At 64.0% G+C, this 179,168-nt stretch carries 150 protein-coding genes and 18 pseudogenes; 65 read left to right on the top strand and 103 right to left on the bottom strand.

Features of this window, described 5'->3' with window-relative positions; all coding sequences use genetic code 11:
• Positions 1–305, top strand: a 305-nt coding sequence (locus AC1D1G_RS03215) for an ATP-binding protein (RefSeq protein WP_477951092.1), incomplete at its 5' end; no start/stop codon positions are given.
• A 609-nt stretch (positions 306–914) separates the two neighbouring features.
• Here the strand turns inward: AC1D1G_RS03215 and AC1D1G_RS03210 are convergent.
• Together AC1D1G_RS03210 and AC1D1G_RS03205 are read right to left on the bottom strand one after the other, a co-directional pair.
• On the bottom strand, positions 915–1,457 hold the full coding sequence (locus AC1D1G_RS03210) for a helix-turn-helix domain-containing protein (protein ID WP_477951090.1): 543 nt from the start codon (positions 1,455–1,457) through the stop codon (positions 915–917).
• Positions 1,458–1,502: 45 nt separating this feature from the next.
• A complete protein-coding gene (locus AC1D1G_RS03205) occupies positions 1,503–1,820 on the bottom strand; it encodes a hypothetical protein (RefSeq protein WP_477951109.1) in 318 nt (105 codons plus the stop codon).
• Between AC1D1G_RS03205 and AC1D1G_RS03200 the strand changes: the two genes are divergently transcribed.
• A complete protein-coding gene (locus tag AC1D1G_RS03200; protein WP_477951088.1) occupies positions 1,759–3,156 on the top strand; it encodes a diguanylate cyclase domain-containing protein in 1,398 nt (465 codons plus the stop codon). The two genes, AC1D1G_RS03205 and AC1D1G_RS03200, sit on opposite strands and share 62 nt — an antisense overlap.
• A 486-nt stretch (positions 3,157–3,642) precedes the next feature.
• Here AC1D1G_RS03200 and phoU (AC1D1G_RS03195) read toward each other — a convergent pair.
• From phoU (AC1D1G_RS03195) to AC1D1G_RS03165, 7 genes and pseudogenes are all read right to left on the bottom strand, one after another.
• Positions 3,643–4,292, bottom strand: a pseudogene (gene phoU / locus AC1D1G_RS03195) (phosphate signaling complex protein PhoU).
• 57 nt (positions 4,293–4,349) lie between these two features.
• On the bottom strand, positions 4,350–4,484 hold the full coding sequence (locus AC1D1G_RS03190; RefSeq protein WP_477951086.1) for a DUF6308 family protein: 135 nt from the start codon (positions 4,482–4,484) through the stop codon (positions 4,350–4,352).
• Positions 4,485–4,563: 79 nt separating this feature from the next.
• On the bottom strand, positions 4,564–4,890 hold the full coding sequence (locus AC1D1G_RS03185; RefSeq protein WP_477951084.1) for a hypothetical protein: 327 nt from the start codon (positions 4,888–4,890) through the stop codon (positions 4,564–4,566).
• A gap of 368 nt (positions 4,891–5,258) precedes the next feature.
• Positions 5,259–5,918 (bottom strand): hypothetical protein, encoded by a 660-nt coding sequence (locus tag AC1D1G_RS03180; RefSeq protein WP_477951082.1) that lies wholly within the window; start codon positions 5,916–5,918, stop codon positions 5,259–5,261.
• Between the two features lie 132 nt (positions 5,919–6,050).
• The gene (locus AC1D1G_RS03175) at positions 6,051–6,575 is read right to left on the bottom strand and encodes a hypothetical protein (RefSeq protein WP_477951080.1); all 525 of its coding nucleotides are present in this window, start codon (positions 6,573–6,575) and stop codon (positions 6,051–6,053) included.
• Positions 6,550–7,239, bottom strand: a complete 690-nt coding sequence (locus AC1D1G_RS03170) for a class I SAM-dependent methyltransferase (RefSeq protein WP_477951078.1) — start codon at positions 7,237–7,239, stop codon at positions 6,550–6,552. Before AC1D1G_RS03170 ends, AC1D1G_RS03175 begins: the two co-directional genes overlap by 26 nt.
• Positions 7,240–7,257: 18 nt before the next feature.
• Entirely contained in the window at positions 7,258–7,518 is a 261-nt protein-coding gene (locus AC1D1G_RS03165) for a hypothetical protein (protein ID WP_477951076.1), read from the bottom strand.
• 142 nt (positions 7,519–7,660) lie between these two features.
• Between AC1D1G_RS03165 and AC1D1G_RS03160 the strand changes: the two genes are divergently transcribed.
• Both AC1D1G_RS03160 and AC1D1G_RS03155 read left to right on the top strand, forming a co-directional pair.
• Complete coding sequence (locus tag AC1D1G_RS03160; protein ID WP_477951074.1) at positions 7,661–8,908, top strand: MFS transporter; 1,248 nt, start codon at positions 7,661–7,663, stop codon at positions 8,906–8,908.
• Positions 8,909–8,912: 4 nt separating this feature from the next.
• Positions 8,913–9,278, top strand: a complete 366-nt coding sequence (locus AC1D1G_RS03155) for an ArsR/SmtB family transcription factor (protein WP_477951072.1) — start codon at positions 8,913–8,915, stop codon at positions 9,276–9,278.
• A gap of 176 nt (positions 9,279–9,454) precedes the next feature.
• Here AC1D1G_RS03155 and AC1D1G_RS03150 read toward each other — a convergent pair whose 3' ends face one another.
• Genes AC1D1G_RS03150 through AC1D1G_RS03135 form a run of 4 tightly spaced genes read right to left on the bottom strand, consistent with a single transcriptional unit; the run spans position 9,455 to position 12,089 of the window.
• Positions 9,455–9,667, bottom strand: a complete 213-nt coding sequence (locus AC1D1G_RS03150; protein ID WP_477951070.1) for a hypothetical protein — start codon at positions 9,665–9,667, stop codon at positions 9,455–9,457.
• Between the two features lie 45 nt (positions 9,668–9,712).
• Complete coding sequence (gene chrA, locus AC1D1G_RS03145) at positions 9,713–11,119, bottom strand: chromate efflux transporter (RefSeq protein WP_477951068.1); 1,407 nt, start codon at positions 11,117–11,119, stop codon at positions 9,713–9,715.
• Between the two features lie 58 nt (positions 11,120–11,177).
• Positions 11,178–11,609 carry a chromate resistance protein ChrB domain-containing protein gene (locus AC1D1G_RS03140; RefSeq protein WP_477951066.1) on the bottom strand — a complete coding sequence of 144 codons (432 nt, stop codon included), beginning with the start codon at positions 11,607–11,609 and terminating at the stop codon, positions 11,178–11,180.
• Positions 11,610–12,089, bottom strand: coding sequence for a Chromate resistance protein ChrB (locus AC1D1G_RS03135; protein ID WP_477951064.1), 480 nt, complete (start codon positions 12,087–12,089; stop codon positions 11,610–11,612).
• Between the two features lie 251 nt (positions 12,090–12,340).
• Here AC1D1G_RS03135 and AC1D1G_RS03130 point away from each other — a divergent pair, with 251 nt between their 5' ends.
• From AC1D1G_RS03130 to AC1D1G_RS03115, 4 genes are all read left to right on the top strand, one after another.
• A complete protein-coding gene (locus tag AC1D1G_RS03130) occupies positions 12,341–13,276 on the top strand; it encodes a DUF1259 domain-containing protein (RefSeq protein WP_477951062.1) in 936 nt (311 codons plus the stop codon).
• Between the two features lie 27 nt (positions 13,277–13,303).
• On the top strand, positions 13,304–14,347 hold the full coding sequence (locus AC1D1G_RS03125; protein ID WP_477951060.1) for a YncE family protein: 1,044 nt from the start codon (positions 13,304–13,306) through the stop codon (positions 14,345–14,347).
• A gap of 198 nt (positions 14,348–14,545) precedes the next feature.
• Positions 14,546–14,872, top strand: a complete 327-nt coding sequence (locus AC1D1G_RS03120; RefSeq protein ID WP_095870946.1) for a hypothetical protein — start codon at positions 14,546–14,548, stop codon at positions 14,870–14,872.
• Between the two features lie 212 nt (positions 14,873–15,084).
• Positions 15,085–15,357 carry a GlsB/YeaQ/YmgE family stress response membrane protein gene (locus AC1D1G_RS03115; RefSeq protein ID WP_095870945.1) on the top strand — a complete coding sequence of 91 codons (273 nt, stop codon included), beginning with the start codon at positions 15,085–15,087 and terminating at the stop codon, positions 15,355–15,357.
• 196 nt (positions 15,358–15,553) lie between these two features.
• On the opposite strand, the pseudogene phoU (AC1D1G_RS03110) reads toward AC1D1G_RS03115, so the two are convergent.
• From phoU (AC1D1G_RS03110) to AC1D1G_RS03095, 4 genes and pseudogenes are all read right to left on the bottom strand, one after another.
• Positions 15,554–16,202: pseudogene (phoU, locus tag AC1D1G_RS03110) on the bottom strand (phosphate signaling complex protein PhoU).
• 106 nt (positions 16,203–16,308) lie between these two features.
• Positions 16,309–16,758 carry a DUF6308 family protein gene (locus AC1D1G_RS03105; RefSeq protein WP_477951057.1) on the bottom strand — a complete coding sequence of 150 codons (450 nt, stop codon included), beginning with the start codon at positions 16,756–16,758 and terminating at the stop codon, positions 16,309–16,311.
• A 399-nt stretch (positions 16,759–17,157) separates the two neighbouring features.
• Positions 17,158–17,547, bottom strand: a complete 390-nt coding sequence (locus tag AC1D1G_RS03100; RefSeq protein ID WP_477951055.1) for a hypothetical protein — start codon at positions 17,545–17,547, stop codon at positions 17,158–17,160.
• Complete coding sequence (locus AC1D1G_RS03095) at positions 17,534–18,235, bottom strand: hypothetical protein (RefSeq protein ID WP_477951053.1); 702 nt, start codon at positions 18,233–18,235, stop codon at positions 17,534–17,536. The genes AC1D1G_RS03100 and AC1D1G_RS03095 overlap by 14 nt, the downstream gene beginning before the upstream one ends.
• A gap of 408 nt (positions 18,236–18,643) precedes the next feature.
• On the opposite strand from AC1D1G_RS03095, the gene AC1D1G_RS03090 reads away from it, so the two are divergent.
• Positions 18,644–19,048: a cupredoxin domain-containing protein gene (locus AC1D1G_RS03090; RefSeq protein ID WP_095864878.1), complete on the top strand. Its 405-nt coding sequence runs from the start codon at positions 18,644–18,646 to the stop codon at positions 19,046–19,048.
• Between the two features lie 53 nt (positions 19,049–19,101).
• Here AC1D1G_RS03090 and AC1D1G_RS03085 read toward each other — a convergent pair whose 3' ends face one another.
• The 4 genes from AC1D1G_RS03085 to AC1D1G_RS03070 all read right to left on the bottom strand — a co-directional run bounded on the left by AC1D1G_RS03085 (position 19,102) and on the right by AC1D1G_RS03070 (position 23,306).
• Complete coding sequence (locus AC1D1G_RS03085; RefSeq protein WP_179443464.1) at positions 19,102–19,347, bottom strand: hypothetical protein; 246 nt, start codon at positions 19,345–19,347, stop codon at positions 19,102–19,104.
• A gap of 360 nt (positions 19,348–19,707) precedes the next feature.
• Entirely contained in the window at positions 19,708–20,184 is a 477-nt protein-coding gene (locus AC1D1G_RS03080; protein ID WP_095864877.1) for a QcrA and Rieske domain-containing protein, read from the bottom strand.
• 698 nt (positions 20,185–20,882) lie between these two features.
• The gene (locus AC1D1G_RS03075; protein ID WP_477951050.1) at positions 20,883–21,566 is read right to left on the bottom strand and encodes a hypothetical protein; all 684 of its coding nucleotides are present in this window, start codon (positions 21,564–21,566) and stop codon (positions 20,883–20,885) included.
• 1,032 nt (positions 21,567–22,598) lie between these two features.
• Positions 22,599–23,306 (bottom strand): hypothetical protein, encoded by a 708-nt coding sequence (locus AC1D1G_RS03070; protein WP_477951048.1) that lies wholly within the window; start codon positions 23,304–23,306, stop codon positions 22,599–22,601.
• Positions 23,307–23,802: 496 nt separating this feature from the next.
• Between AC1D1G_RS03070 and AC1D1G_RS03065 the strand changes: the two are divergent.
• The 4 genes and pseudogenes from AC1D1G_RS03065 to AC1D1G_RS03050 all read left to right on the top strand — a co-directional run.
• A pseudogene (locus AC1D1G_RS03065) lies at positions 23,803–24,209 on the top strand (ExeA family protein); the annotation flags it as partial.
• A gap of 220 nt (positions 24,210–24,429) precedes the next feature.
• On the top strand, positions 24,430–24,780 hold the full coding sequence (locus tag AC1D1G_RS03060; RefSeq protein ID WP_477951046.1) for a type II toxin-antitoxin system RelE/ParE family toxin: 351 nt from the start codon (positions 24,430–24,432) through the stop codon (positions 24,778–24,780).
• Positions 24,777–25,082, top strand: a complete 306-nt coding sequence (locus tag AC1D1G_RS03055) for a helix-turn-helix domain-containing protein (protein WP_061043273.1) — start codon at positions 24,777–24,779, stop codon at positions 25,080–25,082. Before AC1D1G_RS03060 ends, AC1D1G_RS03055 begins: the two co-directional genes overlap by 4 nt.
• 402 nt (positions 25,083–25,484) lie before the next feature.
• Positions 25,485–25,922: pseudogene (locus AC1D1G_RS03050) on the top strand (sulfatase-like hydrolase/transferase); the annotation flags it as partial.
• Here AC1D1G_RS03050 and AC1D1G_RS03045 read toward each other — a convergent pair.
• From AC1D1G_RS03045 to AC1D1G_RS03020, 6 genes and pseudogenes are all read right to left on the bottom strand, one after another.
• A pseudogene (locus tag AC1D1G_RS03045) lies at positions 25,919–26,077 on the bottom strand (WhiB family transcriptional regulator); the annotation flags it as partial. The pseudogenes AC1D1G_RS03050 and AC1D1G_RS03045 sit on opposite strands and share 4 nt — an antisense overlap.
• A gap of 119 nt (positions 26,078–26,196) precedes the next feature.
• Entirely contained in the window at positions 26,197–26,574 is a 378-nt protein-coding gene (locus AC1D1G_RS03040) for an SHOCT domain-containing protein (RefSeq protein ID WP_477951044.1), read from the bottom strand.
• 30 nt (positions 26,575–26,604) lie between these two features.
• Positions 26,605–26,901: an SHOCT domain-containing protein gene (locus tag AC1D1G_RS03035; RefSeq protein WP_477951042.1), complete on the bottom strand. Its 297-nt coding sequence runs from the start codon at positions 26,899–26,901 to the stop codon at positions 26,605–26,607.
• A gap of 925 nt (positions 26,902–27,826) precedes the next feature.
• A pseudogene (locus tag AC1D1G_RS03030) lies at positions 27,827–29,190 on the bottom strand (diacylglycerol/lipid kinase family protein).
• A gap of 16 nt (positions 29,191–29,206) precedes the next feature.
• Positions 29,207–30,508 (bottom strand): cation:proton antiporter, encoded by a 1,302-nt coding sequence (locus AC1D1G_RS03025; RefSeq protein WP_477951040.1) that lies wholly within the window; start codon positions 30,506–30,508, stop codon positions 29,207–29,209.
• Positions 30,505–30,732 (bottom strand): hypothetical protein, encoded by a 228-nt coding sequence (locus AC1D1G_RS03020; RefSeq protein ID WP_095870935.1) that lies wholly within the window; start codon positions 30,730–30,732, stop codon positions 30,505–30,507. Before AC1D1G_RS03020 ends, AC1D1G_RS03025 begins: the two co-directional genes overlap by 4 nt.
• Before the next feature lie 330 nt (positions 30,733–31,062).
• Here AC1D1G_RS03020 and AC1D1G_RS03015 point away from each other — a divergent pair, with 330 nt between their 5' ends.
• From AC1D1G_RS03015 to AC1D1G_RS03000, 4 genes are all read left to right on the top strand, one after another.
• Positions 31,063–31,323 (top strand): hypothetical protein, encoded by a 261-nt coding sequence (locus AC1D1G_RS03015; RefSeq protein WP_477951037.1) that lies wholly within the window; start codon positions 31,063–31,065, stop codon positions 31,321–31,323.
• Between the two features lie 14 nt (positions 31,324–31,337).
• Positions 31,338–31,532, top strand: coding sequence for a hypothetical protein (locus AC1D1G_RS03010; protein ID WP_179443463.1), 195 nt, complete (start codon positions 31,338–31,340; stop codon positions 31,530–31,532).
• 195 nt (positions 31,533–31,727) lie between these two features.
• Complete coding sequence (locus tag AC1D1G_RS03005; protein WP_477951105.1) at positions 31,728–32,042, top strand: hypothetical protein; 315 nt, start codon at positions 31,728–31,730, stop codon at positions 32,040–32,042.
• A gap of 387 nt (positions 32,043–32,429) precedes the next feature.
• The gene (locus AC1D1G_RS03000; RefSeq protein WP_477951035.1) at positions 32,430–32,879 is read left to right on the top strand and encodes a cupin domain-containing protein; all 450 of its coding nucleotides are present in this window, start codon (positions 32,430–32,432) and stop codon (positions 32,877–32,879) included.
• Between the two features lie 219 nt (positions 32,880–33,098).
• Here the strand turns inward: AC1D1G_RS03000 and AC1D1G_RS02995 are convergent, their stop codons facing one another.
• From AC1D1G_RS02995 to AC1D1G_RS02980, 4 genes are all read right to left on the bottom strand, one after another.
• The gene (locus AC1D1G_RS02995; protein WP_477951033.1) at positions 33,099–35,546 is read right to left on the bottom strand and encodes an arylsulfatase; all 2,448 of its coding nucleotides are present in this window, start codon (positions 35,544–35,546) and stop codon (positions 33,099–33,101) included.
• 459 nt (positions 35,547–36,005) lie between these two features.
• Positions 36,006–36,407, bottom strand: a complete 402-nt coding sequence (locus tag AC1D1G_RS02990) for a DUF1622 domain-containing protein (protein WP_477951031.1) — start codon at positions 36,405–36,407, stop codon at positions 36,006–36,008.
• A gap of 289 nt (positions 36,408–36,696) precedes the next feature.
• Entirely contained in the window at positions 36,697–37,287 is a 591-nt protein-coding gene (locus tag AC1D1G_RS02985) for a TMEM175 family protein (protein WP_477951029.1), read from the bottom strand.
• A gap of 327 nt (positions 37,288–37,614) precedes the next feature.
• Positions 37,615–38,262, bottom strand: a complete 648-nt coding sequence (locus AC1D1G_RS02980) for a hypothetical protein (RefSeq protein WP_477951027.1) — start codon at positions 38,260–38,262, stop codon at positions 37,615–37,617.
• A gap of 615 nt (positions 38,263–38,877) precedes the next feature.
• Here AC1D1G_RS02980 and AC1D1G_RS02975 point away from each other — a divergent pair.
• Together AC1D1G_RS02975 and AC1D1G_RS02970 are read left to right on the top strand one after the other, a co-directional pair.
• Positions 38,878–39,240 carry a recombinase family protein gene (locus AC1D1G_RS02975; protein ID WP_477951025.1) on the top strand — a complete coding sequence of 121 codons (363 nt, stop codon included), beginning with the start codon at positions 38,878–38,880 and terminating at the stop codon, positions 39,238–39,240.
• A 129-nt stretch (positions 39,241–39,369) separates the two neighbouring features.
• Positions 39,370–40,608, top strand: coding sequence for a saccharopine dehydrogenase family protein (locus AC1D1G_RS02970; protein ID WP_477951023.1), 1,239 nt, complete (start codon positions 39,370–39,372; stop codon positions 40,606–40,608).
• Between the two features lie 314 nt (positions 40,609–40,922).
• On the opposite strand, the gene AC1D1G_RS02965 is transcribed toward AC1D1G_RS02970, so the two are convergent.
• Positions 40,923–41,672, bottom strand: a complete 750-nt coding sequence (locus AC1D1G_RS02965; protein ID WP_477951021.1) for an MBL fold metallo-hydrolase — start codon at positions 41,670–41,672, stop codon at positions 40,923–40,925.
• Complete coding sequence (locus tag AC1D1G_RS02960) at positions 41,669–41,797, bottom strand: hypothetical protein (protein ID WP_477951019.1); 129 nt, start codon at positions 41,795–41,797, stop codon at positions 41,669–41,671. Before AC1D1G_RS02960 ends, AC1D1G_RS02965 begins: the two co-directional genes overlap by 4 nt.
• 897 nt (positions 41,798–42,694) lie before the next feature.
• Between AC1D1G_RS02960 and AC1D1G_RS02955 the strand changes: the two genes are divergently transcribed.
• Together AC1D1G_RS02955 and AC1D1G_RS02950 are read left to right on the top strand one after the other, a co-directional pair.
• Positions 42,695–42,940: a helix-turn-helix transcriptional regulator gene (locus AC1D1G_RS02955; protein WP_037235132.1), complete on the top strand. Its 246-nt coding sequence runs from the start codon at positions 42,695–42,697 to the stop codon at positions 42,938–42,940.
• A gap of 539 nt (positions 42,941–43,479) precedes the next feature.
• Complete coding sequence (locus AC1D1G_RS02950; protein WP_477951103.1) at positions 43,480–43,827, top strand: histone-like nucleoid-structuring protein Lsr2; 348 nt, start codon at positions 43,480–43,482, stop codon at positions 43,825–43,827.
• Between the two features lie 133 nt (positions 43,828–43,960).
• Here AC1D1G_RS02950 and AC1D1G_RS02945 read toward each other — a convergent pair whose 3' ends face one another.
• The 3 genes from AC1D1G_RS02945 to AC1D1G_RS02935 all read right to left on the bottom strand — a co-directional run bounded on the left by AC1D1G_RS02945 (position 43,961) and on the right by AC1D1G_RS02935 (position 45,904).
• Positions 43,961–44,524 carry a hypothetical protein gene (locus AC1D1G_RS02945; RefSeq protein WP_477951017.1) on the bottom strand — a complete coding sequence of 188 codons (564 nt, stop codon included), beginning with the start codon at positions 44,522–44,524 and terminating at the stop codon, positions 43,961–43,963.
• A gap of 134 nt (positions 44,525–44,658) precedes the next feature.
• Positions 44,659–45,273, bottom strand: coding sequence for an RES family NAD+ phosphorylase (locus AC1D1G_RS02940; RefSeq protein ID WP_477951015.1), 615 nt, complete (start codon positions 45,271–45,273; stop codon positions 44,659–44,661).
• A 19-nt stretch (positions 45,274–45,292) separates the two neighbouring features.
• Positions 45,293–45,904 (bottom strand): hypothetical protein, encoded by a 612-nt coding sequence (locus tag AC1D1G_RS02935; RefSeq protein WP_477951013.1) that lies wholly within the window; start codon positions 45,902–45,904, stop codon positions 45,293–45,295.
• 850 nt (positions 45,905–46,754) lie between these two features.
• On the opposite strand from AC1D1G_RS02935, the gene AC1D1G_RS02930 reads away from it, so the two are divergent.
• The 7 genes and pseudogenes from AC1D1G_RS02930 (at position 46,755) to AC1D1G_RS02900 (ending at position 58,306) form a co-directional block, all read left to right on the top strand.
• Positions 46,755–50,024 (top strand): protein kinase domain-containing protein, encoded by a 3,270-nt coding sequence (locus AC1D1G_RS02930; RefSeq protein WP_477951011.1) that lies wholly within the window; start codon positions 46,755–46,757, stop codon positions 50,022–50,024.
• A gap of 777 nt (positions 50,025–50,801) precedes the next feature.
• Positions 50,802–52,064: pseudogene (locus tag AC1D1G_RS02925) on the top strand (IS256 family transposase).
• A 352-nt stretch (positions 52,065–52,416) separates the two neighbouring features.
• On the top strand, positions 52,417–53,655 hold the full coding sequence (locus AC1D1G_RS02920; protein ID WP_477951009.1) for a bifunctional 3,4-dihydroxy-2-butanone-4-phosphate synthase/GTP cyclohydrolase II: 1,239 nt from the start codon (positions 52,417–52,419) through the stop codon (positions 53,653–53,655).
• Positions 53,656–53,661: 6 nt separating this feature from the next.
• Positions 53,662–54,555: a flavin reductase family protein gene (locus tag AC1D1G_RS02915; RefSeq protein WP_477951008.1), complete on the top strand. Its 894-nt coding sequence runs from the start codon at positions 53,662–53,664 to the stop codon at positions 54,553–54,555.
• Positions 54,556–54,682: 127 nt separating this feature from the next.
• A complete protein-coding gene (locus tag AC1D1G_RS02910) occupies positions 54,683–55,906 on the top strand; it encodes an acetyl-CoA C-acetyltransferase (RefSeq protein ID WP_477951007.1) in 1,224 nt (407 codons plus the stop codon).
• 488 nt (positions 55,907–56,394) lie between these two features.
• Positions 56,395–57,531: a citrate synthase 2 gene (locus AC1D1G_RS02905; protein ID WP_477951101.1), complete on the top strand. Its 1,137-nt coding sequence runs from the start codon at positions 56,395–56,397 to the stop codon at positions 57,529–57,531.
• Positions 57,532–57,646: 115 nt separating this feature from the next.
• Entirely contained in the window at positions 57,647–58,306 is a 660-nt protein-coding gene (locus AC1D1G_RS02900) for a mycothiol-dependent nitroreductase Rv2466c family protein (RefSeq protein WP_477951005.1), read from the top strand.
• Between the two features lie 24 nt (positions 58,307–58,330).
• Here AC1D1G_RS02900 and AC1D1G_RS02895 read toward each other — a convergent pair.
• The 10 genes and pseudogenes from AC1D1G_RS02895 to AC1D1G_RS02850 all read right to left on the bottom strand — a co-directional run.
• Positions 58,331–58,589, bottom strand: a pseudogene (locus AC1D1G_RS02895) (peptidase M48); the annotation flags it as partial.
• Positions 58,590–58,598: 9 nt separating this feature from the next.
• Positions 58,599–58,880, bottom strand: coding sequence for a TetR family transcriptional regulator C-terminal domain-containing protein (locus AC1D1G_RS02890; RefSeq protein ID WP_477951003.1), 282 nt, complete (start codon positions 58,878–58,880; stop codon positions 58,599–58,601).
• 609 nt (positions 58,881–59,489) lie between these two features.
• A complete protein-coding gene (locus tag AC1D1G_RS02885) occupies positions 59,490–60,728 on the bottom strand; it encodes an alpha-hydroxy acid oxidase (RefSeq protein WP_477951099.1) in 1,239 nt (412 codons plus the stop codon).
• Between the two features lie 422 nt (positions 60,729–61,150).
• Positions 61,151–61,747: an NADPH-dependent FMN reductase gene (locus AC1D1G_RS02880; RefSeq protein ID WP_477951001.1), complete on the bottom strand. Its 597-nt coding sequence runs from the start codon at positions 61,745–61,747 to the stop codon at positions 61,151–61,153.
• A 3-nt stretch (positions 61,748–61,750) separates the two neighbouring features.
• On the bottom strand, positions 61,751–62,302 hold the full coding sequence (locus AC1D1G_RS02875; protein ID WP_477950999.1) for a YceI family protein: 552 nt from the start codon (positions 62,300–62,302) through the stop codon (positions 61,751–61,753).
• Positions 62,303–62,855: 553 nt separating this feature from the next.
• Positions 62,856–64,475 (bottom strand): FAD-dependent monooxygenase, encoded by a 1,620-nt coding sequence (locus AC1D1G_RS02870; RefSeq protein ID WP_477950998.1) that lies wholly within the window; start codon positions 64,473–64,475, stop codon positions 62,856–62,858.
• Between the two features lie 70 nt (positions 64,476–64,545).
• On the bottom strand, positions 64,546–66,171 hold the full coding sequence (locus AC1D1G_RS02865) for an FAD-dependent monooxygenase (protein WP_073370252.1): 1,626 nt from the start codon (positions 66,169–66,171) through the stop codon (positions 64,546–64,548).
• 131 nt (positions 66,172–66,302) lie between these two features.
• Positions 66,303–67,424: a sugar ABC transporter substrate-binding protein gene (locus tag AC1D1G_RS02860; RefSeq protein WP_162850275.1), complete on the bottom strand. Its 1,122-nt coding sequence runs from the start codon at positions 67,422–67,424 to the stop codon at positions 66,303–66,305.
• Between the two features lie 18 nt (positions 67,425–67,442).
• Positions 67,443–68,582, bottom strand: a complete 1,140-nt coding sequence (locus tag AC1D1G_RS02855; RefSeq protein WP_061699790.1) for an ABC transporter permease — start codon at positions 68,580–68,582, stop codon at positions 67,443–67,445.
• Positions 68,579–70,102 (bottom strand): sugar ABC transporter ATP-binding protein, encoded by a 1,524-nt coding sequence (locus AC1D1G_RS02850; RefSeq protein WP_477950994.1) that lies wholly within the window; start codon positions 70,100–70,102, stop codon positions 68,579–68,581. Before AC1D1G_RS02850 ends, AC1D1G_RS02855 begins: the two co-directional genes overlap by 4 nt.
• Before the next feature lie 184 nt (positions 70,103–70,286).
• Between AC1D1G_RS02850 and AC1D1G_RS02845 the strand changes: the two are divergent.
• Positions 70,287–70,879, top strand: a pseudogene (locus tag AC1D1G_RS02845) (transposase family protein); the annotation flags it as partial.
• 39 nt (positions 70,880–70,918) lie between these two features.
• On the opposite strand, the gene AC1D1G_RS02840 reads toward AC1D1G_RS02845, so the two are convergent.
• From AC1D1G_RS02840 to AC1D1G_RS02830, 3 genes are all read right to left on the bottom strand, one after another.
• On the bottom strand, positions 70,919–71,743 hold the full coding sequence (locus tag AC1D1G_RS02840) for a GntR family transcriptional regulator (RefSeq protein WP_037235688.1): 825 nt from the start codon (positions 71,741–71,743) through the stop codon (positions 70,919–70,921).
• 149 nt (positions 71,744–71,892) lie between these two features.
• Positions 71,893–73,398 (bottom strand): aldehyde dehydrogenase family protein, encoded by a 1,506-nt coding sequence (locus AC1D1G_RS02835; RefSeq protein ID WP_477950992.1) that lies wholly within the window; start codon positions 73,396–73,398, stop codon positions 71,893–71,895.
• Between the two features lie 100 nt (positions 73,399–73,498).
• The gene (locus tag AC1D1G_RS02830) at positions 73,499–74,797 is read right to left on the bottom strand and encodes a helix-turn-helix domain-containing protein (RefSeq protein WP_477950990.1); all 1,299 of its coding nucleotides are present in this window, start codon (positions 74,795–74,797) and stop codon (positions 73,499–73,501) included.
• Between the two features lie 546 nt (positions 74,798–75,343).
• On the opposite strand from AC1D1G_RS02830, the pseudogene AC1D1G_RS02825 reads away from it, so the two are divergent.
• Positions 75,344–76,208, top strand: a pseudogene (locus AC1D1G_RS02825) (IS110 family RNA-guided transposase); the annotation flags it as partial.
• 39 nt (positions 76,209–76,247) lie between these two features.
• Here the strand turns inward: AC1D1G_RS02825 and AC1D1G_RS02820 are convergent.
• Complete coding sequence (locus AC1D1G_RS02820) at positions 76,248–79,721, bottom strand: indolepyruvate ferredoxin oxidoreductase family protein (protein WP_477950989.1); 3,474 nt, start codon at positions 79,719–79,721, stop codon at positions 76,248–76,250.
• 163 nt (positions 79,722–79,884) lie between these two features.
• Here AC1D1G_RS02820 and AC1D1G_RS02815 point away from each other — a divergent pair, with 163 nt between their 5' ends.
• On the top strand, positions 79,885–80,391 hold the full coding sequence (locus AC1D1G_RS02815; protein WP_477950987.1) for an Lrp/AsnC family transcriptional regulator: 507 nt from the start codon (positions 79,885–79,887) through the stop codon (positions 80,389–80,391).
• 54 nt (positions 80,392–80,445) lie between these two features.
• Here the strand turns inward: AC1D1G_RS02815 and AC1D1G_RS02810 are convergent, their stop codons facing one another.
• The gene (locus AC1D1G_RS02810) at positions 80,446–80,739 is read right to left on the bottom strand and encodes a hypothetical protein (protein WP_477950985.1); all 294 of its coding nucleotides are present in this window, start codon (positions 80,737–80,739) and stop codon (positions 80,446–80,448) included.
• Positions 80,740–81,226: 487 nt separating this feature from the next.
• Positions 81,227–82,273: a helix-turn-helix domain-containing protein gene (locus tag AC1D1G_RS02805; protein WP_061698616.1), complete on the bottom strand. Its 1,047-nt coding sequence runs from the start codon at positions 82,271–82,273 to the stop codon at positions 81,227–81,229.
• A gap of 782 nt (positions 82,274–83,055) precedes the next feature.
• Between AC1D1G_RS02805 and AC1D1G_RS02800 the strand changes: the two genes are divergently transcribed.
• The 9 genes from AC1D1G_RS02800 to AC1D1G_RS02760 all read left to right on the top strand — a co-directional run bounded on the left by AC1D1G_RS02800 (position 83,056) and on the right by AC1D1G_RS02760 (position 91,903).
• Positions 83,056–83,499, top strand: coding sequence for a cupin domain-containing protein (locus AC1D1G_RS02800; RefSeq protein WP_037235699.1), 444 nt, complete (start codon positions 83,056–83,058; stop codon positions 83,497–83,499).
• 94 nt (positions 83,500–83,593) lie between these two features.
• Positions 83,594–85,216, top strand: a complete 1,623-nt coding sequence (locus tag AC1D1G_RS02795) for an FAD-dependent monooxygenase (protein WP_073366614.1) — start codon at positions 83,594–83,596, stop codon at positions 85,214–85,216.
• Positions 85,217–85,283: 67 nt separating this feature from the next.
• Positions 85,284–85,703, top strand: coding sequence for a RidA family protein (locus AC1D1G_RS02790; RefSeq protein ID WP_037235705.1), 420 nt, complete (start codon positions 85,284–85,286; stop codon positions 85,701–85,703).
• Complete coding sequence (locus tag AC1D1G_RS02785; RefSeq protein WP_477951097.1) at positions 85,703–87,043, top strand: MFS transporter; 1,341 nt, start codon at positions 85,703–85,705, stop codon at positions 87,041–87,043. The genes AC1D1G_RS02790 and AC1D1G_RS02785 overlap by 1 nt, the downstream gene beginning before the upstream one ends.
• Positions 87,044–87,126: 83 nt before the next feature.
• On the top strand, positions 87,127–88,155 hold the full coding sequence (locus AC1D1G_RS02780) for an NAD(P)-dependent alcohol dehydrogenase (RefSeq protein ID WP_037235711.1): 1,029 nt from the start codon (positions 87,127–87,129) through the stop codon (positions 88,153–88,155).
• A gap of 123 nt (positions 88,156–88,278) precedes the next feature.
• Positions 88,279–89,268: an alpha/beta hydrolase fold domain-containing protein gene (locus tag AC1D1G_RS02775; RefSeq protein WP_477950981.1), complete on the top strand. Its 990-nt coding sequence runs from the start codon at positions 88,279–88,281 to the stop codon at positions 89,266–89,268.
• A 165-nt stretch (positions 89,269–89,433) separates the two neighbouring features.
• On the top strand, positions 89,434–89,973 hold the full coding sequence (locus AC1D1G_RS02770) for a YbhB/YbcL family Raf kinase inhibitor-like protein (RefSeq protein WP_477950979.1): 540 nt from the start codon (positions 89,434–89,436) through the stop codon (positions 89,971–89,973).
• Between the two features lie 188 nt (positions 89,974–90,161).
• A complete protein-coding gene (locus tag AC1D1G_RS02765; protein ID WP_061698622.1) occupies positions 90,162–91,022 on the top strand; it encodes a fumarylacetoacetate hydrolase family protein in 861 nt (286 codons plus the stop codon).
• A 533-nt stretch (positions 91,023–91,555) separates the two neighbouring features.
• Positions 91,556–91,903: a WhiB family transcriptional regulator gene (locus tag AC1D1G_RS02760; protein WP_477950976.1), complete on the top strand. Its 348-nt coding sequence runs from the start codon at positions 91,556–91,558 to the stop codon at positions 91,901–91,903.
• A 1,185-nt stretch (positions 91,904–93,088) separates the two neighbouring features.
• Here AC1D1G_RS02760 and AC1D1G_RS02755 read toward each other — a convergent pair.
• Entirely contained in the window at positions 93,089–94,441 is a 1,353-nt protein-coding gene (locus AC1D1G_RS02755) for an MFS transporter (RefSeq protein ID WP_477950974.1), read from the bottom strand.
• Between the two features lie 96 nt (positions 94,442–94,537).
• On the opposite strand from AC1D1G_RS02755, the gene AC1D1G_RS02750 reads away from it, so the two are divergent.
• From AC1D1G_RS02750 to AC1D1G_RS02725, 6 genes and pseudogenes are all read left to right on the top strand, one after another.
• On the top strand, positions 94,538–94,843 hold the full coding sequence (locus tag AC1D1G_RS02750; RefSeq protein ID WP_231914093.1) for an ArsR/SmtB family transcription factor: 306 nt from the start codon (positions 94,538–94,540) through the stop codon (positions 94,841–94,843).
• A gap of 80 nt (positions 94,844–94,923) precedes the next feature.
• Entirely contained in the window at positions 94,924–95,964 is a 1,041-nt protein-coding gene (locus AC1D1G_RS02745) for an LLM class flavin-dependent oxidoreductase (protein ID WP_037235727.1), read from the top strand.
• A gap of 557 nt (positions 95,965–96,521) precedes the next feature.
• A pseudogene (locus tag AC1D1G_RS02740) lies at positions 96,522–97,310 on the top strand (IS110 family transposase); the annotation flags it as partial.
• Between the two features lie 40 nt (positions 97,311–97,350).
• Complete coding sequence (locus AC1D1G_RS02735; protein WP_477950971.1) at positions 97,351–98,160, top strand: transposase; 810 nt, start codon at positions 97,351–97,353, stop codon at positions 98,158–98,160.
• A gap of 253 nt (positions 98,161–98,413) precedes the next feature.
• Positions 98,414–98,608: pseudogene (locus AC1D1G_RS02730) on the top strand (GntR family transcriptional regulator); the annotation flags it as partial.
• Between the two features lie 108 nt (positions 98,609–98,716).
• The gene (locus tag AC1D1G_RS02725; RefSeq protein WP_477951096.1) at positions 98,717–99,748 is read left to right on the top strand and encodes an aminotransferase class I/II-fold pyridoxal phosphate-dependent enzyme; all 1,032 of its coding nucleotides are present in this window, start codon (positions 98,717–98,719) and stop codon (positions 99,746–99,748) included.
• A gap of 85 nt (positions 99,749–99,833) precedes the next feature.
• On the opposite strand, the gene AC1D1G_RS02720 is transcribed toward AC1D1G_RS02725, so the two are convergent.
• The gene (locus AC1D1G_RS02720) at positions 99,834–101,135 is read right to left on the bottom strand and encodes an NtaA/DmoA family FMN-dependent monooxygenase (protein ID WP_477950969.1); all 1,302 of its coding nucleotides are present in this window, start codon (positions 101,133–101,135) and stop codon (positions 99,834–99,836) included.
• A 296-nt stretch (positions 101,136–101,431) separates the two neighbouring features.
• Between AC1D1G_RS02720 and AC1D1G_RS02715 the strand changes: the two genes are divergently transcribed.
• From AC1D1G_RS02715 to AC1D1G_RS02690, 6 genes are all read left to right on the top strand, one after another.
• Positions 101,432–102,367 (top strand): sulfurtransferase, encoded by a 936-nt coding sequence (locus AC1D1G_RS02715; protein ID WP_477950967.1) that lies wholly within the window; start codon positions 101,432–101,434, stop codon positions 102,365–102,367.
• 135 nt (positions 102,368–102,502) lie between these two features.
• Positions 102,503–103,414 (top strand): ABC transporter permease, encoded by a 912-nt coding sequence (locus AC1D1G_RS02710; RefSeq protein WP_240319610.1) that lies wholly within the window; start codon positions 102,503–102,505, stop codon positions 103,412–103,414.
• Positions 103,415–103,467: 53 nt separating this feature from the next.
• Positions 103,468–104,253 (top strand): ABC transporter permease, encoded by a 786-nt coding sequence (locus tag AC1D1G_RS02705; protein WP_477950965.1) that lies wholly within the window; start codon positions 103,468–103,470, stop codon positions 104,251–104,253.
• 35 nt (positions 104,254–104,288) lie between these two features.
• A complete protein-coding gene (locus tag AC1D1G_RS02700; RefSeq protein WP_477950963.1) occupies positions 104,289–105,869 on the top strand; it encodes a dipeptide ABC transporter ATP-binding protein in 1,581 nt (526 codons plus the stop codon).
• Positions 105,870–105,914: 45 nt separating this feature from the next.
• Complete coding sequence (locus AC1D1G_RS02695; protein ID WP_477950961.1) at positions 105,915–107,621, top strand: ABC transporter substrate-binding protein; 1,707 nt, start codon at positions 105,915–105,917, stop codon at positions 107,619–107,621.
• Positions 107,622–107,999: 378 nt separating this feature from the next.
• On the top strand, positions 108,000–109,136 hold the full coding sequence (locus AC1D1G_RS02690; RefSeq protein WP_082833387.1) for a MalY/PatB family protein: 1,137 nt from the start codon (positions 108,000–108,002) through the stop codon (positions 109,134–109,136).
• 1,580 nt (positions 109,137–110,716) lie between these two features.
• Here AC1D1G_RS02690 and AC1D1G_RS02685 read toward each other — a convergent pair.
• Positions 110,717–111,073, bottom strand: a pseudogene (locus AC1D1G_RS02685) (transposase); the annotation flags it as partial.
• Positions 111,074–111,511: 438 nt separating this feature from the next.
• On the opposite strand from AC1D1G_RS02685, the pseudogene AC1D1G_RS02680 reads away from it, so the two are divergent.
• Positions 111,512–112,706: pseudogene (locus tag AC1D1G_RS02680) on the top strand (IS110 family RNA-guided transposase).
• 740 nt (positions 112,707–113,446) lie between these two features.
• Here the strand turns inward: AC1D1G_RS02680 and AC1D1G_RS02675 are convergent.
• The 15 genes from AC1D1G_RS02675 to AC1D1G_RS02605 form a co-directional block, all read right to left on the bottom strand.
• Positions 113,447–114,571: an oxidoreductase gene (locus AC1D1G_RS02675; RefSeq protein ID WP_269455045.1), complete on the bottom strand. Its 1,125-nt coding sequence runs from the start codon at positions 114,569–114,571 to the stop codon at positions 113,447–113,449.
• 1,518 nt (positions 114,572–116,089) lie between these two features.
• A complete protein-coding gene (locus AC1D1G_RS02670; RefSeq protein ID WP_477950958.1) occupies positions 116,090–117,004 on the bottom strand; it encodes an SDR family NAD(P)-dependent oxidoreductase in 915 nt (304 codons plus the stop codon).
• Positions 117,005–117,085: 81 nt separating this feature from the next.
• The gene (locus AC1D1G_RS02665; RefSeq protein WP_477950956.1) at positions 117,086–117,574 is read right to left on the bottom strand and encodes a MaoC/PaaZ C-terminal domain-containing protein; all 489 of its coding nucleotides are present in this window, start codon (positions 117,572–117,574) and stop codon (positions 117,086–117,088) included.
• Between the two features lie 84 nt (positions 117,575–117,658).
• Entirely contained in the window at positions 117,659–118,999 is a 1,341-nt protein-coding gene (locus AC1D1G_RS02660) for an MFS transporter (protein ID WP_477950954.1), read from the bottom strand.
• Between the two features lie 643 nt (positions 119,000–119,642).
• Complete coding sequence (locus AC1D1G_RS02655; protein ID WP_164063567.1) at positions 119,643–120,005, bottom strand: putative quinol monooxygenase; 363 nt, start codon at positions 120,003–120,005, stop codon at positions 119,643–119,645.
• A 126-nt stretch (positions 120,006–120,131) separates the two neighbouring features.
• The gene (locus tag AC1D1G_RS02650) at positions 120,132–120,962 is read right to left on the bottom strand and encodes a mycofactocin-coupled SDR family oxidoreductase (protein ID WP_164063569.1); all 831 of its coding nucleotides are present in this window, start codon (positions 120,960–120,962) and stop codon (positions 120,132–120,134) included.
• Between the two features lie 3 nt (positions 120,963–120,965).
• Positions 120,966–121,319: an SDR family oxidoreductase gene (locus tag AC1D1G_RS02645; RefSeq protein WP_164063571.1), complete on the bottom strand. Its 354-nt coding sequence runs from the start codon at positions 121,317–121,319 to the stop codon at positions 120,966–120,968.
• 88 nt (positions 121,320–121,407) lie between these two features.
• On the bottom strand, positions 121,408–121,944 hold the full coding sequence (locus AC1D1G_RS02640) for an SDR family NAD(P)-dependent oxidoreductase (protein WP_477950951.1): 537 nt from the start codon (positions 121,942–121,944) through the stop codon (positions 121,408–121,410).
• A gap of 597 nt (positions 121,945–122,541) precedes the next feature.
• Entirely contained in the window at positions 122,542–123,336 is a 795-nt protein-coding gene (locus tag AC1D1G_RS02635) for an SDR family NAD(P)-dependent oxidoreductase (RefSeq protein WP_477950949.1), read from the bottom strand.
• 155 nt (positions 123,337–123,491) lie between these two features.
• On the bottom strand, positions 123,492–124,925 hold the full coding sequence (locus AC1D1G_RS02630; RefSeq protein ID WP_477950947.1) for a phenylacetate--CoA ligase family protein: 1,434 nt from the start codon (positions 124,923–124,925) through the stop codon (positions 123,492–123,494).
• A 67-nt stretch (positions 124,926–124,992) separates the two neighbouring features.
• A complete protein-coding gene (locus AC1D1G_RS02625) occupies positions 124,993–125,919 on the bottom strand; it encodes an MBL fold metallo-hydrolase (protein WP_477950945.1) in 927 nt (308 codons plus the stop codon).
• 38 nt (positions 125,920–125,957) lie between these two features.
• On the bottom strand, positions 125,958–127,952 hold the full coding sequence (locus AC1D1G_RS02620; RefSeq protein WP_477950943.1) for an oxidoreductase: 1,995 nt from the start codon (positions 127,950–127,952) through the stop codon (positions 125,958–125,960).
• Between the two features lie 317 nt (positions 127,953–128,269).
• Complete coding sequence (locus tag AC1D1G_RS02615) at positions 128,270–128,728, bottom strand: MaoC family dehydratase (protein WP_477950941.1); 459 nt, start codon at positions 128,726–128,728, stop codon at positions 128,270–128,272.
• 52 nt (positions 128,729–128,780) lie between these two features.
• Positions 128,781–130,793: an oxidoreductase gene (locus AC1D1G_RS02610; protein ID WP_477950939.1), complete on the bottom strand. Its 2,013-nt coding sequence runs from the start codon at positions 130,791–130,793 to the stop codon at positions 128,781–128,783.
• Positions 130,790–131,641 (bottom strand): NAD(P)-binding domain-containing protein, encoded by an 852-nt coding sequence (locus AC1D1G_RS02605; protein WP_477950938.1) that lies wholly within the window; start codon positions 131,639–131,641, stop codon positions 130,790–130,792. The genes AC1D1G_RS02610 and AC1D1G_RS02605 overlap by 4 nt, the downstream gene beginning before the upstream one ends.
• Positions 131,642–132,206: 565 nt before the next feature.
• Here AC1D1G_RS02605 and AC1D1G_RS02600 point away from each other — a divergent pair.
• The 7 genes and pseudogenes from AC1D1G_RS02600 to AC1D1G_RS02570 form a co-directional block, all read left to right on the top strand.
• On the top strand, positions 132,207–132,611 hold the full coding sequence (locus tag AC1D1G_RS02600) for a VOC family protein (RefSeq protein ID WP_477950936.1): 405 nt from the start codon (positions 132,207–132,209) through the stop codon (positions 132,609–132,611).
• 97 nt (positions 132,612–132,708) lie between these two features.
• A complete protein-coding gene (locus tag AC1D1G_RS02595) occupies positions 132,709–133,464 on the top strand; it encodes a TetR/AcrR family transcriptional regulator (protein WP_477950934.1) in 756 nt (251 codons plus the stop codon).
• A gap of 642 nt (positions 133,465–134,106) precedes the next feature.
• Positions 134,107–135,327 carry an acetyl-CoA C-acetyltransferase gene (locus AC1D1G_RS02590; RefSeq protein ID WP_477950932.1) on the top strand — a complete coding sequence of 407 codons (1,221 nt, stop codon included), beginning with the start codon at positions 134,107–134,109 and terminating at the stop codon, positions 135,325–135,327.
• Between the two features lie 39 nt (positions 135,328–135,366).
• Positions 135,367–136,098, top strand: coding sequence for an SDR family oxidoreductase (locus AC1D1G_RS02585; protein ID WP_477950930.1), 732 nt, complete (start codon positions 135,367–135,369; stop codon positions 136,096–136,098).
• Positions 136,099–136,123: 25 nt separating this feature from the next.
• A complete protein-coding gene (locus AC1D1G_RS02580; RefSeq protein ID WP_477950928.1) occupies positions 136,124–137,920 on the top strand; it encodes an acyl-CoA dehydrogenase in 1,797 nt (598 codons plus the stop codon).
• Positions 137,921–137,939: 19 nt separating this feature from the next.
• Complete coding sequence (locus AC1D1G_RS02575) at positions 137,940–138,701, top strand: SDR family NAD(P)-dependent oxidoreductase (RefSeq protein WP_477950927.1); 762 nt, start codon at positions 137,940–137,942, stop codon at positions 138,699–138,701.
• Positions 138,702–139,008: 307 nt separating this feature from the next.
• Positions 139,009–139,329, top strand: a pseudogene (locus AC1D1G_RS02570) (transposase); the annotation flags it as partial.
• 22 nt (positions 139,330–139,351) lie between these two features.
• Here the strand turns inward: AC1D1G_RS02570 and AC1D1G_RS02565 are convergent.
• The 12 genes from AC1D1G_RS02565 to AC1D1G_RS02510 form a co-directional block, all read right to left on the bottom strand.
• Positions 139,352–139,786, bottom strand: a complete 435-nt coding sequence (locus AC1D1G_RS02565; protein ID WP_477950925.1) for a transposase — start codon at positions 139,784–139,786, stop codon at positions 139,352–139,354.
• Positions 139,755–140,069, bottom strand: a complete 315-nt coding sequence (locus AC1D1G_RS02560) for a transposase (protein WP_477950923.1) — start codon at positions 140,067–140,069, stop codon at positions 139,755–139,757. Before AC1D1G_RS02560 ends, AC1D1G_RS02565 begins: the two co-directional genes overlap by 32 nt.
• Positions 140,070–140,460: 391 nt before the next feature.
• On the bottom strand, positions 140,461–141,786 hold the full coding sequence (locus tag AC1D1G_RS02555; protein WP_477950921.1) for an MFS transporter: 1,326 nt from the start codon (positions 141,784–141,786) through the stop codon (positions 140,461–140,463).
• Between the two features lie 293 nt (positions 141,787–142,079).
• The gene (locus AC1D1G_RS02550; protein WP_477950919.1) at positions 142,080–143,141 is read right to left on the bottom strand and encodes a LacI family DNA-binding transcriptional regulator; all 1,062 of its coding nucleotides are present in this window, start codon (positions 143,139–143,141) and stop codon (positions 142,080–142,082) included.
• 36 nt (positions 143,142–143,177) lie between these two features.
• Positions 143,178–143,627 (bottom strand): VOC family protein, encoded by a 450-nt coding sequence (locus tag AC1D1G_RS02545; RefSeq protein ID WP_477950917.1) that lies wholly within the window; start codon positions 143,625–143,627, stop codon positions 143,178–143,180.
• A gap of 151 nt (positions 143,628–143,778) precedes the next feature.
• Positions 143,779–144,837 (bottom strand): XdhC family protein, encoded by a 1,059-nt coding sequence (locus tag AC1D1G_RS02540; protein WP_477950915.1) that lies wholly within the window; start codon positions 144,835–144,837, stop codon positions 143,779–143,781.
• On the bottom strand, positions 144,825–145,346 hold the full coding sequence (locus AC1D1G_RS02535; RefSeq protein WP_477950913.1) for a (2Fe-2S)-binding protein: 522 nt from the start codon (positions 145,344–145,346) through the stop codon (positions 144,825–144,827). The genes AC1D1G_RS02540 and AC1D1G_RS02535 overlap by 13 nt, the downstream gene beginning before the upstream one ends.
• A complete protein-coding gene (locus AC1D1G_RS02530) occupies positions 145,343–146,218 on the bottom strand; it encodes an FAD binding domain-containing protein (protein ID WP_477950912.1) in 876 nt (291 codons plus the stop codon). Before AC1D1G_RS02530 ends, AC1D1G_RS02535 begins: the two co-directional genes overlap by 4 nt.
• A gap of 2 nt (positions 146,219–146,220) precedes the next feature.
• Positions 146,221–148,590 (bottom strand): xanthine dehydrogenase family protein molybdopterin-binding subunit, encoded by a 2,370-nt coding sequence (locus AC1D1G_RS02525; RefSeq protein ID WP_477950910.1) that lies wholly within the window; start codon positions 148,588–148,590, stop codon positions 146,221–146,223.
• Between the two features lie 46 nt (positions 148,591–148,636).
• Positions 148,637–149,443, bottom strand: coding sequence for an enoyl-CoA hydratase/isomerase family protein (locus AC1D1G_RS02520; RefSeq protein ID WP_477950908.1), 807 nt, complete (start codon positions 149,441–149,443; stop codon positions 148,637–148,639).
• 41 nt (positions 149,444–149,484) lie between these two features.
• Positions 149,485–150,261, bottom strand: coding sequence for a cyclase family protein (locus AC1D1G_RS02515; protein WP_477950906.1), 777 nt, complete (start codon positions 150,259–150,261; stop codon positions 149,485–149,487).
• Positions 150,262–150,984: 723 nt separating this feature from the next.
• A complete protein-coding gene (locus AC1D1G_RS02510) occupies positions 150,985–152,103 on the bottom strand; it encodes a saccharopine dehydrogenase NADP-binding domain-containing protein (RefSeq protein ID WP_477950904.1) in 1,119 nt (372 codons plus the stop codon).
• 77 nt (positions 152,104–152,180) lie between these two features.
• On the opposite strand from AC1D1G_RS02510, the gene AC1D1G_RS02505 reads away from it, so the two are divergent.
• Positions 152,181–152,759 (top strand): TetR family transcriptional regulator, encoded by a 579-nt coding sequence (locus AC1D1G_RS02505; protein WP_477950902.1) that lies wholly within the window; start codon positions 152,181–152,183, stop codon positions 152,757–152,759.
• Between the two features lie 484 nt (positions 152,760–153,243).
• Here AC1D1G_RS02505 and AC1D1G_RS02500 read toward each other — a convergent pair whose 3' ends face one another.
• Positions 153,244–153,546, bottom strand: a complete 303-nt coding sequence (locus AC1D1G_RS02500; protein WP_477950900.1) for a hypothetical protein — start codon at positions 153,544–153,546, stop codon at positions 153,244–153,246.
• A gap of 77 nt (positions 153,547–153,623) precedes the next feature.
• A complete protein-coding gene (locus AC1D1G_RS02495; RefSeq protein ID WP_477951107.1) occupies positions 153,624–153,857 on the bottom strand; it encodes a hypothetical protein in 234 nt (77 codons plus the stop codon).
• Positions 153,858–153,871: 14 nt separating this feature from the next.
• Here AC1D1G_RS02495 and AC1D1G_RS02490 point away from each other — a divergent pair.
• Positions 153,872–154,050: pseudogene (locus tag AC1D1G_RS02490) on the top strand (transposase); the annotation flags it as partial.
• Positions 154,051–154,285: 235 nt separating this feature from the next.
• Here AC1D1G_RS02490 and AC1D1G_RS02485 read toward each other — a convergent pair.
• From AC1D1G_RS02485 to AC1D1G_RS02405, 17 genes and pseudogenes are all read right to left on the bottom strand, one after another.
• Positions 154,286–155,317, bottom strand: coding sequence for an aldo/keto reductase (locus AC1D1G_RS02485; RefSeq protein ID WP_477950898.1), 1,032 nt, complete (start codon positions 155,315–155,317; stop codon positions 154,286–154,288).
• A gap of 382 nt (positions 155,318–155,699) precedes the next feature.
• Positions 155,700–157,142, bottom strand: coding sequence for an MmgE/PrpD family protein (locus AC1D1G_RS02480; RefSeq protein ID WP_477950897.1), 1,443 nt, complete (start codon positions 157,140–157,142; stop codon positions 155,700–155,702).
• A complete protein-coding gene (locus tag AC1D1G_RS02475) occupies positions 157,139–158,413 on the bottom strand; it encodes a CaiB/BaiF CoA transferase family protein (protein ID WP_477950895.1) in 1,275 nt (424 codons plus the stop codon). Before AC1D1G_RS02475 ends, AC1D1G_RS02480 begins: the two co-directional genes overlap by 4 nt.
• Before the next feature lie 171 nt (positions 158,414–158,584).
• Positions 158,585–159,523, bottom strand: a complete 939-nt coding sequence (locus AC1D1G_RS02470; RefSeq protein WP_477950893.1) for a cyclase family protein — start codon at positions 159,521–159,523, stop codon at positions 158,585–158,587.
• Positions 159,520–160,197, bottom strand: coding sequence for an enoyl-CoA hydratase/isomerase family protein (locus AC1D1G_RS02465; protein ID WP_477950891.1), 678 nt, complete (start codon positions 160,195–160,197; stop codon positions 159,520–159,522). The genes AC1D1G_RS02470 and AC1D1G_RS02465 overlap by 4 nt, the downstream gene beginning before the upstream one ends.
• Positions 160,194–161,177, bottom strand: coding sequence for an alpha/beta hydrolase (locus AC1D1G_RS02460; RefSeq protein ID WP_477950889.1), 984 nt, complete (start codon positions 161,175–161,177; stop codon positions 160,194–160,196). The genes AC1D1G_RS02465 and AC1D1G_RS02460 overlap by 4 nt, the downstream gene beginning before the upstream one ends.
• Complete coding sequence (locus tag AC1D1G_RS02455; protein ID WP_477950887.1) at positions 161,174–162,403, bottom strand: acyl-CoA dehydrogenase family protein; 1,230 nt, start codon at positions 162,401–162,403, stop codon at positions 161,174–161,176. The genes AC1D1G_RS02460 and AC1D1G_RS02455 overlap by 4 nt, the downstream gene beginning before the upstream one ends.
• Positions 162,403–163,440: a phosphotransferase family protein gene (locus AC1D1G_RS02450; RefSeq protein ID WP_477950885.1), complete on the bottom strand. Its 1,038-nt coding sequence runs from the start codon at positions 163,438–163,440 to the stop codon at positions 162,403–162,405. The genes AC1D1G_RS02455 and AC1D1G_RS02450 overlap by 1 nt, the downstream gene beginning before the upstream one ends.
• Complete coding sequence (locus tag AC1D1G_RS02445; RefSeq protein ID WP_477950883.1) at positions 163,437–164,195, bottom strand: SDR family oxidoreductase; 759 nt, start codon at positions 164,193–164,195, stop codon at positions 163,437–163,439. Before AC1D1G_RS02445 ends, AC1D1G_RS02450 begins: the two co-directional genes overlap by 4 nt.
• 1,348 nt (positions 164,196–165,543) lie before the next feature.
• On the bottom strand, positions 165,544–166,518 hold the full coding sequence (locus AC1D1G_RS02440) for a PDR/VanB family oxidoreductase (protein ID WP_477950881.1): 975 nt from the start codon (positions 166,516–166,518) through the stop codon (positions 165,544–165,546).
• Between the two features lie 235 nt (positions 166,519–166,753).
• Positions 166,754–167,950: a cytochrome P450 gene (locus AC1D1G_RS02435; protein ID WP_477950879.1), complete on the bottom strand. Its 1,197-nt coding sequence runs from the start codon at positions 167,948–167,950 to the stop codon at positions 166,754–166,756.
• Positions 167,951–168,203: 253 nt separating this feature from the next.
• Positions 168,204–169,265 carry an LLM class flavin-dependent oxidoreductase gene (locus AC1D1G_RS02430; protein WP_477950877.1) on the bottom strand — a complete coding sequence of 354 codons (1,062 nt, stop codon included), beginning with the start codon at positions 169,263–169,265 and terminating at the stop codon, positions 168,204–168,206.
• Between the two features lie 1,417 nt (positions 169,266–170,682).
• Entirely contained in the window at positions 170,683–171,165 is a 483-nt protein-coding gene (locus AC1D1G_RS02425; RefSeq protein WP_477950875.1) for a MaoC family dehydratase, read from the bottom strand.
• Positions 171,162–171,509: a hypothetical protein gene (locus tag AC1D1G_RS02420; RefSeq protein WP_477951094.1), complete on the bottom strand. Its 348-nt coding sequence runs from the start codon at positions 171,507–171,509 to the stop codon at positions 171,162–171,164. Before AC1D1G_RS02420 ends, AC1D1G_RS02425 begins: the two co-directional genes overlap by 4 nt.
• 252 nt (positions 171,510–171,761) lie before the next feature.
• Positions 171,762–172,276 (bottom strand): annotated as a pseudogene (locus AC1D1G_RS02415) (thiolase family protein); the annotation flags it as partial.
• Between the two features lie 29 nt (positions 172,277–172,305).
• A complete protein-coding gene (gene fabG, locus AC1D1G_RS02410; protein WP_477950873.1) occupies positions 172,306–173,043 on the bottom strand; it encodes a 3-oxoacyl-ACP reductase FabG in 738 nt (245 codons plus the stop codon).
• Positions 173,044–173,142: 99 nt separating this feature from the next.
• On the bottom strand, positions 173,143–173,961 hold the full coding sequence (locus tag AC1D1G_RS02405; protein WP_477950871.1) for an SDR family NAD(P)-dependent oxidoreductase: 819 nt from the start codon (positions 173,959–173,961) through the stop codon (positions 173,143–173,145).
• A 249-nt stretch (positions 173,962–174,210) separates the two neighbouring features.
• Here AC1D1G_RS02405 and AC1D1G_RS02400 point away from each other — a divergent pair, with 249 nt between their 5' ends.
• The 3 genes from AC1D1G_RS02400 (at position 174,211) to AC1D1G_RS02390 (ending at position 176,766) form a co-directional block, all read left to right on the top strand.
• Complete coding sequence (locus AC1D1G_RS02400; protein WP_477950870.1) at positions 174,211–175,122, top strand: alpha/beta fold hydrolase; 912 nt, start codon at positions 174,211–174,213, stop codon at positions 175,120–175,122.
• On the top strand, positions 175,109–175,810 hold the full coding sequence (locus tag AC1D1G_RS02395; RefSeq protein WP_477950868.1) for a Crp/Fnr family transcriptional regulator: 702 nt from the start codon (positions 175,109–175,111) through the stop codon (positions 175,808–175,810). Before AC1D1G_RS02400 ends, AC1D1G_RS02395 begins: the two co-directional genes overlap by 14 nt.
• A gap of 134 nt (positions 175,811–175,944) precedes the next feature.
• Entirely contained in the window at positions 175,945–176,766 is an 822-nt protein-coding gene (locus tag AC1D1G_RS02390; RefSeq protein ID WP_477950866.1) for an SDR family NAD(P)-dependent oxidoreductase, read from the top strand.
• 71 nt (positions 176,767–176,837) lie between these two features.
• Here AC1D1G_RS02390 and AC1D1G_RS02385 read toward each other — a convergent pair whose 3' ends face one another.
• Both AC1D1G_RS02385 and AC1D1G_RS02380 read right to left on the bottom strand, forming a co-directional pair.
• Positions 176,838–178,172, bottom strand: a complete 1,335-nt coding sequence (locus tag AC1D1G_RS02385; protein ID WP_477950864.1) for an MFS transporter — start codon at positions 178,170–178,172, stop codon at positions 176,838–176,840.
• A 175-nt stretch (positions 178,173–178,347) separates the two neighbouring features.
• Positions 178,348–179,110: pseudogene (locus AC1D1G_RS02380) on the bottom strand (IS110 family transposase).
• Positions 179,111–179,168 lie beyond the last annotated feature (58 nt).

The raw sequence follows: 179,168 nt of genomic DNA, 5'->3' as shown, positions 1-179,168 counted from the left end.
TGACCGGCCCGCTGAACGTGGTCACCGGACCGCTGGCCGACCACGCCGAAGCGGTGCTGCGGGAAGCGCTCAGCAACGTCGTCCACCACGCCCACGCCCACCACGTCGACGTCACCGTCTCCGTCGACGACGACCTCACCATCTCCGTCACCGACGACGGAATCGGCCTGCCCGACACAGCCGCCCGCAGCGGCCTCCACAACCTCACCACCCGCGCCCAACAGGCCGGCGGCACCTGCACCATCACCACCCTCGACACCGGCGGAACCCGACTGACCTGGACCGCACCGCTCCCAGAACCGTGAGACGCAACCCAAATGTAAAGTCACGGCGCTCGATGTCCGTTGCGCCGACCGGTGACCCGTGAACATCCAAAAGGTGTACCGGCGCTGATCCAGCGATCGTGTCGGAGCCGTGTCGCGAACATCTCCACCGCCCGCGCCGCGGCTGCCGGGGACACCGAATCACCTGGATGTGCCCGGGAACTCGGTCTCGTGGAAAGTCTTTCCGGTTCAGCGTGACGATCACCCCGGTCCCGCCGACGACGGCGGCCGCAACGACGTGCTCATCGTCGGGATCGGGCAGCGAGAATGTGCCCTCGAGCGGCTCCCAACCGGTCACCATCGCATCACCCGAAGTACTCGCGCATCGTCCCGACCAGCCGCGCACCAGCCGTTTGGGCCTCCGCCGGAAAGTGCTCGCGCCGTTCGAGCTTGGCGGCCTCATGGAACTCTGGGCTCGTCGAGAATCACCTCCGCCCACAACGGACGATACAAACCCTCGACCGCCATCGACAGCAGGAAATCCCGCTGCAGGCTCGGCCAGAGGACAGTCCGGGCAGTCTATCGACCACCCGCCGACGCTGTCAGCCCACGCCGCGGGCGCGCCGTCGCTCCGCGACCGCTTCTGTGCGCTCAACTACTCCGCCCCCACCGCCGGATCGTCATCGTCGTCGATCTGCACCCCCGTCTGCGCAAGCGCCTCGTACTGGCGGGCCGGCCGCTGCTGCTGCTTCTCGAGCACATCCCGCAGCAACAGCCGATGCCGGTTGCCAACAGCCGATGCCGGTTGCCGACCTTCTCCGCCGGCAACTCCCCCACATCGATCAACCGGCGCACCGTCGGCCGGCTCACCCCCAGCAGATCCGCGGCCTGCTGCGTCGTCGACATCGTCGCCCGAGGCGCCACCGTCACCGCACGACCGGACCCCAGCGCGGCCACCACCTGTTTGAGCGCCGCATGCACCTCCGCCGGCAACTCCACCTGATCATGCTCACCGGCACCGACCAGCAGATACCGCGGCTCGACCCGGTCACCGCGGCGCCGCTCGTGCGCGTCGAGGAAGCCGACCACCGCCGCCAACCCCGCACCCTCCACCGTCTGCGGGAGATACGTGTGCTGATCCAACGCCTGCGCACCCATGACCGAACCACTTCCCGTCCGAATTACTCGGAACACCTTTCGAACCTTCGAATAGCGGCGAACCGTGGATGGACAGCGGATTCAGGCGCTGCAAGGGCCGAACACACCCGGCAGGTTCAGTCCGGGGGTGAAGAACAGCTCCATCCCGATGAAGAACCACGCCACCAACGCCGGCCATTGGACGATGAGGGACCCGGGATTGTGGACGCATCGGCCATCGACTGATCGAACCTGGCGGTGTTCACTCGAATTATCACAAGCAATGCGAAGGCTCGACCCGAGCTGGTCGACACCTTTGGCGGCGCCCCTGATCGACGCCCGGGAAGGGACGGCACCGATGAGACCGGAAACGGCGGAAGCCCGCATGTTGCTGTCGGTGATCGAGCGTGCCCAGAACATGGTCGCACTCGCTGACTACGACASCGGTCGCCTGCGCTATCTCAACCCYGCYGGSATGCASCTGATGGGRTTGRCCGACGAGGCCGCCGTCGCCGCCCGCTGGGCGCCGGAATTCTTCACCGACGTCGGATTCATCCAGGCCCCCGACATGGAATCAGCCCTGCTGGATCAGGGCCGGTGGGAGGGCCGGTCGGAGTTTCGGCACTTCCTCACCGGTGAACCGATCCCCGTGACCTTGTCCACCTACGTGGTCGAGCACACGCAGGACCAACGCCCCGCGGTGATCGCCTGCATCGCCCAGGACCTACGGACTGCGCAGGAACACGAACAGCGCCTGCACACCGCGTTGGAGGCGGCCGCGTACCGGGTCCGCGAACAACGCGCCCTCGCCGACCTGAGTCAGCTCGCCGTCGACGGCGACCTCGACCACGTCCTCGTCGCCGCGGCGGACGCAGCCGCCGCGTTGGTCGGGGTCAACTGCGCCTCGGTCGCCCGGGCCGACGAGCCGGGCGCGGTGTTGCGGGTGCTCGCCTACCGCGGTCAACCGCCCGTCCCGGACACCTTCGCCCCCGGTACCGATTCCCAGCCCGGATACGCGGCCGCCACCGATCAGATCATCATCTGCCCCGACCGGTACGGCGAGCACCGGTTCTCCACCGAAGCCATGCAGGCCCGGAGGCTACGGAGCGGGGTCTGCGTTCCCATCGGCGCCGACACGGTATGGGGAGTGCTCACCGCACACAGTGCCCGCCCCCGCGACTACTCCGACCGGGAGGTGATGTTCCTGCGCTCGGTGACCGCCGTACTGGCCGCGGCGATCCGGCGCATCGAGGCAGAAGACGCGCTGCGGCATCTGAGCCTGCACGATTCATTGACCGGGCTACCCAACCGTGCCCTGGCCCATCAGCAGATCGACGCCGCCCTGGACACCGCACACGGAAGCGGGCGCACGGTTGCGGCGCTGCTGATCGACCTCGACGAGTTCAAAACCCTCAACGACCGACTCGGCCACGCCGTCGGCGACGACGCCCTCATCCGGCTGGCCGAACAACTGCAATCGGTCATACGCCCCACCGACACCGTCGCCCGGATCGGCGGCGACGAATTCCTCATCGTCTGCCCCGACACCACCACCACCGAGGCCATCACCCTCGCCACCCGCATCACCGAACTACACATCGGACCCGACACGGCCGGACGCGAACTTCGCTACACCGCCAGCGTCGGCATCGCCCTCGCCCGACCGGAAGACACCCGAGTAACGCTCATCCGACGCGCCGACGCCGCCATGTATGAAGCCAAAACCACCGGAAGCGGACACACCCTCGCCCCCTGACACGAACCCCACACGCCCGCACCCCAGCACACCGCCACCGACATTCATTGTGCCGCAAAATCTTCCTACCGAAGCACCAAACAGGCCAGCCGAGCGTCGCCGAACCTGACCTGCCCCCACCAGGCTCCGCGGAGCGGATGCTTGCGACCGGGGCTCGGCCGGCACGAACACCTACGGTGCATCACCCCAGACGCGAACTCGCCCACAGGCCCACACCAGACCCCACCGCACCACATTCAGCTCAGCGACGACGAACCGCCGCCCGCACCGCCGGCCAGAACCTCGACACCTCCGGTCCACGACCGCATCACCGACGCCCTCGACACCGAACAACCCGAATAGCAGGTTCAGTCGGGGGTCAAGAACAGTTCCACCGACACGAAGAACCACACCAACGTCACCAACGGCACGAACGCGCACACCAACGGGCAGGGCGAAGCCCACACTCGGATCGGCCGCGGCGACGCGGCCCGTGACGGCGACGACCTACGGGGACATCTGTTCCCCGGTGACGAGGAAAATCACCCGGCGCCCGACCACCACTGCATGGTCACCGAAGCGCTCATAGAAACGCCCCAACAACGTGACATCGACCGCAGCCGGGATGGTACCGATCCAGGCCGGATCCTCGATCAAGGTGAGCAGCCGTCGATGCAGATCGTCGAGCTCGTCATCGCGCCTACCGATCTCGGCAGCCAGTTCGGGATCATGCGTGCGCAGAACCCGCTCGGCGAGACCGGCCAACTCMGCCGCCACCCGCCCCATCTCCGAGAGAGCAACTCCTCCGCCTCACCCGAAGCGACGTGCTCGGGATGACGCCGGCGGACACTTTCGGCCACATGCTGCACCAACCCACCCATCCGGCTCAGATCCGCCACCAGGTGCACACCGGTGACCACCTGACGAAGATCACGCGCCACCGGGCCCTGCAACGCCAGCAACGCCATCGCCAGGTCCTCACACGGACCGCGCAACTCCTCGATCTGATCGTTCAGGTCGAACACCCGCTCCGCCAGGGGCAGGTCCGCCAGCACCAGGGCCTCGGTCGCCGCCCGGACCGCATCCCCGGCCAGCCGGCACATCGACGCCAAACGGTCAGTCAGCTCGTCGAGCTGCTCGTGAAACTTCATCCGCATACCCACCATCCTCGTGCACCCGCCGAAGACAGCACCGGGACGTGTCATCTGTCCCGGTCAGACGGCTCGCCCAGGCCGCGATTCTTCCCCGTCCACCCAGGCGATCACATCGAACACCCGCAGCGCCGAAATCTCCTCAGGGAGGCCCGCCTCCTCCCGGATCGACAGCAACCGGCGGTGCAACGCCTCCATCGTCGGCCAGGAGGGCGTTCAGCGCCTCCGCCTGGTGTCGAGGATCGCCCGCGCCGCCCTCGGCGGGATCTCTCGCCGACTACCCCGACGTCAGATTGAAGTCGTCGAGGAGCGAGGCGGTCACCGCATCCCGTGCCCATCCGTCGGTGTCGAGTGGTGCGGAGCGCACCACCGTCAGAGCCGGTGCCGTTCGTCCGTCGATCAGCATCAGCGCGAGTTCGTTTCGTCCGTGTCGGCACTCGTAGCGAAGCCCCTGCGCCGCGGGGGTGTTGGTCAGAATATTGGTTGCGGTTCGACGAGTCTGCCCGTAGTCCCGCCAGGAGCACGCCGTCAGGGAGGCATCCTGACCGAGTCGGATCAGGTTCCGCTGCCCGTCCAGGATTGCGATGTCGATGTCGTCGTCCATGACAAGTTGCGTCAAGGACTTGCCGGTCAAGAGTCGCTTTCGCGATGATCAAGTCCGGTGGGATGTCCTGGCCACGCAGAATGCCTTCGGCGACCACCGCGCCCACGGATAGCCCGAGATAGAGGTACCCGCCCAGCGCGGCCCCGTCCGGGCACACGGCCGGGTCGTGGACCGGCTCGAACCGCCCCTGCGCCGGAATGGCGGTCGTGCGGGTATCGAGGGTGCGTGCATCGACCCAGGGCGCGATGTTGCTGCGGTTGAAAGAGTTCGGAGGATACGTCGATGATGTCCAGTGCACCCGCCACACCAGTGTTCCCGCCGCGATGGTGTCGATGTTCGCCGGATTGCCGTTGTACGCCCCCACTCCTCTACATTCCCTGCTCGGCGACGCTGATCATGTTGTCGACGGCGATCTCGGTCAGATCGCCGTCCTCGAGATCCTGCAACGGAGTTCGGCCGTCGAGGATGTCGGAGGGGGTGCGCCACCAGGACGTGACCCCCCATGGATCCTCGGCAGCCCCCAACTTGCTGTTCGCGTACGCCACGATCGGCCACACCCGGTGGTGCACCGTATCGAACTGGAACGCCGGGTAGTGATAGTCGGGGCGCCGTCCTAAGGGCAAACCGAGCAACACACCCTCGTCCCGCAACTTCTTCACCAGGGTCCGCGATTCCCCCGCCCGCGGGGCCAGCACCCGCCCGGCCTCCCCGGCCTTGAGGGTGGCCACCTTCTCGAGCAACGACTGCCGCCGCTCGGCCGCCGCCTCCGCCCGGTCCCCGGCACGAGTCCCTATCGGGTCGGCGAACGCCTCATCGAGAATCAGCTTGGCGATCAGCGCCCACTCGCCTCGCGGCGCGTTCCGGGTCACGTACTCCACGAACTCGCCAGCCACCTCCGCGCCACGGCTCGCACCTGCGGGGTAGGCGGCGCTCAACCGGTGACCGCGCCCGGCAACAACCCGCGGCCCGCCCCCGCTCTTCGCGGCCGGCGCCTTGATCACCTTCCGCCGTGTTCGATTCTCCGGCATCCCGCACCTCCGATACGTCAAGTACGTATTAATAATCGTACTCCACGTACAACTTGCTCGACCACCAACAGCAGCGCGCTCGAAAGGAAGCCGATCTGTGTACCCGGCTCGGCACACCGGATTCGATTCTGGTCAGCGGCGGCGGTCGTCCATTGCGCGCAGGAAATGGCGCAGGCTGCGCGGCAGCCGGGGGCGACCGTCCCGATCACGCGGCAGGAAACCCTCGCCCGCGACGCGGACCAGCAGGGTGGTGACGTCCGCGCTGACAGCGGCACCGGAAGCCACGTGCATGAGCGCGGCGCGTTCGGCGGGATCGAGACGCTCCCACAGGTCCAGGTAGCCGCCGTGATGGGTGCGCGCGGCGGTCGCGGTGGCCCAGTAGGTGAAGGTGAACCGGCGGATCAGGTCGGTGCCGGTGGATGCGGTGGCGCGCAGCTCCAGACCCGACCAGTGCTCGATGCCGCGGTCGCGGAGCTCGTCGGCAGCGGTGGCCAAGGCGGTGCGCCGCGGCCAAGTGCGCGGCAGGTCGAGTATCAGCAGACCCATTCCCATCGGCCCCACGGTAAGCCCGGGGCCCGATACCCGCAGCGTGTACACCGTCGCCGGAGTCGGGCAGGGTGTGCGGTTCAGCTCACCGCGTTCGCCTGGGCCGGTCACGAGGACGGTTTGTCGGCGCGCAGGTAGTGCAGCCAGGGGCGGTGGTCGCCGGTGCCGGTGACCCGGAGCCCGGCCCGGCCTGCTCGATCAGGCCGGTGAGTTCGCCGATCGGGTTGTGCGCCATGGCATGTCCGGCGAGGGCGCTGATCAGGTGGGCGGCGACCGGGTTGGCCGGGGGCCGGAAGTCGGCGACCAGCAGGTGCCCGCCCGGACGCAGCACCCGCGCCATCTCGGCCAGCGCGGTCGCCCGGTTGCCGGGGGTGATGTGGTGGATGACCAGTGTGGAGGTCACCACGTCGAAGGTGACGGCCTCGAACGGGAGCGCTTCGGCGGCGGCGACCGTGAACACGCAGTGCGCAGCGCCGCGGCCGGCGGCGTAGTCGATCATCGGCGGGGACGGGTCGATGCCGTCGACCCGGCCGCCCGGCTGCACCGCAGTGGCCAGGCGGGTCGCGAAAAACCCGGTACCGCAGCCTACGTCGAGGACCCGATCCCCCGGGATCGCGCCGCTCAGTGCGGCCAGCCGGTCGAAGACCCGGCGGCGCCGTCCCGCAAACGCGGCCGCCGAGAAAATTTCGTACAGGCGTGCACGGCGGATCAGCCCGCCGCTGGCATCGTCGGCGTGACCATGCCCATCGCCCAGAAGCCGTGCCCCCAGTCCCATCGCAGTCTCCTGATCGTCTCAGAGGGAGTTGATGCCCACGAGGACCGCGCCGGCGGCGACGGGGATCAGTGCTCCCAACCCGAGTGAGGCCAGCCGCGCCCCGGCCACGCGGTGCCCGGCGAAATGGAACACGGCCAGCCCGGCGAGCCCGAGGCCGGCCGCGGCCAGCACCAAGTAGATCGGGGTGAGCACCAGCACCGCGCCGCAGCCGAGAACGAACCCGGCCAGAGCCCAGACCCACCGCAGATCCTCGACCTCGAGACTCGACGCCGCACTCATCACCAGCTCCTCGCTGACCTGCGTTCTCTACCCGGAACGTTCCTCCTCGGGTCCGCCCGCAAACACACATGGTTGCGCAAGTGCGCACATATAGGATTATGTTCGGGTCGACAGGAATTGGGAAGAGGACTGGAGGTCCCGGGTGCTCGAGGTGTTGCGTCATCGCACGTTCGGCCGGTTGTTCGCGGCGCAGATCGTGGCCCTGGTGGGCACCGGTCTGCTCACCGTGGCGCTGGGCCTGCTGGCCTACGACCTGGCCGGCGCCGACGCCGGGGCGGTGCTCGGAACCGCACTGGCGATCAAGATGATCGCCTACGTCGGCGTGGCACCGGTGATCTCGACGCTCGCCGACCGGGTGCCGCGCAAGGTGCTCCTCGTCGGGGCGGACGTGATCCGGGCAGCCATCGCGGCGGCGCTGCCGCTGGTGGATCAGACCTGGCAGATCTACGTCCTGATCTTCCTGCTGCAGGCGGCGTCGGCGACGTTCACCCCCGCGTTCCAGTCGGTGATTCCGGCGGTGCTGGTCAAGCAGGAGGCCGACTACACGCGGGCGCTGTCGCTCTCGCGGCTGGCCTACGACCTCGAGTCGCTGCTCAGCCCGGTCCTCGCCGCGGCCCTGCTCACGGTGATCAGCTACAACTACCTGTTCCTCGGCACCGTCGCCGGGTTCGTCGGTTCGGCGCTGCTGGTGATGACCACCGTGCTGCCGCGGCCCGCCCCGGCGGACCGGTCGGTGCCGCTGATCCACCGCATCACGCTCGGGGCGCGGGTGATGGCCCGGCGGCCGGTGCTGCGCGGGCTGCTCGCGATGAACATGGTCGTCGCCGCCGCGACCGCCCTGGTGGTGGTCAACACCGTCGTCTACGTGCGGGATCTGCTCGGTGGGTCGAACACCGGGGTCGCGGTCGCGCTCGGCTGCTTCGGCGGCGGCTCGATGCTCATCGCGCTGGCGGTGCCGCGGGTGCTGGCGGCCGTCGAGGATCGGCGGCTGATGCTGACCGGGTCCGCGGTGCTGCCAGTCGGGCTGGCCGCGGCCGCACTGATGGTGCTCGCCGCCCCCTCCCCGACGCTGGGGTGGGTGCTGCTGGCCGGGATCTGGATCGTGCTCGGCGCCGGGACGTCGATGATCAACACCCCGTCGGCGCGGCTGCTGCGCTACGGGTCCAACGAACGCAACCGGAGTGCGGTGTTCACCGCCCAGTTCTCACTCTCACACGCCTGCTTCATCCTGACCTACCCGCTCGCCGGGTGGGTGGGCGCGCAGGTCGGGCAGGTCACCGCGGCCGCCGCATTGACCGCCCTCGCTACACTCGCAGGACTACTCGCCGCACGCGCCTGGCCGGCACAGGCCGAGCCGATCACCGAGATGGCGGCGGCAGGAAGGCGGTAATGCGATGGAGCCGATGAGCGAGGCGGCTGTCGCGTCGGCGAGCCTGAGCCACCCGATCGCCCCCGATCAGCAGCGCCTCGACACCGCCACCGAAACCTTCCGAATGCTCGCCGACACCACCCGGCTGCACATCCTGTGGCTCCTCACCCGCGGCGAGGCCGACGTGACCGCCCTGATCGAGCAGACCGGCGCCACCCGCACCGCGGTCAGCCAGCACCTGGCGAAGCTGCGGTTCACCGGCCTGGTCGACACCCGCAAGGAAGGCCGGCGGGTGATCTACCGCATCCACGACGGCCACCTGACCCGGCTGATCCTCGAGGGCATCAACCACGCCGACCACGTCGTCACCGGCGAACCCCCACACGAATAGATCCACCGCCCCGGCCGATGCCGGGGCTCCCCTCGACGCGCCCACCCGAGACGGTTGCCTCCGGGCGGGCGCGTCATCGTCGGGTCAGCGGCGGGTCTTGCCCTGCGGGCGGAGGAAGAACGCCACACCGCCGCCGACAACCACCACTGCGATGGCGATCAGCACCCGTGAGCGGCTTAGACCGTGTCGATGCGGTCGAGGGGGTGGCCGAGTGGTTCCGGTCGCGGCGGTCGTGCACTGCCCTCCCGGTCCGATCCGGCGGTGCGGGTGGCGGCGTACCCGCCGAGCAAGACCAGGGCAATGACGGCGAGGGCGAGCCAGACCGAGAGTTGCCCCTCACCACTGTTTTCGGCGGTTACCAGTGCAAGACCGGCGACGGTGGGGGTCATCGAAGTTCCTCCATTCCTCTCGATGTGGATGCGCGGTGGATGTGGTCAGGTGACGGGGAGCCCGGCCAGGCCGGCGGCGAGACCGAGCAGCGCGCACACCCTGAGGGTGCGCAGCACGGACCAGTTCAGCCGGTAGATCATCACCCCGGCCGCCGCGCCGATCACGAGCGCGAGCGGCCGGAACGAGGCCGGGTCCGGGACCAGCAGATGCAGCGGACCCCAATGCAGAAGCGAGGCGTCCGCGAACAGGGTGTGGATCGCGAAATACAGGGCCAGGTTCGCGATCACGCCGACGACGGACGCGGTGATCCCGGACAGCGCGGCCGTCAGATGCGTGTTGTTGCGGAGCCGTTCGACGTAGGGGGCGCCGAGGAAGATGAACACGAAGCACGGCACGAACGTCACCCAGGTGGTCAGCAGCGCCCCGATCGTGGCGGCGACCCACGGGTCGAGATCACCCGGGTTGCGGTAGGCGCCGAGGAACGCGACGAACTGCACCACCATGATCAGCGGACCCGGGGTGGTCTCGGCGAGGCCGAGACCGCGGACCATCTCGCCGGGGCCGAGCCAGCCGTAGGTTTCCACCGCCTTCTGCGCCACATAGGCCAGGACCGCGTAGGCGCCGCCGAAGGTGACCAACGCGGTGCCGGAGAAGAACAGGCCCTGCTCGGTGAACACGCTGTGCCGGCCGGTGAACACCACGACGGCGACCATCGGGATGGCCCAGGCGACCAGACCGATACCGAGGACGAGGATTGTGCGTCGCAGGCTGGGGGCGTCGGCGTGCAGGGCATCGTCGGCGATCAACGGCGGAGCCTCCTCTGCGTCTACCGGGGTCTTTTTGCTGATTTCGACGCCGCCGCGGCGGCCGATCAGCCAGCCGCCGAACCCGGCCACGGCGATGACGATCGGGAACGGGACCGCGAACAGCGCCAGGGCAAGGAACGCGCAGACCGCGATCACCCAGTGCGCCGGCCGGGTCAGGGCGCGCTTGGCGACCCGGGTGACGGCCTGCACCACCACCGCCAGCACCGCCGGGGCGATGCCGGCGAAGATGGCTAGCACGATGGTGGTGGCGCCGAACGCGACGTAGATCGCGGCCAGGCCGAGCATCGCGAGCATGCCGGGCAGGACGAACAGCACCCCGGCGATGAGCCCGCCGAGGGTGCCGCCCAGCAGCCACCCGGTGTAGATCGCGAGCTGCTGGGCCTCCGGCCCGGGCAGCAGCATGCAGTAGTTCAGGGCGTGCAGGAACCGTTTCTGCCCAATCCAGCGTTTCTCGTCGACGAGGGTGCGCTGCATGACCGCGATCTGCCCGGCCGGGCCGCCGAAGGTCTGCAGGGAGATCAGGAACCACGCCCAGGTCGCCTCCCGCAGCGGGATCAGATCACGGCGGCGAGAGCGGGCCGGGCTGGTCGGTGTGGCGCGGGTGGAAGGTTCGTTACTACTCACGTCGGTCTCCGAAACATGAAAGGCAGAATGCGGCACAGAATCCGGGCCGCATCCGAGGTCAGGACGGCTCTCGGCCGGACAGGACACGTTGGCGGTGAAACTCGTATAACCCGTCGAAGATCCGGGTCGCCACAGCGAGGGTGTCGTCGTCGGTACCGGTCAGCGACAGCCCACGCAGCACCGAATCCAGCCCCGGTGCCTCCGGGGCGTCGTAGCGTCCGTCATCGATGTCGGCCTCGTGCACGATCTCGGCGATCACCCACAACACCGGGTCGGTGATCTCGTAGCGGCGCAGGATCGTCTCGAAGCTGCAATCCCCGTGATGATGGGACAGTTCGACACCGCGCATATCGAACGCGGTCGCATCACCGGGGACGTCGGCGGGATCGGTGACCCACAGGAACTGCGCGTCCGGGTCGATGTTGCGGCGGATCAACCACGCGCAGGCGGCGCGGTCGATGTGGATCCCGGCGCGGGTGGCCCACTGCATTTATCGTGCCTCCGTTCGTACTCGCTCCGGCGCCGCATCGCGCTGGTCGGCGGCTAACTCGCGGAGCGCCGCCTCCGCACGGTCGCCCTGTGCGGTGGGAAAGAAGGTGCGCTTGTCGATCTCCCGCAGGCGGCGGCGCAGTTGGGCCAGCTTCTTGCCCCGGGCGGCGGGATCGGACAGGGATCGGGCGGCTTCGGCGGCGTCGGTGATCTCGTCGTACTCGGTGCCCCGATCCTCTGACAGCTTCGCCCGCATCCGGTCCCGCTGTTCCTTGGTGGTGGGGGCGGCGGTCCACACCTCCGCCTGCCCCCCGGCCTCGACGACTTCCTCGGCGACCCAGTCGAATTGCTCCCGGGTGCGTGGTGACGCCGGTAGGACCACCACGCCGTCGGCGAGCTGGAAAACCCCGTATTTGCGGAGCTTGCGCCACACCGCGATCCGGGGCGTCGAGGGCTCGCGGGGGATGCGATACACCAGCATCACCCATTCATCGGGGCGCTCGCCTGGTTCCGGTTCTGGTTCTGGTTCCACAACGGTGATGTAACCACGGTTTCAATTGGATGTCCACCGGTGATCGCGCCCGCCACCGATTGCCCGGGGCGTTGACCCTGGACACCGTACTGTAACCGTGGTTACCGTGAAGGGGGCCGTTGTTCGGGAGGCCGTCGAGACGACGAAGAGGTGCACGGATGCATCACCATCGGCAGGTCACACCATTTCGGTCCCTGCTCATGGCCACGACACTGGTCCTCGCGGTGGCCGGCTGCGGGAACACCAGCACCTCCACGACCAGCGGCCCGACGTCGGCGCAGCAAGGATCCGGGCAGGCGCCGGCTCAGACCACCGACGCGGACTGGGCCCYGGTCACCGATGCCCTCGGCCGCACCGGCAAGCTCGGCGACGACGGCACCGTCTACCGGGTCTCCCTGCCCCGCACGGATCTGAACGTGGTCTCCCGCGGCCTTCCCATCAAGCCTGGCCTGTCCCTCGGTGGCTACGCCGCCTTCGCCCGCTACGACGACGCCACCCTGGTGATGGGCGACCTGGTCGTCACCGAGGACGAACTACCCAAGGTCACCGACGCACTCCAGGCCCACGGCATCGCCCAGACCGCGATCCACAAACACCTCCTCGAGCAGACCCCACCGGTGTGGTGGACCCACGTGATGGCGATGGGCGACCCCGCACAGCTTGCCCAGGGGATCCGGGCCGCCCTCGACGCCACCGCGATTCCCCGGGTCGCCGTACCTCCGGCGCAGCAACCACCGGTCGACCTGGACACCGCCGCCATCGACACCGCCCTCGGCCGGCACGGCACCGCGGACGGCGGCATCTACAAATTCACCATCGCCCGCCAGGACACCATCGAGGACAACGGGCATGTGCTGCCGCCCACCTTCGGGGTCACCACCGGTATCAACTTCCAACCCCTCGGCGGCGGCCGGGCCGCGATCAACGGCGACATCGTCATGACCGGCAACGAGATCCAAGACGTGATCGACGCCCTGCGCAGCGGCGGCATCGACGTCGTCGAGGTCCACAACCACACCCTCGACGAACAACCCCGCCTGTTCTACCTGCACTTCTGGGCCGTCGGCGACAGCGTCCCCCTGGCCACCACGATGCGCGAGGCGATCTCGGCCACCCACGTCACGCCCGGAACCTGACCATCCAGAAGCAGAGAGGGAGCCGGGATGGACACCCGCACCGGTGACCGGCGCAGCCCGAGACCAGCCCGGCTGCTGCCCGCACTCGTCATGGCGTCGATCCTGGTCGGCGCGTGTTCCTCCGCGCCCTCGTCGCCCGGCAGTAGCCCGCTGCCGCTGCACCCGGTCGCGGAAATCGCCCTCCCCGGCGACAATTCACGCTTCGACTACGCAAGTCTCGACCCCGCGCGGGGACTGCTGTTCATCGCCCACCTCGGCGCCAGCGAGGTCATCGAAGTCGACGTCCACACCCGGCAGGTGGTACGTACGATCCCGAACCTGTCCCAGGCGCACGGTGTCCTCGTCGTTCCCGAGCTGCGCCGGGTTTACGTCACCGCCACCGGCGACAACTCCCTGGTCATCCTCGACGAGGACACCGCCGCGGTGCTCGGACAGGCCCCCACCGGTGACTACCCCGATGGGATCGCGTACGACTCGAAACGCGGTGCGGTGTGGACCACCAACGAATCCGGCGGCTCGGAAACGGTCATCGATGCCGTCACCGCACAGGTACGCGGCACCGTGGACCTCGGCGGCGACGTCGGAAACGTCGCCTACGACCCGGTCGCCGACCAGATGCTGGTCGCCGTGCAAGGGAAGGGCGATCTCGCCGCCATCGACCCCGACGCACTCGACGTCACCCGCCGGGTCCCGTTACCCGGCTGCCGCGGCGGCCACGGCCTCACCCTCGACCCGGCGGCGCGGCTGGCGTTCGTTGCCTGCGAGGACAACGCCACCCTGCTCACCATCGACCTCGACAGCTGGCAGACCGCCGGCACCACCGGCACCGGCAAGCTACCCGATGTCCTCGCCTACGACCAAGGCGCGCAACGCCTGTACGTCGCCTCCGAATCCGGCACCGTCACAGTCCTCGACCAACAGGGCGGACACCTCACCGAACTCGGATCCGGTCACCTCGCCGACGGCGCACACGTCGTGGTGCTCGACCCGAGCACCGGCCACACCTTCTACCCGATACCCGCCGGAGAAGGCGGGCACCCCGCCCTCCTCGAACAGGCACCGAGCCCCTGACACCCACCCCACCGACTGACACTGTGGGCGCCGTACCTATCGGGCGCGGATTGACGCGGGCCGTCATGGGCGAGCAGGCTGACCGGTGTGCACTCCTGGCGGAAAAGGGCGCCGGATCCTTGCAGGTCCCACGCCCACTGCTGAGACCGGCGACCGGTTGACACGAGTCGACGACTAGTAGATCGAGGGTGACATCGAATGAACACTTTCATATCCCGAGCGGCGATGACCGCGGCCGCGATCGCCGCGCTGGCAGCGCCGGGGGCGGGCAGTGCCTCCGCGGCACCGTACCTGCACGGGGACCCGAACACTCCCGGCACCCAACTCCACGCCAGCAACAACGACCCGACCGATACGAACAGCTACAGCTGTGGAGCGATCGGCGTCGGCGGTGCCGGCGCCGGAACAACGTCCCCGGGCGGCTCCGGACAGCTCAAYGGAACCTACTTCGGTCCCGGCCCGGTGCAGGGTGGGTGCGTCGGCAGCGACGGGTCGGTGTACTTCCCGACCGGGAATGCCGAATGATCCGGCCCTAACCCGGAATCCGGGCAGCGCCCCTCGGCTACCAGCCAGCCCGGACGGAACTGCTACCTGAGGCGGCGATAGAGGGTGCGCGAACGGGCGAGCCAACGCCGCTACGTCTCGGGGTACCCACTCCAACAGGCCGTCGGCATCCACATGATGTGCCAAATGCACCGGAGACCAACCTCTCGGGTGCCTCAGGAAAGGACCACACGATGCTCGGACTGGGAATCATCGGCTGGATCATCATCGGTGGACTGGCCGGCTGGATCGGCAGCAAGATCATGGGCACCGACGCCCAACAAGGCATCCTCCTCAACATCGTCGTCGGCATCGCCGGCGGACTGATCGGCGGGTTCCTGCTGAAGCTGTTCGGTGTCGACGTCGAAGGAGGAGGGCTGATCTTCAGCTTCCTGACCTGCCTACTCGGGGCGGTGATCTTGTTGTTCGTGGTCAAGACAGTCACCGGTCGCCGCACACACCACTGAAGTCTGCGCCGACGACGAAGGAAACTCTGGACACCGACGACCTCAATGCCGACAAGTCCATTCAGGCCGAGTGCCGGACGTGTCTTCAGCCCGTCGATATAGGCTCCAGCGTCGTGGACGGTGTCCATGACGCAGCAATGACGGCGCAGCGTTGTCCGTCGTACCATTGCACCGAGGTCACCGGGGCGACGACCACCTACGGGGTCAACGGTTCCCCGGTGACGAGGAAATCACCCGCCGTCCCACGGTCACGGCATGGTCACCGAAGCGCTCGTAGAAACGCCCCAACAACGTGACATCGACCGCTGCCGGGATGGTGCCGGTCCAGGCCGGATCCTCGATCAGGGTGAGCAGCCGTCGATGCAGGTCGTCGAGCTCGTCGTCGCGTCTGCCGATCTCGGCGTCCAGTTCGGGATCATGCGTGCGCAGAACCCGTTCGGCGAGAGGCCGGCCAACTCGGCCGCCACCCGCCCCATCTCCGAGAGCAATTCCTCCGCCTCACCGGAGGCGACGTGCTCGGGATGGCGGCGGCGGACGCTTTCGGCCACATGCTGCACCAGCCCGCCCATTCGGCTCAGATCCGCCACCAGGTGCACACCGGTGACCACCTGACGGAGATCACGCGCCACCGGGCCCTGCAACGCCAACAGCGCCATCGCCAGGTCCTCACACGGACCGCGCAACTCCTCGATCTGTTCGTTGAGATCGAACACCCGCTCCGCCAGAGGCAGGTCCGCCAGCACCAGAGCCTCGGTCACCGCCCGGACCGCATCCCCCGCCAGCCGGCACATCGACGCCAGACGGTCCGTCAGCGCGTCGAGCTGCTCGTGAAACTTCATCCGCATAACCATCATCCTCGTGCACCTGCCGAAGACAACACACCGGGACGTGTCATCTTTCCCGGTCCGACGGCTCGCCCAGGCCGCGATYCTTSCCCGCCCATCCACGCGATCACRTCGAACACCCGCAGTACCGAGATCTCCTCGGGCGAGRCCCGCGTCCCCGAGGATCGACASCARCCGGTGATGCAACGCGCCGTCGTCGGCGCAAAGTGCCTCCCGGACCGGATTCAGATGTGCCCGCTCGGTGCCCAGCACCTGGCACACAACCGAAACCGAAGATCGGAAACAGCCGGGGACGTTTACGGGCAATCAACTTCGTCGCCCTCGTCCGGCCGACCCCCGGCAACGCCACAAGGCCGTTTCCAGGTCCCAGGCGGGCCACCCCGGGGGTCAGCAGCTCCGGTTCATCGAACCAGGTCCGATCCGGGCCCACCGCCGCCAGAGGAGCGTTCGAGGCCTCCGCCTCGGCGTCCAGGATCACCCCGCACCGCCGTCGGGGGGACCTGCGATCTACGCCACGTCCGCGCCCGGTAGAGCGGCCATCGACAAAGTGTCTCATTATCGTGTATTTCGTTGCTGCTGAGGAGCTCTCGTTTTCGGCTCCTGGACCAGCAGTTGCAACGCATCACGTCCTCGTCTCCGGCGTTGCTCGGGGATCGACAGCCACGAGCGATGATCCGGATCGGCCAATGCCTCGGCCAGGGCTCGGACTCTGCCGCGATCGCTTCCCCTCATCCGTKCCCGATCGGCCATGGGGTTCTCGATGGCRCACGCCAACACCACGGCATCGTCGAGATGACGCCCCCGATCGCGGGGATCCTCGAGGTAGGCCGCGCCCTTGAGCACCAACGCCCCCAGGACGTCAGGCACACTCAACTTGGTTGACACCCCATCGATCTCGATCAGRCARTCCACCGTCTTACGCAACGCGGACGTGCCCGCAGGAACCGCGAACACCTCACGCCCAGACACCCTCGGCCGTAACTTGGGCGCCAGGTGATCGGCAACCATCACATCGACCTGCTCGACACCACCCGAACGTACGAACCGGTAGCACCCGCCCCCTCACCGGCATCTGCAACTCGTATCCGAGCTGCTCGAGCCGGGCGCGGACCCCACCGAACGTCGCGGCACCGGTCTCGATATGCAAAACCATGTCGACATCGACCGTCGCCCGGGTCGGCGGCACACCCGCACGCACCGCATGAAGCTGAACCATCAACCCGCCGATCAACGTCCACTGCTCCGACGGAATCAGCTGGGCGATCTCGGCGGCCTGCGGCCACGGCGGCCCCCACCCGCCGACCGGTGCCTGCACCGTCCACTGCGGCCGCTCACCGGACACCATCGAGCAACTCCCCCAACACCCGCGCCCCGGCGCTGCGCTCCCGGGTGTCGAGCGACTCCATCAAATCCACCGCWRCCGYCGCCACCGGCAACGTCGTCGTCGTGAAAAACCGGTCCAGCGCAGTGACCACCCTCAAGGTCACGTCCCCCTCACCGTCCGCCACCAGACCGAAGGTATCGATCACACCGTCGAGGTCGTCGTCGACGACATACCCGTCCACAGCACCACCACCCATCCCGGACAAACCGAACCGGCCCGCCACCCCCGGAACCTGGTTCAGCGCACTGACACCGGTGGCCGCCACATACCCACCAGCGACAAGAGTGTTCAGATCATCACCCCATCCCCGCATCCGCTGCACCCGCGCGCGCCGGCGGGCAAGAAACGCCACCTCGGTCGCGCTCGCCCGGCGCAGCCGATGCCTCAAACGACTCGCCTGCGACGGAGAAATCCAATCCACCCCCACGCCAGACAACATCGCCAACGCCGCCCACGCCACATCCCCATTCCACGGTCGGCCACGATGGCGGTCCGTCTGCGCCACCCGGTGCACCGACCCCGCATCCAACAGCAACGCCTTCCCCACCTCCCGCGTGACCACCAGCTCCCCCGCCCGCGCGAGACGAGTGACCTGCCGGCCGGACACGCCCAGCTCGGCGGCCGCCGCCGCCACCGACATCTCACCCATACATATATGGTCGCAGTTGCGACAACATACCGCAAAACACACAGTTCAAGAAGCACACCACACGGCTTCCAACCTCACGCAAGCGGCCCCGGACCGGACCGGCTCCCGCCGTGTGCACGTGGCAACCACACAGGACCCGTTCACCGAGTCGCCCGACACGGTTGATACTCGGTTCCCACGGCACCCGTCGGCACCCGGATCCACCAACGAAACGCCGTCAAGCACCGACCGCCGGCAGTGAACGAGCCGTGCGGATACACCCGCGGCTGCGGAACATCCCCGTAGTGCTGCCACAGCGTCACCGCCGGCAGTCGATGACCCTGCCCGTGCCGCACGGGTCGGGGCGGGCGAAATTTTCTGGCACGCATATTAGTGAACGGAATGGGCCGATGAATCGTGGTATCGGATATGAAGCTCTCCACAGCTCTGCTGGGGCCTGCCTTCCTCGCCGCGTGTGCGCTCACCGCCTGCAGCAATGACGGCGGCAGCACCGTCGACTACGCACCCACCCCGGTGCTCACCGACACTACGTCGATGCCGTCATCGGAAGGGGCCGTGGCGGCGGGAGCGAACGAGATCGTCATCTCGGGATTTGCCTACACGGTGCCCGCCACGGTGGCACCCGGCACGCAGGTCACTGTTCGCAACAATGACACGGCCGAACACACGATGACCGCAGACACCGGCGGCGCGTTCGACGTCGAGATCGAGGGCGGCGAGACCGCGACACTGACGGTGCCGTCGGCACCCGGAACCTACCCATTCCATTGCACGTACCATCCGAACATGCACGGCGACTTGACCGTCGGATGACGAGGTCATCGCCTATCCGGGTTCTACGCGGCAGGGCCGGTACACGCCACTGCTCACAACACCGTTGAGAGCAGGACCTGATCGTTGTCCCCGGCCCGCACCTCGACACTGATCGAATCGACAGGCAGGCTGGTGGTCGCGGTGGGTCGCACCGTCTGTCCGGGACTCCCCGTCCACGTCGACACAGTTGCCCCAACTCCCGACACGTCGATGACCGTCAGAGCGTAGTCCTCGGTGGTGGTGCAGTAGCGATGACCGGACAACGATCGGCAACAGGTCGGGTCCGGTTCGTATCCCACCCACCTCGACGAACGCGGTCATCCCGATCCTTCAGTCGGGACCTGGCTCCGGAATCGAATCGCGAAACCGGACTGCGGCAGCAGCCGTCGCCTCTGTAGTGATTCCTGCCTGCCAGGTCGAAACCGAGCGCGCGCAGCGTCGCCACGAACGCGGCGCCCGTGGCGAACGCGGCGCCCGTGGCGAACGCGGCGCCCGTGGCGAACGCGGCGCCCGTGGCGAACGCGGCGGTTGTGGCGAACGTGACGCGATGGGGCATCGCGAGAGCCGCGTCCGCCAACGGCATCATCGGAGAGATGTGGCCGAACGGGCATCCGCGAGTACAACAAGGGAAGCGGTCGGTCCCTGAGTGGTCACATACCTCAGCCGACTACGACCGAGTCACCCTGAACGGAGACGCTCCGTGGGGCGAGCGGAGCGGACGCTGGACCGGTGTGCACAGACCCATCGAGGTTGAACTTGCTGCCGTGGCACGGGCAGTTGATGGTACCGCCGGAGACGTCGGAGACGGTGCACCCCGCGTGCGTGCATGTCGACGAGAACCCGCGGAAGTCACCGCCGCTGGGCTGTGTGACGACAGCATCGCCGAGCACCGCGCCGCCACCGACGGGAACGTTGCCGACGGGAACGCTGCCGGTCTTCACGGGTGCACCCGCGGGCTTCACAGCTGGGCCGGCGCTGGGCCCGGGCGCAGCTGACGCGCGCGTTCTACCGAACAGCGCGCTACCAGCGGCCAAGGCAGCTGCTGCAGCGCCGATACCGGCGACAACTGTGCGGCGCGAAAGCGCTATCTGGTCGCTCCGCAGGCTCTGCTCCTGGTTAGGTTCGTCGGACTGCATGGCAGTGCCCCTATCTGGGCTGGGGTCGATGCGGACCACTCAGTGCTTATAGTCTTGCCTTCCCCACCACTAACGTCGAGGGCTGTGCGCGTTTATAACGAGGGGCCTGACCTACACGAAAATTTGTGCCAGCCTCGCCACCCACGTCATGATCAACGCCCACTTCGTCAAATCCTGACCAACCGGCGGCGTGGCCGTTAGATACCGCTCCGTAAGAGGAACCTTGGGTTCGTGCGGTGATCGGCACGTTCCGGAAGTGGGGCGTGGACCGAGACTTTCTGAGCTGCGCGTTCCCGTTTGCCCCGGGCGAACTCCGCACAACGCCCCGGAACCATGGGACACGGCCAACCCTGGTGGGAGCGAGATTGTCCTCTGAAGAAATGCCACCAAGTTGAGACAGATCGCGGTCGCCATAGCCGTGAGGCCCAAGATGAACGCGCAGGTCGCAGCGTCTCGAAATGTCATAGGCAAGGGAATCGCTCTTCGTGGCGGAATCTCGCGGTTGATGCCGGAGCGATGGCGGATCCGCCATTCGGGTGTGACACGGCCGTTCAATCACGGCTTGCTGCGTCACCGGGTGCAACGATCAGGGCCACGAAGGTGCGGAGTCGAACCGCACTCGGACGGCGGACAAGGTTCTCGATGAGTTCGCCATCGCCCATAACGCCCTTGGTTCCCTGTTCCCCAACGGCCGTTGGCTACTCCACGTGGATGTGGGTGTCGTGGAGTTCGGTGACCGCCGCGTCGAGTATCCCGGTGAGCGAGTGCGCTGGGTTCCCACACGACTCCCACGGCCCTGCGAGGGGATCGGGGTCACGCCAGTCATGGCAATACCAACCGGGGAGCAGTTGATCGTGAGCTTCGGCGTCGTCGCCTTCGATGATCTCGGTGAGCACCTCGAGGACCGCTTCGTAGAAGTCCTCCTCAACGAGCACATCACCGGCAGTGAACGCCGCATCGGCGATCACGGTGGCCAGGTGCCGCGACAACCGAGAAATTGTGTCCCCCTGAGCGACGAGCACGGTGAGGACGTCTGCGGCGGCCTCGTCGTCGGAGGCCAGCTCCTGTTCCGTTTCGATGAAGTACATGAGCATTGCGTGGCATTCGGTCAAGGCGGCCGACGTTTTCGCCGCCGTCGCCATCGGGATACGAACCAGCGGCACCTCTGCGACGTCCACGTCCGCGGTGAAATCGGCTGCCATCCCCGCAAACATGTCCGCCCACGCAGGAACGGCGTCCGCGTTGATCGTCAGCTGGGCGTCGCGCTCAGTGATACCGGCGATCGCGGCGACCGCGGCGGCGTTTCTGTCGACAAATACCGCCAGCATCTCGTCCGGGTAATACAYGCCGCGGGCGGCTAGTTCGGCCGCTAACAGTGACACGTACCGGGCTGACCACGACTGCTCCTGTTGCTGATCCGCCATGCCCCTAGTGTGCCGAACTCGGTGCTTAACTGCGACGGGAAACGGAGCCACTTCCGTGCCACAACGTGGGGTTGCCGCAGAAATGCCACGAATCTGAGACAAACGTCGGTGACATAGCCGTGGACACGTCCGACTCAGCAGGTCAGAGCGCTGCGGCGATAGGTCACCGGATTTGAGACCCTAATGGGGACGCCGCAGGTGGCCTCGTAACCGCCGGCGGCGGGTACTGTCCCCTGACCGCCATTGCTCCTCTTTCTTACCCGAGCTGCTCGTTCTGCCACTACGGTTTGCTCGTTCTGATCGGGCTGGATGGTGGCGCGTGGCCGATGCTGCGGCCCGCGTGGCCCACAGAGCCCTGCTTGGTTGGTTGAGCTGAGCCTTGTCGATGTGCTGGGTGCGGATCGGCGTGCGGGCCTATCGGCGTGCGGACAATCTCAGCCATCGGGGCATCCAATAGGGACGTAGGTAGGTCCGGTGCCGGCGAACCAGCCACCGGTAGAGGTGATCGGTCATGCCGATTACTTTGCGGGGTACTCGCAGTCGCTCGGGTCCGGTAGTAGATCCGAGAGGCCCGCCGGACCAACCGAAATCCCGTCTCGACATGTACTTTCGGCACCGCCACACCCGAAATGTGGGTGCCGGCGTCGAGAGCGCACATGTAGGACCGGGGTCGAATCGAGTGGGCCGGACAGGATGGGCCGACCGGCCCGGGCCCGCGCCGGGCCAGCCGAACGGATCGGCGGCGACACCGTCGAATGCGTCGTCGTCCGACTCGTCCTCGAAACAACCGTACGGGGCGCCGCCCGCGGTGTAGCCGACAACGAACATCCGCCGCCCGCCCACCACGATCCCATCGAACACCGATGCCGGTCCGTCTGTGGTGTCCGGCTGGTCGCGGCGCTTGCCGTTCGCGTGCCGGCGTTTGCTGGTGCTCGGCTCACGGCCCATGAAGTCGGGCGTTCCCCTCGACGTCGGGTTTGTCCGCGGCGGTCACATCGGTCCCGCGGCCACCGAGAAGTGGAAGTTCCCCGCACCCACGGACCGCTCGAGGGTCCGCATGACAGCAGCCGGATTGTCGTAGGGCCCGTTGAGGTAGAACGGCTGACCGTCCCTCCCGAACTCGATCCGCCCCGGCCCGTCCCACTCACCCAGGAACGCGGCGGCATCACCATCGAACGCCTCCGCGGGCTCGAAACCGAGCCCGCGCGCATACGCCGCCGCCCCCAGGATCAGTTCACGGCCGAGTTCGATCGGAATCTCCTCCGCAGGACGGTCGAACGCCGCGTAGTACCTGCGGACGGCGGTGGGGATCCTGCCCGCGTCCATGGTTTCGGGGTCACGGGTGTTCTTCACCCCCAGGCAGTGCACGTCGGCCAGGTAGCCCCGCAGCGTCGCCCGACCACGCCGTCCCTCTCGTGCCACCAACACCTGCGCGAAGCCTTCGGCCTCACCGGCGGGAGCATCCAACTCCGCCCACTCCGGATGACCCTCGAGGCCCAGCCCGACACTCCAGCCGCAATTGACCCAGCACCCCAGCACCCGCCCCAATCCTCGGGACGCGTCGGCCTCGGCAGCGATTCGTCGCACCAACGGCGCCACCACCGACGGCCGCACGCCGAGAGCACGCGCGATCACCTTCGGCGGGACACCCTGCTCCCAACGCCGCCGCACCTGCTCGACCAACTCCACATCGTCCATGGCACCCCATTCTGCTTCACCGATCGGGAAGCTCCCGCGTCTGCACCTATCCGCTCGTGCCGCTGGTCGAGCGATCACTGCACCCCACGAGCAGCAGGACCACACCCCCCGCATCACGCACGCAGGCCACGGCAGCATCTCCACCATGCCGCTGATACCGCCGTGCCGGTTCCCGGTCCAGGTTCTACCTGCTCCCGGAGTCCCGATCATGACCGGATCGGGGCCGGATCAGGAACCGAAGGGCTCGCCGCTGGGGGCCTGCCTGGGAGCCGGAACACGGCCCTGTGGGCGTGCCGGGGCCCACCGCCCGCCAGGACGGCGTTCAGCGCCTCCGCCTCGTTGTGACCAGGATCGCCCGCGCCGCACCGACGATCTCGGTGATCGAGGCCACGTCCGTGCCCGATCGAGCGGCAGTCGACATAGACTCCTCGCTGTCTGTATTAACTTGCTGCGGAGGCGATTTCGGGTTCATCTCATGAACCGGAAGCAGCAACGCATCGGAAACCACAGGCGCGAAGCGATCCGCCTGCTCACCAACCACGAGCGGGACTCTTCGTTCCCCGTTCGCGGTCGTGCTGGTCGGCCAACCTACCCTGCGGCACCGCCTCCGACTCGGTGTGCTCGCCGCGCTGGACCAGCGCCTCGCCGTGCGCTACACGATCGCGCGGATGAGCGCAGCCGACACCGCCGACTACATCCGTCACCGCTGTCGCATCGCCGGCCGCGACGACCCCCTGTTCTCCGACGACGCGATCGGGCTCATCCGTGGGCGCCTCACGCAGATACCCGCGCGCGGTGAACAACCTCGCATTGCACGCGCTTACCGCCGCCTTCGCCGCCGACCACGCCATCGTCGACGAGAAGGCCGCCCGCATCGCCATCAGCGAGATCGCCGCGGACTGAACCCGACCCGCATCAACCCGACCACCACCGCGTCAACCTGACGACCACCCCGTCACCACGCCCACCACGGCCCCGCTCACCACCCCCGAGCGGGGCCGTTCTCGCACCGCATCGTCGTCAACCTCAATGACGCCGTCGTCGTCACCTTCAACGACGCGCAACACCTTCGGGCCTCCACCTCACACAACAGCATATATTCGTACTGATATAACCTAGGGAGGTGAACCGAGGTGACGAGAAACCGATCCGATGGGTGGGTAGCGCACTCGACGACCTGCGCGATCTGCCCGCCGCCGCACAGGACGATCTCGGCTACCAACTCGGCCGGGCTCAACAGGGGCTCGATCCGGACGACTGGAAACCGATGAAGGACGTCGGGCCCGGATGCCGCGAGATCCGGGTTCGCACTCCGGACGGCGCCTTCCGAACGTTCTACGTCGCCCAGTTCGGCGAGGCGATCTACGTACTGCACTGCTTCCACAAAAAGACACAGAAGACCTCGCACGCAGACATCGACCTCGGCCGACGCCGCTACAAGGCAGCCCAGGCATACGCACAGGAGAGATCATGACCGACAAAGACATCACCGAAACCACCTCCGTGTGGGAGGCGATCAGTGACACCCCCGGCGAGGCCTACAACCGGCAGCTGCGCGCCGACCTGATGACCGCGATCCGCGCACAGATCGACCGCTTCGGCTGGTCCCAGGCCGTGGCCGCCGACAACCTCGGCGTCACCCAACCGCGGATCTCGGACCTGCACCGCGGCAAACTGAGCAAGTTCTCCCTCGACGCCCTGGTCAACCTCGGCAGCAAGGTCGGCGTCCACCTCGACGTCCACATCGACACCGACCGCACCCTCACCGGACACTGACCACGACACGCCGCCAGGACCACTCGGTCCGTGAGGCTCGGACACGCCCGCGGCCGCCGAAATCGACCTCGAGCATCATCTGCGGGGCGACTCCCTTCCCTCCCGTCACCGAGCCTCACCGATCAGCTGATAGCGATGGCGCCCGGCCGCTCGCCGGCCCCCCTTGGGCGCGTCGACCCAGACCTGCATCGCCTGCCGCCGCCATGACGTCCTCGCTGAGACCGCCCCAGCGCGCGAGTTCGGGTCGCCGGCCGGTGATCGGGACGGGCCGGCGTGGGTTCTTCCGTCCGCAAAGGATCATCGCGGGACCGACGGATTCGTGCTGTGATTGTTTGTGCCAGACGGCGCTGCCGGTCTGGGTCACGGCGCCAAATCTTGGTACGCCTTCGAAAGGGCAGAACGATGGGCATCATTGCCGATCCGATCCCCGGTGGCGACACGCTGCCATTTCCCCCACCCCCGTCCGGCAGCATCGCCGGACGCACCATGCAGGAATCGGTGTACCGGCCGCGGCCGAAGAAACGCCGACTGCCCGAGGACGCACCCAACGTGCTGATCGTGTTGATCGACGACGCCGGACCCTGACTCCCGGACACCTTCGGCGGCGAGGTCCGCACCGACACCCTGACCCGGATCAGCACCGAGGGGGTGTCCTACAACCGATTCCCAACCACCGCGATGTGCTCACCGACGCGGGCGGCGCTGCTGACCGGCCGCAACCACCACCGCGTCGGCAACGGCCAGATCGCCGAGCTGGCCAACGACTGGGACGGCTACTCCGGGCACATCCCCCGCTCCAGCGCCACCGCCGCGACGGTCCTGCGGCACTACGGCTACAGCGCCGAGCAGTGCCGACACAGGAGCGCGGCCTTGCGCTGGGCTGCACCCCGTACAAAAAGTTGGTCGAAGTGACCATCCCGACACAACGCCCGCGTTCTCCAGTTCAATCCGTCGACGTCGTATTCGATGCGGGTATGCCTGGTGGCGTCGCTCATGCGAATCGTTCCCCCTCGAAGACCGAACGGAATCGGGCGGCCTGGCGAACAGTGGAAACACCGCCAGGACCGCCGCCGCGCCGCCCAGCCCAGGGGCCGAACCGGGACCGGCGCCGCCGTTACACCAGTGACTTGGACTTCATCGCTTGAAACTCCGGTTCGGTGATCGCGCCGGAGTCGAGCAGCGCCTTCGCATCCGCGATCTGCTGAGCCGGGGACTGTCCGGCCACCTCAAGGATGTAGCTGTCCTGAGCCTGCTTGACCTGACCGAAGGCCGCCGCGGACCGCTCGGTCATGCCTTCGTTCCGCACGATCAGGTAGATCAGCGCGGACAGGAACGGGACGACGAACAGGAAGACGATCCAGATCGCCTTGAGCCACCCGGACATCTGGTGGTCCCGGAACAGGTCGGTGATGATCTGAAACAGCACCATCAGGTATGCCACGAACAGGAAAGTGACGGTGACGAACCAGAAGAAATCCCAGAAGCCGTCCATTAGCGGTGCTCCGTCCACTCGATGATGCGGTTAGGAGGCCAGGATCCCGGCCTTCTCGGTGTTGAACTCCTGATCGGTCAGCACCCCGTGATCGCGGAGTTCGCCGAGTTGTTTCAGAGCGGAGATCCGGTCGACCCCCACCGCCGGTGGGGCCGCCGGCTGCGGCGGGAACTGCTGCGCCGGTCCTGACTCGTACTGCGCCGCAGGCTGTTCGGCAGCCCACCGTTGACCCTCGCTTCTAAAGACAGCAGTGGGAAAAGCAGATCGGGCGACTCTCAAATACAGCCCCGGAGGACCTCCCCAGCGGCTCCTCGTTTGTCCAGCCATGAGCTCGTTCTCGACAACCTGATGTGGACTAGACCCCCGCATCTGCCGGGACGGATCGGTGAGAGGCCCCACGCGACAAACCGTGATCGAGGGACCGATCGCCGGCCACCCGACCCTTTTCGAGCCTAGGGCTTGGTGCCGGCGCGGTGTCTCACCCGTTGCGGGTGAGATACGCCTCGTCCGAGGCGTCGGACAACAGCTGCTGCGCGCGACGACCTGCCCGGCACGCCGCCTTCGCCGCGCATCATCAGGGACTCGGCTCTGACCCCGTTCGAGTGCATCGGGCAACCGGCCTCGGCAACCCGCGACCATCCTCATCACCATTGTTCTGCCCCAGCTACTCCCGGGGATTGCGGCGCTCGCAGAGGACGGGGTGTTCGTCGACGATGTCGTCCCCCGCACGACCGCAACGTCGCCGTTCCGGTCTACTCACCAGAGGGTCAGGGGCAGCCCGGCCGCTTCGGCACACCTGATCCGTTCCTCGATCCTGTCGGTGGCTTCGCCGCAGGCGAGTCCGGGTGCGGATGGCGGCGGCGATGGCGCGGGTGCGGCCGGCGGGGGCCGCGGACATCGGCGAGGGGGCTGGCGAGGTTGCGGCGGGCGTAGGTGGCATTCGGTGCGGTTGACGGCGTTGGTCCCCAACCGCTTGTGTATGGGGTTGGTGCAACCGGCGAAGTCACACTGGTGACACACCACCGCGGCGCCGGCGCCGGACCACCCGAGTCGCCGGATAATTCCGTCTGGTCAAGTCCCAGGACGTGGTGTACGAGGTGTCGCGTGACTCCTCGTGGGGCTATGCGGTGAGCACCGGGTGCCACCTCCTGCTTTGGTTCGGTAGTGGCGGCATTGTCGCCGCGGGAACGGGCGAGGACGTCGAGACCGAGACAGCGGCGCCCGTCGATCCACTCGTCGTGTTGCTCGGCCGTCATGACTGGTCTCCCTGCGTCGGCAACGGCGGGGTCTGACGGTGCCAGGCCAGTTCGCGGAGCCGGACCCAGTCGACGGTGGGTTCGGCGGGGCGGACCCCGGGGCGGTCGCGGGGTACACGGATCCGGAGGGCGCGCCGGGCTCGATGGTGCAGCGCACCGGGGTGGTCAGGAGCAGGGATTCGCCGTCGACGCCGACCGGGGTCTGCCGTGTGTCGGCGTCGACAATCACCTCGGTGGTCGTGTGCTGGGTCAAGCCCCGAACGTTCGCGCGGCGCAGCAGCCCGACCGCCTGGCGGGCGTTGGCGACCGAGACGGTGACGGCGCCGAGGACGCCGCGGTCGAGCCGTTCCCGTCGGCTCAGACCGGCGAGATCGCTGGTGCCGTAGGGGTTGTTGCTCACCAGTACCGCCTGCGGGTTCCTTACGGTGACGTTCCCGATCCGGGTGACGAGTGGGGCACCCGCCTGTCCGGCGAGCAGGTCCGGAAGCATCTGGAGCACCGTCCCGGCCTTGTCGTCGCGATAGGCGGGGCTGCGGACCACCTCGGCGTAGACCCCGAAGGAGGCGTTGTTGACGAACGGGCGGCCGTTGATCCGGCCGAGGTCGACGGCGAGCTCGACGCCGTCGCGGAGGGCGTCGAGACACCGGCTCGGGTCGGCGCGGTCGAGTCCGAGGTCCATCGCGAAGTGGTTGCGGGTGCCGGCGCTGATCACCAGGAACGGCAGGTTGTTCTCTGCCGCGACCCCCGCGACGAGGGCTTGGGTCCCGTCGCCGCCGGCCACGCCGAGCAGGTCGGCGCCGCGGTCGACGGCCTGCCGGGCCAGTTCGGTGACGTCGACGGTACCGGGTCCTTCGATCAGGACCACCTCGGCGCCGAGTTCCTCGGCCTTGCGTTGCAGGTCGAATTTCGCGACCTTGCCGCCACCGGAGTGCGGGTTCATGATCAGCACCGGATGCCGTACCGGTGGGGCGGGCACCTCGCGGACGGCGCTGTCCGAGGTTCGTCCGCGCAGGGCGGCGCGGGCGCAGGGCACCGTGAGGAGCGCGAGAACCATGGAGGTGACGACCTCGGCGAGCAGGTGGGCGCGGATGAAGAGGACCAGCATGACGATCGGCGACAGTATCGCGATCGCCAGCGAGATCCAGCGCAGCACACCGCGACTGGCGAGGAACCAGTACAGGGCGGCGACCATGACGACGACGCCGCCGATTCCGACGAGGAGGCTCCCGACGGTGCTGAGCAGTCCGGCGGACACCAGCGGCACCGCCACCGCGAGGATCGCCAGTGCGAACGCCGCCCGCGCCCACCAGCGGCGGGCTCCGGTCGTGGTGTCGGGGGCGGCGGATCGGGTCTCGCTCATCGTCATGTCCCCGTCGTCATCCTGGCGTGCCGGGTGCCGGGGTGCCGGGTGCGGGCTGGTCCTCGCGGCGGGGGTGACGCCGAAACCAGGCGGCGTAGCGGTCGGCCAAGGGTGCGGCCGTGAGGCCGTGGGCCAGGACGGAGAGCGCGATGGTGATGACGGCGGTGGTGACGAGCAGCCCTTCGTGGGGCAGCTCGTCCGGTTCTTCGAGGATGAGGATGACGAAGACGATGGTGGCCAGTCCGCGCGGGCCGAACCAGCCGACGAAGGCGACGGTCGGTTCGCGCGGGTGCGTCCCGATCAGCGACAGCGCGACGGGGACCATCCGGACGACGGTCAGGCTCAGCACCGCGTAGCCGAGCACCGCCCAGGACAGATGCCCGAGCGCGGGACCGAGCAGCACGGCACCGAAGACGATGAACGTCACGGCGCTGAACACTTCGCCGGCCTCGTCGAGCATGTCGGCCTCCTCGTCCTCTCCCTCGGCCTCGCCACCGGTACCACCGCCCTCGTGGTGGTCGGTGGCGCGGTGGCGGACCGCGCCGAAGGTCAGCCCGCCGACGAACGCGGCGATGAACCCGGACCCGCCCAGGGGCACGGCGGCGGTGTAGGCGAGCGCGGCCGCCGTCACCGGAATGATCTGCGCCCACAACGGGTCGAGGGAGCGGCGGCGGGCGCCGGTGACCAGGAGCGCGGCGGCGATCGCCCCGGCCACAACGCCGGCGAGGACGCCGTACCCGATCTGCTCGGTGAGCAGGCGGGCGCCGGCGCCGCCGCCGATCGCGCCGGCCTCGGCCTCCGCGACCGCCAGCACGACCAGGAACAGCGGCACGCAGATCCCGTCGTTGAGCCCGCTCTCGACGTTCAAACCCTGCCGCACCCGCGACGGCAGGATCGGCAGCGTCACCACCGCCTGCCCGAGGGCGGCGTCGGTCGGGGCGAGGATCACCGCGAGCAGCAACGCTTCCGGCCAGGCAAGGTCACCGAGTATCACCAGTGCGGCGCCGAAACCCGCCGCAATGGTCAGCGGCAGGCCGATGCCGAGCAGTCGGGCGGGAAGCGAGATCTCGGCGCGCAGGGTGGGCAGGTTCACCCGGGAGGCGTCCGAGAACAGCACCAGCCCGAGCGTCACCTCGGCGAGCAGTTTCACCACCTCGGCGCCGGCGTGCACATCGATCAACCCGAACGCGTTCGCGCCGAGGATCAGGCCGCCGACGGTGAAGATGATCGGAGCGGTGATCGGGGTGCCCGCGATCCGGCCGGAGACCGCCGAATAGGCGAGCAACATCGCGGCGATCGCCGGTAGCGCCCACGTCATGCCGGCACCGCCTCATCGCCGTGCTGCCGGGCCCGCGCGACGACGGGCCGGACGAGGATCTCGAGCAGCAGTAGCGCGAGAGGGCGAGCAGCACGGTCCAGCCGACCACGGCCCCGGCCGGGTGGTTCCAGAACACGATCCTTGCCGTCGAAGGTGATCAGGCCGAGACAAGGCCGACCGGGAATCGGGAGAACCTCGAGACGCACACCCGTTCGCTCCACCATGGCGACTCCCGTTCCTCGACTCGGAACGCTCACGGGCCCTCGCCTGGGCCCGGAGTGCAGTGCTGCACACAACGCTATCGCCGCCCGCGGGGCGCGCGGACGGGAACGAGTATGCCCGCCCGCACGAACCCGCACGCAACGCCGAATCTGCGGTCAGCGCCGGTCCCTGCGGTCCTCCCGGCGGTCCGGAACCGCCGTTGGCCGAGGCAATCACAGGAGCCCGGGTCGGATCGTTGTCGATCGTTGGGTGCCCCCTGACAGCGTCGAGCATGAGGTTTCGTCGGCGAGGTGCTTATGATCCGGGTCGGTGCGAGCGGAAGGTGCAGACCGATGCCCGAGAAGAAACACAAGCCGCAACCCGAACCCGGTCCGCTCTGCGCGGGCGCGCGGGTGCTGGTGCGCCGGCCGTCCGAAGCGGACCAGACCGGTCGGATCATCGAGGACTACGCCGAGCTGACCGACACCGACGAGCGCGGGCACGCCTGGGCGCCGTTGCACCGGTGGGCGGTCGCCCTCGACGACGGGCGCCTGGTCTTCGCCGACACCGACGACCTGACCGCCGACCCGAGCACGCACGGCTCCACCGGGTAGATCGACCCTGGCCGGTGGAACAACCAGCCAGGGGCCGTGCCCCGGGGACCGACCAACTGGGTTTCTTCACCGCCACGCTGCCGGTGAAGAAGAACGGCGCCGTGCCGCCGAAGCAGAAGACGGTCGCGTTTCCCTTCGCGAAGCCGCTGAGCTTTCCCAGCACCAAGGAGCGGAGCGCGGCGGCAACGACTACGGCGGCGACCGTGTGACGCCGGATCGATGCCCTCGAAGTCGAGACCGGCCGCGGGGGGCCTCTGATCGGTCGTACATCAGGGGTATCTCGCCGTCCAGCCCGGGACGATAATGGGTCCATCACCAGGTGACGGCGCTCCACGCGCCCGGCCGGCGAGGAAATCACGACTCCCGCACTGGTGTCGGCTGAAACCGAATCGAGAGTGACCACCATGACAACGATCACCAGGCGTGCGGTCATCGCAGCGGCCGCCATCGCCCTGTTCACGGCTCCGGGCGTCGCAGCGGCCGCTCCGCACATGCACGGCGATCCGAACACACCAGGGACGCAGGTTCAGTTCGATAACGACCCGGGCGATTCCAACAGCTACACGTGCGGCGCATTCGGAGCCGGCGGGGCAGGAGTCGGATCGAACCCCGGAGGTGGAACCGGCCAGGTCAACGGTACCTTCGGGCCGGGACCCGTCCAGGGCGGATGCGTCGGCAGCGACGGATCGGTCTTCTTCCCCACCGGCAACGCCGAGTGACCCCGACGGGCAGGCACGCGCCGAGCCGTCACGATGCGACGAGTTCCTGCCAGGAGGGCAGCGAGGGCGCCCGCCCCCTCGTTTGTCTCCGCTTTTCTGCTTATCCGCATCTCCGTATTTCCGTGTGGTCCGAGGGTTGATGCCGGAGTGCGTCGTGATCCGGTCGAGCAGGCGGAATGTTCACCGTCACCGACAAGTCCGGCGAGGCGCCAGGCGTGTCCACACACTCACGGAGCGAGGAACCTGTTCGTGGGCCCCGACCAATTCGTACCGTCCGTCCTGCGGCCTGGACGGACGGTGCGTCGCTGTCCCGATCTGCTGAGGTCCGCGCGGGTCTTTTCTCGACGCGCATACTGGCACAACACCTATGAAGAGGAAGTAATCAGCATGTCGAGCCAACCCGGACGATATGAGCTCGAGGTCTTCGATTCCAACTCGATGGACTGGCTGGAGCTGCCGATCGAACAGCTCGGCAGGAGTCTGACGCTCAAGCCGTTCACGGCAGATCCCGACACCGGAATGTCCCGCATGCTTCTCCGCTACGACGCCGGATTCATCAACCCATGGCATACCCACGACTGCGCGCACGGCATGTATGTGCTCAGCGGGACCCTGCGGACCCACAAGGGGGACTTCGGCCCGGGGTCCTTCGTCTGGTTCCCCGAGGGCATGACGATGTATCACGGTGCGACCGAGGAAAGCGACTGCGTCATCCTCTTCATCACGAACAAACCGTTCACAATTCGCTACACATTCGAAAATGAAGAGAGCGGAAGCGACGCCGAGCGACGGGGCCGGGAAAAGGCATGCCTGTGCTCGACAGCTTCCGTGACCTGACGCCTCGCGGTAGGTGAGTGGATGCCGACAATCAAGTAGTACTCCCCTCGAGACTCGATGGGTGCGTGGTCATCCTTGGATGGCAGAGAGTTCGACCTGCGTTCCGCAGCTATCGCTACACGCACGACCACCGCACGGTGGCAGCCCGGGCAAGCACCCCCCTGCGGTTGCCTGCTCCGTTCCTCGGTGGGTGCGGTTCTCTAGGTCCGTCGGCACGGGTCACACTCCGGGCGAAAACCCGTATCGCCCGGAGGGTGGCTCCGCCTCGTCGGGCGCGGAGCGGCTCGCTCGGCTCGACGCGGGTTGCTGTTGTTCGCGGGAGAGCATGGCGGCGGCTTCGCGTTCGAGGTCGACGTAGGGTTCGCCGCTGACGTCGACGGCCACCCGGTTCAGGGTGCCGCCGGTGAATGCCCACGGGGCGGTGCCGGGGTAGTCGTCGGTGACGGGTTCGCCGGTGTCGCGGCCGGCGGTGAGGCCCTCGCCGGCGATGCTGAACTTGCCGGGCTGGGTCTTGATCCTGCCCTCGCCGACCTTCCGGTCCCCGTAGTACAGGGTCAGGGTGCCGTGGGCGGTGCCGGGCGGGTCCTCGCCGTCCTTGTCGAACGAGGCGGCCAGGAKCAGGTTCTCGCCGGTCGGCAGGTCCTCGGTGGCGACGATSCGCTGTTCGTCGCTGCCGAGGAAGTTGTACTCGTAGCGCAGCCGGTTGTCCTTGACGTACAGGGCGTGCCCACCGAAGCGGCTGCCGTGCGCGAACAGCACCCCGCAGGCCCCGGGTTCGGGGAGATCGACCAGTGCACCGATCGAGTAGGAGCGGTTGCGGATGTTGACCGCGACCGATTCGGGGACCTCGGCGCCGCCCGGGCGGTAGACGTAGCGGTTGCGCGGCGGCGCGAGCTGGGGGCGCGCGGTGGTGAGGATCTCGACCGCGGAGCGGTCGTCGAGGGGGAACGCCTGGTTGGCGCCGGCCTCGTGGAACCACAGCCCGACCAGCTCGGCCAGCCGCCCGGGCTCGTCGGCGGCGAGGTCGTGCAGCTCGGCGCGGTCGATCTGGGTGTGGTAGAGCTCCCAGGTGTCGTCGGGGAACCGGCCCCAGCCGCTGATCGCCGGGTGGGTGGTGACGGCCTGCCAGCCGTCGTGCCAGATGCCTCGGGTGCCGAGCATCGAGTAGAACTGGGTGTGCTTGGCCGTCGGGATGGTGGCCGCGTCGAAGCTGTACCGCATGCTCACCCCCTGCAGCGGGTGTTGGGTGTGGCCCTTGACGGTGTCCGGGAGTGCGAGCCCGAGGCAGTCCAGCACGGTCGGGACCAGATCGATGGCGTGGTGGTACTGGTCGCGGGTCTCGCCGCGGGCGGCGATCCCGGCCGGCCAGGAGATGATGCACGGGTCGGACGTGCCGCCGTTGTACGAGTACCTCTTCCACATCTTGAACGGGGTGTTGAAGGCCATCGCCCACCCATTGGGGTAGTGGTTGTAGGTTTTGGTGCTGCCGAGCTCGTCGATCATCCTCATGTTCTCGGCCATATCGTCCGGCACGCCGTTGGCGATCTTGTTCTCGTTGACCGAGCCGTCCGGGCCGCCCTCACCGCTGGCGCCGTTGTCGGAGACCAGCATGATGATGGTGTTCTCGAGCTGTTCTATCTCCTCGAGGTAGGCGATCAGGCGGCCGATCTGGTGGTCGCAGTGCGAGAGGAACCCCGCGTACACCTCGGCCATCCGGGCGAAGAGCCGTTTCTCGTCGGCGGCCAGGGTGTCCCAGGGTCGGGTGAAGTCGAGCGGCGGGAACGGTTGCCCGTCGGGTCCGGTGCGGGTGTCGGGGGTCCCGATCGGGTTGATCGGGGGCAGTTCGGTGCCGGGCGGGACCAGGCCCATCTCCTTCTGCCGGGCCAGGATCTGCTCGCGCATCGCCTCGTAGCCGTCGTCGAACTTGCCCCGGTAGCGGTCGGCCCATTCGCGGGGCACCTGGTGCGGGGCGTGCGCGCAGCCGGGTGCGTAGTACAGGAACACCGGCCGGTCGGGGGCGATCGCCTTGACGTCGTCGAGGTACTCGATGGCCTTGTCGGTGATGTCGACGCTGAGGTGGTAGCCCTGCTCCGGGGTGGCCGGTGGCTGGGTGGGGTGGTTGTCGTGGACGAGGTCCGGGTACCACTGGTTGGTCTCCGCGCCGAGGAAGCCGTAGAAGCGGTCGAAGCCGCGGCCGACGGGCCAGTTCTGTTTGGTGGAGGCGAGGTTCATCTCGTCCTCGGCGCACAGGTGCCACTTGCCGACCATCGCGGTGGAAAAGCCCTGCTCGACCAGGACCTCGCCGAGGGTGGCGCATTCGGGCGGGATGTGCCCGTTGGCGCCGGGGAAGCCGACCGCGGCCTCGCTGATGCAGGCCATCCCGTTGGTGGTGTGATTGCGGCCGGTCAGCAGACAGGACCGGGTCGGCGAGCACAGGGCGGTGGTGTGCCACTGGGTGTAGCGGAGCCCGTTCGCGGCGATCCTGTCGATGTTCGGTGTGTCGATCGGGCCGCCGTAACAGCCCAGGGCGCCGAACCCGACGTCGTCGAGGACGATGTACAGCACGTTCGGTGCGCCGGACGGTGCCTTCGGTTGCTCGTACGGTCCCCAGTCCGGGACCGAGTCACGAATATCGAGATTGACGACACCTCTGAATGGTTTGGCCATGACATCGGCTCCTGCTCGGGTTCCCCTGCACGTTCCAGCCAAGCACTACCGGCCGGTGATAACCAGGGTCGTTCGACACTCCGGCAACGGCACGGCCTGATACCGCCCCGTCCTCGCCGACTGAGTTGCCCGATCCGGTCGGTACCGCGACGGCCCTCGACTCCCCCAGAAACCCCGGACTGAATCTTCCACGGAGACAGGGCTGTTCAACGCGTCAGGGGTCAAATTACGCTGAACCGTACACCCGGCGGGCTCGTCGTTGCCGCTGATCTTGAAGTCTTCGCATGTCTGGCGTGAGCCCTTTCTCGGTGGCCACCCTGCGAGCGTGGGTGGCTCGCTCGACCGCGTAGGTGCGTTCCCTCTGCCCGAACAGGGCCTCGGGTCGGCCGGGTTGGGCGAGTCGATCGTGTCGGCCAGATTCCGCAGACCCACACCCCCGAGGACCCCGGCCCCGGCCCCTCACCGGTCCTGGCCTCCCGATCGCCGGGCTGCCTGCGCGAGGACCTGCGGTCCGGTGACGAACGCCTTCTTCCAGGGGGCGACGCCGTCGATCTCGATCTCGATGGACATGCTCAGCACGGTCCGGATGAGCACGATCAAACCCAGGATCGCAGCGTCCGTGAGCGAGGGCGTCGAGGTGACCGTCTTGACGATGTCCGCGGCAACCAGCAGCTCCAGGCCGAACAGGATCGCTCCGCCCAGCGCGTTACGCAGCATTTTGAACGCCCGACCACCATCGCCTGTTCGCTTCCATGTTCGGGCCGCGAAGGCAAAAGCGAGGAGAAACCCCGCCACCATCGACAGGACACCGAGGACTTCGAAGGACTCCGTCACCAGTTCGAAGAATCGAGCAGTGTCCATGACGGGGTCCTGTTCGCACGACGGTTCCGCAGGTTGGGCGTTTGCACCTACCAAAGCAGGTTCTCGCAGAGCAGTCGTCGAGGTCAAGCCCGGTCACAGTACCCAGCAGAAGTAGCCATATGTTGAGAAGTAGCCGGTCATCATCCCCACATGCTGGGGCGGGTGGGTGCCCGACGACCGCGAGGATGCCTTCGAGGTGGACCGTCGGGATCGCGACGTTCGATGAGCCGTGGAAGGCTCGCTCGATTCAAAAGTCGAGGCGCGGACAACTGACCCGTCGCGATCCCTGCTATGGATGAGACGACCGGTGCCGGGTCGCGGCGAACGGGAGGAGAATGAACACCGCGATCGCCAGGTAGCCGAAGACCGCAACAACCGGCAGGAACAGTCCCAGGACGATCATCACCACATAGGCGCCCACGCTGGGTGAGAGCCGCTTGGTGAGCATCTTCAGGTTCTCGTCCGTCACGTCGGGCCGCACCAGCCGCGCGTGAACCGCGTAACGCCACAGGACCCACACCAGCACCGCCGTCAGAAGCAGGTTGATCCCGAAGACGGTAGTCGCGACGCGCTCAGCGTTCGATTCGCCGATGAACTCCGCCAGCAGCCGCGTCGGGAATGGGAGGAACGCCACCACCATGAGCAGTATCAGATTCAGCTGAATGAACACCGGGGTGGCACGGTCGAGGTACTCGGTGATCACCGTGTGCGCGAACCACACCGCACCTATGGTCGCGAAACTCACCAAGTAGGCGAGGTAAGAAGGCCACTGGTCGGCCAGCGTGCCCAGCAGGTCGTCCTCGGAACTGCTGGCAACCCCGAGCTCGAGGACGAGAAGGGTGATCGCGATGGAGAACACACCGTCGCTTAAGGCCTCCAACCGCGCGGTCTTATGACCCCGTGGGCGAGCCCGTGGCCCTTCATCGTTCACAGTGAGATTCTGCCTCCTCACGACCCAACACCGACGACTAATCGATGGACGCAGATTGGCCGACCGCTACGCCACCTGCTACCGGCGTCACCCTGCCTGGGTCGGTCGGCACCGGACACGCGAGGATGACGCGATTCGACTCCGACGCATCGATCGACGCCCGTGCGGCTTCCCGGGTGGGGCACCTTCGTGCGTATCGCCTCGGTCCTGGCGCGCGGAACGTGCGCTGGTCGTCTACGCGTCGGGGCTGGAGCGCCGCGCTGTCATCGGCAGGTGTCAGTCCGGGAGATGGTGTCGATCGGTGGCGAGGATGTAGACGTTGACCGCTATCACCCAGGCGGGGAAGACCAGCACCACCCAGATACTGAAACCGGCCACCAACAACAGGCTCAGTGCGAGCAGGTAGGTGGTGATCACCACCCCTCGCGGCATCAACTCGGTGCGCAACCAGATCGTGGCCAGGGAAATCATGAACACCGCGGCCATGCGGATCGCGTAGACGTTGCTGCCCTGCAACATCGCTTCCCGCCCGAAGTACACGATCTCGTTTTCGGCGACGGTCGAGCCGCGGGAGACGGCGAGAAGCGCGCCCGCGAGCGTCATCGAGACGAAGGTCATGCCGAGGAACAACAGTCCACTGCCCATAAAGACCGTCGTGAAGAAGCGGTCCTCGAGGTCGCCGAACCGGTCGCGCTGGACCCCGATGAACCACAGGAACGCCGTGCCCGCGATCGGGGTGAGGGACAGGGCGGTGGTGATCTTCGATCCGCCGTGTACCCAGGGGGCTCCCGCGGCGGCAGGCATCGCCGTGATCAGCAGGACGATGCTGAGGATGAAGAGCGCTCCGAAGACGATGCCCGCGATCGCCGCGGAACGCGGCGTCCGCAGCCGGTTGTACTGGACCTCGATGCGTATATTCGTCATGGGTTCAATCCTGTTCGAGTGGTGCTGGAGCTGGCGGCTACCGGGCAAGCGCGCGCACGCACCACGGGCGGGGGACCCCGTCCTTCGAGCGACCGGGCCGGCGGGGTTCGATGCCCGGCAAGACCACCACACGGCGGCGGCCGCGATCCGCTCCTCGGCCTATGCAGCCGGTGATCGAAGCGTTCGACGTACTTGCCAAACGCGACGTTAATCTCATCGGGCCGGGTTGCTGCCGCAACGAGAAATCTCATCCATCCCGTACACAAGAATGGCCGCGTCTTTGGTTGGGAGATCTGAAGCGACGGGCCGCTGACGGTCCGAACGAAGACGACCACCGCAATGTCGGTAGACGACCAGTTCGACCTGGCATCTCTCGTACCTAAGTTCGATCTGCGGTACTTGGTTGGCGCCGGATCTCGATCGTGTCGAGCCTGCCATCGACACTCCTCTTCACCATCGAGACTCCGCTCCCTGGTGACCATAGTCGTCATGGCATGTGACGGAAATCGTTGGATCCGACAACCATTACGAACTGCGGAAATCGCGGGAAAATGGCGTCGAAAACCCGTGTCGAGAAACTATGTCCAAAAACCCCAGCCGTGATGCTGTCGACACATGATGATCGGCTACGCCACGGGTCTTCCAGCGACAGACCAGAGCCCCGACCACCAGGTCGATACGTTGCGCCGCGCCGGAGTGGCAGCCGAGAACATCCACATCGACCACGCGGGCAGTGCCAAAGCGTCACGGCCCCAACTCGATCTGGTGCTGCAGCGGCTCCGCGGTGACGACGTCCTGGTGATCACTGGGCTCGACCGGCTCGGACGGTCGATGCTGCACCTGATCACCCTCGGCGCCGACCTGCGCGATCGCGGCATCGGCCTGAAGGTCCTCGAGCAGGGCATCGACACCGCGACCTCCGAGGGCGCGCCATGTTCGGCATGTTGTCGGTCCTGGCCGAATTCCAGCGTGCGTTGATTGCGGCCAACGCGCGAGCCTAATGGGGGTCGATCAGGCAGAAGAGGTATCTGTAACTCCGCGTAACCAGATACCAGGGGTGAGCTTCGAGGGCCGGCCACCCTTACGGCCGCGGGCCCGGGCAGGCGCATGACTGACAGCGGACGCGAACTCGATCTCGTCATCTACGGTGCCACCGGGTTCGTCGGAAGGTTGCTCGCCGACTATCTCGCCCGCACCGCCCCGGACGGTGTGCGGATCGCTCTCGCCGGACGGTCCCAGGCGAAACTCGAGGCAACGCGGTCCGCGCTCGGGGCCCGCGCCACCGACCGGCCGATGGTCCTCGCCGAATCCAGTGACGCCGTCGCGCTTGCCGAGCTGGCTTCCCGCACACGGTTTGTCGCGACCACGGTGGGCCCGTACGCGAAGTACGGGGCCGAACTCGTCGCCGCCTGCGTCGCGGCCGGCACCGACTACGTCGACCTGGCCGGGGAGTTGTTCGTCCGCGGGAGCATCGACGCCCACCACGACAAAGCTCGCGCCAACGGTGTGAAGATCGTGCACTCCTGCGGCTACGACTCCATCCCCGCCGACCTGGGCGTGCACGTACTGCACCAAAGAGTCCAGGCCGACGATGCGGGGGAACTGACCGACACCACCCTGGTCGCATCGCTGAGCGGCGGAGTCTCCGGCGGGACGATCGACTCGCTGCGCACCCAGATCGACGAATCGAAAAAGGATGTGGCCCTGCGCCGGCTCGCCGCCTCCCCGTACTCGCTCAGCCCCGACCGGACGAAGGAACCCGACCTCGGCCGACAGTCCGACGTCGCCGTGGTCGACGGCGCCGACATCGACCCGCAGGTACGCGGGTGGAAGGCCCCGTTCGTGATGGGCTCCTACACCACCCGCATCGTCCGGCGCACCAATGCCCTGCGCGACTTCGCGTACGGCCGCACCTTCAAATACCGGGAGGTGATGGGCGTGGGGGACTCGCGACTCTCCCGTCTCTACGCGGCCGGTGTCGCCGGCATCCTCGGCGGGCTCGTCCTCGGTCTCAGCCTGCCGCCCACCCGGTTTCTCCTCGACCGCATCCTCCCCGCACCCGGCGAGGGACCCAGCGACACGACGCAACGCAACGGGTACTTCGCGATGGACATCTACACCACCACCGCGACCGGCGCCCGGTACGCCGCCCGGGTGAAGGCACAGGGCGATCCCGGATACCGCGCCACCGCGGTCCTGCTGGGGGAGTCGACACTGAGCCTCGTCCTGGACCGAGATCGCCTTCCTGAGGAGGCGGGCGTCCTCACCCCAGCCACCGCGCTCGGGGACGTGCTCGTCGAACGACTGCGCGGCGCAGGGGTGGAGATCTCCGCCCGCAAACTCTGACCCGGGGACTGAGGAGGTCGCAACACGGCACTCAAAACCCACCCGCCCAAGCCCGCCCCAATCGCTAGCGGCGCTTGCATTGATTGCACTGCTAGCAATGGGACCGTCATACCCGGAGCAGCCGAGATTCCCGGGTGAGCAAGGGTGTTGCCCGCGCCGGTCGCTCCCGGTCTTCTGCCGAGGTCCACGACGATCCGACTGATTCGCCTTTCCGTCGATGAGGGATGTCTGCCCGGGTGACCCCGCAGGGGGTGGGGTCCAGGGTGAGCGGATGGCCGTCACCGGATGAGCGTGATCGGCACACTCCAAATCGTTTACCGGGCGGACCCGACGCGTTCTCGCGCGGTGGCGGCTGCTTCGGCGACGGAGCCGTGATGGATCGGCCCGTGTCCCGGCACGAGAATGTCGGCGTCCAACTCTCCGATGATGCGCAGCGACTCGGCGGCCGCGGTGCGGTCGTGGTCGAACCACCGCGGCAACAATTGAGGTCCGGAGACCGGTGAGGTCAAATGCCCGGTGATCAGGGCGTCGCCGGAGATCACCACACCGCGATCGGGAAGGTGATAGATGGTGTGACCGGAGGTGTGGCCGGGCGCGAGAACCGGAACGGGGGCACCCGGGCAGTCCAGGGCGCCGGGTACGGGCATCGCGGTGGGGGAGTCGATGCCGTACTTGGCCGTGCCACCCAACTGGATCAGCTTTGTTGCCCACTGCAGGACCCCGGGTCGCCAGATATTGCTGAGCACATCCCAGGGTGTCGCGACCTCGTGGAATTCACGGCGGGCGTGCGCGACCTCGGCAGGGTGTACCAGTACCAGCGCCCTATAGGTGTCGGCGAGATACTGTGCGCTGCCGATGTGGTCGACATGCGCGTGGGTGATGAGCACGGCCTCGATGCCGTGCGGGTTCCGGCCGATCGCTCGGATCGAGTCCTCGACGTCGCCGCGCTGCCCCGGGTACCCGGTGTCGATCACGGTCACCGCGTCGCCGTCGGTGAGCAGTACCCAGTTGACCATCTCGGTGTGCACAAAGAAGACGCCGTCGGCGATTTCGACGGGCTTCATCGCGCGACCACTGCCGGCATGCCGAAGTCGTGTCGCGCGTCTGTGGTGACCTGCGCGCCCAACGCCCGGCGGTAGTCCGTTCCGTCGTAGTCGACGAGCGTTTCGTGCACCGATCCGACCCCCATGCAGTCTCTCCTCTTGTGTGCTGTCTCCAGCGGGTGAGGGTACGTGGTCGAGGTGGCGAGGGGGTTGACGCGGTGGCGTAGTGGGTCGATCTGTCGCTGTGCCGATGGCCTTGTTGCCGTGTCGGTGCAACCGGCGGTGTGGACTACCCGACGGCGCCAAACCTGGAATGCGTTTGCGCTCAGCGGTTTCGGGTGACCGGCGGGGACGGGCATGAGGAGGTAGTGGCGCCTGAGTTCGTGCGATGTGACTGTCGGCACTTCTTCTCAACTTCGGCGGCACGTGACCTCCCGCCCGATGCCCGGCATGCGGTGGTGCCGCGCGTGGCGCCGGGGAGCTCATGGTCGCACGGACGGTCTACGGCCATGTCAGGACGCGTGACGGCGGTCGCCATGCCGCGTGTCGTCACTGCCCCGGCGAGTCGGCACTGAGTCCATCGGCTCCCGGACGAGGCAGGTCGTTCTCGCTGCGGCAGCTGCACTCGGGAGACACCCCTGACCGATTGGCTGCGGACCGTGACGTGGAAGTTTCCGCGCGCAGCTCGGCAAAGTGTGCGCGAGGTCGGCCGTGAGGACAACGACATGTCGACATTACTGTCGCAAGCGAGCAGGTCCTTTCGGTTCGAGGAGGGACACATGATGTTCGGGGACGTGTCGTGTCCCAGCTGGAGGCCTCCTCTCCGAGGGCTCAACCTTGCAATTTATCGCTGTAGTGTTGGAACGTATGGACCTCGACCGCACCCCACGCAGATGCTCTCGGCCATTACAGCACGCCGTTGTAGGGTCATTCCGAGGATAGTCCCGCATCGACTGGCGTCACGTCGCAGCGGGTCTGCGGACTGCAACCGAACTACCACTCCCATCGCCGAGAAGGCGATGAACAGGAAGGACTCTCACCAGATGGCTAACCCACATCGACTGACCACCGATCAGGTCATCGACCTGATCAAGGAGGAAACGGGTACCGAGCTGTCGGTCTCGACGTTCCGCGGGTACGTCTCTCGTGGGCAGGCGCCGGCGCCGGTGGAGAAGATCGGCCGCACTCCGCTGTGGAAGCGCTCGGAAATCGTTGAGTGGGCGAACAACAGGCCGGGTCAGGGCGCGCGCACCGACATCCGCAAACCGCGGCGGCGCCGCGCCGAGTGAGCGCGTTTCCTTCGTGCGACGTCGAAGGCCTGGAGGCCGGTCCGCGGGAGTTCGCCCGCACCTGAGGGCTGGGTCGTACTACGCCAGCGGACTTTGTGCACGGGGGAGCGGGGGTGGGCGCAGGCGGCGGTGGACACAGGGGGTGCGGCAGCCCGACGTGCCTCCGACCAGGCGGATGCCAATATGCCGCACATGCAGGCCGGAGAGTGCTTCTGCGGCTTCATGGTTCGGTGGTCGGACGGGGCGATCGGAGGGGCGGTTCGGCGCCCGGCGCTCGAATTGCATCACAGTGACGAAAATGGCAATGGGTCGCGTGCGTCGGGATTGTCTGGTGAAAAGCCGGTTGGCGCTGGTGATGAGGATCCTCGAAGGATTGCGGCGGCGGCCACTCACACACGATGACAGGGTGCTGTACGACGACGAGAGTGATCGCCGGCATCTGGTGCGATGCAATCATAGCTAGCGTAGCTAGCGGTGATGCAGTGTCCGGCGCGAGTACTGTTGTTTCGTTCGTATCGATGAAGGTGGGAGTGGAATCGGTGGCGCATAGGGCTGTGGTGGAGTTGGTGGACGATATCGACGGGACCGTGTTCAGTGACGAGGGGGAGAGCATCCACTACGCGGTTGATGGCGTCGAGTACGAGATCGACCTGAAGGGCGAGCACGCCAAGGAGTTCCGCGACGCTCTCGACTACTGGATTRCTCATTCCAGGAGGGTCGGCGGCAGGAAGCGCCGCTCGAATCGGGTAACGGACCCGATCGGATCGACGCCGAGGACGGGCGAGGTCAAGAAGATTCGGGAGTGGGCGACAGAACACGGCTACGAAATGTCCTCCCGGGGCCGGATCCGTGCCGAGATCGTCCAAGCTTTCCACGACGCCCACTGACACCGCATGGCCCGTCCGAGGGCGGTGCCGAACACGTCGGGTGGGACCCCCGCGTGGACGGTCCGCGTCGACAATCCTGAAGGTGTCGTCCGCAAGGTCGACGGTGGCACAGCCCGACGTGCTGCCGGCTGGTTCAGGGAATTGGTCGGGTGTCTATCGGCTGGTGGCCCAGGTGTTCGAGTCGGTCGAGTTCGGCGAGGAGGGCGTCTCGGCTGGTGTAGGTCTCGGCAGGGGTGCGAAAATCCTCGTCCGGGGAGGGATGGTGGACCTCCCACCGGGGTCCATCGGCAGCGGTAAAGCCGACCGCGATGTGTAATGGTTGGGCGAACTCACCCCATGCCGTTGCGACGTGGTCCCGGTTCGGAACGTGATCCCACGTCCCGTCTTCATAGCTCTCCCACTCACGGCGACCCGTGAGCATGCGCGTGAGGGTGGGATCGACAAGGTCGTACTCATCAGGATTCGGGTTGTCTCCAGTGTCCCGGAGTGTGTGGTACTCCTCGACGGTCAGCTCCGGTGCCAGTTCGATGAGCGCGCTTCCTGCGGTCGCGTCGAATGGGTTTGTGAGGACCATTGCCCTGGAGTCGAGGAAGCTCACGTTCGCGATCGGGTTTGTGCCGGGGGTCTGCCGTTTGGCCTTGTTCCGCCACTTCTTCGCGGCCTGCGTGGCCTGCGTTGCTTTCTTCGAGCGTCCCATGGATGTCCTTTGCTCCGCGGTCTGTCACGGTCTCGTTGATAGGCAGGGAACAATACTGTACTGACGGTTGGCTTTTCATCGTTTTATCTCCCACGCCCAACGCCGTGAAGACAGGAGGAGATCGACGTACACGCTTAGATGAGCGTTGCGTTGTACTTTGCGAGATGGGATCTGACCAGCTCCACCCCGGCTCGGTCATCGAGCACGATCGGGCCCCGGGACACCGCCATCAGATCATGCAGCCCCACACCGGCATTGGGATTGATCGTCATGACGACGGAGAACCGGTCCTCGTCGTTACGTGCCCGGTACTTGATACCAAGTACCCCGTCGGTCCCGTGCAGGATCGATGCCGCCCAGTCCCGGGTGATCCGGTAGTCGACGGGATCGCATTTCGTCAGCCAGGTGTCCTGACCGATCGCCGCCAGATGAGAGCCGTGCACCAGCGCGACCGGGACATCGTCGGTCACGGTGACCTGGGACAGGACTCGACCGGCCAGCTTGGCCTTCCGCAAAATTCTCGGAACGTGATCATCCAACGGCAGCGACCGGCAGTAGGTCTCCGCGATGCAGGTGGAGATGTCCTCCCCGAAATAGCTGTAGTGGTACGACCCGTCGGAGGAGTCGAACCGTCCGCCTCCCGCTCCCGCCGGGGTCGGATTCAGGGTCAGGACACCCCGGTTCGGGTCGCCGGAGTGGATACGCCAGAGCTTGGTTCCCGCGCCGAGCGACCCGACGTGCGCGGTCACCGATACCGGCGGTGGGCGGTTAGGCAATGTCGTCGGCGATCTCGGCACGCAGCAACGCGCGCACGGCGTCGAACGATCCCTCGTCCAGAAGTTGGACCGGAGACTTGCGGTCTTCGGCCGACGGGTTCGGCGAAAGCCACCACGACGCGACACCCCACGGATCATCCCGGGCACCGAGAGCCACATTGCCCTCCCGCACCACCTGACTCGCCTCGCCCGCCAGGGAGAACTGAAACTCCGGATACCGGAACTTCCCGGCCCGCTTGAGCCCGATGACCTCCCCTTTGGCACTGAGCTTGCGCAGCGCATCGCTGGGATTGGCCCAGTTCTTGTCGTAGGTGTCCGCGACCTCCTTGGCGGACAGATGCGGGAACGACAGGATGCGTTCGACGGCGTCACTGAGCACCGCCTTCTCGTCGAGGATGTCGTCCGACTCGATCAGCTCAAGGATCGGGTCGTCCCGATCGATCCGCCCGGCCAGCATGATGTGGGTGACCCTGTCGGCGACCAGCCGCATGCTCGGCCTCTTGTACAGCTCGGCTCGCATCCGGGCGATGAACTCATGGTCGCTCACGCCGCTGCGCTGTTGCGGATCGGACTCGTAGCCCGAGGCCGCGGTCTTGTGCGCCATGTCCCCTCCTCGGTTCCGGGCAGGTATTAGACTCGCTTCTATATAGAAGTCTACCGTAGATTGGCGCTTGAGGGCAGGGTCTTGTTATAGCCCGCCGAACCGGCCCGTACATGGGCCGCTGCCGGCAGACGCCGCTAGTGGCGCAGTGCGGGCGCCATGCCCCGGTGTGTGCGAAGAGTATGTGACCAGCAGGAACGATGCGCCACGGTGTACGGCGAATCATCGGCGGGAGCATCGAGAGACATCGAGTATGGGGGGCGTCCCGCACACTGGCGCCGGTGGCCCCTCGCTGATCGATGTCTCGACGATTGCCCATCACACCGCTCGCGACACCCGCGTAGTCGCGAGAACCAGGTCGGGCACCACCCGCAAGAACCCAGGCAGCGGTGTCAGCGCGCCTTGCGCTGCTGATCGAATCGTCCAGAACTTCTCGCCTGGATGACACCAGTTCTGCGGCGGCACGGTTGCAGGGTTGACCCGCGGCAAGTAGACCAGAAGGGACCTCTACGGTCGGGGAACCCGAAGGATCGCGTCCGCGGCGAGTCGGTGACGGGAATCGGCGAGGTGGTAGTCATCAGGCACATACAGACGTGGAGCCTCAAATTGTTTCTCGAACAGGATCCGCCAATCGACGAATGCCACCCACCTTGTCGGCAGGTCCCGGTACGGGTCGAACCCCGCATCCCACTGGGCCTCGGTGTACTCGGCGTAGTCGACGTCAGGGCTTACGGAAGCCCGATATCCTTGAGGGCACGCGATCGAGAGGTGAGTCCAAGGTTGCATGTGTGCTGGTCGTGCCGTCGGGACCAGCGCATGGCACCATGAGCCGACGGAGTGAGTAGACCGTCCGATGGGTGAAGGTGATCCGCTCGACACTCAGCGGTACCCGCCGTCCCCGGCCGCTGAACTCGGTGGATCTGGTTTCGCTGACGTTCAGGAGATCGGCCGTGGCGGTTTCGGTGTGGTCTACCGCTGCACGCAGGCGGACCTGGATCGCACGGTCGCGGTGAAGGTGCTCACCGTCGAACTCGACGAGGAGAACCGGGCCCGATTCTTCCGGGAGCAACGGGCGATGGGGCGGCTGACCGGGCACCCCAACATCGTCAACATTCTGCAGGTCGGCGCCACCGACAGCGGCCGTCCCTACACCGTCATGCCGTACCACCCGCAGGATTCTCTCGACGTGCGGATCCGCCGACATGGTCCGCTGCCGTTGGGTCAGGCGCTGCGGCTCGGGGTGAAGATCGCAGGTGCTCTGGAGTCGGCGCACCGACTGGGTGTCCTGCATCGCGACGTCAAACCCGCGAACATCCTGCTCACCGATTACGGCGAGCCGGAGTTGGCCGATTTCGGTATCGCGCACATCAGTGGCGGCTTCGAGACCGCGACCGGTGCCGTGACCGGGTCGCCGGCGTATACCGCGCCGGAGGTTCTCGGCGGTGAACCGCCCAGTCCGGCAGCCGATGTCTACGGCCTGGGCGCCACCCTGTTCAGTGCCCTCACCGGCCATGCCGCGTTCGAACGTCGCAGCGGCGAACAGGTCGTCGCCCAGTTCCTGCGGATCACCACACAGGAGGTGCCCGACCTGCGCGAGCGGGGGCTCCCGGACGACGTGTCCGCGGTGATCGCCCGCGCGATGTCCCGCGTGCCCGACCAGCGACCGGCTACCGCCGCCGACTTCGGAGAGGAACTGCGAACCCTGCAACGTGCCCACGACTTTCTGGTCGACGAGATGCCCCTTCGGGCCGAACCCGATACACAGGGCAACGACCGGCGACCGGGTTCCGAAGTGCGACCGAGCCGCGCAGGTGCCTCCGCTCCCATCACGACGGGGAACCTTCCCCTGGAACTGACCAGTTTCGTCGGCCGCCGACACGAGCTCACCGAGGCGAAGAACCTGCTGACCGGGTCTCGGCTGGTGACGTTGACCGGGATCGGGGGTGTCGGCAAGACCCGGCTGGCGATGCGGGTCGCGTCGGCGGTGCAGCGCGAGTACGCCGACGGTGTGCGCCTGGTCGAGTTGGGCGAACTGCGAGACGAGTCGTCGCTGATCGACGCCCTCGCTGGCGCACTGGGAGTCCGGGACCACTCGGCGAGGCCGCTGCGGGAGGTCCTGATCGAGTTCCTCGCCCCGCGAGAGGTGTTGTTGGTCCTCGACAACTGCGAGCACATGGTGGACGCGGTCGCCGAACTCGCCGGACCCCTGCTGCGGGTGTGCCCGCGGTTGCGGATGCTGGCCACCAGCCGCGAACCCCTGGGAATCGGCGGGGAAGCGGTTCTGCGGGTCCCCCCGCTGGCCGTCCCCGATCCCGAACGGAAGCCCTCCCTGCGCGGGTTACCCAAATACGATGCGGTGACGTTGTTTACCGAACGCGCCGCTGCCGCCGTCCCAGGATTCGTTATCACCGAGGAGAACGCGGCGGAGGTGGCGGGGATCTGTCACCGGCTCGACGGGTTGCCGTTGCCGATCGAGTTGGCGGCGGCGCGGTTGCGGGCGATGTCGCCGGAGCAGATCCTGGGGCGCCTGACCGACCGCTATGCCCTGCTGACTCGCGGCAGCCGGGGTGCGCCGACGCGGCAGCAGACGTTGCGGTTGTGTATCGACTGGAGCTTCGAATTGTGCACCGCCGGTGAACAACTGGTGTGGGGTTGGGTGGCGGTGTTCGCGGGAAGCTTCGAACTCGATGCCGCGGAGCGGGTGTGCGGCGCCGACCTCGACCCGGGCGAGTTGCTGGACACGCTGACGTCCTTGGTGGAGAAGTCGATTCTGATCCGGGAGGAGCACGGGTCGGTGGTGCGGTTCCGGATGCTCGAGACTCTCCGCGAATACGGCTACGAGAAACTCGAGCAGACCGGTGAGGCTGTGGCGTTGCGTCGCCGGCACCGGGACTGGTACGAGGCGTTGGCGCTCGCCGCGGAGGCCGAGTGGATCAGTGCCCGCCAGCTCGAGTGGATCGCCCGTCTGAAACGGGAACAACCGAATCTCCGCGAAGCCCTCGAATTCAGCATCGACGACGATACCGCCGCCGGCCTACGTATCGCCGCCGCACTCCACCCGTTCTGGACCTCCCAGGGCCTCTACAACGAGGGGCGACGCAGGCTCGAACAACTGCTCGCCCGCAAAAGCGGCCCACCCACCCTCGCCTGGGTCAAGGCGCTGTACTGCGCCACCGTGATGGCCAGCGTGCAGAGCGACTTCCTGGCCGGGATAGAACTCGTCGAGGAGGCGCGGACTCTCGCAGCGCAGGCCCGCGACCCAATGATGCGCGCTTACGTCGACTGCGCCGGCGGCGTGCTGGCTGCCTGCAGAGGTGATTTCCCACGGGCATGCTCTCAACTGGAAACCGCGCTCACGGCGTTCAGCGAAAGCGGAGACCGAACGCTCGAAGTATCCGCCCTGTATCTGTTGGGGTTGTCGTATGAGCTGTCCGGCATGGGAGAGCGGGGTATTGAATGCCACGAGCGTGTGCTCGCGATAACGGAGCAGTATGGCGAGAAGATGTATCGGTCGTACTCGCTTTGGGCCCTGGGTATTTCCGTATGGCGACAGGGTGGTACCGATCGATCGGTGCAATTTTTCGAGCAGACGCTGGAGCTAACCAGGCAGGTGCATAGCCCGCGCATCGCCACAGCGAGCCTCGAAGCACTGGCCTGGATCGCCTGCGAACTAGACGACGCACCGAGGGCCGCGGTTCTGCTGGGAGCCGCAGAAGAGCTGGCGCGGTCAATGGGTACCCCTGCGGTAATGCTTTCCAATCTTTTCGTCTACCAGAATGAATGCGAGGCAAGAGCTCGGGAGAAAATCGGCGACAAGGTATTCGGAGCCGCCCACCGCAGAGGCCAGGGACTAGGCTTCCATGCGGCGATCGCCTACGCCCTCCACGAGGAACCGTCCAGCACCTCTACGTCCGACACCGACGCGTCGATGCGACTGACCAAGCGGGAACGCCAAGTCGCCGAACTGATCGCCGAAGGCCTGACCAATCAGGCCATCGCCGACCGCCTGGTGATCTCACCCCGCACCGCACAAGGGCACGTGGAGCACATCCTGGCAAAACTGGGCTTCACCTCCCGGACGCAGGTCGCAGCATGGGTTGTGGAGGGGACTCACGAGACTTGATTAGTAGATGAGCGCGTCGCGCGCCCAGCTCGACGCGTCGACGGATGGAGCAACGTCATGGGATTCGGCGAATAGCCGCGGCAACGGCTCGAATCGCCGTCACTTCGCCTTGTTCGGCTTGAGGTCCAACCGAGGAGGTGAGCAGCGAGGTCACGCGAGTGAGAGCAGCCGACAACCCAGTATCGACGCCGCGCATACGAAGTTGTCCGTGCCGTCTACGCGGAAACGGCACGTCATGAAGCGCTTCCCAGCGCAGAAGTCATGTCGGTCGGTGCGGGGTCGTGACGATCACACAGAACCCGGAGTATTCGTGGCGTCGACCTGAACGACTCGATCATGGTGCTGTTGACGCTGGATACGGTGCGGCCCAACGATCCCAGCAGCCCGGCGGCGCACACTCGAAACCCGAAACCCGAAACCCGAGACGCGTAATGCGATCTGCTTGCCGAATTGCGGGACCGCCCCCACCCCGTGTGGAACCGCCACAACGCTACCTGCAAGCGTCGACCTCCAGATCGGTCCGCATATGGTCGGCGATCGACTAGCCGACCAGTGTGATGCGTTTGCCGCGGTGCGTTCCTCGCACCCGAGGCGTAGTTCCGCGTGGACCCGCGGCACGCTGCACCCGCCCCGGCGTGAATGTCACAGATCGTGTTGTAGGCGTCCCATGGAGTGGTGGGGTTTGGGGCTGAGCGGCGCGGCTCCGACGTAGAGAGGGGCATCGGCGGGATCTTCGGTGTGTACGGCCAAGCACCCATCGAAGAAAGAGGTCCACCGATGGCCCTGTCCCAGTCTGCCCTGTCCGAGCTACTCGACGCATTCCGTGCCGGAGAAGGCGTGGATCTGATTCGTGAATCGGTCCGGATGGTCATGCAAGAACTGATCGAAGCCGAAGCGACCGAACAGATCGGCGCGGGCCGCTATGAACGCACCGAGGCCCGCACGACCGAACGCAACGGGGCCAGGCCCCGGCTGGTGGCCACCCAAGCCGGCGACGTCCAATTGCGGATCCCGAAACTGCGCAAGGGCTCGTTCTACCCCTCGATCCTCGAGCCCCGCCGACGGATTCGACCAGGCACTGTACGCGGTGGTGATGGAGGCCTACGTGCACGGAGTTTCCACGCGCAGCGTGGACGACCTCGTGGCGGCTCTGGGAATCGATTCGGGTATTTCCAAGTCGGAGGTGTCGCGGATCTGCGCCGGCCGGGGCGAAGTTGTCGGCGCGTTCCGGACCCGACCGCTCGACCACACCGCGTTTCCTTACGTCTACCTCGACGCGACCTACCTGCACGTACGCGGGCAACTCCTCTTCGCAGGTGACCTCGATGGCGGTCGTGGTCGCCACGGGGATCACCGCCGAGGGTGCGCCGTGAGGTCCGCCCCCGCAAGCGGGTGGTACCCCCAGGCCTCGATGTCGGGGACAGTGAGGACGAGGTGTTCTGGCGCGGCTTCCTCAGCTTCGCTGAAGAAACGCGGCCTGTCCGGTGTCCGACTGGTCATCAGTGACCAGCATGCCGGGCTGGTCGCGGCACTGCGGCGTTCGTTCCAGGGGTCGGGGCATCAGCGGTGTCGAGTGCATTTCGCGCGAAACCTGTTGGCGCACGTCCCCAAGTCGCACTCCGACATGGTCGCCGCGGTGTTGCGCACGATCTTCGCCCAGCCCGATCCCGCCACCGCGGCCTCCGCGTCGGACGAGGTCCGCGATCAGTTGGCCGGCCGGTTCCCCAAGATCGGTCCCTTGATGGACCAGGCGAAGTCAGAGGTCTTGGCGTTCAGCACATTTCCGCGCGGGCGCACTGGTCGAAGATCTGGTCGACGAATCCGTTGGAGCGGGTAAACAAGGAGATCAAGCGCAGAGCCCGTGTCGTGGGCATCTTCCCGAACGAGGCGGCCGTGATCCGACTCGTCGGTGCGGTCCTGGCCGACATGCACGACGAGTGGCAGTCCGGCGAGCGCCGCTACCTCTCGGAGGGGTCGATGGCGTTGCTGGATCCCAGCGGCGATACTGGGACCATCGCCGCGATCAACCGTGGCGAGTAGGCACCGAGGATTCACCCTCAAGCCCACCACCCCATGGGGCGCTATCATCGTGTTTGCCGGAGTGCGCATCCAAAGCATCCCGCGCAGACGCGGGACGTTGCGCTTTTCGTGCGCGGGCGGACTCTGTCAGGGACATCTATCGATGCCGCGTTGGTCACGGCGGCAGCGGCGGCCGAATGTCGGGGGATCCAGGTCACAGTCTTAGCTGCCGTGGGGCGTCAGACTTCTACTACCGGATGCTACGGGGCTGAACGGCAGGGCCGATCCCCGGGAGCATCAACTCATTTGAGGCCCTGTTGGAGGCATTGTGCAGACGCGACTTTGTGACCTAGGGAGGAAGGGTGACGAGCGGATGGTGGCCGATCCCGACGCCGTCTCGGCGGCTGTAGCCGACCTCCGTGCGGGTCGGCTCGTGATTGTCGTCGACGATGCCGACCGGGAGAACGAGGCGGATCTTGTCGTCGCGGCGGCGGATGCGCGACCCGATCAGATCGCGTTCATGATCCGGCACACGACCGGGATCCTGTGCGTTCCGATGCCGGGGGCACTGCTCGATCGCCTAGGGATGGACATGATGGTGGGCGACAACACCGATCCGCATCAAACGGCATTCACCGTCAGCATCGACCATGTGGGCGTCTCGACTGGGGTGAGTGCGTCCGACCGCTGCGCGACCGCGAACACGCTGGCTGATCCGGACGCGACAGGGGAGGACTTCACCCGTCCCGGGCACATGTTTCCGCTGCGCGCACGCGAGGGCGGAGTACTCAAACGTGCCGGGCATACCGAGGCCGCTGTCGATCTGCTGACGCAGGCCGACAAGTACCCCGTGGCCGTCATCTCGGAGCTGATCAACGAAGACGGAACCATGCTGCGTGGTGAGCAGATCGGTGACTTTGCCGCGGCGCACGGGCTGGCAGTGGTCTCTGTGGCAGATCTGATTCGGTACCGGCGTCGCCACGACAGGCTGGTGGAGCGTAGCGGGGCTGCCGCGCTTCCCACCGCATACGGAGAGTTTCAGGCCGTCGCCTATCGCAACACCCTCGACGGCATCGAGCACCTGGCGCTCGTGATGGGTGACCCCACTGATTCACCACCCGACGGCCTGTTGGTTCGGGTGCACAGTGAGTGCCTGACGGGTGACCTGTTTGGCTCGCATCGATGCGACTGTGGGGCGCAGCTTGCCGACTCTCTCAAGCTTATCGGCGCTGAGGGCCGCGGAATTCTAATATATTTGCGCGGCCAGGAGGGGCGCGGGATCGGGCTGGGGCACAAGCTTCGGGCCTACGCGCTGCAGGAACAAGGCTACGACACACTCGACGCAAACCTCGCCCTCGGTCTGCCTGTCGACTCCCGTGAGTTCGGAATCGGCGCGCAAATGCTCAGCGACCTGGGGGTACGGCGCATGCACCTGATCACGAACAACCCGGCCAAGTACGGCGGTCTCGATGGGTATGACATCGAGATCACGGGGCGCTATTCGTTGCCCACTACCCTCACCGCCCACAACATCGAGTATCTTCGCGCCAAGCGCGACCGGCTCGGGCACGAGATCACCGTTTCCCTCCCCACCGATGTAGCGAGTGCGTGAGCGGACATGTTGGTCTACATACCTGACGGCGGGCGAGGGACGCCGCAGCTGCGCACGGCCGAGGATCTGGGCGCGCTGTCCGTCCGAGCCGAGGCGAGCTCACTCGATTGGGACATCCTGTCCCGGACACTACGTGCGGTCGGCGCGGGTGAGGTCGCCGGTGACCATGCCTGGCTCGACATCGTGTGGTTGCGGACGGCGGCCGGCGAACGCGACCAGGATTGGCACGACGGGTTCACCGCCATGCTCGACTACGCGAATGCGCACGGATGGCTCAGCGACGACGGCCGTCGAGTTCGTGCCCATGTCGATTGCAGACCGGCCCAGACGACTGATCGCCAGCCGCCTGCCGCCATATCGAGCGAGTGCTACCGGCACGTGCTCGGTCACTTCATCACCGGAGTAACGATTGTGACGGCAATTCACGCCGACGAGCCGGTTGGCTTCACATGCCAGTCATTCGGTGCGCTCTCAATGGATCCCCCCCTCGTCCTCCTGTGTCCGAGCAAGGCCTCGACTTCATGGCCGAAGGTCGCGGCAAGCGGTCGATTCGGGGTGAACGTGTTGGCGAACAATCAAATTGAACTATGCCGCCGTTTCGCCGTGAGCGGGGGGGACAAGTTCGCGGACGTGACCTGGACCGCAGCCAAGTTCAGCGGCGCACCGAAGCTTGCCGGCACGGTCAGCTGGCTGGAATGTGAGATCGTGACCGTACACGAAGCCGGGGATCATTGGATCGTCGTCGCTCGGGTCCTCGACCTGGCCACGGTCACCGATCAGCAGCCCTTGACGTTCTTCCGAGGCACGCTGGCTGGTTTCAGCTCGCACGAACCACCCGAGTCTCCGCGCGTGCTGCCGGCCCCGGCCTTCTCGAATTCGAATGGCGACCAGACGCGGTGACGACCCGGAGTCACCGCCCGCACCGAAATGGGCGATGACGGCGGTGTGGCGGGTGCAGAGAGGATTCGACGATGACGACGCAAGACAACTTACAGCGATATGAGCAAGCGCTCAGGAAAGTAGAGACATGCCGGAAGCAGTAATCGTGTCAACCGCGCGTTCACCAATCGGTCGGGCGTACAAGGGTTCCCTTAAAGATGTGCGTGCTGACGACCTGACCGTTCAGATAGTCCGAGCCGCTCTAGCCAAGGTCCCCGAACTCGAACCCACGCAGATAACCGATCTGATGCTCGGCTGCGGTTTGCCGGGTGGTGAGCAGGGCCAGAACATGGGCAGAAACGTTGCCGTCATGCTCGGATACGACCACCTGCCCGGCACCACGGTAACGCGATACTGTTCGTCGTCCTTGCAGACCACACGAATGGCATTCCATGCGATCAAGGCAGGTGAGGGAGAGGCCTACATCTCCGCAGGTGTGGAGACCGTCAGTCGATTCGGGAAGGGGACGAGCGACGAGATCGAAGGGCAGGACCTGCATAACACGAATTTCTTCGGAGCCGCGGCCCGCACGGCTAGGCGTGCGGATGGTGCCAATCCTTGGACCGACCCGCGAGCCGACGGCCACTTGCCGGACGTCTACATATCAATGGGCCAGACGGCCGAGAATGTTCAGCAGATGCTCGGCATGAGCCGCCGCGAGCAGGACGAATTCGCTGTCCGCAGCCAAAATCTAGCCGAAAAGGCAACCACAGAAGGGTTCTGGGCGCGCGAGATTGCACCAGTGGTGTTAGTGGACGGTACCGAGATTGCCGCCGACGATTGCCCGAGACCGGGGGTAACCCTCAAAGCGGTGAGCCAACTCAAGCCAGCGTTCCGGCCTGACGGCACAGTGACCGCAGGCAACTCGTGCCCACTGAACGATGGTGCTGCGGCGGTGATCGTCATGAGCGATCTGAAGGCCAAGGCTTTGGGAATTACGCCGCTGGCCAGGATCGTGTCGACCTCGGTGACCGGGCTTTCACCCGAGATTATGGGTTTGGGTCCTGTCGAGGCAATCCCTCAGGCCCTCAGGAGCGCCGGACTCGGTCTCGCCGACATCGACTTGTTCGAGATCAACGAGGCTTTCGCAGTTCAAGCGCTTGGCTCGGCACAGAAGCTCGGCATCGACATAGACCGGCTGAACGTTAACGGGGGCGCGATCGCCGTTGGGCACCCGTTCGGGATGACCGGAGCGCGACTTACCAGCACTTTGATCAACTCGCTGCAGCGGCACGATAAGCAATTCGGCATTGAGTCGATGTGCGTGGGCGGTGGGATGGGCATGGCGATGGTGATCGAGCGGCTGTCGTGAAGGCTTCGTGCCCATGCAAAGCAACCCGAGATGGTGGACAAATGAACCAACAGCGCATCGCGATCGCTTCCGGAGCAGCCTTTGGCATCGGCGCAGCCACCGCAATTCAGTTGGCCAAGGACGGCGACCTCTTGCTTTGGATTTAAGGCTCGCGCCGCCCCACCATGGAGTCGGAATGGTGAACACCGACCGGGTCCGCGAAGTGAAAGTCGAACTCAGTGATGGAAACTCGCACTCGGAAGCAGGAATGGCTGACTGACGCGGCGATGACGGGATGCGGCCCGTTTCCTCGGATGATTCGTGGCTGACATATCGACACCGCGATGCACGGGCACATGTCGATCCAGGATCAGTGCGTTGTTGGGTGACGTGGTGCGGTGGTGTTCCAGGTGACGTCCTGGGGCCTAACCGTTCGAGGCGCTCACACATCAGGCATCGCGCGTAGTCCGTGTTACCGACCAAAGGAGATAGCCACAGTGTCAGAAACGATGCAGGTTATCAGCAGCACCGAATCACCGGAGAATGTCGTAACAGGTCTGGAAGGYGTGGTCGCGTTCACCAGCGACATCGCCGAACCCGACAAGGACGGCGGCGCCCTGCGCTACCGCGGCGTCGACATCGAAGAACTCGTCGAGGGGCACGTCACGTTCGGCAACGTGTGGGCCCTGCTCGTCGACGGCCGCTTCGGCCCCGGACTRCCCCCGGCCGAACCGTTCCCGCTGCCCGTGCACACYGGCGACGTCCGCGTCGACGTCCAGGCCGGCCTCGCCATGCTCGCCCCCATCTGGGGATACCARCCCCTCCTCGACATCGACGACGACACCGCCCGCGAACAACTCGCCCGCGCCTCCGTCATGGCCCTGTCCTACGTCGCCCAGTCCGCCCGCGGCATCTACCAGCCCGCCGTCCCGCAGAAACGCATCGACGAGGCSAARACCGTCACCGAACGGTTCATGGTCCGCTGGAAAGGCGACCCCGACCCCGCCCACGTCGCCGCCATCGACGCCTACTGGGTCTCCGCCGCCGAACACGGCATGAACGCCTCCACCTTCACCGCCCGCGTCATCGCCTCCACCGGCGCCGACGTCGCCGCCTCCCTGTCCGGGGCGATCGGCGCGATGTCCGGCCCCCTGCACGGCGGCGCCCCCGCCCGCGTCCTGCCGATGATCGAGGACACCGAAAAGTCYGGCGACGCCCGCGCCCTGGTCAAGGGCATCCTCGACCGCAAGGAAAAGCTGATGGGCTTCGGGCACCGCGTCTACCGCGCCGAAGACCCCCGCGCCCGGGTGCTCCGCGCCACCGCSAAACGCCTGRRCGCCCCCCGCTACGAGGCCGCCGCCGCCCTCGARCAGGCCGCCCTCGCCGAACTGCGCGAACGCCGCCCCGACCGGGCCATCGAAACCAACGTCGAATTCTGGGCCGCGGTCATCCTCGACTTCGCCGAGGTCCCCGCGCACATGATGCCCGCGATGTTCACCTGCGGCCGCACCGCCGGCTGGTGCGCCCACATCCTCGAGCAGAAGCGTCTCGGCAAGCTCGTCCGCCCCGCCGCCATCTACACCGGACCCGCACCCCGCACCCCCGAATCCGTCGAGGGCTGGGACCAGATCGACCACACCAGCTGACCATTCGACGTGTTCGACTGAAGAATGAGCAGACTCGCGACCACTTCGGGCCCACTGCCGCGAGCGGGGGTCTCCCGGACAGATTCCAGGCAGGGAAGGTGTTGAAAGTTTGAGAATGTGTACATTACCCGAGAAGGAGCATTACGTGAGTGCTGGGACGAACGCCGGGACCGCCAAGGACGTCGCTGATTTCTGGTTCGACCCWCTGTGCCCGTGGTGCTGGATCACGTCGCGATGGATCCTCGAGGCCACGCAGGTGCGCGACCTGSAGGCGAACTTCCATGTGATGAGCCTGGCCGTTCTCAACGAGGGYCGGGATCTGCCGGAGGAATACCGCGAGCTCATGACCAAGGSGTGGGGSCCGGTGCGGGTGCTGATCGCGGCCGCRCRGAAGCACGGYGACGAGATCCTGCTGCCGCTGTACACSGCGATGGGCACGCTCATYCACAACGAGGGCAACAAGGACTTCGGCGACGTGATCGTCAAGTCGCTCGCCGAGGTCGGGCTGCCGGCCGAACTGGCCGAGGCCGCCGAATCGGAGGAGTACGACGCCGCACTGCGCGAGAGTCACGCCGCCGGCATGGATGCCGTCGGACCGGACGTCGGGACCCCGACGATCCACGTCAACGGTGTCGCGTTCTTCGGCCCGGTCCTGTCGCGGATTCCTCGCGGCGAGGATGCGGGCAAGGTGTGGGACGGTGTGGTCGCGTTGGCCGGCTACCCGCACTTCTTCGACCTCAGGCGCACCCGGACCGAGGACCCTCAGTTCGACTGAGCCCGGCCCCGTTCCTGGGCACGGTCACCGGGTGACGGGCCTGGCCGGGTCGGCCGCGTACTGCAGTAGCTGCGGATCGCGGTAGATCTCGCCGGGTTTCACGAACAGGTGACCGTGCCGGGTCCTGTTCCGCAGGTTCGTCGAATCCGACGATGCTCACGAGATATTTGTCCGCGCCCAGAACACCTCTCGCGCCGCGGGCGCTCTGGGGGCGGACGCAGTAGCCGTGGTTGTCTGCGGTGTATTCCATCGATCGGAACAGCGCCGACCCGACAACGGCAATGCCCTCTTCTTAGCCCGTGGGTGTGAGGGTCCGGTCGAGGAGGATCTCCGCGGCCATGCGCGCGTGCCGACCGTAGCCCGGTTGATCGAGGACCATCGCGCGGCTGGCGGCGCCGTCGGCGAGGGTGACCAACTGCTCGGCGAGTGCGGCCGGGTCGGCGGCGCCCAGTTCCGCGGCCAGCTCGGTGACGAGCTGCGCCATCAGCAGCTTCTGCTCCCGTGCGTAGGTGTGGACCGCGCTCTGCGGGTCGGGGAACTCGACCGCGGCGTCGATGAACGGGCACCCCCGCACCGGGGACGTGGCCGGAACCGGGGGTCGAACAGCCGGAGAATCCGCTCCCGCGGGTCGAGATCCTCGCGGGTGAGCACGCCTTCCAGGGTCCGTCCCGCCGTGGCCAGCTTGCGCTTATAGGGTGTCAGTCTGACAAGGACATCGGCGAAACTTCAGAGAAGCGAGGCTGCAACTCGGTCTCCTTTGCAGTCTCGGCGTAGGTGAAGGGATTTGCATAGGCCAGCGGTGACCCCTCACACGAGCTGGCCTATGCAATCCTGATATACCGACACCGGACCACGAACCCAGTAGCCCCTAGCGGTTGTCCACTGAACCCGCCGTAACTCAACGAGCACCTGCCCATGCGAATTCGAAGCAGAAGAGAGAGGAATTCAGCGCTGCAATGTCCCCTGTCGCCCTCACAGACTTGGGAGCCCGTCCCCTTCACCTCGAACCCAGACGAGAATTTCCGGTTGCAGTCAGTCTTCCCAGCATCGGCTCAGAAGTGCATCAATCGGGAGCCTCATCGACGCGATCGTGGTTGAAGTTCTTGGATTTCTCGTTGGCTGTGCCAGCAGGGAATACCCGTCGCCGCCCTAGTTGATCATCGACAGCGTGAGCGTGTGCGGCTCAGTCTCTTTGGTCGCGCCGCCGAACGTGACTGTCCTGAAGCTGGTCGATGGAGTCGACTCCTAACAGCTGCATCGTGTTCCGGAGCTCGACAGCCATCAGCTCCAGTGCTCGATCGACACCTCGCTCGCCTCCGGCCATGAGGCCGAACAGGTATGCCCGGCCGATGAGCACGAAGTCGGCCCCGAGACATAACGCCGCCGCCACGTCGGCTCCGGACCTGATCCCACCGTCAACCAAGACGTCGGCGTGATCCCCGATGGCCTTCGCGATCGCCGGCAGCTGCTCCATGGGGACCGGTGCGCGATCGAGCTGGCGGCCACCGTGGTTGCTCACCACGACCGCGTCGGCACCTGCATCAACGACGGCGCGCGCATCGGCAACGCCCTGGACGCCCTTGACGATTAACTTGCCGCCCCAGATCTCGCGCAGCCAGCCCAGGTCGGCCACCGTTGCAGCGGGGTCGAACATCGACCCCACGAGCTGTGCGATCGTCCCGTCCTTCGAGCTCATCGAGGCGAACTCGAGTGGCGGAGTGGAGAGCAGGTTGAACCACCACGACGGCTTGCGGCTGGCGTCCACGACGGTTCGAAGTGTCAGCGACGGGGGTATTGTCAGCCCATTGCGTACGTCGCGGAGACGGGGGCCGGCGACCGGGGTGTCGACGGTGAGGACGAGAGCCTCGTATCCTGCCTCGGCGGCTCGCCGCACGAGGTCTTGACTGGCCCCGCGGTCGCGCCACAGATAGAGCTGGAACCACTTTCGGCTCGCAGGGACGGCATCGCTGACGTCTTCGAGCGATGTGGTTCCCATGGTCGAGAGTGCGTACGGTACACCGGCTCTGGCGGCGGCTCTGGCCACCCCGATTTCGCCCTCGTGATGCATCATCCGGGTGAAGCCCGTGGGTCCCAGGCCGAAGGGAAGAGCCGAGTCCGAGCCCAGCACCGGGGTACGGGTATCGACCCGGGACACGTCTCGCAGCACGCGTGGGTGGAATTCGATGTCGCGGAAAAACTCCGCAGACCGTTCCATCGCGATCTCGTCGCCGGCGCCACCATCGGTGTAGTCGAAGACTGCACGTGGCACTCGCTGTCGTGCGATGGCGCGCAGTGCGCTGACTGATTCGGCGCGAGCTAGCCGTCGATCGGTTCTGTCGAGGGTGAATGGTCGTGGTCTGAGCAACGGTGCCAGCTCGGATGATCGAGGAAACCGCCTTCGGGACCGCGGCCGGGGTCCCAAGGCGTCCGGGTGGGGGAAGCGTGGAGGCGCGGTGTCTGTCCGCTCGGCGTCAACAGTCATGTTCGGTCTTACCCTCCGTTGCCCATGTCGTGGCGGTGCCACATACTGGCCCATTTTCGAGTATCTTGCCGCGCCCCAAAAGAAGTGGGCGCTCCCCCGCGATTCCGTACAGGCCCTCGTGGTCGTGTTGGTATTGCGCGCTGGTCTCAGCTGGCCGGAGGGCCGTGACCAGCAGGAATAGGCGCTTCGATGGCGTCCAGACGCCGTCACGCCGAAGAGTCCATGGATGTCCTGCTTGCCGCGGCCTCTATCTCCGGACGGACCCGGGCAACATCGCCATCCCATTCAACGTTGCAATCCCTTCCGATACCTTTCGCGCCATCATCGAGGTAGTCAGTCATTGAACGTGCAGCGCGGCTGAGCTAGCGCGACGCACCCAGCGGCGCTGAGGCGTCCCGCTCCGTTGCAGCAATGTCTGCCTCGGCCATGAGCGCCTCGAGGATCGCTGTCAACTGGTCTAAGAGTTGTGGGTCTCTGAATGTGCCGTCATCCGAGAGCTGATCCTCCACCTCGGCGACGGCAAGCTCGAGGTCCACCACGCGAGCGCCGGCTGCTCCCAGAGAGCCGCGAAGCTGGTCCTGGGCCCAGGTCGCTCCGAAGCTGGACGTGCTGGCACCGATCACTGCGACTGCCAACCCACGTAGTGCTGCCGTTGTCACCGGGCGCGACGCCCAGTCAAACGCGTTCTTCAACTGGCCGGGGATCGACGCGTTGTACTCGGGCGTCGCAATGATCACGGCGTCTGCCCAACCGAGCAGACTGCGAAAGTGACTGACGGCAGCCGGCGGCGTCCCTTCATCGTCAGCATTGAACGGCGGGATGTCTCTGAGCGCCTCATAGCGCTGATACTCAACGCGGGCCGGCAGGCCATCGGCCGCGACTGCGAGCAGCTTGGTGTTGAACGAGTCGCGCCGGAGACTGCCCGAGATTCCCAGGACCCGAGTGATCGCCTGAGTCACGGCCTATACCTTCGCTTTCGGCAGCTCGAACTCGGCTGTAAGCGTAACATCGTTCGACAGCGCATACCGTCCTCCGGGGAGTCGCTGGTTCCATGTCACGCCAAACCGCCTGCGGTCAATCACCGTTTCGAGGTCGATCCCGACACGCTCAGTGGCGTGGGAGTCGTCTGCCACGTACAACAGTCGGCCACGCAACTCCACACGCTCGGTGTGACCCCGCGCCGTCAGATCGCCGATGACGACGAGTGTTTCGTCATCGGCGAGGGTCACGGACGTCGACCGGAACTGAACGGTCGGGTGGCGCAGGGCGTCGAAGAATTCTGGCGACTGCAGATGCGTGTACTGTTCGTCGTTCTTGACCTGGATGCTGGCGGCTCTAGCCGAGCCGTTCAGGGTCATCTCGCCGGAGTCGTCCACCTCAAGGGTGGCGTCGAACTCGGCGACCCCGCTACGGAATCGGGAGATCTTGTGCATTGCCGAGATCCCCACGGTGGAGTGGATCGGGTCCAGCCGATAGGTGCCCGGCGTAGCTCGGGGGAAGGTGTCTTCGCTCATCGTTCGCCTCTCGTCGAGGTGGTCTGGTGGGTTGTTGCTCCGGACGTGTCCGTCAGCGGATAACCACGAGGATTCGCAGCGATCTGGCCTTGAGTTCCGGCCATTAGGTCAGATCGCTGATCTGACCTAATGGCCGGGCAGGGTTCCCTCGTGACGAGAGCCAACTCTCAAGGATCGGCGGGATCTGGTTCACCTCGTGAAGGTGCGAGCGCTGCCGCCTGGGCGCCCTGTCCTGCCGAGAAGGATTCCCCTTCTTCACGTACTCCAGACGGTAGGAACTCCCAATGGCTCGCACCCGCTGGTCTCTGTGAATATTCGTAAAGTGTATACTCTTTGAGTTACTTGGGTCAAGGGATATATCCAGAAATTGCAGGGCCGCACGAGAACCGCCGGTTTCTTCAAGTGCGTCCGCAAGAACCTCTCTGCGAAGAGAAGTAATTCTGGGCGCATCCTCTGGTTGCGTCGCTAGAGCGGTATCACGGATGGGTCAACGTATTAGATAAAGGGTGCGCACGACGATTGCCGTGCGCACCCGACATGCCGAACGTAATGGTTACCCGCGAACAGCGAGTGCCAGTGAGGCGACACCTGCCGCGCCGGCGAGCACATCTGCCAACGCCGCGACGAGGTCCTCGGGCGCACCAGACCCTTGCGAGCGCCATGCGACGTGCCCGTCGGGTCGAACCAGTGCTGCGCCTTCGTGCCCGAGAGTCAAAGGTCCAACCAGGTGCGGCAGCACCTTGACCAGGAGTGGCACCTTCCCCTCGCGCGCCAAATCCTCTCCGGCTGCTTTCCAGCCAGTCGCGTCGGGGCCGCAGACCAGGACGAACGCCGTGTCGAACCAGTCAATGGTCGACTCGGACTCGGCCGCATCCAGCCACATGTGTGGGAACCGGGCGCCCGGTCGATCGGTCGGCCAGTAATACCGTGAGTCGTGAGGCGGGACCGGTGAACCGTCGTCGACCACGGCGGCACTGTCGGCGTAGATGAGCCCCATCGCTTGCCCCTCGCAGTTGATCTGTCGGTCCTGATCGATCAGGAGTGCGCGCCAGGGCTCGGGATCATCGTGACGGTTGTGGAAGATCTCATCCATCTCCTCGATCCGGTCAAAGCCCTCGACCGACCAGTTCGTGTTCGACCACGCCACCGGATGACGCTCGGTCTCGTAAGTGTCGAGCAGCGCATCAGTGCCGCTGCCGTCCAGCACCGCAGCGAGCTTCCAGGCGAGGTTGTGCACGTCCTGGATGCCGGAGTTCATCCCGATACCGCCCGCTGGCGGAAAACGGTGGGCGGCGTCGCCAGCGAGGAACGCACGGTCGCGGCGGAACGACTTCGCGACCTGCGCGCTCATGTTCCACACCTGGACGTTGATCGGCTCGACCTTGAGGTCGGGGATCCCCCAGTACTCGCGTACGAGGCCGATGAGATGATCGGTGCTGTACGGCTCCTCTCCGTCGCCGAGCAGCTGAATGAAGCGCCACCGGTCCCCGTCCGGCCCGGTCCCGAGCACGTCGAGGGCTGGACGTCCTTTCGGGCGGCACAGGAATCCCACGACGCGCCTAACGTGAGGCAGGTGTCCCACCGGCGCACGGAAGTAGTGGGTTGCACGCACCTGCAGCGTCTCGGGCCCTTCCATCTCGATGCCGACTCGCTCGCGTACGAGGCTCGCAGCTCCGTCGCACCCGACGATGTAGCGAGATCGCACCTCGAACTCCTCGCCGGTGTCGACATGGCGGAGTAGTGCGGTCACCCCCTCGGAATCCTGCTGGAACGAGATGACCTGTGTCGAACGACGAAGGTCGACCCGGGGCCGGGTCGAGAGCGCGTGGTCGAGTGCCTCTTCGACGACATCTTGCGCGACGATCGATTTCGGGGACGGCGTGTTGTTGCTGGGTTCCGGATGAGTCAGCGCGACGATCGGGCCACTTAAGCTCTCGCACCAGCTGATCACGTCGGAGTTCGGCGGCAGCCCGCCGCCACGCACCTGGTCCTCGATGCCCCATACTCGAAAGTGCTCCATCGTGCGCGCGGTGCTGCCGTACGCCTTCGGGTGCACCGTGGTCGCCGGGCGACGCTCTGCGACGAGACTTGAGATCCCGAAGCGGTCGAGCAACAACCCGAGGCTCATGCCGACAGGACCGGCACCGACCACCAGAACAGGCACCTCGATCATCGCGCTTCCTTTCGTGTGACAACGGATGTGGTTTGGGATTCCGTACGGGCCGGATAAATGCCCAACGAGTTCACGACGTCTCCAGCAGTTCTCGGGCGAGCGTCCCACCGGCGACAACACGCTCAAGTGCATCTCGGAGCTCGCCCGGGTCTCCGGGGCCTGTCGCCCGCCAGGCGACATAGCCGTCAGGCCGGACCAGCACCGCACCGTCGCGCTCAATCGTCAACGGACCAAGCAGCGCCGTCAGCTGCTTGATCTCGAGCGCCAGGTCGAGCTCGGTTGCCAGGGCTGTGCCGGCCCGCGCCCACCCCTGCGCCCCAGGACCGCAGACGAGGACGAACGACGTGTCGAACCAGTCGATCGTCGACTCCGTCTGATCCGCGTCGATCCATATGTGGGGAAACCGCGCGCCGGGTCGGTCCGTCGGCCAGTAGTACTGGGCCTCGTGCTCGGGCATCGGGGAACCATCGTCGATCAGAGCACCGTCGGCATAGATGTATCCGAGCGACTGGCCTTCGCAGTTGATCTGCTCGTCCATGTCGACCAACAGGTCGCGCCAGGTCCGGGGGTCCTCGCGGCGGTTCTGGAAGGCCACGTCCATTTCCTGCATTCTGCGGAAGTTTCCTACCGACCACTCGGTGTTGTCCTGCGCCACCGGACGGCGTTCGGCCTCGTACGTGTCGAGCAGCATCTCCTCGGCCTGTCCGTCGAGCACCATCGCGAGCTTCCACGCAAGGTTGTGTACATCTTGGATGCCCGAGTTCAGCCCCATGCCGCCCGTGACCGGGAAGCGGTGGGCTGCGTCGCCTGCCAGGAAGACGCGTCCTCTGCGAAACTCCTTGGCCACCTGGGCACTCATTCGCCAGGGCATGACGTTGATGAGTTCGACCTTCAGGTCCGGGATTTCCCAGTAGTCGCGGACGAGGGCGATGAGCTGCTGCTCGGTGAGCGGCTCCTGCCCCTCCTTCAGCTTCTCGAGAAAACGCCAGCGGTCCGCGTCCGGGCCGCTGGCCAGCACGTCGATGTGCGGCCGCGACGGGTCGGACGGCCGAACGAGGAACCCGATGGCACTGCGAACGTGCGGGAGACGGCTGAGATCAGCGCGGTAGTAGTGACTGGCCCAGAGCGCGATGGTCTCGGGACCGTCCATCTCCACGCCGAGCCGGTCGCGCACGACGCTGTCGGCTCCATCGCAGCCGACGAGATACTGAGCGCGTACCAGCACCTCCTCGGCAGTCTCTACGCTCCGCAAACGGGCACTGACCCCGTCGACGTCCTGCTCGAAGGACACCAGCTCGGTCGACCGGCGGATGTTCGCGGCCGGACTCGTGCCGAGGGCCGCGTCGAGGGCCTCTTCGACCGCATCCTGCGAGACGATCGACTTCGGGGCGGGCGTGTTGAGCGTCGCCTCTGGGTGCGTGTAGGCCACCAGTGGACCGCTGAGGCTCTCGCACCAGCAGACAACGTCGGCCGTGGCGGGCAGACCTGCCGCCCGGACCCGGTCCTCGATCCCCCACACGCGGAAGTGCTCCATGGTCCGCGCCTGGCATCCGAAGGCCTTCGGATGCTTGGTAGTCGTCGGGCGTCGCTCGGCGAGCATGCTTCGTATCCCCAGGCGGTCGAGCTGGAGCGCGAGGCTCATGCCCGCAGGTCCGCCGCCGACGATCAGGACTGGAACATCGATCGTGGAAGTCATTTCTTTTCTTTCCTTTGCTTCGGTCTCTCAGGACTGCAGTGCCGTGTTCGATGCCGCCCGTGGGCGGTGGTGTTCCAGGCGATGCCCTTGCAGCCCCGGATGCCCAACGCATCCGGGGCCGCAAGCAGGGCTCATGGCGTCGCGGTGAGGCCGGTCCGCTCGATCGAATCGGCCAATTCGTCGAAGCTCGCGAAGCTGTCGGCGTTCTCCCTGGTGACGACCTTGGCAGCGACCAAGATCGACTTGGGCAATGGGAGATTCTGGTCCGTCCGGACGTTGTAGAGGCCCGCCAGCGCCATCGCGCCGATACGGACCGCGTCGACCGATGTCGTCATGAGCAGCTTGCCGGCCTTGACACCACCGATTCCGTCGCTACCACCGTTCGACCCAGCCGCGATCAGCTCTCGGCCGCTCGCTCGCGCCGCGGTCACGGCTCCGAGTGCGCTCGGATCGTTGTAGGCGATGATGGCGTCGAGGTCGGGATCCTTGCTGAGCATCGGACCGGACACCGCCGCTGCTCCGTTCGAGTCGTCGGTGGCGTTGGACCGCTCTCCCGCGAACTCCAGCCCAAACTTCGCGGCCCAGTACTTCGACCGCTCCATCTGGTACAGAGGCCCCGCGACCGGGAACGCGATGTTGAGGATCCCGAACTTGGCCCCCGCCTTCTCAGCGGCGATCGCCTTGGCCGTCTCGTATGCCTGGTGGTCCGCGCCCTTCATGATCTGACCGGTGAAGCCTTCGGGCAGCTCGCCGTTCTCGAGGGCGACATCGACCCCGATCAGCGGGATGCCCTTCTCCTGTGCCTGCTTGATGAGGGGAGACAGCGCCTTAGGGTCAAGCGGATTGACGAGGATCCCGTCCACCCCCTGGGCCAGCAGCTGCTGGAAGTTCGAGACCTCACGGTCGACCTTCAGCTGACTGTCGAGGACAATCGTCTTGGCCCCCAGGAACTTGGCTTCCGCCTCGAAGCCCTCGCCCAACGCGTTGGTCAGCTCGTTGCCGGACGTGTTGTTGAGATAACCGAACGTCAGCGTCTTGCCCGGCTTCTTCGCCGGCAGGCCGTAGCTGGTGGGCAGATCAGATTCCGGGCCCGAATAGGGCGGAATGCTTGCCGCGTCCGCTCCCGGCGAGGACCCGTCGCCGGTCGAGGTGTCACTGGAGCTGCACGCGGTCATCATCAACAGGCAGGCGCTCGTAATGAACGCAGCGGCCGCGAGGACGCGCCCAGGTCGGTTTCTTGTGTGGATGGACATGTACATAATTCCTTCGATCTAGGTGAGCTGGTCGGATGTCGCGGCGGCCGATGGCGGCCCGCCTGTGATAACCGCGTCCGGGCCGTCTCCTCCCGACGCGCTACCGCGTGAGAGGCGGGCCGACCATCCGGTCTGGCGCAGGCGGTCAAGGCCGACCGCGGAGACGAGGATGGCGCCGGTGATGACCTGCTGCCAGTAGCCTGAGACCCCGGCGATGCCGAGGCCGTTCTGGAGGACGCCCACGAAGAGCACACCGACAACCGTCCCACCGATACCCCCGACGCCGCCGGTGAACGTAGTGCCACCAAGGAGCACCGCTGCGACCGCCGCGAGCGCGATATCGGTGCCGACGAGCGGGCTCGCAGCCCCCAGTCGGCCGGTCTGCACCACGGAAGCGAGCCCGGCGCACGCTCCGGCGATCGCGTACACGGACACCGTCGTCCAGGCCACGTTGATGCCCGTGAGACGTGCAGCTTCGACATTTCCGCCGATCGCACAGAGATCCCGACCGAAGTACGTCCTCTTGTGGACATACGCGAACAGCGCGAAGCAGGCGCCCATGATCCAGACCGGGACGGGAAGCCCCAGGATGTTCGAGAATCCGACACTGTCGACGAACGACGACGTGACGTAGGTCGTCTTGCTCTCGGACCAGATGTTCACCACACCGGTGAGCACGGATGCCACCCCGAGCGTTACGACAAAGAACGAGAGTCGCCACTTCCCGATCGGTATGCCGTTGAGCACTCCGCCCACGACAAAGCCGAAGACCACGGTCAGACAGGCAGCCACCGCTCCGGGGACACCAGCTTCGATGACCTTCGCCAGGAAGATCCCGGAGAGTGCCAGCGTGGCTCCGATCGAGAGATCAAGGCCCGCCGTGAGGATGATGAACGTCATCCCGCATGCGCAGATCGAGACGACGGAGACGCTCGCGAGCAGGTTTTTGATGTTCTGGTCCGTTAGGAACTGGTCCTGCGTGATGCTGAGCACGAGAAACATGATCACGAGCAGAGCAAGCACCGCGCCGTAGCGACCGAAGCCATCGCTGGTCGGTCGCGGGAGTCGGCTGGCCCACGACGGGCGTTCGGGCGGCGGCTTGGAGATCGTGGAACTGTTGTTGATGCTCTTTGTTGACGTGCTGTCGATGGTGTTCACTCGTGACCTCCGGCGTAGTGGGCAATGGTGGATTCGGTGGCTTCCGCCCGTGACAGCACCGCACGGATCCGTCCACGGAACATCACGGCGATGCGGTCGCAGATGCTCAGCAGCTCGGGATTCTCCGACGAGCTAACGAGAATTCCCAGGCCGTCGTCGGCAGCGGCGATGAGCAGCCGGTGGATCTCGGTCTTGGCCCCTATGTCGACTCCGCGGGTTGGTTCGTCGAGGAGCAGGACCTGCGGCCTGATCGCAAGCCATTTGCCCATCACGACCTTCTGCTGGTTACCACCAGACAAAGTCTGGACAGTGGTGTTAGGTGACACGGCCTTGATCTGCATCGACACCATGGAGTCGGCCACTACGGGGCCTTCCTCCTTGGCGCGGTGCCTTCTCGCGCGGCGGGACCATGCAGTCGACGCCATGACGAGGTTCTCGCGGACACTCATGCCGAGGACCAGCCCCTGCTCCTTGCGGTTGGCCGGGACAAAACCCACGCCGGCCCCGATCGCGTCACGGGGCCCTTTCGGATGGAATGGCGCGCCGCCGAGCTCGACGACCCCGGTCGCCGGTCGATGGAGTCCGAACACCGTCTCGAGCAGCTCACTGCGGCCGGCACCCACAAGTCCGGCGAGTCCGACGATCTCACCGGGAGCGACGTCAAGTGAGATCTCCTCGATCACCCCAGGGACTGTGACCTCACGGATGCGGAGGACGGGGTCTGCCGTCGGGCGCACACGATGGTTCTCTGCGAGCGTCTGGTGGCTGGCGCCGACCATCGCTTCGATCAAAGACGTTTCGTCGTAGTCGGCGATCGGCCCCTCGCTGACAAGGAGGCCGTCGCGCAGCACCGCGATCCGATCCGCGACGCGAAAGACCTCCTCGAGCCGATGAGACACGAAAATGGTCGACACCCCAACGTCTGCGAGGCCTCTGACACGGTCGAGCAACGCATCGACCTCATCGTCGGTCAGAGAGCTGGTGGGCTCGTCGAGGATGAGCACCCGAGCTTCGATCGACAGTGCACGCACGATCTCGACCAGCTGCTGCTGGTCCGGTCGCAACTGTCGCACCGGCGATGCCGGGTCGATGTCCATGCCGAATCGCGCAAGCAGCTCATGGGCGTCCCGCATGGTGCGCTTCCAGTCGATGCCGAATCGTGTGCGGGCCATCCGGTGGCCGAGGTAGATGTTCTCCGCGACGGTCAGCTCGGGTGCCAGCGTGGTTTCCTGGGTCACGGTCACGATGCCGTGGCGGATTGCCTCCTGCGGCCTGGAGAACGTGACGGGCTCGCCGTCGATGTCGATGCGTCCGGCGTCCGGTCGGACCTGTCCCGCCAACACCCGGAGCAAGGTTGACTTGCCGCACCCGTTCTCCCCGCACAGGCCGAGCACCGTTCCGGCGGTCGGGACCGTCAGATCAGCGCCACGAAGAGCCTGGACACCGCCATAGCTCTTACGAATCCCGGTGAGCCGCAGAGCGGGTACCCGATGAACCGTCGATGTGTCCTTCGTCACCATGCGCGAAACTGTATACTCTTTGTCTCGTGGCCGTCAACGACATGTATCCACTTGTGCGAATTGATTGATGCAAGCGAAATCGATGACCTTCAGGCATTAGAAAAACGGGCCCGCCGCTTCATGGACCGTTAACAAGCGTCTAGCCGTAGTTCATCGAAAAGGCGGGAGGAGTCCCGCCCACACCGCACCGCGTTCGCAAACCGAACGGCACCAACGGCGGATCATCAGGCCTCGGTTCACCCACCGCTGGCGGCCACCCCGCTTCAGCTACCTGCACCTGCCCCGATCCACGGTCGAAGCTTGATCAGGCCACCGGACTTCCCGTTCGCCGCCCACCACTACGAACACCACGGGCGCACGGGTCCACGTGGACCTTGAGAAACTCGGCCGCATTCCCGACGGAGGCTGGCACCGCAAAGTCGGGCGATCGGCAACCGTCGCAACAAGAAGCAGGGCGTGGGTTACGCGCCTCCCCGCCGCCAGGCGTGGCGGACTCGGAGGAACACCATGACGAACACAACGAGACCGCCGCCGCGTTCTGGGAACGGGGCCCGAGCATTCTTCGCGGCCCACCATATCGAGGTGCGGGCAGTGTTGACCGACAACGGATCCTGCTATCGCTCATCCTGTTTCTCAGCGGCGCACAGTCCGAACCTCAACCACGGCTACGCCCGCCCCTATCGCCGAACAGGAAGGTCGAGCGCTTCACTCGCACCTTGGCCGCCGACTGGGCCTGGCTCCATCACCACCCGACCCCACACCGGGATCGGCGGCAAAGTCACCTATCGACCTCACCGGCCACAACATCCCCAGAAACTAAAGCGCCCCGCGGGACTTCGTGGAGGGGGCATCGATGCCCGGATCGCCGATCAGCTTGACCGCCGTGCGAATCGGCGTCGGCTCCCGAGATGGATCCAATATTCCCACAAGTTGAATGGCAGTGCGGGCCAGGTGCTTGGCGAGCAGCGACGATGCCACCAGCGAATTGCCTTCCTCACACGCCTCGTAGATCGTCTGGTGCTCAGCCTCGCCGAGCATGTAGGCCATCGGCATGTCCTTCATGCAAAGATTGATGTAGCGCTGCGTCGAGTCCGACAACGAGGCACACAACTGGCCGATCATCTCGCCAGCTCCCCGTGTCAGCGCGCGGTGGAAGGCTTTGTGGGGGGTGACCCACGCTTCGTAGTCGTGCGCTTCCACTGCCACCCGCATCTGTCTGAGGAGGTCCCGCATCTCTGGCAGGTCGTCAGCCATGTGCGGCACGGATATGCCGACCGCGAGCCCTTCCAGCGCGATGCGCGCGGCGAATTGCTGCTCGACATCGCTGGCCGACAGCGGCGCGACCCGCGCGCGCTTGTTGGGCTGGGATTCGAGCCACCCCTCGGCCTGGAGCATGCGGATCGCCTCGCGCACCGGCGTGCGACTGACGCTGATGCTTTGAAACAGCGTGCTCTGTGAGATAGCCGTGCCCGGTTCGAGGGTGCCGTCGAGGATCGCGCCCTTCAGCGTCTCGTACACCCACTCGGTGTTCGTGCGCCCCGCACGGCTCGCTCCGTTTTCCTCCGACTCGCACAGATCGGCGTCTAGGCCAGGGATGTCGCCACCGCGATCAAATCGTCGCCGGTCAGACAACTCACTCACCGAGGTCACCGTCCTCGAGGGCCTCTAGGATCCACATGCCCTCAGGGTATAGGTTTCAGAAGTGAGTTCACACCTTCGTCCCGCGAAGGTCGTACAGTCACGTGGCTCTCGTCGAATCCATTGTGGAGTCGACGAGAGCCACACCGTTGTCAGAGTGCGACGTTCACCGTCTTCGTCTGGGTGTACTCGTCGATCGCACCTTCGCCCAGCTCGCGGCCCCAGCCGGACTGCTTATACCCGCCGAAGGGCAGAGCGGCATCGAACGCGTTGTGCGAGTTGATCCACACGCTGCCTGCCTTGATCTGGCGAGCTGTCCGGTGCGCCTTCGAGATGTCCTGGGTCCAGACGCTGGCCGCCAGCCCGAACGGGGTGTCATTTGCCTGCGTGATGACACCCCGTTCGGCGTTGAACGGGGTGGCGACCACGACGGGGCCGAAGATCTCCTCGCGATAGACACTGAAATCGTCCTTCACGTCGACCAGAACGGTCGGCTCGACGTAGAAACCGTCCGTGCCGTGGCGACCGCCCCCGGACAGCGCACGAGCGCCGTCCCGTAGGCCCGCATCTATGTAGCCCGTCACTCGGGTGAGCTGCTCCTCGGAGATGAGGGGTCCGACTTCAGCCTCGGGGTCGAAGCCATGGCCGATCCTGCTGGCTTTCGCGACCTCGGCCACGCCTTGGGTGAACTCGTCGAAGATCGAGTCCTCGACAAGGAGACGAGAGCCAGATGTGCAGGCCTGGCCGTGGTTGAACAAGAATCCGCTGGCAGTTCCTGGAATCGCGGTCGAGAGGTCGGCGTCTGCGAACACGATCTGGGGACTCTTGCCGCCGAGCTCAAGCGAGACCTTCTTGAGGTTTCCCTTCGCAGCGTCGACGACGAGCTTGCCTACCTGGGTCGACCCGGTGAACGCAATCTTGTCGACGTCCATGTGCGAGGCAAGGGCGGCCCCGGCGTCGCCGTACCCGGTGACGACATTGAACGCCCCGTCGGGCAGCCCGGCCTCGGCCATGATCTCGGCCAGCAGGAGGGCAGAAAGTGGAGTCTGTTCGGCCGGCTTAAGCACGACGACATTTCCGCACGCGAGTGCAGCGGGGATCTTGAACGCCGCCATCAGGAGAGGGAAGTTCCAGGGCACGATAGCCCCACACACGCCCACGGACTCACGGAGCGTGTAGGCATGCCACGTCGTGCCCGGAGCCCAGGGGACGGAGACCGGGATTGTGCGACCCTCGATCTTGGTGGCCCAACCCGCGTAGTACGCGAAGAGCTCCGCAGTACACGTGACGTCGACGGCTTGCGCCACGCCGACGGACTTGCCATTGTCCAGAGCCTCGAGCTGCGCTAGCTCCTCGGCACGCTCGTAGATCTTCTCACTGATCTGGAACAACAGTCGCTGGCGCTGCGCTGGAGTCCAGAGGCTCCACTCTCCCTCGTACGCGGTGCGTGCGGCCTTGACTGCTCGGTCAATGTCCTCGGCCTCGCCCCACGCCGCGGTCGTGAGGACCTGTCCGGTCGCGGGATCGATGGTCTCGAAGGAGCGGCCGCTTGCCGCGTCAATCCACTGGCCACCGATGAAGAGCTTCTTGGGTCGGCTCAGGAACTCCCGAACCTTCGGAACGACCGAGTCGTGCAGGTCTGTCAATTGTGCGGTCACAAAATACCTCCGGAGGTTGACGCCACGTGTCTAGGTTGCTTGCGTCACACAGCATTCACGCTCTGCGCGTTGAGAGGTGTTCAGTCTCTGGACAGTCCGACTACGATGTCCAGGCGTCAGAGGTCGCGATCCGTAGAGTCCGCATGCGGGCGTACAAGGTTGTGCGTGACATACCTAGGGCTCTTGCGGCCTTGACCTTATTGCCGCCGGCATGCCTGAGCGCCGCCACGATGACGTCACGTGCGGCCTGGTCGAGCGCCGTCATCGGGGTCGCTGGATCCACCGAACGGTACTGCTCGGGCAGATCGTCCATCACGAGACCGCCTACTGTGCGCCGATTCGCCATGTACTCGATCACGGCGTTGAGCTCTCGCAGATTGCCCCGCCACGATTGTGCGGACAACGCCTGAACTACTCGCGGAGTGAAATGGACGGATATATCCGCCCCAATGGACCTGAGCATCGCATTGGCGATCTCGGGGATATCTTTACGCCGCACGGAGAGCGGGAGAAGCTCCTCACGCTGCGTGGCCATGCCTGCGAGCAAGGCGGCCCGGCCGGTCAAGCCGCGGATCGGACCGGACGTGAAGATCAGCTGCGGCCTGTCCCGGGCACCGGCGGCTTCGATCACCAGGTCGAGCAGCTCGTCGGGCAACAGATCGATGCCATCGATGCACACCGACCCCGTCGAGTCCCGCACCGCATTCTGGAAGTCCTGCGCCCAGGACTCACGACCATTAACGAGTGCGAGGGCGGGGCTCAGGAGCTTCGCCGGCGGACGTGCCGCGAGCTGGCGCGCTCTCGTGGTGCGGCCCGTGCCTGGCTCGCCGGCCACGATCGTCCGCGCCGCAGCCGACGCAAGGTTTGATCGGGATCGTCCGACGGACCGAGTGCGACCGGAGATGCACGGATCCACACGGAGTACGGCCCCTCCCCCATCGATCTTGGTGATGTGAATCTTGACTGGCTGCCCGGACGCAAGAGACAGCTCGACCTTGGTGTCCTGCCGCGTTGTCGGCCCGCCCATGAGGACTCGGAGCAGCGCAATGTCAGCGGCGCTCAACAGGTCTGATGCACTCTGGTTCGAAAGCACGATGTTCTCGCCGATCGCGACGATGGCGCGCCTCCTCAGACCAGCGGCGACCTGGAAGGCCGCCAACAAGCTCTTTTCCGAGGCACGGCTCCCGTCGAGCAGTCGCTGCTCGATGTCGTGGACGGCGCGAGCGATGAGCGGCGGAAGCAGCGGGCTGGCCTTGTTGATCTTCGCGGAGATGTCCAGCACTCCCTCGATACGCTTCGTCAACGGGTGGCGGATCGGATGTCCGTAGCAGCTGAAACAACGAAGCGACTGGGCGAAATGCTCCGCTCCATTGATCGCGATTGAACGACGAGTCTCCATGACTGTCCCGAGCGCGTTGGTGCCTATCGTGTCCTCGAGGAGACTTGCGCCGATTCGGAGGTTGAGTGTGTCGAAGCGTTCCCCGACGCGTCTGTCGTCGAACCACCGTCGCACGACCCGGCAGTCTCGATCGACGAGCACGGTCGCGTAGCTGCTTCCTCGCAGGCTCGACTCGAGCTCATCGAGCACCGGCGCGGCTCCGACGAGCAACGAACTCTCGGTGTCGATCTCCACGTCTGCCGGGTCCTGGAACGGCGCAGTGGGATCAAGTCCGGCAAGGTTGGCCCGGCGCCATGACTCGGCGATGTCAGGTCTCATGTCCCCGGATCCGTCATTGCTGATTTTGGCCCTCATGACCCCTCCAGTCTTCGCACGCTCGGTTTGACACCTCCGATCCTGCAGCGGGGGCACGACCTGGACGTGGAAGTGGGCGGACTTTCTCTACACCTCGGCGATATGCCCCCCGTCTCCTACAACCGTAGCCGGACGCCACGTTCACCCCCGCCAGGACCGACGCGAACGACCAGGAACGCACGCCCGCGCTTTCCCACCGCCCGCACCATGCCGCACACCCGGCGCCGGGTCGATACCGGCGACGAGGCGCTCGCCGAGCTCGAGGTCCTCGTCGGATTCGACGACGACCTTGCCGGTGAGGCCACCCGGGTCAGCAACCGCATCCGCGGCCTGCTCACCTCCATCCACCCGGCCCTCGAGCGGGTCCTTGGCCCCCGCATTACCCATCCGGCGGTCCTCGAGGTCCTCTCCCGCTGCGGCGGGCCGGCCGGAATCCGGCAAGCCGGCAAGCGCAAGCTCACCGCGCTCGCGGTCAAGCACGCACCCCGAATGGGCGCCAGGTTGGCCACCGACATCCTTGCCGCCCTCGACGAGCAGGCCGAGGTGGTGCCCGGCAGCGCGGCCGCCGAAACCGTTCTACCCAAACTTGCGGATTCACTGAAAGAAACCCTGTTACAACGCAAAGCGGTCGCCGTGGACGTGGAGAGGGCCCTCGATGACCACCCTTTTTCCCAGTCCTGACCTCGATGCCCGGCATCGGCGTCTTCGGCGGCAGCTCGGATCCTGATCGAGGTCGGCGACGGCTCCGCCTTCCCGTCCGCCGCCCACCTGGCGGCCTATGCCGGCATCGCACCGGTCACCCGAAAATCGGGATCCTCCATCCGTGGCGAGCACCCCGCCCGCTCCGGCAACAAGAAACTTGGGACGCGCCCTGTTCCTGTCCGCCTTCGCCGCCCTCCACGACCCCATCAGTCGCGCCTACGACGACAAGAAACGGGACGAGAAGAAGAAACACAACGCGGCCCTGATCTGCCTCGCCCGACGCCGCTGCGACGTCCTCTACGCCATGCTCAAGAACAAGGAACTCTACCGGAATCCAACCCCCTCAGCGGCTTGACGAAAACCATAGGGACACCCCCCGGGGGGGAGCGCCTGACTACTTCCGCAGTGCGGCGGTGTCGATCCCGAGTTCCTCCAACCGAAGGATGTAAGTGCGGACGTTGCGCATCTTCACGTCCTCGTATCCGCGGACGAGATCCGGCGCCGATGCCGCCGCCGCCGCGGTATCGTAGGACTCGGCGGTCAGTGACCTCACCTGGTCGAGGACCATAGATTCGTAGTGCGCGATCAGCTGCCGTTCAACCTTACGTACACGCGCGTATCCGAACGGGTCAAACGCTGTTCCGCGCAAAAACTTACCTTTTGCCAGCACCTTGAGTGCGATGTGGGTGCGAGGGCCCATGCCGATTTTCTTTCTGCGCCCCAACGCCTTCAGCGTCGGAGGATGAAGCTTGTAAGTCAGATTCGCCCCGCCCGGAACCTCCGCCTCGACGGCTTCGAGGAACGCCGGGTCTGTGAGCATACGGGCCACCTCGTATTCGTCCTTGTAGGACATCAGCTTGTGAAGGTTCTTCGCCACCGCTTCTGACAGATCTGTGCGGTCGGTGACGGCCCGCTCACCAGCCCACACCGACTCGACGACGTCGATGTAGCGGACGGCAGTGTGATCTCCCTGGTACGCGACGAGGTTCGCTGCGCGCCGTTCGAGCAGTTCCCGACTCGCTCCTGTCACGGTCGAGACGCTGAGCAGGTGGACGGGGACGGCGGTGTCGCTGCGGTGGGCGACCTTGGCAGCGGTGGTAACCGCCTCGAACGCCGCCGGATCGGCGACCGCGACACGTCCCCACTGGAACGCCGTCTGATTGGCTTTGACCGCGACACCGTTAATTGAAATGGCCTCTTCGATGGCGCTGGCCGGAATCGGAAGCCCACCGGCCTGATAGGCGGCACCGACGAGCAGGAAGTTCGCTGCGGCGGTGTTCGCGAAGATCGCCTCCGCCGCAGCGAGCGCGTCGAACGCGGTGAGTGTACGGGCCCGTGCGTCGAGTCGCTCGAGCAACCCTTCATCCGCGGGATAGGCCACCGTGCTGTCGTAGACCATGTCACCCGTAGCTGTTTTGCTGGTGGAGGCAACAGTGACAGTACGCTCGGGGTTACCGATTCCGGCGTTCTTCGCGTCGGCGGCGGTCAGCAGATCGAATGCCAACACGCAGTCGGCAGTGGCCGGGCTGATCCGATTGGAGGATTCTGCTGCGTCGATGCTCACCCGCAGATGTGAGGTGACTGGGCCGGCCTTCTGGCTAAGCCCGGTCTGATCGAGCCCCTCGACATGCAGTCCGGCACGCAGGGCGGCCATGCCGAGGACCTGATTGACGGTGACGATGCCGGTACCGCCGATGCCGGCGAGGAATACGTTGTGGGTGGCGGTGATCGCCGGGAGGTTCGGCTCCGCCACCAGTGGTGGAGCCGGCACGTCCTTGCGTGGGGCAGTTGTGTTCTCGGGCAGCTCGACTGTCACGAACGACGGGCATTCGCCATCCAGGCAGGAGTAGTCGGTGTTGCAACTGGTTTGGTCGATGCGCGTCTTGCGGCCGAACTCGGTATCGACCGGTTGGACGGACAGACAGTTGGACTTGACGCCGCAATCACCGCAGCCCTCGCAAACCGCCTCGTTGATGACCACCCGGGTGCGGCGCGCAGGCAGGTCACCGCGCTTGCGCTTACGTCGGGCATCGGCCGCGCATTGCTGGTCGTAGATCAGCACCGTGACGCCCTTGGTGTCACGCAGTATCCGCTGAGCCTCGTCCAGGCGGTCCCGGTCCCACAGCACCACCCCCGCGGCAAACGAGGCGCCCTTGTGTCGATGCGGTTCCTCGGCGCAGACGATGATCTTGGTGACACCCTCGGACGCGAGTTTGTGGGTCAAGTCCGGCACGGTGAGTGCTGCCTCGGCGTCCTGGGCGCCAGTCATCGCTACGGCGGAGTTGTACAGGATCTTGTAGGTGATATTGACCCCAGCTGCCACGCAGGCCTGCACGGCGAGCTGTCCAGAGTGGAAGTAAGTGCCGTCACCAACGTTCTGGAAGATGTGCTGGACGTCTGTGAACGGTGCCTGGCCGATCCACTGGGCGCCTTCGCCTCCCATCTGGGTCAGTCCGGTGACTTGAGAGTCTGTGCGCGAGGACATCGTCACCAAAGTGTGGCAGCCGATGCCCCCGCCCGCGAGGGATCCTTCGGGGACCACGGTGGAGCGGTTATGTGGGCACCCGGAGCAGAAATAGGCGGTGCGTTTAGCCGGTAGCACGGTCAGCTGCAACGGCGGCGGGGGTGGAGTAGTGACGGCCACTCGGTCCTTGAGGATTCTCCGCAGCGGTGCAGTCAGGCGGGCCGCGGTCAGTTCTCCGTCCGGCGGGATCAGACGGCTTCCACCGTCACCGCGTTTGCCGAGCACGCGGGGTGCGGCGGCCTGACCGTAGAGGATGTCCTTGACCTGGGACTCCACGAACGCCGTCTTGTCTTCGACCACAAGGACCGCCTCCACCCCGGCCGCGAGCCGACGAACCTTGTCGGCGCCGAGTGGATAGGGCATTCCGACGCGGAGTATGCGGATGCCGGAGTTGTGCAGGTCGGCCTCGGTGAGGCCGAGCTCGAGCAATACCTGGCGGACGGAGTCGTACGCGGTGCCGACGGCGACTATGCCAAGCCAAGCGTCCGCCTGGTCGACCTCAATCCGGTCGATATTGTTGGCGGCGTTAAAAGCTTCGACCATCGCCCACCGGGGTCCGTACAGATCGGCCTCAGCCAGCACACTGTCCGGTGGGGCCGCGAGCACCCGCTGCCGGTAGGTCCAAGGTCGGCCCTCCCATTCGATTGTGGGGACGACAATATCGAGGTCGGCGAAGTCGCGGTCAAGGGTCCAGATGCCGTCTGCAACGTCTGCGACCAGTTTCATCGCGGGCCAACATCCTGATACTCGGGACAGGGCGACGCCGTAGAGCCCGAATTGAATGATCTCTTCTGCGTTGCGGGGGAAGAAGATCGGCATTGACAGTGCTGCCAGCGACCGCTCGCTCGCGGCAGGGACGGATGACGACTTGGCGGCAGGGTCATCGCCGACCAAGGCCAGCGCACCGCCCGCAGGATGGGCGCCGTACATGGCCGCATGGCGAAATGCGTCGCTGGCCCGGTCGAGGCCTGGTCCTTTGCCGTACCAGAGGCCGACAATTCCATCGTGGGTGCGGTCGCCCTTGGGAAGTTCGAGTTGGCTGCCCCACACCGCAGTTGCCGCGAGTTCCTCGTTCATGCCTGGCACGAGCCGCACGTCATGCTCAGAGGCCAATTCGGGAATGCTTGCCAACAGCTTGTCGAGCCCGGCGAGCGGACTGCCCTGATAGCCAGAGACGAAGGTGGCGATCTGCTTGTCGGCTCGCCGATCCTGCTCGTGCTGTTCGACCAGCAGTCGCGCGATGGCCTGAACACCAGTCATCAGCACTGGCCCGGAGGAGACCCGGTAACGGCTGGAAAGGTCGAATTGGGTTGACGCCGGAGCGGCATCGGTCAACTGAGTCATAATTAGGTGCACCGTCCATGATTCCGCACACAGTCCGTGCGCGACGACGTGATCGTGATGTAACACTAAGGCTGACTGTGGTTTACGCTCCGGTCAACCCAAGTCGACGCAACTGATCCATCGGGTCATCTGAGGATCCCTGTCACACAGTGAGGTGAGAAGAATGCTCAGCATCGACAGGCTCGACGTTCAAATCCTGCGTCTGCTCGCCCTCGACGCTCGCACTGGTGTCGTCGAGCTGTCCTCAGCCCTGGGCGTGTCTCGAAACACCGTGCAGTCCCGTGTGCGGCGGCTCGAGGACGCGGGTTTGCTGACCGGCTATCGGCTGGAACTCGATCTAGCTCAGGCTGGCATCGGGGTGCAAGCGTTCATCGCGCTTGAGATCGAGCAGGGCCGGCTGACCGCAGTGGTTGATAATCTGGCAGCTATCGCCCAGGTCCTCGAGGTTTACGCCACGACCGGACGAGAGGATCTTCTCGTCCGGGTCGCCACACCAACACAGGCCAACCTGCAGGAGCTGATCGAGCGCGTCGTCGCCATTGCTGGGGTTGTTCATTCGAGTACCAGACTCGCGCTGACCACTCCCCTGCCTCATCGGTCGATCCCCCTACTGGAGGAGATCACGCGAGGAGCAGGATGGGGACGCTCGAATCCGTCGTCGACGAGTTGACGGAGCGCACTGGGCATCCGCTCTGTCCGTCAGGGTTTCGGCATGCCTCGTCAGTCAGCCGGGTCCGGGATGGGCGTACACGGACGCGAACTGACTGGTGATCGTCCTCCCGCAGCCGAGTTCTTCCACTGTCTGCCAAAGCTTCTCTGCGAATCTGCGCGGCGCCATGCCGAACTTCTGGAACGTCTCTTCGGCGGGCGCCCCGCCGTACGGGGCCCAGATGAGCGCGAATCGGAGAATCTCTCCGGCCTCGCCGGTGAACTCGATCGGCTCCTTTCTAGCCAGTCTATCCGCCACTTTTCGCCGCCGAACGTTCCGGTACCGTCGCAGTTGAAGGTCGAGCGCCACCTGATGGCCCGTATGGGAGACGCAGGCGTTGGAAGAATCTTGTTCAGTGTTCATAGTTGTTCCTGCTTGTTGACTGTTCCGTTTGTTGATACTTGGTGCGGCGACGCGGAGAGCGGCCGTCGAGGGGTTACGCAGTCCACTGCGGTGATGGTCATCTGATCATCTGAAACAATTCGGGCTCGTCGAACTTTCATCGAAAGACGTTGTACTGCGCCCTCGCTGGTCTGGGTGTTGGAGTTGAGGGAGCCGCATCCGCCAATGTGAAGGAAGACCGCAAAATTTGATGTCGGACGAGGCACGGGCGACGTGCGCGAACGGCTCGTCCGCCGCGGATAAGCTTTTCAGCGTTGTCCGGGATCTCGTAGGTAGTGGTCACGATGTTTCTCAGATCTCCGACGGGGCGGTCCATGCGCGCACGCAGTGCATCGGCATAGGAGTTTCAGGAGGCATCGGGTCACCTGGAAGGGTCCCGTGCCGCTGTTCTCGCTCAGGCGAGTCGGTAACGGCGGAGTCGGTGGTAGAGGGTGCCTCGGGAAATCCCGAGGCGGGCCGCAACCTCGGTCTTGTTACCCCCGCACTCCGCCAGCGTTTCGGTAATCACTTTTAGCTCAGCCTGCTCCAATGGCCCAAGGCTAACTGCGGGCGCCGCCGTAGACGGAGCCAGCCCGCGCGACTTTCCTCGTCGGATGACGAGGACGACGCCGTCGTCGAGGCGTCCTGGCACGACGGGATAGAGACGAGCATGCAAGCCGTCGCCGACAGCGACTTCCGTTGCGGATGGGCCTGCCTCAGCAACGACCGACCATAGTTCAGCTCGGTCCAACCCGAACTCGGCCGCCGAGTCCTCAATGATCATGGTCTGGCGATCGATGGTTACGACGGGCCCGGTCGCTGTCGCCCGGAATGACAGGTGAGCATCGAGCATGCGCTTCTCTCGTGCAGTAGATGCGGCGCTCAGCGCCGAAGCGACCCCGTCGACCAGCGAACGGACGACCACCAGGAGCAGATGATTGGCGTCCTCGGCTCGGCAGGCGACATTGACTGTGCCGGCGACACGGCGTGTGACTGGGTGCACCACTGGCGCAGCAACGCAGGCCCACGAGTGCCACGGTTGTTTGTAGTGTTCCGCGCCGACGACCAGCGAGAGCCGGTTGGTTTTCGTTGTTATCCCGATCCCATTGGTCCCGGCTAACGACTCCCCCACCCGCGAGCCGGGACCGAAGTCCACTCGGTCCAGCTCTCGACCCACTGTTCGGTCGGAATCCCAACGCCAGGTAACCGTTCCGTCAGCATCTGCGAGCGCTAAGGACGTGGAGTTTCCGACCAGTAGGTCTGCCATGCCCAGCAGAACGGGGGCGCCGACACGAACGAAGGGAGACTCGTAGTCGATCTCCGTATGGACGAGTTCGAGCCGCTCCGGGTCGACACCGTTGCTCTTCGAACGCCGCCACGAATCGAGAATCTCCGCGCGAGCAGTTGCGACCGCTCCTGACTGAAAACGCTCCCACGCGTCCCGAGTCGCCCGTGATGTCATCGCGCGCCTCCTACTCATTACTGACAAGTTCCGAACCGGATGCCGTTCACCCTCAGTATGTCGATGAACGCCGCCGCCAGATTTCTCATCGTTCAAAGTTTGCACACCATCCTCGACGTCGGCTCACTCTGGCGCAAGATCTGTCCAGCGGGTAACGACAAGACCACCTCCATGCGAAAGAGGGGATAAATGTGACTGGGACACCCGTTGGGTCTGCGGTCTACGGTGCATTGAGCGATCTCGACTGCGCCGAACTGTCCATCACGCGGCGCCTTGCGGCAGAGGACCGATACATTTCCACAGACGAGGTTCCCTGGGTTGACGGCATTGAGATCAACCTACTTCGGGCTGACAACCGTAACGGCCAGTTTGTCCTGGGACCGAGATCCGCTGGGGACTCTGTTCTGAGTAAGCACCGAAACCGTGGGCCAGTCACGGCCGTCACCCAAACGTGGACGCTGGAGGTACCTCGAGTACGACTGGGTGGCCGCTCCAGGTGACTTCGTGCGGGAAACCCTGCCACAATCCATACGCTTCAAATCTTCGAGGACACCGAGGTGGAGTTCACCGTGGACGGGAACGATCGAGTTCCTCAACGATGACGACTCGCTCAATAGGACCGTGGACCTCTAGAGCTTCGTGCATCTTTACCAGGCGTACTGCACCGATGTCGGTCTTGGCTCAATACGCATCTTTAGCTGACGCACAAGTACGAGCGGACCAGATCCACCGCGCAAACCCGCAGCTCCGGTTTCATCAAGTAACAGGAAAGGACCACAATCATGGATTTCAAGGTCGAATGGGATGGCGATGTCACACGGGTCCGCCCCGAGAAGGAAGTTCGCGCGAAGCAGGACGTCAACGCGCTCTTCGGGGTTAACGGTGTCAGCACACCGTCGAAGCATCTGTCCCTGCTGGTAACGGCACTGCGCCCCGGCGAGAAGTCGAACGCGCACTACCATCTCGAGCACGAGTCAGCCCTTTACGGAATTAAAGGGAGCGTGCACTTCTTCTGGGGCGCAGAGCTCGAGCACGACCTGATTCTGGGCGAGGGCGACTTCCTGTACATCCCGCCGTTCTGCCCGCACGTGTCCTACAACCGCAGCCATACGATCGATGCGGCATTCGTCACGGCGCGGACCGACGCATACGAACAGGAACGGGTAGTCGTCTTGCCCGAGCTCGACGACGATCGCTGCAAGAGTCGCGTGTCGTACAGCGACTGATAGCCCCTGGAAGAACCGACGACGGTGATTTCGCAGTCGAAGCAAGCCCCTCAGATCGGGCACTTCATGCCCTCTTCGAAAAGGAACGTAAGTGATGATTGATGTGCCCGTACTCATAGTGGGCGGTGGACCGGTGGGGATGAGCATGGCATTGCTCCTTGATCGCTTCGGGATCAACAGCCTCCTCACCGAGCGCCGCGCAGCCACTACGACCCATCCCAAGGCCCGTGGGTGTCATGCCCGGACGATGGAGCAGTTCCGCCTTTGGGGCATCGAAGAACGAATTCGACGGGCAGGCCTGCCGCAAGAGTCCGACGTCGCCTGTTGGTGTGAAAGCCTGAACGGACCATTGGTGGCGTACACGCAACCCGCACCCAGCCTGAACACACCGGCTCCTAGATCAATCGTGCCCCAGGATGCGGTGGAGGAGGCGCTCGATCACGAACTGTCCCTTCGCCCCGGTGCGCAGGTCTTTCGATCGACCGAGCTGGTATCCATCGATCAAGATTCCGACGGCGTCCGGGCGCTGTTACGCAGCGTCGCCAATGGCGACGAGTACGAGGTTCGAGCTCAATATCTCATCGGCTGCGATGGTGCATCCAGCACGGTGCGCTCCGCGCTCGGAGTGGAAATGGATGGCCGAGAGCAAATGGCGCTCATGGCCAACCACTACTACCGCGCCGATGTCAGTCATCTCCCCCATGTGCGTAGTGCCATCGGATTCCTGGTCCGCCCAAGCGACCCGTCGAAGGAAGAAACCAACGTGCTCGCCACAGGGCCAGACGGTGATCGCTGGCTCGCGGTCCAGAAGCTCCGAGATGGGGAGGAGCCGATCTCCGAGGCTCGCTTGATCGAAATGGTTCGCGAACAGTGGGGGATTCCCGACCTCGATGTCAAGCGAATCAACGTGATGAATTGGAAGTTGAGCGCCCAAGTGGCGAAACAGTTCCGCAAGGGTCGAGTCTTCCTCGCCGGAGACGCCGCCCACCAGTTCCCCACCGCCGGCGGGAACGGTCTGAACTCCGGAGTCCAAGACGTGCACAACCTTGCATGGAAGTTGGCGGCCGTGTTGTCGGGCCATGCCGACGACACGCTACTCGACACCTACGAGTCCGAGCGCCGACCAGTTGCGCAGTCAAACACGGCGTTCGCGGTCCGCAATCAGGAGCGTATGGACAAGATGGACCAAGCCTTCCGGCACCGAAACGAAGACCCAGGTGCCTGGCGCGAGCTACTGGTCGATATGGACAAACAACTCCACAGTGAAGGTCAATCAATGGGCTTCATTTACACCAACGGGGCGATCGTCGACGACGGCACGCCGGTACCCGAACACGACTCACAGCGCTACTGGCCCACGGACCGCCCAGGCGCTCGGTTTCCCCACTTCTGGATGGATGTCGCCAAGACCGAATCGAGCATCGACTGGTTCGACACGACTTTCGTACTGGTGTGCGGGCCCGACGCCGAAGCGTGGCAACAGGCAGGCGAAAGCCTCATTGCCACAACATCAGTTCCTCTTGAGGTCAAGAGGTTGCCGCACCTTTTGGGTCCGTTGGAAATCGGAACTGATGGCGCCGTTCTCGTGCGGCCCGACGGTCACGTGGCCTGGCGAGCCAAGCACGCAGGCGCCGAGATTGAACTAGCCCGTGCACTCGGCCGCGTGCTTGCCGGCGGCACTCTAACACCGAAGGATCCAGTGGCTGTCACGGCCTAACAGGATCAAGACTACCGGGCATAGCCCGAACTCCGCTCCACTGCAATTGACTTCAAGAGGAACAACTATGCCTACCCTGCCGACATACGCAAACCCCAAAGGCCTCGGCGATCCGTTGAGCTCGTATACACACGTCGCACACGCAGGTGACCTCGTATTCGTCGCCGGCCAGTGCGGTCTCACCGAGGACAATGCTGTGGCTGGACCGGACGTGACGAGCCAAACCTATCGCGCTTTCGAGAACGTGCAGAAAGCCCTTGCTTCCCGAGGCGGCTCCCTCCGGGAGGTGGTGCGATTCGTCACCTATCTCGTGTCGCGCGACAGCGTCCCTGAGTTCTATGCGGCGCGAGAGGCCTTCTTCGCCGCCCACTACCCGAAGGGCGAATACCCGCCGAACACCTTGCTCATCGTTCAGGGGTTGGTGCGCCCCGACCTATTGGTGGAAATTGACGCCACGGCACATCTCAGGGTGAAGGACCGTCCGTGATGTTGATTCAGGATAGGATCGACCGCTCGAAAATGAGCGGTTTCCAGATTGCGGTTGTCGCAATCTGTTTAGTCATCAACGTCATTGACGGTTTCGATGTGTTAGTGATGTCCTTTGCGGCATCAGGGGTCGCCGACGAATGGGCACTGTCCGAGTCAGAGGTGGGTCTGCTGCTGAGCAGTGGTCTCGTGGGTATGGCGCTCGGTTCGGCGTTCCTGGCCCCACTGGCGGACCGGGTCGGCAGGCGTCGACTAACACTCGTATGCCTTGCCCTGTGCACCTTCGGTATGGTCCTCTCGTCCCTCAGCACCGGACCCGTCGACTTGGGCTTTTCACGTTTGCTTACTGGCCTCGGTATTGGCGGAACGGTGGCCAGTCTGCCGGTGATCATCACCGAGTTCACGCCGAAGCGGTTGCGGGGAACCATGATCGCCCTGTATGCGACGGGTTTGCCGGTGGGTGGAATTCTGGGTGGCGCTGCCGCTCAACTTCTCGTCTCGGAATATGGTTGGCGGGCACCCTTCATCGTGGGCGGCGTGCTCACTTTCGTCCTGGTAGTGACTGTCGCCGTCCTCATGCCCGAGTCTCTGGACTACCTGCTTCATCGCCGGCCGAAGGATTCACTGGCGAAGGTCAATCGACTACTCGATCGCATGCACATGGCGCGCCTCACTGCACTCCCGACCCCACAGTCGAAGGAGCAGCGTGGAACCACTCGGGATATCTTGAATCGTCGCATGGCTATTCGATCCGCCCTCTTGTGGATCGCCTACTTCATCGTGATGGCGGGCTTCTACTTCGCCGCGAGTTGGACGCCGCGTCTTCTGGAACAAAGTGGGTTCTCGGCGCAGCAGGGCATGAGCGGAGGGGTACTGCTCAATCTCGGTGGTCTCGTGGGAACGCTGCTACTCGGGGTCCTCGCGCTGAAGGTTGCAGGTCGTACCCTCACCGCGCTCGCCTTCGTGGGGGCTGGACTCTCGTTCTTGGCGATGAATCTTACCCTCGATTCGTTGACGGCGGCGCTCGTTTCTGCCGTCGCTATCGGGATGTTCATCAACGCCAGCGGAGCTGGCCTCAATTCAATCGCACCCGGGCTATACCCTGCGCCTGTGCGCGCTACCGGAGTCGGATGGGCGATGGCGTTCGGCAGAATTGGCGCGCTTACTGCTCCGATTCTGGCGGGCGTGCTGCTCGACAGCTCGTGGTCGCCGAGGTCTCTGTTCGGTCTGCTCGTCGTGCCCATGATTGCCGCCGCAATTGTAGTCCTTGTTGTCACGGTCCCCACACAGGAGCGCACCCCTGTGACCCAAGCTGCCGGGGCGAGATCGCCGGCCGGCTGAACACAGCAAAACAGCAATACCAATGCTCTGCAGACCATTCGGCTGTGACCGATCCATCCGACATATCCAGAGGAACAGGAACTATGAAAGCCGTTCGTCTCTACGACTACCACAAGCAGCCAATCGTGGAAGAAGTGCCAGAGCCGGTACTCTCGGGTCCCCTGGATGTGATCGTGAAGATCGGCGGCGCCGGAGTCTGCCGCACGGATCTCCACATCATCGAGGGCCAGTTCGACAAGGTCATGGGCCCACAACTGCCCTACACGATCGGCCATGAGAACGCCGGCTGGGTGCATGAGGTCGGCGAGGGCGTGACGAATGTCAAGGTCGGAGACACGGTCATTCTTCACCCCCAACCGTCCTGTGGTCTGTGCCTTGCTTGTCGCGCCGGACGAGACATGCAGTGCACCGACGCCTTCTTCCCCGGCGTATCTAACAATGACGGCGGCATGGCCGAATACATGCGCACCACTGCCCGAGCCTGTGTCAAACTCAGCCCCGATACCAATCCTGCCGACGTAGCCGCCTTGGCCGACGCCGGTATCACGGCGTACCACGCAGTGCGGAAGGCTATTCCGCTACTGCATCCGGGTACCACCGCCGTTGTGCAGGGCGCCGGCGGTTTGGGGCACATCGGAATCCAGGCCCTGGCCGCGACCACCTCGACCAGAATCATCGCCATCGACACCCATCCCGATGCTCTCGAACTGGCGAAGAAGGTCGGAGCAGATGTGGTTGTGCTGGCTGACGGCGATCACGTCCAAGCCGTGAAAGACCTAACCAATGGGGTGGGCGCGAACGTCGTCTTCGACTTCGTCGCAGAGCATGGAGCCGAGCAGGATGGTTGGCTGATGACAGCGACGGGCGGATCCCAGTACATCATTGGATACGGCGGTGAGCTACGCATCCCCACAGTTGATTTCGTGTTAGGGCAGAAGAACGTCGTCGGGAACAGTGTCGGGAGCTACAGCGACCTCGTAGAACTGATGGCACTAGTCGAGGCAGGCAAAGTAGCCCTACACACACAGCAGTACCCACTAGAGAAAGCCGCACAAGCTCTCGAAGACCTCGCCAATGATCGGGTACGAGGCCGCGCAATTCTCGTTCCATAAGAGCTCCTCAGCGCTGAGGACTGAATCCTCAATGCTGTGCAATACCCAGCGACTCGATATACGTTCCGACCAGCGTCGACTCTCATATAGCCCTCATCCCCTATCCACCGTATCGGAGGAGCTTTGACCGCCATTCGCGCAGTGCCCCATCCTTCGGAGAGTGGACTTCCCGCCTTGAAACCGACGGACCTTGCAGATCCAGCGCTTTGGGCGCCTAAACCCGTTCAGATCATCGACGCAGCGACATCCCACCTCGGGCTGCGCTACGCGATTGCACCCGGTTGGCGACCATTGACACTGGACCTACATCTTCCTCTCCGCTCCAACGGTCCGACACCAGTTGTCGTGTACGCCCACGGGGGAGGATTTTCCGGTGGTATCAAGGAAATGGGCCCGTGGTCGAAACTGCCCAGCCAGGGAATCGCAGTAGCCACGATCGACTACCGCCTTACGGGTGAGGTCTGTTACCCCGAACCCATTGAAGACGTTCTGGCGGCAATTCGCTGGATCCGAGCAAACGCCGAAACCTACAACTTGCACAGCGACCAAATAGCTGGTTGGGGCAGCTCGGCTGGGGGCTATCTAATGGCCCGAGCTGCACTCTGCGACGACATCTCTCCCGGCCGTCCGATCGGAGATCACGTCAATCACACGGCACGGCTGTCGGCTGTAGTGTTGCACTATCCGGTCACGGACTTCGCAACTCTGGTCGGCGACACCATCCAACCGACTGCAAGCGCACACAACGATGCGATCGACGTCATCTCACGATTCTTTGGCGCACCCATGAGCGCAAGCGAGGACATCCTCGCCGGCGCCTCCGTTCCCAGCGCGGCTCGGCGGGCATCTCACCTGCCACCGACCCACCTCAGCCATGGCGACGCCGACCAACGCTGCGGACTGCGGCAGAGCACACGACTACACGAGACCATTCTCGCCGAGGGCGGCAGCTCCCTCATGAACATCGTGGCCGGTGCGAACCACGCGGATCCTGTCTTCAGCACGCCGCCGGTCGTCGAATCAGCGGTCAAGTTCCTGCACTCGGTGTGGGAACAGAACACTCCGATCTCGTCGACAACACCTAGTCCGTCCAAAGACCGACCTGGTCAATGACTATCCAGGCACGAACGTCCCGAACAATCCGGCACCGAGGCAAGCGGGAGTGCTCGACACCGCCACCGCGCCGCTAGCCGACCATCCATGAGTTTCCGATCGCATTATCCCATCCGGCAGGCCGATATGCCCACACCGGTAACCGACGACTCGAGAGAGAGATCCATGTCCGAGAATGATCCGTTCGCGGGATTGCCACAAGTCCCGAGCTTTACTGTGACCAGCAAGGATATCGTGGAGGGACAGCCACTTCCGCTTGCGCAGCTGTCCGGCATCTTCGGAATCCCAGGCGGCCAAGACATTTCACCGCAGCTGTCATGGACCGGTGCACCAGACGAAACGAAGAGCTATGCCGTGACGGTATACGACCCAGACGCGCCAACCGGTTCCGGCTTCTGGCACTGGGCGGTGACAGATATTCCCGCCTCGGTCACCGAACTGGCCACCGACGCAGGAAACGGTGCCGGCGATCTCCTACCTTCGGGCTCGATTCAGATCCCCAATGACGCGCGAGCAGTACGATTCATTGGCGGCGCTCCTCCGGCCGGACACGGACCGCATCGCTACTTCATCGTCATCCATGCCCTGGACGTAGAGTCAATCGGCGTCGACCCGAGCACGTCGCCCGCGTTCCTCGGATTCAACATCGCCAAGCACATCCTCGGGCGTGCGGTGCTGACCGCAACCGCCGAGACGAAGGGCTAAGGTCGACTCCGACGATCCGGCTCCGGAACAATCCTTTTCAGCCGGTTGCTCACAGCGCACCCAAGCGCCCCAACCTGCCAACCACGGTTCCAAACGTCTTGCTCCATTTTCCCTGATCGACGAGCATGCGGGTCAATAAGCGTTTGCTTTTCCGCACCCCAGCGATCTCCCACTCACAGGAACATTGAATGCGCCTCGCCAACTTGAACGGACGCGCCCACCTACTGAAACCAGAGGGCGCAATAGACATCGCCAAGGCCAGCAACTCTGAGTTCGGTCCCGATCCAATGGACCTCTTCACCCGGTGGCCAGAGTTCTGCGCCTGGGCGGAGCGTATAGATCCCACGGGTCCGACCAGCCCCTACCGAACCGAAGATCTCCAGGCGCCGGTACCCCGTCCAAGTCAGGTCTTCGCCATCGGCCTCAACTACGCCGACCACGCCACCGAGACCGGTCTCCACGCCGCACCAGGCGTTCCCTCGGTATTTACAAAGTTCACCAGTTCCCTGATCGGGCCCACCGGAGAGATCACTCTCTCTGGACCGTCCGTTGACTGGGAAGTGGAAATGGTCGTCGTTATCAGTCACGAAGCACGAAATGTTGCGGCCACGAACGCGTGGCAGCACGTCGCCGGCGTGACCGTCGGTCAGGACTTCAGCGACCGCGACGTGCAAATGAGCGGGACGTCGCCGCAGTTCTCGCTCGGCAAGAGCTACCCAGGTTTCGGCCCGACCGGACCCGAGTTGGTCACCGTCAACGAACTCACGTTGGACACTCCGCTACGCCTTCAATGCTGGGTCAACGATGACCTAGTCCAGGACGGCAACACAGGACAAATGCTCCTCCCCGTTCCGGCCCTCATCGAGACTATCTCCTCAATTTGCACCCTCTACCCTGGCGATCTGATCTTCACCGGCACTCCAGCCGGAGTCGGTATGGGTCGAACCCCCGCCCGCTACCTAGCTTCCGGCGATACAGTCCGCACCCGCATCGAAGGTATCGGTGAAATGGTCCACACGTTTACCAGCACACGCGAAGGCGTTGGCTGATTCTTAGTGCCCTGAGGACCGGTGCCGCGCACCTTCCAAATCCCTCATCTATCGGTCCCGCGGATACTTGACGCGATCCGTGTGACCGATAGATTCGGCCTACAACGACGACCGCCCGACTTAGTCGCTTGAATGAGCTACACGCCAGCATTTGTGCGGCGACCTTCGGACTTTCGTCACCTTATTGTCTCGCCTATCCGCCCCGCCGCCAAGTTCCGACGGGGCGGATAGCGATTCACACATTAGCTTCGCGATGCGCTCCTGCTAGCCTTCCCCGCATTCGGCGGCCAAGGACCTCCCGTGCCTCGCTGTCCCCGTGCGAAAGTCTTGATCAGACATCCACAATCCCGGATACGAAGGGTCAACCACACCTCGCATCGGAATCGTTCATTCAAGCGGGTTGCCGTTCGAGCGGCGATGTCCGGGATACTTTTGAGTGCAATGACAGCGTTCTGATTCGATCACTTGGAACGCCAGACACGGCCGAACTCGATCGCTCAATTCAATGACAAACTCTTTAGCAATTGGTCCACATGACACCAATCACCTCTACTGAGGTCCGCGACGCGAAGGCGTTACGTCCGCTCACCGACGTATGGGCGTGGCAGCTCAAAGCACAATGCCGTCAACTTGGAACAGACCTCTTCTTCCCTCGTGAGGGAGAAGGACATGGCGAACGAATCCGCCGGGAGCGAAGCGCGAAGCAAATCTGCGCCGACTGCCCTGTCCGTGCGGAGTGCCGCACCCACGCTCTGTCTTTTCGCGAATACCATGGTGTTTGGGGTGGGACCTCCGAACGGGATCGCCGGGACAAGGGATCCCCCCAGCTAGCTGGTGCGGGTCATGACGTTTGTGGCCACCGCGGCGGAGTGTCTCCGTGACGGGGCGGGGCTTACCCGACGGCACGATGAGAAGAACCACCAGACTCGTCTGCGTCGAAGAAGGACCCGTCAATTACCCACACAAAGCCCGTTCCCCTGCGAGCCGCCGCCTCGTCGAACGCTGCCACACCAGACGGTATCGCGATGCCGAGATGGTGACCTCCCGTGGGTGCACATCGAAGTAAGTGAGCCGAGGGCGCGAGTCTGGCCAGCTCGGACTCGACGATCGTTCCTCGATACCACGCCATAAACCGACTGCTGCCAGCGCTCAACGACGAAAAGGAATAGTTCGCTATCATATTCGCGCATCGACCGCGAGTATTCTTCACCATCCGTGCCGTCGGGTCGGATTCAGTGGTTGGTGACCGACAGCGGCAACTGCTACCGATCAGCAGACTTCGAAGAAGTACTTCTCGGTGCCGGACACCGACGGATGGCCAACTCGACACCCGCGTTGATGGCCCCATCTTCAACGACCCATGCAGGGTCTCCCTCCGGGCCTGACCATGCTAGTCGAGCTCGGCGAAGTACGAGAAAGGACTGCGGTGATGGCGGCTCTTACACCGCATAGCGAGCGCATGCGCCGAGGGCAGCAGACTGTCTGGGCGATCGTGTACCTGCGCTCGGTGCGATCCGACAGATCGGTGCGACGCCAAACTTATTGCGGTGATCGGCGACGAAACGGCAGATCACTTCCGTCGCCGGTAAGTACACCCGCGCCGGAGACGGCGTTGTGGCCTTGAGCATTTCGCCGGTCTTGTCCAGTCCGGCGTTCTTCCGCCACGATGACTCGACACCGACACTGCCGGCATCCACCCCATCGCTGTATACAGCGCCATCTGCTCGGCGATTGTGCAGATCGTCTCGCCACCACGGTTGCTCGCGCACCAGACGCACGGCTCGATTCCCACCCGACTGGAGATACAGCCGCGATAAGAATCACGTTCCCGACAAAGAAGGTGACATCATACTTTTGCATCTGGAGACAAGTCGCAGAAGTCGCGGATTTCGGCTGGCTTCCGAGCTCCCGCAGTTACGGCATTGACGTTGTCGGCGTTGATGCTTCGGGAGGTCCGAGCACGTCAACGCCAACAACGTCTATGTCTTTTTCACCACGGCTGTTGGCGCCGGTAAGGGCAGGATCGCGTACTGGATGTGGGCCTGCAGGGTCGTGGTGTCCTGCTATTACGAAACGCTGACTGTCGCGATGTCCGAGTCGGTATCCAGTTGCTGCCGCTGGGCAGTTCCACCACCCTGCCGACGGTGAGACCGATGCAACAGGTTGATCAGGGTTGCAAGGATCAGCGTCAGCACTGACATGGCAATCACGACCAGATGGAACGCGGCTGCGTAGGCGCTACTTGCCCCGTCCCATCCTGCCGCCGCACGGTGCGCGTCGGTCGAATTGTCGATTCCAGCAACCAACAGCGCGGTCATGAACGCGGCATACGCTGCGACGACGACAGCTTCGCTGCCCAGTCGTAGGAAGTTAAGCACTCCTGCTGCGGCACCGCTCTTGTTCGTCGGCACGGCCGCCAACGCTTCCGCATCGATCAGCCCCAAGGGAAGACCGAATCCAAATCCGAGAAGGAGCATGGGTAGGACAAGTAGTTGCACAGGACGTTCGGGCCCGAGAACGAGAAGGCCGAGATCGCCGACCACCAGTGCTGCCATTGCGACATTGAAAATGATCATCGGCGTGATCGACTGAACTCGGTGAACGAGCATCGAGGCGAGGGCGGGTGCGATCAGTACCGGCACAGTCAGAGGCAACATGAGCAGACCTGCGCGGCCTGCGTCCATTCCCGAGACCGCACTGAGAGCTACCGGGAGGTAGGTCAAGATCGGCACGTACCCGAGTGCGACAGCAACTGGAACCAAGGCTATGGACAGGAAGTACCTGTTGCGCAGGGGGGAAAAGTCGATCGCCTTCCCACGTTCACGCGCGACTGACGCGGCGTCTGCCGGAAGAACGACGCTGGCAATGACCGCCGTGATAGAAATGACACCGGCGGTGGCGAAGACTCCTCGCCATCCCACAAGGGCCACGAGACCCCCTGAGATGGTGGGTCCAGTCGCCAAGCCGAGGCCCACAACGGTACCGAGTAGCGCAAATGCTTTGGCCCGCTTTGCTCCCGAGTGTGTAGTGGACAGCAACGCGGTTCCACCAGTCACGATTGCCGCTCCGCCAACTCCCGCGAGCAAGCGACCTGCGTCCAAGATCAGCAAGTGTGACGCAAGTACACTTAGAGCCGACCCGACCAGGCTAATCAGCGCACCGAGCGCGAAGGTACGTTTATATCCGACCCGATCGGCCACAGCACCCCAGATAAGGGTGAAAAGCGCGAACGGGATGTTGAACCCATTGACGACCCATTGCAGAGCGGCTGGGGAATCGCCGAGCTCAGCCGCGATAGCCGGTAGCGCAATGGCTGTGCCGGAGATGCTGATAGGCATTACGAAGACTGCGAGTAGGACAACAGGTGTCACGATCGAGGTTGACCGATTTCCGCTTACATGCTGAGCATTGTTAGACATTCACCCTCTCCTAAGGTATGACGTAAGTCGTACCTCGAGAGTGAACCAGGCGAAGAGGTATGATGCAAGTCGTACCTTCGGAGAGAGATGAGGACCATGCACCCAGCGACCGCAGACCTCGAACTCGGCACCGTGCTCAGCGCCCTGTCCGACGGACACCGACGACGTGTCATCGTCGAACTCGCGCGTCTTCCAGTGGACGCCGAGCGAACGTGTCAGTCGTTCGGGATGCCACTGGCGAAACAGACTGTGACGCATCACTTCAAGATTCTCCGCAACGCCGGCCTGATCAAAGAGGTTGACTATGGCAACCGAAAAGCGATCTCACTGCGGAAGCACGACATCGACCAACGATTTCCAGGCCTGCTGGACGTCCTGGTCGCAGGAGCCGACACCGACTAGCCAGCCCGACCACCGCCAGAGTTTATAGACGAACTATCGCAGCGCACCTAACGAGGTGCGCCCAGAGTTGGAGAGCAGTAATGAAGAAGAGAATTGGATTCCTGTCGTTTGGCCACTATCAGCCCGCCCGCGGCTCTCGTACAACGACCGCACAGGAGGCGCTGCTCCAGTCGATCGAGCTGGCAGTCGCCGCAGAGGAGATAGGGATTGATGGCGCCTACGTGCGTGTGCACCACTTTGCACCACAGTTTGCCGGCCCCTTCCCTCTGCTTGCCGCCATGGCTGCCCGCACCAGGCGCATTGAGCTCGGAACGGGAATCATCGATATGCGTTACGAGAACCCGCTCTCCATGGCCGAGCAGGCCGCAGCAGCCGACCTGATCAGCTCCGGTCGGCTCCAACTAGGTATCAGCCGAGGCTCACAGGAACCAGCGCTGCGGGGCTACGAGTCCTTCGGATTCATTCCACCCGAAGGGTCAACAGACGCTGACATGGCACGGTCGCACACGGAATTGTTTCGTACAGCGATTGCGGGACAGCCCGTCACGATGTCAGACCCCAAGACTTCGGGAGTCTCGCGAGGGCTGGCGATCGAACCGCAATCCCCCGGTCTCGCCGACCGCATCTGGTGGGGCTCGGCGACACGGGCAACTGCAGTGTGGACAGCGCAGCAGGGCATGAACTTGATGAGCAGTACGCTTCTCAGCGAGGACACCGGCATTCCGTTCGACGAACTGCAGGCTGAGCAGATCCATGTCTACCGACAGACATGGAAAGACGTCGGCCACACACATGAGCCCCGAATCTCCGTCAGTCGCAGYGTCTTACCCATCACAACGGATGAGGACCGCCTGTACTTCGGTGGACGCACCGAGGACACACAGGACCAGGTCGGCGTCCTCAACGGACTGAGATCCCGCTTCGGCAAAACCTATGTCGGGGAACCCGACAGAATTGCCGAGCAGCTTGCCGCTGACGCGGCGGTACGGTCGGCCGATACGGTGCTGCTGACGGTACCCAACCAACTCGGTGTTGACTACAACGCTCGCCTTCTACAAACTGTGGCCAATTACATCGCTCCGGCCCTGGGGTGGGAACCGAACCTCGCCTACGCGCCGTAATACCCCACAAGTCAGGCCCCGCGAAGGCTATCGAACGCGACCGGCCATGGACACCCAAATCGCACACCAGCATGAACGCGTCACGGTGTCGAGGTCTACCTCGTTGCCGAGGCAGTTTCGGTGTTCTGCCTCAGCAACAGCACGTCCGAAGTCGTTCGGCAAGCAGTAGTCAGGGTGCCGAAGTCCAGCGAATTTCACCGCCTGACCAGCAGCCCGGTACTGCGCTTTTGAAGCCGCTAGCGTCATGACGCAACCTCCAACCTGACTGTGCCACTTCTGGGCATTGTGGTTTTGTCGAGCGTACGACTGCGGGCGATAGTGTCGTCGATCATCACACGAGACGATCGCCAGCCAGTAGACGGTGGAAGTGGTGTTCCTCGCCGACGACTGACGCTGATCACCCGTCGAACGGGATCAGGCAGATACTCGGGACGGGGCGAGTTGGACAGTATGAGGGTATTGGCGGGGGCCACTCCACATGTGAGCGTAGGTTGCCGACAGGAAACGGGTCCTGGCCGGTAGAGCCACAAGATGTGCGAGGCCCCAGCAATGAATCATTGCGTACGAGCGTCGGATTGGATGTACACGCACGATCGGTCGTCGTGTGCGGCCTCGACGGGCGGACCGGTGAGCTGCTCAAGCTCCGATTTGCGCCCGATCATCGCGAGATACTCGCGTGGATCCGGGCGTTGCCGGATCCGGTGAAGGCGACGTACGAGGCCGGGCCCACGGGTTCGGCTGGCCCGTTTCCTGAACACGGTCGGCATCGAGTGTCTGGTGGCGGCACCCTCGAAGCTGCAGCGCCCGTCCGGAGATCGGGTCAAGACCGACGCGCGAAATGCACGGTTCTGGCGAGATTGCTGTACCTCGATCAGATCAACCCGGTCATGGTCCCGCGCGTGGCACAGGAGGCCGCCTGAAATCTGGTGCGCGCCCGTGAGGGCGTGCGCCGAGATCTGATGGCGGCCCGGCACAGGTTGTCGAAACTTCGTCTGAGGCAAGGGAGCGTCTAGTACTGCGGGCACGCGTGGACGCAGGTGCATGACACCTGGCTGCGCAGCCAGCATTTCGATGAGCCCGGTCTGCAGTTGGCCTACGAGACCGCGTACGACACCACGCTCGCCGCCCTCGGCCGACGCGACCGTTTGGATGCCGCGATCGCACGGATGGCCGCCGACAGCGCCTACACCCCGGTGTGACCCGGCTTGGGTGCCTGCGGGAGTGTCCACGTTGACCGCGTTCGGGCTGGCGGTCGAGATCGGGGACTGGCACCCGCTGATCGGCCGCTCGATCGGCGCCACCTGGGACTGGTGCCCACCGAGTCGCCCTCGGGCGCCTCCCGCTCGGTCCGGCGCGGTGTGGCTGGCGAAGGTGGTCGAGCGTGGCATGTGCCTGCCGTCGCTGGTGCAGCCGACCGAGATCCGCCGGCTACGCGACCTCACCCGCTACCGCCGTGCCCTGGTGCAGGACCGCACCCGCCAGCAGCAACGGGTCGAGAAGCTACTCGAAGTTCCCCAGATCAAGATCTCGTCGGTGCTCTCGGACCTGCACGGCGTATCCAGGCGTGCGATGATGCAAGCCCTGATCGCCAAAGAGCGGGATCCGCGGACGCTCGCCCGGCTGGCCAAGAGCGGTGCGCGGAAGAAGACCGACCAACTCGAAGAGGCGCTGCCCGGATTCTTCACCGACCACCACGCGACGATTCTGAAGATGATGCTCGACAACAGCGACCAGATCGGCGCCCAAAGAACCGCACGCGACGCGCTGATCGCGGACGCGATCAGCCCTTCTCCCGACACGCGACCCGCCGCCGCTGATCGTCTGCACGTAGGGCGTGCGGACACGTCCACCTGCATCGTCGGCGTGAACACCGTTCCCGCCGCCAAGTTGATCTCCGAGACCGGGATCGACATGACCCGATTCCGGTCCTCCGCGCATCTCGTGTCGTGGGCGAAGTTCTGCCCGCAGACCCACCAGTCAGCCGGCAAGTCCATGAGTAAACCCCGTGCCCATCCACCGCCCGATCGGTGCCGTCGACGCGACGGCGGAGACTTCGGCCCGTCGGCACGCCAAGGCGAGAGCGGTCCGCCCAAGGATCTGCGGCAGCTACACCGCGGTGGGCACGGGCGAATAGTGTCCGATCTGCCGATGTTCCCAGCACCCATTGAGGGAGCCGTACTCGAAACTGCAGCGTGAGCGTGGTTTCTTGCGGAAATCGGGCACGACCCTGTCATCGCTCCGCAGTACCCGATACACCCGTCGCGCGCGCCTGGACCGGTTCGCGATCCTTGGGGTTCGAGGCGCCACACGATCGATCCGGCGGACCGGCACCCTGCCAAATCAATGCCGAGAGGTACGATGAACATATCGCACATTGACCAGAAACAAAGATCGGCTGGTGTGGAGAGTGGCAGACGACCAGGCGCAGATAATATCCGCCCTCGAAGGGATGACGGGCCCTCGAACCGCGGAAACCGTGGGCCGAGCCGTCGCGAGTTTGATCCATGACGGCACTTTGCGGCCAGGCTCCAGACTGCCGACTGTTCGTCAGGTCGCGCATGTGTGCGGCGTGAGTACAGGAACTATCGTCGCGGCGTGGAGCACTCTGCGGCGAGACGGTTTCGTTGAGACCCGCCGACGCGGCGGAACGATGGTGCTTGGCGCCGGACCTTCTATACGAAATGAGTCTGGCGCGCACGGAAGTGTCGACTGGTCTGCGCGCGATCTACTGTCTGGAAGCCCCGACTATGCAATGCAGCCCGACCTTTCTGCAGCCTTGCTTGCGGGGTTGAGTTCGTCTCATGAGCTGAATCGACCTGGTCGCGAGTACATCACCGAGCCTTTACTCTCCGCCGTGCAAGCCCACTGGCCCTTCCAGGCGCAAGCCTGGACGGCAGCGGGCGGGGGTTCGGAAGGGTTGATATTGGCCACCGAGGCGGCCGCCTCGGCAGGCGGCGTAGTGGCCATCGAAGAACCCGCAATGCCCGGCTTCCTCGATACGCTGTCCGAATTGAACATTCAGCCCGTCGGCCTCTGCCGCGACTCCGAAGGCCCCCTCATTCAATCGCTTCAGGAAGCGCTCGAGCTCGAACCTGTCGCTCTCGTACTGCAGCCGGAGGGGTCGTACGCGATGGAGGGCTCGTTGAGCACTGCTCGGGCCGCCGACCTGGCGCGCGTGCTGATGGATTCACCCACTCGACCGTGGATCATCGAAGATGATGGCGTCGGCCCGTTGGCCGTCCGCCAAGCGGCCTCGCTGGGACCGTTCCTGCCCGACCACACCGTTCGCGTTCGCAGCTACTGCAAGGCATACGGCGTCGATATCCGCACCTGTGTGATTGGTGGAAGTGAGCAGCTCGTCGCGGCCATCATTGACAAGCGAACTCACGGGGTCGCTATGAATAGTCGAATCTTGCAGAACACACTGGCACACCTGATCAACAGTGACGAGGCCAAATTCGCGGTGACAGCGGCACGGGACAAGTACCGGACACGACGCGAACGATTGATCAGCGCGCTCGCACGCCAAGGATTGCGGGCCCAGGCCGGTGACAACAGCCTCGTGCTGTGGGTCGAGGTCTCCGATGAAAACTCGGCCCTCATCAGTCTGGCTCGGAAAGGAATTGTGGTCGGCTCTGGTAGCAAGTCCTTCATCGGCAAGCACTCACGCGCACTGCTGCGAGTGGCGATTCCGCAGTTGCCCGACGAAGACGAGCTCGTCGAAGAGCTGGCGACAAGGATTGCAGAAGCGTCGTGCAGCAGAAATCGCGAGTACCTCGCTTAGCGTCGCCAACGACGGCCGGAAAGTTTCCAACCGTCGTTGACAGGTGTGAGGGCACACTGACCGTTTCGGTGTCACCCGGTCTGCCTCACAACCCGTAGTGCTCGCGCAACGTCGCTCCCCTGTACTCAGTCCGGTGCAACCCGCGCTTCTGCAGAAGAGGCACGACGTGGTCGACGAAAACTTCGAGCCCGTCGGGCAATTCATCGACCATGATGTTGAATCCGTCAACGGCACCTTCGGTGAACCACGTTTCGATCACGTCCGCCACCTGTTCGGGCGTACCCACAACTCTTGCATGCCCGCTACCTGCCGCGAGTAGACGAGCTGCTCCTCGGGTGTCGAGGCCTCGACTTCGCACGTTCTCGATGAACACCGAGCGTTGTCCGCGGGATCCGCGTGCAGTGTCATCGCCCGGCATGAGGTCCCACGGGATTGGAGCATCCAGTGTCAGCGATTCCACCGGAACTTCCAGGGTTATAGCCAGATTCAGAATCTGCACCGACTCGGGGATCAAGTCGGCGAGTTCTTCTTCGCGGCGGAGAGCGGCTTCTTCGGTGTCGGCGATGACCGTCATAAGCCCAGGAATCAGTTTGATGGAATTGGGCTCGCGGCCCTTCGCTGCGGCAAGTTTACGCAACGCTGTTCGACGTTCCCGGGCGCTGTCCGCGTTCAGGTGCGGGGAGTAGACCACGTCAGCGTAGGTCGCAGCCAAATCCTCTCCGTACGAAGAGGCACCGGCCTGCACGAGGACGGGTCTGCCGTGACTGAGTGGGGGGGCCTTGAGCGGTCCCTGCACCTGGAAGTGTTTGCCGACATGATCGACTGGATCGATCAGTGTCGGGTCGAGGTATTCGCCGGTGGTTTTGTCCGCTACAAGAGCGCCGTCAGCCCAGGAACCCCATAGCTTGGTGACGACTTCGATGAACTCCGCCGCGCGTTCGTAACGCTCTGCCTTGGGCAGCGCGGCCTCACGTGAATAGTTGCGGGCCGCCGGATCGCCGCCGGAGACCACAATGTTCCACGCGACCCGGTCGCTGCTGGCGGCGGCAAGGCTGGCAAACTGACGTGCGAGATTGTACGGATCGTTGTACGAGGTGCTTGCGGTGGCGACGAAGCCGATCCGCTCGGTGTGCGCCGAGAGCACTGCCTGCGCAATCAGTGGATCCAAGAGACGACCGGGTGAGTTCCATTCGCGGGAACCAAAATCAACGCTGTCGGCAAGAAATACTGCATCGAGTAGGCCACGCTCGGCAATCTTTGCCACCTCGATGTAGTGGTCGATAGTGATGAAGTGGCTTCCAGGCGCGTCGGATCGTCGCCAGGGGCTCCCTACTGTCCCCCCTGGAATCAGATTCGCGTTGAGGATGACCTGTGCATCTATTGTCATGTATTGCTCCATTCCCATTGCCAGTGAGCTAAGGAGCCGGCTGGACTTGTCGAAGCCGTTTCGCGTGTGACTGGTCGCGGCGCGTAACCAGGCGCCCGCTCTTGAGAGACTTAACAGCAGCCGGCCGATCCGGCCGATTTGTTCAATCTCAAGTCGGACCGTTCACAATTTTGTATCATCCAAAAAGGCGGCGAATCGCGACAAATCCCGGTCAGCACTTCCCCCAACACGTCTGCAACCTGCAGATACAAGAGTTACAATCGCACTGATTTGGTCAGTTCATAAGCACCTGCCCGATGCTTTATGTTCAACATGTGGGTCGAGAGGTGATCCATGTGATTGAACGGAGGCTCACCGTGGGCGCACATGCTCCACAAAGATTGGTCAGTACCGCGTGGCTCGAGGCTCGACTGAGTACCCCCGAGGTACACCCGGTCGAGGTTCGGTTTTCTGCCGATACCCAGGACGGGTCCCCTGGACTGATTCCGGGCTCAGTCGCGGTGCACTGGAAGAGGCTGCTGTGGGACGACTACCGGCGGGAGTTTGCCACGGCGGAGACGCTGAGCAGTCGGCTCTTCGAGCTCGGGGTGGGACAAGGCACCATACCCGTGTTCTACGGCGAGGAGCCGCAGTTCGGAGCCTATGCGCTGTGGGTACTGCAAGCGAGGGGATTGAGCGAAAACGCCCGCTACCTCGACGGTGGGCTGGAGGCCTGGAACGGCCTTGGACTCCCCCTAGGAACAGCCGTCGACGTTCCTGCACGGCTCGCTGCTGACGTAATGCTATCGATCCCGGGCGCCGACGAGATCAATCCCTTCAGCACCGTCGCCATCGGCCGCGAGGAGCTGCGTGAATCCCTCCACGACGCGCAGTCCTTGTTGATCGATATGCGATCACCTGAGGAATTCTCCGGTGAACGAGTGACACCGTGGTCGATGGGATTCGACCACGGCGCTGAGCGCGCAGGACACATTCCCGGGGCCGTTCACCTTCACATTCGCGACTTGCTTGACGATTTGGGACGAGTTAGACCTCTAGAGGAACTGCAGGCCACCTTTGCACAAGTGGGACTGGACTCCGCTCGACAGGCAATCACCTATTGCCGGCTTTCCCAYCGGGCTTCGCTCGGCTGGCTCATCCTCACCGACGTCTTGAACACCCAAGGGGTGCGGGTCTACGACGGGTCATGGACGGAATGGGGCAGTGTTGTCGGGCTTCCCATCGAGCGCTAACCGGCCATACAAGAGCAGGACGTTCATATGAGTACAACTGAGGTGATGGCTGCGCCACACCGGACGGTGTCGGCCCCGAAGCGACCCACCCCTGCTCACACCTCGCGCCTTAGGGGTGTTCGAACCAGATACATTGTGCGCAAGCTCGTATCGGCGTCCGCGATGATTATCGCGGCCATCACATTGGCCTTTGTGTCCATGCATCTCGCTCCCGGCGACCCGGTGAGTGTTGTAACGGGAGACGCGAGCAATCCCGAGCTGCGCGCAACGATCGAGGCTGACTGGGGTCTCGACAAGCCACTCATTGCGCAGTATTGGGCCTATCTCACCAACGTCCTACACGGCGACTTCGGACGCTCGTACGTTCGCGGCGAGGACGTTTCGGAAATTCTGTTCGGCACGAGGTTGAGCGCTACAGCCCAGTTGGCCGGCGCTGCTCTGATCTTTGCTCTCCTGATCGCGCTTGCTTTGGCGATGACGACCGCGGGCCGCGCAGGATTCGTGCCCAAGTTGGTGCAGACCTCGGAACTGACGTTGGCGTCCATGCCGTACTTTTGGTTGGGCCTGATCTTGATCTCGGTATTCGCCTTCAATCTGCGGGTTCTTCCAGTTACCGCCGGAAACGAGATCCAACGCCTGATCATGCCCGCATTCACTCTCGCCCTCCCAACCGCCGCAGTGCTCTCTCAGGTCCTTCGCGAGGGAATGGAACGCTCACTCGAACAACCGTATTCACTGACAGCCCGAGCGCGAGGAATAGGCCCCGCAAGATTGAAATCTCGCCATGCACTCAGGCACTCTCTGATTCCGGCGACCACCCTTGCGGGCTGGATCGTCAGTGGCCTGCTTACTGGAACGGTCGTTGTCGAAGAGGTGTTCGGCCGTCCCGGGATCGGCCGCGCGACTGTCGAAGCCGTCATGTATCAGGACATTCCCGTTGTTCTCGGAGTCGCGATCTTGTCCTCGGCGGTCTATATCGTGGTCACCGTCTTGGTCGATATCAGCTATCTGTGGATCGATCCGCGACTCAAGGACCGTGTGCGATGAGTCTGTTGTCACGAACCCGGATCCCCACAGTAGGGGCGCAGTGGGGACTCTGGTTGGCGACAAGCTATCTGGCATTGGCCGCGATCGCAGTCGTGGCGCCTACGCTTCTCGCCCCCAGCGATCCGCTCGAGACGGCACTCGCCGCGGCCCATCAACAGCCTGGGTGGCAACATCTTTTCGGTACCGACCGGCTCGGGCGCGACGTGCTTGTTCGCGTCGTTCACGGGGCACAGTATTCGCTCTTCATCGGGGGGGTCGCAACAGCTGTGGCGGTGGCTGTCGGCATCGTTCTCGGTTCGGCTGCAGGCACCGGAAATCGGATCATCGACGAAGTAGTGACACAGGTTTTCGATCTTCTGGGTTCGTTCCCAGAAATATTGTTCGCTCTCGTGCTCATCGCATTTACCGGTCCGGGCACGTGGAATCTGATCCTCGCGATCGGACTTTCGGCTGCTCCACGGTACGGCCGGGTCGTTCGGGCCGAGATCCTCGCGGTCCGCGAATCCGAGTTCGTCGCGCAGGCACGTTTGAATACCACATCGAAATTCGCCCTGACCGTGAAACACATCGTTCCTAATGCTCTTGTCACACTTCCGGTGCTCGCGACTCTGGGTCTCGGAACGAGCATTCTCGGCACAGCCACGCTCAGCTTTCTCGGGTTCGGCACACAACCGCCGTTGCCGGAATGGGGATCGATGCTGTCGGAGTCGCGTGATGACCTTCGACTGGCCTGGTGGACAGTGTTCTTTCCGGGCCTAGCTATCACGGCAACTGTCATTGCCACCACAGTGGTAGGTCGTCACCTGCACCACCGATTCGAGAGAAGATCCATCCAATGAGCGCCTCTCCCCTAATTCGCGTGGAGAACCTCCGAGTGAGCTTCGATACGAGCTCCTCACCGACTGGTACAACCGAAGTCATTCATGGAGTAAGTTTTTCCTTGCACCAAGGAGAAATCCTCGCCGTTGTCGGCGAATCCGGCTCGGGGAAGTCCGTCACCGCGCGCAGCCTCCTCGGTCTCTCTGGAATCGGTGCACGAGTGACAGCGGATCGGTTCGAGTTGTTCGACGAGGACGCCACCAAAAGCTGCGAACGCTTCTGGCGGCAGATTCGGGGGAACCGAATCGGCCTCATACTGCAGGACGCACTGACTGCACTGGATCCTTTGCGCACGATAGGAAGTGAGATCGACGAGGCGCTCACTGCACACGGACCGCGGGCTTCGCGGCGCGCACGAGTTGACCAGGTGGAAACACTGCTGCGCTCTGTGGGCATCAGCGACCCACACCTCAAACGTAGGCAGCACTCGCACCAGCTCTCGGGAGGTCAACGACAGCGTGCGCTGATTGCCTCTGCTCTAGCAGCGCAGCCTGAGGTACTCGTGGCAGACGAACCGACCACCGCTCTGGATGTGACCGTGCAAAAGCGGATCCTCGATCTGCTGGCAGAGAAGGTTCGTGACGGGCGCAGCATGATTCTGGTCAGCCACGATCTTGCCGTGGTGTCCTCGATCGCCGACCGCATCATCGTGATGCGCGAGGGTCGCATCGTCGAAGAGGGCTTCGCACGCGAGGTGATTGATCAACCCAAGCATCCGTACACTCGAGCATTGATCGAGTCGATTCCCAGCCGTTCGACCAAGGGCTCCCTTCTACGGGGAGGTAACGCGCCGATACGAGCGCGCTCTTCCTCGGCACCCGACAGCCCAGGCACGATGCTGCGTGTTGCGTCTATCTCGAAAACTTATCGTGCACGTAAGTCGACGGTTCGTGCAGTTGGTGACGTGTCCTTCGATCTAGCCCGTGGTCAGATTCTCGGTGTGGTCGGTGAATCGGGGTCCGGAAAGTCGACAATCGCACGAATAGTCGCAGGACTGGAGGATGCCGATTCTGGAAGTATCGAGTTCGACGGTGTTCAACTTCACGACCGCCGCGAACTGCTAGGCCAAATTCAGCTGATTGCCCAGGACTCACTCGGTTCGTTCGACCCGCGGTACACCGTGCGTGAGATCATCGCCGAAAGCGCCGCGTTAGTCTCTGACACGAGTCGTGAAAAGAACGTGCTGGTCGAACAACTGCTCGATGAGGTTCATCTTCCAGCCGGGACGGCCGATCGGCATCCACGCACATTGTCCGGTGGTCAGCGCCAGCGGGTCAATATCGCCCGGGCACTGGGCTCACGTCCGAAGTTGGTGGTGTGCGATGAGCCTGTCTCTGCGCTGGATGTATCGGTGCAGGCGCAGATCCTGGACCTCATTGCCGAGATTCGGATCGCACACGACACGTCTTTTCTCTTCATCTCCCACGATCTGGGCGTCGTACACCATTTGTGCGACGACGTCCTCGTACTCGAGGGCGGCGCAGTCGTCGAGCATGGCGAGGCGGACACGGTATTCACCAACCCTCGACACCCGTACACGAAGCAGTTGCTCGACTCCCTGCCCCAACTCGTCTGAATCAACCCTCTGACCACACTCCGAAGATCTAGCGAAAGCCACACCATGACAAAGCGGGTACGAAAACTCCTCGCGATCGGCGTCACCGCCGCCACCATCCTCGGGCTCGCCGCCTGCACTGCCGACCCGGAACCCGGCTCGGGAAGCGGCGCGCCCACGTCGCAACCGCAACCCGGCGGAACCTTCACTCTTGCGCTCAGCTCCTATCCTCAGCGTGGGCTCAATCCGCACTACGGCGCCTCGTTCGACGCATCGCAGGTGCTGCGAAACGTGTACGACAGTTTGGTCTCCGCGGACGAGAACGAGCAGTTTCATCCCTGGCTTGCCACAGCGTGGACAATCTCGCGTGACGGGCTCGTCTACGATTTCCAATTGCGCCAGGACGTCACTTTTCAAGACGGTGAAAGGTTCGATGCACACGCCGTCAAAGCCAACATCGACCTTGCCCGCAATCCGGAGTACCCGGGGTACTCCGACGTGGGCGTACTGAACTACTCCAGTGTGAACAGCGTGGAGGTCGTCGACCCTTACCACGTCCGGATCGCTCTCAACACTCCCCGCGCCGACTTTCTCTCGACACTGTCGGGGATCGGCGGTGCGATTGTCTCGCCGAGATCGCTGTCCAACAGGGACTCGTGGGCGAGCGGAGAAGGTTTCGTGGGCACCGGCCCATTCAAGCTGGATAAGGCTGTTCCCGGGCAGGAGTTGGATTTTCGGAAGAATCCCGACTACAACTGGCCGCCGGCCACCGCGAGTCATCAAGGGCCCGCGTATGTCGATGAACTCGTCGTCAAGTACATTCCAGAGGCCTCGACCCGCGCCGGCCTACTCGAAAGCGGCGAGGTAGACGCGATCGGCACGGTCAAGGCCGAGGATATCGGGCTTTTTCAGGGAATCTCCGGTTATCAGTACGAACAAAAGGGCTCCAGCGGATCACCCAAGCTCCTGTATCTGAATGTCACAAATGGACCCACCACGGACAAGCGGGTCCGGCAGGCACTCACAACAGGTGTCGACCTGAATTCCGTGATTCAGAACGTTACACGAGGCACCCAGGACCGGGCGTGGAGCATAATTTCGCCCCAAAGTCGGTACTTCGATGGAAAGTACCAAGGCTCGAATTCCGTGAACATCGTCCGCGCGAGCACCTTGCTGGACGAAGCGGGCTGGCGGGATCGCGACAGCGACAACTATCGTGTTAATTCCGCGGGCAATCGTTTGACGATTCGCGTCCTGGCGAGTGTGCCGGGGTACCCGGAAGACGACTTTCTCAAGGCGTGGCAAGCAGAATTGCGGCAAAATCTCGGCGTCGAAGTTGAGTTGAAATATGTCGAGAACGCGCTCGTGTACGACCTGTTGGCCCAGAATCAGTACGAAGCCTTTCCTCGGCAAGTTGGAGGACTCGACCTATCTCTGCAATTGAACCGCGGATTTGGATCGGTCACCCCCGACATCAAATACGGTCAAGTCGACGGAATTACGCTCGGATCGGTAGTTGCCGGCTCGAAACTCGCCGACAAACAGGTTGACGAATGGCTCTTGAACGCAACGAAGGCCACCGACCAGGACGCACGAAAGCAATGGTTTGACAAAATCGCCCAGTATGTCCACGACAACGCGGTCGCCATTCCCCTCTACACAGACCGAAACAGTGCCGCGGCCACCGCCAACGTCCACGGGTTGCACACCCTGTTCGATGCACCTCGCAACGTTGTGAACGGATGGTCATACGACATCGCTGTCGACCGCTGACTCGAAGACAGATTTTGTGACATCGCCGGTTTCCAGAAGATAAATCAGACGCGTCTATATCCCAGACAGTACGGTCGCGCGTCTAAATTGTGAAGTTTCTTGATCATCGCCTCCAGCCCATCCGTGCGCAAGTAGCTTTCAGATCGGAATACGACCCGGCAATTTCTACCTTACGACCTCAACCCCACCCGCGATAATGCAACGCACTTTTAATCAACGCTGAGTCGGGACATTATTTATCAGCCTGCGACCAACGAATTTCGGACTGCCTTGTGCTGCGACCACCACTGCAGCCATTCATTGGAGAGGTCATCCGCTTGTCCACTGGATGACGTCGATATCCATGAATTCTGCCCCCGAAGTACGAATGGAAGAATCATGACGATAAACGAGAAGTTTCCACCTAGAAAAAACTTCAAATGGGCGAACTATCCAGGGAAGGTTGGTGCCGGAATAGCCGAGTCTGATTTCGGAACCGCCCCTGCAGTTGCGCAGGCACTGCATTCAGCCATCGACGATGGATATACCGGATACACGCCAGATCATGTCTATAGAGACCATTTGTCGGCCTATGCCGATTTCCTCAGGGAAAGGTACGAGTGGAAAGTTGACGAATTCGCGATTCGACTCGCCGATGACGTGCAGAGCGCCTACGAAGCGGTGATTCGCCACTTCACGCGTCATGGATCGTATGTGATAGTGCCGACTCCGGCTTACGCTCCATTCACTCGAATTCCGGAGCGTCTAGGCAGGAATGTCGTTGAAGTCCCGATGCTCCGACGGGAGAGTCAGTACAGTCTCGACCTGGACGCAATCTCTCAAGCATTCGAAAGAGGCGGCGAACTTCTAGTCCTCTGCAACCCCCACAACCCCACTGGGACCGTTCTTGGAACTGACCAGCTGCTCGCCTTGTCCGAGGTAATTTCACATTACAACGGAACTGTCTTCGCAGACGAGGTGTGGGCACCAATCGTCTACAGTGGAAAACACGTACCGTACGCTTCGGTGTCCGATACTACTGAGGCTCACACGATTACGGCTTCCTCACCGTCGAAGGGTTGGAACTTGTCGGGACTCAAATGCGCACAGATCGTTCTCTCCAATCCCAGAGACCAAAAACGTTGGGATGATCTGGCACTATTTCCGCCATCGGCGAACAGCACACTGGGAGTAATTGGAGCAACCGCCGCCTACGGTTCAGGTGCGGAATGGCTTGACGACACCGTTGCGAGGCTGGCAGTCAACCGAAACCTGCTTGCCCGCCTCCTCGAAGACCGCCTGCCGGGTGTATGGCCGACCACACCGCCAGCGACCTATCTTGCGTGGCTCGACTTCACCGGATGGGGCCGAGGATCCTCCCCTGGAGCCGCGCTGGATGAACGAGCAAAGGTGATCGTCAATCACGGCGAAGATTATGGCGTCGACTGGCGCGAGTTCGTTCGATTCAACTACGCAATGTGCGAAATCCGCCTATCGCAAGCGGTCGACTCCATCGCTACAGCATTCGGGCGCTGACGTGTTTGAGCACGCTCCTTGGTGGGGCAAGGGGTCCTACGTAGACCTGCAACCTCCCTCTTCACAAGATTTTCCCCTATCTGACGATAGTGAACTCGACCCCGACACGCCTGTAGGATGTCAAGCTCCTGGCCAATCTGCTGGGCTTCGCCCATACCACTGCGGAGATATTTCGCCAAGCAGGAACTGGACACGCGCAGGACGCCATCGCCTGGCAGGCGCGGGTGTGGGCACGCTCCACCGACACTTCCCGACCTCGGAGGCCCTCATCGACGCCGCCTACAGGCATCGACTCGCCCGCATGCGTGAGGAGGCAACCGAACCTTCATCCGCACGGCCGCCGAGGCCATCCGGATAGGGATGAAACATGGAACACCTTGAATCGCGCGGTCATCGCCTCCGGTGTCGACCCATCTGCTGGCAATGCGCACTTCTCACCGACGCCGGCGCCATTCTCCTCAACCCGGCACCAGGGATAGCCCGCGAACCGACGTCACCGTCGATGACGTCGTCCTCTTCTTGTAGACGCGCTGACCAGGGATTTGACTGCGAGCTGACCCAGACCGCCGAACGCACGCGGAGGACACTCCTGTCCATTCATCGAGCGGCGCTGTCACTCGTGAGTCTCTGGACGCAACGACGCGCACCGAGCACCGTGGATGAGCCGGTGGGTCTCGGCCACCACCCACATCCCGGATCCTCAACCCCGGTGTAAATCTGCCCACCTCGACGGTCTTTCGCTAGGAGTTCTATGTCGGGCCGGCGTGGCACACCTGTAGCTTCGCTGCGATCGTGGCCAGGGCTCTACGGTCAGTTGCGCTGAGCGTGTCGAGCACCAGTCGTCACACTGACGCGCATGCGTGGGCGTTGCCGCGACGACCACCCATCGTCGTCCTAGTTTTGGCCTAGCGGCCCTCTGCCATGACACGTCTTTCATTACGATGGCAGACAAACTGCGTGGATTGGGAGGCGTCAGAGTGGGCGAAGCGAAAGACCAGCCAGCTGTGGAACAGCTCGAGTTAGGAGCGGTGTTCGCGGCTCTTGCGGACCCACATCGGCGATCGATTGTCGAGGACCTTCTTCGGGAACCGGATGGGGCTCGGCGCAAGTGCTCAAGCTTCGGGGTGGGGGTCTCCCGGTCGACGATGACCCACCAATTCAAGGTCCTCCGTGAGTCGGGCCTGATCACTCAGTTCGACTACCGCAACCGAGCCGAGGTGATGCTGCGTCGAGCAGATCTCGACGCACGTTTTCCAGGGCTGCTTGATCTTGTAGCAGCTGGTAGCAAACGGCGAGCGTCCGCTCCGGAAGACGCCTCGGCTCGCGGCTAGCTTCTGTGGTGTGTCGACGCCAGCGACCCGTTTAGGGCTCTCGGAGGGAGTCCTAAACGGCAGCGGAGTAGGAAAGCCAGATTGCACAGCCCAAAGCTCACATCAGTCGCGAGAAGCAGGTTGTGTCCATGAAGATTGTGTACGGACCGGATTCGGATCTGACCGGCGTGTCGTAGCCCCAGTGAACGCGGCGTGACTCAGACCGACCATGGTCACTCGAGAAAGCACCACGCGATGACCAGTGCCCACGACTTCGAGGATCGCCCGGTAGCCCTCGGCGTTGACCCCGGCCGCGACCAGTGCGTGCATGTTGACCACCCCGCCCGTTCTCCCGGACCTTGAGCACCAAGGGCGTCGGCGGCGACGAATTGCGTGGCCGGCATCCAGGGTCGGCTGCGGAACGCCTCCACCTTCGCGTCGAGGTCATCGGCCATCACGGCCACCTTGGATTTCGACAGGCTGAGGATGCCGAGGGACTCGACGACCTTCTCCATCCGTCGGGGTCGAGACACCGAGCAGGTCGCAGGTGGCCACCACCGAGGTCAGGGCACGTTCGGCACCCTTGCGGCGCTGCAGCAACCGAGCACGGCGAACTGTGGGTATGGCCGCCGAGGTTCTCGTCCGAGAGCAGTCGATCGCGGTACAGCCCAAAAGTAGACTCTCGATCCGCGGCACCCCGCTGTTCGGTAACCTCCCAAATACAGGACGTGGCGGGGCACGGTGCCACGTTTCTTCCATCTCGACACGACAGATGCGAGCAGCTCGGTGAGGGCGGCCAGGGCCACCCGTCCCGGCCTGGAGAACTAGCCCGTTACCTTATTCACGGTCCTTCACAGAAGGGCTACGGTCGCCAGACCCGGTATGACTCCTTGCCCCTGTCTCTCGCATGATCCGGGGGGTGGTGTCGCCGGGTGTGGTGGCGTCGACGGACCGCTRATAGGGACACGGCCAACCGAAATTGGGTAGGTCTCTTTGTAACGTGGGTGCCGGGCGTCGATGCCGGATCGGCGACCGGCCGACCGAGACACAAGGGACGACCCCTGAATGGACTCGAACTATGCGGTGTACTGCGGCATCGACGTCGGCAAAGGCGAACACCACGCCGTCGGACTGACCGCCGCCGGAAAGAAGATCTACGACAMGGCGTTGCCGAACGACGAAGCGAARCTGCGGGCGGTCTTCGACCGCCTGGCCAGCCACGGATCGGTGCTGGTGGTCGTCGACCAACCCAAYACGATCGGCGCCCTGCCGGTCACCGTGGCCCGCGTAGGCGGCCACGAGGTCGGCTACCTGCCCGGACTGGCGATGCGCCGCATCGCCGACCTGTACCCCGGACAGGCGAAAACAGACGCCCGAGACGCGTTCATCATCGCCGATACCGCCCGCACCATGCCGCACACCCTGCGCCGGGTCGATACCGGCGACGAGGCCCTCGCCGARCTYGAGGTCCTCGTCGGATTCGACGACGACCTTGCCGGTGAGGCCACCCGGGTCAGCAACCGCATCCGAGGCCTGCTCACCTCCATCCACCCYGCCCTYGAGCGGGTCCTCGGCCCCCGCATMACCCATCCGGCGGTGCTCGAGATCCTCTCCCGCTGCGGCGGGCCGGCCGGAATCCGGCAGGCCGGCAAGCGCAAGCTCACCGCGATCGCGGTCAAGCACGCACCCCGAATGGGCGCCAGGTTGGCCACCGACATCCTTGCCGCCCTCGACGAGCAGGCCGTGGTGGTGCCCGGCACCGCGGCCGCCGAAACCGTTCTCCCCAAACTCGCGGATTCACTGAAAGAGACCCTGTTACAACGCAAAGCGGTCGCCGCGGACGTGGAGAGGGCCCTCGATGACCACCCTCTTTCCCCAGTCCTGACCTCGATGCCCGGCATCGGCGTCAGGACRGCAGCTCGGATCCTGATCGAGGTCGGCGACGGCTCCGCCTTCCCCTCCGCCGCCCACCTGGCGGCCTATGCCGGCATCGCACCGGTCACCCGAAAATCGGGATCCTCCATCCGTGGCGAGCACCCCGCCCGCTCCGGCAACAAGAAACTTGGGACGCGCCCTGTTCCTGTCCGCCTTCGCCGCCCTCCACGACCCCACCAGTCGCGCCTACTACGACAAGAAACGGGACGAGAAGAAGAAACACAACGCGGCCCTGATCTGCCTCGCCCGACGCCGCTGCGACGTCCTCTACGCCATGCTCAAGAACAAGGAACTCTACCGGAATCCAACCCCCTCAGCGGCTTGACGAAAACCATAGGGACACCCCCCCGGGATGCGGGGCATCGTCCGTCGTGAACGGCCGCATCCCGGTGGGCCCATGCGCGGGCAGCCCTGATCGTGGGCACAACGGCCTCGACGTCGCCAGCGAGGGCGGTGATCAGTCGTGACACTGTCGGGTCGGAGGCGCCGGCCCAAACAGCTCCGGCTGGGCGCGCTGCGGATCCTCGCCGTCGCAGGACGAGCCATCCGCACGGGCCGGAAGCAACTACTCCGACTTCCAGAGGCTCGCCATACAACCACCGCATCGATACCGCCTGGACCACGCTCCGCATCGCCCCCACCGACCACCCACGGAGAACTGGCGAAGCAGCGCCGGTGAGCTCCCGCACGCCATGCCCGAAGGACCTCGCTACCGGCCATCTATTCGAAGGTCAGTGCGCAAGACGAGGATCGAGACTAGGCCGGGACAAATGGCGGGAACACGACGAATGGTCGAAGCCCGCCCGCTACCCGGCCTCGACTGCCCCCCCTTGTGGCCAGACGACAGGCAGCACTGCCGAACCCACCCAGGAGGTGACAGCCGCGGCACTGCCCGCATAACGGCCGAACGAGAAACAGGCGGCAGTTCATACACGATGCCCTGAGAGATGATCCTTGGGGTCAATCGCTTGAGTCACAGCCTGTGTTCGTCATTTCGAATCATAGGGCTGGCGACTTCCACGTTGGAACGATGATGCGTCGAGGCCCGGGTCTCAGCTCGTGAGCTCAATATAAGTGCGCCAGCGCAGTGTCGGCGTCGAATCCGGCGAAGTCGTCGAGCGCACCGTCACGCAGTCGGCTGACCCAACCAGGATCGGCAAGCAACGCCCGACCGATGGCGACGATATCGAATTCGCCCGCATCGAATTGGTCGAGCAGCCGACAAACCGGGGCCGGGGAGATCCGCTTTGCCTCGCCGAGCGAGAACCCGAACTCGGTGTCCAGACCCACCGAGCCTACTGCGATGACCGGCAGCCCGGTCAGCTTCTTGGCCCAGCCCGCCATACCCAGCCGTGGATCGTCATCGGGAAAAGCAGGCTGATAGTGGCGACGAGTGGACGGGTGCAGCACATCGACCCCGGCCTCGATCAAGGGGGTGAGCAATTTCTCGAGATCGATTGGTGAGGACGCTAATTGGGCGTCATAGCGGTTGATCTTCCATTGCGAGAACCGGAAAATAATCGGGAAACCCGAACCGACAGCCTCCCGCACCGCAGCCACCACCTCGGCAGGAAACCGGGTACGTGCAGTGAGTGTTCCGCCGTAGCCGTCGGTGCGGCGATTAGTGTTCCCCCAGAGGAATTGGTCGAGCAAATAGCCGTGACCGCCGTGCACTTCAACGGCGTCGAATCCGGCGTCACGCGCGTTGCGGGCAGCCTTCGCATACACGTCGGCGAGCGCACCGAGCTCGTCGATGCGCAACGCCCGCCCGACCTGGTTACCTGCAACGTCGATACCCGATGGGCTGACCGCCTCCTGTCCTTCCCTCCCACCGTCGAGGACGTCTCGCTGCGAGCCCTCGTGCCACAGTTGAGCCGCGATAGCGCCGCCCTCGGCATGCACGGCATCGGTCACCGCGCGCCAACTCCGCAATACCTCGGCCCCATCGATAAGCGGAACGCTGTCCGGCCCAGCCGCCGGATGCGGGATGCGCACGCCCTCAGTGATGATCAGCGCGGTTCCACCTGCGGCCCGGCGGGCGTAGTAGGCGGCCACGTCCGGGCCCGGCACACCGTCTGGGGACGCGAACCTAGTCATCGGGGCCATTGCGAACCGGTTCGGCAGTGTCAGCGTGCCCACGCTCACCGGCGTGAACAAGGATTGCAGCCGCTTGTCGTCAATCACTTCCACCCTCAATCCCTCACCCTAGACAGCGCGTTAATATCCTGTTTCACTCGGGCCTCTTTCTCCGGGTGGACGCGTGGGACGGCGCCAACCCAGGTAAGCGTGAGATCCATCTCGATCGTCCCTATCTCTGCATCGGGTGCCCCGCCGAAAGCTGCTGCCACCCGTTCTTCTGATACTGCACACTTCCGCGGAGCCTTAGTGAATGGTGTTCAAACCTTGAACGGCTCAAGTCCGCCCCGGCGAGGAGGAACTGCGCCGCGGGCGTCACCGCCTCGGCCAATTCCGGAGTATTGCCCGCGCTGCTGGCGCCGCGAGAGCGGCCAAGGACACCGAGCCCGGGATGACGGCGGGTTTTCGATCCACTGTGCTCTCGGCGAGAACCGCGCCAACGGTCGACTGGGCATACGGGCGTCGAACACGGATGGCATGGCGCCGAGCCACAGAAGCGCCAGGTCGACTCCTGTCGGCGGCGGCGACCATGCCCGCTTCAGTGCGCCCACCTTGAGGCCCATGCCCGCCCTTGTCGGTCGGCACTGCCAGACCGTCGTCGGCAGGGCTCCGAGTCCGAATCGCTGGGCCAACCCCAACGCCGGAACCAACCCGGCCAAGGCAAGAAGATTGCGGTCTTCGAACGCCGGACGGTCACCGGGTGGGCCGGGATAGTGCACCTCAGAGACGCTCCCCGTTCTGGGATGGACCGGACCTTAGACAAGCCCAATCCTCCTGAAACGTAGGGCCATCTCGCCGTCACGACCCACCCCGTACCCTCTGGTCGGGTCGCCCGGGGGGGGAATCGCACCCCGGGCTCCCACAGATCCCGGCGTGACAAGTGTCCCGTCACCGGGCTCTTGTCATTCTGGTCACCAGACAGACGAGACGGATGGAGCCCATTTCCCAATGTGCGAACATGCGGGGACACCGTGCGGTGATCCCCTGCCAGCACTCGATGGTTTCTTCTCCGCTCGCAGCCGTTTGTATTCCTTGCGGATCCACCGCACCAAGTAGGCGTTGATTCGTGAGAGGACTTGATACAAGGCAGAGCGGTGAAACGCCCCCGTGATACTGTATCCAGCCCCGCACCCGGATTGATGCGTCGTGCGAGGTCGGCGAAGGCGTGACCGGTGCGGGTGTGCAGCCGCCAGGACCGCACCGCCGCACCGATCTTCTTCACAGCGTCCTTGCTGTCCGCGGGCACGAACGCGCTGAAGTGCTGCCCATTCCTGTGCGGCGCCCTGCGCTGGCGGAACGTGAACCCCAAAAACGTGAACGACGTGTGCTCGCGCGAGCCGCGCCGCGTGCCGTCCTTGCAGTAGACGATCCGTGTCTTGTCAGGATGCAACCGCAACCCGACCTGCCCATCCTGTTTGCTCAGCGACAGGCAGGGCCTTTACAGCAGATCGGCGTTCTCACGAGGTTCAGCGCTGAGGTGTCACATCTCGTATCCGGGTTCCAGTTAGGTCAAGAAGCCAATACTGCACGCTCACACCATCACTCTGGCCCTGTCTGACGGTCCTCCCAGTGTTACTGACGAAGAGGGGTATCACCGGATTGGACGCGCTGCCCACTCGTAGCCCAGTGGTCGACCTCGGACATTTCGGCCATCCCGGGTGCATAGGCGGCGATGTCGTCCGGGCGCGCCAGGCCGGCTCCGCCGGATGCGTAAGAACCACCATCGATGGCCAGGTTGAGCCCCGTAACCCAGGAGGCCTCGTCTGAGGCCAAGTAGACAGCCGCGCTTGCAATATCTTCGGGCTCTCCTAGGCGCGGAATCAGGTTCGGTGTCATGGTAACGCGCCGTTGTTCGGTGCCTTCCGTGCCGTAGAACAGCAGGCCATTCGGGGTTGCCACACAGCCTGGTGAGATCGTGTTCACCCGGATGTTCGCGCTGGCCACTTCGTTCGTCAGGCAGCTTGCCAACCGGATGACACCAGCTTTGGCCACCGAGTAGGCCTGGATGATGGGGAGGTTGCCCGGGTACCCCGTCCCTATATCGGAACCGGCCACCGAGCCCATGAAGATGATGCTGCCGCCGCCGCGTGCGCGAAGGTGGGGAATAGCGTGTTTGGAGACCAGGAAGGGAACGGTCAGTGTGTGGTCGAGGGTGAATTTCCAGTCCGCGAGGCTGGAGTCTTCGACCGTTCCCAATCGTAACTGCATCGCGCTGTTGTGTAGGACGTCGATGCCGCCAAATTTCTCGGCGGCGAACTCGAGTAGCTGGTGCGCGTCCTCCTCGTTCGAGAGGTCGATTGGGTGCAGCGATTCCATCCGTCCGCCGGCCGCGCGCACGATTGCGAGCGTTTCCTCGGCGGCTTCCGCGTTGATGTCGCACCCGACGATCGACGCTCCTTCGGCCGCGAACCGTAGCGCGACCTGCCGCGCCATTCCGCGGCCGGTACCGGTGATTACGGCGACTTTGCCCTCCAGACGACCAGTCATAGTGATCTCCTTGTCGAGTCAGTTTGTTTCGGATACTCGTAGATGAAAAGAACCGTCCGCGTGCCGCCTCTCGCCCGTGAGCTAGAGGGCGCTGTGTTCGTTCGGAGGCGGACGGCGACGAACGTACATCTCCATCTGAAGCGTCATGACAGGCTGCGAGTCTCGTGACGATAGGGTTCCGATGGTTGTCACGCGACCCCAGCGCGGGTGGGAATTGCCGATTGCGGTGATACTGAGAGTACCCCGCAGGTAGGTGTCGGCACGGACCGGTGCGCGGAACTGCACCTCACGCAGTGCTCGGCCTGCGACTATGTGCCAGTTTCCGAATACTTCGTTGACAGCGAGGCGTTGGAATACCGCGAGCGTGTGGACGCCGCTCGCGATTATCGTGCCGAAGTGGCTTGCTTCGGCGAGTTCGACGTCGGTGTGTATGTGCAGAGGATCCCAGTGGTCGGCGAACGACATGATCTCCTCCGCTGTGACGAGGTACTCTCCGAGGTCGTACTCGTCTCCTACGACGAGGTCCTCGGCATAGCGCAGTTGGCCGTCACCAGTCGCGGCATGGTTCATTCCGACTTCCTTCCCTGCTACGGCTGGGCGCTCTGCGCAGTGATTGCGGGTGACTTCGACGCCCCTGCCAGTCTTCCCGTGCGGTTACACGAAGTCGGTGTGCCGCGCGGGATGTTGGCCGGTCGCGGTCTTTGGTCGCGTTGCTCTGAGTAGCCCGTACGAGCACATCCCAGCGATTGCCAAGGGCACCAGTACTGCGATGTACAGATCTTTCGGTGACATGAAGCCGATTGCGTACCCGCCGAGGATGGGCGACAGGATCGATCCGACTCTGGCGACGCCTAGCATCGTGCCGAACCCTTTGGCTCGTATCCGTATTGGGTACACGGTGGTTGCGATCGCGGTGAAGGCCGTCAGTGAGACGAAGACGAACAGACCCAGCAGCAGGGCCATGGTCAGCGCGAAGGGGCCCTGCAGGGTCAGTGCGAAGGCAACCAGGGCAGCCATGCCCAGGGCCATCGACATCCAGGATATTTGGGCAGACGGCCGCTTGAGGCCAAGAAATCCGTACAGGATGGCCCCGATCATCGTGCCGACCGACAGCATGATGCCCACTAGCGCCCCGCTACCGGTGTCTCCGGTCTCATTCTTGATCAACTGAGGGGTCCAGGAACCGATGAAATAGAACGCGGCAGTGCAGAATCCATAACCAAGCCAGAGGAGCAGGGTGGTTACCCGCAGTCCTGGTCCGAGGAGTTTCGTATCCGATTGATCGACTATCGCCTCGTCGGCTAGAACACCACCATTGAGGAGTCCTTCCTCCAAGTTGACCCGCGTAGACAACTTCTCGGCCGTCTCCTGCGCCGTGTCGTCCGACGACCGTCGAAGGTAGGCCACTGTTTCCGGAACGGAAACGGCGACAACGACGGTGACAGTTGCGCTGAGCGCAAACCCTACCCAGAACAACCCTTTCCATCCGCCTGCGGCTTCGATCACCGAGGCACCTGCCAGGCCTGCGACGAAAGTTCCCAACGGGTAACCGAAGAGCACCACTCCCACCGAGAGGCTGCGGCGAGATGGTGGAGACATTTCCTGGGCGATGACCATAGAGATTGCACCGAGCACACCGATTGCCATTCCCGTAACGAATCGGGATGCGATCAACACCGAGTAGTTGGGGGCCAGTGAGGAAACAAGGAGGCCGGCGGTGTTGAGTACCAGCGCGCCGAGCAACGTCGGGCGACGCCCATGGACGTCGGCCATCCGTGCCAGGAAGAAGGCCCCGACGCCGATGCCCACCAAGGCGGCACTGATCAAGTAGCCCTTGCCGGACGCTGTTGCGTACCCCTCGGGGAGGTTGGGAAGGGCGTACCCCATGATGAACAAATCATAGCCGTCAAGCAGGTTGACGAGCGAGCATACTAAAACGATCGCTATCTGATACGGCGTCATGGACGCCATCGAGCGAGCCCCACTGAGGGTCATGCCGACTCCTTCTCGAGTCACGGGTTGATCCGACTTGGTTGAATCCCCAAGATGCCGTCGACGGGGAGTCTCGGGGAACGGGCGGATGTTGATCGCCCGGAATCGGACGGTCTGGTCTCGGCGGTCGCTGAAGCACTGTCACCGGTTTATCGCCTGGATCCCCACGCGTGGAGCGCTAGCCCGACATTGGTTGAAGTAGTTTGACAGTGGTTGTTGAGCGCGTAAGCCCGCTGGACCCCAAGTTGTCTCCGCGAATTCGACGGAGGGTCGGGCGGACGCTGCGGCCCGGAACGCTTGGGCTAGGAGGTTGCGCGGTTCGCCTCGGCCAGGGCATCGGTGAATGAACGACGGCTAGACGGCTCGTGTTGTGTGCCGCTCGCTGCCACGGCCAACCATCTTGCATTGGCTCGTGCAAGAGCGATATTTGTAAAGATTCTTTGGATCGATTCGGTGGCGCGGCGGGGTGTGATCAGACTGACACATGCAATGACAGCATGAATGATGAGCAACGGCATTTGGGAGGCCTTCTAGGTTTGCGGCGCGATGCCGAGTGGGGGAACGGGATACCCCTCGCACGGAGGGTCCGATGCTACCTTCTGCACCAGCACGGCCGTCAGAAGACTCATAGGACAGGGACGTAGGGTCAACCGGGGCAGTCAGTCGAGATTGCTGCCACGGAGCGGATGGGCTGGAGAGGGATGATTTCGAGGTTCGACTGCAGCAATGTCGTACTATCGGCGAAAAATGCTTTCATGTAGGGTTTTTCGAGGTGCTCACGGATTGCGGCACCGTTAGCGTAGAGCTCGTAGAATGCGATGCTGTCGGGCCTGGATGCATCATGATGGATCTCGTACACAAGGATGCCGGGCTCGGCGCGACTCGGGTCTCCCAGGGAGAGCATCCGCTCCATCAGGATGTGGCGTGTTCCTTCCTTGGCTCGCGCGTAACCGTAAAACGCAACCGGTGTCTCGCTGGACAACAACTCGGCGGGGACGATCTCTGACACGGCATACCTTCCTATCAGCCCGCATCGAGCGAACAACGCCCTCGAGCGCGGGTTCGAATCGAACCTGGGGTGGCGAACCATCGCAGCTTCCTGACCACCGAAGACGGTGCACAACAGGTGCGCAAACTACAGAAGCGGATATCCAGCGGTAACCTCCAGCTGGGTTCCGGTGACGAATCGGCCACTCTCCCCTACCAAGTACAGGACGGCGCGGGAGATGTCGGCCGGGTCCACCCACGGTGTATCGAGTGCAGCGAGTGTCTGGAACACGGGTTCGACGCTGTGGCGCGTGGGTTGATCCACGTCCGGCGCGAAGAGATCGTAGATCATCGAGTTCTGGATCATCGGGGTATCGCAATTGGTCGGGTGGATGACGTTCACCCGAATCTGATGGCGTGCCAGTTCTTTGGCCAAAGCCTTTGCTACACCGACAACACCGTGCTTCGAGGCGATGTAGTGCACCATCGACTCAACGGGAGTAAGGGTACTGGCCGAACCTATGAATACCATCGATCCACCGCGTCCACCATCGACAATATGCTTCGAGGCGGCCTGCGCCGAGAAGAACGCGCCGGACAAGTTTGTGCCCACCACGGTGTTCCACTGCTCGGGCGTGATCGATTCTGCCGCGGTGATTTCGCATACGCCGGCATTAAGCACCGCGATGTCCAGTCGCCCCAGATCGCGTACCGCCCTCTCGACACCCTCCGCAACCGCGGACGGATCGCGCACATCGCATTCGAGGCGGTAAGCACGCTGTCCGTACTTCTCCACAAGACCGACCGTTTCGTCGAGGTCCTCTGCCGTCGACGTCGGATATGGCACGGTTGCAACCTGTCTGCAGATGTCGAGCACGATGACGTCCGCGCCCGACTCAGCGAGGAAGGTGGCGTGCGAACGGCCCTGCCCTCGGGCCGCCCCGGTGACCAGAGCGACTTTGCCTGTCAGGTCATGCATTCTCTATCTCCCCGTCCGATCGACTCGCAGGTCGGTCTTCTCGTGATCTGTTGTCGTAGAATAGATATTGTTGCCGCGGAGCCGTTCGGTGTTACCCGTTCGGTTTCTTGCGGTTTGTACTCCCCAGGGTTCACGCAATGTTGTTGGCGAGAGCCCGGCAGAAACGTGCAACACTTCGCCGGTGACCATGCGAGCGTCGTCCGACAGGAGGTACCGGTAGGCGTTGGAGACGTCCTGGCAGTCCACACCTGCGACGTCGAGCGGATGCATGGTTTTCATTCGTTCGATCATCTGCTCGCGCTTCGGGTTCTCGATGTCCGGGCAGAAGAGTTTGTAGGCTTCCTCGTTGTTGTTCATCGAGGGAAGGTCACCGGAGTGACATTCGTCGGGGCCACACAATTGGCGCGTATACCGTATTCGCCGTATTCCATTGCTAGGGTCTTCATCAGTCCGATCCTGCCCACTTCGAGGCGCCGCAGTCCGAGATGTGGGGGTAGGCGGCGCGGCCTGCGGTGGACGAGGTGATCACGATGTTGCCTTTGCGCTTCGCGACCATGTGCGGCAGGGCGGCGCGACACACGTTGAAGACGCCGGTCAGGTTGGTATCAATGACCGTACGCCACTGTTCGGGGGAGATGTCTGCCAGCTTGCCGAATTTCAGGATGATACCTGCACTGTTCAGCAGGTGAACGATTTGTCCGAGTTCATCGATCGTCTGTCGCGCAGCGTCCACCATAGCTTCGTCATCGCGAACATCCGCGACGATGCTGATGCACTTACGTCCCACGTCGGAAACCATGGCGCGGGCCTGTTCCAACTCCTCCTCGGAGCCGCCTGGGTAGTTCTGCCCCGCGACATCGGAAACGCAGTTGTCCACAAGTGCGATGTCCGCCCCCTCGCGTGCCAGTGTCAGAGCGTGGGATCGACCTGAGCCCTTTACTCCGCCGGTGACGAGTGCAACCGTTCCATCCAGCTTCCCCATGCTCTATCACTCACCTGTTCTCGAAGTTTGACTGGAGGTATCTATGCGTGCCGTACGCGTGATGTGTATCGAAGAACCGCTCGGTGCCCGTGTTCTATCGAAACCAATTGCAGTACAGGCACTGTCGAATACGCGAGCTGACCGGTGGCACAGGATATCTTTTTGTGTGCGACTCACCGGACATTGAATCCGACTCTTGAGTCGTAATATCGACCCACTGGTTAGTAACCTAGTTCCAGCGCATGGATGTGTCAATGGTCACAGACGCCCAGATCTGGCGAGGTGCCCTGCCCGTGTCCGGATCTATACGCCGGTTTGGGCAGAGCAGCTGCAGTATTGAAACGCCGGACGAGTCCCACACGCGAGTTATATTCTCGCATGCGTGGATTCGTCCGGCGTTGACTGTCACGTACCGCGGCTGGGGATCAGCTTCTGGCGACGAGGATACTGTCATGGTTCGAACTACAACGACGTTGGCCATCAGCCTACGCAGCAGCTGTTGCAGCTCGACGTCTCCGCGGGGAGCTGTTGCAGCTCAGCGGTTTCCCCGCGGAGTTGTTTCGGTGGGTCCTGACAACGGCGGAGCAGGCTGAACTCTCACGTCGTCGACATCCCGCCGTCGACCAAAATGGTCTGGCCGGTGACGTACCCCGCTGCGGGCGATGCGAGCCAGACCGCGGTTGCGGCGAGTTCCTCGGGCTTGCCCGCTCTTCCCAACAAGAACCGGGGCTCGAGCGAATCGGTCACATACTCTGGGGAGTACGACTCCGTCATTTCGGTCTCGAAGAAGCCCGGCGCAATCGCGTTTACTCTGATTCCCGGCTTTCTGCCCCACTGCGACGCGAGGTCACGAGTGAGTCCAACGAGGCCGGCCTTGCTTGCGGTATAGGCCGCCTGGGGCAGTGCGGCAGTAGTGAAGCCGAGAACACTCGAGATGTTGATGATCGAGCTCCCCTGCGTCATCACTTCGGCGCAGGCTTGGGCCATCCAATAGCTACCTCCGAGATTGACATCTACTACCGCCCGGAAGGCATCGGGGCTTTCCCGCGTAGCCGGGACTGCGCTCGCCATACCGGCATTGTTGACGAGGATGTCCACACGACCGAACCGTGCCATCGCCGCCTCGACCAGATCTACGCACTGTCGAGGATCGGCCACGTCGGCGTTCTGTACCAGGGCCTCGCGCCCGTACCCGCGTACCGCCTGCGCGGTTGCCTCCAAGCGGTCGACCCTGCGCGATGCCACGATTACGTGGGCTCCGGCGCGGGCCATGGCCGTGGACAGCGATACGCCTAAACCTGCTGACGCCCCAGTGACGATCGCAACTCGATCGTCGAGGCGAAACATTTCCGCGAAGGCGCCTAGGTAGTCGGCCGCCTCTTGTTCGTGCATTTCACTTCCCTCTTCGAAGTCAGCCTCGACCCGAATTTCGACGGCTTACGCCGTACCGACCGACTCTGCTGAAAGTTTCGTCGACACTTGAGGCTTGGCTACCGCTGTCGACACCTGGAGCCGGGACCGGTCTATTGACCAACTATTGGGAGCGCTCAGACGGGTGAGGGAGCCTCACCACGGCGGTCGAGAAGACGCTTGACCTTCCCCTCTCCTCCCAGCCCAGTCTGAGGAGCGAGGGATCCAGCAGGGACGATCGTCACCTCGACCGAGACACCGAAGGTCGACTTGAGACGATGCTTCATGTCTTCCTGGAGAGGTGCTGTGTCTTCGTCGTTCGCCTGCTCGATCAACACGGTCATTCGTTCACGGGAACCGAGACCCTCGCCGACGTTCTCCACCACGCACAGGAACTCGCCCGTCGATCGCGCGTCGCCCTGGACGACGTCCTGTGCTGACCGCGGATACACGCTTGTCGCTCTCAGTTTCACCATTTCGTCGAGCCGGCCCAAAAACCCGGACAGTTTGCTCGTCCGGGCACCGCACGCGCACGCTGCGCGCTCGGAACTACGCATACGGTCTTTGAGGTCGTATCTGATGATGGGTGGAACCGAGCGATGCAGGCTTGTGACCACGATGTCGCCATCGTGCCCTGGGCCGAGGATGCGTCCGGTCTCGCTGTCGGCGATCTCGACGATGGCGGTGTCGTCGTTGACGTGCAACCCATCTTTTGCAGCACATTCGTATCCGATGAGGCCGACTTCATGGGTTCCGTAGTTGTCGTAGACCGGAACACCCCATGCATCTTCGAGCAAGTCGCGCAGGTGTCCTTCTGTATCCACCCCGAGATAGGTATGGATGAATCGCGTGGACAGATCCTTCTTGAGGTCGATGCCAGATCGATCAGCTTCTTGCGCCAGGATTTTGAGGTACTCGCCGAAGGCGACCCAACCACTTGTTCCCCAGGAGCGCGCCAGCTCCAGTTGCCTTGCCGAACTGGTGACGGCCCCTGAACCGGTGGTCAAGGGGATCATGCCGCACCAGTGCATGGCGGCGGTCGACGAACACCATGCGGTGTTGGCCAAACTGTTGGTGAGGGTGATCTGTAGGATGTCCCCGACCTCGGCCCCCTGCGCAACGAAAGCTCGGGCGAATTGAATTGCCTGCACTTCCCACGCTACGGGATCGAACAGTGTCGGCCGCGGCAGCCCTGAGGTGCCACCACTGGATTGAATCTTCAGCGGTGTTCGCATCGCGTCCAGTGCGAAGTTCTGATGGTTTCCGAACGGCGGGTGCTCCTCGATCGAGTGCTTGATGTCCTCACTGGTGAACGTAGGGATCTTCTCGAGGTCGTCCAGGCCACGTATGTCTCCCGGCTGCAAACCGGCGTCCGACCACCGCTCGCGATAAAACGGGACCGCCCACGCGTCGGCCACACGTGCGAGAAAGCGTGATTCCTGAATCTGTCGCATCTCGTCGTCGGACCGTGCCGACATGACGGAGTTGAACAGGGGCGGCGGCGGGTAGTCCTCGGTGAGCTGACGCCAGTCGATGCTCGACCAGTAGTAGGGAATTTCGTTCTTCGACATCAATGCTCCTGAAGCTGTCGTTAATGCCGGCAGTGTGTGCGCCGGTGGTGTTGTAGAAGTACTCGGCTCAAGCAGTGACGAATTGGTAGGCGTTGCCGTCGCTCACGATACGACCGACACTGTTCCCGGCGAAGTGCGTGCCGAACACAAGAACATCACGGTCTGCAACCGACGCGAGGAACTCCTGACGCCGAGCGGAGGACAGCTCACGGTCCCAGTCACCTCGCGAACTCCACGTGGGATGGGCGGCCTGAATCGGGTGATGCACGAAATCACCAGTGATGAACCCGGTCTCACCCTTCGATTCGATGGTGAGACTGTGATGGGACTTGGTATGGCCAGGCGTGGATGTATACCGCACGCCCTCGCAGATGGTGTGGTTGACCGGAACGAGATCGACGAGGCCCGCCTCGACACACGGTTGGATCGACTGCGCGAACACGAGACGCGTCTGCCGGTGGATGTCCGGGTCCGCTCCGTTGTACGTGACGGCATGCCCGAGGTCGTCGGAGACGGCGCCGCCCTCAGTGAGTCCCTTGTGGTACTCGAACTCGTCCTGAACGAAGGTGTACCGGGCGTTCGGGAAGGTCGGCACCCATCGGTCACCGTCGAGCACGGTGTTCCATCCCACGTGATCGAGGTGCAGATGTGTGATGGCGACGTAGTCGATCTGTTCGGGCTTGTAGCCGGCATCCGCCAGTCGATCCAGATAGGGGGTGTCCAGGCCACCCCAGGCCGGGATCAGCGGTAGGTCCTTGTGATTTCCGCACGCGGTGTCGACGAGCACGACAGACGACCCGGTGTCGACGACGAACGAGTGAACGCTCCAGAGTGTCTGCCCGTGTTCGTTGGCGTAGTCGGGGTACAGCCACGGAACGGCCTTGACCGCATCCGGCGTTGCCTCTGCGATCAGTCCGTCGAGCTCACCGACCTCGACCGCGATTTCGTTTACCTGGGTGATTTTCACATCACCGATCTGCCAGCTATGAGTCATGGTGTTTGCTTCTTTCGTTCAGTGTGTGTGGTGCTTGTTCAGACAGCGCGGCCGGCCATTTCGCCTTCGTAGATCGCCTCGTCCACCCGGCGGGGTGCCAAGCAGTCTCCTACGGCCGTCACGTCGAACTGCGCTTCCAGTTGGGGTAGCAGGGCCGTATCGGCATCGCGAAGCATGACGGTCACGAGAGACTGCGCCGGCACCACTCTGGCGGCACCATCCCAGATGCGATTCAGTACGACGCCGTCCGAATTCACTTCGGCGACAATGTGTTGCGGTGTCAGTGTCACCCCCTGCGCATACAGCCTCGGATAGAGATGCCCGACATCGAGGTTGAAAAGCGTGTTGTCGCCCAAGAACAGCTTCGAGGAAACCACTTCGACCTTCTTGCCCGCATTCGCGAGAAGCTCCGCCAGTCCCAACGCGAGGTACTCGCCCGTGTCGTCGATGATGACCACGTTCTCCCCACATGCCGAGGGATCCTCGATGGCCTGGAGCGGATTGAGCACGCGGATACCCTCCAACCCCGGGATTGTCGGGCGGGCGGCCAGGACGGCGGAGAACCCGTCGGTGCGCCAGGTCGATCCGGATGCAAGTATGACGTGGTCCGCACCGACTTCATGCACGCTCTCGATGTCGGCGGTCGTATTGAGACGGACATCGACCTTGTACTTTTCGAGCATGCGCTCCATGTCTTTGACCATGACGGACCACCGGCCACGCGTGGGCAACTTGGCGGCATAGCGAATTTGTCCGCCGAGCGTGTCGCCGCGCTCCATCAATACGACGTCATGCCCTCGCGATGCGGCAACTTCCGCTGCCCGCATACCGGCGGGGCCGCCGCCGATGACGAGCACCTTCCGGGGGGTGGAGGCCAACTCCAATGTTCCGCTGCCGAGATCTTTCTCGCGCCCAGCAGCGGGATTCTGCGTGCATGTCAGCTCCCAGCCCTTGGACATCCGGCCGATACAGCCTTGATTGGCCCTGACGCAATGCCGAATTTCGTCCTCGCGTCCGGTCTGCGCCTTCTGCACCAGGAAGGGATCTGCGATGTGTGCTCTGGTCATAGCGACGAGATCGGCGTCACCCGAGGTCACAATCTGTTCGGCGACCGACAGCTCGGTAATTCCGTTTGCGGTCACGACCGGATAGTTTCCGACGACCTTCTTCGCGCGGGCAGCCAGGTCGACCAACTGGGGGCCGGGCAGGCTCATGGGAGAGACGACGCGATCGAACGTGGAAGCGTTCCCTGCGCTGATGCTGAAGTAGTCGAACAATCCCGAGTCCGCCAGGTTCTTGGCGATCTTCTCGCCCTCGGCCTCGTCGATACCGCCCGGAACGTATTCGGTGAGCGATAGTCTCACGCCGACCGCGAAGTCGGGTCCTCCCTCTCGGCGCACCGCCTCGGCGCACTCGCGAACGACGCGGCATCGATTTTCGGTGCTGCCGCCGTACTCGTCCGTGCGACGATTCGTCAGTGGGGAGAGGAAACTGCACAGGAGATACCCGTGAGCGGCATGTACCTCGGCTCCGTCGATACCGGCAACCCGTGCGTTGCGTGCACTTCGGCCGAATCCCGCGACGAGCTGCTCGATGTCGGCGTGCGACATCGCGCGGCCGATCTCACCGTAAGTAGTCGAGGGCAGACCCGAGGGACTCCAGAGCGCCCTCCAGTTCTCGAGAAACATGCCGTTGTAGTCTTCCACGCCGAAGTGTGAAAGGTCGACGAAAATTTTGGCTCCATGGCGGTGCACGGCTTTCGCCAGTCGCTCGTACACCGGTATCACCTCGGTGGGCCATCCCTGGTGGGTGCGGTACCCCAGTCCGCGACTCGTTGCATGCACGGCTTGAGCCTCGGTGAGAATGAGCCCCGCCCCTCCCCTCGCCCGCTCCTCGTAGTAGTCGATGCTCTGTTGAGTCATCAGGTTGTCTTTGTCGCCGTACATCAGCGCGTGTGCGGTGACCACGATGCGGTTCTTGACACTGACCGGGCCCAGTTCGATGGGCTGCCAGAGCGCCGGATGCTTGGTCATGATGTTTCCTCGTCTCGTCGCGGCTCGACTGTTCCATCCGGGGGCTGACCGGAGAGTCGAAAACCCAACCGATTGTTCAAAGCCGATAATGGCGTAGGTCACACAGGCTTGTCAATAAGGTGTGGCTCACCTGAACGGAATCCGCCGCGCAACGATGTTCCGGTAGCCCATTCGCCGTGCTGTCGCTCCACTGAAGCGTCCTGTCGTCGCTGGTGTGTTCGGTGCACCGATAGGCCTGCGGCCGTCTGGGCCGGTCGTGCCTCGGCGGCAGCGGGCGATCGATCACCGCGGTCGCTCAGAGGCTGGCAGGGGGCAGTTCAGAAGATGATTCGGCCGACGGTTTCTGCAACCAGGGCCGGTTTTTCTTCGCCTGCGATCTCGAGGGTGTTTGTCGTGACGATCTGAAGGGCCCCTCCGGGTGTGTCCCCGACGGAGTTCAACGTCGTCCGCAAACGAACGTGGGCCTCGACCTTCACCGGGTTGACGAATCGAACTCTGTTCAATCCGTAGTTGATCGCCAGCGTTGTGTTCTCGATCGTGTATATCTGCCAGTTGAGCAACGACACGAGAGACAGGCTCAGGAATCCATGAGCGATGGGGGCTCCGAACGGGCTCTCGCGTGTCGCACGTTCGACGTCCACATGGATCCATTGATGGTCCCCTGTGGCGTCGGCGAAGGTGTCGATGCGTTCTTGCGTGATGTGCAGCCAGTCGCTGGTGCCCAAGTCCTCTCCGATAGCGGCTTTCAGTTGATCCGGTGATGTGAAGACGCGCATTGGTGCTGAAGCTCCTTCAGAGATGAACCGGCCCGGTCGCGACACGCACCCGTCATGGGGTGACCAGTTTCAAAGCTGTGCCCACTGCGGACAGCCGGTCGGCGGCGTGCAGGCCATCCCACATGGCATTGTCGAGACGTCGGGGTGCCAAGCAGTCGCCGATGCGAACCACACGATGGTCATCGCCCAACTGCTGGTACAGGGTGTCGTCGACGGCGCTACCGGTTGCCAGAACCACGGTGTCGAAGCTGCCCAGTTCGACGGGCACGCCGGAGAATACATCGTAAGCTTCGACTGTCTTATCTCGAATGGTGCCGATCCAGGTGTGGGGCCGTAGCTCTACCCGTGCATTGCGCAACCGCTTGTACAGGAATTCCTGGCCGGCCCCGCTCCAGAGTCCCACCGAGGTCGACCTCGTCACGATGGTCACATCTAGACCGTTCTCTGCGAGGTATTCGGCAGCCGTGGTCGCGTGCCCCTGAAAATCGTCCTCGACGACGAGAACTCTGTTCCCCACCGACGCGGTCGCGTCGAACACTTCCCATGACGTGACGACATGCGGCAAGTCGTGTCCTGGTACGGCCCTGGCATCCGGTCGGTGAGTAGTGAAGCCGGTCGTCCACGGCCTCGAGCCTGTTGCGAGAAAGACGTGATCGAAAGTAGAGAGGTCGTCGACGGTCGCTGTGACACCCAGGTGCACCTCGACACCCAGGGTGTTGAGTCGGCGACGTAGATGTTCGATCAGCAGTCGAAACTCCGATCGACTTGCCGAGCGTGACGCCAGCTCGATTTGGCCACCCAACGTCTCGCGGGTTTCGAACAACACGACGTCGGCGCCGCGTTCGGCGCAGGCTGCCGCTGCCTGCATGCCTGCCGGGCCACCACCGACGACCACGACCGATTGTCGGGTGACCTGCCCCCGGGTACTCGACCACTCGAACCCGACCCGAGGGTTGACGGTGCATTCCATCTGTCCGCCTTGAGCGGTCTTGCCGACGCAACCCTGGTTGCAGCTGATGCATGGTCGAACCTGGCTGAGACGGCCTGATGCGACTTTGGCCGGCATGGATGGGTCTGCGATCAACGCCCGATTCATCCCCACCATGTCGGTATAGCCCTGCGCCAGAATCGACTCGGCGACAAGAGGGTCCTTGATTCTCGTGGCGACAATGACCGGGATGGACACCGCATCTTTGATCGCTCGGGCGGCGTCGACGAAAAGTCCGGTGTCGTGCCCCATATCGGCAATCCACAGTGGATAGTTTTCGTTGCTTGCGCCGCTGACATTCAGATAGCTGACCCCACCGGTCTGCTCCAACAGTGTCGCCGTGATGATGGCGTCGTTTGGGGTGTTACCGCCGGCAATCATGTCGTCGCCGTTGATGCGCACACCCACCAGGAAGTCCGCGGAGACCACTGACCGGATACGTCGGACAATCTCACACACGACGCGTGCGCGGTTTTCGTGTGAGCCACCCCATTCGTCGTGGCGATGGTTCATCTGGGGAGAAACGAATTGGGCGAGTCCGTAACCCTGCGCTGCGAGGAGTTCGACTCCATCCCAACCGGCTTGCTCCATGAGCGCCGCGGACCGAGCGAAGCTCGAGATCATGTCTTCGATCTCCGATGCTTCAATCTTCTTGGGTATCTCCCGAACAACAGGGTCGGGTAGAGGCGACGCTGACAGAAGCGGCAGATGGCTCAGACGTGAGGAACCTTGGCGGCCGCCGTCCCAGAGCTGCGCCAATAGCAGCGAACCATGCGATTGGACAGCCTGTGCGAGCTTGCGATGGCCCTCGACCGCCTCCGGGGAGAAGGCGTAGTTTTGTCCTCCTCCGGTCTTCGACCGATCCCATGCTGCCATGTTTCCGACGACGATCATTCCCACGCCGCCCGCCGCTCTTTCGGCGTAGTAAGCGATTTGCTGTTCTGTGACCATTCCGTTGGACGCGTAGTACGTGCCATGCGGGGGTGAGACGATGCGGTTCTTCACTACTCGAGAGCCGATACGCACCGAACTTGTCAGGTGCGGGAATGCCATCCCGTCTTTCCACTCTTCGATCATGACCGTGTCCTTTCTGGATCGGCAGCCTCGAGTAGCCCCCGGGCAGCGCTGACGGTGGAGGTGAGTTCATTCATGGACGCGCGATCGAACGGCGACGACGGCAACTCACCGCCGAGTAACCGCGCGTCTTTGAGCAGGAGGTCGACTTGATTGTCCGAAAGGGTGGCCAGGGCGTCACCGGCCGCACTCGATCCTGAGGACGCCCGGATGACTTCGCTTGCGATCGACGGGTCGACTCCCTGCTCGTGTGCGGTAGTAAGCCCCACTGCCGCACTCAGCACATTGCGGGCGGCCAGGGTGTTGTTGATCAACTTGAGCAACGAGGGTTGACCGACGGTGTCGAACGGGAACAGTCTCGCAAAGACGTCGTGCAACAGGGCTTCTTCGAGGGCATCGGGTTGCGGACCTGCGATCAGACCGGTGAGTTCGCCTTCTCGCGCCCTCACCTCGCCGCCTGAAACGGGTAGCTCGAACAGACGCCACGCTCGATGCGCGTCGACGACGCGGCGGGCGTCCGATGGAGTCATCGTGGTGACGATGAAGGCGCTGGCGCCGTCGTCCATCGCCGACCGCACGCTGTCGTCGGACAACACCGCTTCGATTTGTTGCACCGTTCGCACCGCGATGAACATGCACCGGACATCGCCCCAGTCGATACCATCGAACGAGGACACCGCCCGACTTCCCGTTTGCTCCTGCCACTCGCTCGCACGGACCCCGTCGACGTCCATGCCGATGATGTATCGGCCTTGTTCGGCCATGTGACGGGCAATTCCACCGCCAATGCCGCCGAGTCCGACCACCACTACCTGTGTGCGGCGATGCGCATAATTATCGGCCTGTTCCATCGTTCATCCACCTCACCTCGACATGGGACGTTTCGCTGGTCTGTTCCGGATCGACGGCCGTGGGAATGGCGAACGAGGACGGCGTATCGGAGCTCGTCACCGGCCGCGTCCGCGCCGTTGTCCAATCCGCGGTAAGCCGCGCCGGTGTCGACGCTGCTGCGTCCATCATACGACTGAACCTACCCATAGGTTGAAAACCCGACTGTGAAGTCGACTCAAGTTGTATCATTCTTCTGACGCGGATTCCAGGGTTCCCAACGATTCGTGCGTCGAGGGGTGCCCGGTTCGACCCTGGACGACAGCCGCGTCGACCCCTCGGTCAGATGGCGTGATGTCGCGACCTGCGCGCGTGCCACTACGGTTCCGCTGCCGCGGGCTCGCCGAACGAATCCGACCGGCTCCTTGAATTATCGACCCCCGGGTCGGTACTGTCTCGGTGCAGACCCTTGAAGGTCAGCGTTCTGTACGCGCCCACCTACCAGCGCACGCCCACTGCGGCGAGGCCCCCGTGCAGATGTCCAGCGCGACAGCGAATTACACGACAACGCAACAACAGGAGACGAAGATGAGCCTCGCAGTCAATGGAATCAACATCGCCGTTCGCGACCTAGCGTCCGCGACCGAGCGTTACGAACGCCTGTTCGATGTCAGGGGCGAGCACGTCGGCCCCGACGGATTTGCGTTCCCCGGCCTCGAGGGTACGAAGCTCGACGTGGGGGGCTTCATCATCAGTTTGATCGCCTCGACCCAGGAGGGCACGTCGGTGGCGCGCTTTCTCGAGCGCCACGGTGAAGGCGTCTTTCTCTTCTCTGCGAAAGTAGACGACCTCGATATCGCTACGGACGAACTGAAGCAGCAGGGATTGTCGCCCCTGCTCGACGAGGCTGTCCGCGGAGACTTCGGGGCAGTCAACTTTTACCACCCCCGAGCACTCCACGGCGTGCAGCTCGAACTGATCGAGCATGCGTGACCAACGGGGCGCGTAGCTGCACTAACGCCGTCGTCGCGCTGATTGCAGTGCCCACCCGGTACCGGCTTGGCTGCGGCGGTGTCTATCCTCGGAAGCTATGACAACGGCTTCTGATCGTGCGGACGCGGCGGCTGCAAAGAGCGCCGGTGGTTCGGTACGCAATTCCGTGATGCGTGACCGCATCACAGAGGGTGCGGCCCGACTCTTCCAGGCCCGGGGGATCAACGGAGTCACCATGCAGGAAGTCGCTGCGGAGGTGGGGTTGTCGAAGGCGTCCATCTACCACTACTACGAAAACCGAGACGACCTGCTCCGACACGTCTTCGGGGACTGGGCAAGGGGTGAGGTCGAGAAAGCCCGGGTGATCGCTGCATCGGATGCCGACGCAGCTACCAAGCTCACAGCTTTCATTCGTTTCCACCTGAACTCCCTGGTCGATCACCTGGACCTCTACTCACTGACTTTTCGCGAAGAGAGCGAGCTTCCCGACGACGTCCGCGACGAGTTCCGAGCAGCCAAGCGCGAGCATGATGTGCTGATCCGGCAGATCATTCGAGAGGGCGTAGAGGCTCGCATCTTCGAACCAATCGATGAAACCCTGGCAGCATTTGCGATCGACGGCATGTGCAACTGGATCTGGAAGTGGTATCGCCCGAGAGAAGACGGTAAACCCGCTGACGACATCGCCGAGACCTTCGCCCACTTGATTCTGCGCGGAGTCATGACGACCACGTCGACGGCGTCCGCCGGCTGGCCCGAAGACGTCCAGGGCGTGGATGGTGCGCTTGCCTACCACGCCCGCGAGATACGGCATCACACAAGCCAGCTCGAACTCTTGTTGAGGAATCGGTAAATTTCAGCGCGTCGCCTTGAGTGGTTCTTCGAGGTACGCCTCTGACCCTCTCTGAGCGTCGGTACTGCACGCCCTTTAGACGGATCCCCGAGTTGACCGGGGTGCCACTCGTCGGCGAATGAGGCGGCCTCCGGCACGCGAATGGGCGGCTGTCGGACTGGGGCAGCACAGGGGTGCGTCCACACTGCACGGCCCCGACCAAGGACATCTCCGCAGACTTGCCTGGCGCCGCGGTGGGAGCGGTTGCGGCAGCAGACTATGGGCCCGACCGCGGTCGGCTGCGGATCACTCACACGACCCTTCCGCGCGCCGCACTCCGGCGTGCACCTGTTCGAGACGCACATGTTCTCGGCGTCCGCAGGGCAGGACGCAGACCCGCCGCAAGTCGGCCCAGTCGAACCGGCGCAGACTGCAAGTTCGGCGCTCGCGGTCGAGTCATACGTGTCGAAACCCGCTGAACAAGCGGTCCTGCTGCCGCACACCCAGGACCGCGTATTCGCCTGCGGCCGTTATGTAAGCACGCCGCATTTGGCTTATGACAGGCCTACTTGACCACCACTCCCGGCGCAGCCATACTGCGATAAGTAGACCGCAAGATCGAATATTCGACCCACTGGTCGACAACATGAACGGACGAAATTTATGCCTGAAGCAGTTATCGTCGCGACCGCCCGCTCTCCGATCGGTCGCGCAGTCAAGGGTTCACTCCGAGAGATGCGCCCCGATGACCTGGCAGCACAGATGGTGCTCGCCGCATTGGGAAAGGTGCCCGAGGTCGATCCCCGAACGGTGAACGACCTCATGCTCGGCACGGCTCAGCCCGCCGGCGAGAGCGGATACAACCTCGGACGGGCAGTGAGCGTTCTCGCCGGAATGGACCATCTACCGGGCGTCACCGTGAACCGCTACTGTTCCTCGAGCCTTCAGACCACCCGGATGGCGCTGCACGCGATCAAGGCAGGCGAAGGAAATATCTTCATTTCCGCCGGAGTCGAAACTGTCAGCCGTTTCAACAAGGGTATGGCCGACGAGAACCCCGAGACGCACAACGCCGTGTTCTCCGACGCGGAGTCCCTCACCGAACGACGTGCTGGTGGCAACCAGGACAGGTGGATGGATCCGCGAACAACCGGGGCACTTCCCGATCTGTACATCACCATGGGACAAACCGCCGAGAACGTCGCGGAATACCGTGGGGTCTCCCGCCGAGAACAAGACGAATTCGGCGTCCGCAGCCACAATCGGGCCGAGGCCGCGATCGAGCAGGGCTTCTTCGCCCGCGAGATCACACCCGTCACCCTCCCCGACGGCACCGTTGTCAGCACTGACGACTGCCCCAGGCCCGGAACGACGTACGACGTCGTCAGCAAGCTGAAGCCGGCATTCCGTCCGAACGGAACCGTCACTGCGGCCAACGCATGCCCGCTCAACGACGGCGCGGCAGCACTGGTGATCATGTCGGACGCGAAGGCGAAGGAGCTCGGGCTCACCCCCCTGGCCCGCATCGTATCGACCGGCGTATCGGGACTCTCACCCGAGATCATGGGTCTGGGACCCGTCGAAGCGACACGGCGCGCACTCGACATCGCCGGCATGAGCATCGGTGATATCGACCTGGCGGAGATCAACGAAGCATTTGCGGCTCAGGTCATTCCGTCGGCTCGTGAACTCGGCATCGACGAAGACCGACTGAATATCAACGGAGGCGCGATCGCACTCGGTCACCCCTTCGGCATGACCGGCGCCCGCATCGCCACCACGCTGATGAACTCGCTGGAATTTCACGACAAGCAGTTCGGCCTGGAGACGATGTGCGTCGGCGGCGGCCAAGGAATGGCCATGATTCTCGAACGCCTGTCGTGACAACCCCCTGACAACACTGAACCGAAAGCAAAAAACGCAATGGGCAACATCACGTACGACTTCACAGGCAAATCCGTCATCGTCACCGGCGCGGCCCGCGGCATCGGGCAGGCGATCGCGAGACATTTCGTAGAGGCACAAGCGACCGTGTTCATGGTCGACTTCGACAAGGACGAACTTGCCAGATCGGCCGCAGACGTCGGTGCAATCGGAATCCCAGCGGACGTCGGCGATACCGACAATGTCGAACACGTCATTTCGACCGTTGCCGCCGAGACCGGCCGCGTCGACATCGTCGTCAACAACGCAGGAATCCTGCGCGACAAAGTCCTGTGGAAGCTCACCGACGAAGACTGGAATCAGGTCCTGCAGGTGCACGCGGGAGGTACTTTTCGGTTTACCCGCGCAGCGGTCCCCCACTTCCGCAGGCAGGAATTCGGGCGCATCATCAATATCACGTCGTACACCGGACTCCGAGGCAACCGCGGACAGGCGAACTACGCAACAGCGAAGGCAGGAATCATCGGATTCACCAAGACTGCTGCAAAAGAGCTGGCTGCCTTCGGAGTTACGGTCAATGCGATCTCGCCCAATGCAGCCACACGCATGACCGCCACGATCCCGGACGAGAAGCTCTCCGAGCTCACCGGTCCGATCGCCCGGCTCGCGGACCCATCCGAGATGGCCGACGCCATCTGCTTCCTCGCGTCGGAGGAAGCCGCGTACATCACGGGCGTCGTGCTTCCCGTCGACGGCGGGGTGTCGATGTGATGTTGCACAGGCTTCGGAGATCTCGATGACCGACGTACTGTCACGACGCGACTTGGACTTCTTGCTGTACGAGTGGCTTGATGTGGTGTCGCTGACATCTCGCGAACGGTTCTCCGAGCACTCGAAGGACACGTTCGCCGCGGTGCTCGAACTCAGCGCGGACATCGCCCACAAACATTTCGCACCGCACAACAAGAAGTCCGATGCGAACGAGCCGACCATGTCGCCAGACGGTTCGATAGAGATGATCGCGGAGGTAAAGCAGGCTCTCGACATCTACTCCGCGGCTGGACTACTGGCCGGACAGTTCGACGAGCGCGTCGGGGGCATGCAGTTGCCGACGACGGTGTCCCGTGCTGCGATGGCGTGGTTTCAGGCCGCCAACGCCTCGACCTCGTCGTACCCGTTCCTCACCATCGCAAATGCGAATCTGATTTCGACCCACGGCACCGACCAGCAGGTCGACGACTACGTCCGCCCGATGATCGAGGGCAGATACTTCGGAACCATGTGTCTGTCGGAGCCGCAGGCCGGCTCGTCGTTGGCCGACATCACCACTCGTGCCGTGAAACAGGACGACGGCCGGTACAGACTCACCGGTACCAAGATGTGGATCTCCGCCGGCGACCACGAGCTGACCGAGAACATCATCCATCTCGTCTTGGCAAAGGTTCCCGGCGGCGGGTCTGGGGTGAAAGGAATTTCGCTGTTCATTGTCCCGAAATTCCTGCCCGGCCCGGACGGAGAACCCGGCATCCGCAACGATGTGACGCTGACCGGCCTGAATCACAAGATGGGCTTTCGCGGAACCACCAACACGCTCCTTGCCTTCGGTGACGGCACGCATCAGCCGGAGGGCGACGCCGGGGCGATCGGTTTTCTCGTCGGCGAAGAAAATCGTGGGCTGAGCTATATGTTCCACATGATGAACGAGGCGCGGATCGGCGTCGGGTTCGTGGCCATCGCCCTAGGCTATGTCGGCTACCTGAAGTCGGTCGAGTACGCGAAGGTGCGGACACAGGGCCGGGCACTGGGCGCGAAAGATCCGTCCTCGCCTCCAGAGGCCCTGGTAGAACACGCCGATGTGCGCCGCATGCTGCTGGCGCAGAAGTCCTACGTGGAAGGAGCGCTGGCACTCGGCTTGTACTGCTCCTTCTTGGTGGACGAACACGACAGCGCCGACAACAAGGAAGATGCTTCCAACGCGACGTTACTGCTCGACGTATTGACCCCGATCGCAAAAAGCTGGCCGTCACAATGGTGCCTGGAGGCGAACAACCTCGCCATACAAGTTCACGGAGGGTACGGCTACACACGGGACTACGACGTCGAACAGTACTACCGCGACAACAGGCTGAATCCGATTCATGAGGGTACTCACGGAATACAGGGCCTCGACCTGCTCGGCCGCAAGGTCACAATGCAGGACGGCGCTGGACTAAAGCTACTGGACTCGAAGATCGCGGCGACCGTGCAACGAGCACAGGCGATAGGCCGAGACGCCGAGCGTTATGCGACCGAACTGGCCTCTACCTGGAGACGAATTGTGGACCTGACAGCCGCGCTCTGGGAATCAGGTGACCCCTCACTTGCACTCGCCAACTCGACCATCTACCTGGAAGCCTTCGGGCACACCGTCATCGCATGGATGTGGCTGGAGCAAGTAATCGCCGCGGATGGTCAGGCCGGCAATTTCTACGATGGCAAACGGCAAGCGGCCCGGTACTTCTACGCTTACGAACTACCGAAGGTCGGACCGCAGGTGGAGTTGTTGGCGAGCTTGGACAGAACGACACTCGACATGAACCCCGCGTGGTTCTGATCCGCGGGAGCGCAGACTGATGACTATCCTCGACAGATTTCGCCTCGACGACCGCGTCGCGATCGTCACCGATGCTTCATCGGTGCTAGGCGCGGCCCTGGCCAAGGGTCTGGCCGAAGCGGGTGCAGACGTGGTCCTCGCCGCCCCTCGCACGGACGGCCTCCAAGAAGCGGCCGACATCGTCCGCCGTTCAGGTCGACGTGTGCTGACGGTTCCGACCGACATCACGGACCCGAGCCGCTGCACTGCTCTGGTCGAAGCGACACTGGACAAGTTCACTAGGGTCGATATCCTGGTCAACAACGCGGAACTCGTGTCCGTGGGACCTGCGATCGGTGAGAGCGTTGACGATTTCCGATCCGTGATCGATGTGAACCTTCACGGTTCCTACTGGGCGGCACAGGCATGCGGGCGAGTGATGCAACCGGGGAGCTCGATAGTGAACATCTCTAGCATCCTGGGAATCACGAACACGGGCCTGCCGCAAGCTGCCTACAGCGCGAGCAAGGCTGCCATCGCCGGGGTCACCCGCGACCTCGCCCAACAATGGGGTGGCCGAAAAGGCATTCGCGTCAATGCAATTGCTCCAGGTGTCTTCACAAATGCCATCAGCAGAAAATACCCAGAGAGCCACATCGAACAACTGGAAAGACGCATGCTCCTCGGACGAACCGGCGAACCAGAAGAGTTGGCGAGTACGGTGGTGTGGCTTGCATCCGAGGCAGGCGGTTACGTCACCGGACAGACGATAGTTGTCGACGGCGGCATCACCATCACTTGACCGGCACCATAACCGCAGGAGCACCCCGGATCCGGGTTTCAAATGCTTGATAGGTGTGAACGCCGGCGATCGAGAAGACGACCCTCGTTAGGCTCGCGCGCAGCTTCTGTCGATAGGTCGGGATTCGAGCCGCTGCTCTTCAAGAACTTTGTTGTGCTACAACGAGATAATTGGCAGAAGATGGAGACCATCCCCAATCTAACGACCCTAATGGTGTGTATCGAAAATAGTTGAGCATGTCTAATGTGGATGAACTGTCTTGTGATGCATTTATGTGACGCGTGGTAGGTGAGTTGTCTCATGGTTGGTGCCGGATGCATTGTGGGAGATCGTCGAACCGTTGGTTCCGCCTTTCGCCGCCCGCCCGCAGGGAGGTGGAAGCGCACCGGTCGACGATCGTGCGATCCTTACCGCGATCGTGTTCGTGCTGACAGGTGGGTGCGCTTGGCGGCACCTTCCGCCCTCGTTCGGAGTGACCGTCCCTACCGCGCACCGCCGGTTCGCCGCATGGGCGGCGGCCGGGCATTCGAAAAACTGCATCGCGAGGTGCTTGACCGACTCCGGCAGCGTCGGCGAACTGGACTGGTCGGCAGCGATACTGGATGCGGCAAGTGTTCGGGCGAAAAAGGACATCCCAAGAGCTTGAAATGTCAAGCAGCAGGCTTCTCGGTTTGATGTGACCCCGGCGGTCGTTTCGTCATAGCGGGTGTGGTTCTTGAGGCACCCGGGCAAGATGCCGACGAGCCGGTCCGCCAGCTGCCGCAGGGCGGAACCGTGACGAGACCGCGGTCGCGTTGTTGGTCGTAGTAAGCGCATGCTCCGGGAGAAGCTTGCAGGGCCGAGAACGCCTGAGAGTTCAGCGCATCGACGAGCCGATCGTTGTGCACAAACCGGGCTGCGACCACCTTCTTTTTGCCGGAGGCTCGGGTGATAGGACTGGTGGCGGCATAGTTCTTGCGGGCCTCGGTGGCATATCGTTCGGGGTCGTCGCCGAACTCACCGAGGACCCGGGGGCCAAGCAGCGGTCCGATCCCGGGCTGGGACATGATGATCTCAGCGTCGTCGGTGGCGGCCAAAATGCGCATCGACCTGCCCCTGCAACGCCTTGATCTCCGCGTTCAGCGTCGTCAGAATCGCCAGGGTAGAGCAGGTGGTCGCCGCATAGGCGTCGGTGATCACCGCCGCCCGACCCAGCTGCTCACTGCGCAGGGCGGCCTGGATTCGGTCGGTCTTGGTCTCGATGTCGCGGCGGCGGGCGTTCCGCAGCGCCGCAGCGATCTGACCGCGTGTCAGTCGCGCCGCCGAGGCCGGGTCCTTCCCGAGCAGCTCGAGGGCATCGATCGCGTCGAGATCGTCGAACGCCTCCAACGCGGCCGGAAAGTACTCGCGCAGAGCATGGCGCAGCCGCGGGGTGTGGCGGGTGCGTTCGAAAGATCAACGTCTTGTGCGCCCGGGCAACGACCTTGACCCCCTCGACCTCGGCGCTGCTCGCCGGCCACCGGCCGCAGCTGGTGCGAATCGGTGCGGACGCTGATCGCATAAACCGGCGCGGTCTAGGTCTTGCCTTCGGATTGTCGGTAGCCGGATGCCTGTGGAGCGAAGTTTTCCGACGCGTGGCGCTCACGCCAGGAACGTGACGTCCCGTCCCGACTGGGTGAGTCATGCTCCGAAGCATTCGCCGACTGCTCCTACGCCCAGGACCAAGATTCTCTTGTTCGGTCTTTCTACGCATCGGCGTCGACGCTGTCGGCTGTTCCCGTCAAATCAGCTTGCGGCCCTTGGTTTCGGGCGTGAACAAGGTCGTTACCAAGCCGATTGCAGCCAAGACGACAGTGTAGAGGACGAACATCCATTGCAGGTCTTTCCCGGCGAGCGATGTGAGTACATAAGGCGCAGTCCCTCCAAAGATGGCGACTATGAACGAGTACGGGACGCCGATTCCGGACGCACGAACGGCGGTAGGAAACAGTTCTGCGAAGTAGGCCGGCATGATCCCGACGAAGGCGCCCAGGAAGAACAGTGCCACCATCATGACGAGTGCGAGTCGAACTGGAGAGTCATTGAGCGCTTCGAACAGCGGGTACGGCAACACAATGAAAGCGATACTGAAGGTGGCAAAGATCGGTTTTCGCCCGACTCGGTCGGACAAAGTTCCCCACACGGGGAGGGTGAGCATGAAGAACACGTTCGCAATCACGCTGGCCCATAAAGCTCCCGATGCCGAGACATCCTTTGCGCTGATCGCGAAGCCCGAGATACCGATGGCCCAAGTGTAGTACACGACGGTTACACCGAGTGTGAGCCCCACAATTCGCACTAGGCTGACTTTGTTTGCGGCGAGGCCGCGCAGGAGGTCACGGGTCGATTGGCGTGATTGTTCTGTTCCGTCACCGGTTGACTTGGCTTCTTCGGTGAACGCCTCTGTTTCAGGAAGGGTGCGTCGCAGGAACAGCCCGACAAGACCGAGAAGGCCTCCTATGAGAAACGGAACTCGCCATGCCCAGTTCGCGATGGCCTCGCCACCTAGGGTGCTGGTGATGCCTGCACCGATCAACGTGGCGAGCACGATGCCTGCGGTGACCGAAACGTACAGACTGGTCGACCAGAGCCCGCGCCGAGCGGGGGGTGCGATTTCGGCGATGTATGTGTAGGAGGCTGCGATTTCCCCTCCGTGTGCGAGACCCTGCGAGAGCCGGGCAGCGACAAGGAGTACGGCTGCCCAAATGCCGATATGTGTGTGACTCGGTGCGACACCGATGACGAGGCTGCCGGCCGCCATGAGAAGCATTGATGCGGTCATCGAGAACCGACGTCCACGGCGGTCGGCCAACCATCCGAAGAAGAAGCCGCCGATCGGACGCATGATGAACCCGACGGCGAAGATGGCGAGAGTGGACAACAACGCAGCGGTCGGGCTGGTTCCGACGAAGAATTGAGTCGCGAAGAACGGCGCAAAGATCGCGTAGACGCTCCAGTCGTACCATTCGAGAGTATTACCCACACCGGCACCAAGTAGGGTGCGAAAACGTTCTGCAGGAACACCGATCTCGGACACTTGGGTGGGGTTCAAGCTTGACGATGGCATTGGGGCCCTCCTTGCGAGAATGCTAGGGCGCGGAGACGCGTAACCGCGGCGAATAGTGAGATCGCGTTCCCGGTTGGACTCGGCACGCGAACGAGAAGCGGGTGAATTCGGACGGCCGGCGGCAGGACGCAGGAAGGCGAGGCCTGGCCGCGAAAGCTGGCTCTGCGTTTTATGTTTCGGACCGAATTCGTAGAACTGTCGATCTGTCAACTATGACGGTAGACACACCATTGCCCCGGGTCAATCGTTTGATATCAACGTGGTCATAGTGCCGAAGTGTGTTTGTGAGTCTGTCAGTGGACGCGTGCCGCAGCGGTGGAATCGCGTAGAAGGAGTCTCGGTGGGTCCGGAACGACGATGCGGCGCGGTGTCCCACCTTCGGCAAGCACTGTCGCAAGTTCGACTGCCTCGGCTCCGAGTTGCCATGTGGGCAGGGAAACGGTGGACAGGCGCGGAGAAAGAAAGTCAGCCAGCTGATCGGTGTGCAAAGCTAGCACCGAAACATCATCCGGCACAATAATTCCTGCGTCACGTACCGCCGCCAAAGCACCGACTCCCATTGGGAAAGTCCCGGCGATGAGAGCAGTCGGAGCCGAACTGTGGCGCAGTGCGCGAAGTGCCCCCTCGTAACCCGCAGCGTAGTCGCGGTCCCGAACTTCGATCGTGGTTCCGGTGATTGCCTGCTTTTCACACGCAGCCAAGAAGCCGCTTCTGCGCCGCACCATCGTGTCGAGCGTGTGCGAACCGAAGATTCCACAGACCGAACGATGACGAAGTTCGAAGAGATGGCTCACAGCTAGCGCCGCGGCGTCACTGTCGCGTAGAACGACGCTCGCAGATACCCCACGGACTTGGCGATTTACCAAAACTACCGATCTCGGCGCCCGCTCGACCAGCTCGCGCAAGGACTCGTCTTCGATCTGCCCGGAGGCGACCATCATCGCGTCCACGCGTCCGTGCATCAGCATGTCGGTGATGGTTTCGTGTGGATCCCCAGCGGCGTGAGTACCCAGGACCAGTCCGTACCCGCGTTTTTTCGCCTGTTGCTCGACACCCTGGGCGATCGAGGAGTACACGGGGCTGGTGAATCCCGGCAACAGCAAGCCGAATGTCTTGGTCTTGGAGTTCCGCAGGCCGCGTGCGGATGCGTTGGCGCGGTATCCGAGAGTCTTTGCGGCGTGCTTGATTCTGGCGCGAGTGTCCTCTGATGCGAACCCCTTCGGATCGTCGCGAAGGACCCGCGAGACCAAACTGACGTCTACGCTCGCCAGGCGCGCGACATCTGCCAACGTCGGCCGCCGTCGTCGGTCGGCGTCCTCGCTGTGCGTCGCGGCTTGAATTCTTTCAGCTGTCATTGTGCCACGCTCCGACTCCGGTCACCGTTCTGACGGTCAGGGGCATATAGCTCGGAAGGCAGGGGAGGTGGTGGGATAGGTGAGAATGTTGATCAATATCCCATCGGGGTCGCGGACCATGGTGGATCTGAGTCCGTCCGCCGACAGTGTCTGCACCTTCCATTCGAACGTCACGTCACACGACTCCAGGTAGGCGGTGATGGCCTCCAGGTCGTCGGTCCTGAACACAATGGCTTTGAGGCCGCTGGTGCGCAGGTGCGGTCCAGGGACGATCGGAGCATCTGGGTGAAGGCGAGCCCGTCGTTGAGAGAGCAACTCTATTCGAGCTCCGTCTCGCTCGATGATCACCAACTCGGCGTCCACCACGGTGCTGAACGTTCGATAGACCACTTCGAATCCGAAGACCCGTTGGTACCATTCGAGTGATTTCGCCAGGTCGGTGACGGAGACGGCGACGTTGTCGAACTCCAAACCTTCGATGGTCATGCGACTTGCTCCACTCTGCTCGGTCGAACATTGTCCTACCCGGTCTGGGCAGGTTGTCTCATCTGAATCGGGACCGTGTCATGGGCGCGGCGCGTCGCGTCGAACGCTTCAGCGATTGACGGCCTCGGGTGAATCGGTCCCAAACAAACACTCAGCGCCTTGCATGAGGCAGCGGATCTCGTCGCCAGAATCTGGGCAAGGATCGAAATTGCTTTCTCTTCCGCTGTTTCTGCGCCGAGGCCGAGCGCGACCGCGAATGCAGAGTGGGCAGTTCTCGATGGGTGTGGCCACGCTCGAGGAGGGCGGTCAAGCGGCGCTCGTGTGTGATGCGAGAACCCATTGCCCCGGCATAACGAACAGGAAGCTTCAACGCGAGTTCGATCAACGGAACATCGAACGTGTCGTCGTGGGGCACGATGTACACCACCGTCCGCTCGTTGACAGCTGCCTCCGCAAGATAGTCGAGAGGCCACCTCTCCACGACCTCCGCGTCGGGAAATCGGAGCTGGACGGCGAACCGAGGTCGTGCGTCACAGATGGTCACCCGGTACCCGAGTGGTCGTGCCGCACGTGATAGGGCGCCGGCGAAGTCGACCGCACCGAAGACTATCATTCGCGGTGATGGTGCTTGAATCAGACAGCAGACATCGAACATCTCGCCGTCGCAGTTGAACGTCGTCGTCGAGCTTCTCCCTGCCCTCATGCTTGTGCGCAGCGCACGCGCGACACGACCGTGCACGGTAGGGCGCAAACGGTCGCTCGAATCACGATCGATTTCGAGTGAGAGCGATACGACGGCGACACACTGAGTGCCAGCGTCGACGACCACTGCGGGGCCGGCCGGTTTCCCGCTGCGAGCCAGACTCAGTTGGTGTGCGACGGCACCGCCCTCTCTGTCGTTGTGAAATTTCTGTATGCACACACGTATTCGTCCACCGCAGGACAGCCCGACTGCGAATGGATCATCACCTGCCAGACCGAACTCCTCCACCCATGGCCTGCCAGTGCTTAGTACATCCAGACACGCCTCGTAGATGGCACCTTCGAAGCAGCCGCCGGAGAGGCTCCCGACGACTCTCCCTTGTGCGTCGACAGCCATCGATGTGCCGAGGGCGCGCGGTGCACTACCGTCAACGTCGATCACCGTTGCCACGGCGAGCGGTTCGTTCCGTTCGAGCGCGCTCAAGAATTCGTCGGCTATTGCGAACACGCGGTAGCCCCTCCGTACTCCGGTCGAGCCATGTCGGCCTCGCGCATGATGTCGGACGCGCGTCTGACACCCCGTACAAAATTGTCGTACCCGGTGCATCGGCAGAGGTTCCCACTCAATGTGTCTCGGATTTCGGCATCCGACGGGTTCGGTTGCCGTTCCAACAGGTCGGTTGCCGAGAGAATCATGCCCGGTAAGCAAAATCCACACTGAAACGAGTAGCACTCCATGAAAGCCCGCTGCACTGGACTGGGTTCGTGTTCTGTGCCAAGGCTCTCGATGGTCCGGATTGTCTGTCCGTCGACTCGTCCCGCGAAAATCATGCAGGTTTTCACGCAGACGTTGTCGACGGATGCCGTACACGTGCCGCAATCCCCGTTTCGGCAGCCGACGCGCACACCCTTGAGGCCGAAGTTTTCGCGCAGAACATCCACCAGGATGGCATCGCTCGGGACCGTGGCCGCCTCAGCTTTGCCGTTTACGACCAAGTTCACACGCTGATCCGTCATCGGGTACCTCCCGCAGCTGTCTGTGCCAACCGCAGAGCACGGCGAGCTATCTCGGGCGCAACCTGACGCCGGTAGTCAGACGGGGCTCTGAGATCCGACCACAGGTTTTCGGGAGGAAGGGTCTCGACTGCGTCTCGCACCGCAGCGATCGCTGCGTGCTCGTCGAAGTGTTGCTCCCGGCGCTGGATGGGAACTACCACCGGGACCGTCGCCAGCCCGCCCAACACCAGCAGTCCCCTGGTTTGCGATCCGTCGGTGTCGGACGGAGGAAGTAGACACGACGCGGTAACCACCGGCCACGACGATTCGGCGAACTTCAACTTGTAGTACGCGGTACGCATTCCGTAGGACTTCCGGGGAAAGCAAATCCCGGAGAGGATTTCGGCATCGCACATGGCGTTGCGCTCGGCACCGACGAAGAAGTCGGCGGACGCCACTCGCCGTTGAGCCACCGATGATTGGACAATCATCTGCGCGCCGAGTGCAGTCAAGACCGCCGGCGCATCCGAATGTGGCCGTGCTGCACACGCAGCGCCTCCTAGCGTTCCTTGGTTACGAATCTGGATGCCGCCGGTGATGCCACTGGCCATCAGGTGCAGGATACGAAGTTCACGGCGAATGATCGGTGACAAGATCAGTTGTTGGTAGGTGACCAGTGCGCCGACGTGTATCTCGGTCGTGCTCAGCGTGATTTCGTGGGCCCCGATCCGTCCGAGGTCAATGATCCGGGACGGCGTCGTGTACCCCTGGGAGAGGGATGGAACAGTGAGGGTCCCGCCGCCGATCACCAGCGTTGCTCGCCCGTCCGAGAGGTGGCGTTGCAGTGATCGTGCAGCTTCGACAGCGCTGCGCGGAAATTCGACTTCTCGCATACTCATCGTTCACGGTTGGCGACGGTCAACATTTCCAACACCCGCGGAGGGGTGAGAGGAAACGTCGTCGCCTGGACGCCGTAGCGTGCGAGGGCATCGTCGACCGCATTGGCCACTGCCGCGAGTGCGCCTCCCACGCCCGCCTCTCCTGCACCCTTTGCACCGAAGAGTGTATTGGGCGAAAGCGTTTCGAAGTGACCTATTGTGAACGTCGGTAGATCGTTCGCCCGCGGGATCATGTACTCTTTGAACGATCGCGATTGGGAATGCCCGCCGGTGTCGAATTGACTGTGTTCGAACAGCGCTATTCCAATGCCCATCGCCATTGCTCCTTGTAGCTGCCCCTCCACCAATGCCCCGTTGATGACCCGTCCGCAGTCGTGGACGGCAGTCAAGCCGTGCAGCGTGATCTTTCCGGTCAGCCTGTCCACAGCCACGTGCGCGACGTAGGCGCCGCTGGAGAAGTACGGATAGCTGTACCGGTACGGGATTGTTTCCTCGGGACGCGTCGTGTTGACAGGATGATAAGTGCGCTCGTGGTTCAATGCCGATGGATCTGAGGCAAGGGCGTGGGCACTGATGTCGGAGATGGGTAGCGACGCCTGTAACGGCATCTCCACTCGACCGCCAACGAGCCTGATCTGCGCTGCCGGCACCCCCGTCAGTGTGGAGGCAATTCCGGTCAGTTCCGTCGCGAGAGCTCGCGCGGCGAGCACTACCGCCGCTCCTCCGACTGCCGTACCACGACTGCTGGCGTTTCCTGTCCCGGCCGGAACGATGTCGGTATCGCCCTGCACGACAGTGATGTCGTCCCTGGTGAGCCCGAGCACGTCGGCAGCCAACATCGCGAGGGATGTTTCACCTCCCCCTCCAGGACTGGTGACACCGCTGTAAACATGAACGTGTCCGGTGACATCCATTGCCACGGTGGCTGATTCATTTGCTGCGTACGTCGGCGCAACTCCCTCCGACAGGCGACCTGACGCGTGCCCTCCTCCTTCTGGCGTGATCTCGAAGGCAATCCCGACGCCTTCGAGTACTTCGGTGTCGTCGTTCTCCCGAGCCGCCTTGCGGAGTTGTTCGTAATCGGACAGTGACAGAACCTCGTCCAGTACGCCTGCGAAATTACCGCTGTCGATGAGGTATCCAGACGGCATCCGGTGCGGAAAGGCGCCCGAGCTCAGTAGATTACGGCGCCGGATGAGCACGGGGTCCACATCAAGGTATCGGGCTATTAGGTCCATGGTGCGTTCCATCACCAGGATCGGTCCTTCTTTTCCGAAGCCACGCAACGAATGCCACGGGGGCTCGTTCGTCTCGACCACCAAGGATTCGATGGCCACGTTGTCGATTCGGTACGCGGTTGGAAAGCTGGCCGCGGCGACGAAAGCCTGCCGCCAGCCGGGCGACGTCGATTCGGCACCGACCGGAATGACCATCCTGTCAGCGAAGACAGTGACCGTGCCGAGTTCGTCGAAACCTACAGTCACTTCGTGAAGTTGCTCGCGGCCGCCACCCAGAAAGCACTCGCTGCGACTTTCAATCCACTTGACCGGCCGACCGGTGAGCATAGTCATCAGGCACACGAGCGGCTCCTCGACCGACCCAGCCATCTTCAAACCGAAGGAGCCACCGACTGAGTTGACCACGACACGAATCGCACCCTCATCGATGCCCAAGATCGTCGACAACTGACCCCGTAACTGAAAAGGCTGCTGGTGCGACGCGTGGAGCGTCAAGCGCCCGTCCTCCTCCGACCAGGATGCGACGTAACCGCGTGGTTCTATGGGTGCCGTCGAGCTCCGCTGCATCGAGAAGCGAAAGTTTTTGGTATGAGCGGCCACCATGAGTGCTGTGCCTACATCGCCGCACTTGAATACGTTTGTCGCGATGACGCGGTCCTCGAGTTCCGGCGACAGTCGGTCGTTGAGCCGATGCCTCTGAAACACGTTGGGGTCGGTCACCGCGGGTACCTCCTCGTACTCGGCGGTGACCGCCGCCGCGCCCTCCATGGCCGCACGGCGCGTCTCGGCCACCACGACTGCAATCGGTTCTCCGACGAATCTCACGCTTTCGACGGGGAGTGCCGTCATGACGCTCCGTCGCCCACCGATCAGTTCGGGCTCACCGAAGCTGTATGGGAGAGGACCCATGTATGTGGCAGCCTCTCTCCCCTCCATAGCTCGCACCACGCCGTCGACCCGACGCGCGCCCGTGAGGTCGACCTCAAGCAACCGTGCGTGGGCCACGGTGCTTCGTGCGACTGCCATGTACAGCATGTTCGGAGGGCGCGCATCGTCAACATAGGTCGATGCTCCACTGACGAACGTGAACGCGTCGGTCTTGGGGTACGGCTGCGACTTCTTTACCATCGGGGTGCGGCTTTCGGCTCGAATTACAGTTTGACCAAAACGGCGATCAAACCTTCATTCTGGCCAGCCCTTCGAGAGCTAGGCCGTATCCGAGGAGTCCGTGCATGCGCGCCCGCAGGTCTTCGGTGAGTGCAGTTCTGGTGTACCTGCGCACGAGGCGCGGCTGCAGCAGAAGTTGCCGAGCAAGAGCGTGAGCGCGGGCGAGCACGTCCCCCTTCGGCAACACTTCGTTGACAAACCCGATCGAGAACGCCTCCGGGGCAGTCACTTTCTGCCCAGTCATCAAGAAGTATCGCCCGCGAGTGACCCCCATCAGAAGTGGCATCACAATGTGCATGCCGTCTCCCGGCACCATGCCACCGGCGAAGTGAGCTGTGTCTTGAAAATAGGTGTCGTCTGACGCGAGGACGATATCCGACACGAGGGGGATTTCTGCGTGTCTCACTGCTGGACCGTTGATCGCGGAAATGATCGGGGCTTCAATGGACAAGAGGTTCGGCAGCAAATGCTTACCCTCGAAGTAGATGGGGTCGTAGATATCTGGCGTCATGGTGTTGCGGTTAGGGTGTTCTCCAGGCTTGATTGCCGGCCCGCTGAAGTAGTCACCGGTCCCGGTGAGGATGATGACATCGTTGTCCCGATCTCGACCGATCTGCAGGAACGCATCTTCGAGTTCGTTGTGTGCGAGCAGACTCCACTGGAGAGGTCCGCCGTCGGTGTGTAACGTGACTTCGAGTACTCCATCGTCGGACCGGACCATCGAGATGCTCTGATACTTTTCCTTGTAGCTGTCGAAGCTCGACGCTGCCCGCTCGAGGTGGCTCATACTCGGTGTCGTTACTGTGTCTGTCATAGGTGTTCTCTCTTTCGTAATTTTGGTGCGCCGGACGACTGTCAAGGCTCGTCGAAGATGGCGACGGCCCTGGTCCACCCGCCCGAGGCGGCAAAGATTTTGACAGGGAATGCGGCTATCTGGAACCCGTGTGGGGGAAGCTGTTCGAGGTATCGAAGCTTCTCGATTTGGCAGTATTCGACTGTACGGCCGGCTTTGTGCCCCTCCCAGATGATCGAGGGGTCTCCGTCACGCGCGTACCGTTCGGCCACGTACTTGTAGGGCGCGTCCCATCCCCAGGCGTCTGTGCCGACTACCCGTACGCCCTGATCGYACAGGAAGAGGGTTGCGTCTCTTCCTATCCCACAACCACTCTCCGAATATTCCTCTGTTCCGAACTTCTCGGCAGCCGACGTGTTGACAACCACGATGTCGAACGGTCGGAGCGAATAGTCGATCCGCGCGAGCTCCTGTTCGATGTCATTCGGAGTGACCACATAGCCGTCGGCGAGGTGACGGAAGTCGAGCTTGACGCCTGGTCTGAAGAACCAGTCCAGCGGCATCTCGTCGATTCCTCGGGGCTTGCTGCCGTCCTCGAGCAGCGAAGAATAGTGCCATGGAGAGTCGACGTGAGTTCCGTTATGGGTGGAAAGATGCACGGTTTCCAACGCGAAGGCTTCAGCATTGGGTAGGTCGGAGGCTTCGAGGCCAGGGTATCGACGCTTCAACGTCGGCACGGTGTCCTGATGGCTGGTATAGGTGATGCAGTATTCGTATCCGGGGGGATCCGAGGGAATATCGTTCTGCAGGGTCATTGAGAGGTCAAGTATTCGTCGCATGAAGATCCGTTCGGTGAGAACCGCTCAGCCATCGTGGGCGTCAGCCGGAGCAGTCCATGAAAGCAGATGGCCGAACTGCCAGAGGGCTTACATGGCACAACCTTGGCACGCCTAACGAGAGATAGTCAATCGTTTGATATCAAAGTTTGGGCGATGTCGGGTCGATCAGGACGTTAGATTCACCTTTCCACGCGAGGCGTCCCCAGTACCAACTACAACTGCACCTGCCGGCCGAATCTGTCGTGGATGTCGGCACCGGAAGCACTCGCCAAGGAATGAGATTTGCTGTTAGTCAGGGGTATTTGCAGCCAAATGCTGTTTCGCTCAACGTAACAACCATGATATTGGTGGGGTATTTTGACTAAATGGTTCGAGTCGTGCGGAGGCGCGCATCCGTAATTACTGTTGGAAGGCCACTGGGGTCGATTCGAGCCGGCGTCGACAAAAGGGGCCAGTCCACAACATCTACTCGAGGTCGGACTGCTTCGTGATCCGGGCTTTCGCACCGCACCACGTTGTCCGCAGGCGGATCCATCGCCCTACCGAACATTTCGAACTACGGTGCAGCCGAAGCAGGTGTCGTCCTTCGGTCCCGAGTCGCCGCCGTCGACCTCGCATCCGGCACCCGGTCGACGCAATCCATCGGGGTGGTCGAACCCAATGCCACAAGTCCGTATGTGATAGTTGTCGGGCGAGCGTCGAGCCGTTCGTTAGCAGGGCCGTTCAGATGGCTGAGCCGGGGTGGTCGGCAAGGAAGAGGCCACCCGCCTCGACTGAAATGTTGGGACCGAACGCCGCGGCGGGAGTGAAGGCCCCAACAGGAGCCGAGCCGCTCAGGAGACGTCGGATGACCGCATCGATTACACCGACCGTATACATCATGCCGTCGTCGGCTCGTAGCCACCCTTCCTTGCGTGCCCCGTCGGCCCACTCGACCACCGCGTGACCCCAGGAGTGAGGACGAGGACGTGGAGCAGCTTTGATTCTCGTCGAAGCGAACTGCCGCACCGCGAAGCGGCGCACACTTTCGATGGACAACAGTTTGCCGAGCGCCGGTAGCGCGGCGCGCACGACATAGCCGGTCGGTGCGAGCGCCGACGTCACGACAATCGAGGGCGCACCACTCGCAGCCCTCGCCGCATGCAGCTCACCCGATGGGACGGCCGCCGACACAACGGTTGTGCCGTCCGGCAGGGTTAATCGCTGCGGATCCGAACCCAGACGCGTGCGAACGATTCGGCCGTCGCGATACTTGCGCCCGCCGGTCGTGATGACGTCCATCGTGGTCGCGGCGAACGCTTCCCCAATCGACCCGGCCTCGGTCGCTACCGACGCGAGTGCGTCCACCTGAACATGAATCGGCACGGTCGCATTGCTGCACAACGAAAACACGATAGATTCTGTTGCGACAACCCCGAATCCAGCACCGGTGATGAGTGTGCTCCCGGAATCGGCCGCCTCCTGATTCAGAGCGACAAGCGCGGGTATCGAGATCAGGTCATTCGCAACATCGACGTAGAGCCCGCCGGGCATGCACGCTCGCGCAATCTCGACGGCGGTCTGCGCGTACCGGCCCATAGCGTTGACGACGATGGCTGGTCGGTCCCGTCGCAGGCGCTCGAGCAACGCCTCGTGGGTCGGAATGACAAGAGTCCTCACTGACCCGGGCAGGGCGCCCGCAACTCGGTTCAGCCCGTCTACACTGCGGCCGACCAGTACCGGTGCCCGGTCGTCCTCGGCAGCGAGGCGCTGCACGACCGCGCTTCCGATGCGCCCGGTTGCTCCCAGAATCCAGGTAGCAGGCGTGCGGTTCATGCCGGCCTCCATGAAGCTGTCGATCATCCTACCGTGATGGCACTGCGTGACATCACGGTACCACGGCGATGACACTCTGGGACATCAGAGTGTATGGTCGCGACATGGCACGCTGGGATCCCGAAGCCGAATCTCGCCTTCGACGAGCGGCGCTCGAACTGTTCGCCACATACGGGTACGACTCCGTTACTGTCACGCAGATCGCCGAGTCGGCGGGCCTGACACGTCGAACCTTCTTCCGCTACTTTCCAGACAAGAAGGAAGTGCTGTTCGCTGGATCAGACACGCTGTCTACTGCGCTACGCGATCGGTTCGAACGAGCAGACACCACAATGCCACCCGTTGACGTTGTCATGAACACGCTGGCGGAAGTGGGCGAATTCATCCTGCACACCGCAGACGACCAAACCCGACGGCGTTCGATCATCGCCGAGAGCGACGAACTGCGAGAACGAGAACGCACCAAACTAGCCTGCGTTGCTCATGCGGTAGCCGAGTACCTTGTCACATGTCGATACGACGCTCACGACGCCCACTTGCTCGGCGACGTAAGCGCCGCTTTGTTCCGCTCGGCCTACGACCGCTGCCTCGACAGCCCCGGCGTCGAACACTTCGAAACTGCCATCGAGGACGCCTCCTCCGCGCTGACCGTTCTGATGAAAGCGCCTAGTCCGCGCCCATGACTCTGGCCGGCGACTCGGCTCAAGACAACGGACACGACCGAGGTCTTCTCGCATTCAAGCGAATGCAGAGACGCGGCTTGCCGCTGTTCGGTAACGCCTGTCCGAGCCTACGTACCGTGAGTTACGACGGGTCCTCGTGAGAGCGAGGTACCTTCGCTCCTGCCCGATCGACGGCCGCTTTCACGATGCCGAACACCCGGCGCCGGCAGGATCGAGCGCGGGGCACGTTTTGCCGAGTGCAATTCGTCGACCGCTATCCGGTCGACCTACGGAGATGCCCCGACATGCTGGATGCGGTACGTAACCTGGAGTATTCCTCGTCCTCGCCTAGCGGTTCTGTGACTTGAATACAGCAGGTGCCCGCGCCACCGGACGCATTCGTGTGGTTGCGGCTCTACCAGCAGCAGATGCATGGCCTGGTGTCCGCGGGAGGCGACGACCCGTTGTGGTGGACGCTTCGCAAGCCGTTTCGGCCGTTGACCTATCACGCGGCACACCGCATGTTCACCCGGGTCAACGCGCTGCTGGGCGCAAACTGGACGCTGCACGACCTCCGCCACATTTTCATCACCGACGCCGTCATGAACGGCATGCCACCCCATATCGCCCAACTCGTCGTCGGCCACCCGACATCAACATCACCATCGGCTACAAGGCCGTCTACCCCGCAGAGGTCATCACCGGCCACCGCGCCTTCCTTGCCCGCCGCCGCGCCCTGCGGCCCGGCGAGGAATACCGCACTCCCACCGACACCGAATGGAACGAGTTCCTTGGGCATTTCGAACACCGCAAGGTCCTCTCGGCACCTGCGGACGCGCCTACAGCACCCCCTGCATCCATGAGCACTCCTGCCTGCGTTGCCCACTACTGCGACCGGACCCCCAGCAACGCGGCCGACTCACCGAGGTCCGCGACAACCTGCTCGCCCGCATCGACGAAGCCCACCGCGAAGGCTGGCTCGGCGAAGTCGAAGGACTCCGCATCCGCCTCGCCGGAGCCGAACACAAACTCGCTCAACTCGGCGAACTCACCACGATATCCCTTGGCCATACCCAATTTTTCCAGACGAGCGTCACGATCAGTCCCGACGACACGCATTCTGCAACAGGCTCTACGACACCGAGATAAGGCGAGTGATCTGCTCGACGAACGCGATCGAATCTCTCGACGCTTCCGCCGGGCTGTGCGAGCGCGAGGACACTTCCCCAACGACCAAGCAGCAAGGTGGAAAGGAGCTTTGAACGCATTCGCTATCACATTCGAGGGCAGGATCACCCCAAATATCCGCTGACCATGCGCCAGAGCCAGATCCACCGAATATCTGATAGTCCCCGGTCCAGCCGTCCGCCGCGAAGCTGTGTCCGGTGTTTCGCCAGGAATGCCGGGTCTGCCGCAACAGAACAAGACCTTTCTGTCGACGCCCGATCTGCCGGCACCCGGTGTCGGTGGATCCCACCGGTCGCCGGCAAGCGTGACAGTCGCATAGGAGTCCCGGCGGACGAAGCACGGCGAGATCTACCTGTCGATCAAAGCCTGAGTCCGGTTCCGTGCACGCCGTGTTCCTCGATGAGCGYGAGTTCTTCGTCGGTGAGCGGCGGGAAGTTCAGGGCCGCGATGTTGTGGTCGAGYTGCTCGGTGGAACTCGCKCCGAYCAGCGCCGAGGTGAYCTCCTGCCGCCGCAGCACCCACTGCAGCGCGAGCTGTGCCAGTGACTGGCCGCGGGCCTCGGCGATCTTGTTGAGCTCGGCGGTGCGYTGCCGGTAGGTCTCGTCGATCACATCCGGCGTCAGGAACGTGCTGTTCTGTGCTCGTGCGCGTTCGGGAATCGTCTCCAGGTACTTGTCCGTCAGCAGACCCTGCGCCAGGGGTGAATACACGATGAGCCCGAATCCGTCCTGGCGGGCGGTGTCCAGCAAGCCGTTCTGTTCCGGACGGCGGTCGTAGATCGAGTAGCGCGCCTGGTGGATGAGCAGCGGAACGCCGGCCTGGCGTAGCAGTTCGGCGGCTTCGTGGGTGCGATCGGGTAGGTAGTTGGAGATGCCGACGTAGAGCGCTTTGCCCTGCTCCACCGCGCTGACCAGAGCCCCGACGGATTCCTCCAGTGGCGTGCTGAGGTCGGGGCTGTGGTGGTAGAAGATGTCGACGTAGTCGGTGCCGAGGTCGCGCAGACTGTGGTCGAGCGAGGTCAGGATCGACTTGCGCGAGCCGCCTTTGAGATAGGGGCTCGGACCGATCGGGTTGCCTGCCTTGGTCGACAGGATGAGTTCGTCCCGGTAAGGGGCGAGGTCCTTGGCGAGTACGGCGCCGAAGTTCTTCTGGGCTGCGCGATGTGGTGGGCCGTAGCGGTCGGCGTTGTCGAAGTGGGTAATGCCYAGGTCGAACGCGTGGAGGATGATCTCCCGCTGMGTCGCGAAAGCGTAGTCGCTACCGAACTTCTGCCACAGGCCGAACGAGAATGCAGGCAGATCGAGTCCGGAGTTTCCGGTGCGGTGGTACGGGATCTTCTCGTAGCGGTCTTCGGCCGCGGCGTAGGTGAGATCGAGGGGGCTGTCGGTCATCGGTGTCGTCTCGTCCGTTTCTGATCGGTTGTCGCATTTAGCAGACACAACCTAGGTTCTGATCCACGCCGGTGCCAGGCAGCGCCTCGTTGTGATGCCCACGATGACGCGCTCAGCCATTTCTCTCCAACTCCCGGATGTTCTTGACGGGATCATGCGCGATACGTTGATGCGAGCCAGGCTTTAACTGTGCCTGGCCATCCGCCACTTCCCTTGGCTGGTATCTACGATCGGGGTACCGTCGGCCGGCGTGGCGGAGTTGTTGTCGTCTTCCGCGACCGCGAGATGTGGGACCACCGTAAGCAGGCACGCTCGCGCCCTACCCGCGATCACCAGCGTCACCAACTGACACTCACCGTCTCGGCCGGCGCGTGCCGATGCCTCACCCGCTCCCAGGGACAAAATCGGACGCTTCTGCCTCGCAGTCATAGAACGCAGACCGATCGCAGACTTGGCGCTCACAGTGACAGATGACGCCGCCGAACGAGTGGATAGTCCCTGGAAATGGTGCAACCACTGCGTGATCCTTCCTGGGCTTCTGCGGTGTGGTGGCGCGAAGCAGATCACGGACCGTGGTGTCCTCGTGGTCCAGCATCTTCAGCAGGGCTTCGACCCTGCCTGAACCAGCCACCCGCCGGGCCGCGAAGTCCAACTCCGCGCGGCTGGGCACTCCGACGTCTCCACTCTCCCCGGTCAGCCGCATCGTTCGGCCGTCGGCCAGAGACACTTGCAGCACGAACTCTCCCATCGCCAAGGACTCATCGGAGACGACGGTCATGGCCCGCACGCTTTCGTCGGTCACCGCGGCCGGTCGACGCCCGAGGTCAGCGGCGGTGAGGTCACCGGTGCGTGCCATCACCGCCAGGCAATACGGCGTACTCATCAGGCGGCGTGTCCACGAGTCGACGCTCTGGGAGCGATCGATTCCAGGGGTCGCCGCGAAGCTCGGAGCCATCCGTATCTCGACCGCGACGATGCTCTCGCCACCCGCCAGCACTCCCGCCAGCAGACTCGCCGGAACCTGATTTACGGTGCAGACCGGGTAGCGCTTGAGAGAGACTCGGGTGGCCGCTGTGCGCGGATCGTGTCCGGTGGACGTCTCGGGGTGCGGCGCACCCAGCACGGTGAACAGGCCGGCACTCCCCCAGAGCGGGTCGATCGCAGCCTCCCAGGGGGCGTCCGATGACCGAGCGGCCTGCCACGCCAGAAGGCCTGCGGCAGCTACCTGGTAGAGCCACTCCTGGGTACCTTCCGTCCATGTCTGCGCTGTGCCGAAGGCCGAGGCTGCGACGCGGGACACCGCTCGTTGTACCCTAGTCGGTTCCCACGCCAGCATCCGTCCCGCTCCCACGACCGCGGCGATCGGGCCAATCACACAGGTCGCTCGGATGCCGCGGCCGGCCAGGCCAGGTGAGACATGCTCGCCAAGGACCTCCGCGGCCGCCATCGCCGAGGCGAATCCGGCAACCAGGTCCCGGGTCGTCGACGCGGACGCCTCGCCCAAGGCCAACAGCAGAGGGAGCGCCGTGGTACCGACATGGGTGACCGATCCGAAGTGGGCGTCGTCCTGTGTCAGCGCATGCATCGTCTGCGCGTTGCGCGTGATCGCCGACGGAAGATCCACGAGCAGGCCACTGAGCAGATCCGTGTACGAACCGTCCCATCGCTCGGGCTTTTCCAGCATCTCGCCTACCAACCCGCGCGCACTCATCGCGACGGCCAAGTCATGCACGATCACGACCTTCGCTGCCTCAAGCGCGGCGGCCGGATATATTCCTGCGGCCAAACCGACGACGTCGGTGGGCGTGGCGCTTCGTCCCGTCATGCCCGGGCCTCCCCGAGCGGGGACGAGACTGCCGCGGCCGATGGCGCCGCGTCGCGACCGATGCCCACGACGCCGTCGTGCACCAGCAGGGCGATGCCTTCTGGCTCCACTCCGAGCTCGGCCAGCAGTGCTTCCGTGTCCTCTCCGACAGTCGGAGCTCGGCGTTGCGCACGCGGGGCGCCGTCTGCGATCAGCGGGGTGTTGACGATTCGGGGGTGACCGAAACGGTCGGCATCTTGCGGGAACATATCGCGAGCGGCGTATTGGATGTCGTCCAGCATCTGGGGCACGGTGTTGACCGGACCACAGGGCACACCGCCGGCCCGCAGGCGCTCGATCCACTGGTTCCTCGACAGCGTGGCGAACCGCTCCGCCAGCAAGTTCGAGAGCTCACGGCGGTGTACGAAGCGCGCGTACTCCCCGACGAACCGCTCGTCACCGGAGAGGTCGATGGCAAGGATGTCACAGAACGGCTGCCACAGCCGCTCCGTCACCCCAATGACCAGCACCTCGTCGTCGCCGCAGGTGAAAGCCTGATACGGAGCTGCCAACCGGTGCGCTGTGCCCAGTGGGCCGGGTACCTCCCCGCCCCCTACATAGTCGGCCACCTCCCATAGTGACCAACCGGCGATCGTGTCTGCGAGCGACACGTCGATGTGCGCGCCGCCGAGCCCAGCGCGGACGCGAGCCAGCGCCGCGAGGACGCCGATCGCACCCCACATCCCCGTGCCGAGATCTCCGATGGGGTAGCCAGCTTTGGCCATCTCGCCGTTGAAAGCGCCAGTCACGCTCAGGATTCCGCCGTACGCTTGGGCCACAAGATCGATTCCCTTAGCGTCCCGCATCGGCCCGTACTGCCCGAAACCCGAGATCGAGCAGTAGACGAGGTCTGGGCACTTGCCTTTCAGATCGTCGTAAGACAAGCCCTGTCGGGCCAGTGCACCAACTCGGAAATTTTCCACCAGGACGTCCGATTGCGCGGCCAGAGCCTTCACGACGCCCCGCCCGCGTTCGGACTTGATGTCGACGGCGATGCTTCGCTTGTTGCGGTGGATCAGGTCGAATGGGAGCGGAACCTTCTGGTCGCCCACCAGTCGTCGCCTCAGCGAGTCCCCCTCCACCGGCTCCACCTTGATGACCTCGGCACCCAGGTCGGACAGAATGGTCGTGCAGTAGGGACCCGCGAGGGCTCCGGTGATGTCCAGCACCCGAACCCCGTTCAAGAAGTTCGAGCCACTCGCAACGGGAGCGGCGTCAATCGTTTCCGGCATACCATTCCTCCTTCGGGCGGGCGACGTTCCTGCCCTGACCTCTGCCCCGCCAACCATCGAGCGGCGCCCCGACCAGCGACGATCGGCACTTCCTTCGTGCCAAAGGGCTGTATCCGGTTATAGTTCCGCACCTCGACGGGGTCGTCTGTGACCTTGGTTCAGTGAACGGCATCAGCGGATAGCGACTGCGTTGCCGGGCGACCCGACACCGCGCGGCAGGTTGAGTGGCACGGCGGCGAAGAAGCAGCTGTATCGGCCGTCTGCTGCGCAGACCGCGGACAAGGCTCCGAAGTCGAACATTTCACCGATGATCATTCCCAGCATCGGGATCAGCTGCACGTGCAGAATCGGTGTCGCCGCCGTTTTCGGCGGCATGACCTCGACCCCGATGTTGTCCCCGACGACCGCGGAGATGCGACTGTCCCAGAGGAACTCCGCGACATCCTGGCTGGCTTCGAGACCGGGTGCGGCCAGTGCGCGGCTCATTTCGACGCGCTCATCGTCGTCCGCCTCCAGGTAGGAGTCGATGTATCCGGTGTGTAGCAGCAGGATGTCTCCCTCGCGGAGTGTCTGTCCCTGTGCAGCGAGTGTGCGCTCGAGGTCGCAGACGCCGATGCTGATCGGCTCGGTGGGCTCGTAATCGGCCAGGTCACCGTAACGGGCGATGTCCACGAGCACACCACGCCCGACGATCCCGCCCTGTGCCAGGGCGTCGACGGCCAACCGTCGGCCTGCGCCCGCCTGTTCGGGGTCGACTCCGTTGTAGAACCCCAGGCCGGGCGCCCTCACATGTCGCAGCGTGTCCCATTGGGTGGATCCCTGCAGGTAGAAGTTGTCGATTACGTCGTCGCGCATGACCTCGTCGAGGTCGAACACCGAGTGCCTGATTTCGCCCCGGTGGAAGTAGCCAGGATTGGGCAGGTCCAAGGGCAGGCAGACATTGACACGCTCGCCGGTCCGGATCTCGTCGGCCGCAGCTGCCACTGCCTCAGGAGTCAGGAAGTTCGCAGTGCCGATATCGTCCTCGGGACCGAAGACTCCCCAGGAACTGCGGAGCCCATTCGCCATCACCGGCAGTTCACTGAATCGCGGTATGTCACGTTGCTTCATGTCGTTTTCCATTTTGTGTGGCCAGGCATAAGGCCGGATGAGGACCGCAGGGATGCCACGATAGGTCCGGTTACGGAATCATCCGCGTGACGGAGTCCTGCCAGGATCTTGTCCGCCTCCGCCAGTACGTCCTCGGTGCACCGGTCGACCAGGTCATGTGCGACGGCCTCTGCGGCGATCCACCGCTCGCCCCCGAGCAACAACAGTCCTGCTGGGCCGGGCCCCACGACCTGGACGAGCCGATGCACCAGGTGATCCGCGTAGGCGAGTCCGTTCTTCAGTACGGGGATCCCGAATTGTGAACGTGGGGAGCAGATCCGAATGTCGCAGGCGAGTGCGAGGCTGCACCCGGCGCCGAAGCACGGGCCGTCGATCGCGGCCAGGGTGGGCTGTGGGAGTGCAGCGAGTGACGCCACGACCTCCGCGGCGAGATCGGGGCCGTGCCCCTCGGCATGAGCTGCGTCGCGAACCTCGGCGAGGTCCCGGCCTGCCGAGAAACTGCCACCGGAGCCGAATATCACCACCGCCGAGACATCATCGGCGCTCGCGATCGCCCTCAAGTGTGCCAGCAGGCGCGCCCACATCTCCGAGGTCAAGGCATTCCGCTTTTCGTGCCGGTCGATCGTGATCTGCGCGATACGGTCCGCCACATCGAGTCGAAGACTCTCCGTCATACCTGCACCCTCGCGGAAGCCGCCTCGACCATGCTCCTCAGCACAGCGATCTCCTCGTCCGACTCGCGGCGGCTCACCGCGGCCTCGCGTACCGCGACCGACCCGTGGTAGGTGCCGGGAAATACGTGTAGCTCGACCGGCACCCCCGCGGCCAGCAAAGCCCGCGCGAACTCGATTGCCTCATCCCGCAGTGGATCGAACTCGGCGACTGCGACGTATGCCGGTGGGAGTCGGCGGAAATTCTTCGCGCGTGCCGGTGCCGCATACGGCGGTACAGCGTCGCCACCTCGCTCGACTTCGCCGAGGTACATGGACCACAGCAGGTCGAGATCGCCTCGCACCAACGCGGGAGTGTCCGTGAAGCGCCTGCTGCTATCCGTCGACAACCGATCGTCGAGCATCGGTGATGCCAAGAACTGCTGGGCGATCGGTGGACCGTTCCGGTCGCGGGCGAGCATTGCAGTGGCGGCCGCCAGGCAGCCACCGGCGCTTACCCCGTGCAGGACGACGAGGGAGGGATCGATGTCCCAGCCGGCGACCCGCTGGTGCAGCCACTGCAGACCGCTGTACACGTCCTCCGCCGGAGTGGGGAACGGCCACTCCGGTGCGAGCCGGTAGTTCACCGCCACGACGACGACACCGACCTCCCGTGCGATCTCCAGGTTGCGCAGGTGGTTCGTCTCGAGATCGCCCAGAATGAATCCACCGCCGTGTACGTGGTATATCGCAGCGCGACTGGCGCGGCGCTCCGGCAGGTAGACCCTTAGCTCCACCGGGTGCCCGTCGCCTCCTGCACAGACATGGGACTCGATCGTCACTCCCTCGTCCACCCGGACCGCCCGCAGCACTGCCGCCGTCGCGGCGTTCGAGCTGAGCTCACGGGCATGCCGGACATCCGCTCGGTTGATGTGCGGCAGGGAGGTTGCAGGCTCGACCAAATCGGTGTCGAGGTAATACCCCGTCGATGTGGCCTTCCTCATGCGTTACGACCGGCTGCCTGGCGGCGCAATTCAGCCCGGGCCAGGGCGTTCTTGTGCACCTCATCAGGGCCGTCGGCGAAACGCAGGGTGCGAATCTGGGCGCTCATGTTGGCCAGGGGGAAATCCTGAGACAGCCCGCCTGCACCGTGGGTCTGGATGGCTTTGTCGAGGATCCACTCGACCGTCGACGGGGTCGCGATCTTGATGGCCTGGATCTCCGTATGGGCGGCTTTGTTGCCCACGGTGTCCATGAGCCACGCTGCTTTGAGCACCAGCAGCCGGAGCTGCTCGAGTCGGACACGCGCCTCGGCGATCCAATCGCGGATCACACCCTGCTCGGAGAGAGGTTTACCGAAGGCGATGCGCTCCTCGGCGCGAGCACACATCAGTGCAACGGCCCGCTCTGCGACACCGATCGAGCGCATGCAGTGGTGTATCCGGCCCGGCCCGAGCCGCGCCTGCGCGATGCCGAAGCCGTCGCCTTCCCTGCCGATCAGGTTGCCGGCAGGGACACGCACGTCGGTGAAGGACAACTCGGCGTGCCCGCCGTGCTCCCGGTCGTCGTAACCGAGGACACTCATGCCTCGGTGGATCTCGACTCCCGGTGTGTCCCTCTCGACCAGGATCATCGACTGCTGGTGATGCCGATCGGCGGACGGGTCGGTCTTGCCCATGACGATGAAGATCTTCGCCTGGGGGTTCATGGCCCCGGAGATCCACCACTTCCGACCGTTGACCACGTAGTCGTCGCCGTCGCGCTCGATCGAGGTCGCGATGTTGCTCGCGTCCGAGGACGCGACTGCGGGCTCGGTCATTGCGAAAGCGGAGCGGATCTGTGCGGCGAGCAGTGGTTCGAGCCAGCGGGCCTTCTGCTGCGGGCTGCCGAACTGCGAGAGCACCTCCATGTTTCCGGTGTCGGGCGCGGCGCAGTTCATCGCGGGCGGGGCCAGGTGAAGGCTCCGGCCCGCGATCTCGGCCAGGGTGGCGTACTGAACGTTCGTGAGTCCACCGCCCTGCTCGCCCGGCAGGAACAGGTTCCACAAGTCACGCTTGCGCGCCTCGGTCCGGAGCTCATCGATGATCGGCAGCGAGTCCCATGCCCAGCGATTCTCAAGGTCCTCGAGCTGCGCGTGGAAGACCGGCTCGGCGGGGTAGATCACGTCATCCATGAACTCGAGCATGGTCGCCCTGAGTTCCTCGGTTCGAGCGTCGAACTCGAAGTCCATTAGTCATACTCCTTCATCGCGGTGAGTCCGGTATCGAGCAGGAAGTGGACGGAATCCCTGAGCTGCTCGAAACCTTCACCGATCGTGTGCCCGCTGATGTAGCGGAAGTGGACGCCCTCGGTGATCGCGGCGAGTTTGTAGGCTGCGAGGCCGAGGTGGAAGCCGAGCGCTCCGGGGTCGCGTCCGGAGGCCGCGCTGTATCGATCGATGATCTCGGCTTCGCTGAGGAAACCGGGGGCCGACGCCGCGGTGGCGACGGTGGCCGCGCCGGACTCGCCCAGCCGGTGGTATACCAACATGAGAGCGAGATCGCTGACCGGATCGCCGATCGTCGCCATCTCCCAGTCGAGGACCGCGGTGAGCTCGTCCTCTTTGTCGACCAGCACGTTGTCCAGCCGGAAGTCACCGTGCACGATGCCGACGGCGGACTCCGCCGGAACAGCTGAGGCGAGGAGTTCGTGCAATTCGTCGGCAGCAGGCAGATCCCGGTTGTGTGAGGCGTCGAGCTGTCTCTTCCAGCGAGCGACCTGACGGATGAGATAGCCTGCGGGCCTGCCGAAGTCCCCGAGCCCGATCGTCGCGGGGTCGACCTGGTGCAGCGCACCGAGCGTGTCGATGAGCCGCGTCGCGATCACGTGGGTCCGTTCCGCGCCTAGCTCCTGGAGCTGCTCCGCCGTGCGATACGGCGTGCCGGGCACCCTCTCCATGACGAAGAACGGTGCACCCACCACGGTCTGGTCGGCGCAGAACCCGTAGGTCCGGGGCACAGCAACCACGGTGTCCCGGAGCGCCGTGATCACCCGGTACTCCCGGCCCATGTCGTGTGCGGTGGCGAGGACGTGCCCGAGGGGCGGCCTGCGAACGATCCAGTCCCGCGCTCCGTCGGACACAAGATACGTGAGATTGGATTTGCCCCCCGTGACCACCGTCGCTGTGAGCTCGTGGCCCGCTCCCGGAACGGCCTCGGCGAACCAGCTTCCGAGCCGACCGAGGTCGAGGCCTGGGACGTCGTGGGGGTCGGTCGATGGCCGGGTCACGCGGAGACACCTCCGAGGGTCAGTCCACCGTCGATGACGATATGTCGGCCGGTGATCCACGAAGCTTCCGGGGAAAGGAGGAAGGCGACGGCACTGGCGACGTCGTCGGGTTCGCCGAGCCGACCGAGCGGGAAGCCTGCGGCCACCTCGTCCTCCCGGCCTTCATACAGTGCGCTGGCGAACCTCGTCTTGACGACACCCGGTGCGACCGCGTTCACGCGGATGGCAGGCGCGAGCTCGAGTGCCATCAGCTCGGTCAAGGACGCGAGCATCGCTTTGCTCGCGCCGTACATCCCGATTCCAGGCGCCGGTCTGATCGCCGAGATGGACGAGACATTGACGATCGCTCCCCCGTGCTCGTTCATCCAGGCGCGATAGGTTTGCTGCACCCACGCGACGGCCGCTATGCAGTTGACGTCCAGGACTTTTCGGGCGACGTCGAGGTCCAGGTCGACGATCGGTCCGTAGACCGGGTTGATGCCGATGTTGTTCACCAGGAGATCAGCGCCGCCGAAAGTGTCGATCGCCTGTCGGATGGTGCTGGCCTGGTGGTCCGTGTCGTTCGCCCTGCCCGCCACACCTAGCGCGACCTCCGGTCCGCCCAGTTGGGCCACCGCCTTGTCGAGTCCCTCTTGCCTGCGAGCAGTGATCACGACCCGCGCTCCCTCATTGACCAGCCGCTGGGCGATCGCCAGCCCGATTCCCCGGCTGGCCCCAGTAACGATCGCGGTCCTGCCGTCGAGCCGCCTGTGCATTTCTCATCTCCCTGTCGGTTTGCGAACCTGCGGCAAGCCACGCCACTCATTCCGGGCGAAGGATGTTGCAGTAGTGCCGGACGGCAGACTCCACGTCGAAACGCGGTCGACCTGCACTCCTCTCGGCGATCACCTTGATCGCGTACCGCCCGGGATCGCTGGTCAACCGTTCCAGCCGCGTCCGATGGCAGAAGTCTGCCTCCTGTCCGGCACCGATGAATGTGACCTGAATCCACCATCTTCGCCACCCCCGCAGTGCGGCCAGACCGGCGCCTCAACGCCTCAGAACGATGCCAATCAGTCAGCTTGGCGGGAGGGCCCATCTGGGAGGGACGGTGAAGCCGCTCGTCCTTCTCGCATGCGGCCTTCCCGATCGGCGTACTTCGAGACGAGAGAACCTTTGTCGGCGCGGACTGCCGCGTGATCACCACTGCCCGGACCTGAGCCCGCCTTCGACCGCAGAGGAGTCCCGGCCGAACTCATCATGTCGGCCGACCACTCGTCGACATGCCGAGTACCGAACAGGCGGCGGGCCCCGCGATGGGGTAATGCACTGGTCCGGGCAACACAGGCCTTGCCGAGCGCCGTGTCGCTGGCAATTCCGCCGAGGTCGGCACCGGAGTCCGGCGAGGAACCCTGCAGGCGGCCGATCGGGGTCCGAGCGCCGGCGACGATCACAGAAGTAAGGGCCGTTCCGCTGATCATGCCTCGGCTCCGCCGAAGACACTCCGGGCGGCCGACCGCGGACATCGCCTTGGGCCAGCCCGCGTAGAGGCCAGGTGAGTGATGGCTTCCTTCAGCTCGGCTTCGGTGAGTCCGTACTCTTTCGCCAGTGCGAGATCGCCCCGCAATTGCTCCGTGTTTCCCCGGCGACGAGCGCGGCGACCGTATTGAGGCTGCGGTCGTCGCGCGGCGGGAGGTCGGGTCTGACCCAAACGCCCCCGAAAGGTACGTCGTCGGTCAGCGATACCAATTTGGGCGAGAAGTCACTGACGACTTTCTGGGCCATCATCTGTCGTGATGAGTCGGTCATGATCTTGTTTCATGTGTGGTTTCGAGCGAGCCGAAGGCGGCCACCCCGCGGGACGACAGGATCGGTCTCGTCGGATCGAAAGTCCACCGTTACGGACGGGAATCACTCGAGGACACGGGGATCGAGCCCAGGGACGACCCACATGTTCGGCTGTCTTCGTCAGGCGCGCCGGGCGTCGCATGTCCCGTGGACCTGTTCGATGTCGTGGAACAGGTTGCAGGACCGGTCGAGCTCGAGTTCTTCATACGGGTGCGCGGCACGTTCTCACCAAGGTCCTCGGCTTGTCGATTGGAGAGGCTCCGACGAGCCGCTCGATCAGAGATCGAGTACGAGGCGCGCGGAGCGCGACCTGGACACGCAGATCATCATGCTGGTGTTCTCCATTCGCTCGTCCTCGGTCAGCACCGAGTCACGGTGATCTGGAACACCATCGAGCACCCCGGTCTCACAGGTCCCACAGACGCCCTCCTGGCAGGAGACCATGACTTGAATGCCGGCGGCCTCGACGACGTCCAGGATCGATTGGTCGGCAGGCACCTCAAGGGTGCTTCCGGTCTGAGCCAGCAGCACCTCGAAGGTCTTCTGCGAACCGTCGTTGGCGCTGGGCTTGGCGGCGAAGCGTTCGAGTTGCAGGGTGCCGTACGGCTTCTCGGAACACGCCACTTCAACGGCGGCGAGGAGCGGCTCGGGACCGCAACAGTACACCGCGAGATCATCGGCGGACGTCGACGGCTCGTCGATGACAAGGCTGAGATCTAGTAGGCCGACCTCGTCGGCCGGTCGGATGCTCACGTTGCTCGGATACCTCTCCTCGAGAAGGTCCCGAAAGGCCATGGAGGCACGGCTCCGCCCGCCGTAGAGGAGCTGCCAGTCCGATCTTGCGGCATCGACCTGAGCGATCATCGGGAGCAGCGGGGTGATGCCGATGCCGCCGGCGATGAAGAGGTAGCGCTTCGCCTCCCGGAGGGGAAAGTGATTCCGGGGCCCGCGCACGCGGATGGTGTCGCCCGCGTTGAGCGAGTCGTGCACCTGGGCGGATCCGCCTCGACTGGTTGGTTCGCGGAGGACCGCCACCTGCAGGATTGCCCGGTCGGCCGGATCGCTGCACAGGGAATACTGACGGGTGAGCTCGTCAGCGAGAACGAGATCGATGTGCGCGCCCGGAGCCCACTCTGGTAGGTCCGCGCCGGAGGGATGGCGCATGGTCAGCATGACGACGCCGTTAGCAAGCTCCTCCTTCCGCTCCAGTAGGAGGTCGATCTCGTTCTCGTGCGCGAGACTGGTTGCCATTGATCAGTTCTCTTTCGTGACGTCAGGCGTAATTCCGTGGAAGACGCGCCCGGGCGGCGTGCGACCGCGGTCGATGGGGAGGTCGCATGGGGTCGGCTCGATACCTCCGATTCCGCATACCCGCAGATGCGTCGGACAGAGCGGGGGTCGATTTTGCGTGGTAGGCGGCGGAAACCAGCCTGTCGATATTGATGCGTTGAACACCGGTCTGGATTGCCCCGACTCCACGGCACCGTCATCTGCTGTCGACGCTGAGCTTCAGCTTCGGATAGAAGACCGTTGTCCCCGCCATGATTCGCTCACCGAGCGGCTCGTTGAACTTGATCGTCGATGTCTGGTCGAGCAGCGCGCTGACGAGCCCGACGCCTTCGAGCCGGGCGAGCGGTGCGCCGATGCAGAAGTGCGAACCATAGCCGAAGGCAAGCGAGGTGTTGTTGCTGCGGCCCAGGCGGACTTCGTCCGCGTCCTCGAATACGGCAGCATCCCGATTGCCCGACGCGAACAGGCAGACAACGTGCTCTCCAGCGTTGATCTCGGTGTCGCCGATGTGGACGTGTTCGGCGACCTCTCGGCCGACGAAGGAGGCCGGCGTGTCCAAACGCAGTACCTCGTTGACGAAACTGAGGGCCAGGGACCGGTCGTCGCGTAGCTGCTCCATTGTCTCCGGGTCAGAGGCAAGTCGGTAGGCGATGAAGCCCAGCATGTCCTTCGTCGTCGCAATTCCGGCGATGATGAAGGTAAAGATAGCGGCGACGAGCTCACGCCGACTGAAGTTCTTCCCGTCGACTTCCGCATAGATCAACAGGCTGATGACGTCCGAAGTGGGTGTCTCGGTCGCCAGTCGCGCGTCTATCTGGGCTTCTATGTAGTCCTTCAACTCCGGCAGGGCGTCCATCCCTTCGCCATGCTCGGTTCTATTGAAGATCGGGTAGTCACTCACCATGCAGTTGTCGGACCACTCCACCAACTTGGGCGCGTCGTCCACCGGGAGGCCGAGCAGGTCACACATGACGAGGGCGGGCAGGGGCCGCGCGACCTTCGCAACAAAGTCACCGCCGCCAGCGGCCACGAAGTCGGTGATGAGCCGGTTGCAGGTTTCCGCCACGAACGGCTCGCTCCGGCGGAACTGCCCCGCACCGATGATCGGCCGAAGCAGTCTCCGCAGCCAGGAGTGTCTTGGCTCGTCGACCTCCGACAGCATCTTGTCCTCTTCCCGGACGACGACCCCGGGAGCTCGCAATTGCCCCTTGCTCAAGAAGACATCAGGATTCCGCATGACCTTGGCGATGTCTTCGTGTCGACTGAGAAGGTGAACCCCGGAACGCGTCCACGCCACCGGGCAGCTCTCGCGGAGCTCGCCGAAAGTCTCGTAAGGAAATCTCGATCCGGGCGCAAACGGATCGTACTCGATCGCAGTGCGTTCGCTCGTCATCGTCTTACTCCTTGTATCTCTGTAAATTCAAGCTGGTTGGCCGTCACATCGTCACCGGCCGAGGTCGCCTCGGACAGCGACGAAGTCGGAGATGGCATTCATTTTCGAAGTCCTGCGCGCACAGGCTCACCTCGCGGGATGGGCGGGCCGTCCAGTCCCGCTTGATCGCGTTTCCGATACCTGCCGCGAGGAACGAGCGACGCATCGATGTTGGAGGCATTTGGGGCGAAGCTTGTCCACGGTCTTTATGTCTCTAGCCCTGCGGTGCTTCTACGCCATGAGCACTCCGCGCCGTGACTGTCCGCGAGTTCGGTAGCCCAGCCCGGAGGGCAGGCAGGATGTCCGTCCCGATCGCTCCGATTTGGTCGAGCAGGGCCTCGCGACTCAGTCCAGGCAGGTGTATCCGTACGTTGAGGGCCGCAGACGGACCCAATGCGATCAGCTCCGCGAGCAGGGTGTCGATGATCTCGCTCGGCTCGCCGCTCACAAAGTCGTTCACCGGACCCGTAGGTGCCCTGTCATGCCCCGCGTAGGCCGCTCCGAGCTCCTCGCGTGCGACCTTCGGGACGGTCCCAACGTGGACCCGCCGGATCCACACCCGCGGCCCCCTGCCACCTGCTGCCTCGTAGGCAGCGGTGACCTGCACCGCCCGGGCCGCATCGTTCGATCCGATCAAGAGGATCCCACTTCCGTGGGCCGCCGCCTTCGCTGCGGCTGCCGTGCTGTGGGCAGCGTAAAGAAGCGGAACGGGCCTGGTGGCGACTGCACCGATCGCCGGATCGCCGCAGAGTAGATCCGCCCCTCCGAGGGACCGTTGCAAGTTGGTGACACCCTCCGCGAACCGGCGCGCGAGTTCCTTCCCCGAGAGACCGAGCGCTGTAAAGTCCGACTCGGTGTAACCCGCCGCCACTGCAGCGCCGAGTCGCCCGGGATAGCGGGCCGCAGTCCAAGCGATCTCCTCCGCGAGCAGAGCCGGATTGCGTACCGTGATCAGTGTCGGTGTGGGACCCGACCAGATTCGTTCGGTCTCGCCGAGAATCCAGTTGCTGGCCAGCAAGGGCTGCGGGAGATAACCGGGAAAGCCGGCGTGGTGTTCGCTGAGGGTGGCGCCGTCGAACCCAACCGACTCCGCGAGCACGGCCTGCCCGAGGATTGCGTCGACCTGACCAGGCACGTCGGGGAGCTCCTGTCGGTGAATTCCCAGGGCAATCGTGCCTGGCCCGTACGGCTCCGTGGACGGTCCGGCATTGCCATCAGTCGCGCCCGCCATGTCAGTGCCCGACCGCCGGCTCCGGCTCTTGTTTGTCAAGTCCATCCGGTCACTCCTCGTTGAGTCGGAAAAGTTTGTCCTGCACGATGTCCGGGCGAGTACGCGGCCACTACGCCGGTGGTACCAACACCGGACCATGTGTTGGGTGCAATGCTGTGGTCGGAGCGGACCCGAGTCTGTGACCTAGGTCTCATAAGTCGGTCGCGACGGGGATGATCCGATCATCGGCGATCTTCATCGGGGCGATGTCGTCGGCGCGCGGCACCCGGGTTTGCGCGTGCGCGAACCCCATGCCCCTGCCGCTCGAGCTAGGCGAGGATCGTGTCAGCGTTCTCGCCACCGGGGCTCGGGTCCATGGGGACTATCGTGTTCTCGATGTCGGCGTGGTCGCGTCCGACCGTGTCGCAATGCGCACGTCGAGCTTGTGCTCGAGTCGGGCGAGTCGAAGAAGTTGCATGACGGCGCGTAGCGAGCGACCAGCCGTAGTGTTTTTCGCTCACCCCCGCCCGGGACCAGGATCGAGGGGAAGCGGTCGCCGATGGGGCTGGGGACGTTGAGCGTCCGCTTGAGGGTGTAGTGCTCGCGGCAGTACCGCTCCTCGTCGTTGACCCACATAAGCAGATCTGGAGGGCCTCCTCCAAACGCGCGAATCGCTCCGCCGTCGGTGGGAACGGCAACCCCGAGCCCGCGTGCCTCCTCCTCGAACCAGACGGCACCGATGCCCAACCGCGCACGCACGCCGCTCAACACGTCCGCTGTGGTGACGCACTTCGCGCATCGCGGGCATGCGGTAGGAGACCGCGCTCACCGGCGTCAGAAGTTCGATTCGCGACGTGCAGGCGGTCAGGTAGCCGAGGGTGGTGTAGGCCTCCAGCATCTCGCTCTCGATCGGACCGTTTGGCGGGATGTGCCACAGGCAACGGCGAGCCGCGTGAACCCCTCCTACTCGACTGCGACGGCGACTTGCCGCGTATCCAGCGCGAGCGTGGAGGGCCGCCCTGCCACGTGAAATCGGAGAGCTGCAGGACGATCTTCATTTGCGAGCCGCTCTCGAGCGGATGAGGTGGAGACGACGTCGGGCCGCAACTCCGGGTTCGGTTGGCACAGCGAACTCGCACCGGCGGGACGCCGAGGTCTGTGCCGGTGGCTGTGTGCCCCCTATGCGGGACGTTCCCGTAAGTCACGAGGACCCCGTCGGAGAACAGCACGAACGGTCCCCGGCCCGGCAGCACGCAGCACGCGCGCCCCCCACATCGGCCGAACCACCTACAACGACGGTGGCCCGCGGAACTCGCCCACCTTGGCGATTCGTCTTTGTGATCACGGCTGGGTGTGCCAGACGTTCGGCCCGTACCGTCAGTGCCTTCCTGCCCTGTCCGGCACTCGCCAAGCGCAACCGAACTCTCGACCGAGCCCGCGGCTCGATCCGGTGATCACGGCTACGCGTCCGTCCAGACTTCACTCACGACGAACTTCCTTCGATGAATCGGCTGGCCTGCAACGCGACGCAGACCGGCTTTCCGCCCCCGTCCCGCTCGAAAATCTGCTCGGTCACCACATGTGCCGCACCTGGCCCGACGAGGTCGGCGGAGCGGATCACGGCACGCATCTGCACACCGCACCCCACCGGCAGCGGAGCCGGGAACCGGACCTTCTCGTACCCGTAGTTGACTATGTGCGCGAATCGGTCGAGGGAGATGAGTTCACCGAGCAGCGCTGGCCCGAGGGACAGCGTGAAGAGGCCGTGCGCGATCGTGGAGCCGAAGGCGCTTCGAGCGGCCCGTTCAGGGTCGAGGTGAATCCACTGGTGGTCGCCGGTGACAGCAGCGAATGCCGCGATCGTGTCCTGCGAGACTTCCCGCCAGCCGGTCGGGCCGAGTTCGACGCCGACCAAGGCGGCGAGCTCGGCAACACTGCTCGGGCGGGGAATTGAAGTCGACGTCATGGTGTCCTCTGTTCAGTTCGGGGACCGGCGGTCACAGCTCGAAGAGTCCGGCGGCACCCATTCCGCCGCCGATGCACATGGTGACGACCACGAAGCGGACAGCGCGTCGCCGGCCCCTCGAGCGGAGCGTGGCTGACCATGCGCGCGCCGCTCATACCGTACGGGTGCCCGATAGCGATGGCGCCCGTACACGTTGTACTTCTCGGGATCGATCCCGGACGAGGACGGCAGTACACGGCCTGCGATGCGAAGGCCTCGTTGACTTCCCAGAGATCGACGTCTTCCACCGACATCCCGTGCCGTTGCAGCAGGCGGGGCACGTCGAACACCGGTCCGATGCCCATCTGGTCCGGCTCACAAACGGCCACTGCGACACCGCGATACGTGACAAGTGGTATCAGCCCACGACGGGCCGCAAGCCTTACGAGAGTGGTCGAAGGTGGGTTGCCCTCGTCGAGGTCGAGGTCGAGGGTGAAGGCAGCACTGTCGGGACTGTCCGGGGCCTCACCCGGGACGTGGCGGGGTCCGCCGAAGAGGACGATCTCTTCCTTGAACAGGCCCCGCTCCCGCGCAGCTGCCGTCCGGCGCAGCGGCTGCAGAGCGTAATTGTCCTGTACCTCACTGCTCACGTCGAACCGCTGCGCGACGTTCTCTGCAGTCTCCAGCATCGAGACGTAGATGTCGTGGCCGTGGTCGAGCAGCCAGGGATCGTAGGCGCGGTAGCCGTGGCGATGATCATTCTGTGCCAAGGAGATCGGCTCGACGCCGCCGCCCACCGTCAGCTGCATTCCGTCCGCAATGATCTGCTTTACCGCGATCGCGACCACCATCAGACCCGAGGCGCACTGCCGGTCGACGGTCATCCCCGCCACCTGGTCGGGAGACCAGCACGCAGAGCTGCCTGACGAGCGACGTTGTAGCGGCTAGCGCCCTCCTGCATCGCGCATCCGAGCACGATGTCCTCGACCTCACCGCCCTCGAAACCCGCTCGTTTCAGGGCCTCTCCCACAGCGTGGGCGGCTAGGTGCTGAGCCTGTGTGTCGTTGAACGAGCCACGACAGGCCTTGCCGATCGGGGTACGGGCGGTCGAAACACTGACGGCTTCGCGCATAAGTCCTCCGGGGTGTGGGTTGGCCCGGCTCAGATGGCAATGCCGCCGTCGACCGGCACGACGACGCCAGTGATGTAGGCAGCCTCGTCCGAGGCCAGGAATGCCACGGCAGCAGCCATCTCTGACGGATCACCGAAGCGGCCGAGCGGGATCGTGGCCTCGATCTCGGCGCGTCGCTCGGCCGGGATCGAGGCGATCATACGGGTGTCCGCATTGGGCGAGATGGCGTTCACGGTGATGCCGAAACCGGCGAGCTCCTTGGCTGCGGTTCTGGTGAACCCGATGATCCCCGCCTTCGCCGCAGAATAGTTAGCCTGCCCGCGATTGCCGTGGAGTCCGCTGTAAGAGGTGACGTTAATGACCCTTCCGCCGCCTTGTCGGCGGAAGTGCGGCACAGCCGCCCGAGTCATCCGGAACGTCCCGCCGGTGTGTACCGCGAGCACCGACTCCCAGTCCTCGTCGGTCAGCTTCCAGAGCATTCCGTCGCGCAGGATCCCCGCGTTGTTGACCACGACATCGACACGCCCGGTGGTGGCGACGACCTGCTCATACAGCGCGGCGACCGCGCCGGTGTCCGAGACATCGGTCGTCACTCCCACGGCACCGATATCCTTGGCTGTGTCCGCCACAGCGGCGACGTCGGCATCGACGCAGAACACGGCGGCACCAGCCTCGTGGAACCGTTCCGCGACGGCGCGTCCCACTCCCCTGGCAGCGCCGGTCACGACGACCGTGCGGCCGACGAAGTCGAAAGTCATATTTGGCACGAGAGTTCCTTTTCGTGGGTAGCCGGATACAGATCCGGACGGTGTACTCCTGAGATCGAGCAGGGGAACCGGGTTCCCTGTCGCTTCTCACTCGGGTTGTTAGGCGATCTCTTGCTTGGCGAGTCGGCGGAACGACGGGACCATCGGCGCGTACCCCGAGATACCGCCATCGACGACCAGGACGTGACCGTTGACGAACGCCGACTCCGGTGAAGCCAGGAAGAGGGCGGCGAGCGCGATGTCGTCCGGCCGACCGAGCCGCGGGGAGGAGACGTGTTCCAGCATCAGTTCGGTCTGCTCCGGTGAGAACATCTGTTCGGTGCCCGGGGTGACGATGTGGCCCGGCGCGATCACGTTGCACCGGATCCCCTGCTGGCCATACTCCACCGCGACTGACTTCGAGAAACCGATCACCCCAGCCTTCGACGCTGCGTATGCCGGGCGAGACTCCAGGGCGAGCCACGCGACGACCGACGAGGCGTTGGTGATGCTCCCTGCCCCGGCTCGGACCATGTGCGGCAACACGTGCTTCGCCACGAGCATGCACCCGAGGAGATCCACCCCGAGTTGCTTCGTCCAGACCGACAAGCTTCCATCCGCAACATTCACGTCATGCGGCACCACCCCACGGTTCGACGCGTAGTTCTGGAGGACGTCCACCCCATCGAACATCTCGACGGCGAAGGCGACCAGGCCAGTGACCTGGTCCTCGTCCGATACATCAGCGGCGAAGGCCTCAGCGGTCCCGCCGTCCTTGCGGATACGCCCGACAGTGGCCAGCGCCTTCGCCTGGTCGACGTCTGCCGCCACCACTCGGGCTCCCTCGCGGGCGAACAACTCGGCCGTGGCCGCCCCGATTCCGGACCCCGCACCGGTGATGATCGCCGTCTTGCCCTCCAGCCGCCCGATCTCGGTCATACCTTTTCTCCGTCCTTATTAATCTTTCGACTCTCAGACCGGGAGTCTGGTCGCCTTTCGCCGCGAGGACTGTGACTCAGATCCGGCGACTCGGCCGCCCGGGCCGGGTCGAGACCTGAGTCACAGACGAGCGGCGCCCGCCGCGGAGACTATTGCGTCCGGGGCGCCCGGAACACGAGGAGCCCAAGCATTGACCTGGGGCGACGCGGCCGCGCGACTACCGGGTCGGGTCGCAGGAAAGGAACGGACATGTGCCCACTCGTCAAGACCTCGGACGGCTTCCGACTGCACGTGACCGACACCGGCTCAGGGGCACCGGTCGTCTTCCTGCACGAGTTCTGCGCCGACCACCGCAGCTGGTCAGGGCAGGTCGCCGCGCTGCGCGACGAGTTCCGGTGCATCACCTACGACGCCCGTGGCTATCCCCCGTCAGATGTGCCGACGAGCCCCTCGTCCTACTCCTGGCAGCATGCAGTCGACGATGCGATCGCGGTGCTCGATGCCGTCGGCATCGCCTCTGCGCACCTCGTGGGGCTGTCGATGGGCGGCTACACGGCCGTGCAGCTCGGACTGCGTCACCCCGATCGCGTCCGGTCGATCATGGCCGTAAGCGTGGGGTCGGGGTCGGACCTGGCGGTCCGATCTGCCTACCTGGCGGAGACCCGGACTCTCGCCGAGCAGCTTCGTTCCGAGGTGCCCGAGATCGTGGGGCGCCGAATGGCGAACGGACCGAGCCGCGTTCAACTCCGCCGCAACAACGAGCCGGCCTGGCATGAGATGATCGAGCGGTTCTCCGAGCTCTCGGCGGAAGGGCTCGCCCACACGATCGTCTGCGTGCAAGGAACCCGCCCTCCCCTCCATGACTTCTTTGACGAGCTGAGCACCTTGTCCGTGCCATTGCTCGTCGTGGACGGCGACGAGGACGAGGCATGCCTGCCCACCGGCCTCATACTCAAGCGGACGGCACCTTCGTGTGGACTGCGCGTGCTCCCGCACACCGGACACAGCCCCAACCTAGAAGACCCCAAGGACTTCAACGAACTCACGCGGCGATTCCTCCGTCGCGTCGACTCGAGCGGCTGGCCGCAGCGCGATTCGCGGTCTCGAGCCGTCCTGCAGCTCAGTGACGTCGATGTTGATGCGTCCGATGAGAGCGCCTGATCCCGTGCCGGCACCGGCGGCGCTCGAGGCCTGGTCGAGAAGCTTCCTGGCGAGTGCCGCCCCTGAGATCCGAGATTTGCTGCTCGCGGACAGCCGGATCGTGTCGTACCCGCCGGGCGCCTTCCTCAGCGCGGGGAACGGTCGCGACTACAAGGCGGCCCTCGTGCACAGCGGAATACTGCGTGCCCTGATCACCACCTGGGAGGGCCGGGAGGCGACCACTCGCTACCTGACAGCCGGGCAGATCAGCGGCGTGCCGGCGATGCTCACTCTTAAGGCACCCTCCTCGCTGCAGGCCCTCACCTACTGCGAGGTGTCGCTTCTGAACCAGGACACCTTCCGCAGACTCATGGAGGCCCGTGCCGATCTCTGTTACCTGGTGGCCGTGTATCTCGCGGAGTCGGCGTACGAGGTCATGATGTACCTCGAGGGCAACGCCTTCGGCTCCGTCCAGCAGCGGGTGAGCACGCACCTTCTAGCTATGGCGGTGCCCACGTCCCGGGGCCTGCTGGTGCAGACGGACCAGACCGAACTCGCGAACGCCATCGGCTCCGTGCGTGAGGTGGTCGCACGGGCTTTGAAGAGACTGAGTGACACCGGAGCGATCCGTCGCTCGCGACGGCAGATCTGGATCGAAGACCCGAGCCTGCTTCGATCGCTCGCCTCCGTCCCGCCACTGCGCCATTAGACGGACCGGCGGCGATCCAGAGCTTGCGGTCGGCCGCGGCGAGCAAGTGGTGCATGCGCGACTTCACCACTCGCTCAACCGAATATTCCTGTCCGCCGGGCATCCTCCCAGCGGACGACTCGAAAGGGAGAAAAATGGACATCTCAGGCAAGGTAGCCGTGGTCACCGGCGGCTCTGGGGGGATCGGTCAGGCCCTCGCCGCACACCTCTTACGCGGGGGTTGCGACGTGTCGATCGTCGACCTCGACCTCGAGGCGACCGAAGCCGTCGCTGCGGGCCTCGCCACCACCGGCTCGGGTCGGGTGCAGGCGCTAGCGGCAGATGTCTCGGACAGCGCCGGCATCGCCGAGGTGCTAGACCGAACGGAATCGGCGTACGGACCGGTCGACCTCTACTTCGCGAACGCTGGCGTACCAGGCGGGCCCGGTCTCGGTGACTCCGACGAGGAGTGGGCTCGCGCCATCGAGGTCAACGTCCTCGCGCATGTGCGAGCCGCCCGCCTGCTCGTGCCGGGCTGGTTGGACCGCGGCGCGGGCTACTTTGTCAGCACCGCATCGGCGGCGGGCCTGCTCACGCAGATCGGCCTGGCGACTTACTCGGTCACCAAGCACGCCACCGTGGCGTTCGCGGAGTGGCTTTCGATCACCTACGGCGACCAGGGCATTCGCGTAAGCTGTGTGTGTCCGATGGGCGTGCGGACGCCACTGCTCCACAGCGGCACCGACTCGGGCGACGAACTAGGCGCTGCCGCCTCGCGATCGGTCATCACCGCGGGCGCCGTACTCGCCCCCGATCAGGTCGCGGAGACGACCCTCGAAGCGGTACGGGAGGAACGGTTCTACATCCTGCCTCACCCAGAGGTAGCCCAGATGTACGCCGAGAAGGCCGCCGATCCCGCCCGCTGGCTCAGTGGTATGCGGCGTTTCCAGAATCGGATCCTGACCGATTTGCGTTGAGCACTCGTTCCCACCGGATGCGCCCGCCAGGACAACGGTCCTGGCGGGCGCATCCGTACTCCGTCGGTGGCTCAGGCGCCCCTGGGCAGTTCACGGTCCACCGACAGTGACACGACCACTGCAGTGATCAACGCTGCGGCTATGAGCAACCACGCTGGCGCCAAGAGATTCCCGGAAACCTCGGTCAGCAAAGTTGCGAAGAACGGTGTCGTGCCCGCGAACAGCACGCTTCCTAAACTGTAGGCGATGGCAAAACCGGAGGCGCGAACCTCCGTTGGGAACAACTCGGCGAACGTCACCACAATCGCGCCGCCGTAGGCTCCGAGCGGCACCCACAGGAGCATCTGGCCGAGGAGCGCCGGCAGGAACCCGTTGAGCCCGATGATGAGGAAACTAGGATAGGCCAGCACGACGGTGAGACCGCATGCGAGGAGGAGGATCGCCCGCTTGCCGAATCGGTCTACGAGACGGCCGAAGACCAGGACAAAGACACCGCCTACGGCCGCGGAGAGTCCCAGTGACACCAGAGATGGCACCGCTCCGAGACCGATCACCGTCCGGTTGTAGCTCAGCAGGAAGGCCTGCACGGTCACCGATAACCCGTGGAATCCCAAGCAAATACCAATGACCGTCAGGAACGGCCGCCAGTGCTCGCTGAGAAGGGTTCGCAGAGGGCTTCCGGCCCGTGCTTTGTCGGCTTTCAGCTGCTCGAACTCCGGTGATTCTGCGGTCCGGTAACGCAGATAGAGGCCAACCACCAACAGTGGGAAGCCCAACAGGAACGGCACACGCCACCCCCAACTGTGCAACGCCTCCGTCGACAATCCCAAGGTCAGACCCAGGATCAGAAAGATTCCCAGCACACTGCCCACAACACTGGCGAACACCACGAACGACCCATAGAACCCACGCCGACTCTGGGGCGCCAGCTCAACAATGTAAGTCGACGACGTCCCATACTCACCCCCCACGGACAAACCCTGGAACACCCGGGCAGTCACCAGCAACAACGGCGCGATCACCCCCGCCTGAGCATAGGTGGGCATCACTCCGATCAACACCGTAACCGCACCCATCATCATGACCGAAATTGCCAGTGCCACCTTGCGTCCACGCCGATCGGCCAGCCGTCCGAGCGCGATGGCTCCCACCGGCCGCACGAAGAAACCGACCGCGTACACCGCGAATGTTGAAAGAAGCGCGGCAATCCGATCCTCTGCCGGAAAGAACAGCACCGCGATCACCGGGGTCAACGCCGCGAAAATTGAGAATTCATAAAACTCGATCACCGTGCCAATGCCAGCCGCCAAAACTGAGCGACGTGCTAAGGGCGGCGGGGCGCCTAGCGGCGAACTCTCGTCCACAGTCTTCGTAGTATCCAAATCGAGCGCTCTTGAATCAGACATCATTGTCCTCCGGTAAGGGTGGTGCGCCTCCGAGGCAGCGGGCGCTTGGAAGCGTAGGCGTTGGCGACGAGGCGCTTCTGTAACCAAAGTCCGCGCGTGTGATCCCCGTCTCTTACTCGACAGGGACTGTCACTAGCTCCGTCAAGTAGCGGGAGACTTGTCGCTTGCTCCTCTGTCAAGCAGCGGCTGCGGTGACCATCAGTGATAGATCTGCGGCCATCGCTTTGATGACGACGTCCGAGAGTCTGCGTTTGAGGATGCGGAGTGCTTCCATTCCACCGTCGCCGCTGGCCTTGCGGCGTGCCAACAGTGCTCGCGCGTCGGGATGACAGCGGGCCTGAGTGAGTGAGTGCGATGCGGTGGATTGCGGCATTGAGCTGACGGTTCCCGGTGCGCGAGAGTCGATGTCGAGCGCGGTTCGACGACCATATTGGAAGCGGCGCGGTGCCGTTTCGTCGGCGCCTTCCACCCTGGGTCGAGCTCGTGAAGGTGCCAGCGCAGGCGTGCGATGATTCGAGTCCGTTCGGCAACGAGGTCTTCGCGATGGTCGACCAGGAGCCGGAGCTCACGTTCTGCGCCGTCGAGGCGGGCTTCGGGCAGATCGGGCTCACGCAGGGCCGCGCGTGCGACTGCGAGCGCGTCGATCGGATCCGACTTGCCGTAGGTGCGGGCGCCGTCGCGGACGTTCGCCATCAATTTCGGCGGGACGCGAACTATTCGTTCGCCGGCGGCGATCAGATCGCGTTCGAGGCGCCGGCTCAGGTGACGGCAGTCTCGATGGCCCATAGTCGATCACCAGACTGTTCAGTCGCCCAGCGCAGCAGCGACAGATGGTCTTTGCTTTTCGTACCAATGGTTTTCGTCGACAGTTGTCGTCCCGTCTGATCGACCCCGACGGCGGTGTGGGGGCGCTTGTGCGCATCGATCCCGATGACCATCCTGGTTGTATGTCTCCTGCCCAGGTTGCGGGTGGGTGGCTCTACCGGTCGATCGGCA

The organism is Rhodococcus sp. P3_B8, assembly GCF_056402775.1.
This window is presented reverse-complemented; position numbering and strand designations above follow the sequence as displayed.

Bases quoted from the DNA above. Each gene is read 5' to 3' on its own strand.
- AC1D1G_RS02435 (WP_477950879.1), bottom strand. From the start codon at position 167,950: ATGACGAGCGAACGCACTGCGATCGAGTACGATCCGTTTGCGCCCGGA.
- AC1D1G_RS02510 (WP_477950904.1), bottom strand. From the start codon at position 152,103: ATGATCGACAGCTTCATGGAGGCCGGCATGAACCGCACGCCTGCTACC.
- AC1D1G_RS02870 (WP_477950998.1), bottom strand. From the start codon at position 64,475: ATGATCGAGGTGCCTGTTCTGGTGGTCGGTGCCGGTCCTGTCGGCATG.
- AC1D1G_RS02820 (WP_477950989.1), bottom strand. From the start codon at position 79,721: ATGACTCAGTTGACCGATGCCGCTCCGGCGTCAACCCAATTCGACCTT.
- AC1D1G_RS02795 (WP_073366614.1), top strand. From the start codon at position 83,594: ATGATTGATGTGCCCGTACTCATAGTGGGCGGTGGACCGGTGGGGATG.
- AC1D1G_RS02550 (WP_477950919.1), bottom strand. From the start codon at position 143,141: ATGACAGCTGAAAGAATTCAAGCCGCGACGCACAGCGAGGACGCCGAC.
- AC1D1G_RS02955 (WP_037235132.1), top strand. From the start codon at position 42,695: ATGGCTAACCCACATCGACTGACCACCGATCAGGTCATCGACCTGATC.
- AC1D1G_RS02445 (WP_477950883.1), bottom strand. From the start codon at position 164,195: ATGCACAGGCGGCTCGACGGCAGGACCGCGATCGTTACTGGGGCCAGC.
- AC1D1G_RS02520 (WP_477950908.1), bottom strand. From the start codon at position 149,443: ATGACAGACACAGTAACGACACCGAGTATGAGCCACCTCGAGCGGGCA.
- AC1D1G_RS03125 (WP_477951060.1), top strand. From the start codon at position 13,304: ATGGACACCCGCACCGGTGACCGGCGCAGCCCGAGACCAGCCCGGCTG.
- AC1D1G_RS03000 (WP_477951035.1), top strand. From the start codon at position 32,430: ATGTCGAGCCAACCCGGACGATATGAGCTCGAGGTCTTCGATTCCAAC.
- AC1D1G_RS02695 (WP_477950961.1), top strand. From the start codon at position 105,915: ATGACAAAGCGGGTACGAAAACTCCTCGCGATCGGCGTCACCGCCGCC.
- AC1D1G_RS02480 (WP_477950897.1), bottom strand. From the start codon at position 157,142: ATGACGGGACGAAGCGCCACGCCCACCGACGTCGTCGGTTTGGCCGCA.
- AC1D1G_RS02850 (WP_477950994.1), bottom strand. From the start codon at position 70,102: ATGGTGACGAAGGACACATCGACGGTTCATCGGGTACCCGCTCTGCGG.
- AC1D1G_RS03190 (WP_477951086.1), bottom strand. From the start codon at position 4,484: ATGGAGGCGTTGCACCGCCGGTTGCTGTCGATCCGGGAGGAGGCGGGC.
- AC1D1G_RS02935 (WP_477951013.1), bottom strand. From the start codon at position 45,904: ATGGCGCACAAGACCGCGGCCTCGGGCTACGAGTCCGATCCGCAACAG.
- AC1D1G_RS02525 (WP_477950910.1), bottom strand. From the start codon at position 148,590: ATGGTAAAGAAGTCGCAGCCGTACCCCAAGACCGACGCGTTCACGTTC.
- AC1D1G_RS03155 (WP_477951072.1), top strand. From the start codon at position 8,913: ATGGAGCCGATGAGCGAGGCGGCTGTCGCGTCGGCGAGCCTGAGCCAC.
- AC1D1G_RS02600 (WP_477950936.1), top strand. From the start codon at position 132,207: ATGAGCCTCGCAGTCAATGGAATCAACATCGCCGTTCGCGACCTAGCG.
- AC1D1G_RS02625 (WP_477950945.1), bottom strand. From the start codon at position 125,919: ATGACTCATAGCTGGCAGATCGGTGATGTGAAAATCACCCAGGTAAAC.
- AC1D1G_RS02425 (WP_477950875.1), bottom strand. From the start codon at position 171,165: ATGACGTCGACTTCAATTCCCCGCCCGAGCAGTGTTGCCGAGCTCGCC.
- AC1D1G_RS02975 (WP_477951025.1), top strand. From the start codon at position 38,878: ATGATGATCGGCTACGCCACGGGTCTTCCAGCGACAGACCAGAGCCCC.
- AC1D1G_RS02555 (WP_477950921.1), bottom strand. From the start codon at position 141,786: ATGCCATCGTCAAGCTTGAACCCCACCCAAGTGTCCGAGATCGGTGTT.
- AC1D1G_RS02960 (WP_477951019.1), bottom strand. From the start codon at position 41,797: ATGGGGGTCGGATCGGTGCACGAAACGCTCGTCGACTACGACGGAACG.
- AC1D1G_RS02785 (WP_477951097.1), top strand. From the start codon at position 85,703: ATGTTGATTCAGGATAGGATCGACCGCTCGAAAATGAGCGGTTTCCAG.
- AC1D1G_RS02530 (WP_477950912.1), bottom strand. From the start codon at position 146,218: ATGCGAGAAGTCGAATTTCCGCGCAGCGCTGTCGAAGCTGCACGATCA.
- AC1D1G_RS02725 (WP_477951096.1), top strand. From the start codon at position 98,717: ATGCAGCCCGACCTTTCTGCAGCCTTGCTTGCGGGGTTGAGTTCGTCT.
- AC1D1G_RS03020 (WP_095870935.1), bottom strand. From the start codon at position 30,732: ATGGTGGAGCGAACGGGTGTGCGTCTCGAGGTTCTCCCGATTCCCGGT.
- AC1D1G_RS02670 (WP_477950958.1), bottom strand. From the start codon at position 117,004: ATGACTGGTCGTCTGGAGGGCAAAGTCGCCGTAATCACCGGTACCGGC.
- AC1D1G_RS02930 (WP_477951011.1), top strand. From the start codon at position 46,755: ATGGGTGAAGGTGATCCGCTCGACACTCAGCGGTACCCGCCGTCCCCG.
- AC1D1G_RS03170 (WP_477951078.1), bottom strand. From the start codon at position 7,239: ATGGGACTGGGGGCACGGCTTCTGGGCGATGGGCATGGTCACGCCGAC.
- AC1D1G_RS02580 (WP_477950928.1), top strand. From the start codon at position 136,124: ATGACCGACGTACTGTCACGACGCGACTTGGACTTCTTGCTGTACGAG.
- AC1D1G_RS02920 (WP_477951009.1), top strand. From the start codon at position 52,417: ATGGTGGCCGATCCCGACGCCGTCTCGGCGGCTGTAGCCGACCTCCGT.
- AC1D1G_RS02800 (WP_037235699.1), top strand. From the start codon at position 83,056: ATGGATTTCAAGGTCGAATGGGATGGCGATGTCACACGGGTCCGCCCC.
- AC1D1G_RS02585 (WP_477950930.1), top strand. From the start codon at position 135,367: ATGGGCAACATCACGTACGACTTCACAGGCAAATCCGTCATCGTCACC.
- AC1D1G_RS02910 (WP_477951007.1), top strand. From the start codon at position 54,683: ATGCCGGAAGCAGTAATCGTGTCAACCGCGCGTTCACCAATCGGTCGG.
- AC1D1G_RS03205 (WP_477951109.1), bottom strand. From the start codon at position 1,820: ATGTTCTGGGCACGCTCGATCACCGACAGCAACATGCGGGCTTCCGCC.
- AC1D1G_RS02790 (WP_037235705.1), top strand. From the start codon at position 85,284: ATGCCTACCCTGCCGACATACGCAAACCCCAAAGGCCTCGGCGATCCG.
- AC1D1G_RS02720 (WP_477950969.1), bottom strand. From the start codon at position 101,135: ATGACAATAGATGCACAGGTCATCCTCAACGCGAATCTGATTCCAGGG.
- AC1D1G_RS02620 (WP_477950943.1), bottom strand. From the start codon at position 127,952: ATGACCAAGCATCCGGCGCTCTGGCAGCCCATCGAACTGGGCCCGGTC.
- AC1D1G_RS02875 (WP_477950999.1), bottom strand. From the start codon at position 62,302: ATGAGCGAAGACACCTTCCCCCGAGCTACGCCGGGCACCTATCGGCTG.
- AC1D1G_RS02980 (WP_477951027.1), bottom strand. From the start codon at position 38,262: ATGACGAATATACGCATCGAGGTCCAGTACAACCGGCTGCGGACGCCG.
- AC1D1G_RS02750 (WP_231914093.1), top strand. From the start codon at position 94,538: ATGCACCCAGCGACCGCAGACCTCGAACTCGGCACCGTGCTCAGCGCC.
- AC1D1G_RS03115 (WP_095870945.1), top strand. From the start codon at position 15,085: ATGCTCGGACTGGGAATCATCGGCTGGATCATCATCGGTGGACTGGCC.
- AC1D1G_RS02780 (WP_037235711.1), top strand. From the start codon at position 87,127: ATGAAAGCCGTTCGTCTCTACGACTACCACAAGCAGCCAATCGTGGAA.
- AC1D1G_RS02470 (WP_477950893.1), bottom strand. From the start codon at position 159,523: ATGAAGCAACGTGACATACCGCGATTCAGTGAACTGCCGGTGATGGCG.
- AC1D1G_RS03185 (WP_477951084.1), bottom strand. From the start codon at position 4,890: ATGGACGACGACATCGACATCGCAATCCTGGACGGGCAGCGGAACCTG.
- AC1D1G_RS02590 (WP_477950932.1), top strand. From the start codon at position 134,107: ATGCCTGAAGCAGTTATCGTCGCGACCGCCCGCTCTCCGATCGGTCGC.
- AC1D1G_RS02635 (WP_477950949.1), bottom strand. From the start codon at position 123,336: ATGCACGAACAAGAGGCGGCCGACTACCTAGGCGCCTTCGCGGAAATG.
- AC1D1G_RS02645 (WP_164063571.1), bottom strand. From the start codon at position 121,319: ATGAACAACAACGAGGAAGCCTACAAACTCTTCTGCCCGGACATCGAG.
- AC1D1G_RS03005 (WP_477951105.1), top strand. From the start codon at position 31,728: ATGACAACGATCACCAGGCGTGCGGTCATCGCAGCGGCCGCCATCGCC.
- AC1D1G_RS02760 (WP_477950976.1), top strand. From the start codon at position 91,556: ATGACACCAATCACCTCTACTGAGGTCCGCGACGCGAAGGCGTTACGT.
- AC1D1G_RS02865 (WP_073370252.1), bottom strand. From the start codon at position 66,171: ATGACTTCCACGATCGATGTTCCAGTCCTGATCGTCGGCGGCGGACCT.
- AC1D1G_RS02965 (WP_477951021.1), bottom strand. From the start codon at position 41,672: ATGAAGCCCGTCGAAATCGCCGACGGCGTCTTCTTTGTGCACACCGAG.
- AC1D1G_RS02475 (WP_477950895.1), bottom strand. From the start codon at position 158,413: ATGCCGGAAACGATTGACGCCGCTCCCGTTGCGAGTGGCTCGAACTTC.
- AC1D1G_RS02915 (WP_477951008.1), top strand. From the start codon at position 53,662: ATGTTGGTCTACATACCTGACGGCGGGCGAGGGACGCCGCAGCTGCGC.
- AC1D1G_RS02610 (WP_477950939.1), bottom strand. From the start codon at position 130,793: ATGATCGAAGAGTGGAAAGACGGGATGGCATTCCCGCACCTGACAAGT.
- AC1D1G_RS02815 (WP_477950987.1), top strand. From the start codon at position 79,885: ATGCTCAGCATCGACAGGCTCGACGTTCAAATCCTGCGTCTGCTCGCC.
- AC1D1G_RS02430 (WP_477950877.1), bottom strand. From the start codon at position 169,265: ATGGACTTGACAAACAAGAGCCGGAGCCGGCGGTCGGGCACTGACATG.
- AC1D1G_RS03100 (WP_477951055.1), bottom strand. From the start codon at position 17,547: ATGGTGTCCGGTGAGCGGCCGCAGTGGACGGTGCAGGCACCGGTCGGC.
- AC1D1G_RS02660 (WP_477950954.1), bottom strand. From the start codon at position 118,999: ATGACCCTCAGTGGGGCTCGCTCGATGGCGTCCATGACGCCGTATCAG.
- AC1D1G_RS02770 (WP_477950979.1), top strand. From the start codon at position 89,434: ATGTCCGAGAATGATCCGTTCGCGGGATTGCCACAAGTCCCGAGCTTT.
- AC1D1G_RS02460 (WP_477950889.1), bottom strand. From the start codon at position 161,177: ATGAGGAAGGCCACATCGACGGGGTATTACCTCGACACCGATTTGGTC.
- AC1D1G_RS02455 (WP_477950887.1), bottom strand. From the start codon at position 162,403: ATGGACTTCGAGTTCGACGCTCGAACCGAGGAACTCAGGGCGACCATG.
- AC1D1G_RS02405 (WP_477950871.1), bottom strand. From the start codon at position 173,961: ATGACCGAGATCGGGCGGCTGGAGGGCAAGACGGCGATCATCACCGGT.
- AC1D1G_RS02535 (WP_477950913.1), bottom strand. From the start codon at position 145,346: ATGACGGATCAGCGTGTGAACTTGGTCGTAAACGGCAAAGCTGAGGCG.
- AC1D1G_RS02665 (WP_477950956.1), bottom strand. From the start codon at position 117,574: ATGAACCATGCCGCGACTGGTGACGGCCAACTGCGCTATGCCGAGGAC.
- AC1D1G_RS02400 (WP_477950870.1), top strand. From the start codon at position 174,211: ATGTGCCCACTCGTCAAGACCTCGGACGGCTTCCGACTGCACGTGACC.
- AC1D1G_RS02575 (WP_477950927.1), top strand. From the start codon at position 137,940: ATGACTATCCTCGACAGATTTCGCCTCGACGACCGCGTCGCGATCGTC.
- AC1D1G_RS02495 (WP_477951107.1), bottom strand. From the start codon at position 153,857: ATGCGTGTCGTCGGGACTGATCGTGACGCTCGTCTGGAAAAATTGGGT.
- AC1D1G_RS02805 (WP_061698616.1), bottom strand. From the start codon at position 82,273: ATGACATCACGGGCGACTCGGGACGCGTGGGAGCGTTTTCAGTCAGGA.
- AC1D1G_RS02420 (WP_477951094.1), bottom strand. From the start codon at position 171,509: ATGGGCATCGGACCGGTGTTCGACGTGCCCCGCCTGCTGCAACGGCAC.
- AC1D1G_RS03025 (WP_477951040.1), bottom strand. From the start codon at position 30,508: ATGACGTGGGCGCTACCGGCGATCGCCGCGATGTTGCTCGCCTATTCG.
- AC1D1G_RS03165 (WP_477951076.1), bottom strand. From the start codon at position 7,518: ATGAGTGCGGCGTCGAGTCTCGAGGTCGAGGATCTGCGGTGGGTCTGG.
- AC1D1G_RS03080 (WP_095864877.1), bottom strand. From the start codon at position 20,184: ATGCAGTCCGACGAACCTAACCAGGAGCAGAGCCTGCGGAGCGACCAG.
- AC1D1G_RS02830 (WP_477950990.1), bottom strand. From the start codon at position 74,797: ATGGAGACTCGTCGTTCAATCGCGATCAATGGAGCGGAGCATTTCGCC.
- AC1D1G_RS02860 (WP_162850275.1), bottom strand. From the start codon at position 67,424: ATGTCCATCCACACAAGAAACCGACCTGGGCGCGTCCTCGCGGCCGCT.
- AC1D1G_RS02465 (WP_477950891.1), bottom strand. From the start codon at position 160,197: ATGACGGAGAGTCTTCGACTCGATGTGGCGGACCGTATCGCGCAGATC.
- AC1D1G_RS03180 (WP_477951082.1), bottom strand. From the start codon at position 5,918: ATGCCGGAGAATCGAACACGGCGGAAGGTGATCAAGGCGCCGGCCGCG.
- AC1D1G_RS02640 (WP_477950951.1), bottom strand. From the start codon at position 121,944: ATGGGGAAGCTGGATGGAACGGTTGCACTCGTCACCGGCGGAGTAAAG.
- AC1D1G_RS02650 (WP_164063569.1), bottom strand. From the start codon at position 120,962: ATGCATGACCTGACAGGCAAAGTCGCTCTGGTCACCGGGGCGGCCCGA.
- AC1D1G_RS03150 (WP_477951070.1), bottom strand. From the start codon at position 9,667: ATGACCCCCACCGTCGCCGGTCTTGCACTGGTAACCGCCGAAAACAGT.
- AC1D1G_RS02505 (WP_477950902.1), top strand. From the start codon at position 152,181: ATGGCACGCTGGGATCCCGAAGCCGAATCTCGCCTTCGACGAGCGGCG.
- AC1D1G_RS02545 (WP_477950917.1), bottom strand. From the start codon at position 143,627: ATGACCATCGAAGGTTTGGAGTTCGACAACGTCGCCGTCTCCGTCACC.
- AC1D1G_RS02390 (WP_477950866.1), top strand. From the start codon at position 175,945: ATGGACATCTCAGGCAAGGTAGCCGTGGTCACCGGCGGCTCTGGGGGG.
- AC1D1G_RS02945 (WP_477951017.1), bottom strand. From the start codon at position 44,524: ATGGGACGCTCGAAGAAAGCAACGCAGGCCACGCAGGCCGCGAAGAAG.
- AC1D1G_RS03140 (WP_477951066.1), bottom strand. From the start codon at position 11,609: ATGCAGTGGGCCACCCGCGCCGGGATCCACATCGACCGCGCCGCCTGC.
- AC1D1G_RS02690 (WP_082833387.1), top strand. From the start codon at position 108,000: ATGACGATAAACGAGAAGTTTCCACCTAGAAAAAACTTCAAATGGGCG.
- AC1D1G_RS02395 (WP_477950868.1), top strand. From the start codon at position 175,109: ATGAGAGCGCCTGATCCCGTGCCGGCACCGGCGGCGCTCGAGGCCTGG.
- AC1D1G_RS02595 (WP_477950934.1), top strand. From the start codon at position 132,709: ATGACAACGGCTTCTGATCGTGCGGACGCGGCGGCTGCAAAGAGCGCC.
- AC1D1G_RS02605 (WP_477950938.1), bottom strand. From the start codon at position 131,641: ATGGAACAGGCCGATAATTATGCGCATCGCCGCACACAGGTAGTGGTG.
- AC1D1G_RS03135 (WP_477951064.1), bottom strand. From the start codon at position 12,089: ATGCTGGTGTATCGCATCCCCCGCGAGCCCTCGACGCCCCGGATCGCG.
- AC1D1G_RS02385 (WP_477950864.1), bottom strand. From the start codon at position 178,172: ATGTCTGATTCAAGAGCGCTCGATTTGGATACTACGAAGACTGTGGAC.
- AC1D1G_RS03035 (WP_477951042.1), bottom strand. From the start codon at position 26,901: ATGGCTGGACAAACGAGGAGCCGCTGGGGAGGTCCTCCGGGGCTGTAT.
- AC1D1G_RS03040 (WP_477951044.1), bottom strand. From the start codon at position 26,574: ATGGACGGCTTCTGGGATTTCTTCTGGTTCGTCACCGTCACTTTCCTG.
- AC1D1G_RS02630 (WP_477950947.1), bottom strand. From the start codon at position 124,925: ATGTCGAAGAACGAAATTCCCTACTACTGGTCGAGCATCGACTGGCGT.
- AC1D1G_RS02755 (WP_477950974.1), bottom strand. From the start codon at position 94,441: ATGTCTAACAATGCTCAGCATGTAAGCGGAAATCGGTCAACCTCGATC.
- AC1D1G_RS02990 (WP_477951031.1), bottom strand. From the start codon at position 36,407: ATGGACACTGCTCGATTCTTCGAACTGGTGACGGAGTCCTTCGAAGTC.
- AC1D1G_RS03015 (WP_477951037.1), top strand. From the start codon at position 31,063: ATGCCCGAGAAGAAACACAAGCCGCAACCCGAACCCGGTCCGCTCTGC.
- AC1D1G_RS03070 (WP_477951048.1), bottom strand. From the start codon at position 23,306: ATGGACGATGTGGAGTTGGTCGAGCAGGTGCGGCGGCGTTGGGAGCAG.
- AC1D1G_RS02440 (WP_477950881.1), bottom strand. From the start codon at position 166,518: ATGGCAACCAGTCTCGCGCACGAGAACGAGATCGACCTCCTACTGGAG.
- AC1D1G_RS02970 (WP_477951023.1), top strand. From the start codon at position 39,370: ATGACTGACAGCGGACGCGAACTCGATCTCGTCATCTACGGTGCCACC.
- AC1D1G_RS03055 (WP_061043273.1), top strand. From the start codon at position 24,777: ATGACCGACAAAGACATCACCGAAACCACCTCCGTGTGGGAGGCGATC.
- AC1D1G_RS02615 (WP_477950941.1), bottom strand. From the start codon at position 128,728: ATGCGCGTCTTCACATCACCGGATCAACTGAAAGCCGCTATCGGAGAG.
- AC1D1G_RS02735 (WP_477950971.1), top strand. From the start codon at position 97,351: ATGTGCCTGCCGTCGCTGGTGCAGCCGACCGAGATCCGCCGGCTACGC.
- AC1D1G_RS02765 (WP_061698622.1), top strand. From the start codon at position 90,162: ATGCGCCTCGCCAACTTGAACGGACGCGCCCACCTACTGAAACCAGAG.
- AC1D1G_RS03090 (WP_095864878.1), top strand. From the start codon at position 18,644: ATGAAGCTCTCCACAGCTCTGCTGGGGCCTGCCTTCCTCGCCGCGTGT.
- AC1D1G_RS02565 (WP_477950925.1), bottom strand. From the start codon at position 139,786: ATGCGCATTTTGGCCGCCACCGACGACGCTGAGATCATCATGTCCCAG.